General features: G+C 51.0%; 221 protein-coding genes, 8 tRNA genes and 3 pseudogenes (2 of these 232 cut by a window edge). 122 read left to right on the top strand and 110 right to left on the bottom strand.

Annotation, left to right across the window (positions count from 1 at the left end; translation table 11 throughout):
- The 37 genes from rpsG to ABFZ84_RS10725 all read left to right on the top strand — a co-directional run.
- A protein-coding gene (gene rpsG, locus ABFZ84_RS10545) for a 30S ribosomal protein S7 (RefSeq protein WP_369313981.1) crosses the window boundary here: on the top strand, positions 1 to 50 show its 3' end. 421 nt of this gene lie to the left of the window's left edge; the window shows 50 of its 471 coding nt (coding positions 422-471); its start codon lies beyond the left edge, outside the window; the stop codon is at positions 48 to 50.
- A gap of 29 nt (positions 51 to 79) precedes the next feature.
- Positions 80 to 2158: an elongation factor G gene (fusA, locus tag ABFZ84_RS10550; RefSeq protein WP_369313982.1), complete on the top strand. Its 2079-nt coding sequence runs from the start codon at positions 80 to 82 to the stop codon at positions 2156 to 2158.
- A gap of 85 nt (positions 2159 to 2243) precedes the next feature.
- Complete coding sequence (gene tuf / locus ABFZ84_RS10555) at positions 2244 to 3419, top strand: elongation factor Tu (RefSeq protein ID WP_369313983.1); 1176 nt, start codon at positions 2244 to 2246, stop codon at positions 3417 to 3419.
- A gap of 98 nt (positions 3420 to 3517) precedes the next feature.
- Positions 3518 to 3829 (top strand): 30S ribosomal protein S10, encoded by a 312-nt coding sequence (rpsJ, locus tag ABFZ84_RS10560; protein ID WP_369313984.1) that lies wholly within the window; start codon positions 3518 to 3520, stop codon positions 3827 to 3829.
- 12 nt (positions 3830 to 3841) lie between these two features.
- Complete coding sequence (rplC, locus tag ABFZ84_RS10565) at positions 3842 to 4633, top strand: 50S ribosomal protein L3 (protein WP_369313985.1); 792 nt, start codon at positions 3842 to 3844, stop codon at positions 4631 to 4633.
- The gene (gene rplD, locus ABFZ84_RS10570) at positions 4633 to 5250 is read left to right on the top strand and encodes a 50S ribosomal protein L4 (protein ID WP_369313986.1); all 618 of its coding nucleotides are present in this window, start codon (positions 4633 to 4635) and stop codon (positions 5248 to 5250) included. Before rplC ends, rplD begins: the two co-directional genes overlap by 1 nt.
- Complete coding sequence (locus tag ABFZ84_RS10575) at positions 5247 to 5561, top strand: 50S ribosomal protein L23 (protein WP_369313987.1); 315 nt, start codon at positions 5247 to 5249, stop codon at positions 5559 to 5561. The genes rplD and ABFZ84_RS10575 overlap by 4 nt, the downstream gene beginning before the upstream one ends.
- A gap of 14 nt (positions 5562 to 5575) precedes the next feature.
- On the top strand, positions 5576 to 6412 hold the full coding sequence (rplB, locus tag ABFZ84_RS10580; protein WP_369313988.1) for a 50S ribosomal protein L2: 837 nt from the start codon (positions 5576 to 5578) through the stop codon (positions 6410 to 6412).
- Between the two features lie 18 nt (positions 6413 to 6430).
- The gene (gene rpsS, locus ABFZ84_RS10585) at positions 6431 to 6709 is read left to right on the top strand and encodes a 30S ribosomal protein S19 (RefSeq protein WP_369313989.1); all 279 of its coding nucleotides are present in this window, start codon (positions 6431 to 6433) and stop codon (positions 6707 to 6709) included.
- A gap of 2 nt (positions 6710 to 6711) precedes the next feature.
- Complete coding sequence (gene rplV / locus ABFZ84_RS10590) at positions 6712 to 7092, top strand: 50S ribosomal protein L22 (protein ID WP_369313990.1); 381 nt, start codon at positions 6712 to 6714, stop codon at positions 7090 to 7092.
- A complete protein-coding gene (gene rpsC / locus ABFZ84_RS10595) occupies positions 7092 to 7793 on the top strand; it encodes a 30S ribosomal protein S3 (protein WP_369313991.1) in 702 nt (233 codons plus the stop codon). The genes rplV and rpsC overlap by 1 nt, the downstream gene beginning before the upstream one ends.
- A gap of 35 nt (positions 7794 to 7828) precedes the next feature.
- Positions 7829 to 8242, top strand: a complete 414-nt coding sequence (rplP, locus tag ABFZ84_RS10600; RefSeq protein WP_369313992.1) for a 50S ribosomal protein L16 — start codon at positions 7829 to 7831, stop codon at positions 8240 to 8242.
- Positions 8243 to 8254: 12 nt separating this feature from the next.
- Positions 8255 to 8455 (top strand): 50S ribosomal protein L29, encoded by a 201-nt coding sequence (gene rpmC, locus ABFZ84_RS10605; RefSeq protein ID WP_369313993.1) that lies wholly within the window; start codon positions 8255 to 8257, stop codon positions 8453 to 8455.
- Between the two features lie 12 nt (positions 8456 to 8467).
- Complete coding sequence (gene rpsQ, locus ABFZ84_RS10610; protein WP_369313994.1) at positions 8468 to 8710, top strand: 30S ribosomal protein S17; 243 nt, start codon at positions 8468 to 8470, stop codon at positions 8708 to 8710.
- 75 nt (positions 8711 to 8785) lie between these two features.
- Entirely contained in the window at positions 8786 to 9154 is a 369-nt protein-coding gene (gene rplN / locus ABFZ84_RS10615) for a 50S ribosomal protein L14 (RefSeq protein ID WP_369313995.1), read from the top strand.
- Positions 9154 to 9468, top strand: coding sequence for a 50S ribosomal protein L24 (gene rplX / locus ABFZ84_RS10620; RefSeq protein WP_369313996.1), 315 nt, complete (start codon positions 9154 to 9156; stop codon positions 9466 to 9468). Before rplN ends, rplX begins: the two co-directional genes overlap by 1 nt.
- Entirely contained in the window at positions 9461 to 10021 is a 561-nt protein-coding gene (gene rplE / locus ABFZ84_RS10625; protein WP_369313997.1) for a 50S ribosomal protein L5, read from the top strand. The genes rplX and rplE overlap by 8 nt, the downstream gene beginning before the upstream one ends.
- A gap of 56 nt (positions 10022 to 10077) precedes the next feature.
- Positions 10078 to 10383, top strand: a complete 306-nt coding sequence (rpsN, locus tag ABFZ84_RS10630; protein ID WP_369313998.1) for a 30S ribosomal protein S14 — start codon at positions 10078 to 10080, stop codon at positions 10381 to 10383.
- A 15-nt stretch (positions 10384 to 10398) separates the two neighbouring features.
- The gene (gene rpsH, locus ABFZ84_RS10635) at positions 10399 to 10797 is read left to right on the top strand and encodes a 30S ribosomal protein S8 (RefSeq protein ID WP_369313999.1); all 399 of its coding nucleotides are present in this window, start codon (positions 10399 to 10401) and stop codon (positions 10795 to 10797) included.
- Between the two features lie 19 nt (positions 10798 to 10816).
- Complete coding sequence (gene rplF, locus ABFZ84_RS10640; protein ID WP_369314000.1) at positions 10817 to 11350, top strand: 50S ribosomal protein L6; 534 nt, start codon at positions 10817 to 10819, stop codon at positions 11348 to 11350.
- A 26-nt stretch (positions 11351 to 11376) separates the two neighbouring features.
- Positions 11377 to 11742 (top strand): 50S ribosomal protein L18, encoded by a 366-nt coding sequence (gene rplR, locus ABFZ84_RS10645; protein ID WP_369314001.1) that lies wholly within the window; start codon positions 11377 to 11379, stop codon positions 11740 to 11742.
- A gap of 13 nt (positions 11743 to 11755) precedes the next feature.
- Positions 11756 to 12334: a 30S ribosomal protein S5 gene (gene rpsE, locus ABFZ84_RS10650; protein ID WP_369314002.1), complete on the top strand. Its 579-nt coding sequence runs from the start codon at positions 11756 to 11758 to the stop codon at positions 12332 to 12334.
- 11 nt (positions 12335 to 12345) lie between these two features.
- Positions 12346 to 12534: a 50S ribosomal protein L30 gene (rpmD, locus tag ABFZ84_RS10655; protein WP_369314003.1), complete on the top strand. Its 189-nt coding sequence runs from the start codon at positions 12346 to 12348 to the stop codon at positions 12532 to 12534.
- Between the two features lie 96 nt (positions 12535 to 12630).
- The gene (rplO, locus tag ABFZ84_RS10660) at positions 12631 to 13110 is read left to right on the top strand and encodes a 50S ribosomal protein L15 (RefSeq protein ID WP_369314004.1); all 480 of its coding nucleotides are present in this window, start codon (positions 12631 to 12633) and stop codon (positions 13108 to 13110) included.
- A 140-nt stretch (positions 13111 to 13250) separates the two neighbouring features.
- Complete coding sequence (gene secY / locus ABFZ84_RS10665; protein WP_369314005.1) at positions 13251 to 14591, top strand: preprotein translocase subunit SecY; 1341 nt, start codon at positions 13251 to 13253, stop codon at positions 14589 to 14591.
- Positions 14588 to 15184, top strand: coding sequence for an adenylate kinase (locus ABFZ84_RS10670; RefSeq protein ID WP_369314006.1), 597 nt, complete (start codon positions 14588 to 14590; stop codon positions 15182 to 15184). The genes secY and ABFZ84_RS10670 overlap by 4 nt, the downstream gene beginning before the upstream one ends.
- Before the next feature lie 226 nt (positions 15185 to 15410).
- Positions 15411 to 15779: a 30S ribosomal protein S13 gene (rpsM, locus tag ABFZ84_RS10675; RefSeq protein ID WP_369314007.1), complete on the top strand. Its 369-nt coding sequence runs from the start codon at positions 15411 to 15413 to the stop codon at positions 15777 to 15779.
- Positions 15780 to 15791: 12 nt separating this feature from the next.
- A complete protein-coding gene (gene rpsK / locus ABFZ84_RS10680) occupies positions 15792 to 16187 on the top strand; it encodes a 30S ribosomal protein S11 (RefSeq protein ID WP_369314008.1) in 396 nt (131 codons plus the stop codon).
- 45 nt (positions 16188 to 16232) lie between these two features.
- Complete coding sequence (locus tag ABFZ84_RS10685; protein ID WP_369314574.1) at positions 16233 to 17243, top strand: DNA-directed RNA polymerase subunit alpha; 1011 nt, start codon at positions 16233 to 16235, stop codon at positions 17241 to 17243.
- A 34-nt stretch (positions 17244 to 17277) separates the two neighbouring features.
- Positions 17278 to 17715, top strand: a complete 438-nt coding sequence (rplQ, locus tag ABFZ84_RS10690; protein WP_369314009.1) for a 50S ribosomal protein L17 — start codon at positions 17278 to 17280, stop codon at positions 17713 to 17715.
- A gap of 112 nt (positions 17716 to 17827) precedes the next feature.
- Positions 17828 to 19288, top strand: coding sequence for a DegQ family serine endoprotease (locus ABFZ84_RS10695; RefSeq protein ID WP_369314010.1), 1461 nt, complete (start codon positions 17828 to 17830; stop codon positions 19286 to 19288).
- Between the two features lie 78 nt (positions 19289 to 19366).
- Positions 19367 to 21100 (top strand): SulP family inorganic anion transporter, encoded by a 1734-nt coding sequence (locus ABFZ84_RS10700; protein ID WP_369314011.1) that lies wholly within the window; start codon positions 19367 to 19369, stop codon positions 21098 to 21100.
- Between the two features lie 29 nt (positions 21101 to 21129).
- Complete coding sequence (locus ABFZ84_RS10705; RefSeq protein WP_369314012.1) at positions 21130 to 22434, top strand: replication-associated recombination protein A; 1305 nt, start codon at positions 21130 to 21132, stop codon at positions 22432 to 22434.
- Positions 22435 to 22446: 12 nt separating this feature from the next.
- Positions 22447 to 23244 carry a sterol desaturase family protein gene (locus ABFZ84_RS10710; RefSeq protein ID WP_369314013.1) on the top strand — a complete coding sequence of 266 codons (798 nt, stop codon included), beginning with the start codon at positions 22447 to 22449 and terminating at the stop codon, positions 23242 to 23244.
- The gene (gene crcB / locus ABFZ84_RS10715) at positions 23241 to 23624 is read left to right on the top strand and encodes a fluoride efflux transporter CrcB (protein ID WP_369314014.1); all 384 of its coding nucleotides are present in this window, start codon (positions 23241 to 23243) and stop codon (positions 23622 to 23624) included. Before ABFZ84_RS10710 ends, crcB begins: the two co-directional genes overlap by 4 nt.
- The gene (locus ABFZ84_RS10720; RefSeq protein ID WP_369314015.1) at positions 23621 to 24604 is read left to right on the top strand and encodes an RluA family pseudouridine synthase; all 984 of its coding nucleotides are present in this window, start codon (positions 23621 to 23623) and stop codon (positions 24602 to 24604) included. The genes crcB and ABFZ84_RS10720 overlap by 4 nt, the downstream gene beginning before the upstream one ends.
- The gene (locus ABFZ84_RS10725; protein ID WP_369314016.1) at positions 24601 to 25311 is read left to right on the top strand and encodes an ATP12 family chaperone protein; all 711 of its coding nucleotides are present in this window, start codon (positions 24601 to 24603) and stop codon (positions 25309 to 25311) included. Before ABFZ84_RS10720 ends, ABFZ84_RS10725 begins: the two co-directional genes overlap by 4 nt.
- On the opposite strand, the gene ABFZ84_RS10730 is transcribed toward ABFZ84_RS10725, so the two are convergent.
- The 3 genes from ABFZ84_RS10730 to lipB form a co-directional block, all read right to left on the bottom strand.
- Positions 25312 to 26058, bottom strand: coding sequence for a hypothetical protein (locus ABFZ84_RS10730; protein WP_369314017.1), 747 nt, complete (start codon positions 26056 to 26058; stop codon positions 25312 to 25314).
- Between the two features lie 125 nt (positions 26059 to 26183).
- Complete coding sequence (locus ABFZ84_RS10735; RefSeq protein ID WP_369314018.1) at positions 26184 to 26825, bottom strand: glutathione S-transferase family protein; 642 nt, start codon at positions 26823 to 26825, stop codon at positions 26184 to 26186.
- Positions 26826 to 26927: 102 nt separating this feature from the next.
- The gene (gene lipB / locus ABFZ84_RS10740; RefSeq protein ID WP_369314019.1) at positions 26928 to 27659 is read right to left on the bottom strand and encodes a lipoyl(octanoyl) transferase LipB; all 732 of its coding nucleotides are present in this window, start codon (positions 27657 to 27659) and stop codon (positions 26928 to 26930) included.
- Between the two features lie 203 nt (positions 27660 to 27862).
- Between lipB and ABFZ84_RS10745 the strand changes: the two genes are divergently transcribed.
- Positions 27863 to 27947, top strand: a tRNA-Leu gene (locus tag ABFZ84_RS10745).
- A gap of 123 nt (positions 27948 to 28070) precedes the next feature.
- Complete coding sequence (locus ABFZ84_RS10750; protein ID WP_369314020.1) at positions 28071 to 29465, top strand: DUF6538 domain-containing protein; 1395 nt, start codon at positions 28071 to 28073, stop codon at positions 29463 to 29465.
- On the opposite strand, the gene drmC is transcribed toward ABFZ84_RS10750, so the two are convergent.
- From drmC to ABFZ84_RS10790, 8 genes and pseudogenes are all read right to left on the bottom strand, one after another.
- Positions 29462 to 30229, bottom strand: a complete 768-nt coding sequence (gene drmC / locus ABFZ84_RS10755; RefSeq protein ID WP_369314021.1) for a DISARM system phospholipase D-like protein DrmC — start codon at positions 30227 to 30229, stop codon at positions 29462 to 29464. The genes ABFZ84_RS10750 and drmC overlap by 4 nt on opposite strands.
- Positions 30222 to 32084 (bottom strand): DrmB family protein, encoded by a 1863-nt coding sequence (gene drmB, locus ABFZ84_RS10760; protein ID WP_369314022.1) that lies wholly within the window; start codon positions 32082 to 32084, stop codon positions 30222 to 30224. Before drmB ends, drmC begins: the two co-directional genes overlap by 8 nt.
- Positions 32081 to 36097: a DISARM system helicase DrmA gene (gene drmA / locus ABFZ84_RS10765; RefSeq protein WP_407067109.1), complete on the bottom strand. Its 4017-nt coding sequence runs from the start codon at positions 36095 to 36097 to the stop codon at positions 32081 to 32083. The genes drmB and drmA overlap by 4 nt, the downstream gene beginning before the upstream one ends.
- A gap of 84 nt (positions 36098 to 36181) precedes the next feature.
- Positions 36182 to 37303 (bottom strand): annotated as a pseudogene (locus ABFZ84_RS10770) (STAS-like domain-containing protein); the annotation flags it as partial.
- A gap of 4 nt (positions 37304 to 37307) precedes the next feature.
- The gene (locus ABFZ84_RS10775; RefSeq protein ID WP_369314023.1) at positions 37308 to 41273 is read right to left on the bottom strand and encodes an Eco57I restriction-modification methylase domain-containing protein; all 3966 of its coding nucleotides are present in this window, start codon (positions 41271 to 41273) and stop codon (positions 37308 to 37310) included.
- Positions 41270 to 44440, bottom strand: coding sequence for a DISARM system SNF2-like helicase DrmD (drmD, locus tag ABFZ84_RS10780; protein ID WP_369314024.1), 3171 nt, complete (start codon positions 44438 to 44440; stop codon positions 41270 to 41272). Before drmD ends, ABFZ84_RS10775 begins: the two co-directional genes overlap by 4 nt.
- Complete coding sequence (locus ABFZ84_RS10785) at positions 44437 to 45564, bottom strand: DNA cytosine methyltransferase (protein WP_369314025.1); 1128 nt, start codon at positions 45562 to 45564, stop codon at positions 44437 to 44439. Before ABFZ84_RS10785 ends, drmD begins: the two co-directional genes overlap by 4 nt.
- Complete coding sequence (locus tag ABFZ84_RS10790) at positions 45545 to 45730, bottom strand: type II toxin-antitoxin system Phd/YefM family antitoxin (RefSeq protein WP_369314026.1); 186 nt, start codon at positions 45728 to 45730, stop codon at positions 45545 to 45547. The genes ABFZ84_RS10785 and ABFZ84_RS10790 overlap by 20 nt, the downstream gene beginning before the upstream one ends.
- Before the next feature lie 514 nt (positions 45731 to 46244).
- On the opposite strand from ABFZ84_RS10790, the gene ABFZ84_RS10795 reads away from it, so the two are divergent.
- The 5 genes and pseudogenes from ABFZ84_RS10795 (at position 46245) to ABFZ84_RS10815 (ending at position 51712) form a co-directional block, all read left to right on the top strand.
- Entirely contained in the window at positions 46245 to 47774 is a 1530-nt protein-coding gene (locus ABFZ84_RS10795; RefSeq protein WP_369314027.1) for a DUF3363 domain-containing protein, read from the top strand.
- A gap of 90 nt (positions 47775 to 47864) precedes the next feature.
- On the top strand, positions 47865 to 48911 hold the full coding sequence (locus ABFZ84_RS10800; protein ID WP_369314028.1) for a hypothetical protein: 1047 nt from the start codon (positions 47865 to 47867) through the stop codon (positions 48909 to 48911).
- An 81-nt stretch (positions 48912 to 48992) separates the two neighbouring features.
- Complete coding sequence (locus tag ABFZ84_RS10805) at positions 48993 to 49862, top strand: hypothetical protein (RefSeq protein ID WP_369314029.1); 870 nt, start codon at positions 48993 to 48995, stop codon at positions 49860 to 49862.
- 222 nt (positions 49863 to 50084) lie between these two features.
- Positions 50085 to 50867: pseudogene (locus ABFZ84_RS10810) on the top strand (type IV secretory system conjugative DNA transfer family protein); the annotation flags it as partial.
- Between the two features lie 77 nt (positions 50868 to 50944).
- Positions 50945 to 51712, top strand: a complete 768-nt coding sequence (locus ABFZ84_RS10815; RefSeq protein ID WP_369314030.1) for a DUF3800 domain-containing protein — start codon at positions 50945 to 50947, stop codon at positions 51710 to 51712.
- A 1-nt stretch (position 51713) separates the two neighbouring features.
- On the opposite strand, the gene ABFZ84_RS10820 is transcribed toward ABFZ84_RS10815, so the two are convergent.
- On the bottom strand, positions 51714 to 51908 hold the full coding sequence (locus ABFZ84_RS10820) for a hypothetical protein (protein ID WP_369314031.1): 195 nt from the start codon (positions 51906 to 51908) through the stop codon (positions 51714 to 51716).
- Positions 51881 to 52870 carry an IS1595 family transposase gene (locus ABFZ84_RS10825; RefSeq protein WP_369314032.1) on the bottom strand — a complete coding sequence of 330 codons (990 nt, stop codon included), beginning with the start codon at positions 52868 to 52870 and terminating at the stop codon, positions 51881 to 51883. The genes ABFZ84_RS10820 and ABFZ84_RS10825 overlap by 28 nt, the downstream gene beginning before the upstream one ends.
- A 277-nt stretch (positions 52871 to 53147) precedes the next feature.
- Between ABFZ84_RS10825 and dnaE the strand changes: the two genes are divergently transcribed.
- Positions 53148 to 56597 (top strand): DNA polymerase III subunit alpha, encoded by a 3450-nt coding sequence (dnaE, locus tag ABFZ84_RS10830; protein WP_369314033.1) that lies wholly within the window; start codon positions 53148 to 53150, stop codon positions 56595 to 56597.
- Here the strand turns inward: dnaE and galU are convergent.
- A complete protein-coding gene (galU, locus tag ABFZ84_RS10835) occupies positions 56594 to 57475 on the bottom strand; it encodes a UTP--glucose-1-phosphate uridylyltransferase GalU (RefSeq protein WP_369314034.1) in 882 nt (293 codons plus the stop codon). The genes dnaE and galU overlap by 4 nt on opposite strands.
- Before the next feature lie 268 nt (positions 57476 to 57743).
- On the opposite strand from galU, the gene ABFZ84_RS10840 reads away from it, so the two are divergent.
- On the top strand, positions 57744 to 58562 hold the full coding sequence (locus ABFZ84_RS10840; protein ID WP_369314035.1) for a DUF502 domain-containing protein: 819 nt from the start codon (positions 57744 to 57746) through the stop codon (positions 58560 to 58562).
- On the opposite strand, the gene recG is transcribed toward ABFZ84_RS10840, so the two are convergent.
- Entirely contained in the window at positions 58559 to 60643 is a 2085-nt protein-coding gene (recG, locus tag ABFZ84_RS10845; RefSeq protein ID WP_369314036.1) for an ATP-dependent DNA helicase RecG, read from the bottom strand. The genes ABFZ84_RS10840 and recG overlap by 4 nt on opposite strands.
- A 76-nt stretch (positions 60644 to 60719) precedes the next feature.
- Here recG and ABFZ84_RS10850 point away from each other — a divergent pair, with 76 nt between their 5' ends.
- Positions 60720 to 61109, top strand: coding sequence for a hypothetical protein (locus tag ABFZ84_RS10850; RefSeq protein WP_369314037.1), 390 nt, complete (start codon positions 60720 to 60722; stop codon positions 61107 to 61109).
- Positions 61102 to 61884 carry an NUDIX hydrolase gene (locus ABFZ84_RS10855; RefSeq protein ID WP_369314038.1) on the top strand — a complete coding sequence of 261 codons (783 nt, stop codon included), beginning with the start codon at positions 61102 to 61104 and terminating at the stop codon, positions 61882 to 61884. Before ABFZ84_RS10850 ends, ABFZ84_RS10855 begins: the two co-directional genes overlap by 8 nt.
- On the opposite strand, the gene ABFZ84_RS10860 is transcribed toward ABFZ84_RS10855, so the two are convergent.
- Both ABFZ84_RS10860 and ABFZ84_RS10865 read right to left on the bottom strand, forming a co-directional pair.
- Positions 61881 to 62471 carry a CPBP family intramembrane glutamic endopeptidase gene (locus tag ABFZ84_RS10860; RefSeq protein ID WP_369314039.1) on the bottom strand — a complete coding sequence of 197 codons (591 nt, stop codon included), beginning with the start codon at positions 62469 to 62471 and terminating at the stop codon, positions 61881 to 61883. The genes ABFZ84_RS10855 and ABFZ84_RS10860 overlap by 4 nt on opposite strands.
- A 6-nt stretch (positions 62472 to 62477) precedes the next feature.
- Positions 62478 to 63944: a helicase HerA-like domain-containing protein gene (locus ABFZ84_RS10865; RefSeq protein ID WP_369314040.1), complete on the bottom strand. Its 1467-nt coding sequence runs from the start codon at positions 63942 to 63944 to the stop codon at positions 62478 to 62480.
- A 273-nt stretch (positions 63945 to 64217) separates the two neighbouring features.
- Here ABFZ84_RS10865 and ABFZ84_RS10870 point away from each other — a divergent pair, with 273 nt between their 5' ends.
- The gene (locus ABFZ84_RS10870; protein ID WP_369314041.1) at positions 64218 to 64733 is read left to right on the top strand and encodes a hypothetical protein; all 516 of its coding nucleotides are present in this window, start codon (positions 64218 to 64220) and stop codon (positions 64731 to 64733) included.
- Between the two features lie 182 nt (positions 64734 to 64915).
- Positions 64916 to 65266, top strand: coding sequence for an Hpt domain-containing protein (locus ABFZ84_RS10875; protein WP_369314042.1), 351 nt, complete (start codon positions 64916 to 64918; stop codon positions 65264 to 65266).
- Here the strand turns inward: ABFZ84_RS10875 and ABFZ84_RS10880 are convergent.
- Positions 65256 to 66431 carry a vWA domain-containing protein gene (locus ABFZ84_RS10880; protein ID WP_369314043.1) on the bottom strand — a complete coding sequence of 392 codons (1176 nt, stop codon included), beginning with the start codon at positions 66429 to 66431 and terminating at the stop codon, positions 65256 to 65258. The genes ABFZ84_RS10875 and ABFZ84_RS10880 overlap by 11 nt on opposite strands.
- Positions 66432 to 66567: 136 nt before the next feature.
- Here ABFZ84_RS10880 and gabT point away from each other — a divergent pair, with 136 nt between their 5' ends.
- Positions 66568 to 67878, top strand: coding sequence for a 4-aminobutyrate--2-oxoglutarate transaminase (gabT, locus tag ABFZ84_RS10885; protein WP_369314044.1), 1311 nt, complete (start codon positions 66568 to 66570; stop codon positions 67876 to 67878).
- A gap of 96 nt (positions 67879 to 67974) precedes the next feature.
- Here the strand turns inward: gabT and ABFZ84_RS10890 are convergent, their stop codons facing one another.
- Both ABFZ84_RS10890 and ABFZ84_RS10895 read right to left on the bottom strand, forming a co-directional pair.
- Entirely contained in the window at positions 67975 to 68976 is a 1002-nt protein-coding gene (locus ABFZ84_RS10890; protein ID WP_369314045.1) for a 2-oxoacid:ferredoxin oxidoreductase subunit beta, read from the bottom strand.
- Positions 68977 to 68986: 10 nt separating this feature from the next.
- Positions 68987 to 70873, bottom strand: a complete 1887-nt coding sequence (locus ABFZ84_RS10895; RefSeq protein WP_369314046.1) for a 2-oxoacid:acceptor oxidoreductase subunit alpha — start codon at positions 70871 to 70873, stop codon at positions 68987 to 68989.
- 340 nt (positions 70874 to 71213) lie between these two features.
- Here ABFZ84_RS10895 and fsa point away from each other — a divergent pair, with 340 nt between their 5' ends.
- The 7 genes from fsa to ABFZ84_RS10930 are packed head-to-tail and all read left to right on the top strand — an operon-like array spanning position 71214 to position 77138.
- Complete coding sequence (gene fsa / locus ABFZ84_RS10900; protein ID WP_369314047.1) at positions 71214 to 71867, top strand: fructose-6-phosphate aldolase; 654 nt, start codon at positions 71214 to 71216, stop codon at positions 71865 to 71867.
- A gap of 24 nt (positions 71868 to 71891) precedes the next feature.
- Entirely contained in the window at positions 71892 to 72899 is a 1008-nt protein-coding gene (locus ABFZ84_RS10905) for a zinc transporter ZntB (RefSeq protein ID WP_369314048.1), read from the top strand.
- Entirely contained in the window at positions 72890 to 75283 is a 2394-nt protein-coding gene (locus ABFZ84_RS10910; protein WP_369314049.1) for a DUF3772 domain-containing protein, read from the top strand. Before ABFZ84_RS10905 ends, ABFZ84_RS10910 begins: the two co-directional genes overlap by 10 nt.
- Positions 75276 to 75524 (top strand): DUF1272 domain-containing protein, encoded by a 249-nt coding sequence (locus tag ABFZ84_RS10915; RefSeq protein ID WP_369314050.1) that lies wholly within the window; start codon positions 75276 to 75278, stop codon positions 75522 to 75524. Before ABFZ84_RS10910 ends, ABFZ84_RS10915 begins: the two co-directional genes overlap by 8 nt.
- Positions 75509 to 75934: an LIC_13387 family protein gene (locus ABFZ84_RS10920; RefSeq protein WP_369314051.1), complete on the top strand. Its 426-nt coding sequence runs from the start codon at positions 75509 to 75511 to the stop codon at positions 75932 to 75934. Before ABFZ84_RS10915 ends, ABFZ84_RS10920 begins: the two co-directional genes overlap by 16 nt.
- A 21-nt stretch (positions 75935 to 75955) precedes the next feature.
- Positions 75956 to 76645 (top strand): fumarylacetoacetate hydrolase family protein, encoded by a 690-nt coding sequence (locus tag ABFZ84_RS10925; protein WP_369314052.1) that lies wholly within the window; start codon positions 75956 to 75958, stop codon positions 76643 to 76645.
- 25 nt (positions 76646 to 76670) lie between these two features.
- Positions 76671 to 77138, top strand: coding sequence for a GAF domain-containing protein (locus ABFZ84_RS10930; protein WP_369314053.1), 468 nt, complete (start codon positions 76671 to 76673; stop codon positions 77136 to 77138).
- Between the two features lie 4 nt (positions 77139 to 77142).
- Here the strand turns inward: ABFZ84_RS10930 and ABFZ84_RS10935 are convergent, their stop codons facing one another.
- Positions 77143 to 77688: a PH domain-containing protein gene (locus tag ABFZ84_RS10935; RefSeq protein ID WP_369314054.1), complete on the bottom strand. Its 546-nt coding sequence runs from the start codon at positions 77686 to 77688 to the stop codon at positions 77143 to 77145.
- Positions 77689 to 77864: 176 nt separating this feature from the next.
- Here ABFZ84_RS10935 and ettA point away from each other — a divergent pair, with 176 nt between their 5' ends.
- Positions 77865 to 79532 carry an energy-dependent translational throttle protein EttA gene (ettA, locus tag ABFZ84_RS10940; protein ID WP_369314055.1) on the top strand — a complete coding sequence of 556 codons (1668 nt, stop codon included), beginning with the start codon at positions 77865 to 77867 and terminating at the stop codon, positions 79530 to 79532.
- Between the two features lies 1 nt (position 79533).
- Here the strand turns inward: ettA and ABFZ84_RS10945 are convergent, their stop codons facing one another.
- The 3 genes from ABFZ84_RS10945 to ABFZ84_RS10955 are packed head-to-tail and all read right to left on the bottom strand — an operon-like array spanning position 79534 to position 82859.
- Complete coding sequence (locus ABFZ84_RS10945) at positions 79534 to 80124, bottom strand: TadE/TadG family type IV pilus assembly protein (RefSeq protein WP_369314056.1); 591 nt, start codon at positions 80122 to 80124, stop codon at positions 79534 to 79536.
- A gap of 12 nt (positions 80125 to 80136) precedes the next feature.
- Complete coding sequence (locus tag ABFZ84_RS10950) at positions 80137 to 80718, bottom strand: TadE/TadG family type IV pilus assembly protein (protein ID WP_369314057.1); 582 nt, start codon at positions 80716 to 80718, stop codon at positions 80137 to 80139.
- 8 nt (positions 80719 to 80726) lie between these two features.
- Positions 80727 to 82859: a pilus assembly protein TadG-related protein gene (locus ABFZ84_RS10955; RefSeq protein WP_369314058.1), complete on the bottom strand. Its 2133-nt coding sequence runs from the start codon at positions 82857 to 82859 to the stop codon at positions 80727 to 80729.
- Positions 82860 to 83145: 286 nt separating this feature from the next.
- Between ABFZ84_RS10955 and ABFZ84_RS10960 the strand changes: the two genes are divergently transcribed.
- The 5 genes from ABFZ84_RS10960 to ABFZ84_RS10980 all read left to right on the top strand — a co-directional run bounded on the left by ABFZ84_RS10960 (position 83146) and on the right by ABFZ84_RS10980 (position 91690).
- Positions 83146 to 84429, top strand: coding sequence for a Xaa-Pro dipeptidase (locus tag ABFZ84_RS10960; protein ID WP_369314059.1), 1284 nt, complete (start codon positions 83146 to 83148; stop codon positions 84427 to 84429).
- A gap of 170 nt (positions 84430 to 84599) precedes the next feature.
- Positions 84600 to 85565, top strand: a complete 966-nt coding sequence (locus tag ABFZ84_RS10965; protein WP_369314060.1) for a LysM peptidoglycan-binding domain-containing protein — start codon at positions 84600 to 84602, stop codon at positions 85563 to 85565.
- A 219-nt stretch (positions 85566 to 85784) separates the two neighbouring features.
- The gene (locus ABFZ84_RS10970) at positions 85785 to 86711 is read left to right on the top strand and encodes an oxygenase MpaB family protein (protein ID WP_369314061.1); all 927 of its coding nucleotides are present in this window, start codon (positions 85785 to 85787) and stop codon (positions 86709 to 86711) included.
- An 80-nt stretch (positions 86712 to 86791) separates the two neighbouring features.
- Positions 86792 to 89536 carry a phosphoribosylformylglycinamidine synthase subunit PurL gene (gene purL, locus ABFZ84_RS10975; RefSeq protein ID WP_369314062.1) on the top strand — a complete coding sequence of 915 codons (2745 nt, stop codon included), beginning with the start codon at positions 86792 to 86794 and terminating at the stop codon, positions 89534 to 89536.
- A 180-nt stretch (positions 89537 to 89716) separates the two neighbouring features.
- Positions 89717 to 91690: a M1 family metallopeptidase gene (locus tag ABFZ84_RS10980; RefSeq protein WP_369314063.1), complete on the top strand. Its 1974-nt coding sequence runs from the start codon at positions 89717 to 89719 to the stop codon at positions 91688 to 91690.
- 9 nt (positions 91691 to 91699) lie between these two features.
- On the opposite strand, the gene ABFZ84_RS10985 is transcribed toward ABFZ84_RS10980, so the two are convergent.
- Positions 91700 to 92800, bottom strand: a complete 1101-nt coding sequence (locus tag ABFZ84_RS10985; RefSeq protein ID WP_369314064.1) for a strictosidine synthase family protein — start codon at positions 92798 to 92800, stop codon at positions 91700 to 91702.
- Positions 92801 to 92951: 151 nt separating this feature from the next.
- Here ABFZ84_RS10985 and ABFZ84_RS10990 point away from each other — a divergent pair, with 151 nt between their 5' ends.
- The 3 genes from ABFZ84_RS10990 to grxD are packed head-to-tail and all read left to right on the top strand — an operon-like array spanning position 92952 to position 94837.
- On the top strand, positions 92952 to 93914 hold the full coding sequence (locus ABFZ84_RS10990; RefSeq protein ID WP_369314065.1) for a 2-hydroxyacid dehydrogenase: 963 nt from the start codon (positions 92952 to 92954) through the stop codon (positions 93912 to 93914).
- Positions 93914 to 94456 (top strand): 2'-5' RNA ligase family protein, encoded by a 543-nt coding sequence (locus ABFZ84_RS10995; RefSeq protein ID WP_369314066.1) that lies wholly within the window; start codon positions 93914 to 93916, stop codon positions 94454 to 94456. The genes ABFZ84_RS10990 and ABFZ84_RS10995 overlap by 1 nt, the downstream gene beginning before the upstream one ends.
- 51 nt (positions 94457 to 94507) lie before the next feature.
- Entirely contained in the window at positions 94508 to 94837 is a 330-nt protein-coding gene (grxD, locus tag ABFZ84_RS11000; protein ID WP_369314067.1) for a Grx4 family monothiol glutaredoxin, read from the top strand.
- A 3-nt stretch (positions 94838 to 94840) separates the two neighbouring features.
- Here grxD and ABFZ84_RS11005 read toward each other — a convergent pair whose 3' ends face one another.
- A complete protein-coding gene (locus tag ABFZ84_RS11005; protein WP_369314068.1) occupies positions 94841 to 95038 on the bottom strand; it encodes a hypothetical protein in 198 nt (65 codons plus the stop codon).
- 100 nt (positions 95039 to 95138) lie between these two features.
- Positions 95139 to 97163, bottom strand: a complete 2025-nt coding sequence (gene phaC / locus ABFZ84_RS11010; RefSeq protein WP_369314069.1) for a class I poly(R)-hydroxyalkanoic acid synthase — start codon at positions 97161 to 97163, stop codon at positions 95139 to 95141.
- Positions 97164 to 97223: 60 nt separating this feature from the next.
- On the opposite strand from phaC, the gene ABFZ84_RS11015 reads away from it, so the two are divergent.
- The 4 genes from ABFZ84_RS11015 to ABFZ84_RS11035 all read left to right on the top strand — a co-directional run bounded on the left by ABFZ84_RS11015 (position 97224) and on the right by ABFZ84_RS11035 (position 99998).
- Complete coding sequence (locus tag ABFZ84_RS11015) at positions 97224 to 97718, top strand: hypothetical protein (RefSeq protein ID WP_369314070.1); 495 nt, start codon at positions 97224 to 97226, stop codon at positions 97716 to 97718.
- A 73-nt stretch (positions 97719 to 97791) separates the two neighbouring features.
- Complete coding sequence (glpX, locus tag ABFZ84_RS11020; RefSeq protein ID WP_369314071.1) at positions 97792 to 98751, top strand: class II fructose-bisphosphatase; 960 nt, start codon at positions 97792 to 97794, stop codon at positions 98749 to 98751.
- A 26-nt stretch (positions 98752 to 98777) separates the two neighbouring features.
- Positions 98778 to 99014 carry a DUF3297 family protein gene (locus ABFZ84_RS11025; protein ID WP_369314072.1) on the top strand — a complete coding sequence of 79 codons (237 nt, stop codon included), beginning with the start codon at positions 98778 to 98780 and terminating at the stop codon, positions 99012 to 99014.
- A 66-nt stretch (positions 99015 to 99080) separates the two neighbouring features.
- Positions 99081 to 99998: a 2OG-Fe(II) oxygenase gene (locus tag ABFZ84_RS11035; RefSeq protein WP_407067086.1), complete on the top strand. Its 918-nt coding sequence runs from the start codon at positions 99081 to 99083 to the stop codon at positions 99996 to 99998.
- 67 nt (positions 99999 to 100065) lie between these two features.
- Here ABFZ84_RS11035 and ABFZ84_RS11040 read toward each other — a convergent pair whose 3' ends face one another.
- Entirely contained in the window at positions 100066 to 100662 is a 597-nt protein-coding gene (locus ABFZ84_RS11040) for a VPLPA-CTERM sorting domain-containing protein (protein WP_369314073.1), read from the bottom strand.
- Positions 100663 to 101025: 363 nt separating this feature from the next.
- Between ABFZ84_RS11040 and recJ the strand changes: the two genes are divergently transcribed.
- From recJ to ABFZ84_RS11090, 11 genes and pseudogenes are all read left to right on the top strand, one after another.
- Positions 101026 to 102834 carry a single-stranded-DNA-specific exonuclease RecJ gene (gene recJ, locus ABFZ84_RS11045; protein WP_369314074.1) on the top strand — a complete coding sequence of 603 codons (1809 nt, stop codon included), beginning with the start codon at positions 101026 to 101028 and terminating at the stop codon, positions 102832 to 102834.
- A gap of 115 nt (positions 102835 to 102949) precedes the next feature.
- Positions 102950 to 103024 (top strand) — tRNA-Glu (locus ABFZ84_RS11050).
- A gap of 251 nt (positions 103025 to 103275) precedes the next feature.
- A pseudogene (locus tag ABFZ84_RS14780) lies at positions 103276 to 103422 on the top strand (IS30 family transposase); the annotation flags it as partial.
- 53 nt (positions 103423 to 103475) lie between these two features.
- A complete protein-coding gene (locus tag ABFZ84_RS11055; protein WP_369314075.1) occupies positions 103476 to 104075 on the top strand; it encodes a LysE family translocator in 600 nt (199 codons plus the stop codon).
- A 530-nt stretch (positions 104076 to 104605) separates the two neighbouring features.
- On the top strand, positions 104606 to 105058 hold the full coding sequence (locus ABFZ84_RS11060) for a YbjN domain-containing protein (protein WP_369314076.1): 453 nt from the start codon (positions 104606 to 104608) through the stop codon (positions 105056 to 105058).
- 201 nt (positions 105059 to 105259) lie between these two features.
- The gene (locus ABFZ84_RS11065) at positions 105260 to 105802 is read left to right on the top strand and encodes a cold-shock protein (protein WP_369314077.1); all 543 of its coding nucleotides are present in this window, start codon (positions 105260 to 105262) and stop codon (positions 105800 to 105802) included.
- Positions 105803 to 105841: 39 nt separating this feature from the next.
- A complete protein-coding gene (locus ABFZ84_RS11070) occupies positions 105842 to 106318 on the top strand; it encodes a DUF192 domain-containing protein (RefSeq protein ID WP_369314078.1) in 477 nt (158 codons plus the stop codon).
- 59 nt (positions 106319 to 106377) lie between these two features.
- A tRNA-Pro gene (locus ABFZ84_RS11075) sits at positions 106378 to 106454 on the top strand.
- A gap of 246 nt (positions 106455 to 106700) precedes the next feature.
- Positions 106701 to 107009: an ETC complex I subunit gene (locus tag ABFZ84_RS11080; RefSeq protein ID WP_369314079.1), complete on the top strand. Its 309-nt coding sequence runs from the start codon at positions 106701 to 106703 to the stop codon at positions 107007 to 107009.
- A gap of 14 nt (positions 107010 to 107023) precedes the next feature.
- A tRNA-Arg gene (locus ABFZ84_RS11085) sits at positions 107024 to 107100 on the top strand.
- Positions 107101 to 107133: 33 nt separating this feature from the next.
- Positions 107134 to 107210 (top strand) — tRNA-Arg (locus ABFZ84_RS11090).
- A 74-nt stretch (positions 107211 to 107284) separates the two neighbouring features.
- On the opposite strand, the gene ABFZ84_RS11095 is transcribed toward ABFZ84_RS11090, so the two are convergent.
- The 7 genes from ABFZ84_RS11095 to mazG form a co-directional block, all read right to left on the bottom strand.
- Positions 107285 to 108112, bottom strand: a complete 828-nt coding sequence (locus tag ABFZ84_RS11095; protein ID WP_369314080.1) for a hypothetical protein — start codon at positions 108110 to 108112, stop codon at positions 107285 to 107287.
- Positions 108084 to 108407, bottom strand: a complete 324-nt coding sequence (locus ABFZ84_RS11100) for a PEGA domain-containing protein (RefSeq protein ID WP_369314081.1) — start codon at positions 108405 to 108407, stop codon at positions 108084 to 108086. Before ABFZ84_RS11100 ends, ABFZ84_RS11095 begins: the two co-directional genes overlap by 29 nt.
- 9 nt (positions 108408 to 108416) lie before the next feature.
- Positions 108417 to 109580 (bottom strand): cystathionine beta-lyase, encoded by a 1164-nt coding sequence (metC, locus tag ABFZ84_RS11105; protein WP_369314082.1) that lies wholly within the window; start codon positions 109578 to 109580, stop codon positions 108417 to 108419.
- A 34-nt stretch (positions 109581 to 109614) separates the two neighbouring features.
- A complete protein-coding gene (locus ABFZ84_RS11110; RefSeq protein ID WP_369314083.1) occupies positions 109615 to 110196 on the bottom strand; it encodes a GNAT family N-acetyltransferase in 582 nt (193 codons plus the stop codon).
- On the bottom strand, positions 110165 to 111010 hold the full coding sequence (locus ABFZ84_RS11115; protein WP_369314084.1) for a sulfurtransferase: 846 nt from the start codon (positions 111008 to 111010) through the stop codon (positions 110165 to 110167). Before ABFZ84_RS11115 ends, ABFZ84_RS11110 begins: the two co-directional genes overlap by 32 nt.
- A 15-nt stretch (positions 111011 to 111025) precedes the next feature.
- Positions 111026 to 112027 (bottom strand): cysteine synthase A, encoded by a 1002-nt coding sequence (locus ABFZ84_RS11120; protein ID WP_369314085.1) that lies wholly within the window; start codon positions 112025 to 112027, stop codon positions 111026 to 111028.
- A gap of 166 nt (positions 112028 to 112193) precedes the next feature.
- A complete protein-coding gene (mazG, locus tag ABFZ84_RS11125) occupies positions 112194 to 113003 on the bottom strand; it encodes a nucleoside triphosphate pyrophosphohydrolase (RefSeq protein WP_369314086.1) in 810 nt (269 codons plus the stop codon).
- A gap of 194 nt (positions 113004 to 113197) precedes the next feature.
- On the opposite strand from mazG, the gene ABFZ84_RS11130 reads away from it, so the two are divergent.
- Positions 113198 to 114121: a branched-chain amino acid transaminase gene (locus tag ABFZ84_RS11130; RefSeq protein ID WP_369314087.1), complete on the top strand. Its 924-nt coding sequence runs from the start codon at positions 113198 to 113200 to the stop codon at positions 114119 to 114121.
- 65 nt (positions 114122 to 114186) lie between these two features.
- Here the strand turns inward: ABFZ84_RS11130 and ABFZ84_RS11135 are convergent, their stop codons facing one another.
- A complete protein-coding gene (locus ABFZ84_RS11135; protein WP_369314088.1) occupies positions 114187 to 115737 on the bottom strand; it encodes an alkaline phosphatase in 1551 nt (516 codons plus the stop codon).
- A 125-nt stretch (positions 115738 to 115862) separates the two neighbouring features.
- Between ABFZ84_RS11135 and ABFZ84_RS11140 the strand changes: the two genes are divergently transcribed.
- On the top strand, positions 115863 to 118016 hold the full coding sequence (locus tag ABFZ84_RS11140) for a penicillin acylase family protein (RefSeq protein ID WP_369314089.1): 2154 nt from the start codon (positions 115863 to 115865) through the stop codon (positions 118014 to 118016).
- On the opposite strand, the gene ABFZ84_RS11145 is transcribed toward ABFZ84_RS11140, so the two are convergent.
- Entirely contained in the window at positions 118013 to 118942 is a 930-nt protein-coding gene (locus ABFZ84_RS11145) for a haloalkane dehalogenase (RefSeq protein WP_369314090.1), read from the bottom strand. The genes ABFZ84_RS11140 and ABFZ84_RS11145 overlap by 4 nt on opposite strands.
- Positions 118943 to 119056: 114 nt before the next feature.
- On the opposite strand from ABFZ84_RS11145, the gene lpdA reads away from it, so the two are divergent.
- A complete protein-coding gene (gene lpdA, locus ABFZ84_RS11150; RefSeq protein ID WP_369314091.1) occupies positions 119057 to 120472 on the top strand; it encodes a dihydrolipoyl dehydrogenase in 1416 nt (471 codons plus the stop codon).
- A 72-nt stretch (positions 120473 to 120544) separates the two neighbouring features.
- Here lpdA and ABFZ84_RS11155 read toward each other — a convergent pair whose 3' ends face one another.
- Positions 120545 to 122251 (bottom strand): P-loop NTPase fold protein, encoded by a 1707-nt coding sequence (locus tag ABFZ84_RS11155; RefSeq protein WP_369314092.1) that lies wholly within the window; start codon positions 122249 to 122251, stop codon positions 120545 to 120547.
- A gap of 356 nt (positions 122252 to 122607) precedes the next feature.
- Here ABFZ84_RS11155 and ABFZ84_RS11160 point away from each other — a divergent pair, with 356 nt between their 5' ends.
- Positions 122608 to 122832, top strand: a complete 225-nt coding sequence (locus ABFZ84_RS11160) for a hypothetical protein (protein ID WP_369314093.1) — start codon at positions 122608 to 122610, stop codon at positions 122830 to 122832.
- On the opposite strand, the gene ABFZ84_RS11165 is transcribed toward ABFZ84_RS11160, so the two are convergent.
- Positions 122829 to 124109 (bottom strand): DNA polymerase IV, encoded by a 1281-nt coding sequence (locus ABFZ84_RS11165; protein WP_369314094.1) that lies wholly within the window; start codon positions 124107 to 124109, stop codon positions 122829 to 122831. The two genes, ABFZ84_RS11160 and ABFZ84_RS11165, sit on opposite strands and share 4 nt — an antisense overlap.
- Positions 124110 to 124258: 149 nt before the next feature.
- Here ABFZ84_RS11165 and ABFZ84_RS11170 point away from each other — a divergent pair, with 149 nt between their 5' ends.
- Entirely contained in the window at positions 124259 to 124657 is a 399-nt protein-coding gene (locus tag ABFZ84_RS11170; protein WP_369314095.1) for a response regulator, read from the top strand.
- Between the two features lie 40 nt (positions 124658 to 124697).
- Positions 124698 to 126074 (top strand): PleD family two-component system response regulator, encoded by a 1377-nt coding sequence (locus ABFZ84_RS11175; protein ID WP_369314096.1) that lies wholly within the window; start codon positions 124698 to 124700, stop codon positions 126072 to 126074.
- A gap of 94 nt (positions 126075 to 126168) precedes the next feature.
- On the opposite strand, the gene rpmG is transcribed toward ABFZ84_RS11175, so the two are convergent.
- The 6 genes from rpmG to gltX all read right to left on the bottom strand — a co-directional run bounded on the left by rpmG (position 126169) and on the right by gltX (position 131381).
- Positions 126169 to 126336 (bottom strand): 50S ribosomal protein L33, encoded by a 168-nt coding sequence (rpmG, locus tag ABFZ84_RS11180; RefSeq protein ID WP_369314097.1) that lies wholly within the window; start codon positions 126334 to 126336, stop codon positions 126169 to 126171.
- 121 nt (positions 126337 to 126457) lie between these two features.
- Entirely contained in the window at positions 126458 to 126883 is a 426-nt protein-coding gene (locus ABFZ84_RS11185; RefSeq protein WP_369314098.1) for a DUF983 domain-containing protein, read from the bottom strand.
- A 149-nt stretch (positions 126884 to 127032) separates the two neighbouring features.
- Positions 127033 to 128337, bottom strand: a complete 1305-nt coding sequence (gene purB, locus ABFZ84_RS11190) for an adenylosuccinate lyase (RefSeq protein ID WP_369314099.1) — start codon at positions 128335 to 128337, stop codon at positions 127033 to 127035.
- A complete protein-coding gene (locus ABFZ84_RS11195) occupies positions 128338 to 128541 on the bottom strand; it encodes a hypothetical protein (protein ID WP_369314100.1) in 204 nt (67 codons plus the stop codon).
- Between the two features lie 34 nt (positions 128542 to 128575).
- Positions 128576 to 129880 carry a citrate synthase gene (gltA, locus tag ABFZ84_RS11200; protein ID WP_369314101.1) on the bottom strand — a complete coding sequence of 435 codons (1305 nt, stop codon included), beginning with the start codon at positions 129878 to 129880 and terminating at the stop codon, positions 128576 to 128578.
- An 82-nt stretch (positions 129881 to 129962) separates the two neighbouring features.
- Positions 129963 to 131381 (bottom strand): glutamate--tRNA ligase, encoded by a 1419-nt coding sequence (gltX, locus tag ABFZ84_RS11205; protein WP_369314102.1) that lies wholly within the window; start codon positions 131379 to 131381, stop codon positions 129963 to 129965.
- Between the two features lie 122 nt (positions 131382 to 131503).
- On the opposite strand from gltX, the gene ABFZ84_RS11210 reads away from it, so the two are divergent.
- Entirely contained in the window at positions 131504 to 133669 is a 2166-nt protein-coding gene (locus ABFZ84_RS11210; protein ID WP_369314103.1) for a ComEC/Rec2 family competence protein, read from the top strand.
- A 10-nt stretch (positions 133670 to 133679) separates the two neighbouring features.
- Here ABFZ84_RS11210 and lexA read toward each other — a convergent pair whose 3' ends face one another.
- From lexA to ABFZ84_RS11230, 4 genes are all read right to left on the bottom strand, one after another.
- Complete coding sequence (gene lexA / locus ABFZ84_RS11215; RefSeq protein WP_369314104.1) at positions 133680 to 134414, bottom strand: transcriptional repressor LexA; 735 nt, start codon at positions 134412 to 134414, stop codon at positions 133680 to 133682.
- 187 nt (positions 134415 to 134601) lie between these two features.
- On the bottom strand, positions 134602 to 135399 hold the full coding sequence (trpC, locus tag ABFZ84_RS11220) for an indole-3-glycerol phosphate synthase TrpC (protein ID WP_369314105.1): 798 nt from the start codon (positions 135397 to 135399) through the stop codon (positions 134602 to 134604).
- On the bottom strand, positions 135396 to 136415 hold the full coding sequence (trpD, locus tag ABFZ84_RS11225; protein ID WP_369314106.1) for an anthranilate phosphoribosyltransferase: 1020 nt from the start codon (positions 136413 to 136415) through the stop codon (positions 135396 to 135398). Before trpD ends, trpC begins: the two co-directional genes overlap by 4 nt.
- The gene (locus tag ABFZ84_RS11230; protein WP_369314107.1) at positions 136412 to 136993 is read right to left on the bottom strand and encodes an anthranilate synthase component II; all 582 of its coding nucleotides are present in this window, start codon (positions 136991 to 136993) and stop codon (positions 136412 to 136414) included. The genes trpD and ABFZ84_RS11230 overlap by 4 nt, the downstream gene beginning before the upstream one ends.
- Positions 136994 to 137117: 124 nt before the next feature.
- On the opposite strand from ABFZ84_RS11230, the gene ABFZ84_RS11235 reads away from it, so the two are divergent.
- On the top strand, positions 137118 to 138137 hold the full coding sequence (locus ABFZ84_RS11235; protein ID WP_369314108.1) for a divergent polysaccharide deacetylase family protein: 1020 nt from the start codon (positions 137118 to 137120) through the stop codon (positions 138135 to 138137).
- 29 nt (positions 138138 to 138166) lie between these two features.
- On the opposite strand, the gene trpE is transcribed toward ABFZ84_RS11235, so the two are convergent.
- Both trpE and ABFZ84_RS11245 read right to left on the bottom strand, forming a co-directional pair.
- Positions 138167 to 139669, bottom strand: coding sequence for an anthranilate synthase component I (gene trpE, locus ABFZ84_RS11240; protein WP_369314109.1), 1503 nt, complete (start codon positions 139667 to 139669; stop codon positions 138167 to 138169).
- Positions 139670 to 139675: 6 nt separating this feature from the next.
- On the bottom strand, positions 139676 to 141565 hold the full coding sequence (locus ABFZ84_RS11245) for a peptidylprolyl isomerase (RefSeq protein ID WP_369314110.1): 1890 nt from the start codon (positions 141563 to 141565) through the stop codon (positions 139676 to 139678).
- Between the two features lie 238 nt (positions 141566 to 141803).
- Between ABFZ84_RS11245 and tpiA the strand changes: the two genes are divergently transcribed.
- The 4 genes from tpiA (at position 141804) to mfd (ending at position 147414) form a co-directional block, all read left to right on the top strand.
- The gene (gene tpiA, locus ABFZ84_RS11250) at positions 141804 to 142532 is read left to right on the top strand and encodes a triose-phosphate isomerase (protein WP_369314111.1); all 729 of its coding nucleotides are present in this window, start codon (positions 141804 to 141806) and stop codon (positions 142530 to 142532) included.
- 22 nt (positions 142533 to 142554) lie between these two features.
- Positions 142555 to 143490: an alpha/beta fold hydrolase gene (locus ABFZ84_RS11255; RefSeq protein WP_369314112.1), complete on the top strand. Its 936-nt coding sequence runs from the start codon at positions 142555 to 142557 to the stop codon at positions 143488 to 143490.
- Between the two features lie 8 nt (positions 143491 to 143498).
- Entirely contained in the window at positions 143499 to 143768 is a 270-nt protein-coding gene (locus tag ABFZ84_RS11260) for an FAD assembly factor SdhE (RefSeq protein WP_369314114.1), read from the top strand.
- A 145-nt stretch (positions 143769 to 143913) separates the two neighbouring features.
- Positions 143914 to 147414, top strand: a complete 3501-nt coding sequence (gene mfd, locus ABFZ84_RS11265) for a transcription-repair coupling factor (RefSeq protein WP_369314577.1) — start codon at positions 143914 to 143916, stop codon at positions 147412 to 147414.
- Here the strand turns inward: mfd and ABFZ84_RS11270 are convergent, their stop codons facing one another.
- Both ABFZ84_RS11270 and ABFZ84_RS11275 read right to left on the bottom strand, forming a co-directional pair.
- Positions 147415 to 148755 (bottom strand): GGDEF domain-containing protein, encoded by a 1341-nt coding sequence (locus ABFZ84_RS11270; RefSeq protein WP_369314115.1) that lies wholly within the window; start codon positions 148753 to 148755, stop codon positions 147415 to 147417.
- Between the two features lie 43 nt (positions 148756 to 148798).
- A complete protein-coding gene (locus ABFZ84_RS11275; protein WP_369314578.1) occupies positions 148799 to 150571 on the bottom strand; it encodes a D-alanyl-D-alanine carboxypeptidase family protein in 1773 nt (590 codons plus the stop codon).
- Positions 150572 to 150791: 220 nt separating this feature from the next.
- Here ABFZ84_RS11275 and ABFZ84_RS11280 point away from each other — a divergent pair, with 220 nt between their 5' ends.
- On the top strand, positions 150792 to 151502 hold the full coding sequence (locus tag ABFZ84_RS11280; protein ID WP_369314116.1) for a histidine phosphatase family protein: 711 nt from the start codon (positions 150792 to 150794) through the stop codon (positions 151500 to 151502).
- A 95-nt stretch (positions 151503 to 151597) separates the two neighbouring features.
- Complete coding sequence (locus ABFZ84_RS11285) at positions 151598 to 152449, top strand: hypothetical protein (RefSeq protein WP_369314117.1); 852 nt, start codon at positions 151598 to 151600, stop codon at positions 152447 to 152449.
- A 40-nt stretch (positions 152450 to 152489) separates the two neighbouring features.
- Here the strand turns inward: ABFZ84_RS11285 and ABFZ84_RS11290 are convergent, their stop codons facing one another.
- Positions 152490 to 153149: a Fe2+-dependent dioxygenase gene (locus ABFZ84_RS11290; RefSeq protein WP_369314118.1), complete on the bottom strand. Its 660-nt coding sequence runs from the start codon at positions 153147 to 153149 to the stop codon at positions 152490 to 152492.
- A gap of 79 nt (positions 153150 to 153228) precedes the next feature.
- On the opposite strand from ABFZ84_RS11290, the gene ABFZ84_RS11295 reads away from it, so the two are divergent.
- Complete coding sequence (locus ABFZ84_RS11295) at positions 153229 to 154068, top strand: hypothetical protein (protein ID WP_369314119.1); 840 nt, start codon at positions 153229 to 153231, stop codon at positions 154066 to 154068.
- A gap of 28 nt (positions 154069 to 154096) precedes the next feature.
- Here ABFZ84_RS11295 and ABFZ84_RS11300 read toward each other — a convergent pair whose 3' ends face one another.
- The 4 genes from ABFZ84_RS11300 to ABFZ84_RS11315 all read right to left on the bottom strand — a co-directional run bounded on the left by ABFZ84_RS11300 (position 154097) and on the right by ABFZ84_RS11315 (position 157778).
- Positions 154097 to 155008 carry a hypothetical protein gene (locus ABFZ84_RS11300; protein ID WP_369314120.1) on the bottom strand — a complete coding sequence of 304 codons (912 nt, stop codon included), beginning with the start codon at positions 155006 to 155008 and terminating at the stop codon, positions 154097 to 154099.
- A 31-nt stretch (positions 155009 to 155039) separates the two neighbouring features.
- Entirely contained in the window at positions 155040 to 155999 is a 960-nt protein-coding gene (locus ABFZ84_RS11305; RefSeq protein WP_369314121.1) for an SDH family Clp fold serine proteinase, read from the bottom strand.
- A 73-nt stretch (positions 156000 to 156072) separates the two neighbouring features.
- Positions 156073 to 156930, bottom strand: coding sequence for an alpha/beta fold hydrolase (locus ABFZ84_RS11310; RefSeq protein WP_369314122.1), 858 nt, complete (start codon positions 156928 to 156930; stop codon positions 156073 to 156075).
- Between the two features lie 2 nt (positions 156931 to 156932).
- A complete protein-coding gene (locus ABFZ84_RS11315; protein ID WP_369314123.1) occupies positions 156933 to 157778 on the bottom strand; it encodes an AAA family ATPase in 846 nt (281 codons plus the stop codon).
- 157 nt (positions 157779 to 157935) lie between these two features.
- Between ABFZ84_RS11315 and ABFZ84_RS11320 the strand changes: the two genes are divergently transcribed.
- Positions 157936 to 160536, top strand: a complete 2601-nt coding sequence (locus ABFZ84_RS11320; RefSeq protein WP_369314124.1) for a zinc-dependent metalloprotease — start codon at positions 157936 to 157938, stop codon at positions 160534 to 160536.
- Positions 160537 to 160539: 3 nt separating this feature from the next.
- On the opposite strand, the gene ABFZ84_RS11325 is transcribed toward ABFZ84_RS11320, so the two are convergent.
- Positions 160540 to 161478, bottom strand: a complete 939-nt coding sequence (locus ABFZ84_RS11325; protein ID WP_369314125.1) for an isopenicillin N synthase family dioxygenase — start codon at positions 161476 to 161478, stop codon at positions 160540 to 160542.
- A gap of 217 nt (positions 161479 to 161695) precedes the next feature.
- Here ABFZ84_RS11325 and ABFZ84_RS11330 point away from each other — a divergent pair, with 217 nt between their 5' ends.
- Entirely contained in the window at positions 161696 to 162445 is a 750-nt protein-coding gene (locus ABFZ84_RS11330) for a VIT1/CCC1 transporter family protein (RefSeq protein ID WP_369314126.1), read from the top strand.
- A 406-nt stretch (positions 162446 to 162851) separates the two neighbouring features.
- Here the strand turns inward: ABFZ84_RS11330 and ABFZ84_RS11335 are convergent.
- Positions 162852 to 162942 (bottom strand) — tRNA-Ser (locus ABFZ84_RS11335).
- A gap of 212 nt (positions 162943 to 163154) precedes the next feature.
- Here ABFZ84_RS11335 and ABFZ84_RS11340 point away from each other — a divergent pair.
- The 9 genes from ABFZ84_RS11340 to ABFZ84_RS11380 all read left to right on the top strand — a co-directional run bounded on the left by ABFZ84_RS11340 (position 163155) and on the right by ABFZ84_RS11380 (position 171820).
- Positions 163155 to 164135 carry a septal ring lytic transglycosylase RlpA family protein gene (locus ABFZ84_RS11340; RefSeq protein ID WP_369314127.1) on the top strand — a complete coding sequence of 327 codons (981 nt, stop codon included), beginning with the start codon at positions 163155 to 163157 and terminating at the stop codon, positions 164133 to 164135.
- A 69-nt stretch (positions 164136 to 164204) separates the two neighbouring features.
- Positions 164205 to 165386 carry a D-alanyl-D-alanine carboxypeptidase family protein gene (locus ABFZ84_RS11345; protein WP_369314128.1) on the top strand — a complete coding sequence of 394 codons (1182 nt, stop codon included), beginning with the start codon at positions 164205 to 164207 and terminating at the stop codon, positions 165384 to 165386.
- Entirely contained in the window at positions 165387 to 166040 is a 654-nt protein-coding gene (gene tmk / locus ABFZ84_RS11350) for a dTMP kinase (protein WP_369314129.1), read from the top strand.
- Positions 166041 to 166082: 42 nt separating this feature from the next.
- Positions 166083 to 167108, top strand: coding sequence for a DNA polymerase III subunit delta' (locus tag ABFZ84_RS11355; RefSeq protein ID WP_369314130.1), 1026 nt, complete (start codon positions 166083 to 166085; stop codon positions 167106 to 167108).
- Entirely contained in the window at positions 167108 to 167899 is a 792-nt protein-coding gene (locus ABFZ84_RS11360; RefSeq protein ID WP_369314131.1) for a TatD family hydrolase, read from the top strand. The genes ABFZ84_RS11355 and ABFZ84_RS11360 overlap by 1 nt, the downstream gene beginning before the upstream one ends.
- Positions 167896 to 168738: an MBL fold metallo-hydrolase gene (locus ABFZ84_RS11365; protein WP_369314132.1), complete on the top strand. Its 843-nt coding sequence runs from the start codon at positions 167896 to 167898 to the stop codon at positions 168736 to 168738. The genes ABFZ84_RS11360 and ABFZ84_RS11365 overlap by 4 nt, the downstream gene beginning before the upstream one ends.
- A 164-nt stretch (positions 168739 to 168902) precedes the next feature.
- On the top strand, positions 168903 to 169742 hold the full coding sequence (locus ABFZ84_RS11370; protein ID WP_369314133.1) for a helix-turn-helix domain-containing protein: 840 nt from the start codon (positions 168903 to 168905) through the stop codon (positions 169740 to 169742).
- Positions 169743 to 170164: 422 nt separating this feature from the next.
- Positions 170165 to 171097, top strand: a complete 933-nt coding sequence (locus ABFZ84_RS11375; RefSeq protein WP_369314134.1) for an aminotransferase class IV — start codon at positions 170165 to 170167, stop codon at positions 171095 to 171097.
- A 3-nt stretch (positions 171098 to 171100) separates the two neighbouring features.
- Positions 171101 to 171820 carry a sulfotransferase-like domain-containing protein gene (locus tag ABFZ84_RS11380; RefSeq protein WP_369314135.1) on the top strand — a complete coding sequence of 240 codons (720 nt, stop codon included), beginning with the start codon at positions 171101 to 171103 and terminating at the stop codon, positions 171818 to 171820.
- Here the strand turns inward: ABFZ84_RS11380 and ABFZ84_RS11385 are convergent.
- The gene (locus ABFZ84_RS11385; RefSeq protein WP_369314136.1) at positions 171817 to 172407 is read right to left on the bottom strand and encodes an HD domain-containing protein; all 591 of its coding nucleotides are present in this window, start codon (positions 172405 to 172407) and stop codon (positions 171817 to 171819) included. The two genes, ABFZ84_RS11380 and ABFZ84_RS11385, sit on opposite strands and share 4 nt — an antisense overlap.
- Before the next feature lie 185 nt (positions 172408 to 172592).
- Here ABFZ84_RS11385 and ABFZ84_RS11390 point away from each other — a divergent pair, with 185 nt between their 5' ends.
- Positions 172593 to 173468, top strand: a complete 876-nt coding sequence (locus ABFZ84_RS11390; RefSeq protein WP_369314137.1) for a glycosyltransferase family A protein — start codon at positions 172593 to 172595, stop codon at positions 173466 to 173468.
- Here ABFZ84_RS11390 and nusG read toward each other — a convergent pair.
- The 3 genes from nusG to ABFZ84_RS11405 all read right to left on the bottom strand — a co-directional run bounded on the left by nusG (position 173465) and on the right by ABFZ84_RS11405 (position 176260).
- Positions 173465 to 173998: a transcription termination/antitermination protein NusG gene (gene nusG / locus ABFZ84_RS11395; protein ID WP_369314138.1), complete on the bottom strand. Its 534-nt coding sequence runs from the start codon at positions 173996 to 173998 to the stop codon at positions 173465 to 173467. The genes ABFZ84_RS11390 and nusG overlap by 4 nt on opposite strands.
- A gap of 22 nt (positions 173999 to 174020) precedes the next feature.
- Entirely contained in the window at positions 174021 to 174302 is a 282-nt protein-coding gene (secE, locus tag ABFZ84_RS11400) for a preprotein translocase subunit SecE (RefSeq protein WP_369314139.1), read from the bottom strand.
- 146 nt (positions 174303 to 174448) lie between these two features.
- The gene (locus tag ABFZ84_RS11405; RefSeq protein WP_369314140.1) at positions 174449 to 176260 is read right to left on the bottom strand and encodes a hypothetical protein; all 1812 of its coding nucleotides are present in this window, start codon (positions 176258 to 176260) and stop codon (positions 174449 to 174451) included.
- 281 nt (positions 176261 to 176541) lie between these two features.
- Here ABFZ84_RS11405 and ABFZ84_RS11410 point away from each other — a divergent pair, with 281 nt between their 5' ends.
- Positions 176542 to 177096 carry a carboxymuconolactone decarboxylase family protein gene (locus ABFZ84_RS11410; RefSeq protein WP_369314141.1) on the top strand — a complete coding sequence of 185 codons (555 nt, stop codon included), beginning with the start codon at positions 176542 to 176544 and terminating at the stop codon, positions 177094 to 177096.
- A gap of 125 nt (positions 177097 to 177221) precedes the next feature.
- Here the strand turns inward: ABFZ84_RS11410 and ABFZ84_RS11415 are convergent.
- From ABFZ84_RS11415 to rpsB, 16 genes are all read right to left on the bottom strand, one after another.
- Positions 177222 to 177297 (bottom strand) — tRNA-Trp (locus ABFZ84_RS11415).
- A 54-nt stretch (positions 177298 to 177351) separates the two neighbouring features.
- On the bottom strand, positions 177352 to 178518 hold the full coding sequence (gene lpxB, locus ABFZ84_RS11420; RefSeq protein WP_369314142.1) for a lipid-A-disaccharide synthase: 1167 nt from the start codon (positions 178516 to 178518) through the stop codon (positions 177352 to 177354).
- Positions 178515 to 179357 carry an LpxI family protein gene (locus tag ABFZ84_RS11425; RefSeq protein ID WP_369314143.1) on the bottom strand — a complete coding sequence of 281 codons (843 nt, stop codon included), beginning with the start codon at positions 179355 to 179357 and terminating at the stop codon, positions 178515 to 178517. Before ABFZ84_RS11425 ends, lpxB begins: the two co-directional genes overlap by 4 nt.
- Positions 179357 to 180142: an acyl-ACP--UDP-N-acetylglucosamine O-acyltransferase gene (gene lpxA / locus ABFZ84_RS11430; RefSeq protein WP_369314144.1), complete on the bottom strand. Its 786-nt coding sequence runs from the start codon at positions 180140 to 180142 to the stop codon at positions 179357 to 179359. Before lpxA ends, ABFZ84_RS11425 begins: the two co-directional genes overlap by 1 nt.
- A gap of 10 nt (positions 180143 to 180152) precedes the next feature.
- Positions 180153 to 180617: a 3-hydroxyacyl-ACP dehydratase FabZ gene (gene fabZ, locus ABFZ84_RS11435; RefSeq protein WP_369314145.1), complete on the bottom strand. Its 465-nt coding sequence runs from the start codon at positions 180615 to 180617 to the stop codon at positions 180153 to 180155.
- Between the two features lie 4 nt (positions 180618 to 180621).
- A complete protein-coding gene (gene lpxD / locus ABFZ84_RS11440; protein WP_369314146.1) occupies positions 180622 to 181611 on the bottom strand; it encodes a UDP-3-O-(3-hydroxymyristoyl)glucosamine N-acyltransferase in 990 nt (329 codons plus the stop codon).
- Between the two features lie 97 nt (positions 181612 to 181708).
- Complete coding sequence (locus tag ABFZ84_RS11445; RefSeq protein ID WP_369314147.1) at positions 181709 to 182347, bottom strand: OmpH family outer membrane protein; 639 nt, start codon at positions 182345 to 182347, stop codon at positions 181709 to 181711.
- Between the two features lie 34 nt (positions 182348 to 182381).
- On the bottom strand, positions 182382 to 184994 hold the full coding sequence (gene bamA, locus ABFZ84_RS11450) for an outer membrane protein assembly factor BamA (protein ID WP_369314148.1): 2613 nt from the start codon (positions 184992 to 184994) through the stop codon (positions 182382 to 182384).
- A gap of 9 nt (positions 184995 to 185003) precedes the next feature.
- Entirely contained in the window at positions 185004 to 186263 is a 1260-nt protein-coding gene (locus ABFZ84_RS11455) for a M50 family metallopeptidase (RefSeq protein ID WP_369314149.1), read from the bottom strand.
- 18 nt (positions 186264 to 186281) lie between these two features.
- Positions 186282 to 187499 (bottom strand): 1-deoxy-D-xylulose-5-phosphate reductoisomerase, encoded by a 1218-nt coding sequence (locus ABFZ84_RS11460; RefSeq protein ID WP_369314150.1) that lies wholly within the window; start codon positions 187497 to 187499, stop codon positions 186282 to 186284.
- Between the two features lie 2 nt (positions 187500 to 187501).
- Positions 187502 to 188350, bottom strand: a complete 849-nt coding sequence (locus tag ABFZ84_RS11465) for a phosphatidate cytidylyltransferase (RefSeq protein ID WP_369314151.1) — start codon at positions 188348 to 188350, stop codon at positions 187502 to 187504.
- A 9-nt stretch (positions 188351 to 188359) separates the two neighbouring features.
- Complete coding sequence (locus ABFZ84_RS11470) at positions 188360 to 189118, bottom strand: isoprenyl transferase (RefSeq protein WP_369314152.1); 759 nt, start codon at positions 189116 to 189118, stop codon at positions 188360 to 188362.
- 71 nt (positions 189119 to 189189) lie between these two features.
- Positions 189190 to 189735, bottom strand: a complete 546-nt coding sequence (gene frr, locus ABFZ84_RS11475; RefSeq protein WP_369314153.1) for a ribosome recycling factor — start codon at positions 189733 to 189735, stop codon at positions 189190 to 189192.
- A gap of 68 nt (positions 189736 to 189803) precedes the next feature.
- Entirely contained in the window at positions 189804 to 190556 is a 753-nt protein-coding gene (gene pyrH, locus ABFZ84_RS11480) for a UMP kinase (RefSeq protein ID WP_369314154.1), read from the bottom strand.
- A 161-nt stretch (positions 190557 to 190717) separates the two neighbouring features.
- Positions 190718 to 191626, bottom strand: a complete 909-nt coding sequence (gene tsf, locus ABFZ84_RS11485) for a translation elongation factor Ts (protein ID WP_369314155.1) — start codon at positions 191624 to 191626, stop codon at positions 190718 to 190720.
- Between the two features lie 136 nt (positions 191627 to 191762).
- A complete protein-coding gene (gene rpsB, locus ABFZ84_RS11490; protein WP_369314156.1) occupies positions 191763 to 192560 on the bottom strand; it encodes a 30S ribosomal protein S2 in 798 nt (265 codons plus the stop codon).
- 368 nt (positions 192561 to 192928) lie between these two features.
- Here rpsB and ABFZ84_RS11495 point away from each other — a divergent pair, with 368 nt between their 5' ends.
- Positions 192929 to 193438 carry a hypothetical protein gene (locus tag ABFZ84_RS11495; RefSeq protein ID WP_369314157.1) on the top strand — a complete coding sequence of 170 codons (510 nt, stop codon included), beginning with the start codon at positions 192929 to 192931 and terminating at the stop codon, positions 193436 to 193438.
- Here ABFZ84_RS11495 and ABFZ84_RS11500 read toward each other — a convergent pair whose 3' ends face one another.
- Positions 193439 to 193894, bottom strand: a complete 456-nt coding sequence (locus tag ABFZ84_RS11500; protein WP_369314158.1) for a hypothetical protein — start codon at positions 193892 to 193894, stop codon at positions 193439 to 193441.
- Between the two features lie 64 nt (positions 193895 to 193958).
- Positions 193959 to 194828, bottom strand: a complete 870-nt coding sequence (gene kdsA, locus ABFZ84_RS11505; protein WP_369314159.1) for a 3-deoxy-8-phosphooctulonate synthase — start codon at positions 194826 to 194828, stop codon at positions 193959 to 193961.
- Between the two features lie 102 nt (positions 194829 to 194930).
- Between kdsA and ABFZ84_RS11510 the strand changes: the two genes are divergently transcribed.
- The gene (locus ABFZ84_RS11510; RefSeq protein WP_369314160.1) at positions 194931 to 195884 is read left to right on the top strand and encodes a KpsF/GutQ family sugar-phosphate isomerase; all 954 of its coding nucleotides are present in this window, start codon (positions 194931 to 194933) and stop codon (positions 195882 to 195884) included.
- Here ABFZ84_RS11510 and ABFZ84_RS11515 read toward each other — a convergent pair.
- Entirely contained in the window at positions 195881 to 196375 is a 495-nt protein-coding gene (locus ABFZ84_RS11515; protein ID WP_369314161.1) for a hypothetical protein, read from the bottom strand. The genes ABFZ84_RS11510 and ABFZ84_RS11515 overlap by 4 nt on opposite strands.
- A gap of 123 nt (positions 196376 to 196498) precedes the next feature.
- On the opposite strand from ABFZ84_RS11515, the gene ABFZ84_RS11520 reads away from it, so the two are divergent.
- A complete protein-coding gene (locus ABFZ84_RS11520; RefSeq protein WP_369314162.1) occupies positions 196499 to 197938 on the top strand; it encodes a cryptochrome/photolyase family protein in 1440 nt (479 codons plus the stop codon).
- 51 nt (positions 197939 to 197989) lie between these two features.
- Positions 197990 to 199195, top strand: coding sequence for a class I SAM-dependent methyltransferase (locus tag ABFZ84_RS11525; protein WP_369314163.1), 1206 nt, complete (start codon positions 197990 to 197992; stop codon positions 199193 to 199195).
- On the opposite strand, the gene ABFZ84_RS11530 is transcribed toward ABFZ84_RS11525, so the two are convergent.
- The 9 genes from ABFZ84_RS11530 to ABFZ84_RS11570 form a co-directional block, all read right to left on the bottom strand.
- Positions 199192 to 199887 (bottom strand): ABC transporter ATP-binding protein, encoded by a 696-nt coding sequence (locus ABFZ84_RS11530; protein ID WP_369314164.1) that lies wholly within the window; start codon positions 199885 to 199887, stop codon positions 199192 to 199194. The two genes, ABFZ84_RS11525 and ABFZ84_RS11530, sit on opposite strands and share 4 nt — an antisense overlap.
- Positions 199880 to 201172, bottom strand: a complete 1293-nt coding sequence (locus ABFZ84_RS11535) for a lipoprotein-releasing ABC transporter permease subunit (protein ID WP_369314165.1) — start codon at positions 201170 to 201172, stop codon at positions 199880 to 199882. Before ABFZ84_RS11535 ends, ABFZ84_RS11530 begins: the two co-directional genes overlap by 8 nt.
- A 16-nt stretch (positions 201173 to 201188) precedes the next feature.
- Complete coding sequence (gene proS, locus ABFZ84_RS11540) at positions 201189 to 202532, bottom strand: proline--tRNA ligase (protein WP_369314166.1); 1344 nt, start codon at positions 202530 to 202532, stop codon at positions 201189 to 201191.
- Positions 202533 to 202631: 99 nt separating this feature from the next.
- Positions 202632 to 202826, bottom strand: a complete 195-nt coding sequence (locus ABFZ84_RS11545; protein WP_369314167.1) for a hypothetical protein — start codon at positions 202824 to 202826, stop codon at positions 202632 to 202634.
- On the bottom strand, positions 202823 to 203149 hold the full coding sequence (locus tag ABFZ84_RS11550; RefSeq protein ID WP_369314168.1) for a hypothetical protein: 327 nt from the start codon (positions 203147 to 203149) through the stop codon (positions 202823 to 202825). The genes ABFZ84_RS11545 and ABFZ84_RS11550 overlap by 4 nt, the downstream gene beginning before the upstream one ends.
- Before the next feature lie 54 nt (positions 203150 to 203203).
- Positions 203204 to 203848, bottom strand: a complete 645-nt coding sequence (locus ABFZ84_RS11555; protein ID WP_369314169.1) for a CatB-related O-acetyltransferase — start codon at positions 203846 to 203848, stop codon at positions 203204 to 203206.
- Positions 203849 to 204029: 181 nt separating this feature from the next.
- The gene (locus tag ABFZ84_RS11560; RefSeq protein WP_369314170.1) at positions 204030 to 204560 is read right to left on the bottom strand and encodes a hypothetical protein; all 531 of its coding nucleotides are present in this window, start codon (positions 204558 to 204560) and stop codon (positions 204030 to 204032) included.
- 24 nt (positions 204561 to 204584) lie between these two features.
- Positions 204585 to 205796 carry a threonine synthase gene (locus ABFZ84_RS11565; RefSeq protein WP_407067087.1) on the bottom strand — a complete coding sequence of 404 codons (1212 nt, stop codon included), beginning with the start codon at positions 205794 to 205796 and terminating at the stop codon, positions 204585 to 204587.
- Complete coding sequence (locus ABFZ84_RS11570; protein ID WP_369314171.1) at positions 205793 to 206338, bottom strand: tetratricopeptide repeat protein; 546 nt, start codon at positions 206336 to 206338, stop codon at positions 205793 to 205795. Before ABFZ84_RS11570 ends, ABFZ84_RS11565 begins: the two co-directional genes overlap by 4 nt.
- A 143-nt stretch (positions 206339 to 206481) precedes the next feature.
- Here ABFZ84_RS11570 and ABFZ84_RS11575 point away from each other — a divergent pair, with 143 nt between their 5' ends.
- From ABFZ84_RS11575 to ABFZ84_RS11585, 3 genes are all read left to right on the top strand, one after another.
- The gene (locus ABFZ84_RS11575; RefSeq protein ID WP_369314172.1) at positions 206482 to 207264 is read left to right on the top strand and encodes a 3-hydroxybutyrate dehydrogenase; all 783 of its coding nucleotides are present in this window, start codon (positions 206482 to 206484) and stop codon (positions 207262 to 207264) included.
- Complete coding sequence (locus ABFZ84_RS11580) at positions 207264 to 208322, top strand: patatin-like phospholipase family protein (protein WP_369314173.1); 1059 nt, start codon at positions 207264 to 207266, stop codon at positions 208320 to 208322. The genes ABFZ84_RS11575 and ABFZ84_RS11580 overlap by 1 nt, the downstream gene beginning before the upstream one ends.
- A gap of 154 nt (positions 208323 to 208476) precedes the next feature.
- The gene (locus ABFZ84_RS11585) at positions 208477 to 208983 is read left to right on the top strand and encodes a hypothetical protein (protein WP_369314174.1); all 507 of its coding nucleotides are present in this window, start codon (positions 208477 to 208479) and stop codon (positions 208981 to 208983) included.
- Positions 208984 to 209051: 68 nt separating this feature from the next.
- On the opposite strand, the gene ABFZ84_RS11590 is transcribed toward ABFZ84_RS11585, so the two are convergent.
- The 8 genes from ABFZ84_RS11590 to ABFZ84_RS11625 form a co-directional block, all read right to left on the bottom strand.
- Positions 209052 to 211235: a TonB-dependent receptor gene (locus ABFZ84_RS11590; RefSeq protein ID WP_369314175.1), complete on the bottom strand. Its 2184-nt coding sequence runs from the start codon at positions 211233 to 211235 to the stop codon at positions 209052 to 209054.
- Positions 211236 to 211305: 70 nt separating this feature from the next.
- Complete coding sequence (locus tag ABFZ84_RS11595) at positions 211306 to 211620, bottom strand: hypothetical protein (protein WP_369314176.1); 315 nt, start codon at positions 211618 to 211620, stop codon at positions 211306 to 211308.
- A 92-nt stretch (positions 211621 to 211712) separates the two neighbouring features.
- Positions 211713 to 211952, bottom strand: a complete 240-nt coding sequence (locus tag ABFZ84_RS11600; protein ID WP_369314177.1) for a DNA gyrase inhibitor YacG — start codon at positions 211950 to 211952, stop codon at positions 211713 to 211715.
- Positions 211879 to 213051, bottom strand: a complete 1173-nt coding sequence (locus tag ABFZ84_RS11605) for a ribonuclease E/G (RefSeq protein WP_369314178.1) — start codon at positions 213049 to 213051, stop codon at positions 211879 to 211881. Before ABFZ84_RS11605 ends, ABFZ84_RS11600 begins: the two co-directional genes overlap by 74 nt.
- The gene (locus ABFZ84_RS11610; RefSeq protein ID WP_369314179.1) at positions 213048 to 213626 is read right to left on the bottom strand and encodes a Maf family protein; all 579 of its coding nucleotides are present in this window, start codon (positions 213624 to 213626) and stop codon (positions 213048 to 213050) included. The genes ABFZ84_RS11605 and ABFZ84_RS11610 overlap by 4 nt, the downstream gene beginning before the upstream one ends.
- 12 nt (positions 213627 to 213638) lie before the next feature.
- Positions 213639 to 213857 (bottom strand): translation initiation factor IF-1, encoded by a 219-nt coding sequence (infA, locus tag ABFZ84_RS11615; RefSeq protein ID WP_369314180.1) that lies wholly within the window; start codon positions 213855 to 213857, stop codon positions 213639 to 213641.
- Positions 213858 to 213942: 85 nt separating this feature from the next.
- The gene (locus tag ABFZ84_RS11620) at positions 213943 to 214368 is read right to left on the bottom strand and encodes an arsenate-mycothiol transferase ArsC (protein ID WP_369314181.1); all 426 of its coding nucleotides are present in this window, start codon (positions 214366 to 214368) and stop codon (positions 213943 to 213945) included.
- 7 nt (positions 214369 to 214375) lie between these two features.
- Positions 214376 to 214864, bottom strand: a complete 489-nt coding sequence (locus ABFZ84_RS11625; protein WP_369314182.1) for a UPF0262 family protein — start codon at positions 214862 to 214864, stop codon at positions 214376 to 214378.
- Between the two features lie 144 nt (positions 214865 to 215008).
- Between ABFZ84_RS11625 and ABFZ84_RS11630 the strand changes: the two genes are divergently transcribed.
- The 3 genes from ABFZ84_RS11630 to ABFZ84_RS11640 are packed head-to-tail and all read left to right on the top strand — an operon-like array spanning position 215009 to position 217548.
- Positions 215009 to 215956 carry a DUF481 domain-containing protein gene (locus ABFZ84_RS11630; RefSeq protein ID WP_369314183.1) on the top strand — a complete coding sequence of 316 codons (948 nt, stop codon included), beginning with the start codon at positions 215009 to 215011 and terminating at the stop codon, positions 215954 to 215956.
- 36 nt (positions 215957 to 215992) lie between these two features.
- On the top strand, positions 215993 to 216922 hold the full coding sequence (gene trhO, locus ABFZ84_RS11635; protein WP_369314184.1) for an oxygen-dependent tRNA uridine(34) hydroxylase TrhO: 930 nt from the start codon (positions 215993 to 215995) through the stop codon (positions 216920 to 216922).
- Positions 216922 to 217548: a glutathione S-transferase gene (locus ABFZ84_RS11640; protein WP_369314185.1), complete on the top strand. Its 627-nt coding sequence runs from the start codon at positions 216922 to 216924 to the stop codon at positions 217546 to 217548. The genes trhO and ABFZ84_RS11640 overlap by 1 nt, the downstream gene beginning before the upstream one ends.
- A 2-nt stretch (positions 217549 to 217550) precedes the next feature.
- On the opposite strand, the gene hisD is transcribed toward ABFZ84_RS11640, so the two are convergent.
- From hisD to ABFZ84_RS11660, 4 genes are read right to left on the bottom strand one after another with little or no spacing between them, the layout of a single operon-like run.
- Positions 217551 to 218840 carry a histidinol dehydrogenase gene (hisD, locus tag ABFZ84_RS11645; RefSeq protein ID WP_369314186.1) on the bottom strand — a complete coding sequence of 430 codons (1290 nt, stop codon included), beginning with the start codon at positions 218838 to 218840 and terminating at the stop codon, positions 217551 to 217553.
- 5 nt (positions 218841 to 218845) lie between these two features.
- On the bottom strand, positions 218846 to 219298 hold the full coding sequence (locus tag ABFZ84_RS11650; protein WP_369314187.1) for a DUF2948 family protein: 453 nt from the start codon (positions 219296 to 219298) through the stop codon (positions 218846 to 218848).
- 9 nt (positions 219299 to 219307) lie between these two features.
- Entirely contained in the window at positions 219308 to 220567 is a 1260-nt protein-coding gene (murA, locus tag ABFZ84_RS11655) for a UDP-N-acetylglucosamine 1-carboxyvinyltransferase (RefSeq protein WP_369314188.1), read from the bottom strand.
- On the bottom strand, positions 220567 to 220740 hold the full coding sequence (locus tag ABFZ84_RS11660) for a hypothetical protein (RefSeq protein ID WP_369314189.1): 174 nt from the start codon (positions 220738 to 220740) through the stop codon (positions 220567 to 220569). Before ABFZ84_RS11660 ends, murA begins: the two co-directional genes overlap by 1 nt.
- Positions 220741 to 220959: 219 nt before the next feature.
- On the opposite strand from ABFZ84_RS11660, the gene ABFZ84_RS11665 reads away from it, so the two are divergent.
- Together ABFZ84_RS11665 and ABFZ84_RS11670 are read left to right on the top strand one after the other, a co-directional pair.
- The gene (locus ABFZ84_RS11665) at positions 220960 to 221343 is read left to right on the top strand and encodes an acyl-CoA thioesterase (RefSeq protein WP_369314190.1); all 384 of its coding nucleotides are present in this window, start codon (positions 220960 to 220962) and stop codon (positions 221341 to 221343) included.
- 86 nt (positions 221344 to 221429) lie between these two features.
- Positions 221430 to 221504, top strand: a tRNA-Thr gene (locus ABFZ84_RS11670).
- Between the two features lie 147 nt (positions 221505 to 221651).
- On the opposite strand, the gene ABFZ84_RS11675 is transcribed toward ABFZ84_RS11670, so the two are convergent.
- From ABFZ84_RS11675 to ABFZ84_RS11700, 6 genes are all read right to left on the bottom strand, one after another.
- On the bottom strand, positions 221652 to 222323 hold the full coding sequence (locus ABFZ84_RS11675; protein ID WP_369314191.1) for a VPLPA-CTERM sorting domain-containing protein: 672 nt from the start codon (positions 222321 to 222323) through the stop codon (positions 221652 to 221654).
- Between the two features lie 312 nt (positions 222324 to 222635).
- On the bottom strand, positions 222636 to 224054 hold the full coding sequence (locus ABFZ84_RS11680) for a serine hydrolase domain-containing protein (protein ID WP_369314192.1): 1419 nt from the start codon (positions 224052 to 224054) through the stop codon (positions 222636 to 222638).
- A gap of 258 nt (positions 224055 to 224312) precedes the next feature.
- Positions 224313 to 225854 carry an alkaline phosphatase PhoX gene (locus tag ABFZ84_RS11685; RefSeq protein WP_369314193.1) on the bottom strand — a complete coding sequence of 514 codons (1542 nt, stop codon included), beginning with the start codon at positions 225852 to 225854 and terminating at the stop codon, positions 224313 to 224315.
- A gap of 267 nt (positions 225855 to 226121) precedes the next feature.
- Positions 226122 to 227009: an ATP phosphoribosyltransferase gene (hisG, locus tag ABFZ84_RS11690; protein WP_369314194.1), complete on the bottom strand. Its 888-nt coding sequence runs from the start codon at positions 227007 to 227009 to the stop codon at positions 226122 to 226124.
- 1 nt (position 227010) lies between these two features.
- A complete protein-coding gene (locus ABFZ84_RS11695; RefSeq protein ID WP_369314195.1) occupies positions 227011 to 227337 on the bottom strand; it encodes a YerC/YecD family TrpR-related protein in 327 nt (108 codons plus the stop codon).
- Positions 227338 to 227466: 129 nt separating this feature from the next.
- Positions 227467 to 228773, bottom strand: the 3' portion of a protein-coding gene (locus ABFZ84_RS11700; protein WP_369314196.1) for a hybrid sensor histidine kinase/response regulator. 1270 nt of this gene lie beyond the right edge of the window; 1307 of the gene's 2577 nt are visible here — the last part of the coding sequence; the start codon falls outside the window, past its right edge; it ends in the stop codon at positions 227467 to 227469.

Raw genomic sequence — 228773 nt, forward strand, 5'->3', positions numbered from 1 at the left:
CGCACCGGATGGCCGAGGCCAACCGCGCATTCTCGCACTATCGCTGGTAATCGGAACTAACAGTAAAGGCTGCCACATCATGGCGCGCACGCATAAAATTGAGGACTACCGGAATTTCGGGATCATGGCGCATATTGACGCCGGGAAAACGACGACAACGGAACGCGTCCTTTATTACACAGGTAAGAGCCATAAAATCGGCGAAGTCCATGACGGCGCTGCGACAATGGATTGGATGGAGCAAGAGCAGGAGCGGGGTATTACGATTACTTCGGCTGCGACCACTTGTTTCTGGAACGACAAACGTCTGAACATCATTGACACACCTGGGCACGTTGACTTCACCATTGAAGTTGAGCGTTCGTTGCGTGTGCTTGATGGCGCTGTGGCGCTGCTTGATGCGAACGCTGGTGTTGAGCCTCAGACTGAAACAGTTTGGCGTCAGGGCGACAAGTATAACGTCCCGCGCATGTTCTTCATCAACAAGATGGATAAGATCGGTGCAGATTTCTATTACTCTGTAGACACGATCCATAATCGTCTTGCGTGTAAAACGGTCATTCTTCAGTTGCCTATTGGTGCTGAGAACGAATTTAAAGGCGTTGTTGACTTGATCCGGATGAAGGCTGTCGTCTGGGAAGAGGAAAGCCTTGGTGCTGCGTTTCACGACGAAGAGATTCCTGAGGATCTGGTCGAGAAGGCAAAAGAATACCGCGAGAAGATGATCGAAACGGTTGTCGAGCTCGAGGAAGAGGTTCTTGAGGCGTATCTTGAGGGTAATGAGCCTGATAACGAGACAATTAAGCGTCTCATCCGTCAGGGTACATGTCAGGTTGATTTCCATCCGGTTCTTTGTGGTTCAGCGTTTAAAAACAAAGGCGTTCAACCAATGTTGGACGCGGTTGTTGATTACCTGCCGAGCCCAATCGAAGTCCCTGCGATCAAAGGCCACCTTCCGGACTCAGATGAAGAAGTAACGCGTAAATCGTCTGATGATGAGCCGCTTGCGATGTTGGCGTTCAAGGTGATGAATGACCCGTTCGTTGGTTCTTTGACATTCTGCCGTATCTATTCAGGTAAGCTTGAGGCTGGTTCTCATCTTCTCAACACGGTTAAAGGTAAAAAGGAGCGTGCTGGTCGCATGCTCCAGATGCACTCGAATAGCCGTGAGGAAATCAAAGAGGCTTACGCTGGTGATATCATCGCGGTTGTTGGCCTTAAAGATACGACGACAGGCGACACGCTCTGCGATTCTGGCAAGCCAGTCGTTCTCGAGCGTATGGAATTCCCAGATCCCGTGATTGAGCTTGCGGTTGAGCCGAAAACAAAAGCTGACCAAGAAAAGATGGGTCTTGCCCTGCAACGCTTGGCTGCTGAAGATCCATCATTCCGGGTTTCAACTGACGAAGAGTCTGGTCAGACGATCATTAAGGGTATGGGCGAGCTTCACCTCGACATTCTCGTTGATCGCATGAAGCGTGAGTTTAAAGTCGAGGCGAATATTGGTGCGCCGCAAGTTGCGTATCGCGAAACGATTACGCGTGAATCTGATATCGACTATACGCACAAGAAGCAGTCAGGTGGTTCTGGTCAGTTTGCTCGGATTAAGTTCCGCATTGTGCCGCAGGAGCCGGGTGAGGGTTACTCATTCGAAAGTCAAATCGTTGGCGGTTCTATTCCGAAGGAATATATCCCTGGCGTTGAAAAAGGCATCAACTCAATTCGCGAAACGGGTCTGCTTGTCGGCTTCCCAATTCTTGACTTCAAAGTTGAGCTTTACGACGGCGCGTTCCACGATGTTGACTCGTCGGTTCTCGCCTTCGAGATTGCGGCACGGGCAGCGTTCCGTGAGAATAAAGCGGAACTCGGGTTGGCTCTTCTTGAGCCAGTCATGAAGGTCGAAGTTGTGACCCCGGAAGAGTATACCGGTACAGTCATCGGTGACCTGAACTCACGTCGTGGTCAGATCCAAGAGCAGGAAATGCGCGGCAACGCAAATGTTGTCCACGCAATGGTTCCACTCGCGAATATGTTTGGCTACGTCAACAATCTTCGTTCGGCTACTCAGGGTCGTGCTCAGTACACAATGTTGTTTGATCATTATGAGCGCGTACCGAAGGCGGTTGAAGAAGAAGTAAGAGCGAAGCTTGCCGGCTAGCCGGAAATTTTAAGGCGCCCGCCAGAAACTCGTTCCCGGGCGAAAAGTTTAACGACAGACGTCAAAGAAGACGGAGAGAAGTGAAATGTCGAAAGCAAAGTTTGAACGTACGAAACCACATGCCAACGTCGGTACTATTGGCCACGTTGACCATGGTAAAACTACTTTGACGGCTGCGATCACCAAATATTATGGTGACTTTAAAGCGTATGACCAAATCGACGCTGCGCCAGAGGAAAAAGCACGTGGTATCACCATCTCAACTGCACACGTTGAGTATGAAACTGATAACCGCCACTACGCCCACGTTGACTGCCCAGGTCACGCTGACTACGTCAAAAACATGATCACTGGTGCTGCTCAAATGGACGGCGCTATTCTTGTGGTGAACGCAGCAGACGGCCCAATGCCACAGACACGTGAGCACATTCTTCTTGCTCGCCAGGTTGGTGTTCCTGCCATCGTTGTTTACCTCAACAAGGTTGACCAAGTTGATGACGAAGAGCTGTTGGAACTCGTTGAAATGGAAGTTCGCGAACTTCTTTCTTCTTACGACTTCCCAGGCGATGATATTCCGATCGTAAAAGGTTCTGCACTTGCAGCTGTCGAGGGTCGTGACCCTGAAATTGGCGAAGAATCAATCAAAGCGCTTATGGCTGCTGTTGATGATTATATCCCAACGCCTGAGCGTCCAGTTGATCTTCCGTTCCTTCTACCAATCGAAGACGTGTTCTCGATTTCTGGTCGTGGTACGGTTGTTACGGGCCGGGTTGAGCGCGGCGTTGTAAATGTTGGTGACGAACTCGAAATCATCGGCATCAAAGACACCAAGAAAACAACTTGTACTGGTGTTGAAATGTTCCGCAAATTGCTTGATCGCGGAGAGGCTGGCGACAACGTTGGTGTTCTTCTTCGTGGTATCGAGCGTGAGGGTGTTGAGCGTGGTCAGGTTCTCTGCAAGCCAGGTTCAGTAACGCCGCACACTAAATTCGTAGCTGAGGCATACATTCTCACAAAAGAAGAGGGTGGTCGTCACACACCATTCTTCACAAACTACCGTCCACAATTCTATTTCCGTACGACTGACGTGACCGGTGTTGTTACGCTCAAAGAAGGCACGGAAATGGTTATGCCGGGCGACAATGTTGAAGTGAATGTTGAGCTTATCGTTCCGATCGCTATGGAAGATAAACTTCGCTTCGCGATCCGCGAAGGTGGCCGCACAGTTGGTGCAGGCATCGTCGCGAAGATCGTTGAGTAACCTGTAAGATAACCGGCGCGGGCCGTCGAAAATACGGCCCGCGTTTTCGACTCATAAAGTAATGAACCAGAATTTCACGAAAAGCGAAGCGTAGAACCATGCAACAGAATATCCGCATTAGGCTCAAGGCGTTTGATCATCGCGTGCTCGACGCTTCGACGTTGGAAATCGTCAACACGGCGAAACGCACCGGCGCGAACGTACGCGGACCAATTCCGCTGCCGACACGTATCGAACGTTATACCGTTAACCGGTCTCCACACATTGATAAGAAGAGCCGCGAGCAATTCGAGATGCGTACACACAAACGTATGCTCGATATCGTCGATCCGACGCCGCAAACGGTTGACGCGCTTATGAAACTCGACCTCTCGGCTGGTGTCGATGTCGAAATCAAGTTGGGCGCTTAAGGAACATTTGAAATGCGCACGGGATTAATTGCAAAAAAGATGGGCATGACCCGCATATTTAATGCGGAAGGTCAACATCTGCCTGTCACAGTGGTGCAGCTCGACGCCTGTCAGGTCGTCAGCCAGCGTACTGAAGAAACAAATGGTTACACTGCGGTGCAACTGGGTGCTGGTGCTAAGAAAGCCAAGCGCGTAAATAAAGCTGAGCGCGGCTACTTCGCGAAAGCGAATGTGGAACCGAAAATGAAGCTCGCTGAGTTCCGCGTGTCTCAGGAAAACCTCGTAGAGGTGGGGGCTGAGCTTTCAGCGGAACACTTCCTGATTGGTCAAAAAGTGGACGTCACTGGCACATCTATCGGTAAAGGTTTTGCCGGTGCGATGAAACGGCATAACTTCGGTGGTCTTCGCGCTACGCACGGTGTTTCAATCTCTCACCGTTCGCATGGTTCGACTGGTCAGTGTCAGGATCCGGGTAAAGTCTTCAAAGGTAAGAAGATGGCCGGTCAAATGGGTGCCACTCGCGTTACTACGCAGAACCTTGAAATCGTCCGTACAGACGCAGATCGCGGCCTCATTCTAATCCGTGGCGCGGTACCTGGTCCAAAGGGCGGTTGGGTTCTGATCAAAGATGCCGTTAAACGCCCATTACCAACAGATGTTCCGATGCCCGCTGGTTTGAAAGAGCTGAAGGTTGACGAAGAAAAAGTTGATAGCCCGACACCAGCGTCTGCTGAAGCCGAAATGGTTGCAGAGGGTGCGCCGGTAGAGAATCCAGAAGAAACGAAGAAAGAAGGGGACGAATAATGAAAACCGACGTCCTCAAAATTGATAGCAGTAAGGCTGGTTCGATCGATCTAGATGATGCGATCTTCGGTCTTGAGCCACGCAAAGATATTTTGCACCGTTGTGTTGTTTATCAACTTGCAAAGCGTCAGCAAGGTACACATCACGCGAAAGAGCGTAATGAGGTTGCCGCGACTTCAAAGAAATTTGGTCGTCAAAAAGGTGGCGGCGGTGCTCGTCACGGTAACCGCGCAGCACCACAGTTTCGTGGTGGTGGTAAGGCCCATGGCCCGCGCCCGCGTAGCCATGCAGTTGACCTGCCTAAAAAGGTTCGTCGCCTTGCGCTTAAACATGCTCTCTCCGCGAAAGTCGCAGACGGTTCTTTGATTATTATCGATGAAGCGAAATTCACCGATACAAAGACAAAGGCGATCGCGGCGGCATTTGAGAAGCTGAATATTGGTAATGCGTTGATCCTTGATTCAAGCATTGATGAAAAATTCGGCCTTGCAGCGCGTAACTTGCCCGGAGTTGATCTGCTTCCTGTTGTTGGTGCGAATGTTTACGACATTTTGCGCAAAGAGAAGCTTGTTCTGACCAAGGCAGCAGTAGAAGGCCTGGAGGCGCGTCTCAAATGAGCAAGAAACCAGAAACTGGAGCCGTTGAGGCCCACTACAATACGCTGATTGCTCCTGTGATCACTGAGAAGTCGACGATTGCTGCTGAACACAACCAGGTTGTATTTCAGACGCCAATCACGGCAACAAAACCAGAGATTAAAGAAGCGGTTGAAGCTCTGTTCAAAGTAAAGGTGAAAGCCGTCAATACTTTGCGCGTTAAGGGCAAAACCAAACAGTTCCGCGGGCGTGGTTACACGCGCTCTACAGTGAAAAAAGCGGTCGTGACTCTCGAAGAAGGTCACTCGATCGACGTGACGACCGGACTTTAAGGCGGGTAAGACCAATGGCATTGAAAAAATTCAATCCGACGACTCCGAGCCGCCGCCAGCTTGTGCTGGTGGATCGCAGCGAACTTTGGAAGGGTAAACCCGTCAAGTCGCTGACTGAAGGCCTATCGGAGAGCGCCGGGCGCAACAACACAGGACGCATCACAATGCGTCGTCGTGGTGGTGGCGCGAAAAAGACGTATCGCATCATCGACTTCAAACGTCGTAAGTTTGATATCGAGGCGAAGGTTGAACGTTTGGAATACGATCCAAACCGTACAGCTTTCATCGCGTTGATTAAATATCTTGATGGCGAACAGTCATACATTCTCGCTCCACAGCGTCTTAAGCAAGGCGATAAAATTATCGCCGGCGCTAAAGTCGACGTGAAGCCTGGCAATGCGATGCCATTGAAATCGATCCCTGTCGGGACGATTGTGCACAATGTTGAAATGAAGCCAGGCAAGGGCGGTCAGATTGCTCGTTCAGCTGGTGCATATGTTCAACTTGTGGGTCGTGACAGCGGTATGGCGCAGGTTCGCCTTCAATCGGGCGAAGTTCGCTTGATCCCAGGTGAGTGCCTTGCCACGGTTGGGGCGGTTTCAAACCCTGACCACATGAACCAGTCTATCGGTAAAGCCGGACGTAACCGTCATAAGGGCAAACGACCATCCGTTCGCGGTGTTGTTATGAACCCTGTTGATCACCCGCATGGTGGTGGTGAAGGTCGTACGTCAGGTGGCCGTCACCCGGTTACGCCTTGGGGTAAGCCGACCAAAGGTGCAAAAACCCGCAAGAACAAGACTTCTGACAAACTCATTCTGCGCTCGCGTCACGCGCGCAAGAAGAAATAATAGGCCGGAGTAAACGACATGCCACGTTCAGTCTGGAAAGGCCCGTTCATCGATCGGTATCTTCTGAAAAAAGCAGAAGAGAGCCAGGACGGAAAACACAAAGGCGGGGTCAAAACCTGGTCACGCCGTTCAACCATCCTGCCGCAATTCGTTGGGCTAACATTCAACGTATATAACGGTCAGAAATTTATTCCGGTTCATGTCACCGAAGACATGGTCGGCCACAAATTCGGCGAGTTTTCTCCGACCCGGACTTATTATGGTCACGGTGCGGACAAGAAAGCGAAGAGGAAGTAGTCATGGGGCAGAGTAAAAATCCCCGTCGCGTTAGCGAACAGCAGGCCATGGCTAAGGGCCGTCTGATCCGTACGTCGCCACAGAAGCTAAACCTGGTGGCGCAGCTTATTCGCGGCATGCCAGTGGAAAAAGCGCTTGCGGAATTGACTTTCTCGCACAAACGCGTCGCACAGCACGTCAAGAAGGTTCTTGAAAGCGCGATTGCTAACGCTGAGAACAACCATGATCTCGATATTGATTCGTTGATCGTGGATCAGGCTTTTGTCGGCAAGAATATGGTGATGAAACGTTGGCGTGCTCGCGCCCGTGGTCGTACCGGGAAAATTCTTAAGCCGTTTTCAGAAATCACGATCGTCGTGAAAGAAGTCGAGGAGGCCGCTTAATGGGCCAGAAAGTTAATCCGATTGGCCTTCGTCTCGGTATCAACCGGACATGGGACTCCCGCTGGTTCGCTGGTAAAGCTGCTTATGGCGATCTTCTTCATGAAGATTTGGCTATTCGTAAGTATCTTGAAAAGCGTCTTCAGCAGGCTGGTGTCTCACGGATCATTATTGAGCGCCCACACAAGAAGTGCCGCGTAACAATTTACACTGCGCGTCCTGGCGTTGTGATTGGTAAAAAAGGTGCTGACATCGAGAAGCTTCGTTTAGAGCTTTCTAAGTTGTCTTCATCGGAAACGGTTCTCAACATTGTTGAGATCCGCAAGCCAGAAGTTGACGCTACTCTTGTTGCGGAAAATATTGCGCAACAGTTAGAGCGCCGGGTTGCTTTCCGCCGCGCTATGAAGCGCGCGATGCAAACTGCGCAACGTATGGGTGGCCTTGGTATTCGCGTAAACGTTTCAGGCCGTCTTGGCGGCGCTGAAATCGCGCGTATGGAATGGTATCGCGAAGGTCGCGTGCCGCTTCACACGCTTCGCGCTGATATTGACTACGGCGTTGCAACGGCCCGCACGACTTATGGCTCTATCGGAGTAAAAGTCTGGATCTTTAAGGGCGAGATTATGGAACATGACCCATTGGGTCAGGAAAAACGTTTGATTGAGGCGCAAACCGGCGGTGTCAATCATTCGCGCAAAAACTAATCGCGCGACAGAAGGGATTTGGAGGCGACTGAGCAATGCTGCAGCCGAAAAAAACAAAATACCGCAAACAGTTTAAAGGGCGGATCAAGGGTGTCGCAAAAGGCGGCTCAGACCTTAACTTCGGTTCACACGGCCTTAAAGCTGTGCAGCCGGAACGCGTAACGGCGCGCCAGATCGAAGCGACACGTCGTGCGATCACCCGTGCTATGAAACGTCAAGGTCGGGTATGGATCCGGATTTTCCCCGACGTTCCGGTCACGAAGAAGCCTACCGAAGTCCGTATGGGTAAAGGTAAAGGTTCTGTCGAATTCTGGGCAGCGAAAGTTAAGCCTGGCCGGATCATGTTTGAGATCGATGGCGTTAGTGACGAAGTGGCTCGTGAAGCTCTTCTTCTTGGCGCTGCGAAATTGCCGATCAAGACGCGCATTGTAACGCGCATTGGCGAGTAAAGGACGAATTCGATGAACGCCAGCGAAGCACGCGATATGACAACGGATGAGCTGAAAGACCGTCTTCTTCAGCTCCGCAAAGAACAGTTTAACCTGCGCTTTCAAAAAGCGTCTGGTCAGCTAGAGAAAACAGCGCGTATTGGCGAAGTTCGTCATGATATCGCGCGGATTAAAACCATACTCGGCGAAAAAAGCCGGGCAAACGCTAATTAAAGAGACGCACACATGCCCAAACGCATCCTTCAAGGCGCTGTAGTCAGCGACAAAGGCCAACAGACAGTGGTCGTAAGCGTTGAACGTATGTTCACGCACCCATTGTTCAAAAAGGTTGTTCGTCGTTCGAATCGCTTCCACGCCCATGATGAGAAAAACGAATTCAAGGTGGGAGATCTCGTGCGCATTCAAGAGTGTGCACCGAAATCCAAACTGAAGCGTTGGGAAGTGATCGGGCTCGGCTCGAAAGAATAGGTTAGTTCGATCGGGCAGATGCCAGAGCGAATTTAGAGTTAAACACCGGGCCGAGGGCCCATCAGGAGGATCACCATGATCCAGATGCAATCAAATTTGGACGTAGCCGATAATTCTGGCGCAAAGCGCGTTCAGTGCATCAAAGTGCTTGGCGGCGCGAAACGCAGATATGCGGGCGTGGGCGACATTATTGTTGTCTCCGTGAAAGAAGCTATTCCGCGCGGACGTGTTAAAAAAGGCCAAGTCATGAAGGCTGTTGTTGTTCGCACGGCGAAAGACATTAAACGCAAGGACGGCACGGTTATTCGTTTTGATAACAACGCGGCTGTTCTGATCAATAATAACAAAGAACCAGTTGGCACACGTATTTTTGGCCCAGTGACGCGCGAACTACGCGCTTCCAAGCACATGAAGATCGTGTCGCTCGCGCCGGAGGTGTTGTAATGGCGGCTAAAATTAAAAAGGGCGACAAAGTCATCGTGCTTGCCGGTAAAGACCGTGGCGCAGATGGTGAAGTGATCCAGGTATTGCCTAAAGAAGACCGAGTGATCGTTCGTGGTGTTAACATGATTAAAAAACACCAGCGCCAATCACAGACAGAACAAGGTGGTATCATCTCGCGCGAAGCGTCGATGCATATCTCTAATGTAGCGCTGAAAGATCCATCAACGGGCAAAGCAACCCGCGTTGGATTTCAAGTAGAAGACGGAAAGAAAGTACGCGTCGCGAAAGCGTCGGGTGAGGTCATCGATGGCTGAAGCACAATCATATGAACCGCGTCTAAAGACGCTTTATAATGAGACAATCCGCGGCAAGTTGAACGAGAAGTTTAGCTACGCAAACGCCATGATGACACCTTCTCTTGAGAAGATCGTTATCAACATGGGTGTGGGCGACGCGGTCAACGATCGTAAAGCAGTTGATGCCGCAATTCAGGATCTAACGCTAATTGCTGGTCAAAAACCTGTTGTTACCAAAGCCAAGAAATCCATCGCTGGTTTTAAACTCCGCGAGGGCATGGCTGTCGGTGCCAAGGTGACTTTGCGCAAAGACCGCATGTTCGAATTTCTTGACCGCTTGATCACAATCGCGCTGCCGCGTGTACGTGACTTCCGTGGTTTGAATGCGAAAAGTTTTGACGGCCGTGGCAACTACGCTATGGGCTTGAAAGAGCACATCGTTTTCCCGGAAATCGATTACGACAAAGTCGATAAAATCCGGGGTATGGACATCATTGTTTGTACGACGGCTCAAAATGACGATGAGGCACGTGAACTTCTTCGGGAATTAAACTTCCCGTTCCGTAAATAGAAAAGGCATTAGGCAAGGTCCGCAAAATGCGGAAACCAGCTTGAGAAGGAGATAGAATGGCCAAAAAAGCAATGGTGGAGCGCAATTTGAAGCGCCGCCGCATGGCGAAAAAGTTTGAATCCAAACGCAATCGGTTGAAAGCGATCATTAGTGATCAAGAGCAGCCGGGCGAGGATCGTTTCGTAGCAGCGCTTAAGCTTGCTGAGCTTCCACGGAATTCGTCGAAGACCCGCATTCGCAACCGCTGCCTCGTGACTGGGCGTCCGCGTGGTTACTATCGTAAGCTCAAAATGTCGCGGATTTCACTTCGTGAACTTGGTTCGGCTGGGAAAATTCCTGGTCTTGTGAAGTCCAGCTGGTAAGGGAGCCGGAGAACAATGTCTATTAATGATCCCGTCGGCGATTTGATCACACGGATCCGCAACGCTCAGATGCGTCGTCATTCTACAATGAATGTACCAGCATCTAAATTGCGTGGTTGGGTTCTCGATGTTCTGGAGACAGAGGGCTACATTCGCGGTTATTCTCGCGTAGAGAAAGACGGCGAAAAACCAAGCTTTGACGTCGAATTGAAATATTACGAAGGTTCGCCTGTGATCCAAAAGATCAAGCGCGTTTCAAAGCCGGGCCGCCGAGTTTACTCGTCAGTTCGTGATTTGTCTTCTATTCGTAACGGTCTTGGGATTTCAATTGTCTCAACGCCAAAGGGCGTAATGTCCGACGCAGCCGCACGCGACGCCAATGTTGGCGGCGAAGTGCTCTGCGAAGTTTACTAAGGCCAGGGAGCAGAAAACCATGTCCCGCATCGGTAAAAAAGCGATCCCGGTCCCAGGTGGCGTAACCGTCACCGTTGATGGGCAGACGGTTAAGGCAAAAGGTCCGAAGGGCGAACTTTCGTTCATCGTAACGGATCTATGCACAGTCGCGCTCGAAGAAAACGAAGTTCTGGTCAAGCCAGTGAACGACTCAAAGCCAGCCCGTTCCCAGTGGGGAATGAGCCGCACACAGATCTCTAATATGATCCAAGGCGTGGCAAATGAGTTCACAAAGACACTGGAATTGGTTGGTGTTGGTTACCGCGCACAAATGAAGGGTTCGGCCCTAAGTCTTGCGCTTGGTTATAGCCATGATATCGATTATCCGGCGCCGGACGGTGTTAAGATTACGGTGCCAAAACAGACAGAGATTGTCCTGACGGGTATCGATAAACAAAAGGTTGGACAGGCCGCTGCGGAGATCCGCGCGTTCCGTCCGCCCGAGCCTTACAAAGGCAAAGGCGTGAAATACGCTGATGAATATATCTTCCGTAAAGAAGGTAAGAAGAAGTAACGCTTGGCGGACAAGGAAATCGGGCAATGGCCGATAAGAAAAGAATAAATCTAAATTCGCGGGCGAGCCGCACAAGAGGAAAGATCAAACGCGTATCTACGGATCGCCCACGTCTTTCAGTCTTCCGCTCGTCTAAAAATATCTCTGCGCAAATCATCGACGATGTTGCGGGTAAAACCCTTGCATCAGCATCGACACTTGAGCCGGATATGCGGAAAGAGTTAGGTAAAGGCTCTGACAAGGAAGCAGCAGCAAAGATCGGCAAGGTCTTGGCGGAACGTGCGACCGAAGCTGGAGTCAAGAATGTCGTGTTTGATCGCGGCGGTTATATTTTTCACGGTCGGATTAAAGCGCTTGCGGATGCCGCGCGCGAATCCGGTCTCAATTTTTAGGGAGTAGAACGGCATGGCGCGTGATGAAGGACGCGGTCGCGGTCGCGGCAGAAATGAGCGTGAAGAGCGCGACGAATTCGTCGATAGGCTCGTTGCGATCAATCGTGTTGCGAAAGTGGTCAAGGGCGGTAAAAACTTCGGCTTTGCTGCATTGGTAGTTGTTGGTGACCAAAAAGGTCGCGTTGGCTTTGGTAAGGGTAAAGCCCGCGAGGTGCCTGAGGCGATCCGCAAAGCTACGCAAGAAGCCAAACGTAACCTTGTCCGTGTTCCATTGCGTGAAGGCCGGACACTTCACCATGACGCTTCTGGTCGTTGGGGCGCAGGTAAAGTTGTCCTTCGTTCCGCTCCTCCGGGAACGGGTATTATTGCGGGCGGCCCGATGCGCGCAATTTTCGAAACCCTTGGCGTTCAGGACGTTGTTGCAAAATCACTCGGTTCGTCGAACCCCTATAACATGGTGCGTGCGACTGTTGACGCACTGAAAAACCAAACCAGCCCACGTTCAATGGCGGCGAAACGCGGTAAGAAAGTCTCAGACATTCTTGGTACCCGCGGACGCAATGCCGACGCCGGCGCTGCTGACGCTGCCTAAGGAAATAGATCATGGCGCAGAAGAAAACATTGAAGGTTCGCCAGACCGGCAGCCCAATCCGTCGTCCAGCCGATCAGCGTGCAACGCTTGTTGGTCTTGGGCTGAACAAAATCGGCCGCGAGCGTGAGCTTGAGGATACGCCCTCAGTTCGTGGTATGATCAAAAAAGTGGCCCATCTGGTTGAAATTGTTGGCGAATAGTATATCGACAACTTTTCCGGCCTGATTGCAGGCCATTCATAGGCGAGGCGGCGATTCTTTTAGTTTGAATTGGCCGTCGCAAGTCGAGGACATAACATGAAGCTAAACGAACTTTCCGACAATAAAGGCGCGCGCAAAACTCGTATCCGGGTTGGTCGCGGTATTGGCTCTGGTAAGGGCAAGACCGGTGGACGCGGCGTTAAAGGTCAAAAATCTCGCTCAGGTGTTTCTGGCATCCGTGCATATGAAGGTGGTCAGATGCCACTTTATATGCGTTTGCCAAAGCGTGGCTTTAATAAGCCCAATCGCGCGGCCTATGCGGAAGTAAATATCGGTCGCCTTCAGCAGGCGGTAGACGCGGGCAAGCTTGATGCTGCTAAATCAATTGATGCCGCAGTATTGGTCGAAGCCGGTGTTCTGCGCCGTGCGAAAGACGGTGTTCGTCTTTTGGGCGTTGGCGATCTTAAAGCGAAACTCAACCTTGTCGTTGCTCATGCTTCTGCTGGTGCGAAGGCTGCTGTTGAAAAAGCTGGCGGTACAGTCACGGTTGAGGCTAGCGAAAAAGCTGGCGAATAAGACTTCGGTCTTTTTTGGGGTTGCGGACACAGTCCGCAGCCGCCACATGGCGATTGGGCTTTAACCTTAATTCCTTTTGCCATTGCCAAGGTGCTCTGTTTGGTGCGCCACGGGAATATAAGAGCGGGTGATAGACTGAAATGACATCAGCAGCGGAACAATTCGCCTCTAATATTAATCTTGCTTCTTTTGCCAAGGCAGAAGAGCTGAAGAAGCGTTTGCTGTTTACGCTTGGTGCCCTGATCGTTTATCGCCTGGGCACGTTTGTGCCGATTCCCGGTATTGACCCGGTTGCTTTTAGTTCTGGTTTTCAAAGCCAGCAAGGTGGCCTTCTGGGGACGCTGAATATATTTGCTGGTGGCGCTGTTGAACGTATGGCGATTTTCGCCCTCAACATTATGCCTTACATCTCTGCGTCTATCATTATGCAGCTTATGTCTGCGGTTATTCCTTCGCTTGAAGCCATCAAAAAAGAAGGCGAACAGGGCCGTCGGCAGATCAATCAATATACACGGTATCTAACGGTCTTCCTGGCAACAATGCAGGGCTATTTCATCGCGGTTAGCCTCATGGGCCAGGCGGGTACTGTCACTAATCCGGGTCCTTATTTTCTCGCGACCACAACAATCACGCTGGTTGGCGGTGTAATGTTCCTATTGTGGCTTGGTGAGCAAATTACAGCACGCGGCGTTGGTAACGGTGTGTCGCTTATCATTTTCGCGGGTATCGTAGCTGAGTTGCCACGTGCTATCGCGGGTCTTCTTGATCAGGGGCGTACGGGTGCAGGCATCGGTGGTGGCGCTATTCTTGTGATTGCGGCTTTGGCACTTGGGCTTATCGCCTTTGTGGTCTTTATGGAGCGTTCACAGCGCCGAATTCTTGTTCAATACCCACGTCGGCAAGTTGGTCAGCGCATGACGCAGGGTGAGAAATCGCATCTGCCTCTTAAGCTCAACGTTTCTGGTGTTATTCCGCCAATTTTTGCCTCGTCTCTTTTGCTTCTTCCGGCGACTGCTGCTGGCGCTGTCGGCGAAGGCTCTCCTGATTGGTTACAGAACCTGACATACCTTTTTGCACCGGGTCGACCTAGTTATATTGCGCTCTATGCAGCGCTGATCATCGGCTTTACCTTTATCTACACATCCGTTGTGTTCAATGTTGAAGACGTCGCCGATAACCTAAAGAAGTATGGTGGTTTTGTTCAGGGGTACCGTCCGGGTGCGCGTACCGCTGAGTATCTTGACTTCGTGCTGACACGATTGACGGCAATTGGCGCGCTTTATCTGACTTTTGTGTGTATTCTGCCCGAAGTCCTCAAAGCCAGCTATAGCCAGTCGATCCCGGTATATATAGGCGGTACCTCTCTCTTGATTGTGGTCTCTGTGACCCTCGATACCGTCTCGCAAATCCAGGGGCATCTGGTCGCGCAGCAATATGAGAGTCTGATTAAGAAATCCAAGCTTCGCGGGGGGCGTCGGTGATCGTAATTTTTCTAGGGCCGCCCGGTGCCGGTAAAGGCACGCAGGCAAAGCATATTGTTGAGCGGTACGGTGTTCCGCAGCTTTCGACCGGCGACATGCTGCGTTCAGCAGTTAAGGCTGAGACCGAGGTTGGCCTCAAGGCGAAAGCCGTGATGGATGCTGGGAACCTTGTTTCGGATGAGATTGTAGCGGCGATCATTGAAGAACGGATTGAGGCGGATGATTGCGCTAAGGGCTTTTTGCTTGATGGCTTCCCGCGCACAATTCGCCAGGCAGAGATGCTCGACAGCATTTTGACCAAAAAAGAACGTACGGTTGATGTGGTGATCGAGTTACAGGTGGACGAGGGTGCTCTGATAGAGCGGTTGCGGACACGAATTGAAGAAACAAAAGCGCGGGGCGAAACACCACGTGCTGACGATAATGAAGAAACATTTGCGAAGCGCCTTGGCGTATATCGCGATGAGACGGCTCCACTGATCCCATTTTATGCGGATCAGGGCAAATTGCGCTCAATTGACGGCATGGCACCGGTGAAAACTGTGTCGGCTGAGATCGAAGCAATTCTCGACCCTATCAGTACCGCGAAATAAGTACTGAAAACGGTTGACGGGAAGGGGAACGCGGCTATATCTACGCGCTCTCCGCCTAAAGGAGACTGAGCTCGCTCGGCGCGGCATTTTTTGTGCGCGCCGTCGCGGGCTTCGTTGCTTGGTTATAGGTTCGGTTAACGGCCTGAAAACAAGCGGCGAACAATAAAGATTACGGCCTGCCCGGCCGAGAATGAGGGCGGAGAACGAACGAAAAGGAACTACATCCGTGGCCCGTATTGCAGGTGTCAATATCCCGACGAACAAGCGCGTATCTATCGCGCTCCGCTATATTCACGGCATTGGTCCGGCGAAGGCGAACGAAATTTGTGAAAAAGTTGGCATCGCCTCAGAGCGTCGTGTCAACGAATTATCGGACGCTGAAGTTCTTCAGATCCGTGAAACAATCGATGGCGATTATATGGTTGAGGGTGACCTCCGCCGTGAAGTTGCCGTCAACATCAAGCGTTTGATGGATCAGGGTTGCTATCGCGGTCTGCGCCATCGTCGTGGTTTGCCGGTTCGCGGCCAGCGCACGCATACGAATGCCCGTACGCGCAAAGGCCCGGCAAAGCCGATCGCCGGTAAGAAGAAGTAAGGATAGACCCAGATGGCGAAAGCAGCTGCTCAAACGCGCGTAAAACGTCGTGAACGAAAAAACATTTCGACTGGTGTCGTTCATGTGAATGCGTCGTTCAACAACACCATGATTACCATTAGTGATGAACAAGGAAATGCTATTTCTTGGTCTTCTGCTGGCGGAATGGGATTTAAGGGGTCGCGTAAATCGACACCTTATGCCGCTCAGCTCGCTGCTGAAGATGCTGCGAAAAAAGCGATGGATCATGGGCTACAAACGGTCAGCGTCGAAGTTCGTGGTCCGGGTTCTGGTCGTGAGAGTGCGTTACGCGCGCTTCAATCTGCTGGTCTAACGGTTACGATCATTCGCGATGTTACGCCGATCCCACACAATGGCTGTCGTCCGCGTAAGCGTCGCCGCGTTTAATCACCCTACTGAATAGAGAGCGATCCAAACATGGATTCTATAAACATTCTCGAAAAGAACTGGCTGGAACTCATCCGTCCAACGAAACTTGAAGTTTCGCCGGGCGTTGATGCTAATCGTAAGGCGACTATTACGGCTCAACCGCTTGAGCGTGGTTTTGGCCTTACGCTCGGTAACGGTCTGCGCCGTATCCTGATGTCTTCGCTTCAGGGTGCTGCGGTTACGTCACTACAAATTGATGGCGTGGTCCACGAATTTTCATCAATTCCGGGTGTCCGCGAAGACGTCACTGACATTGTCTTGAACGTGAAACAGCTGGCGATTCGTATGCATGCGGATGGTCCAAAACGCCTTATCCTTAAAAAGGATACACCGGGCGTTGTGACTGCTGCTGATATCGAAGAAACATCGTCTGTTGATATTTTGAACAAAAACCACGTGATTTGTCACCTCGACCAAGGTGCGAATTTGCGTATGGAACTGACGGTCAATACCGGTAAGGGCTATGCGCCGGCCGAGCAAAATCGTCCGGAAGACGCGCCGATTGGCCTCATTCCGATTGATAGTCTTTATTCACCTGTGAACCGTGTTTCTTATCGCGTTGAAAACACACGTGAAGGCCAAGTTCTCGACTATGACAAGCTCGTCATGGAAGTTGAAACGGATGGGTCGCTTTCGCCTGACGATTCTGTCGCGTACGCAGCGCGGATCCTTCAGGACCAGCTTCAGGTCTTCATCAATTTCGATGAACCCACAAAAGATACTGGTACCGATGCACGCGAAGAGCTTCCGTTTAATCCTGCACTTTTGCGCAAGGTTGATGAGCTTGAGCTTTCTGTGCGTTCCGCGAATTGCTTGAAGAACGACAATATCGTTTATATTGGCGATCTTATACAAAAAACCGAAGCCGAAATGCTTCGTACACCGAATTTTGGCCGTAAATCACTGAACGAGATTAAAGAAGTTCTCGCTGGGCTGGGTCTGCATCTTGGAATGGATGTGCCTGACTGGCCCCCAGAGAACATTGAAGAACTCGCGAAGAAATTTGATGAATAAGACTGACGGATCGTCAGCGTAAGGAGAAAAAGCCATGCGACACGGGTTGGCGCAAAGAAAACTAAACCGCACCCATGAGCACCGCAAAGCGATGTTCGCGAACATGGCTTGCGCGCTCATCAAACACGAGCAAATCACAACAACTCTGCCGAAAGCAAAAGAGCTTCGTCCGATTGTTGAAAAGCTGGTGACGATGGCGAAGCACGCGGGCAAAGATAGCGATCGTTCGCTTCATCTGCGTCGTCTGGCGATTGCACGTATCCGCGATAAGGATATGGCGAAAAAGCTGTTCGATACGCTTGGTCCGCGTTATTCCGAACGTGATGGCGGATATATTCGGATCATGAAAGCCGGTTTCCGTTATGGTGATAACGCGCCGCTTGCTGTGATCGAATTTGTTGATCGTGATGAAGACGCAAAAGGTCTGGATTCAGGTCCGGTCATTGCGGTTGATCAGGATGATGACGAATAGGAAATGAGGTGTTCGCTGATGCGAATGCTTGATTGAATTTGGAACGCGCAGGGTGATAAACTCTGCGCGTTCTTTTGTTTGTGGATGCCCATTGTTTGTGGAGGTCTGATCGATGATCCGTATATTAAGTGCTTCATTGGCTGGTTTTGCGTTGTTTCTTTCATCGGCCTGCGCACAGCCTGCGCCTGAGAATCCCGACAAAGCAGCAACAACAGAAGATCTTGACGGTGCGAGTATCACATCATCGCCACGCGCGGTTCCGCAGTCGATGGCGGAAGTAAAATTGTCGTTTGCGCCAGTGGTAGAACGTGCCGCACCGGCAGTCGTCAACATATATTCAAGCCGTGTTGTCAAACAGCGTAGTGCTTTTGCCGGCGATCCGTTTTTCGAGCGGTTCTTTGGCGGCAATATGGATGCCCCTCGGGAGCGCGTACAGAATGCGTTAGGTTCGGGTGTTATCGTTAGCCCGGATGGCGTGGTTGTAACCAACAACCACGTGATTGAGGGAATGACCGAGATTAAGGTCGTGTTGAATGACCGGCGTGAGTACAAAGCAGAAATGGTCCTTGCTGATCCGCAGACTGACCTTGCCGTTCTTCAAATCGATGTTGATGCGCCATTACCATATTTAAGTTTTGCAAACTCGGATTCTATTCAGGTTGGTGATGTCGTTCTCGCCATTGGCAATCCGTTTGGGGTAGGGCAGACTGTTACCAACGGCATTATTTCCGCGTTGGCGCGGACAGCGGTTTCCGTCTCAGATTATCAATTTTTTATTCAAACCGATGCCGCGATTAATCCCGGTAATTCCGGTGGTGCACTGATTGATATTGATGGACGCTTGGTTGGTGTGAATACAGCGATCTATTCTCGCTCCGGCGGCTCTAACGGAATTGGTTTTGCGATCCCATCGCGGCTTGTTCAGCAGGTCATCAAATCGGCAATTAGCGGAAATGCATTGGTGCGGCCATGGCTTGGCGCATCAAGTAGTACGGTGACCGCAGATCTTGCAAAGGCTCTCAAGCTTGACCGCCCGGCGGGGGCAATCGTCGATGATATATGGAAACGCGGGCCTGCGGATCTGGCTGGGATCAAGCCCGGTGATGTGATCATGGAGGTCGACGGCCAACCAGTTTATGATGCTCAAACGCTGCAATACCGGATTGGTGTTACTAATGACGGTGATAAGGCCGATGTCGTTTATGTTCGTAATGGCAAAATGCGAAATGCAACCATAAAACTTAGCCTGCCACCAGAAACGCCGGCTCGCGATACACGAACTCTTGAAGGTCAGCATCCGTTGAGTGGCGTTACTGTCGACAATCTGTCGCCGAGATATAGCGAAGAGCTGGGCCTAGACCCGTTATCGACGGGTGTTGTTGTTACCGAAGTTCAATCCCGGTCATTTGCGGCGCGTCGCGGTTTGCGTCCGGGGCATAAAATCCTTTCCGTTAACGGAACAACAGTAAACACGTCTGCTGAATTAGCACGAGAGATCGAAAAGCCGGAAACGCGCTGGGAGCTTGAAATCGATACTGGCGGGCGGATTGTACCGTGGCGTGTCGGGCGTTAAGCGCGAGAGATCGTCACAGGCAATCACATTTATTCGCAGCCTATTGCGTCGTTGGCTAGCGGTGCGCAATAAGCGAATATGACCACAATTGTGCAGGATACCGACAAACAGGTCAGGGCAAGTTTTAAAGATCTGTTTACACCCAAATTCGTTACCGTTCTTCGGGAGGGGTACGACGGCAAGGCGTTGCGCGCGGATTTGGTTGCTGGTCTAACGGTCGCGATCGTTGCCTTACCCTTATCAATGGCGATTGCCATAGCGTCAGGCGCGTCACCGGCCCAGGGGCTTTATACCGCGGTCATCGGCGGGTTTATAGTCTCGCTATTGGGTGGAAGCCGATTTCAAATCGGCGGTCCTGCTGGTGCATTCATCGTTTTGGTCGCCTCGATAGTCCATCAACATGGGATGGATGGTCTCTTTCTGGCGACAATGATGGCCGGTCTAATGTTGATGACAGTCGGCTTCTTCCGGCTAGGGACCTATATCAAGTTTATTCCGTTTCCAGTGACGGTCGGCTTTACCGTGGGGATCGCGGCGTTGATTTTGACTAGTCAAATCAAAGATCTTTTCGGCTTATCGTTAATCGGCCCCGAGCCACTAGAGTTTATGGAAAAAATACCTGTGCTTTGGGCCGTGCGCGAAAGCGCAAATTTTCCAGCAATTTTTGTTTCTGTGGCAACAATAGGTATGATCGCTGGTCTTCAACGCTTCAAGCCGTCATGGCCAGGAATGTTGATCGCAGTGGTAGGAGGGGCATGTGCTGCGGCGTTCCTTTCTCTACCTATTGAAACCATTGGGTCCAAATTTGGTGGAATTCCTTCGACGCTACCCGTGCCGTCGTTTCCAAGTCTGACTGCCTCGAAAATCATAGAGATTTTACCCAGCGCATTTACACTTGCATTATTGGGTGCAATTGAATCACTGTTGTCAGCGGTTGTGGCGGATGGAATGACCGGGCGACGGCATCGATCAAATTGTGAATTGGTGGCGCAAGGTGTCGCAAACTTTGTTGCACCGATCTTTGGCGGCATCTGTGTGACGGGCACAATCGCAAGAACAGCGACGAATGTTAGGGCCGGTGCGCGTAGCCCTATCGCCGGGATAATGCATGCGCTTTTCATATTGGTGTTCATTGTTGTTGCAGCGCCGCTCGCTTCTTTTATTCCGCTTGCCAGCCTTGCCGGTGTTCTAGTCATGGTCGCGTGGAACATGATCGAGAAGGAAGCTTTTTTGTCATTGTTGAAAGCATCACGCGGCGATGCTGTTGTATTGTTAACGACATTGGGGCTGACCATTTTCCGCGATCTGACCGAAGCCATAGTCATCGGTTTTGCTTTGGGGTCAGTGATGTTCATCCATCGTATGTCTAGCGCGACCCGAATTGCTGCCCACGTTCCGCTGGTGATCGAAGATCGTGCGGATAGTGACGACCGAGATCAAGAACCTTTTGATGCGGTTACCGCGCATGAACCAGACATAGCGGTCTATCGTATTTCCGGGGCATTTTTCTTTGGCGCTGCGGCTTCATTGGGAGCTGCCTTTGACAATATAGTAGAGAAAAAACGAGCGCTGATTATTGATTTCGCTCAGGTGCCATTGGTTGATTCAACAGGTGCAAAGACCCTTGAAAGCCTCGGGCGCAAGGCCGCGCGGAATAATGTTGCGTTCTATATCTGCGCAGCGTCGCAAGAAGTTGAACATGATCTGATCGCGAACGGAATTGAACCTCCACTTATATGCTATGAAAAGGACATCAATGCCGCGGTCGTTGCTGCGCACCAGAAAATAGACACTTCCAGCGCAGCTCTTTAGCGGCGGCCCAAAAGCGGTTATGAATCTATATGTCTGATCTTTTCGCCAGTGCAGGTCTTGAGAAAGAGGCACCGCGTCCGCTCGCGGACCGGCTGCGTCCGGCTAAGTTGAGTGACGTCGTTGGGCAGGATCATTTGCTCGGAGTGGGTGCCCCCCTCCGGCGGATGCTCGATGGTGGTCGGCTTTCCTCATTGATTTTGTGGGGCCCGCCGGGTGTTGGAAAAACCACCATTGCACGGCTATTGGCAGTTGATGCCAAGCTAGAGTTTGAACAGATTTCTGCGATTTTTTCTGGCGTCGCCGATTTACGTAAGGTTTTTGAACGTGCCAAGGCCCGCCGTGCCGCAGGTAAGGGGACCTTGCTTTTTGTGGATGAGATCCATCGTTTTAATAAGGCGCAGCAAGATGGTTTTCTCCCGCATGTTGAAGCTGGGGTGATCACTCTAGTTGGTGCGACAACTGAAAACCCATCGTTTGAATTAAACGCGGCGTTGTTATCACGCGCTCAAGTTTATACGCTCAAGCGGCTTGATGATGACGCGATAGAGAAATTACTGAAACGAGCCGAAGCCGAAGAAGGGCGAGATTTACCGCTTACGGATGAAGCGCGTGAGGTTTTGCGCAATATGGCTGATGGTGATGGCCGGTTTTCGTTGAATCTTGCCGAAGAGGTATTTGCCGAACCTGTCGGGCGCACGCCGATTGAACCCAAAGAACTGGCGTCGATTATTCAACGGCGGGCACCGATCTATGACAAAGGGCAGGAGTCCCATTACAATCTCGCAAGTGCACTTCAAAAATCTATTCGCGGGTCCGATGTGGATGCGGCGCTTTATTGGGCTGCGAGAATGCTGGTGGGCGGTGAAGATCCGCGCTTTATCCTGCGGCGTTTGGTGGTGATCGCGTCGGAGGATATAGGCAATGCTGATCCGCAAGCGCTGCCATTAGCGATTGCCGCAAAAGACTCGTTTGAATTTTTAGGCCAGCCCGAGGGCGAGATCGCAATAGGACAGTTGGTGGCGTATTTGGGCAGCGCGCCAAAATCGAACAGATCCCATATAGCATTTAAACAAGCGAAAGCCGTTGCGCGAGAAACTGGCTCTTTAGCGCCTCCGCCGCACGCCATGAATGCGCCCACAAAGCTCATGAAGTCGCTCGGCTATTCCGAGGGCTATGTTTACGATCACAACACGGAAGATGGTTTCGCAGGGCTGAATTATTTTCCGCCCGATATGTCACGAGAGAAATTCTATGAACCGACGCAATTCGGTTTCGACAAAGAAATTGCAAAGCGGCTGGAATATTGGGAGCGCAAACGTCGTGATAAAGATTGAGCGGCTACGGCAATGACTGTCGATGTTAGTGGGGTTATCACGACGATAGGCAATACAAAGGTGTTGATAATCGCTGTGATCTTTGTGTTGTTGTTTATCGCTGAGCGCGTTGCCGCTGCCGCAAGCCCCCCCATAGGAAGAGAACGGTTGGTCCGGAATTTTGGGCTGATGTTTGTTATCTTGCTGCTATCGCCATTGATCATCACACCGATTACTGCTTTCGGGGCCAATCATCTTTTGTGGACGCGGCCAGATTGGATGATGACCGGCGCATTAGCAGTCGTTGTTATTACTATTGATATTGTTCTGCTTGATCTTTGGACTTATTGGGTCCACCGGCTTTATCATCGTGTCCCGCTGTTTTGGCGGTTACATAGTGTGCATCATCTTGATGAGTTCCTCGATTCCACTAGCGCGTTTCGGTTTCATGTGGGAGAGGTCATTCTGTCGGCATTTTTACGGCTGATCATGATTGTGATTTTAGCACCGTCTTTGGCGACCGTGATTTTTTACGAAACACTATTGGTCTCAACAGCGTTGTTTCATCATTCAAATCTTAGAATGCCGCCGAAATTAGAGCGGGGGCTTGCGTTACTTATCGTCACGCCATCGATCCATTGGGTGCATCATCATGCTACCGTGCCAGATACCAACTCTAATTTCGCGGCTGTGTTTAGCCTGTGGGACCGGCTGTTTACTTCAAAAAGTGACACAATGCGGGACCGGAACATGAAAATTGGTCTTGAATCCATTGAAGACAAACCGTTTTTCAGGCTAATCCTCATGCCGTTTCAGAGGAAAGAGCGATGAACGGATATATCTGGCTGGCGGTTGCCGCGGGTGGTGCAATCGGTGCCATGCTACGTCATGGCGTGTCGCGTCTATCGCTGCACCTATTGGGGCCGAATTTCCCCTGGGGGACGCTGAGCGTTAATGTTATTGGCTCTTTTGCCATGGGCCTTGTTATTGTTTGGCTTAGCAGCCGCGAACCGCAGAGTCCTGCTGTTCGGGCGTTTTTGACAGTCGGACTTTTAGGTGCCTTTACAACATTCTCAACGTTCTCACTTGATGTCGTGACGCTCTATCGTGATCGCACATTGATGATCGCGGGGATATATTTAACCGCTTCGGTGTTGCTTTCCATATTGGGTTTGCTTGCCGGACTGGCGTTAGGAAGACAGCTTACATGAGTGGTGTACAGATAAAGACGGTCAAGGAAGACGAAGTTGGCATGCGCCTCGACCGTTGGTTCAAGACGCATTTTCCGGAACTGCGCCACGGTGATCTGGAAAAGTGCCTCCGTAAAGGGCAAATTCGCGTGGCGGGTGGCCGGGTCAAAGCAAACCGACGTTTAGAGATCGGCGAAGAAATTCGCGTACCGCCACTACAAAACGAACCGCGTCCATCAAAGCCAAGTCAGTTTAGGCCAGAAGATGCAAGCGCAGTCCGCGACATGATCATTTTTGAAGATGATGCGATGCTGGCGATCAACAAACCTTTTGGTTTGGCGGTACAAGGCGGTACCAACACGAAGCGACATCTCGACGGAATGCTTGCATCCCTTGAAAAGGATGGTGAACGGCCACGCCTTGTTCACCGTCTCGACAAAGACACCGGCGGATTGATGTTGTTGGCTAAAACCAGGCAAGCGGCCCAGCGCCTCGGTGATGCATTCAAAGCGCACGATATCGAAAAGACCTATTGGGCGCTTGCTGCGGGTGCCCCGCGTCCGCGCCAAGGCACGATTGATATGCCGATTGCAAAACGAATGATCCGCATTGGCGAAGGCGAGGAAGAACGGGTTGTTCCCGCAGATGGCGAGGGCGCAAAGAAAGCGATTACCGATTATCAAACGATTGATGAGGCGGGCTACAATGTTGCTTTTTTGGCGATGCGGCCGGTTACGGGGCGAACCCATCAACTAAGGGTACACGCAGCGGCCATCGGTTCACCGATTATCGGTGATGGAAAATATGGCGGCACGCGTGCAAGTCTTGAAGGGGTTTCGACAAACCTCCACCTTTTTTGTCGGACAATGACATTTCCGCATCCTAAAAACCGCCGAAAGATGACGTTAACCGCATCGCTTTCTGGGCATATGTTAGAAACGTGGAAGTTCTTTACGTTTGATGCCAATGCAAAATGCGAATGGCCAGAGGATATCCGGTGAAGTCAGAACCTGTTTTGCCCAAGCGATTTTATGAAGCGGTTTCGGTTGAACCGGCTGACGATCGGTTTGCTATCTTGCTCGACGGACGAAGTGCAAAAACCGCCGGCGGTAATATACTCTCAGCCCCGACAAAAGGGCTGGCAGATGAAGTCGCTGAGGAATGGAACACGCAAGAAAGCCATATTGATCGCAAGACGATGCGCCTTACGGGCATTTTGTCTGCGGCGATTGATGGCGATGAAGATGGGCGCCATGAATGGATAGATGAAATCGTTAGTTACCTTGGGTCGGACTTGGTTTGTTATCGTGCCGATGTGCCCGAGGCATTGAATACTGCTCAGAGTGAATGCTGGGACCCCTATATAGATTTTATACGGAATGAATTTGGCGCGATGCTGGTTACCACCACGGGGATCGTCGCTATCGGTCAACCCGATGCATCGATCCAATCGATACGTCGCGCATTAGAGGCTGAGACATCTGAGCGGTTATTTGCACTACAGATTGCGACCGCTATTTCTGGATCAGCAGTGCTCGCACTCGCTTTATGGAGAGGCTTTGTTGCACCCACGGAAATTTTTGATGCGTCACGTGTGGATGAGCATTTCCAAGAAACGCGTTGGGGCATTGATGATGAGGCCAAGGCGCGCGAAGAGCATCTGAAAAAAGATTTTTTGACGACCGCGAAATTTCTCTCGTTGCTCTGATTACATATCCAGAGTTTCACCGCGATTAATGGCGCGAAAGCGCATCAACTCATCATCGGTTAAAATCGTGTCGTTGTTTTCGTCCATTGAATCAAAATCGAGTAGGTATTCACGGATATAATCTTGCAGGCTTAAGGTCTCAGCCGCACCGGCCATGAATGAGAATTTTGACAACGCGTAAGCTTCGGTTTGAATTCGTGCAGCATCCGGATCAATTTCTTCTAAAAACGCATCATATTGGCGTTGGCGGGCTATTTCGTCGTTCGGTGCTCCCGATTGGCGAATTTCATTATTACGCCAACTATCCACGAGATCCGCAAATTCTTGCGCCGATAATTCGCCATTCCGATCAATATCGGCGATAGCAAAATCGAGTTTGGCCTCTTCAAAGGCTTCTGTGCGCGTTAGCGCTTCGCCGTCAAACGATGTCCGGAGACGTTCAACGGTTGAGCGGCCAGCCTCGGTTTCGTGATAGGGTTCATCGCGGCTGTAAGTAACGGTTCGTTTGTCGGTCTCAATGACCTCGCCGTTCAAGCTGCGTTTCAAGGTTATTGTCTGTTGTAACTGTTGGCTGCTGTTTAGGGAGTCCGCTATTTCATCCGGATTTTGTTCTGCAGTTGTTTTATCGCTATCGGATAGGCTGGACTGTTCTTTGGTCTCAGCCACTGGATCTTTTGCCGATGCAGATGTTGCTAGCACTAACCCCGCTACGCTCAAAAGTATGCGATTCCAAAGCTTTACTGCCATATTACTGCTTCCTCTTACCGTCTCAACGATACCATAACACGTGGTGAGAAGTCTTTAAAATCAAAGGTCATTTGAGGGGCTTAGCAACATTAAATCAGCTTAATGCGTTCTGATGTGGAGATAGTTTAGTGATCGGCCGCCGCGAAATGCGCTAATTGATTGGTGTGTACGGCGATAAAAGCGGGGCGGGCAGTCGCACGGTCAACATAGGCGCGGCACAAAGGATAATCGGCAAGACCATCAAATCGGTGTACCAATCGTAAGACATCTGCCATCAGAATGTCTGCAGCCGTAAAATCACCAACCAACCATTCGCGATTTTCTAAATAGCGATCCATGTTTTCGAGACGTGACGTTAGAAAAGCATCGAGCGCTTGCCGTCCTGGCGTTTCTTCTTGGTCATTCACGAATTTGTATATGGAGTACGGTAGAGCCGCCATCTCGACAGAATTTAGAGCTGCAAAAATCCACTGGGTGACTTTGGCGCGTCCTTGTGGATCTTTAGGCATCAATTTTTGGCTGCGTTCTGCAATGTAAAATACAATCGCACCACTTTCGAATATCGAAAAATCACCGTCCTCAAGCCATGGCACCTGGCCAAATGGATGATGCTCAAAATGCTCTTTCCCCCGATCCTGAAACGGTACACTCTCGACGCGATAAGAAAGCCCGGCTTCTTCAAGTGCCCAGCAGACGCGTAAGTCGCGAACATATCCACGAGGCGTTTCCGGCACCCAATCATAGGTTTTTACAACAAATTCATTCATACGATCTCTCCTAAATTCACATTAGGTCAGTATGGTTGTGAGGTTCAACCGTGCGCCGACCATTTCTAACTGAGAGATAAAAAGTATCCCGATACGGAGCGATTACGTATTTTGGGGTGGCGCGGCGTCGAGGAGAGGGCCGAACAATGCCTGAAACGACTGTTTCAATGCCTCGTCGGTTTCATCCATGGTCACGGGCAACCCTAAATCAACGAGGCTCGTGACGCCAAACCCGGGTGTGCTGACACCGCAAGGCGTTATGCCGCCAAAGTGTGAGAGATCCGGCTCGACATTGATTGCGATCCCGTGAAAGCTAACCCATTTGCGGATGCGAACACCGATCGCGGCAATTTTGTCTTCTTGAGGCGGGCCACCTGGCGTTGTGCGATCGACCCAAACGCCGACGCGATCGTCCCTGCGTTCACCTTTGACGTTGAAATGATCAAGAGCATCGATCAACCATTGCTCTAGGCCAAATACAAACGAACGAATGTCTTTCCCGCGTCGATCAAGGTCGAGCATAACATAGGCAACGCGCTGACCCGGACCATGATATGTGTATTGGCCCCCACGAGAGGTCTTAAAAACCGGGAACTTATCTGCATTCAAAAGGTCTTCGGGTTTGGCCCCGGTGCCACCCGTATAAAGTGGCGGATGCTCGAGCAGCCACACCAACTCATTCGCCTCACCAGCGCGGATTGCCGCCGCGCGAGCTTCCATCACCGCGACCGCATGATCATAGGATACGCGCTCAGGCGATATAGCCCATTCCACGGGTGAATCTGCCCGTAATTGCGTAAGCGTATTCCCCAGATCTGTCGGTAATCTTGCCACTGGTTTTGGGTTCCCGGTATTGCAAAGGGCTGAAATAATGTCCTTTACCGGTTTGAACAATAAGAAGTGCCCATTATTGGCTGTAAATAGGCTCTTAATCTCGGGGATTTGACGTTCTCGGGTAGATCCGTTCGAATTCCTGTCATTTTGGGCTTCACACAGCCTTAGGCTTTTGCTATCTCCGCCGCTCCTCGCTAGGGCGTGCGGTCGTGGCGGAATTGGTAGACGCGCAGCGTTGAGGTCGCTGTGGGGCAACCCGTGGAAGTTCGAGTCTTCTCGACCGCACCATTTTTCTTTGATGTCAAAGGGCTAACTCCCTGAAATTGCTTATATTTCCTGTATTCACCTGCAGGTTCCTGCAATTTCTCACGGTTTTTGGCCTACAAACTGACCTACAAAGGGGCCTACACTATGGGCGTGATGAGGGACTTAAATCAGCATCTCAAGAGGCGCGGAACGCGTTGGTATTATGTGCGGCGCGTGCCCAAAGAGTACGAGTTCTTCGATGAACGCGGCACGGTCTATAAATCTCTCAAGACAGAGAGCTTAGAACTTGCCAGAGCGCGGCGTGATGCGCTTGTCGAAGCAGATAACCAATATTGGCTCAGTGTAATGGCCAGCGGCGCTTTGCCGACGGATATAGCTATGCGGTCCTATAAGGCCGCACAGCGGCGCGCTATGGCCAAGGGCTTTGTCTATACGCCCGTTCAAGACCTCGCCGATGTGGCAACGCTTGAAGAGATAATTGAGCGGTTAAAAGCCATCCCGACCGACCCTGTTCCTGATAAGAAGGAAGCCGAGGCGGTTCTTGGCCTGGTAGAGCGTCCATCGCTCAAGATCAGCGAGGCAATGAACCTCTATTGCACCGAAATTGCGGTCAGCGAACTGCTTGGAAAATCCGATGAGCAGAAGAAGTCTTGGCGGAAGGTGAAGATGCGGGCGCTCAACAACTTCGTGAAATTAAACGGCGATATGCCCATGCACGAAATCACACGGGATCATGCCCGGAAATACTACAATTGGTGGGCTGGGCGTCTCGCCCCAAAGGACGGGTCAAAGCCACTCACAGCAAACAGTGCAAATCGCGACATCGGGAACATCCGCAAACTCTATCGGCAGTTTTGGGAATACGAAGGCGACGAAGGACGGGAAAACCCATTCCGCAATTTGAGCTTTGCGAAACAGCCGCCAAAAGACGTGCCGCACTTTACCAATGAATTTGTTCGCACGAAGTTTTTGAAGCCGGGAATCTTCAACGGACTGAACGCCGACGCGACGCTATTGGTTTACGCCATGATTGAGACAGGGTGCAGGCCAAGCGAATTGTCAAACCTATTACCTGAAAATATTGTTCTGGATGCCGATGTGCCGTTCATTCGCATAAGGCCACGTTCAGACCGGCAATTGAAAGCAAAGGCCTCTTCGAGAGATATTCCGCTGGTCGGATGTTCTTTGGAGGCGATGCGGCGAGCACCGAATGGCTTTCCGCGCTACCGCGACAAGGGGAACGTCTTGTCAAAAGCGATCATGGATGGATTGCGGGTTCGAGGATTACAGGCGACACCTGACCACCGCCTCTATTCCCTCCGACATTCGTTCGAGAAACGAATGCTGGAAGCGGGATTGGATTACGGATTGCGTTGTTTGCTCATGGGGCACAAAAACTCCCGGCCAAGCTACGGGGATGGTGGCTCAATGGCCTATCGGCGCGATGAATTGATGAAAATAGTGCATCCTATTTCTGATGAGTTTATCGAACGCCTTCCCATCGATATACTGACGTTACCTGTTCAAAAAATCGCTTAGCATTCAACCAAGCTAATTACCCGTGTCGTCACGAGTGCATTCAGGTGTTGGTGGAGTTTGGCAGGAATTGTGCCGCCAGAAATCACGACTCCTGCTTCCATATTGAGCTCCATGGCGTGTGTGGTCAGATTTGCGCTTGATATGAAGCATTGCTTTCCATCTGCGACAGCAACTTTCGCGTGTACCTTTCCGCCAATATGAGCGTCGCTCTTTCGATCCCATGAATAGACGAGCGCGTTGGGAAGGGCCGTCTTCATTTTACCAATCACGTCAAACGACACGCCACCACCAAAAGCCGCACTCGATTCCAGAAGCATTGAAACTTCCACATTTCTTGAAAGCGCGTTCGACAGAGCCTCCAAAACGGTTGGAAATGAATAAGCAACGAAACTTGTGAGGAAGAGTTTTGCCTCAGCGGCATCGATGACTTGAACGAGAGCAGGTTCGGTTCGCCTCGTTGGAACTAAGTTTGTCGATGGTCCCGTCCATATTAGATCAATTTGGCTTGTTTCCACCAAGCGAGTTTTGGCGAGGGCAGCCCCTTTAAGAATGCCGGCTACCTCGGGCAATGGCGCCTCGGCCAACTTGACGGTTCTGAGCAGTGCTTCCAGCCGCTCTCTTCCCATGGGGGTTCTGGCTGTCGCTGCTACACTTGATAGTGAACTAGGCTCAGAAGAAGCGATTTTATTTGCGACATGATCAGCATGATCACGTGTGGAATTCATAGCAAATTCCAAAATCGCGACCTCTAATTCTTCAGTCATTTTCAAACCCAAAGAAACTTGCTTCAGGAGCGTCAAAAGTCGGAACGATTAGGGCTCGATCAATATAACGATTTCCTTTCTCGCAAGATGTTTCAGCGACGAAAGAGCAAGCATGGCAAGCAGCGGCGTGCAATGAGCGGTCTTTCTCTGCTCGGTGTTCCGAACAAAGTGGATCAGAAGAGCAAATCTCTGCGCGGCCAATAGCTTGCGAGAGTAGCCGTTCCAGATTTTCCGGTTTTCCGAGATCTACTAGCCCACCCAGAGTGCCATCTGAATCAGCCGCCGCCGTGTAAATCAAGATGCCAGCTTGCGGATTATCCCCTGACGTGTCGGCATAAATCCGTTCTCGGATACTTGCAGCATTGTATCCGCACTCAAGCGCCAGCTCTCGGATTAGCAAATGTGAAAGAGTATGCAGCATCGCATATCGAATACCTGGAAAGCCTAGGTCAGGGTCTAACCCTCGTGCATTTCGCCATCCTCTGTGGCCAGCTAGCAGGTCCGCTTCGCGACCTTGTACGGCTGATTGTCCTTCCCAGTTAGCTACTCTATCTTCACTAAAACGAAGAAAGATGCCTTCGCCGTGAACTTGGTTGGCAGGAACCCATTCAGCAGCGTTTGTTGTGAGGTCTGCCATATCCGACCTCTCATCTGAGCTTACGTTTTCCTCGGGAGCTTCAACGCGGGTGAACCCCAGAAGAGCATTTACTTCTCGCAGGCGTTCTAAGAGCAGGACTGTTTGAATTGAGTTGTGGAACCCGTTTGGGGATTGAACGGTTCGGCTCATAAAGTGAGGCCAATCGCTCGGAGGGTTTGCATCAGTGAGAACGTCCCATTCAGGTCTCTTTATGTCGTTCTCGCTAACTTCTTGGGTTATCTCATTGCTCTTAATCGCTTGAATGGCCGCCCAAACTGCATGCGGCTCATGTTTGTCAATGCCGGGCAGGCTCGCATTCTTTGCAAGTGTGCGGACAATGACTTTGACCTCGGCTTCGGACTCTGCGTCTTCAAAATATGTCCAACCGTCTTGCACGAGTTGCTTGATCGGTTCTTTGAACATCGGAATAGCCAATGCCGAAATCGTCACCGGAAACCAACTGTTTGTGGCACCTAGTAGGACGGCGCGGGGTTGTTCCGTGCAGCCTTCATCAAAACGCGACAAATGTGGGTGTCGGCCACGACACCCTGGTAAGTTATCTTGACCTGCTCTTCCAAACGCATGGGCTAGGCTTCTTGATACAGAGCATTGGTCACATTTTACCCAGAGGTTTTCAGTTTGAAGCGACGCACCGCTCTCGAAAAATCTAAGTGACCCTTTGCAGGAGGAAGGGCCACTATGCACAAAGTAGTGCCATGGAAAATCATCTAAATGACCTTCTCGGCAAGCCAAAAGGAAACGAGCAGGAACTGCGTCCGCATCCTTCGCGGGTTGGTCTCCCTTAGATCCCTTGCAACCTTTATGCACGAAGCGGGAGCGTTCTGGACGATACTTATGTTCTTTCAAGTCAAATAAGCCTAGATCATACTCTGATAGCAGTCCGCATTTGACGCAGCGCAACCATCTTGGAAACGGTTCTACCGGCACACCAATATGGGCTTCAGCTGAAAATGGATCGACCATTTCAGAGGTTTGAAAAGGCGGCATTCTTAAACTTGCAACTTGGTCTCCTAATACTGTCCGAACAGCTGCGAGTAGCCTTGATTCCTCAATAGGTTGGCAACGGTCTTTTTCCCAGCGATCGGTGCCCATTGTAACTACCGATAGGTTCGGCAAATCTACCAGTGCACCTGGCCCATACGTCCATAAAAGCTGGCTCGGCCTAACCTCTCCAACAGGAGACTTTGTACTGCTCATTCTTTATCTCCGTCTTCATCTTCAGCTATCGGAGGTGCAGACCAGTCAGGCGGCGAGACTGTGTTCTTCGCGCTGTTCATCATCAATCTAACGCCTGGTTCAACTTCCCGCATCGACATTGGCACCGTGAACTCTGTCCATGACTGAGCCCCTGGACGCGCAAGCAGTCCCACAGTGGTATCTTTGTTTGGCCCCTTTTTCTCATAGGCCAGTTGTCGTCCCCCTTTGGTGGCTTCCGATGCCCAGCGGTCTATGCGCTCTTTCAGCATATCCTCAGTGAGTTTTTCCGAGGCGGCTAGTTCGGTTACGGTGAGGGCTCGGGTTTGGAGAGCTTTCGCAACGTCTGTTACGTTTGTTTGACTGGCATTTGTTAGACTGCCTGCGCCCGTATTTGGATTAAACTCTGTCTCTCGGAGCCTTAGCAAACTTATAGCCGTGCCGGTCAATCCGCGATCCAATGCTCTTGGAGAAAACGGTGTAACCGACTGAGCCTCTACGTGTTTATAGAAGGTCGCGTGATAATGCTCAAAAGTCTCATAGTGAGAAAGATCCCGTGGGCGCGCCCAAGTTAGCACAGTACAAACGAGGCCAGGAAATGACCGGCCAACGCGGCTGGTTGCTTGAATATACTCGGCTGTGCCCTTGGGTTGCCCATTTACCACCATAAGCCCGAGGCGATTCACATCAACGCCAACTGATAGCATATTCGTCGCTAAGACGATGTCCACAGATCGAAGGTCATCGTCTGACCAATCAGTTGCGAAATGCCTCTTTGAGGTATCGAATTTCGACTTGAACTTAACCTCGAGACGATCAAGATTTTTTGGGATGTCACTGCTTGAAACTCGGGACGTGAGTTCCGCAATGTTCTTTACACTGCGCTGTGCAAGTCCGGGGCGGTCAACGAGACTCATCTGAACGCGATACGAACGTGTTTGGACGTCGTCTTCTGAGAGGCGCTTCATACCACCCAATTCCCTCAGAGAATTGAAATACCCAACGGTCGTCAGATAAGGGTCGGCGGCCTGTCCAAACCGCTCAAACAGAAACTGTGCGCCGGTCAGGAAAGCCGTGTAAACACGAATTAACATAGCGGGGCGCGAGCTACCCGGTGAACATATGCCCAAATAACGACGGCCCGGATTCCCCTTGATAGGTCTCTGAACAGAGAAAAAATTATCATCTATATCCAGACCAGACGGCGGAAAAACGCAGACGTTGCGCATGAAGACATTGGCGACTTGTTCTTTGGCTTTCCGAACGGTCGCTGTGGAAGCAATAATCTTCGGCTTCACCGTTATTGATTCATGCTGCCAAGATGCCAGTTCATCAATGGCCGATTCATAGAGTCCAACCATCGTTCCGAGTGGTCCGCTTATGAGGTGAAACTCATCTTGGATAATCAGGTCCGGGGGGCGAATCTTTGTTATTGATTTTGCCGTGGATTTAGCAAGACCGTTTCTTGCGGTATGGTTGCCCGAGCAGTCAGCATCTGGCCAAATAAGCCCATGCCTTTCACATTCAGTGTCAGCATTTCCAAAGAGTGTCCGCACTTCGCCTCTCCAGGCCATCATTGCGAATTTATCCACGGTAGCGATGAGCATTGAAGGAGGGCGATGGTAAATCTCTTCATCCACCACGAGAACAGGCAAGCCAGGGTGTGTATTCTTAGACGATTTTCCTCGTGAAAATTCGCAGCTTCCTCGTTTATCCCCGCAGTAAATTGTGGTCCGTTTAGCTTGTCTATCGACTTCAATATCTCGACCGGGTTGGATTTCTGATCCGCACCATGGGCAGCTCGTAAGCTGGGCTGGTGACGCGCTACCCGCATTGTATTTGCTCTCGTCGCGAACATCTTCGATTGCGCGGTGACTATCGGCAGTATTTCCCGGTGTAACCTTATTCCCGACCCATAGGCCGATCGTGAAGGGGCTTTCGCCTAATGACATATCGCCGTTTTTAATCGCCGATGCTCTAAGCGATTCCATCGCGCACAAAAGGGCTGTTCCACGTTGAAATTGCTGAAGCGTAAGCAATCGCAGCGTATAACGCATGATCACCGTCAAGCCGCGTGTGCCATCATAACCTGCGAACTTTCCCTGGAACCGACGAATAGCCATCGAGAACGCTGCCACTCCGAGGTAGGCTTCAGTTTTACCGCCTCCTGTTGGAAACCAGAGCAAGTCCGCGAACGCTTCAACCGGAACCGTGCGATCCTTATGTAGGGGATTTGCTAAAGACGGCAGAGAAAGAAGTAGGAAGGCTAACTGGAAGGGTCTCCATGATCTGTTCTTGCGTATGTCGATGTCGCTCAGCGTCAACTTCTCACCACGCCGTTGAGACAAGGAGTAAATACTGCGAATACGTTGGTTTGCCATTGCAAGATTTGCGAACCGAAATGCCTTCAATGCGTCATCTTGCGTCGGGTCGGCTAGAACCTGAATTCCCTCCAGCAATCGAGTATGTATTTCCTGGCATGCATCCACAGCGGCTTGAGATGAAACATTATGTCCAACCGCATCTGTTGCCATGCGCGATGCCTGATAGGCTATCCAAGACTGGTAGTCGTCCACCAGTATCGACAGCGCGCTAACAAGGTCTGGTCGCTCCATTTCAGCGAGTGATTTCATGTCGAGATAGCCCTCATTGACCAGCTTGCGCATAGCTGCTCGATCTTCAGGGTTGAGGCCCGGAGTTTCAGTCACTGGAACCTCAAACTCGGGAATAATGACAGTGCGGACCTCGATCGCCCGCTCTGGGTTATCTTCAGATGTTACCGCGTGAATGGCGACACCATGACCAACCGCAAATTCGACATGATGCCGATAAATCATCTCTAGGCTATCGCGTTCGTGATCAACGGCACCGGATGCCGGAGGCGCTTTGCGCCGGAAGATGTTTCCTACTCTGTCGGAATCGGTGCTTCGCGCCATAATTGATGGTTGGAAAATCCACGCTGTATCTTTGTTCTGTGGTGGGTCTTCTTGGGCATTCACGAGGAAAACTGTTATCAGCCGATCCCCGTTGTCATTCAGTGCTCGCACTGTTCCTTGAATTCGGACTTCAGGATTGTCTGCATCGGGGGCGACATGGAAAATTGGGCCTTCCTGCAAGGGTAGCGTGAGCTTGCCTCCACAAGGAATACGTTGCCAAATTCGCGCACGCGGGCCTTGCTCTTTCTCGCCCGTTTCACGGTTTCGCCGGATCTTGAATATTTCGGTATCGTAATCGCGTTCATACCGTCCCCATCGCGCTTCAATTTCGACCTCTTTCACATCGCCATCGACGCAAAACGTCATGCCAAAGCTGGAAGGGACTAGGGATTGGTTGCTTGCTGCGTCAATTTCGTCACCATCGCTATCGTCCGGTGTAACGCGGCCAGTAGTGCCGTCAAACTCCGCACCCGGCTCATGGCGACCAGAGTGTATCTCAAGGTCGGTTGGTTCTTCTTCCGTGCTCGCCTTATCCTCGGCAAGTGGTCCTGCTAGACCTTCAATACCGCCTTGTTCAGCCACGGTAGGAGCGAACTTGCCGACGAGGTAGCGATCACGCACACCCATATCGACGATCTTCTCATGGGGGCCATTTGCTGGGCCAAGCAGATCATCACTGACCGCAAGCTGTAAAAGCTCTCGAATGTAGGGTTGGTTAGCCAATCTTGGAAAACCATCAACGGTTTTGCCGACAAGTCCCGGCGTGACGTTTACAAAGTCCGACCATTGGAGGCGAGCAATCTGTCCTCTCGTCGGTAACGCAAAACCAATGTCATGGACTTTTGTACCTTTGTCTGAGGCCAATAGCTCTTCAAAATATACGGTCGTAAGCGTTTCGGACGATCTGACGCGTAGGGTTTTTCCGATCCGCGTTATCACTCCGTTAGGCGTGGCAATCAAAAACCAATCACCTTCTCGAATTGCGGAATACAACATCGGATCGCCGCTGAGCTCTAGCGCGCAGCTGGGGAAACGGAACTCATACTTGCCGTCATTGCGGTCTGCCGCAATCCAGCACATCGCGCTGGATTCATCTCGGGTTTCCGAAGCCAGTCTTTGGTCGATTACATTATTTGCCATGTTCATGTGTAACGGTGACAAGCCGGAGACCACAATCCGTTCGTTGAAAGTCTCGTTGCCAAGCTCGGCATTCAGGCGACCAAGAAGTTCATCCAGGAAGCTGCTGCTGACAGACGTGACGCCTTTGAAATCAAGTTTTATCGCGCCTTCAACATCAGGAAGAAGGGATATGATCTTACGGCGCAGTCGAGTGGCGGGAGGACGGCTGCCCGTGTGATTGCAGGTGTCCTTGATAGAGATGCCATACTCCGCAACGCGCTCGGCTTCTGCGTCGATATATGACCAGCCTGCTGACCCTATCCATATGCTGTCCAAGGCAACCGGATTGTTCAAATCGAAGGAAAGCGAAACACATGTGCCGTCAAGCTGGGCAGTTTCTGAAAAGCCTTGATCCCGCCCGTCCGTCATCCGGTATTCAGCACCGCCAGAGCTTACACAGATTGAGCCATTGTTTTTGCTGATAATCTCCAGGCTTCCGGCCATGCCATTGCCTTGGCCGATATTGCTGTCGCGGGTAACGCCGCGTTCTAAGGCTTTTTCGATTGCTTGGATGTCGCTGCTTATATCAAAGCTGCTGCCCAATGACCCCCTGAGCCCTATGCCGCTGTCGCATATGGCGATGTTCAGGCGGTTGAGTTGCGGGAAAAGCTGGGCGCAGACAACACCAGGGCTTTTCGTTTGTGAGTGGATGAAAATGTTGTCCACAATCTCATTGATAGCCCATTCAAAAGCTGGCAAAAATTCGCGTGCATTGTCGAACTGCTGAAGCACAATGTCTGAGATCGCGTTGACGGTCTCGAACACATCGTCGCTGTCGCGAACGAGCATGATCGGGATAAAACGACCCGCATCGGGACGGCGTCCATGGTCCGGTTCAGGTAAGCCGAGGACCCGATGGAAGTTCATTCGGGCGAGATAGCCCTCAACGGATGATTCGCCTTCAATCGCGATCTTGTTTCCCAGACCTTGTTGCGAGAGCAGGTAGCTCGTCAGAAGCGCAATTGCATCGGTTTCAATGAAGCATTCTTCTGGGAATCTCAATTTCATATTGCCGTTGCGCCGCGAGTCAAATTCGCCTCGCGCTGCCATCGAAGTTCGGAGGGATTCTAAAGATACATTGCGATCGAAAATCAAGTAGCTCTCCATCACGCTAACTTACGTCCAACGTAAGCTGATCATTAGCGGATTGAGCGTAGCTCTTGTTCAGCTCAATCAACTTTTGAATTATCTCTATTTGTGCTTCCAGCGAGCAACCCCACTGAATTTTGTCACGTTCAGCTTTTGCTTCTTTTTCCGTAAATGAGTGTTCCAAATTGATGTCCTGCCATCCATATGCCTCAGCTACGCACGCATCCACTTCCATCATAGTCGAGCGCAGGTTTTCGATCGCTTGAGTTGTGATGTTCGGGTTGTTGATGGCATTGATGGCGTCCGTTAAACCGCAACTTTCCGAAACGCTCCATGATACAATATTTGTATTGAAGGCTTGTGCTGCCTCAATTCCGCGTTTGGAAACCAAGTTTCTAGGAGGGGGGAATTTTCCAAGGGCTTCTGTAATTGATATGGTCAAGCGGCCTTCCATTCGCCCCCCAGAGTATCTTGTCACCCACGATTTGAAGAATGAACTTTGGCAAATGGCCAGTTCATCTGCTCGAAGCAACTCAATGAGTACAACTTTGTCTGTGTATATCCAATCGGAGGGACAAAGCATACAAACTGGATACTTGGTCACCCTAGAGAAACCAATAAACTCACGTTTCTCACGGAGCCTTCGCATTTGGCTGGCTCTGTGATTCCAGAACTGCCACCAACGGTCTTTTAGGCCCTTGTAGCTTTTGAGAGCTTTTTCATTTCGATTTGGTTGTGCGACTTCGGTCAAAAACTCGTAAGCTAGCGGCCAGCTTGCCTGTATCTCTTCCAACTCTCGATCAAGAACGTCCAGCGCCCATCGATCAATTCCGTTGAGTGCGAAACTCGTCAGATCGTTGCCGGTTATGTAAGGCACTAGAAGGGAGTTTTTCTCCTCCTTCAACTTCAAGAACCAAGGGTGATCCGGTGTAATCACGAAACACAGCCCTTTGCTGTTGTCAGCCCCTTTTAGACTGAACATTGCGCTATCAATTTTTTTCGGTTGCCAATCATCATCGCCTGCTACGTTGAGCCGAGGTCCAATTTTTTTGCATTTTTGTCCATTGGCTATCTTTTCCCCACGATACTTGCCGTTCCAGTAATGAATAATGGAAACTTCCACCGCGGCCTTTCCAGGCCACGGTAGCCCTTTAACAGAAGCGAATACGTCGCCGCTATTCACCAATTCACCCAAGCCAACAGATATTGCGCTTCCTTCAGCTACGTTATTTGTCGCGAGCATTCCGTAGGCGGAGCAAGAAGAAAGCAGGTCTGCCATTCGTCGCAGAAATAGAATGCATAAGTCAATTTTTCCTGGCGGCGCACCAAGAATGATGCTGCCGAGGCGTTGATAGTCGCTACCTAAGCGCTCCTTCCAATAGGTGTTTCCAATAAATGGAGGGTTACCGACGATGCCGTCAAACCCTTGCTTTGCTTCTGTGAAGACTTCAGGAAACTCGAGCGGCCAGTGGAATGGACGTCGTTTGTTTTTGCCTTTGGGTAGGCCCGCATTCAGCTTTTGAGTGGCGCGCCGCGTCAGTTCCGAAATGCTGCGGTCATCGCCGCCAAGAACTTGTCCGACGAATATCGACAAAGATGTCGTGTCGGGCTTTTTCTCATTGCTGGCCAGCGTTTCGCCAACTAAAGCATCGGCAATAACCGTTGGAATTCTGAGAACAATTTTAGCCTGCTGATCCAAACTGGCCATGATTTCAACATCGCGAATGTCGTTCACCGGCGAAGAGCGGATTTGCTTGCGCAATTCTAAAGCGGATGAGACGGCCTGATCGACGTCATGGGCGAATAGTTTGGGTGATGCCTTTTCAGGCGCAATCATATCGAGCGTTGTGAGTTGCTCAATGGATGTTATGCCGATTAGGCTGTCGCCCGCTTTCAGATTGTGATCGAGAAAGCCAAAGGGGCGACCTTTGGACAAGGTGATGAGCCAGATTGACAGTTTGGCAAGTTCGACCGCGAGCGGGTTCATATCCACGCCGTAAAGGCAGCGTTCTGCGACCAGACGCTTGGCAAGAATGAGCCGTTCTTCTAAGTCGTCCGGTGCGAGTTCATTAGCCTCGTCGGGAGAAATGACGCGGCCATCAATTGTGATGGCGTTGCCGTTCCGCTCGGCTGTCAGCCACGCTTCAATCAACTTTTCCGATAGCCATCGGCAAACTTGAACGAGAAATGCGCCGGACCCCATAGCCGGGTCGCAAATGCGAAGATCAAGAAGCTCAGCAGACGATTTGAGTGTCCATTCCTCTTTTGGTTTGCCTTCAGCCGGGCCTGAATATGCCAGTGGCGTGAGCGTTGTTTCGACAATCTGTTCTGTGAGAGATTTCGGCGTGTAATGCGTTCCGCTTTCACGGCGATCTGTCCCGGCTGCCACCATGAACGAGCCCTTGGGATAGACTAGGGGGTAGTTCCACGGATCTATGCGGATGAAATGAATATATGGCGCGAGCTTGTCGCGAAGAGCCTCATTGTTTTGGCAAACGACGAGAAGCTTCGCGAGCGCGTCCTTGTCACCCTCTTTTGCCAAATCATTGGTAACGCGGCTTGCAGAACTGCCGGTTCGTTCTTTCAGAAGTTTCGCGACCGTATCGGTTTCGGCGGCGTCTTCGAGTTCGGTAAGCTTGACCCACGGGTTCTTGGCATTCTTCGTTGCATTGAGGTCGAGGGTAACATCTTTGGCTTTAACCGCCGTGCGTTCTAGCAGGCCCTCATAAACATAGCCGATTTGTTCAACGTCTAATGCGCGGTAGGACAGCGTGCGTCCTCGGAAAAGCTGAACCGCCTCAAGCAAAAGCAAGACAGTTTTATTGTCGATTGGCAGCGGCAGCGCTTCAGTTTCTGTCCAAGACGTTCCTTTTGCGCGGCCTTCCAAAAACGGAAATCGATCTGGGTCGAACAAGGAACCACCAAGCGCAGGTAGGCGCATGGTTTGGTGGTCAACGCCGCCGTAAACCGCCCGAAATAGCGCTAACAGGCGTGACCAAGCATCCCAGCGCTTTTCCAGTATTTCTTCAGACGTTTCGCGAAGTTGTCGGCGCAATGTTGTAATAGCGTAATTGGCTTCATAGCGCTCATTGCCAAGTAGCAAGAGGTCACGTTCTTCTGCCGATAAGAGAAATACGATCCGCATCATAATCGTCAGGCCGGCCTCGTAGAGCTCGGCGGGTTTGACGCCCGTGAGAAGTGTTTGGTTTCTGTCGGTGTCAGCGCGGTCGAATGCTTGTATCAGGACTTCGACGGCGCGCCGGACTTGTTCACCGAGCGCGTCTGTAACGTCATCTTGGAACTCAAGAGACCGATCCAAAAGCGCAGGGAGTTGGTCCTCGGCGGGCAAGAAAAAGCGGCCAACGTCAAATAAGGAGATGAAGGCTTGGAGCGTTTTTGGCTCTTGGGCCCATAAACCACCATACCAACTCGCAAATGTCGTGACGCCGCCAGTCGGCGCGTCAATCAGCATCCAGTGCTCACCATTGGTAATGAGACCAAGGCGCACGGTGTTCGCGCGGCACAACTCGACCATGCGTTCTACAGGTGAAGCGATCCAGCCGTCGGTATTGATCGGACCGTCAAGCGGCGTGTCTGGCGGATGGGAGATGACGAAAATACTAGGAAGTTCGTCGGCAGAGGATAAGAAGGCGAGCTCTGGGTTTAGCGTCACACTATGACCTGGAACATCGTGGGCATAAGTCTCGCCAAAATCTGCCGCTGATTTTAAGTTCTGAGCGGACCTGTCGTCATCCCACTCCAACACGTCGGACAGGATATATTGAATCCAGGCGCGGTGAAGTTTTGGGTAATCAGGATCGTCTTGCGTTTGGCTTTCTCTAAGTTCGTAATAGGCCTGCCGAACACCTTTTCTTTTTTTGCCGTCCAGCGCTGCAAGCCCTTGAGGAAATGCCGCGTCCAGAACGGGCTCCGCTAGAAACGGACCCGATACATCAATAAGCGAGAGCCATTCGGAATGTAGACTCATAACGCGCTCCGGTTGGCTAAGCGTTCTGGAAGGAAGAAAATTACGGCGACAGGGAAGGTGCGAGGTACATACCCATCATATCGCCGCTCAATGTCTTTGATCTCTCTGTCGCGTTCTTGCGGTATTTTTGCGAGCCGGATCTTGATGGCCTCAATGTCACGGCGAAACTGCGCCTTTTCTTCATTGGAAAAGCGCTGGTCTTCCTGAAATAGAACCAACTGTTCAGGTTCAGCGGATTCGGCCAATGCTGTTTGAATGGATTTTTCCAAGTCCGTCAGAACTGTCTCAATCGTATTCTGCTCCTGCTTTTTCCGAGTTTCGAGCGTGGTGCTCAAATTGCGCAGTCTATCGGTTGAACGCGCAGTGACGGCACGGTCAATTGATGACTGAGCCGTTTCAAAGCGATCGACAAGCTGTTGGAAAAGCGAGTCATTGATGTCCACAGGACGGCTTTGCGCAAACCACTCGGTCACTTTGGTGACGCCAGTTTCACGAGCAAATCCGCTTTCGCTCAAATACCCGCCAGAGGCAGTAAGCTCTTCGTGCAAGCGATGATGATTGCCGCCCGTTATCACCAACCGAGAATTGATGGCGACGGCTGGGCCATCAAGAAGCGCATCGGGCACGACACGAATGGCGACACGATGGAGTTTCTTTACATCCACGCCCGCCCAAACCTCAGCACGCATGAGACGCAGGCACATTTGAACCAAACGATGGTTCATGTGAACCAGCACCACATCGTCGCGGCCTTTAGCAACGTCATGATCAAATGTAATGGGACGTGTGACTTGAGTGTGCGGATGCCGGAGACCTTCTAGGCATTTTCCCCATGACCCACCCATTTCGGGGAGGATAAAAACCGTTCCATCAGGTGCGCCGTTGAGCGTTGCAGACTTTAGGGGCGGTTTGTCCGCGAGCGCCAAGCCAACATGCACAGCTTGGCAAATCCGCTCCGGCGTTAGATGGAAATCCTTCCGCGTCTCAAGCAATCGATCATGTAGCTTTGCAATTCTATCTGTGAGGTTTCGTTCCGCTCTGATAAATCGCTTCGCCTTTGCCGCGCGCAATTCGGCTTCTTTCGTATTCAGTTCCTTGCGGGCGCCCTCGATGAGTTCTGCCATTTGCGGCGCGATGACGGGATTGACGCTGCCCATGTCAGCTCGCATCGATTCCAACTTTACCAACGCACGAATAATATCCTCGCTGTGGCCACCAACGCCTTTCTCGGGAACGACATCTCCGCCATCAACGGGATGCCAGATCAAAACCTCTTTGGCTTTTTGTCCATGACGATCGATCCGGCCATTGCGTTGTTCCATGACATTGGGATTGTATGGAATCTCGATATGGATAAGTGAGTTACAGTGGTTTTGAAGGTCTATGCCTTCGGACGCTGCATCAGTTGCAAGAAGAATGCGGACCGATGAACTGGAGGGGTGCGTCTGGAAGGCCGCTTTGATTGTCTCACGGTCAGCATGATCAATTCCGCCATGAATGATCGCCAAGCGGTCTCCGCCATAGCCCTGGGCCGTCAGTATTTCTTTGAGCCAATCAAGCGTGGTTCGATACTCGGTAAAAAGAATGACGCGTGCATCGTTCCAGTCGTCATTTGGCCTCAGATTTTTCTCCAACCACGCTATCAGCGCTTTGGCCTTGCTGTCAGTTTTATGGCGGTTGTTATCGGCCCAATCCGACATCATGGACAGGAGCTTGCGTTCCTCCGCTGTTAAGGGCGCGAGATGTCGGGAGGCTTCTTCAACGGCCTCGTCCTGAATATCTTCGACTTGTGCGTCGTCTGCATAATCTTCTTCACTCTGCTCAATCATTCGCTTGAGAATGCGCTCAGAAAATGCCGTCTTTTGGTTTGACTGATCAGGTGTTGCCAAGTTCTGGCGATGCTTTTCTAGGGTCGCAGCAAATGCGGCCGGAGACGAAAAGAGCCGTTTCTGTAGGAGTTTATTGACGAAGTGAGCTGCCATCCCACCCGTTTCGCGGCAAGTATGTTTGCGGCTTTCGCAATACTGCCGAAGCATGGCGTGGATCTCGCGTTCCGGCTCCGAATAGGGGATAGCCAAAGGTTTGAGCACTCGCTTTGGATAAAGCGGATTGCCGTCGGCATCGACCAGATCGGTTTTTAGTCGGCGCACCATGACTTGAGACAGCTGACGTTCGCTTGGCAAAATGTTTCGAGAAAACCGTTGGTCGTCGAGCAGTTCCAATAGCGACGTAAAGGACTGCGTGTATCCATTGTGCGGGGTCGCCGTCAAAAAAAGCTTATGCTGGAAATGAGGCGCGATGGTGCGAACCAAACGCGTGCGCTGACTTTCTAGCGTGTAGTTGGCACTTCCAGAGGGCGCGATATTGTGAGCCTCATCTATGACGAGCAAGTCGAATTTGCGGGGATAGACCGACCCCACCGGGAGCACGTCCTTTAGGAGACGCAGGGGCTCACCTGCTTTGATCCAATCGACAGAAGCAATGAGGCGCGGAAAGGATGTCCACGGGTTAGCATGAATACCGCGATCACGTCGTAATTGGCGAACATAATCTGAATTGACTATCTTGAAGTCGAGTCCGAATTTTTCGAGCATTTCAAGACGCCATTTTTCCTGCAATGACGCGGGGCAGACGATGAAGACGGTTCGCGCTCGATGCCGCAATAACAGTTCCTGAATGACCAACCCAGCTTCAATGGTTTTGCCTAAGCCGACATCATCTGCAATCAGCAAATTGGCGCGGGCCATACCAATCGCGCGCACAAGCGGATCAAGCTGAAAATCTTCAATGCTGATACCACTCCTAAAGGGCGCTTGCAGGAACCCGCGATCGGCGTTCGTTGCAGCGCCCCAGCGAACAGCATCCAGAAACGCTTCTAGGTGGGCAGGATCGTCTCTGCCTGTAAGTTTGGGCAATCCGGCATGTTCAATAATGTGCGCGCCAGGCTCTATTTCCCAGATAACCTCAATCTGTTCACCGAGGCTGTCTTCGTCGATCGAAGCTAGTGTAATGTGATGTTGAGGCTGGGTCGTCTCGCGTGGCCCAATACAAGCATCCACCTCTACGACAATCCACTGGCGCCGCCGGGCTTCAACGAGCTGTCCAGATTCTGGCGTCGCGAGTATGCCGTCTTCGGATTTATTTTGGTCAAATATGTCTAGCGTCATGCAGGAATAGCCTGAGCTTCATCCAAATTATTAAGATGAGAAATGAAGCTCTTACCGATCGCCTCGCCGAGTTTAACTGGAACGGCATTTCCAATCAGTCGTCCGATGGTCTTACGACGAATAGGGACTCCCTTTGGAGCAAATTTATAGCTTTTCGGGAAACTTTGAATGATCGCGCCTTCCCGAAGCGAAATTGCGCGGTCCTGTTCGGGGTGCCCAAATCGACCATTCCCAAACCCGAAGAATTGAGTAGTCATTGTCGGGGCCGGTTCATCCCAGCCCATGCGGCCATAAACACTTGGATAGGTTTTTCCAGACGCCTTCTTATGGCATTCTGCAACCAATTCCTCGGGCCAATCTCGCCATGTGCCGCCCGGTTTGGAAACCCGGATACGCTTCAAGTTTAGGGCTGAAAGTTCGCTGGCTTGATGCAAAGGATCTTTCTCGTCGCATTCACCCGCGCTTAGCTTGGGTAGCTTTTCTATCGCTTTCCGAACTGTCTTGTGCTTTCCGGATGGCGATGTCGGAGCGATAAGATCAATTGGTCCGAGCCGTGACGCCAATAAGACCAAACGATTGCGCTGTTGAGGAACTCCGTAGTCTGCACAGTTCACCACTTGATGGCTAACGTGATATCCGATCCCTTCCAGAGATTGGACGAATTTCTCAAAGACTTTTTGATGGGCAAGCATTGGAACATTTTCCATTGTCACCAAATGAGGCCGAGACTCATTTACCATGCGGCCAAATTGAAGCAGCAAATTCCATCGTTCGTCGGACTCATCAGACTTGCCCTTACTATAGGTGGAGAATGGCTGGCAGGGCGCGCAGCCTGCCAGCAATGTAATCTTGGCGTCACCATAGGCGTCGGCAAGTTCAGACTCACTGACATCTTCAACCGACTTCTTTAGAAATTTCGCCTTATTGTTGGCCTCGAAGGGGTATTCGCAAGCAGGATCAATATCTATGCCCATAGCGACATTGATTCCTGCGTTTTCCAGCCCGAGTGTCAGGCCGCCCGCGCCACAAAAAAGATCTACCGCCCGAATTTCAAAATTTGGAGGCTTTTTTGAGATTTTGTCACTTTTCGACGCGCGCTTGGCGCTATTTGATCTTCTTGCCATCGAGCTTCTTTCCTCCCGCAGCCCGCATAAGGGCTTCATATGTTTCGATTGCAAGAACGACGACGACGGGGCGACCGTGTTTTTCGACGATGACGGGGCCCGCGCGTGCGGAATCCAGAAGTAGGCCGAAACTATTTTTGGCCTCTCGGGCAGACATTGTTTTCATTGCAGTTCTCAACCGATTGATTCGAGCCATTATAGCTACAATTGGAAATATTTTGGAACTGATTTGTGACGGGATTCTACGATTTTTGGATGTAGTGCAGGGCGCGTTCGGCGTTGCCGAACCGGGTTCGCGTGAACCAAGCCGGTGCCCGTCTTGGCCCTCCGGGCTTTGATCCCTCGCGCTTGCCGCCTTCGGCGGGGCAGGAACTGCTGCGCAGTGCAGATTTGGCAGGCGCCCGCCCTAAGCGGGCTAAACGCCCAGCTGGCTAGAGGATGTTGACGTGACATTGGCGGCAGAACCACCGGAGACCGCTCCGCGGGCCCGGGGACCATGCCGCCTCGTTGTTTGGTTGCTGGGCTGTCCGGCGCGCTCTGGGCTTCGCCTTCGGGGTTGCCGGACGCCTGGCCGCGAGGCCGCTTCCCACTGCGGAGCAGAGGGGTCGGCCTCGCCAGCTAACGCGGCAGGTTTGTAGTGTTTAGAGGTTCAACGGACGGCGCTGCGCGCCGGCATTTTTGTGAATGTCCCTCGGCAGTCGGGGTGGGCGTCAGGCCGGTCTGCCACAGGGCGGCCAGCGCCCAACCGCCTTGGCACGAAGCTCGATTGGGTCGCGGCCGATCATTACGACACCGGCCAGCCTCATACCCATTTGGTCATTCGCGGCAAGCGCGATGATGGAACTGATCTGATTATTCCCAAGGACTATGTATCGAAGGGCATTCGGAAGCGGGCACAAGAGCTTGTGACCATTGAGCTTGGGCCCGTGCGGGAGATCGAAGGACGCACGCGCATGGCGCGCATGGTTCAGCGACAGCGGTTGACACAGATCGACCGGAGATTGTTTGGCAGCGCGCGGGATGGAATTGTGGATGTATCCGCCCCTGTCCGAAAGGGACAAGTCTGGCGCAAGCAATTAGACCGCGCCCGTCTGAAGTTTTTGGAGAAAACGGGACTTGCAGAGCCGCTTGGAAAAGGCCGATGGCGGATACAGGAAAATGCCGAACCAACGCTGAAACGCATGGGTGAGCGCGGCGACATCATTCAGACGATGCACCGCGCGATGGCAGGCCGCGACCAGCGCCTGATCGATGGAACGAGTCTGTATGACCCTGGCGCTGACGGCGCAAAGCCAGTGACCGGGAAAATCCTCTCGCAAGGCGTCGGCGATGATGTAGCTGACCGCGCCTATCTCATCATCGACGATTTGGACGGCAAAAGCCGATATATAAATTTGGGGTCGAGCGACAGGCTGACAGAATTCAAACCGGATATGATTGTCACTGTCGAACCAGCAAGCCGTGAACCTCGATCTTCGGACGGCACAATCGACAAGATCGCTGCGAAAAATGGTGGGCGCTATTCCGAGCTGTTGCATATGAAAGCCGACGGCTCTGCGCGTCCTGAGTTTGTCGCCGCGCATGTTCGGCGGTTGGAAGCGCTAAAACGCGCAGGGCATGTCACGCGAAATTCGGATGGGAGTTGGACAATTCCGTCAGACTATCTAACGCAGGCCGGAGAATATGAACGCGCCTCGGCTCTATCGCAGCCTGTAGGTATTTCACCTCACTCGTCGCTGTCGCTCAAGCAGATGGAAACAGCGATTGGCGCAACGTGGTTGGATCAATCATTGGTTGATGGCAAAGCCAACACGCTTGCGAGAGGCTTTGGCGGTGAAGTCGAACGCGCGAAAGTCGTGCGCCGATCGTTTCTGTTCAAGTCAGGAATCCTGAAAAACAAAAGCACGCAATTTACCAAAGCTCATCTTATCGAATTGGAGCGTAGGGACTTGGTAAATGCCGGGCAGGACTTGGCGCGTGAGTTGGGTAAGCCCTATGCGGCGTCGCCTGCGAGCGGGCAAATTAGAGGAATCTATGCAAAAGCTGTGGATCGTCCGAGCGGCAAATATGCCGTTATTGAGCGGGCGAAGGATTTTACGCTTGTCCCTTGGCGCGACGTGCTGGAGCGTCAAAGCGGAAAGTCAGTCAGCGGGCTGCTTCGCGGAAAGACGATTTCGTGGTCGTTTGGGCGAGGACGGGGAGTGACGTAGCTTTCAGTTGAGTTCCTAGATATTTGAGCATTTTACATTGTTCTAGCCGTTTGCCTCATTTACGGTCGCGAAATTCTAGTGAGGTTTTCTATGCGCAATGTGAGCTATTTTCCACCATACAGTCAGGAAGAAAACGTCGTAACCAACGCTGTCCTTTTGCTGTTATCTCACGTCAACAGAATGGCCCCGACTATATTCTCTGATTTACTGACATCTATTACGGATGAGGCGTTTGCCGTTGGGCCAACTTTTCAAAACCAGGTGAAGATACGGGGCGGGAAAGGGATTCCTGATGCACTCATCCAACAATCTCCATTTGAAATTTATGTGGAAACCAAATTGGGCGACCATTTGTCTGTTAGTCAAATCGCATCCCACTTCGAGACAATCAAGCAAAACGAAACGGTCAAAGGATCAAGCATACTGCTTGGGCTAACTAGAACGCAGATTGGCCAAACCGAATTGGATGAACTGCAAAGCCTTGGTGGAGCAAATGGAGTGAGGTTTTTCTCAACCACGTTTACTGAGTTAGCAGATATTCTCGAAAGTTCTTCGGATGAGTTCCGATTGGAATTGAATACGCTGCTTGAAGAATATCGGGCGTTCATCCAAGAGCGGGGCCTTGTGCCAGAAACCGAAAACAAGCTTCTGATAAACCCATGCGGGACCTCATATGAGCAAAATCGGCTGCACAATATTTATCATGACCAACCGACGCGCTCGAAGGTGTTTTGCAAATACCTGGGAGTTTACAAAGACAAGTGCGTGTCGCTGATTGGTGAAGTTTTGGCAGTGGTCAATGCTCGAATAGACGGCAACGAAGTTTCGATCTTAGAAAACCATCCGTTATCGTGGAGGCAAGGATATCTGCATCAACCGACAGAGCACGAGCTCAATCGAATTTTGGGAATTGTTCGTGGATCAAGTTACTACAATTTGGGCGAAGAAGAAGCTCGCTACTACATTGTGGATGAGTTCGTTGAGAGCAGTTTTCGCAAAGTATCAAAGCACGGAATACAAGGACACCGATATTTCACGCTAGATGGAGAAGCAGGAATTATTCCGGATTGTTTTGCCGAAACAGAGCCGACAATTGAAGAGGTTGCACGTGCGCTATCCTCGAAAACATGGCAGTAGAAAATCACATGCACACTACGCAAAACGATAGGGTGTTCACATTCTGTGGAGCACTTCAGTCCGGGGAATCAAGAGCTTTGAATGCCTTCAAAAATTAAATACCGACGCAGTTACAAACTCGATGATTATATCGTGTCTGGAATAACGGCGCGCGAGCTTTTGCGTTTCTTTCGGAGAATGGACGGTTGGCACACCTTCTTTGGGGAGTTTGAAATCCCAAATTTCAGAACTGTTTTTGGCGGTGCCACTCAACTCCAGCGTCTTGGCGACCCGGCGTCCGGGGCAGGAGTCATCATTAAGGAATACACTTGCGCAACCGGTTCTGGTCCGAATTTGAAGGCAATTTGGAGGCTAAAGGTTACATTTACTTGCTCCATGCGATCCTTTGAACATGTTGAGTATGCGGATGAAAATTATCCAGAGCTCATAAACGAGCGTTTCGACTTTCGGGAAACTTGGCACGATGAAGACATAACCAGTATCGAATTGCGATCAGCGGAAAGCCAGACAGCTTTCGAGAAGGAAGTTCTTAGTTTCATTTCTGAATTTCGTGTTCGTGAGGGTAAGATCGCAGACCCATCCGATTGGGAGGAGGGTGGACTGATAGCAAAGGTGCGGTGTCGCTGTGGTCATACCGTTACAACAACAGCGCCCAAGCTGAGCCGGGGTAAGCGGTGCAGTGATATCTTCGCCTTGAAAAATATACTGCGCTGTAGCGCCTGTGGAAACATGGGTGAGGCCGAGATATTACCTTGGTTTCTTGAAAACACTGTCACCCATATCGATTCCTCTCGACGCTATTTTGATGGTGATCGTGGTGTTGACAGGCAAAGTATCCAGCAGGATGTCTCATTTGATTTGTATGGAGTTATGGATGGTGACGGCGAGAGCGACGTTTATCTAGGAGACGGAGTTTCAATAAAACCAGACGGAAGACTGTCCGAAGATTGATGTTCGAGTCCTAACAATAATTGCATCAAGCAATACATTCTTTAGGCGGATTAATGCCTTTATACACCCAGAGCAGGACAATTTTGCACCTAACAAATCTCTGGGCATCGTAGTTGATTGTGAATATGCATATTTGCCTCGAATTTCTACCCGCTTTCCTACCTAGACCAGTTAGGGCTTAATCCCGCAGCCTAGGCCTCAAGTTAGTTCTTGAGGTTTTAGATGTCTCCGCAATCCATTCTTATCGGCCAAGTAATTATCGTCTTTGTGACGATTATCTTTGGCGTTTGGTTTGCGACGCAGTGGACAGCGGCGCAGTTTGCCTATGACGCCTATCTCGGTCAGCCTTGGTTCCTTCTAGGTGATCAGCCGATTTACTATCCGTGGCGTTTGTTTGAGTGGTGGTATGCGTTTGACGCTTATGCGCCAGAGATCTTTGCCAAGGGCGGACAGATTGCGGCGGGTTCCGGTTTTCTTGGTTGTGCTTTCGCGGTTATCGGCTCGATCTGGCGCGGGCGGCAGGCCAAACGGCTCACGACTTACGGATCATCGCGCTGGTCAAACACGCGTGATCTAAAGCGAGCCGGGCTGTTTAAGCCAAGCGGTGTCTTTTTGGGCCGCACCGATGAGAATTATTTACGCCATGACGGTCCGGAGCATGTGATGGCCTTTGCACCAACGCGCTCCGGCAAAGGTGTGGGGCTTGTCGTTCCGACCTTGCTGAGCTGGACAGACTCCGCTGTCATTCACGACATCAAGGGTGAGAACTGGGAGATCACATCCGGCTGGCGCTCGACCTTCTCTCACTGCCTACTATTTGATCCGACTAATCCCGCCAGCGCCAAATACAATCCTCTGCTGGAAGTGCGCAAAGGCCGCAATGAGGTGCGCGATGTCCAAAACATCGCTGACATCCTAGTCGATCCCGAAGGGGCGCTTGAGCGCCGCAACCATTGGGAAAAGACCGGCCATGCTTTGGCGATATTTTACTTTGCGTACCCAGAGCGAATCGGAGCTAAGCTGTGAATTATTCTGAGCGTATGGCAAGGAGTGTTTTTGGCTCCCGTTGGAAGAGCGGTACTATGGTTTTTTTGCATGCTTATCTAGATGCATCAAAAGACGAGCACGCGAAAAGTGACCGTTGGACCGTTGTGGCTGGATATAGCGGAACCGCAGAGGAATTTGCGCGAGTTGAGGAGCGGTGGAATGGTTTGCTTGCGCTGGATTTCAAGCACAAAGAGGACCGGCACTTCCACTATGCCGAATTTCGAAACAGGTTTCTCGATTGGGAGGAGCGCGTTGAAAAATACGCAAAACTCTTATCAGAAACCAACCTTTATGCGATAGCTGCCATCATCAAGAATGATGCATGGTCACAACTTGATGTTTCGTCAAAGTACCGTTCTCTTTTTCCGCGTCGTGAGCACGCTTGTTTGGACTTCGCTTTATCTACCCTTGCTGATGCGCTCGATGAGAATGCGCTCTCTGGCCCCGTGTCGCTCACTATCGATAACGACTATGGAAGCAGGGTGTCTGCAACTGCGGTTTTTGAGAACTGGGAACAAAGGACTCAAAAGACTGTCCTTGCGCTAACCATCGCTCAGCCGGGAGAGGCGAGGCTCTCGGTGCCGTTACAATATGCCGATCTTCTTGCGAATGCGGTGCGCACCGATCCAACTACTGGATTGGAAATGTATGAATTAAAGGCGGAAATTATGAACGCGAAGCTCCGCTCACCCTTGCGTCATGCGATTAAGCAAGGGCTAATGAAATCATGGCATCCGAGGAATGCAGACGAGATTGTTGCTCAGGCGGCAAGTTTTAATGATCTTGCGGTTATTCCTGTCTGATTTACTTTTGCTCTGCTTTGGATAGTTTTGTTGGTGCCTTTGGTTTCAGTTTATCCAGAGCCTTCTCAAACCTCTTCTCAGCGTCGGTGAGGTTTAGTTCGCCATCGGCCTCGAGTTCGCGAGCGACCTTTTTGAACTGCTCCGACTGCGCCTTGTCCGTGTTCTTGCTCAGTTTCGGCTTTCGCTTTTCGGCCATGTATATCCTTCTTTCCATGAGAAAGCGGGGCCTTTGCTACGAGTTGTTTGATAGGTCAGGCGCTTTCCTTGTGCCCCTCGTAACACATTTTCGGCGCGTTCGGTATCATCCACGCCGAGGGCTGCGCGATTTGAATACCGGAAATCAAACTCGGCCATGTAACGGTGTAGGTGGCGTTTATCGCAGTGCTGATAAATGCCGCGCATCCCGCGCTTAAAGATCGAGAAATACCCCTCGATAGTGTTGGTGTGAACGGTCACGTCATCTTTTTTCACATACTCATCTTTTGAGTGTGAAACGACGCCATGCTCGACAAACTGCCACCCAAGGCCCTTGTAATGGCCAGCTTCATCGGTCATAAGCCGCGCCTCGCGAGAAATGTTCTCTGCAAGGATTGGTGCAATGGTTTTTACTCTGAGGTCGTCAACAACGTAGCTGCGCACTTGGCCGCTCTCGCGATCCACCAACGATAGAACCTTATTCATATGCGCGGAGCGCTTCTTGCCGGTTGGTGCGGGGTTTTGCTTGTCATTGCCGATAAAGGTTTCATCGACCTCAACCGCGCCACCCATTGAGCCGAACGGTGCCAGAGTACCGAGGCGCATGGCTTCGCGAATACGGTGCGACAAGAACCATGCGGTTTTGAGCGACACGCCAAGCGCGCGATGAAGCTGGTTTGAGCTAATGCCTTTTTTGCTGCCGACCATCAGAAAGATTGCCTGAAGCCAAACGCGCAACGGCAGGTGCGACGATTCAAAAATAGTCCCGACCTTAACGGTGAAGGGCTTGCGGCACTGGTAGCACTTGTAAACGCCGATCCGAGTGGACTTGCCTTTTAGGGCTCCAACGCGCTCAACACCGCCACAATGGGGGCAGATTGGACCATTCGGCCAAATGATGCCCTCAACATAGCGATATGCTGCTTTTTCGTCGTGGAAGTATTTTGCGCTTAAGATCGACATGGCGGTTATCCTTTTGATAACCCTAATGTAATCACTATTTTGGGTACGTAAAGTACTATATCGCCGATTGGTTGCAATTAGAACAAAGGGGGAATATAGAACATAAGAAGAACATAAAGGAGTTGGCTATGGAAAACGAAAGCTTGCGTGACGTCGTCGGACTCGGCGTATTGATTATGGTCATTGGTGCAGCGCAATTCTGGGGTGTACTTCTCGGCGCTTGATGGCGTAACCGTAAATTTTCAATCGGCCAGAAGTCTGCCGGCTAAGGTTCTGAATGACAAAGCATTTTGTCCATCTTCACCTTCATTCTGCTTATTCCCTCGCTGAGGGGGCGATTCCTGTCAGTAGAATTAAAGACCTTTGCCTCGAAGATGGCATGCCTGCTGTTGCTGTTACGGATACCAACAATCTTTTCGGCGCGCTTGATGTTTCGACCACGTTGGCCGGTGCTGGTGTTCAACCGATTATTGGCCTGCAGCAGGCCTTTGACGCAAAGGAATTCGGGTTACCGCTCGCCCGGGGAGCGCGAAATCCCCCTTTGGTTTTGCTGGCTCAATCGGAAGCGGGGTATGAGAACTTATTAAAGGTCACCAGCGAAGCCTTTTTGAACTCCTGTTCTGATGATGGTGCCTGTGCATCTTTGCAGTGGCTTGATGGTCATAGTGAAGGTTTGATTTGTTTGACTGGTGGTTATGACGGACCAATCGACAAATTGCTGCGTGAAGACCGCGTAACCGAGGCTCGAGAAGCTCTAGAACGACTGCGCGCATTATTTCCTGACCGACTTTATGTTGAATTACAGCGTCATGAGGCGCGTGATCACGAAAGTGTTGAACCGACATTGATCGACTTGGCCTATGAACTTGATCTGCCGGTGGTCGCTACCAATGAACCATTTTATCCGTTGCCGGATGATTACGAAGCTCATGACGCGTTATTGTGCGTAGCGGACGGGGCTTATGTTCACCAAGATGACCGGCGCAAAGTAACCCAAGATCATTATTTTAAGACCACCGAGCAAATGGTGGCCTTGTTTCAGGACTTGCCTGAAGCGATTGAAAACACGATTGAGATTGCACGGCGATGTGCATATCGCCCGCGTTTTCGCGATCCAATTTTACCTAGCTTTGCCAGTGAAGGGGCGGTCGCTGATGTTACTGCCGAAGCCCTAGAGCTAGAACGTCAGGCCCGCGAAGGGTTGAAAGCCCGATTGCGCGCTAATCCACCATCGGCTCCAGAGGAAGATTATTGGGACCGGTTGAAGGTTGAGTTAGATATTATCAACCGAATGGGTTTTCCCGGTTACTTCCTGATCGTTTCTGATTTTATTAAATGGGCCAAAAACGAAGAAGTACCAGTGGGGCCAGGGCGTGGCTCAGGTGCTGGTTCGCTGGTCGCTTGGTCACTGACAATTACTGATCTAGACCCGCTTCGCTTTGGGCTACTATTCGAGCGGTTTCTAAATCCTGAACGTGTCTCCATGCCGGATTTCGATATCGACTTCTGTCAGGACCGTCGGGATGAGGTTATACGTTATGTTCAGGAAAAATACGGTCGTGACCGCGTAGCCCAGATTATCACCTTCGGTAAACTTCAAGCGCGGGCGGTGTTGCGCGATGTTGGCCGCGTTCTACAGATGCCGTTTGGTCAGGTTGATCGTATCTGTAAACTGGTGCCGAATAACCCGGCCAACCCTGTCACACTTAAAGAGGCAATTGAGACTGAACCGCGCTTGCGTGAAGAACGCGATAGCGAAGAGGCCGTGGCAGCCTTGATTGAAAAGGCACTGAAGCTCGAAGGTCTATACCGTCATGCCTCGACCCACGCTGCGGGGGTTGTTATTGGCGATAGGCCACTTGATGAGTTAGTGCCGCTTTATCGCGACCCTCGGTCGGATATGCCTGCGACGCAGTTCAATATGAAATGGGTTGAACCGGCGGGGCTGGTAAAGTTCGATTTTCTTGGCCTTAAAACGTTAACCGTAATCGCGCGCGCTGTGGGCTATGCGGCGGAACGCGGTGCCGACATCGATATCAGTAAAATTCCGCTCGATGACAAGATGACCTTTGAGATGTTGGGCGAGGGTGCTGCAACCGGTGTTTTCCAGTTAGAGAGTACCGGCATGCGCTCGACTTTGCGTGCCATGAAGCCTGATACACTTGAAGACATTATCGCGTTGGTTTCACTCTATCGCCCGGGCCCGATGGAAAATATTCCAACCTATATCGAGCGTAAACAAGGTAATCAGGAACCGGACTACCTTCATCCACTCCTTGAAGGTGTGCTCAAAGAAACCTATGGCGTCATCATCTACCAAGAACAGGTGATGCAGATTGCACAGATACTGTCCGGTTACTCGCTGGGTGAAGCGGATTTATTGCGTCGTGCGATGGGTAAGAAGAAAAAAGAGGAGATGGACCTTCAACGCATCCGGTTTGTTGATGGTGCGAAGAAAAACGATGTTGATCCTAAAAACTCTTCTTCAATTTTTGATTTGGTGCAAAAATTCGCCGGTTATGGTTTTAATAAATCACACGCTGCGGCATACGCATATATTGCGTACCAAACGGCTTGGTTAAAGGCTAATTACCCTGCTGAATTCCTTGCAGCATCAATGTCTCTCGATCGTGCGAACACGGATAAACTGGCGATCTTTATAAAAGAAGCCCGCCGAATTGACGTTGAGGTTCTACCGCCCCATGTAAATCATTCTAAAGCGGATTTTTCTGTAAAAGACGGTGCGATTGTATATGCGCTTTCGGCGGTAAAAAATGTTGGTGAAGGGGCCATGGCCCATATCGCCGATGAGCGAGAGAAAAAGGGACCGTTTAAAAATATTTTTGATTTCGCTGAACGCGTTGATCTAAAGCAAGTCGGAAAACGCGCTATTGAAAATCTTGCACGCGCGGGTGCTTTTGATGGATTAAGTGAATCGCGCACGCAAAGCTTTGCTGCGGCTGAGCTAATTATACGCTATTCAGCGGCTACTTTTGAAGAGCGCAATAGCGATCAAGGCGGGTTATTTGCCATGGATAGCGCCCCGTCGCTTGCGAAACCCAAGGTGCCCAATCCCGAAGAATGGACGCAGCAAGTTCGTCTTGATGAGGAGCGTGCGGCCGTGGGGTTTTATTTCAGTGGCCATCCGCTTGATGATTATGAAACGGAACTGCGACGGCTCAATGTTATATCCTACAACGAAGCGTTAGCACGGGCGAAATCCGGCAAAGTCGGCGTACAGATGGCAGGTGTCATTCGAACGGTCCGTATGCGGCGGTCAAAATCCGGAAAGCCGTTTGCTTGGGTTGAACTTTCTGATGCGAGTGGGGAATTTGAGGTTACGGTCTTTTCCGAGACCTTAAATTCCGCACGAGACTTAATGGAAAGTGGCGCGATGGTTCTTGCGACTGTTACGGTAGAGGATCGCGATGGCGATGTGCGCTTCACCTGTGAAGGGATGCGCAGCTTGGATGACGCAGCTGCGGCGTCAGTTTCACAACTGCGCGTTAGCGTGACCTCGGTTTCGGCGCTTGATGGGTTGAAACGTCGGTTAGATGCGGTGCGCCCCGCAAGCGCGAGGGAAAGCGGCTCGGTCGTTGTGGTTATGCGCTTACCAGAGACGGGGCGTGAAGTTGATCTTGCCTTGCCGGGCTATGCGGCTTGCACGCCGGCAATGCGTGGTGCGCTCAAAAGTCTTGAGGGCGTCACGGATGTTGAACTGATTTAGATGTTGTCTTTGATGTAAGATTTTAGACTGTCTGCGAATTCAGGCCGTTGAAGACCGAGCGCAATATTTGCTTTTAACCACCCAAGTTTATCGCCACAATCGTGGCTTTCGCCTTCGTATTCGTAAGCAAAAAAGCTTTGGGATTTCATCAACGCATCCATTGCGTCGGTAAGCTGAATCTCACCGCCAGCGCCGCGTGGCGTCGTTTCTAGGAGTTCAAAAACTTCAGGTTGGAGTATATAGCGTCCGGTAATAGCCAGATTTGATGGCGCATCTATTGGTGCGGGTTTTTCGACCATACCCGACATTTCAAACATTCGACCATCGCGCTGACCCTTCGGGGCGACCACGCCATATTTATTGGTATCCTTTTGGGCAACTTCTTCGACAGCAACGATATTTCCGCCAGTCTTGTTATATTCGTCGACCATTTGTGCGAGGCAGCCCTTTGTGCCGCCCATGGCTTTGGTGATGACAACGTCAGGCAATGATACCGCAAAAGGTTCGTTCCCTATTATATCCCGTGCGCACCAGACTGCATGGCCCAGACCGAGCGGAGCTTGTTGTCGGGTATAGGAAAGCGCACCTGCTTTGGGGATCGTCGCCAGAACGCTATCGAGGATTTCTGTTTTTTTCTTTGCCGTCAGTCCGGCCTCAAGTTCGAAAGCGTGATCGAAATAATCTTCGATAGCGCTTTTTCCGCGCCCGGTGACCAAAACCACATGCTCAATGCCGGCCTCAAACGCTTCATTTACCACGTAATCAATAAGCGGCCGATCAACGAGCGGCAGCAGCTCTTTGGGTGTGGATTTCGTCGCCGGAAGAACGCGTGTTCCGTGACCCGCGACGGGAATGACGACTTTACGAACCGATTTCATACGTACTCTCGTTATCTTTGGCTTTCATATCGCTTGGATGTGCGACGATCATGCACTTATCCCCACGCCCGGCGATAATATCAACTCTATAGAACTGGCTTAAACCATGCGAAATTTGCTAAATTCTTATAAATTGTCGATTTTTTGCCCTTCTAAGGCCATTGATTGAATACGATATCACGACCTGATTGTTGGGCACCTTGTACAGCCAGCATAGTGCGCGCATATGGTATAATTCCGCTGCTGCGTAGAAAAATAAGAGCGATTGATGAGTGACGAAAACGAAGAAAATCAAAGCGACCACAATGATCGACGCGGGAATCGCGGCGGTGATACGCCTTTAATACAACCGCATAAGCAGAGTTTCTTTGCGAGCCTCTGGTCGAGTTTTATGGCGGGCGTTGTTGTCGTTGCGCCGGTCGGAATCACCGTTTGGCTGTTTTACCTTTTGCTGACGGGGCCAATGGCGAAACTCGATGCATTCGTAAAGCGAACCCTGCCTGTTGGTGACACCACGCTCGAAAAGATTTTGCAGGTTTTGCCCGGTGTTGGCGTGCTGTTGGCCTTTATCGTATTGGTCATTCTAGGTGCGCTGGCAAAGAACTTTGTCGGTAGATCGTTTATTCGCGCCGGAGAACGAATGATCGAATCTGTGCCGATTGTGCGCAATGTGTTTGGGTTTTTCAAAAATGTATTTGAAACGGCGTTGCGACAATCAGATCGCTCTTTCAAAGAGGTGGCACTGGTCGAATATCCGCGCAAAAACGCGTGGGTGATGGCTTTTGTTGTCGGTGAGGCAAAAGGTGAGGTGAGGGCAACGCTTGATGATCAAGGCGATGCGTTGACATCGGTTTTTATACCGACAGTGCCAAATCCAACATCTGGATTCTTACTATTTGTTCCGCGTAGTGACCTTCGTATTCTGAAGATGTCAGTCGAAGAAGCGGCGAAGGTTGTGTTCTCGCTTGGGCTTGTTGTGCCAGATTACGCAGATGGCGCGGAGGCGGTTGCGCGACTTGAAGAAATGGCAAACGAGGCGGAAAAAACGCCATTGAGCAAAAGACTGTTCAAAAATTGGAAGACCTAACCAGCACTCAATAATTTGACAGCGTCATCGCGGCTGAACAAATAAAGAAGCGTTCTTAACGCTTCGCCGCGCGCTGATTTTAAATCTGCATCACGTCGCATGATCAACTCTGCATCGTCGCGTGCGGCCGCAAGCAATTCCCCGTGAACCGCGATATCGGCTAGTCGAAAACGCGGGAATCCAGATTGGGCTGCACCAAGAACATCGCCAGCGCCGCGAAGGCGTAGATCCTCTTCTGCGATTAAAAAACCGTCTTCTGTATCGCGTAAAACATTTAAGCGGGCCTTCGCCGTTTCGCCCAACGGGGCTTTATAAAGTAAAATACAACTCGATTTTTTCTCACCGCGCCCAACGCGCCCGCGTAGCTGGTGGAGCTGCGCAAGGCCAAAACGCTCCGCATGTTCGATGATCATAATCGTAGCGTTAGGGGCATTTACCCCGACTTCGATTACGGTCGTGGCGATCAGAACTTGAATTTCGCCGTTATAGAACCGCTCCATGATCGCGTCTTTTTCCGGCCCCGACATTTTTCCATGGACTAACCCGACGCCATCGCCAAGTGCCGTTTTTAAAGTCTCGAATCGCTCTTCGGCGGCGGTAAGGTCGAGAAACTCTGACTCTTCGACCAACGGACAAACCCAATAGGCTTGCTCGCCATTGGTTGTTGCGCGTTTAAGCCCGTTGACTATTTCATCAATGCGGCTCATGGAAATCGTGCGCGTATCAACGGGTTTTCGCCCCGGTGGTTTTTCGGTGATCCGGCTGTGGTCCATGTCGCCATAGGCAGTAAGTGATAACGTTCTGGGAATGGGGGTGGCGGTCATGACCAAAAGATCAGGCTTCGGACCCTTTTGCGTTAACGCCACACGCTGACGGACGCCGAAACGGTGTTGCTCATCAATTACCACGAGCGCTAGGTCATGGAAGGCGACGTCATCTTGAAATAGCGCATGGGTGCCGAGTAATATATCGATATCACCATTTGCTAATTGGCGCAGAGTTTCGCGCCGCGCTGTGCCTTTGTCGCGTCCGGTTAGAATGCCCAGCTTAATACCGGCCGCGAGGGCCAATGGCTCTAGGGATTCAAGATGTTGCCGGGCTAGGATTTCGGTCGGAGCCATCAACGCCGATTGTCCGCCGCTTTCGATAGCGGTTAGCATCGCAAAAAAAGCGACAATAGTTTTTCCCGACCCGACATCGCCTTGAAGCAATCGAACCATGCGATCGGGCGCGCGCATATCAGAATATATGTCGTCGAGTGCAAGTTCCTGGGCATTGGTGAGGGAAAAGGGAAGCGCCTTTTTTGCTTTCGCCAATAAGCGCCCATGGCCAGTGATGGATCGACCGCGTGATTTGATGCGCGCTTTACGGATCAAAAGCAGGGCCAGTTGGTTTGCAAGGAGTTCATCATAGGCAAGGCGCTGCCGTGTTGGGGCCATGGCTGAAAGCCCGGCCTGACTTTCGGGTGCGTGCATCGCTTCGATGGAATTTTTCCAACTGGGCCAGTTGCGTGCTTTTAACCAACTGTCGTCTTGCCATTCCGAGAGCGCGGGAACGCGCATCATCGCTTGCGTGACAGCCTTGCGCATGACGCCAGCCGTTAGCCCTGCCGTCAGCGGATAAATTGGCTCGAAGGTCGGCATGTCGCTAGGTTTGTCGGGGTCAGCCACGTAATCGGGATGCGGCATTTGACGCGCGCCGTTAAACTCTTCGACCTTGCCGGAGATCAAACGAGTCTGACCTTCGGGCAGAAGGGTTTTCAGATAATCGGCGCGAGCATGAAAATAGACCAGCGTGATATATCCGGTTTCGTCGGAGCAGATCACTTTATACGGTAAGCGACGCCCCTTTGGCGGCGGATCATGACGGTCAACGGTAACGCTGAGGGTCAGGATTCGACCGGGCGGCGCTTCGGCTATGGTCGGTCTGAATGACCGGTCCACAAGTCCAGCCGGGGCAGTCAGAACCAAGTCTACAACAAGTGGCCCCGCAGCACGGCTAATAAGAGCTGCGATCTTAGGGCCTACGCCCGTAAGCACTGTAATGTCTGCAAATAAGGGATTTAGAATAGATGGCCGCATGATGCTGTGTTAGCGCTGTTTCTTAGGGTTTTCCAATTCTGAGATCGGGATAAAAGAGATCCCGGAGGATTTATACATGATCAGATTACTTGCCGCTGTCATTATTGCGGTCATTGTCGGCTTTGCCACAGCGAAATTCGTCGAAAGCATTGGTGTCGGCTATACGGGACTTGAGGTCTCTGTTGCCTATAAAGGCGTATTAGCGTTTAGCTGGTTTATCGGTGCATTTGTGGCAGCTTTGTTGGCGTTATTGATTGGTCACCGTTGGGCCCCGCTTGGGGGGCTGGCCGCGAGCGCGATCTTTCTCGCGGCTATGATCGCAATGTTCTCGAACCCGCTGGGGTGGCTGCTGTGGATATGTGCCGCGGCATTAACTGGTTTAGGCGGTTATGCGGCGATCAAGCTTACAAAGGCGTCGAATATCCATCCGAACTTACGGCCCGACGAAAGCCTCTTCGATGAGTGACATCTACATTCCTGCCGCGACAATTTTATTGCTACGTGAGGAAAAATCACTGGAAGTTTTGATGGTCGAACGCCATGCGGATACGCCTTTTGCCGGGGGCGCATTGGTGTTTCCGGGTGGTCGCATTGATCCTGGTGATATGCTTAGGGCGTGGGCGGATTATTCGACCGGTTTAGATGTGGTCCCGGAGGATCAAAAAGCACCCCGGATTGCGGCAATTCGAGAGGCGTTTGAAGAGACCGGCATTTTGCTTGCGCGGCGTGATGGCGTGATGGTCGGAAATGATGTGAGCACAGAGTTGGCAGCGTGGCGCGATGTAATCGAAAACGACGATTCGCAATTTCTTGAGATGGTACGTCGCGAACGACTAAGCCTCGCTGTTGATGCGCTTCACCTTTATTCGCGTTGGCGTCCACCCGAAAATGTAACCCATCGGCGGTATGACACTTGGTTTTTTGCTGCGCGGGTACCGGAGGGGCAAGTCGCAAAAGCTGATGGTGGAGAGGCGCTGGAAACAGTTTGGACCACCCCAGCTGATGCAATAACATCGCGTGATAAAGGCGAGAGAAAAATGATTTACCCGACGTCGCGTAACGTCGAGCTATTGGGCGTAAGTCATACGATTGAAGATGTGTTTAGTTTTGCGGCCAACCGGAAAATCGAACCTGTTGTTCCATTTTTGCAAGAATGCGGCGGTGAAACACTTCTCGCTATCCCAAACGACCTTGGTTACCCGGTTACCGAAGAATCTCTCGATACTGCATTTCGAAGCTAATCAAGATTCATCGCGGCGATTGCACGCCGGGTATATTCCAGCGCAGCAGCGTCATATAACGTATGAACGACGATTGGCGTAATCAAATTATCCGTAAACGCATAAATACCACCAAGATAGACACCAACCAAACCGGCAATGACCGCATACAGCCATGTACGCATATGCAAAAGGCCAAATAAAATATTCGTCAAAAGAATAGCGAACGCCACGGGGAAGAAGCCATCCAACCATGTTTGGAATACGCCGCGGAACAACAATTCTTCGCTTATGCCTGCTGCGAGTGCCATGATTGCGATGCGCGGGGGTGTGAACTCAAACCCGATCTCTGAAAAGAATTTGATTTGCGCATTCCGAAACGAAGACAGATTCTCTAGTGTGGTGTTGGAAAACCACCAAAGAAATGTCACCAAAGGTAATGTTGCGATAACGCCAATCAAAAAATCATTGGCCTCAAGCTTGAATTGTGGCGCAAGCGGGGTCTTTAGAACAAAGCTAAGCCCGAACGCCACAACGCCCATCATAATAGTGCCGAGAACAACGATAAGAAACGGTTGGGTCGTTGTCCCATTTGGTTCTTCGTTCATTGTTACTTACCGCCGTTTCAAACTTCCCAAAATGCCGCGCACCAGTTCACGCGCGAGGGTGCGCGCTGCCGTTTTAAAAGCAGCTTCGCCCACGCTTTGGCGGTTGGAGCGTCGCGATCTAGCTTTTGTCGAACGCGCTTTGCTAGAGGTTTTTTTCGCTTTTTCTGCGGCCTTTTCAGCGGCCTTAGCTTTTTTCTCTGCGCGAGTCTTTAGGTCTTCATAAGCTGACTGCCGGTCAACAGGTGTATCGTATTTATCGGCCATATCCGAATAGCGCATGATGTCTTTTCGTTCGGCAGCGGTGAGCGGCCCCATGCGCGACGAGGGCGGACGAATGAGCGTGCGCTCAACGATCCCCGGTGCACCTTTACTCATTAATGTTGAAACTAAGGCCTCGCCGATACCAAGCTGCTTGATGACGTCTAGGGTTTTAAATGCTGGATTTGGACGAAATGTTTCTGCGGCGGCTTTGACGACCCGTTGTTCGCGCGGCGTGTAAGCACGCAAAGCATGTTGCACGCGATTACCAAGCTGGCTCGAAACTGAGTCAGGTACATCAAGCGGGTTTTGAGTAACAAAGAATACGCCTACCCCTTTTGAGCGGATCAGCCGTACAACTTGTTCGACTTTTTGAAGGAGTGCCTTAGGTGCGTCATCAAAAAGCAAATGTGCTTCGTCAAAAAAGAACACGAGTTTTGGTTTTTCAGGGTCGCCTATTTCGGGGAGTTCTTCGAACAATTCAGACAAAAGCCACAACAAAAACGTCGCGTAAAGTTTAGGCGTATGCATCAGTTTATCCGCAGCCAGAATATTGACGATGCCTGCACCTTGGTCATCGGTTCGTAGAAAATCCATGAGGTCGAGGGCAGGTTCGCCAAAAAAGTTTTCTGCGCCTTGCTCTTCGAGCGCTAGGAGGCGTCGTTGGATGGCCCCCACGGATGCGCGCGATACATGGCCATATTCCGCAGACAACTCTTTTGCGCGCTCAGCAATCTCGACTAACAGCGCGCGCAAGTCTTTGAGATCGAGCAGCAACAAACCTTCATCATCGGCAAGGCGGAAAGCGAGCGTTAAAACGCCCTCTTGGGTATCGTTGAGATCGAGAAGACGCGACAGCAAGAGCGGCCCCATTTCCGATACGGTCGCGCGAATGGGGTGGCCTTTCTTGCCAAAAAGGTCCCAAAAACACACTGGGAAGTCACGCGGCGTGTAGGGATCAAGTTCGATTGTGTCCGCGCGCTTTTGCAGGAAATCTTTCATCACAATCGGCTGGCCGAGGCCGGATAAGTCGCCCTTTACGTCGGCCACAAAAACGGGAACGCCCGCGTCGGAAAAGCCTTCGGCCATGATCTGTAGTGTGACGGTTTTACCTGTGCCGGTCGCGCCCGAAATCAAGCCATGTCGATTCGCATATTTGAGGCTCAATCGCTCGGCTTTCTCGCTTTTTCCTAGAAAAATGGATTGATCCGACATTTGCCCTCCTGAGGCTGGGAATTAGCCTAAACGAACCGTAATCGCCGGTTTTAGCGGGCCATAGCCAAATCACAACCGCCAAATGCCCGTAATTACTGATATTTCTGTAATCGACAAGCCACAGTAGATGACTTGTCATGCCATTTACCCGATGACGCAAACAAGGTAAAATGACGGTGTTGCGTATGGAAATTATTGATGCAGGTTGCAGAAATTCGGGGCCGCGTAACACAGATTACATCGGGCAAAGTGTAAACAAAGGAAGGGGCAATTATGCTCAGAATTCTTCTCGTTATCGCCGTCGCATTGGCGGTTATTTTAGGACTAACGACGCTCACGCGTGAAGACGCTGGCGATTCCATGAACGACGCCGCAGAGAATGCGTCAGAGGCAACAGAAGATGCTGTTGATGCAATGGAAGAAGCCGCAGACGACATGGGCGAGGCCGCAAATGACGCTGGCGACGCTATGGAAGAAATGGCGGACGATGCAACTGATGCTGCTGACGAAGCGGCTGGAGAATCAGACAGCTTGATGGATCGCGCTGGCGAGATGGCGGATGATGCTGGCGATGCAATCGGTGACGCGGCGTCAGATGCAAAAGAAACTGCTGGTGAGATGGCCGAGGATGCTGGAGATGCCATGAATGAAGCTGCCGAAAATATCGGTGAAGCAGCAGACAACATGATGGGCGAAGCAGAGGAAGCTGCGGACGAGGCCGCTGATGCAGCTAGCGACACTGCCGACGAAGCTACGGATGAAGCTGCGGACGAAGATCCAACGCAGTAAAGCGTTCTATGCTCCTCGACGAGGGGTTCGCCAAGTCAATAAAGACACCGCCTTTCCCACGGGGAAGGCGGTGTTTTTCATTAAGCGTTTGTTTACTGTGATATTTAAAAATTTAAGGAACTTGCAGGATTTCGAACCTAAATTGTTGTCATGCTTAGGCTACAACTGCGTTAGGAAATACCGTGACGAAGCAAATGATTGATTTGGCCCACCTCGAAAAATATGTTTCGGATGATGTCACGCTCCGTGATGAGATATTGGCGATTTTTGTCGAGCAGATTCATGCTTTGCTTTCTCAGTTTGAAGCGCAACAAGATGATGAGAGCTGGAAAAATACAGCACACACCCTAAAGGGTGCGTCACGCGGTGTGGGCGCGTGGAAAATTGGCGATCTATGTGAGCAGGCCGAAAAAATAATCGGTGATGACAGCGCAAAAGAAGAAGCGCGCGAGGCATTTCTGGTATCGCTTCGGCAATTAGCGACAGCCACGATTGAAGAATGTCAGCGTCTAAAAGAACCCGTTATCGCTTAAGTTCACTCATCGCTTTTTCGATGCCGTTCAAAGTTAGCGGGAACATTCGTTCACTAACTAATTCGCGTAAAATCTGTGTGGATGGAACATAATCCCAACTGTCTTTTTGCACGGGGTTAAGCCAAACGACCCGTTCATAAATGTCAGTAAGGCGTTTCATCCAGATTGCGCCAGCTTCTTCGTTGAAATATTCAACCGACCCGCCGGGCACCGTGATTTCGTAGGGCGACATTGACGCATCTCCCACGAAGATCACTTTGTAGTCGTGCGGGTATTTATGAAGAATATCCCAGGTGGGAATTTTTTCTGTCCAGCGCCGTTTGTTGTCCTTCCAGACATAGTCGTAAAGGCAGTTATGGAAGTAGAAATATTCCATGTGTTTGAACTCAGCGCGCGCGGCGGAGAACAATTCTTCGAGAATTTTCACATAAGGGTCCATCGACCCCCCAACATCAAAAAACAACAATACCTTGATCATATTGCGGCGTTCGGGGCGCATTTTGATATCAAGATATCCCGCCCGCGCCGTCGCATCGACCGTGTTATCAAGATCGAACTCGTCGGGTGCGCCTTGGCGCGCAAATCGGCGAAGACGCCGCAATGCCATTTTGATGTTGCGCGTACCGAGCTGAATGTCGTCGTCGAGGTTTTTGTACTCGCGCTTTTCCCAGACTTTCACGGCGCGGCCCTGGCGCTTGCCTTCATTGCCGATACGCACGCCTTCGGGGTTGAAACCGCCTGATCCAAAAGGCGATGTGCCGCCGGTGCCGATCCATTTATTGCCGCCTTCGTGGCGTTTCTTTTGCTCCTCAAGACGCTCTTTGAGGGTTTCCATCAGCTTATCCCAACCGCCAAGGGCCTCGATTTCACGCATTTCTTCTTCAGAGAAATAACGCTCGGTCATCATGCGGAGCCAGTCGTCAGGTACATCGGCCGAGATTTCTTCGCCGATACTCTCAAGTCCCTTGAAAACATGAGAGAAAACCTGATCAAACTTGTCGAGATTGCGCTCGTCTTTTACAAGGGAAGCGCGCGATAAATAATAAAAATCTTCGACCTTGCGGCCGGCAAGATCAGCATCCATCGCCTCCATAAGGGTCAGGTATTCCCTTAAAGAAACGGGCAAGCCAGCGGATTTCAATTCGTGAAAAAACTTTGTGAACATGGGGGCTATTGTAGCGGCGCTCGCGTTGAGGGAAAGAGCGCTATACATCTGGCATTCAGCCGCAGGAAGGCCCCCTGTACTTATTGGCCGATCATGCTACAGCCGACTTAATGCGCATCTAACCGGAGCCGGAAAAATGGACCACGGAAATAACCAATTTGCCTCAAATGAAGCACTCAAATCCCGCCGGGATGACGCCTGCCCAGTGGGGTTGCCGTCAAAGTCGGGAATATATGCTGCGCGCGCTCAGGGCGCGGAGCTATGGGACGTTGAGGGTAAGCGCTATATCGACTTTATCGGCGGCATCGGTGTTTTGAACGTCGGGCACTCCCACCCCAAGGTGGTTGAGGCCATTTCCAAACAGGCCAGCAGCTTTGTACACACCGCTTTCGGGATCGCCCAATATGAGAGCTATGTTGAGGTTTGCGAAAAACTCAACCGGTTAACGCCGGGTGCCACGCCGAAGAAAACTGCTCTTTTTAATTCGGGTGCAGAGGCCGTCGAGAATGCGATTAAATTCGCTCGTCAGATTACCGGCCGCCCGGGCATTATCGCATTTTCAGGTGCGTTCCACGGACGGACCCTGTTGGCGACGACCCTGACGGGTAAATCGAAACCCTATAAAGTTGGCTTTGGCCCCTATGTGCCTGCGATTTTTCACGGGGAATATCCTGACGAATATCACGGCGTTTCGGTCGCGGATGCGCTCGCCAGCGTCGATCACATTTTCAAATCAATGATCAATGCCAACGAAGTAGCAGCGATGATCGTAGAGCCAGTACAAGGTGAGGGCGGGTTTAACCCGGCACCGAAAGAATTCCTCGAAGGCTTGCGCAAAAAATGTGACGAGCACGGAATTTTGTTGGTGGCGGATGAAATTCAGTCAGGTATGGGCCGCACCGGGAAATACTTCGCGTTCGAACATGTTGGCGTAGAGCCGGATTTTATATGTATCGCTAAATCAATCGCTGCTGGATTGCCGCTATCGGCGCTAACCGGCAAAGCTGAATTGATGGACAAAGTTGTGCCCGGTTCTATGGGTTCGACTTATGGTGGTAACCCGGTTGCTTGTGCGGCGGCGCTCGCGGTGTTCGAGATCATCGAAGAAGAGGGGCTTCTAAAGCGCGCCATTGAAATTGGTGAGAAAACAGAAAGCCGCTGGCGTGAGCTTCAAAATGGTGTGGCCAAGGGCGTGATTGGCGATGTTCGCCGCGTTGGCGGTATGTGCGCTGTGGAGTTCGTCAAAGATGGCGATCCATCGAAACCAAACGGTGATGTGGCGGCAGCAATTTTAACGGAAGCGCGTTCACGCGGTTTGATTATGACAACGGCTGGCGCATATGCGCAGTGCTTGCGGTCATTGGTGCCGTTGGTTGTTTCCGATGAATTGCTCGACGAAGGTCTTGATATCTTTGCCGATGCGACCGAAGCAGCGCTGAAAGCTTAGTGCGGTTTTGCTGGATCCCGGCTCAAGGCCGGGATGACGGTGGCGGGGTTTCGACCCTATCCTAGGGCGTCATTGCGGGCTTGACCCGCAACGCCACTAGTCTTTTTTCCAGACACTTCCCTTGCGCAGTGCATCGGCAACTTTTCCGGTGCGCTTGCCTTGGGTCGGATGGTGGCTCCAAAAAGCGTCATCAAATGATGTCGTTGGTGCGCGATAGATAACACCCAACGGCATCGGAAAACCCTCTTTCGGTAGCGTCAACAGCATCTGTGCAATGCCGCGATTGGTTTCGTCGTGAACCAGAATTTCTGAAACCGGTGTGTGATTGTCACCGACATCAACAATTTCAAGCGTAAGAGTTGAGGTATTGAGTTTCAGACCCTTTGTGCCGCTGGCAAAAAGCAGTGGTTGGCCATGTTGAACGTGTAGCTGCGTTTCTTTGGCCTGCTTTTTATTGACGAAGTCTTCAAAGACATCCTTGTTATAAACGATGCAATTCTGGAAAATCTCAACAAAGGCAGCGCCCTTAAACTCGCGCGCAGCCGATAAAACCGGCGACAGGTTTTTCGTATCTGTATCAACGCCACGTGCAATGAACCGCGCGCCAGCACCAAGCGCAAATGCGCCCGGTGAAACAGGCGAGTCGATTGAACCGCTGGGCGTAGAAGGTGATCGCGTACCGGGACGCGATGTCGGGGAGTATTGCCCCTTGGTGAGGCCATAAATCTCGTTGTTGAACAACAATACCTGCACATCGACATTCCGGCGCAGGACATGAAGCAAATGATTGCCGCCAATCGAAAGGCCATCGCCGTCGCCAGTTACAATCCAGACATCGAGGTCAGGGTTGGCGATTTTAAGGCCGGTCGCAAAAGTCGGCGCGCGCCCGTGGATCGTATGAAAACCATAGGCATTCATGTAATACGGAAAACGCGAAGAACAGCCGATCCCGGAAACAAACACTGTTTGATCAGGGTCTGCCTGAACATCGGCTAGCGTTTTCTGGACGCATTTCAAGATCGCATAGTCGCCGCAGCCGGGGCACCAGCGGACTTCTTGGTCGGTTGCAAAATCTTTTGCTGTAAGAGGCTTGTTCATTGTCTTGTTCCTATTCCGCGGCCTGCATCTCGCCGGGCAGGTTGGCGCGGATGGCATCAGAAATTTCAGCAATTTTGAATGGCTGTCCTGAAACTTTATTCAGTTGCACAACTTCAATACCAAGTTTATCGCGAAGAAGCGTCGCACACTGACCAAAGTTCATCTCGGGCAGCAAAATTCGGTCATATCCAGCCAAAAGCTCTCGGAGGTTTTTCGGCAGGGGGCTAAGCCAACGCAAATGAATTTGCGCGACATCAAGCCCGTCTTCGTTTGCTTGGTTGACCGCGCGCCAGATTGCACCATGGGTTGACCCCCAGCCGACGACAGCAAGTCGGCCTTTTTCGGGGCCTTGCTCAACCGCTTGATCGGGGATGTATTCTGCGATTGCGTCAATTTTTGCCGCGCGCATGTCGCCCATAACTTGGTGGTTTTGTGCGTCATAAGAAATATCGCCGGTTTCGATATCTTTTTCGAGCCCGCCGATACGGTGCGCAAGACCTTTCATGCCCGGAGCCACCCAAGGGCGGCCTAAGCTTTTTTCGTCACGCTTCCAGATTGCTCTTTTAACATCTACTGGGTCATCCGTCGTCGGTACATCAGGCGCAGCGTTTGTTTCGATCGGTGCGAAATCCGCCATTTCGGGCAAGGCCCAAGGGCCAGCCGCATTGGCAATATAACCGTCAGTCAATAAGAACACAGGCGTCATGTGGCGTACGGCAGTGCGCGTGGCTTCGATAGCCGCTTCAAAACAATCGCCCGGTGACGATGTAGCAATCACAGGAAGAGGCGCGTCGGCATTTCGGCCGTAAACGGCTTGATATAGATCAGATTGCTCAGTCTTTGTTGGCAGGCCCGTCGAGGGGCCACCGCGCTGTGAGTTTACAATCACCAGCGGCAATTCAGCGACCATGCCAAGGCCGATGGCTTCGCCCTTAAGCGCAATCCCCGGGCCAGACGAAGACGTTACACCGATTGCGCCACCGTAAGATGCGCCAATAGCGGCGCAACATGCTGCAATCTCGTCTTCGGCCTGAAACGTTGCGACGCCGAGTTCACCCATTTTGGTAAGGTGGTGAAGGATCGGCGAGGCTGGTGTAATTGGATAGGAGCAAAAGATGATGTCACGATCCGCAAGTTCACCTGCGGCTGCGAGGCCAAGCGATAGGGCCTCTGCACCGGTAATCGAGCGATAGTCGCCTGCTTGCATTGGCGCTTCGCCGATGACGAATTGCGGCAATTCGGCTGAGAGTTCAGCGGTCTCTGCAAAGGCGTGCCCCGCGTCAAGCGCCGCAAGATTGCCCGTTAGGACATCGGGCGCTTTTTTTGCGAATTTTTTGTGTGCCCAGTCGATGATGGGCTGACGGTCGCGACCAAACATCCAAAGCACCGTGCCGAGTGCCCAAAAGTTCTTGCACTGCTCGGCGTCGCTCTTGGAAAGACCGTGCGGTTTAACCGCCTCTAGGGTCTGCGTAGAAATATCAATCTCAACGACCTGATAGTCATCGAGTTCACCAGTTTTGCGTGGATCGGCGGCGATGTTGGCTTTTGAGAAGTTGCGGTCGTTAAAAGCGTCCGTATTCAGAATAATCAACGCGCCTTTTTGAAGGAGCGGTAAATTCACTTTAAGTGCGGCGGGGTTGAGTGCTACAAGAACATCGGGTTGGTCACCCGCTGTCGAAATCCGGCGCGCCCCGAGATTGATCTGGAATGCAGAGACCCCAAAGGTCGTCCCCACAGGGGCTCTGATCTCGGCTGGAAAATCTGGGAAGGTCGAAAAGTCTGAGCCAGCGAGTGCTGTTGATTCCGCAAATTGCGAGCCTAACAACTGAACACCGTCGCCAGAATCGCCCGCAAACCGGACTACGACCGATAGATTTTCTGGATTAATTTTCGTCATGGATAAGACCCATTCGCCGTTTAGCCGGCTAGCATGGCAAAACTGCCCATAAAAACAAGCGCGTGCCAAACACGAAATATAACAAGGCCCGCACACTCGAAATTGGATATCTCAACCTCCGGCGAAGAAAACAAGCCCCCAAAGGGGTGGTCTCGCAACTTGGTGATAATTCGTCGCGGATAGGCCGATTTTTGCTTTTTAGCTGATTAGAAAAACTGCGAAACTCAGGTACTTAAGCGAGGTTAGCCGTCGCGCGCGCATAGACTATCTTGAGCGCCCCGTCCGGGTTAATACGGGACTTTCCTTTGCCGCTTTAGATGATGAACAAGAAAGACTAGAGATGAAATTCTTTGTGGATACCGCAGAAATCAACGAAATCCGAGAATTGTTGCCTATGGGCATCGTGGATGGCGTTACGACTAATCCAAGCCTGATTATGAAGTCGGGCCGTGATTTCCGCGAAGTTGTGGCGGAAATCTGCGAATTGGTTGATGGGCCGGTCAGCGCCGAAGTTACTGCGCTTGAGGCCGACAAAATGATCGCCGAGGGTAAATCACTTGCGAAAATCGCGAATAATGTGACCGTCAAGCTGCCATTGACCGTTGATGGGCTCATCGCCTGTAAGGCGCTTTCTGGTGAAGGGATCGACACCAATGTGACGCTTTGCTTTTCAGCCAATCAGGCGTTGTTGGCCGCAAAGGCGGGCGCGACGTTTATTTCACCCTTTATTGGGCGTCTTGACGATATCAATATCGATGGCATGGATCTTATTCGTGAAATTCGCATGATTTACGATAACTATGATTTCCGCACGGAAATACTTGCGGCTTCCATTCGTTCTGCAAATCACGTTAAAGATTCAGCAATCGCAGGCGCGGACGTGGCTACAGCCCCGCCAAAAGTGTTGACAGCGCTCACTAAACATCCGCTTACGGATAAAGGGCTAGAGGCATTTATGGAAGACTGGGCGAAAACTGGCCAAAAGATTATCTAGTCCGCACCCTATAAGGATGCTTATATGACTGACCCGGCGACATCGTCGATGCCCACTGATTTTGATTCCGGACCGCCATTTGTTTTTGGTTTTGGATTCAGCAATGGTCGAGCAACGGAGATGCGCTGGGAAGATGCTGCTGCCCATGCAGGCGAATATGATTTCGTCTGGCTTCACCTCAATATGAATAATGAAGTGGCGAAACGGTGGATCCGTGAGCAAAGCAATATTCCCTTTGCGGCTGCTAGCGCTTTATTGGCGGGTGAGACACGTCCTCGGGTTAGTAATTTTGAAACCGGGCTTGTTGTTAATTTGCGCGGGGTAAACCTCAATGAAGGGGCCGAACCCGAAGACATGGTTTCCATCCGAATCTGGGCAACCCCAACACGCGTTATCACGACCCGTCGGCGCAGGCTTATGGCCGCACAAGATTTGCGCAAAAGTTTGATGGACGGCGTAGAGGTTCAGACGTCGGGAGCATTGCTTGCGCGCTTGGCTGCAAAGCTGACTATGCGAACCGAGCCATATGTTCAGGAAATCGAAGAAGAAGTAGACGACCTCGAAGCAGCAATGTTGGATGAGGGAAGCGAAGGTCTTCGTCCGAAGCTGGCAGACACGCGGCAAGCAGCCGTGCATTTCCGCCGGTTCGTTGCTCCGCAACGCGACGCGCTCAACCGGTTGGCTAATGACGAATCTAGTTTGTTTGATGCGCATACGCGAACAGAGCTTCGGGAAATTGCCGATCGGGTCACACGCATGACAGAGGATATCGATGCGGCGCGCGAGCGGGCTATGGTTTTACAAGATCAATTAACTGACCAACGCGCCGAAGAAATGAACCGTAACATGATGGTGCTTTCGGTTGTTGCAGCGATTTTTCTGCCTCTCGGTTTTTTAACAGGTCTGTTTGGTATAAATGTCGGTGGTATGCCCGGTGTCGAAACGCCGATTGCATTTTGGCTGGTGGTTGCTGGCTGCGGAGTTCTCGGAATTGGATTATTGATTATTTTCAGGTTGATAAAATGGTTGTAACCGCCGTGCGCCAATCGCTGTTGGCGATTTTGGTTTTGGTCTCGGTTTTTGCGGCATCATTTGCGGGTTCAGATGCAACCGCACAAGAAAGCCGCACCCAGGAGATAGAACGCTCTAGTTCGACGATTGCGTCTATCAGGTCTGAAATAGACGATGGCAATCTCGAAAAAGCGGATGAGTTCGAAGTTACGCTTCGTGAATTGCGCGATGGATCGCGGCAACGGTTATCTTCTATTGAGCGCGAATTGGAAGCGGTTCGGGTTCAGGCGGACCTGCTCGGTCCGGCCCCCGGAGAAAACGAGCCGCCAGAAAGCGAGATCGTCGCATCGGAACGCAGCGCGCTTGAGACGCAGCGCGCGGGCCTTAATGGTGAACGAACGCGCGTGTCCGCCAACATCTATGAAACCGGAGAATTGCTAACGCGGTTATCGGGTGCGCGTGTTGGTACGCTTTATCGCTCCTTACTGGAGCGTGGTGTTAGCCCGTTGGTGCCTAAGGTCTGGAGCGAAGCCTTTGCGTCGTTCGCGGATGTTTCATCTAGAATTCAACGATATTTTTTAGCGTGGGGCGATCGGAAACGTGAAAGCGGCGGGTATAATTTCTCGCTCGCAATCATTATCGGCGCGTTGGTGCTGTCGTTATTGATGTTTGGTCCGGTCAATCGTTGGGTCATGAGCACCTTTGCCGTTAGAATAGAAAAACGAAAACCAACACCACCCCGCCGCGTGATCGTCGCCGGAATGAAAATGGCGGCGCGAGCGGCACCGGGTATTATTGGTGGACTGATCATCATTGAAACGCTTCGGGCGCAGGGGCTGTTGAACGGGGATGGCGTAGCGGCGGCGCGTGCATTCTGGATCGGTATTCTTTCTATTCTTGTGGTCTCTGGTTTTACAGCGGGTTATTTCTCGCCCAGTTCTCCTGAGTGGCGCATCGCACCCATTGACGCAAAAAGGGCTCGGGTGGTTAGCCGCATCGCGATTTCCATTGCTGTTGTTCTTTCCCTTAAAACATTGCTGGGGGCCATTGGTATTGCGGCTAAGGCCGATGATGCGTTGATCCTTTTGGTTCGGGCGGCGGGTGCGATCGCCATTGCCGCGCTGATTTTTGCGCTGTGTCGAAGCGTGCTGTGGCAAGTGGAAGGTGATGCTAGCGGCGGTGGCTGGCGGTTAGTGCGTCGGTTCGGCCGCGTGTTTGCAATTGTTATAATTGCCGCGGCGCTGGTGGGTTATGTAAGCCTCGCTGATTTTGCTGCTACCCGAATTTGCTTTGTGGCGCTCTTTGTTGGGCTTGCCTGGATTTTGCGGGCAATGCTGGCGGAAACGACATGGAGCTTGCGCAAAGGATTATTGCCTGGCGAAAAGAAAAATGACGAAGCTGTCTCTGAGAATTTCCATTTTTGGTCGCGGTTGAGCATTAATGTCATCTTGGTATTTCTACTTGCCCCTGTCTTTGCCGTTCTGTTTGGCGTGCCGCGCGATGCGGTTGGCGATATCGCAGGGCAAGCGTTGTTTGGATTTAACATTGGCGGCGTGCACATTCCCTCGGTCGCGAAACTGCTTGTGGCGGGTGTCGTTTTTGTGACCGTTATGGCGGTCACGCGTCTCGTTCAGTCGGGCGTCCAACGCGGGCCTTTGGCGCATTCTCGCGCTGATATCGGCGTTCAAAATTCACTGATTACGCTGCTTGGCTATGCCGGACTGGTCATCGCGCTTTTTGCGTCGATTTCTGCGCTCGGGTTTGACCTCGGTAATCTCGCACTGATCGCTGGTGCGCTGTCCGTTGGTATCGGTTTTGGTCTTCAGTCGATCGTCAATAATTTTGTCTCTGGGCTTATCCTGTTATTTGAACGCCCGATCAAAGTTGGCGACTGGATCGTGACAACTTCGGGTGAGGGCACGGTTAAAAAAATCAGTGTACGTTCAACAGAAGTCGAAACATTTGATCGGTCGTCGATCATTATTCCGAATTCTGAGTTGATCTCGTCGACCGTCACAAACTGGACTCATAAAAACAAGATTGGCCGTGTGATCGTGCCGGTGGGCGTCACTTATGATGCTGACCCTGAAAAAGTGCGGGACATCCTGTTGGACTGTGCAAAATCGCACCCGTTAATTGTCGCTTATCCTGAGCCTTATGTGACGTGGATGGATTTTGGCGCATCGTCGCTTGATTTTGAAATCAGGGCTTACCTTAACGATATATCCAAAGGGCTAGGCGTTCGTACTGAGTTACGATTTGAAATATTCAAAAAACTCAAAGAAGCCGGGATCGAAATTCCGTTCCCACAACGCGATGTTCATATCAAGTCCGTACCCGAGGGTTTTGAACGGTCTAGCGATAAACCGGCATTAAGCGGCAATGGTGATCACAACAATGCTTGAGTTGAGGCCCAACTGCGAGCGCTGTGATAAGGACCTGCCGCCAGAGGCCGATGCGCGGATTTGTACGTTCGAATGTACATTTTGCGTGGCATGCGCAGAGACCGACCTAAAGGGCGTTTGCCCAAATTGCGGTGGAAATTTCGTCCCGCGTCCAATCCGACCTTTGTCATTGCTAGGTCGGTTTCCGCCGTCAACGAAGCGTGTGCTAAAAAAACGGAGTAGGGTATGGCCAGCTACATGATCCTCGCTGGGGCAGGCATCTTTTTTCTGCTCGGGTTCTTGCATCTGATCTATAGCTTTCTGGATGTAAAAGACCCAAAGCGCTTTGTGCCCGCTACACCGGAATTACTGGTAGCGCTTCAGAATACAACAATCCGCATGCGAAAAGATGCCAAGAACTTTTGGCTGTCTTCGTTGGGTTTTCACTTTAGCCATAGCGTCGGTGTTTTATTTTACGCATTCATTGTGGGGTATTGCGCATTAGTGCGTCCTGACTTTTTTGCTGATTACATCATCCGAATTGTTGTGGTTCTGGTGGGTGCATCTTATGTGGCGATGGCGCGGGCGTTCTGGTTTATCATCCCGTTGGTTGGTGCTGTTTTAGGTGTCGGTCTAATCGGTATTGGCTTGGCCATTCTATATCCCTATTGATCGCCTTACGAAGGAAGTAAAATGAATTTCGTGATTGACCCGCCTACGCAAGCCGTTGTGTCGGTATATGGTGGCGGAGCGTTTCCCGTACGCCGTATTTTTTGTATCGGGCGGAACTATGCGGATCATGTTCGTGAAATGGGGGGCGATCCGAAAAAATCATCGCCGGTATTTTTTACCAAACCTGCCGATGCCGTAGCGGCGAATAATTCGGTTATTCCTTATCCCCAAAGTACGGATGATCTTCACTTTGAAGGGGAGTTGGTATTGGCGCTTAAAACGGGGGGACAGAATATAGAAACGCCCGAGGCTGCGCGCGATCTGATTTTTGGTTACGCCGCGGGCTGTGATTTAACCCGCCGGGATATTCAAGCCAGGGCCAAGGACGCGCGCGGACCGTGGGACACGTCAAAAGGGTTCGATTTTTCTGCACCGATGGGCGACATCCACCGCATAACGGATGTCGGTGACCTCTCTGACGCGCGATTGGAAACGCGCATCAATGGCGAATTGCGCCAAGGCGCGCCATTGTCGCTGATGATATGGTCGCCAGAAGAGATCATCATGTCACTTTCGAAATTGTTTGCGTTGAAAGCGGGCGATTTGATTTTCACCGGAACCCCCGAAGGCGTCGGGGAGTTAAAGCGCGGGGATCAATTGAATGTGACCATTGGCGATCAGCTTCGGCTCGACTTCACGCTCGCGACGTGATTTGAGAGCGAGAGGAGCAAACTCAATGACCAAAGAAGAAAAAGCCAAACAATACGAAATGATCGCCAAGGAAATCGCTGCGGTGATCGATGGTGAAGATAATCTGACGGCGCGCATGGCGACTGTGTCAAATATCTTACATCACGGTTTTGAGTATTATTTCTGGACCGGTTTTTACGTGGTCGATCCGAATAAGCCTGAAGAATTGGTGATTGGTCCGTATCAGGGAACGCTCGGCTGTTTGCGCATTCCCTTTGGCAGGGGTGTCTGTGGTACGGCGGCATCAACAAAGACAACGCAAGTGATCGAAGATGTTCACGCTTTTCCGGGGCATATCGCGTGTGATGCGCGCTCCGAATCCGAGATCGTGGTCCCAGTTCTTGACAATAGCGGCGCACTGATCGCGGTGCTGGATGTGGATAGCGATAAACCCGCCATGTTCGACGAGGTCGATCGGGACGGGCTAGAAGCGATCATCAAAGCGAGTTTTTAACGAATTACCGATCATCATCATCTTGATTGATGCGCCGACGATCGCGTTGATCTTCGCGAAGGGCGGATTTCGCATTTTCGATCAGACGGCGCAGATTAATCGGGTTGTCGAGATTAGGCAGGGTGATGACGCCGACACCCGTACCGCGTAGTACCAACTTTCCGTAACCAAAAATCCGGCCCCAGATTGATTGCTCTAGGGTGATTTCCTCAATCTTATTGAGGCTCACTTCTTGGGTGTGGCGCGCGATCAGTCCGGTTTTGAACACAAACCGATAGGTCGTGACAACGATTTCCGTCGTGATAAGCACAATCAAGTGGCCGATCAGGATTAGAGAGCCACAAACAGCGGCGATTATCGCACACCACCAACCCACTTGTAGTTTCTCGAATGGAACGTCCGCAGCGAACTGAATGAAGAAGAAAAATGCCAGCGTGGCCATTCCGGCGGAGAACCAAAGCATAGGAAAGAAGCTATAGGTCCAGTTGAAGTTCGCGCGGTGAATGATTTCCTCACCACCTGCTAGCGTTTTACCGACATAACCCGACATTGAATATCTTCCCCGCTTTGTTTCCCCGAGCATTATCTGCCCTTATTACCATATAGGGGAAGAATGGCAGATCGAAAACGCTGCTTTGCGTTGAATTGACCCGAAAGGCGGGATAAGACGCGACGCTGTTCCCCACTTGCAACGGAAATAAAGCTTTAAGGAGCCCTGTAGGCCATATGTCGAAACACCAGTTCATCTATTTCATGTCGGGCCTGTCGAAACAATTCACCGGCGGCAAAAAGATATTGGAAGACATACACTTACAGTTCTATCCCGACGCGAAAATTGGCGTCGCTGGGGTCAATGGTGCGGGTAAGTCGACGCTATTGAGGATTATGGCGGGCGTCGATACCGATTTTGTCGGTGAGGCCTATGCAGCCGAAGGGGCGACAGTCGGCTATTTGCCGCAAGAACCTGAATTGAATGCCTCGAAAAACGTATTTGAAAACGTCTTAGAGGGCGCCGGCGAGATCAAAGACAAGATTGATGAATTTAACGCGGTTTCGGTTGAACTCGGTGAGAATTACACCGACGAACTGATGGAGAAGATGTCAAAGCTGCAAGAGGAAATTGATGCAGCGGACGCATGGGATCTCGACTCTAAAATTGAAATGGCGATGGAAGCGCTCCGTTGCCCGCCTGGTGATTGGGCCGTTGACCGTCTTTCAGGTGGTGAGAAACGCCGGGTGGCTTTGGCTCGGCTCCTGTTGTCGAAACCTGATCTATTGTTGCTTGACGAACCGACCAACCACCTTGATGCGGAATCTGTTGCTTGGCTCGAACATCATTTGCGTGAATATCCCGGTGCGGTCGTTTTGGTTACGCATGACCGTTACTTCCTCGACAACGTAACTGGTTGGATTCTCGAACTCGATCGTGGGCGCGGCATTCCCTATGAGGGCAATTACTCGTCATGGGTTGATCAGCGCCGAACGCGTCTGGAGCAAGAACAACGCGAAGAGAGCAACCGTAAGAAGACGCTGGACCGTGAGGTTGACTGGATCAAAGCAAGCCCGAAAGCGCGTCAGGCAAAATCTAAAGCGCGTATCAATGCTTATGATGAGTTGCTCAACAAGGCCTCAAAAGAAGAGATCAATCTGGCGCAGATTCAAATCCCGCCGGGGCCGCGTCTTGGCGGTGTCGTGATCGAGGCGGAAAACCTCAAAAAAGCATTCGGCGACAAGTTATTGTTTGAAGATTTGACGTTCAAATTACCACCGGGCGGTATTGTCGGTGTGGTCGGTCCCAACGGTGCCGGTAAAACAACTTTGTTCCGTATGCTTACTGGTGAGGAAACCCCAGACGAGGGGACGCTGCGTATCGGTGAAACCGTACAGATGGGATATGTAGACCAGAGTCGCGAAGATCTGGACGGTAAGAAAAATGTCTGGGAAGAAATTTCCGGTGGCCTTGATATCATTCCGCTCGGAAAACGCGAAATTTCTTCGAGGGCCTATGTAGGTTGGTTTAATTTCAAGGGCGGCGATCAACAAAAAAAGGTTGAAAACCTTTCTGGTGGTGAGCGCAATCGAGTTCAATTGGCAAAGATGCTGACTGAGGGGGCAAATTTGCTGCTCCTTGACGAACCGACCAATGACCTTGATGTGGATACGTTGCGGGAACTTGAACGGGCGCTGGAGGATTTTGCCGGTTGTGCGGTGATCATCAGCCACGATCGATGGTTCCTAGATCGCATCGCGACACACATTCTTGCCTTTGAGGGTGATAGCCATGTGGAGTGGTTTGAAGGCAATTTCGAAGATTATATGGAAGACAAAAAGCGTCGCCTCGGTGCCGCTGCTGAAGTTCCGACACGGATTAAGTATAAGCCACTAACCCGGTAGTTTATTCCGTACAGTTATTGCCGGCGTCACAAAGCTGGACACGGGTTGTTAGTCGTGGCCAGCGCACTGTCTGACGATTGAAGACGATTGGCGTGTCGAGAATGTGTTTTGTGATTGACGGCCTGTAAGTATAGGTCATTTCAACGATCACAAGGGACGCTGCGCTTGTGATGATTGTATCGTCGGACAGCTTTGTGTAATCCTGATCTTCAGAATAGGGCTCTGTGCCGTTATTGTCCCGGCTCCAATGGACCACAGGATCACCATCTTCATCGAGCACGACACTCACAAGGCGTAGAACCATACCGGTCGGGTCGTGCGGGCGCACGATTTCCATGACACCTTCGAACAAGTCATCTACTTCTGATTCTTGAATTTCTTCTGACTGCGCGACGAGGTCGCCGAGTGTATTTGCTGCGATTGCGACTTTGCGGTTCACCGTCATCGCCGTTGATGATTCTACGAGGCCGAAAAACAAAAGAACCAAAACGGGAAGTAGCATCGCGAATTCAGTTGCCGCGATACCTGAGTCAGAGCGTTTTAGTGCGCCGATCAGATCGCAGAGCTTTAAATTTCGTTTTGTGTACCGCATATCTGCTGTCCGTTAATCGCGTTTATTAGCGTTGGTTTCGTAAGGCTCGTTTCGAAACATCAAACTTGAGATAAGGCGTCGTTTATTGGTGCCGCTTTCAGCCAAATTCACGCCAATAGCAGGGTTGAGAGTATTATAAATATAGCAAATACGTACGCGTACGATTTCTAACTCACCACCGGGGACGAACGGAATAGCATCAAGTTGGTCGGGCGGCGCATCCGCACATGTTGGAGGGGTGTTGTCCGCAGCTAATGCGGTAAAACTGGCAAAGGTATTTACTTCTACGGTCAGGCGATTTTCGCAGCCACCAAAAGCGTCGAGAATTCGGCAGACTTCTGCGTAGATGCTTTGGAATTTGTCGTCATCTGTGCCGCCAGACTTTTGAAGCTGACCTGTTTTAATTTGGCGGCTCGCATCACCAACAGCGGCGTCAACAACAGAATTGGCGTAAAAGAACCAACCAACCTCGAAAATTGAAAACATCATCATCAAGAAAATAGGAGCGACAATCGCGAATTCGACGGCTGTCGAACCGCGTTTGTCACGCACAAAGCGTAGATGTTTCCGTTTTCTTTTATTTGTTACGGTCATTGCAGTTTCTATTTACTAATATGTAGATCGACGAGATCAGCAGCGATCTGGCCGAAGGCTTCTTCGAGATCATCGCCATCAACGGCATCATAGAAATATGGCTCGCTCGGTTTGGTCGCGCAGGCGCGGAAGACCTTTTCGGTAGTGGAACTGTTTAGGCCAAACATGATGGTGTAAACGAGGTAGCCTTCTTGTCTCATTCTATAACAGACACGCAACAACTTGTTGTCGAACTCGTCTTCCATGTCGTTGGCGTCGTCCATATTGGCACCCATGCGGCTTTCGCGTTCGAAACCGTATGCGGTCAAATCCGATCCCCAATGGGTATCCAGGTTAGAGGTCGTATTGTTTCCGTCCGTCATGATCACGACGGCTTTTTGCCATTTTCCGTAGTCGACATCGTCAGGGCCAATACCTTCGGTAAATGGTGCCTCTGGAGATAGAATACGCCACCCCCATAAAGCACCGTTTGCGGAGTTTGTGTTACCATTCGTACCAAGAGAGTTTACATGGTCCTCAATAGTCTGACGCACATTGGTAAGCGGCAAAACTGGTCGGGCGCAATCGAGATTCGGGCCACGGCTACTGGTGATGCTAGGTGACTGGTCATATTTGTATTTGTATTTGTTTGTCGCGGAATCCCACCAACCGACATAAGCATTCCGAAGAATGAACTCGTCTGAGTCAGCATAGGATGAATCGCCAGACGAGGTGATGTCGATATCATAGAAATCGTTGACGCCTAGATCTTCCATATAATCGTGGAAGTCCTTCTGGTCCGACGAAAGTAGAGAATAAGGTGTGATTCCTAACATTCGAAATTCTTGGACGATTTTGGCATAACGCCCAGCGATGGCACCCTTATATCGGCCAATATATGTCTCATCGTCGATGAAGTGCCGATTCCAATAGTCACCTTCGTTGTAACTTGCATATGAAGGGTCTACGAACCAATTCCGCCAGCGTGTTTGAACATGCGGCAGGCTGCCGATAGTGAATGTATCAGCGGCAGTCCAATAGGAATACCCATTTGAAAGCGGGCAACGGCCACGCCAGTTTGCGTTACAATCCGGTTCATCCGGATGGAACATCGGTACCCATTTCAAATTCGCCGAATTTGTTAATTGAGAGGTACTCAGTTTGAATGAGGGCGCGTCATCAAACGCGTCGTACATCCGTGTTTCATACTGATTTGTGCTGGCCGAATACTCGGGTGGGTTCGTCATTGCGCTGCTTAAATCAGTGCTTGTGATTGAACCCGCTGGTGGAACATCTAATTCATCAAGGGGATAAGGGCGCGCTTCCACACAACCGCCCCAGGATGCACCGGTGGTCGAATTAAACAAAGTGAAGTGGTTCACTTTGGTATCTAAATCGACGTCGCCATTTTCTGTGACATGGATAAAGCGCGCACCATGATAGGTTGCGTTGGCATTTTGATCTGCCCAGTCATTAGTCCAGCTTGATGCTTCACCGACGTTTACATATGCATTGAACGGAACAACACCGATTTTGATATTGTCGCTTTCGGCCTTTGTCCCATACATAACATCAAGCAATTTTTCGACAGCGTCTTTCAAGCTGTCAATTTTCTTCTTGCCGTCGATCGAGTTGTTCATTGAACCGGTAACATCAAGCACCAGCGCCAATTCCACGCGACCAGAGCCGCGCTTTGTGATTTCAACGCATTTGTCGATATCAAGTTTTTTGATGCCGGCTACACCCAGTAAATAGGTACGAAGCTTGCCCGTAACGCAGGTTAAAACGACGGCATCATCATCAAGCGTAAATTCGATATCCCACCCAGCAAGGAGGTTGTTTTCATAATTGAAGTTGGCCTCAAAGAACTTTCGCCCATAGGCTTTAAGTTCATCCGTTGTGAGGTCCGGGTCAGTTGCGGAGAGCTGGGCAAGGGCAAGACTAGATGCGTCCATGGATTCGATCATGTCGGCACGAACGGCATTCCATCGGGTGTAATCGACCGCGCCACCGGCAAAAAGAAATAGCACCGACAACATGAAGGCGAATAGAAAGATGATGTTCCCGCCGGAATCTTTTGCGAACCGGCCGAATAGGGTTTTACGCCCCTTATTTCGGCGCAAAGACTTTGCGAAACTCATTTTATAAGTATTCACCCGCATAGGGATCTCCCAGCAATTCCATTATTGCCCGTAGAACATGCGCGATTTGTCGTTAAAGGTGCGTAAGGAAAACTGGTTAATCACAGGAAAACGTATAAAATTGTCGCAAACTGTCAGTTTACCACCATTATTGATGATCAGCAGGCATCCTAAAAAATCCGGTGTGATTTTCGCTATTAATAAAGCATTTAGAATTTGGCATAGCGGGATCTTTTTTCATCAGCGCAATCTAGTTGACGAGAGCCATAGATGAGGTGACGATGGATAAAACTGATTTGGGGGCGTTATGAATAAACGAGTGTTGCCGATAATAGCTGGGGTGTCAGCGTTTACGTTCACTTCGGTGTTTGCCGAAACTCAGTATATTACCGCGGACAGTCTGATAAATCCGGAAAGTGGATCTAGTACTCAAAATGTGGCTCTCGTGGTCGAAGACGGCAAGATCGTCTCTGTGGGCGTGGCCTCAAGGTTAGATCCGCCGGAAGGCGCAACCCATATTGACCTGAGCGGAAAGACTCTGCTGCCGGGGCTAATCGACATGCATACCCATTTGATGGGAGACCCTACAAAAGCGTGGGGATATGCTTCGTTAGGGATTCCCGCTGAGCGCGGCGTGATCTGGGCTGTTGTGAATGCCGAAAAAACATTGAATGCCGGTTTTACGACCATTCGGAATGTTGGTTCTGAGGGGTATGAAATGTTGTCACTGCGTGACGCTATTGCCGCTGGCGAAGTGCCGGGGCCGCGAATGTTGGTCTCTGGGCCACCTGTTGGCATAATCGGTGGCCATTGTTCCGATAACAGCCTTCTTCCGCCAGCCTTTAATGCGACGGGAGAGGGCGTTGCGACCGGCCCGTGGGAAATGCGAGCCAAGGTTCGCCAGAATATCAAATACGGTGTGGATCTGATCAAAACCTGTTCTACAGGCGGTGTGTTTTCAAAGGGAACATTGCTGGGTGCACCACAGGGTACGCTCGAAGAGCTGACCGCAATCGTTGATGAGGCCCACATGCGGGGACTAAAAGTAGCGTCCCATGCCCATGGAACAACAGGAATTAAGAATGCCATCCGCGCCGGTGTCGATACGGTTGAACATGTCAGCTATCTGGATGACGAAGCAATCCGTATGGCAAAGAAGAACGGCACGTTTTTCTCCATGGATATCTACAACACTGAATATACGCTCAGTGAAGGTGAGAAAAATGGGGTTCTTGCAGAGTCGCTAGATAAAGAGCGCCAAGTCGGTGGCGTTCAGCGGGAAAGCTTCACCAAAGCCGTAAAGGCGGGCGTAAAGGTTGTATTAGGAACGGACGCGGGTGTTTACCCGCATGGTGATAACGCAAAACAATTTACGCGCATGGTCAGATTTGGAATGACCCCGATGCAGGCAATCCAAGCGGCGACTACGACAGCGGCGGATGCCCTTGGTCGTAGTGGCGAGCTGGGCTGCGTAGCCGTTGGATGTCGTGCTGATATCATCGCGGTATCAGGAGATCCGCTAGATGATGTCGCCGTTCTGGAGCGGGTGGATTTTGTCATGAAAGACGGCGCAGTTTATAAAAACAATTAAGGCAATAGAATATTTGTCTGTAATTACAATCAGTTAATTGATTAACTGGCCGGTCTAGTTTAGCCCCGCATGGGCTTAATTCTTTAGTATATTTCACCAATTTGCGTCGCACATTTTCTCGCAAAACGTGTTATTAACCATATTCGAAACGGTTTTATCGGAGGGGGAGTATGGCTGAACTACACATTATGCGGCGTGGCGCTGCGATTGCGGTGTTGATTGCTGGCGTAGCGGTGACATCACCGGCGGTGGCTGGTCGCTGCGGTCATTCCTATCCTGTGGATGCGCCGACGACGCTCTCAAAGGTCGCACGAGCGTGTAATGTTTCGCTGGCGGCGCTTAAAGAAGCTAATCGGGGCGTAGATCCAAATTATGTTCGCCCTGGCGAGCATTTGGCGGTTCCTGATGAAACTGATTATCCTGGTGACGTACCAACGGTCGTGACCGAGGTGGCTGAACCTGATCCAGTTTATAACTACACGCCGAGCCCTTGGCCCACCGCTGATGCGCGCCCAAACAAAGTGGTGCGTACGGAAATTAATTCATCTGAAACGAGCGGCACCGGAGCGTTTTATCTCGAAGCCAGCACCGGTCGGTTGCCTGTGCGTGAGGCAAGTCATTTAAGTTATCAGCAACAGTCGGCCGCACGTATTCGCAATGCGGGTCTAACCATGCGGCCAGTCCGTAGTTATAATAAGCCAGAAACGGTTACTGTTTCATCGGTGAGCAAAGTTCCGCTTTCTGCGTTGATGGAGTGTTCTGTTCTTCGTCGTCAACCAAACGGAAAAATCGGACAGGTCCGTGAGTTTAAGCCATTGCCTGAGGGGCGTGATGCGCCTAGCCACTGCATGCAACTAACTAGTGCTGATGCGACTGCGATCGGCAGCGTTACACATTCCGCACCATTAGCTTTTGCGACAGAAACCGCCTTGCGCGGGTTTGTTAGTTTTGCGGATGAAGAGTGCATTACCCTGCGCGCAGAGGATGGAATGGAATGGCGGGTCGCATCGGATGCGCGCTCGCGTTCATTGGTTGGTAAAGAGGCAACAATTTGGGCTGACTTCACCGACGCGAAATCATGCGGCGGGTTGGTAATGGACCGCGCTATTTATGTTGAGCGATTGGCCGTCCGTTAGGCGCATTTATTCCGTAGACCTATAAAGCCGTGCATGAATTTGCACGGCTTTTGCGTGAGCAATTCACTTCACGCTTAGGTTGCAATTTCCGTTACGGATTGTGTCGCGATTAAACTCTTTTCGCCTTGCTGTTGCGCGATTGTCGTCGTGAAAGCACCTGATTTGTGATCTACTTGATGTTCGGCCCGGATTGTGCCGGGTGTTTTGCGTGAGTGTTTCATGCCGATCGATGCACTAAAACTGCGGGTAAAAAGCGGGATCGAGAAACGTCTCGATAAAGCTGCTCAAAGTTATTTGGGTGACCCTTCGCTTGCGAAAGTGAATTTTGCGGAACCCTTTGGCGAGCCCGCATTAGTCGATCCGAATTCAGTTTCATGGCGGATTTTCAAAAACCCCGTTGCGCTTTTCATCGGCGGGGTCACTGCCGTCATTCTGGAATTTGCTGAACCGCGGGTCCGGAGTGGTGTGTGGGATAACACGAGTTTTCGTACCGACCCAGTGAGGCGGTTAAAACGGACGGGGCTTGCGGCGATGGTCACGGTTTACGGTGCCCAGAGCGTGAGCGAGCGGATGATTCAAATGGTCAACCGGATGCATAATAATGTGGCCGGGGTGACGCCCGACGGAACACCCTATGCTGCGAGCGACCCTGCGTTGCTGCGTTGGGTTCATGCGACGGCGTCGTTTGGATTTTTAGAAGCTTATTCGGCCTATGCCGCACCGCTGTCGGACACCGAGCGTGATCGCTATTATTATGAAGGGCGCAAGGCTGCGGCGCTTTATGGCGCTAAAGACACGCCGCAATCGCTAGAGGGACAGCGACTGCTTTTCCAAGAGATGCTGCCGCAACTCGAGCCGTCGGAGATCATTTTCGAATTTCTTGGGATCATGAAGCGGGCAGAGGCCTTTCCACAACCCGCACAGATAGCCCAACATTCCTTGGTTCGAGCGGCAATCGATATTGTGCCATCTGAAGTTCGGGAGATTTTAGGGCTGGATAAGCGCTTTGGCCTGCGGCCGGTTGAAGGGCGGCTGGTACGGCGTATGGCCCGCCGGGCCGACCGGTTGTTATTGCGATCTGGCCCGGCAATCCAATCTTGCCGCCGGATGGGTCTGGCCGATGATTATCTTTATCGGGGCCGATAGGGGCATTTTCATCGCATGAGCGTTTGCACCAAAGGCGCAACCGGCCTATTGAAGCGGCGAAGTTTGACCCACGGATTCACATGACCGCCATTACCCCTGAAATTGTCGCCGAGCACGGCCTCAATCCCGAAGAATATGAGCGCGTTAAAGCGCATATGGGCCGAGAGCCTAACCTTGTTGAGCTTGGCGTATTCTCGGTCATGTGGTCCGAGCATTGCTCTTATAAGTCCTCGCGGCGGCACTTAAAGAAATTGCCAACGTCGGCCCCTTGGGTTGTTGAGGGGCCTGGGGAAAATGCTGGCGTGATCGATATTGGAAACAATGATGATGGCGTGCCGCTGGTGGCGATCTTTAAGATGGAAAGCCACAATCACCCGAGCTTCATTGAACCCTTTCAAGGTGCCGCAACGGGTGTCGGCGGGATCATGCGCGATGTGTTCACCATGGGTGCGCGCCCTGTAGCTAATATGAATGCACTACGATTTGGCGAGTGGGCCCACCCCAAGACGCGTCACCTCGTGGGTGGTGTGGTCTCTGGCATTGGCGGCTATGGTAATTGCATGGGCGTGCCCACAATCGGGGGCGAGACCAATTTCGACAGAGGCTATAACGGCAATATCCTTGTGAATGCCATGACTGTGGGTGTCGCCGAAAAGCACAAAGTGTTCCTTTCGGCTGCGCGCGGCGCAGGCAACCCGGTTGTCTATGTGGGGGCTAAAACGGGTCGCGATGGAATTCATGGCGCGACCATGGCGTCCGCCGAGTTCGATGACGCGTCAGAGGAAAAACGCCCAACTGTTCAGGTTGGTGATCCGTTCACGGAAAAGTTGCTTCTTGAAGCATGTCTTGAACTGATGTCATCGGATGCGATCATCGCAATTCAGGATATGGGTGCCGCAGGCCTGACATCTTCATCGGTCGAAATGGCGGCCAAAGGGGGCGGCGGGTTTGAGCTGGATCTCGATCATGTGCCGCAACGCGAAGAAAACATGACTGCCTATGAAATGCTGCTCTCGGAAAGCCAAGAGCGCATGTTGATGGTGTTAAAGCCGGGCCGGGAAGATGCGGCACGCGCCATTTTTGAAAAATGGGGCGTCGATTTTGCGGTAATTGGTGTGACGACCGATAGCGGGCGATTAGTCATCAAACACAAAGGCGAGGTCGCGGCTGATATGCCGGTACCGCCGTTGGCCGATGATGCACCGAATTATGACCGGCCTTATTCCACACTCGAAAAACCCACGCCCCTCAATGACCCGAGCGTGACCTACCGCGAGGCGGAGGCGGTTTTGCGTGCGCCCGGTAAAACCGAAGCCGAGATGCGCGTAATCGCAGATGCGTTGATCGCCGACCGCCTTTCTGATGGTGAGTTGGTTGAGGTGGTGGGCCTAAGCGTTCGTCATGGCGAAGCCAAAGTCTATGCGCGGTCGAAACCAGAGGGCGTCAGCTTTTCGGGTTTTGAAGAGGCGGCGAAAAACCTTGCGACGAGCGGTGTCGTTGAAACTGCCGAAGTCGAGCAACGTGAAGAGACACTTTCACTCGCAGAAGCACCGGGCGGTGACACCATTCTAACGGCGCTTGCTCGAATGGTGGCGATGCCAGATTTATGTTCGCGCCGTTGGATTTGGGAACAGTACGACCACACAGTTATGGGGGAAACGGTTGTTGCACCGGGCGGTGATGCCGCAATGGTTCGTGTGCATGGGACTAATCGCGGGCTCGCGATTTCAACGGATGTAACCCCGCGCTACGTCAAGGCTGATCCGTTTGAAGGCGGCAAGCAAGCCGTTGCGGAAACCTATCGCAATATTTGCGCGGTGGGGGCGTCACCCTTGGCGATTACGAATTGCCTCAATTTCGGTAACCCTGAACGGCCCGAAATTATGGCGCAGTTCGTGGGTGCAATCGAAGGAATCGCAGAGGCCTGTGAGGCGCTTAGCTATCCGGTTATTTCGGGCAATGTCTCGCTTTATAACGAAACCAATAGTGCTGCTATTCCGCCAACCCCGGCGATTGGCGGTGTCGGCGTGCTCGAAGATGTGACCAAAGCCGTTCGCATTGGCGGCGCTGAGGCCGGCGAGGAGCTGATCGCTATTGGCATCACCCGTGGCCATCTTGGTCAGTCGCTTTATATGCGAGATTTGTTTGATATTGATGAGGGCGCCCCGCCGCCGGTTGATTTGGCGATTGAGCGTAAAACAGGCGAGCTGGTCCGTAAGCTGATCGATGAAGGTATTATTACCGCCTGTCATGACGTATCCGATGGGGGATTGATTGTGGCGGCCGCTGAAATGGCGCTTGCCTCCGGTCGCGGACTGAATCTGACAACGCCGGTGAAAGCGCGTAAAGCCGCTTTTTGGTTTGGCGAGGATCAAAGCCGATATCTTGTGGCTGCATCACCATCTGCTGCGGATACATTGCTTTTGAAAGCGGCGATGGCCGGCGTTCAGGCGTCAAAGCTTGGCCGTTTTGGCGGGCCGGATATTTTGCTCGACGGCAAAGATGCACTCTCATTGCTTGATTTGTCTGACCTATATGACCACGCGCTACCGGATTACATGAACGCACTAATGCCCAAGGAGATTTCACCTATGCCTATGGCCGCTGACGACATTAAAAAATTCATTCTCGCGGCATTGCCAGATGCGGAAATTGAGATCGAAGACCTAGCGGGCGATGGCGACCATTACCGCGCGCGTATCGTCTCAACCGCATTCAATGGCCTCAATCGTGTGCAACAACATCAATTAGTATACAAATCACTGAAAGGCCGTATGGGCGGCGAGCTTCATGCGCTGGCGCTTGAGACCGAAGCGAAAGAATAACCATAATCCATTCTGGCGATTATGTCGGGCGTGCCGGATTTTCCGGTGCGCCCGATTGTTTTTCGGGGCCCGCTTAGGGCAATTAAAGGAAATAGAACACAATAAGCCAACAACTGGCTTGCTGCATTTTGGCTCTCACGTTACGGTCTGTACATCTTAGTCTTTCAAGGATTCCATTAAATGTCATCTGTTCGCGCGCTGCTGTTAGCTACGTCTATATTTGCGATTGCTGCTTGTTCACCAAAAGAGGAACCCTCAAAAATAGAGGAAGCCGATGTGCCCCTCGAAGAAGAGGAATATGTCGAACAGGACGAAATGGAGTTTATGGTCCCCGGTGAGGAGCGTGAGGTCATCTGGGATGCGCTAACACCGGAAGAAGCGCGGGATAAGTTCACCTATTCGAACTATAATGACGTGCGGGTTACGCATCTAAACCTCGATCTTGCCGTTGATTTTGAGACTAAAACGCTTTCGGGCACCGCGGAAATAAATTTCCGTCGCCGCGCACGCGGAACGTCATCTTTGGTGCTCGATGCGAATATGCTCGACGTATCAAAAGTTGAGGCTTTCACGGAAGGCCGCTGGGTAGAGACAAACTTTACCATGGGTGCCCATGACCCGGTAATGGGTTCAAAGTTTGAAATCGCGCTGCCGGATCGCGCTCGAAAAGTGCGTGTGACCTATAGCACCAGTCCGGAGGCAGGTGGTATTCAATGGTTGTCACCAGAACAAACGGCGGGCAAGGAACATCCGTTCTTATTCACCCAGTTCCAGCCGTTGAATGCGCGCACCATGGTGCCCGTTCAAGATACACCTGCCGTTCGTATTACGTATGATGCGCGGATTAAGACGCCGACAGACCTCTTGGCAATCATGAGCGCGCGTCAGGATATTAGCGGCGAGTTGGATGGCGATTATTCGTTCAAAATGACACGGCCTATTCCGTCATATCTGATCGCGCTTGCGGTCGGCGATATTAAATTCAAAAAAATCAATAATCATATTGGTGTCTATGCAGAGGATTATATTCTTGATGCCTCGGCGGCAGAATTTGAAGACACGCCCAAAATGGAAACGGCGATTGCCAAATTCTATGGCCCTTATCGCTGGGGGCGGTATGATTTAATCGTTCTGCCGCCGAGCTTTCCATTTGGCGGTATGGAAAACCCGCGGTTGTCTTTTATGACGCCAACGCTCATTGCTGGCGACAAGAGCCTTACCAATGTTGTTGCACATGAATTGGCGCACTCGTGGTCGGGTAATCTTGTGACCAATGCCACATGGCGCGATGCATGGTTGAACGAAGGGTTCACAAGTTACGTTGAGAACCGCACCATGGAAGCGCTCTATGGCGAAGATCGCGCGGTAATGGAACGATTGCTCGATAAACAAGCGTTGATGCGCGACGTCGAAGCAGCCGCGCGACCCGAGTTAACGGCGCTTAAAATGCCTGCGGATCTTGGTCATCCTGATGATGCATTTAGTCAAGTTTCTTATGTGGGCGGGATGTTCTTTCTAAAATTTCTGGAAGAGCGTTTTGGCCGTGAGGGGTTTGACGCATTTCTGCGGGCTTATTTCGACGAGTTCGCTTTCAAAAGCATTACTACAGAAGACTTTCTGACTTATTTTGAAGATAGTCTTTGGGCGGATCAACCGGATGCAGTCACCGAAAGCGAAATCAACGCTTGGATCTATCAGCCAGGATTTCCGGATTCGATTGAAAAACCGCGGTCAGGTGCCTTTAACAAGGTTGATGGACAGATCAATGCCTGGATGGGTGGCGGCGAGATTGACGGCCTCGAAACCAGTGCGTGGACGACCCATGAGTGGCTCTATTTTATTGCGCAATTACCAGAAGGTATAACCACAGATCAAATGGCAGCGCTTGATGAGCGGTTCTCTTTATCGACATCGCAAAATGCTGAGATCGCCAATGCGTGGTATATGCGAGCGATCAATGTTGGTTACGAACCGGCCTTTGAGCCGCTTGACGGGTTTTTGATGCGAGTTGGCCGCGGGAAGTTCATCTACCGGCTTTATGCAGCGTTGATCGAGAACGACCGCCGGGATTGGGCCGAAGCTGTTTATGAGCGCGCGCGCCCGGGTTATCATCCAATTGCACAGCGGCGCATTGATGATATTTTTGCCGAGTAAGAAATTCGGTTATTGCGGCTCGTTTGAGTGTGACGGGCCGCGCAATAAAATCTCTAACATGGGGCAGACCATGACGTGGCCGTCAAATACGGCCCCAACGATCAATGTGTTGTCCCATACGGCACCAACAGAAGACCCATTGATTTCGCCGTTGACCGACATCAACACATCAGAAGTAAGGCCGCTGCGCGGGTTTAGCCGGATCACATGCGATGGTGCGATCGCATTGGCGTCTTTGGCGTGTTCGACAAAGTCAAAAATCTTTGAATGACCGGCCACCCATAAGGCACCGTCGCGCGAAACTTCGATATTGTCTGGTGCGGTTTTGACGGGAAGGTTTTTGACTTTCGAAAGGTTTCCGGTTTCGGCATCGCGGTCAAAAACAACGATCCGGCGTTTTAAAAGCTCCGCAACATAGATTGATGTTCCGTCTGCGGATTTATTAATGCCATTAGCGTATGTCATACCGCTTTTTACGATGCGCCCATCTTTGCCGTCGAAATAAGCAACGCTGGAAAGGGGTAGCGCAAAATAGGATTCGAGCTGAGCGAACAATCCGTGGTCAAAGCGTGTATCGTTAGTGACATAAAATTGTCGGGGGCCAACCGCGACTACGTCATTAGGCGATGACATTGCGTCAAAAGAAATACTTTCGAGATGGGTTAGGTCGCCATTGGGGCCAATGTCGAAAAGTTCGACAATTTCCTCGCCAGTGGTCGGGTGGTTGACCACAAAAAGACGTTTGGTGCCGTCCGGCCCGCGATAAAGACTGATACCGTGGGGGAGGAAATCGTCCATTGGCGGCGAAACACGGCGCACTGTGTCGCTGCCGTCTAGGGCCATCGCATAGATACCGTTTTGTGGGTTGGTTGCGCTTGTTTCGTCTTGATTAAACCAGGCGCGGCGATCGGCGGCGGAGATAAAAGCGAGCTTTAGGTCGGGGTCAATCGTGACATCTTCGGTGCCGGGCGCGATGTCTACGTGGCGGCATTGATCGACTAATTTTGTTTTCAAATCAGCGTTTGCGCCGGACGCAGGAATGATATGCAGCAACGACCATCCGACCGCTATACCGATTATGGCCAGGGTGCCAATCACAAAATACCGCATATGCGCCCGCCAACTCCCACCAAACACGGCAGCTCTCACCGTGTGTCTCTGGTTGGAAGCTTACCCCAATGGCAGAGTATAGGCTAGTCGCACAGCATTTGTGGGTTACAACTGTAAAAACACCAAAATACCGCCGAAGAAAAGGGACGCTATGACGAAACGAATTATTGCAACGCCGCGACAGATGCCAGCCGCCCTCGCAGGTATGCTGCGTATGAAATATGACGTGCAGGAGCCGGCGGAGATTGTGGCCGAACGCGCAGAGTTCGTAGCGTTAGCCGATGGTGCTGAGGCGATTTTTTCAACGGCGTTTGACGATCTCGATGCACAATATATTGCGGCTATGCCGGAGAGCGTGAAGCTGATTGCGTCCATCGGGGTTGGTGTTGATCACATAGACCTTGAAGCGGCCAAGGCGCGCGGGATTGCCGTTTCCAATACGCCAGAGGTCACAACCGCCTGCCTGGCAGACGCGACCATGGGCCTTATCATTGCTGCCTGTCGCCGATTTCGTGAGGGGCTGGATATTGCGAAAACCGGCGAGGGGCGCGGGATGTTGACGCCGGAGAGTTGGGGGCAGCGGGTTACGGGGCGCACGCTTGGTATTGTTGGGATGGGTAATGTTGGTCGTGAAGTTGCCAAGCGGGCACAAGGTTTTGACCTGAATATTATTTATCACACGCCGCGACCGTCAGCGGAACTTGACCGCACTTACAATGCCAAATCTGTAACGCTAGAGGCGCTATTCAAACAGGCTGATATTATTTCACTGCACTGTCCGCATACTGAAAAAACACATCACATGATTGATGCTGAGGCCATTGAAATGATGAAGCCTTCTGCGGTGATCGTGAATATTTCACGCGGCCCGGTGATGGATGAACTTGCGCTAATTGATGCGCTAAAATCGGGGCGAATTTTTGGCGCGGGGCTTGATGTCTTTGAAACTGAACCCGCGCCGATCAGAGAGGCGCTTTATTCGTTGCCGAATGTTTTTTGCCTACCGCATATTGCGTCCGCAACGATGGAAAGTCGGGTTGCGATGGCGACGCGCGTTCTTGCGAATATCGACGTCTTCTTTGAAACGGGTGAGCCTATTGATAGGGTTGTTTGATGGATGCCCCCATCATCATAAGCTTGCAGTTTGACGAAGAGACGAGTGCATTTTTTGAGGCGCAGCGTGAAAAACATTATCCGACTGCGATCAATAATGTGCCCGCGCATTTGACATTGTTTCACAATTTGCCGGGCGCACATTTTGATGAAGTTTTACAAATTATCGGGCGAACATCCGCGATTCAATATGGCTTTCCGATCTCAGTGACCGAGGTGATGCGGCTCGGTCGTGGGGTGGCTTATCGGGTGTCCGGGCCGCCGCTATTGCCGCTTCGGGCAAAACTCGTGAAATCGTTCGGGTCGTGGCTGACAGGTCAAGACAGACAAGGCTTTCGCCCACACGTTACTATTCAGAATAAGGTCAGCATCCAAGAAGCGATGGCACTTCACGCGCATTTGTCCAAAGAGTTTTCGCCGCGCTCAGGTTGGGCCACTGGACTACAGATCTGGCGCTATCAGGGGCCGCGAGGCCGTTCGGGCCATTGGCAACCGGCCGGCGCGTTTGGGTTTCGCAAGATCGCAGAACGGGCTAAGTCTTGACGCAAGGCGGGTGGCCACCTAGCTAAGCGTTAGCCCACAGGAGTTTTAAGAATGAGCGACATCGCTTCCGACATCAAAGCAAAAATCGACACGAACACCGTCATGTTGTTCATGAAGGGAACCCCGCAATTCCCACAATGCGGCTTCTCGTCAGTTGTTGTTCAAATTCTTGATCATCTCGGCGTGGACTACAACACGGCCAATGTGCTCGAAAATGACGAGCTTCGGGACGGCATTAAGACGTTTTCGGATTGGCCGACGATCCCGCAGCTTTATGTTAAGGGCGAGTTTGTTGGCGGATGCGACATCATCCGCGAAATGTTCGAGCAAGGCGAGCTGCGCTCGTTCCTCGAAGGTAAAGGCATTGGCCTCGCGGCTTAACCCTTATTTCTGTTCAGATGGATTTGGTGTTTGCTCGTTAAGAGAAATCTTGGCGGGCGCGCGCATGAGCTGTTCGTTGACTTGTGCCTCTTCCTGATCGCGCAGCCGACGGAACAATGCATCTGCACGCGAGCTGCGCGAGATTGAAGTCGTACCTAATCGCAGGAACAAGTCCTGCGTTGTTGTATCCATCCGGCTCATATCGCCCCCCGGCATTTCTGTTTTCCAAATGGTGATTCGATATGGTTAACGAAAGGTTAACAACGGTCTTTCAGGTGTGGGTTATCGGCCACTACCTTCATCAAGATGGAATTTTGACATAACGGCCAGGGGCGTCTTCGATTGGTGTTAGTGCACCATCACCGGGTTGGCGAGCTGGCACCTTGCCGTTACTCACTTCGTTGAGCCACGTAATCCAATATGGCCACCAAGAGCCGCCATGACGCGCGGCATCTCTTTTCCATTGATCCAGCGTATCGGGCAGGGCCGTATTGATTGAGTGGTGATATTTATGTTTGTCCGGGTGGTTGACCACGCCCGCAATATGGCCCGATCCCGCCAGCATATATTGAACCTTATTGTTTCCACTGGAGGCATAGAGTTTCGCTGTTTTGTACACGGAGTTATGCGGCGCAATGTGATCAGTCTCACCCGCTTGCATGAAGATAGGAATGTTGACCGCGCCTAGATCAAGGGTCTCGCCGTCGATGACCATTTCGCCTTTTGCGAGGCGGTTTTTTTGATAGAACTCCCGTAGATAAAACAGGTGAACATTTTTCGGCATCCGCGTTGCGTCAGAGTTCCAGAACAGCAAATCGAATTTCGCAGGATCTTTGCCTTTAAGGTAGTTGTCGATCACGAACGACCAGATCAAGTCATTTGATCGCAACATGTTAAATGTCGTCGCCATAGCGCGGCCCTCAAGAACGCCGCCCGCCGCATCCATCTGTTTTTCGATAGCGTCGAGTTGTCCGTCATCCACAAATAGCAACAGATCACCGGCTTCGGTAAAATCGGCCTGTGCAGTGAAAAACGTTGCGGTGTTGACGCGATCATCGCCCTTTTTGGCCATCAAAGATAATGCCGTCGAAAGCATGGTGCCGCCGATGCAATAACCGATCGTGTCAACCTTGCGTTCGCCGGTAGCTTTTTCAACAGCGTCAAGCGCTTCGAACAATCCACCCTTGATGTAATCCACAAAGGTCTTGTCCCGAAGATCAGGCCCAGGATTGACCCATGACATCACAAAAACGGTGCGACCCTGTGAAACCAGCCAGTTGATGAACGAGTTTTGTGGCTGGAGGTCAAGAATATAGAATTTGTTGATCCAGGATGGGATGATCAACATCGGTGTTTTAGCGACATCCTCTGTTGTCGGATTATATTGGATGAGTTGAAAAATCTCGTTCTCAAAAACAACCTTGCCCGGTGTCGTCGCAACATTCTCGCCAAGTTTGAAATATTTTAAATCCGCTTGCCGGATTGATAATTCGCCATGGCCACGGTCGAGATCTTCAAGATAGTTCTTCATCCCTTTGAGCAGGTTTTCGCCCTTGCTGTTTATGGTCTCTTCGACCACCTCTGGGTTAAGCATGGCGAAATTCGATGGCGCAAAGGCGTCAATGAATTGCTTTGTAAAAAATTCGGCTTTCTTCTTTTCGTGCTCGTCCATGCCTTCGACTTGCGACATGGTTAATTCGAGCCAGCGCGCCATGATCAAATAGGACTGTTTGACAAAATCGAGCATGGGGTTTTCTTCCCATGCGGGGTGGGCGAAGCGTCGATCGCCCTCGGATGCGGTGATTGCGGGTTTTGTCTGCTCACCGGCAATGCGCCGCTGCATACTGGCCATCAGCTTGGCGTAATCGCCCCATAGGTTGAACTGTCGCTGCATTACTGTGCCGGGATCGGCCGATAGGCCCTTCATGACCTCTTGAAAGGCTTCACCGATATTCATGGGGTCGTTGGGCAATTCGCCGGTATATCGGCGCATGTCCTGCTGACGAGAGAAGTAATCGCGTAAGACTTCTTGGCTCGTGCCTGTAACCTCGGTCAGATACTCAGACAGTGTGTCAAAGTCCTGAAACATGGACTTTGCGGCATCTGCCTCAGGCTTCGCGTTTTTGGGCCCAGCGCTATTGTTTGGGTTCGCGCCATTGGGTCTGGCATTGCCTCCATTTGCCGCCGGTTTTTCTTGGCCGTTGCCGGATTTTGACGGTTTTTGTGTAGATTGGGCCGAAGATTTCGACTTTTTGCCAGTTTCAGCTTTTTTCGTCGCCTTTTTGCGTTTCGGAGGCGCCGATTTCTTTTCTGATTTGTCTTTCACTTGCGTCACACCGCCGGATAGTTGTTAAAGGGGCCTAGGATCTCCTTATAGGATGGCATTGTGTCCGCTGTAAAACAGTCAACTGTTCTAAGACTTGGTAAATGCGCGCTTTTTGCGGCAATCAGCATTGCTGCACTGCAAGGCTGTGCAGATTCGCAGCTTGCGCGCTTTGCGCCGCCGGGAATAGTCAAATACGAAGATATCGCCAGTGAGAAACCGCAAAGCCCAGAAATTGCTGCCCGAATTGAAGAGCGCCGCAGCCAACCCAACACGGGGAAATTCCCGGTCTTTTCCAAAACGCCGGGAAAAGAGCAGCGCCCAGCGAAACGTGACCCAGCGACGGTAGCGGCCCAGATCGAGGAACTTGATCAAAAGGCTGAGGCAATAAAAGCGGAAGTCGAGCAGGAACGCGCCATAGCCGCTGAGGAAACCGCTTCTAATCTTTCTGGCGAGGCCGACAGCCTTCGCGAGCGCGTTGAGCGTGACAATAAGGCCGCTGCGCGTGAGCGCCGCGAAGAGTTGAAAGCACCGGCACCGAACGACGAGCAAAATTAACTATTCAAGATTAACCACTCATTGGGGGGCCTTGTGCCCATCACTTGTTGATTAGCATACGGAAAGAACGACAATGTCCGCAGATGAAAATTTACTAGACCGCGTCCTGACCATCGAATTGGGTCGCTGTACCGAAGCTGCCGCTGTTGCTGCATCGACCAAAATTGGTCACGGCGACAAAGAAGGTGCCGATCAGGCTGCTGTTACTGCGCTGCGCTCAGCGCTAAACAAGCTCCACATTGATGGCACCGTTGTTATCGGCGAGGGCGAACGCGACGAAGCACCAATGTTGTATATTGGCGAGAAAGTCGGCATGGGCACTGGACCAAAGGTCGATATCGCACTTGACCCGCTAGAGGGTACAACCCTGACCGCCAAAGCCATGTCTAACGCGCTTGCGGTTGTGGCAATGGCACAGGGCGGTACGTTGTTGAATGCACCTGACGTTTACATGGACAAGATCGCATGTGGCCCGGGCTACCCGGAAGGCGTTATCGATCTTGATGCGTCGGTCGAGGACAATATTACGGCGATGGCAAAGGCCAAGGGCGTACCAACAGAAGAAATTACGCTTTGTATTCTTGACCGTGAACGGCACCAACCGCTGATCGATGGCGCACGCCGTTTGGGCTCGCGCGTTTTCCTTATTCCAGATGGCGATGTTGCCGGTGTTTTCCATACGACGGAAGAGGCAACGGGGATTGACCTTTATATTGGTCAAGGCGGCGCACCAGAGGGCGTGCTTGCGGCCGCTGCACTTCGTTGTGTGGGTGGGCAAATGCAGGGGCGTCTGCATTTCCGCAATGACGACGAGCGCGGACGCGCGGAGCGGATAGGTATTACGGATCTCAATCGCAAATATGGCCTTCGTGACCTTGCGTCTGGTGATGTGATGTTTGCAGCATCAGGCGTGACGAATGGCACAATGCTCGATGGCGTTAAATGGGAACGTGGTTATGTGAACACGCATACAGTTGTCATGCGTTCTAAAACCGGCACTGTTCGGTATATCCGCGCCCGTTCGCCACGTTAATCCGTGCCCATCATAAGAGTATAACGATGACAGATACGTTGCCAGATCGTTTGAGTGTAAATCCAAACAGCAAATTCTACGACGAAAGCATTTTTGAGCGCGAAGTTGGCATTAAATTCAACGGCGCAGAGAAAACCAACGTAGAAGAATATTGCGTTTCTGAAGGCTGGATTAAAGTCGCGGCAGGAAAAAGCCTCGACCGTCATGGCCAGCCTTTGACGATCAAACTTAAAGGTACGGTCGAGCCGTACTTTAAGGACTAAACCGCAAGAAACGGGCGGTCATCTGGGTGGCGCATACCTATACTGAAGCCTCAAAGGAGGCTCGGTATGTCCACCACGCTCGATGAAATCTATTGGAATGCTATTTTGGCGCGGGATACGCGCGCTAATGGTAAATTCTGGTCATGCGTAAAAACCACTGGGGTTTATTGTTTGCCGTCCTGTGCAGGCAGGCCCAAGCGAGAAAATGTGATTTTTGCGCAAAGCCGTGCTGAGGCAGAACGCGCTGGTTTCCGTCCATGTAAGCGATGTCGACCAGATCGCTATGTGAGTGGTGATTTACCGAGCCGGATTGCGGATATTGATTGGGCGCGTGTTGGTGGCAACCTTAGGGACAATGGCTGGGCATCGCTGGGGCGCGTTCTTTCGGACGATGAATGCACAGCTTTGATAAAAGGCTATGACGCGCCCGACCGTTATCGCTCGACGGTCGCGATGCGTCGTCACGGTTTTGGCGAAGGCGAATATCGTTACTACGCTTATCCTTTACCGCCATTAATCGCAGACCTAAGAACCCAACTTTATGCGCGGGTGGTTCCTATCGCTCGTACGTGGACGGCGCGCGATTACCCGGCTGACCATGCGGGTTATCAAAAGCAATGTGCGGCCCGCGGCCAGACGCGATCAACACCGCTGATCCTGAAATATGGGAAAGGTGATCATAACCGTCTGCATCAGGACCTTTACGGCGATGAGGTTTTTCCGATTCAGATTGCGATCTTGCTATCGCAACCGGGCAAGGATTTTGACGGTGGCGAATTCGTCATGACCGAACAATCACCGCGCAAGCAATCGCGCGCGATGGTTGCGCCCCTAGAAAAGGGGTTTGCGATTGCATTTGCGGTCAATGAACGCCCGGTAGAGGGCGCGCGCGGAATCTATAAGGTCAAGATGCGCCATGGCGTTTCGGAAATCAGAAGCGGTTCTCGATATTGTCTCGGTATTATCTTTCACGACGCCATCTAATACCGAGACGTGCTATTTTCGAATTGTGTTTTCATGCTCGATTTCAGGATGGAAACCGAGCACCTCGCTAACGATTAATTCGGGGTGCTATTTTGTGCCGCTTGCGACCAACTAAACCAACGCCTGCTAGTCCTGCCAAAAATAGCGGCAGCGCTGCTGGGAGAGGGACCTCCGATACGATGAATTGACCAGTAAAGGAGCGTAGCTCGGGGCCGTCAACGTCATATTCATCGAAACGAATGACGATACTATTCTCTGTTGTAATGATTACCGGAGGGCTCGGAAAACCGTTTGACAACACATCAAACCCGACGATTTGGAGGCCGGGACCAAAGTCGAGGTCGTCAAAGCTATACTCAATATCGGCGATTCCGATGATGAAATCATCCAGAATTTCGACGCTGATAGTGAGAAAGTCATTGGTAAAATCTACAAGTACTTCAATCGGTTCTTGAGCGCCACCACTAAAAGAAAACTCAGTGCCCGCGTCGACGGTCGCGCTAACCGGATCAAGGGACGTAAACGTTGGATCGAATATATTGAAGGTTGCGCCCGGTGAAGTAGCCTTGCCCCAAATTTCGTCTCCGTCGAGTGTTGCCGCCATCACATTAGAAAATGAACCGATAGCAATTGCCAACGCAATGAATAGACTTTTTATGTTCATGGTGTCCCCAGATACAAACTAGTCTCACAACGTTACGGTGGGGTGATTGAGTTATCAATTCTGTGTGTTGATTATAATTCCAAAAAACGCAAGAAAACGGTAACCACGCGAAAAAATTTCATCCTAAGGGAGGTGTTTGGTACACGCGTTCTTCATATACGGGTACTGCTTAACGTTAATGACAAGCTATTGTTAAGCAACCTGCAATGCAGGATACAAAAAAGAAACATCAGCCGCCAAAGGCTGATGGATTATTGAATTTCACCGAACTTTCGGTGAGGGCTACTGAATTTTCGGGGCTGTGGAAAGAAGCGGGCGCGTGGGGTAGAACGCAAGTTCACCGAATCAGGGCCATCTGCTTGTATGAGCTCCACACAAGACCACCAGTCGATTGATGAATTAATGCCCATTATGGCGCTGCCGACTATGGGCATGCCTGCGTCTGGCCGTAAATGGCAACTGCGCGAGGCGGATATGCGCGCAGCGGTGACCATTGCCCAGCAATGCGGCCTTGATCCTGTGCTCTCCCGTATTCTTGTGGCGCGCGGCGTCAATGCGGACCAGGTAGAGCGATATCTTGCACCGAGCCTGCGCAATGAATTGCCAGACCCATTTGTTCTAAAGGACATGGACCGCGCGACCGAGCGATTGATGACGGCGGTCACGAAAGGTGAGACGGTTGGTATATTCGGCGATTACGATGTAGACGGAACAACAGCATCATCAATTTTGCGGCTTTATTTCGATGAAATCGGTGCGTCTTCTTTGGTTTATCTTCCTGACCGTATTAGCGAGGGTTATGGCCCGTCGGTTGAGGCATTCAAGCAATTAAAAACGGATGGCGCCGATTTGATTGTCACCGTTGATTGCGGTGCGACTGCACATGAACCAATCGAACAAGCCGCCCATGACGGTGTCGATATTGTTGTATTCGATCATCATTTGATGAATGGCCCGCCGCCCGATGGTGCCAGCGCGGTTGTTAATCCCAACCGCCCAGACGACATTTCGGGTCTAGGTAATCTTTCGGCTGCTGGTGTAGCGTTCATGGCTGTGGTGGCACTTAACCGGGCATTGCGTGAGGGCGGCTATTTCAAAGACCGGCAAGAACCGAAGCTGTTGCGATTTCTCGATCTCACGGCGTTGGGGCTTGTTTGTGATGTAATGGAAATCACCGGGCTTACGCGGGTGTTGGTCGCGCAGGGGCTAAAGGTTTTGGGCGGTGACGGTAATCCGGGGCTTTTAGCATTGGGAAAACAGGCAGGCATGAAAGGCCCGCCGAGCACCTATCATATGGGGTTCTTGATCGGACCACGGATCAATGCTGCAGGGCGTATTGGCCATGCGCGATTGGCCTATGAGTTAATGACCACGGCGGATCCGGTGCGCCGTGGTCAGCTCGCAGAGCGCCTTCATCTTATGAATGCGGAACGTCAGGAAATTGAAGCTGACGTACAGGCGCAGGCGCAGAGGGATATCGAAATCAATCAGCGCCATGCGGACGATGTTATCGTTACAGCGGGTGAGGGATGGCACCCCGGCGTTATAGGTATCGTTGCGGGGCGACTGAAGGAAATTTACGACCGGCCTGTCATCGTCATCGGAATTGATGGTGATGTGGGTAAGGGCTCTGGCCGGTCCATCACCGGTGTCGATCTTGGTGCGGCGATTGGTGCCGCCCGTGAGGGGGCGCTGTTGGTGGCTGGTGGCGGCCATTCTATGGCCGCAGGGCTGACCATTGATCGCGAAAAAATTGGCGCGTTCCGGCGGTATCTTACTGAAAAGCTTTCAGCGTCGGTTGAGCTTGCGCGGGCCAATCGCACCTTGTCACTTGATGCGGTTATTGGGCCGAGTGCCGTTACGAAAACATTCGCCGATATGACAGCGACCGCTGGTCCTTATGGTCCCGGTAATCCCGAGCCAACATTTGCGCTGACAAATATGCGTGCGAAATTCACCAAGGTTGTCGGTAAGGGGCATCTTTCCGTGACGCTCGAAAGCGAGACAGGCGACCAAGTGCGTGGTATCGCTTTTCGCGCTGAGGGTGAGCCATTAGGGGCAATTCTGACCTCTGGTCAGCGGTTTCACGTGGCCGGTAAGATTCGCGCCGACGACTGGCGCGGGGGCGATTCGGGCCAAATTCAGATCAGTGACGCCGCGCCAGCGGTGTAGTCTTGCGTTTAAAGCGAAGATTTCCGAAAAAATCGCGCTTAAGGGCTAAATGGGCTTGCATGGACCAAAGCTGCCTCCTATACAGCGCTTCCGTCGCCACAGCGGCAGCTTGTGTGGGCCCTTCGTCTATCGGTTAGGACGTCAGGTTTTCAACCTGAAAAGAGGGGTTCGATTCCCCTAGGGCCTACCACTAGCCATATAAAACAATGCCTTAGCAGCCTGTTTGTCACTTTCCGGTTTTGTTCCGCCCTTTTTAAAGACAAGTTCGGTCAAGTCGACGAGATGTTCTTAGTCGCGTGTCTTAATGTATTTTTTCATTATGAATAAAGCTTCTGGGCTGCTGTCTCGTCATGCCTATCATTTTATTAATTGCGAACGGAGCTTATGCCGTTCGCGGGGTTTCGCTGTTGTTTTTAAATTCGATCCAAGCGATGCAGCTGATCAAATAAGAATACGAACTGTTTACGACGAGGGAGTTTTCTTGAGGTAACGGAATTATCAGTTCATTCCCAAGCAAAACTCAATATTATCACTCGAGAGCTAAACGAACGCCTTAGAAAAACATTAGGCTTCGCAACACTGATATAGAACTGTTTCCCTTATTTCAGAGCGTATTTGGTCAAGATTGTATTGGGTAAAATATGGAGAGTTTGGTTGCTTTAACGATGATCTCTGTTGCGTTGCTCGGGTCTCCAGGGCCTGTACCGATCGCCTTGGCTGGGGCAGGAGCTAGTTTTGGTGTACGCAAGGGAATTCCATTCCTGGTCGGCATACTTTTTGGGCTGTCCTTTGTCGTCATAGCTTCAGTTGCTGGGATCACCGCGTTGATTTCAAAAAGCGAAATCATAGCAAATATCCTTCTCATCTTTTCTATTTCATACCTTGGCTACGTTGCTTGGAAAATCGCGAACTCACCGATTGATTCGACCACTGAAAAAACTCGCATTCCGACTGTCCGAGATGGGTTTATCCTGAATCTGACGAATCCCAAGGCCTACGCAGCAATTACTGCGATCCTGAGTTCGTTTTCATTGTCTATCGAGCCGCTCAGTCTCGCACTCGTGACAACAGGCGGTGTTATTTTGGCTGTCGCACTGTTTGTTGATGCATTCTGGTTGATTGCCGGAAGCGCTCTATCGCCGTTCTTTTCGAGTGCGAGATTTGGACGTCCACTAAGGATTTTATTTGCTGTTACAATGATTACTGTGGTGGCGTTTAGTGTCTGGAGTACAATGAATTAACTTGAGTTGCGTCGCCCTTTTAGCCCGCCATAGAAAGCGCTCATTGGCCGATAGAATACATATCGGTCAGCACGCATTTAAACCAAATGATGCGCTTCGATTTCGGTGAGGAGGGATTTGAATTCAAGTACAATAAAAAATGTACGTCGGTGGATGAGAAAATTAGAATCGTAAGAGTTTACGGTGTCTTTCTTTCGATGCGGCCGCCGGAAGAAACGCTGCAATATTGCGTTTAGGTGGCGTGGTGCTGTGTGACGTTTTTTGCCGCTATAGCTCGGACAGCTAGGGAATATGCGGGTGCTTTCGGTAGTGTTTCTCAAATAAGCCATTGAATCCGTTATCAATGGCGGAACCCCGAGAGCCTACCAAATCTCCCAAATTTCCGATCAAAAACACAGCCGCTAGCCGGAAATCCTAATATTTTGCCTAATATTTTGATTGTGTGCTTTTCCCACTCCATCGTTGATTTTGGTGCAATTTTGACGTCTATTAATCATAGTTAATAGCGTTAGACCGGAGGGGTAAGGTCCATGAGGGGATTTCTCGCAGTTGCAGTTGTCATCGTAATGGCATTTGCGCCGCTATCATCGGCATTTGCCGCCAAGGTTTCAAAAGACGAAATCGAGCAAAAACTCTCAACGCAGGGTTATGCAGTGCAGGATATGGGGCCGAACACATTGTTTGTTCGTGTCGCAAATTATGATGTGCGCATTGATATCCAGGGACCGGACGGTGACATCTCTTACCGCGCTTGGTTGTTCGAAGTAGATGGCAAAAACGTCAGCTATAAAGTGTTGAACCAATTCAATAATGATGTGAAATTTGGCCGCGTTTATATCGACCAAGATGGCGATGTCACATTGCAGATGGATCGAAACGGTGCGGGCGGTGCATCAATAGAAAACATCGAATCAGATTTCGATGTGTTTTTGATGCTCATCAATTCTTTCATGGATCATCTTGAGTCGCAGGTAATTGCGTAGGCAATTCGTCTGAGTGCGCTCTATTTTGACCATCTTTGCAGTAATGTTATCTAATCACCACAACTGCACCGGGAAAAAGCTGTAATCACATACTAAAATAGTGCATTTTTTGCGTGAAGGGCTTAGCCTTTTTCTGAGACTGCACTATAGTTAACCATAATAACAAAGTGGCTTAGGGCGCGACGGGGGTACCAAGAGCACATGGACGAGCGGTTCGACGTATCGCGTGATGACGAAAACACGCCTGACACAGAAGAGCACTTTACCATTAAGGGCGTGGTGAAGTGGTTTGATCCGACTAAAGGATATGGGTTCATCATTACCGATGTAACCGATAGCGATATTCTTATTCATTCCTCGTGCTTAAAAGAAGCAGGCATGACAACCGCGCGCGAAGGTTCCACCGTGGAATGTGAAGTTGTGCGGCGCGCAAAGGGTTTGCAGGCGTCGAAAGTCATCACCATTGATGAATCAACGGCCGCTGCGGTGCCAGTGATGGCAGCAATGCCAACGCAAACTCCAGCCGGTGATTTTGTACGTGCCACGGTAAAATGGTTTAATCGTGCAAAAGGATATGGGTTTTTGACCTGTGGCGATGACGCCGAAGATATATTTGTTCACATGGAAACATTGCGGCGTTATGGAATGGGTGAGCTTGTTCAAGGGGCGCGCGTTCAGGTTTCTTACGCGGCCGGCTCCAAGGGGCTGCTTGCAATAGAAGTAAAGCCGGACCCCGAAAACTGAACGGGAATTTGTCGGCTTTTGTCTTGAGGGTTGGCAAACATGCGTATCATCCGTAATCTGATTATTCTCAATGTTGTTTTGGCGTTGTTCATCACAACGGGCTGTGCACGTAGTGATCGGGTTGGTGCGACCGGCGGTGGCCGCGATCAGCTTGTGATCGAAACCGCAGCGGGTGAACACCAATTTTATGTGGAACTGGCCGATGACAATGAAGAGCGCCGAACCGGCTTGATGTACCGAACCGACATGCCGGCGGATGCGGGAATGCTGTTTGATTTTGAAGAGGTCCAACCGATTTCAATGTGGATGAAGAACACGCTCATTCCGCTCGATATGGCTTTTATCGACGAGAAGGGTGTGATTCGCCGAATCGCCCCCATGACAACGCCGCGCTCGCTAGAAAGCGTCTCTTCGGGGGTGCCGGTGCTGTCGGTTCTTGAGGTAAATGGCGGGACCTTTGAAAAGCTCGGAATTAAGGCTGGCGACGCGGTGCGACATCCTCTTTTCAACAATTAGCTATTTAGGTCTTTACAAGAGCGCCAAGATGAACCATGTCACTCGCTCGCAATCGCATGCGGGGCGTAGCGCAGCCTGGTAGCGCATCTGGTTTGGGACCAGAGGGTCGCAAGTTCGAATCTTGCCGCCCCGACCATGCGAAAAGCGGTTTCCATGAAATTTCAGGCATAATCACGCGCCCAATTAGCGTGCGTGTCATCGCTGTGAAACGCTTTTTCGTCTCAGTTTTCTGGCGTGGTTTGCGCTTGATATGCGCCATGGGCCCGTGTAAGTGCTTGGTTTCGCGCCATGCTAAGGGATTAAAGGCAGAGCGTGAGGGATAGTTGGAACTTCTCGTCCGGGGGCTTGGCTTTCGGACCCCAGATAAAGCGGGATAGGCGTCATGTTCGCACGCATCTTTAAGCCGGCGAAAACCGCCATGCAGTCTGGCAGGGCGAAAACCACACAATGGGTTCTGGAATTCGAAGCCGCGACCGCGCGCCGAATTGATCCTTTGATGGGGTGGACCAGCGCCGACGAAACGGCATCGGGTCAGGTTCGTTTGAAATTCGACAGCCAAGAAGAGGCTGTTGCCTATGCTGAGCGAAACAAACTGCCGTTCCGGATTGATGCGCCGCGCGTACAAATCCCTAATCCAAAAGCGTATTCAGACAATTTTGCCTTCCAACGCCGCAAACCTTGGACCCATTAAGGACGGCAAGAATTGGCCCCGTAGCTCAGCTGGATAGAGCACCGGCCTTCTAAGCCGATGGTCGCAGGTTCGAATCCTGCCGGGGTCGCCATTTATCGAATAAGGCGCTATCAGATTAAATAATGGCTCCGTAGCTCAACTGGATAGAGCATCGGCCTTCGAAGCCGAGGGTTGTAGGTTCGAATCCTACCGGGGTCGCCATTTCTATAGATCGTTTAAGCGCCTTTTGGGCAGAAGAAGCTATTTTCACGTTTGACAAGTACTGCTTTAGAAATTTATTTCTGTAAATTATTAAGCAATACTGGATCAGCGTATACGAATTTATGGGAAAGGTCCCAATAGATGATTGCGTGGATGATAACTGATCGCCAAAGAAAAATAACTATCTCTTCTGCATGAACACCTGATTCTTTTATTGCACGATGTTTTATTTTAATGCCTGGACCGAGATCATGAAGTTGGCCATTACTACAATAAGAAAAACCTTCATCAACTAATTGACTCAAACCCAACCACCTATGTTTTATGACGGCACTTTTATCCGGTGGTTTTTTGTTGATCCAATAGGAAATACATTTTACGATTTTAGTCATTACACGTTCTAGCTTATCGCTATCGATAGTAAGTAAGCTTTGAGCTAGTGTCGTATTGGTTAATCCGCGTAGGCTATTTTTTAGCATTTGCTCGGATGCTTTCGAGGCAGGTCTCACATCCTTCATAAATTTTTCAAAAGCTCGCGCTCTACTTCGTTGGTCTCTTAAGTTACGTCCTTTTTCGGGTTGCATTCCCCGTAAAGCTCTATCCCAAATGCCTGTTGCTGCTTCATCATTGGGATCGCAAATACAAGCGAGTTTTCGAAAGACATACTCTTCATCTCCAGAAAATGAACCATTGCAATCTTCGTGGCTTGGAACGGTCCAGCGCTGAACCGTTTCAGGCGTTGAATCTGGATACCATGCAAAAGGGATCACATGTTCCTTGCTTTTAGGAGCTTTCGCATGGAGCTGTGTATTTTCAATTTTTTTTAAGCAGAGTGCACAAAACATCGAAAAATTATGATGCGCTGGCGCACATCTAATCCAATTCCGGCAACGCAACTTCATCGACGCCTTCGCTGGCGGCGGCGAGTTCGAGCGGGATGGTGACCGCTTTACGGCTGGGTTGAAGGGTTAGCTCCAGGGTTTTGAACCCAGCTTTTGCGATGCGCGCTTTGCGTTGTTCGTTGATCTTGATGGTGCAGGGGGTTTCGCATTCGCCGTAATCATAAAGCGTCAACAGCGCCCCTTGGGGGGCGGAGTTGATGGTCAGCGTTTCACCGGGGCCGGTCAGATTGCCAAGGTCAATGGTCTGACAGCCGCTAAGCGTTAGAACCGCAATGGTACTTACCAAAACACGCATATCTCACCCCTATTTATTTGCACCGGTCATCGCGATAAAGGCCCGTTCCAGATCGTCCTTCAGATCGTCCACATCTTCAAGCCCCGCATGAAAACGGAACAGTGGGCCTTCTTCGTCCCATGTGGTCGCCGTGCGATTGGGCCGTGGGTCAGAGTGAATCGCAAGGCTTTCAAAGCCGCCCCATGAAAAACCAATGCCAATCAGCTTGAGCGCGTTAAAGAATGCTTTGATCGCGGGGAGTGGCGTTGGCTTAAGCACCACCGCAAACAGGCCGGAAGCGCCAGTGAAATCGCGTTTCCAGACTGCATGACCTGGGCATGATTTCTGGGTCGGATAGACGATGCGTTCGACCTCCGGGCGCTTTTTCAGATATTTGATCAACTCGGCTGCGTTTTCCTGGTGGCGCTCCATCCGCGCGGATAGCGTGCGCAATCCGCGAAGCGCGAGATAGGCATCATCGGCAGAGACGTTGGAACCAATCTGAAGCAGCGCAAAATAAATTTTTCGTGCAGTTTGTTCGTCTGCGGAACATAACGTGCCCACCAGACAATCAGCATGGCCCACCAGATATTTCGTGGCCGCTTGAACCGATACATCAGCACCGAGCGCAATAGGCTTATAAAAATAGCCCGCGCCCCATGTGTTATCGACAACCAACTTTGCTCCGCCCGCATGGGCCACAGCCGCAAGCATGGGTAGGTCTTGAACCTCGAATGTCAAAGAGCCGGGCGATTCAGCGAAAACGACTTTGGTGTTTGGGCGCATCAACGACTTCATGGTCGCTTCATCTGCAATCGGATCGTAATAGGTGGTTTCGACCCCAAAGCGCTTAAGGAAGTTATCACAGAATTTGCGCGTCGGGTCGTAGGCAGAGTCAGTCATCAACACATGATCGCCTGCGCTAACAAAAGCGAGGATCGACGCGATACAGGCCTGAAGGCCCGATGGTGCGAGGCGCGTCTCAAATCCGCCTTCCAGCGTATTGACGGCCTCCTCAAAGGCGCGGTGTGAGGACGTGCCAAGCCGGCCATAGGTGATGTTTTTTGCGCCCTCAAGATAATCATCATAGGTTGGAAAGAGATATGTCGAAGCGCGCTCCACCGGCATATTGACGGGGTGTGCGGGCCGATGGTGCGGGCGGCCCGCGATGGTCAGTTTTGTCTTGTCTTTCATAAGAATAATTCTGCGCTTTTGTTTGTGAAGGGACTTAGTTTGTTTTGGGCGCGAGGCGTTCGACGAAGCCTTTGCGGCGGTCGATAACGTGAAAGCCGAACTTTTGATAAAGCGGTAGCGCCGCCGGGTGATCGAGCGTGCAGGTTTCAAGCTTTAGGCGCTCTGGCCCGCGTGACCACGCTAGATCGAGAATATTGGTGATGAAATATCGCCCAAGCCCCATACCGGTGAAATCAGGCGCGAGGCCAAAGAATTTCAACTCGTGTGATTTTTGATCGCGCGCATCAATCTCTGCGAGACCGGCCGGTGCGCCACCCACATAAAGGACGTAAAAATAGACATCATCATCGTGAAGGATCGTCGTGAGGTCTTCGTCGCTCATGGTGACACGGCTGACCCAGTTAAATGGCGCACCTACGAGGTCATAAAGATAGCGATAGAAATGAACTGGGGTCTTTTCAACGCGCATCAACGCAGTCTTGCGGCGCGGGCCAAAGCTCGGTGCCGGGGGCATATTTAGCGAAGGGCGTTCGGTCTGTTCCAGATAGGTGATCGTCACCGCAATCTGATTGCTGCTCAGCGGGTTAATCGACAACTGGGAATAATTGCTCGTCATTCTTTTCGTCTCCCCATTCGGCCCATGATCCGTCATAGACCGCATGGTTATTCGCACCGATAATTTCTAATGCAAGAGACAATATAGCAGCCGCGACGCCTGATCCACAGCTTGTAATGACGCGGGCGCTGGGGTCTACGCCCAGATCTAAAAAGAGGTCGCGCAATTCGGCTGGCGATTTCATCTGGCCGGAGGCCCCATCGACCACACTCGACGATGGCAAATTCACTGCGCCGGGCATGTGGCCTGAACGAAGGCCGGGGCGCGGTTCTGGCGCGCGTGCCGCGAAACGATCGGCGGGGCGGGCATCAACCACGGACATCTTGGCCGCCAGCGCGTCGCGGACATCATGGGCAAAGGCATAGCGCGACGGGGTGGCCGACGGTTTGTATTCCGCTGGCGAAACAATGGTTACATCATCCGTTACCGGATTATTCTCGCGCTTCCACTTTGGCAGGCCGCCATCAAGCACCGCAACGTTTTTATGGCCCATGGCCCGAAGGCTCCACCACACGCGTGCGGCTGAAAACATACCTGCCTCGTCATAGACGACAATGTGGTCGGTTTCGCTTAGGCCAAGTGCGCCAACTTGCTCGGCGAATTGGCCGGGCGGCGGCAGCATATGGGTTAGCGAAGTTTCTTGGTAGGCGATTTTGTCAATATCAAAAAACACTGCACCCGGAATATGTTCCTGGTGGTAGTGTTCAATGGCATCACCATTACCGGGCATGCGCCAAGACCCGTCGATGATTTTGAACCGATCCCGGTTGGCCGCTAAGTCGTCAGTTGAGATCAGCGGTCCAAAATCGGTCATGTGTATCCTCGAAGGTTAGCTAAGCCATGGTGGCGCGGGAAGGTCTTTTTCTCGCAGGAATTCGGGGTTGTAAAGCTTTGACGCATATCGGTGGCCATAATCGCATAGAATAGTCACAATGGTATGGCCGGGCCCGAGTTCGCGGGCCAGTTGTTTTGCGCCAGCAATGTTGATGCCCGAAGAGCCGCCAAGGCAGAGACCTTCTTCGGTCACAAGGCGGAACAACGTTTCTAGCATTTCGGAATCGTGGATGCGGAATGCATCGTCGATTGGCGCGCCTTCGAGATTGGCGGTGACGCGGCCCTGCCCAATGCCCTCGGTGATCGATCCGCCCTCGCTCGTTAAGGCACCCGATTTGTACCAATCATGGATTTTTGAACCACCGGGATCACTCACGGCAATTTTGATGTCTTTGTTGCGATCTTTGAGCGCCGTGGCCACGCCGGCCAAGGTTCCGCCAGTGCCAACCGCGCAGGTAAAGCCATCGACCTTGCCGCCGGTTTGCTCCCAAATCTCTGGGCCGGTGGTTGCAATATGGAAATCGCGATTGGCGACATTATCGAACTGGTTCGCCCAGATTGCACCATGCGGTTCTGCGGCGGCGAGTTTCTCAGCCAAACGGCGGGAATAATGGACATAGTTATTGGGGTTGTCGTAGGGGACAGCATCAACTTCAACCAGCTCGGCACCATGAAGCCGCAGGGCGATTTTCTTTTCTTCGCTCTGGGTGCGGGGGATCACGATTTGGGTGCGATAGCCGAGGGCCGCCCCCACCATGGCAAGGCCTATGCCGGTATTGCCCGCAGTGCCTTCGACAATGACGCCGCCGGGTTTCAATGCACCGGATTTTTCGGCGTCGCGTATAATGCCCAAGGCCGCGCGGTCTTTGACCGATTGGCCGGGATTTAGAAATTCGGCTTTGCCGTAAATCTCACAGCCGGTTTCTTCTGATGCGCGTTTTAGACGGATCAGCGGCGTTCCGCCGATTAGGTCAATGAGGGACTGGCTGGTGGTCATGTTACGCGTCTCCGGACAGGATTGCGGCCAATTTGGCCATCATAGCAAAAAAACGGCACCATGCCCGCATCTGGTCAGGGATTGAATTCAAAAATTCTAACAACGCATAGAGATATCATGCGGTTGCGGGTTTATTTTGGGGCACGCTCCTCCGTGCAGAGAGGAATTATCCCTTGGATTTGTCTATTTCTTTGGCTTCGTTCCAAAGCGTTTCCATGGCGTCGAGACTGGCATCATTGAGGTTTTTGCCGTCTTCATTCATGCGCGCTTCGATATGGCTGAAACGTCTGATGAATTTTTGATTGGCACCGCGCAACGCTGCTTCGGGGTCGATATCAAGATGTCGTGAAAGGTTCGCGAGCACGAAAAGTAGGTCACCAAATTCTTCTTCGATGTGGGATTTATCGTCCGATTGCATCGCCTCGTTTAATTCTTCGGTTTCTTCGGCAATTTTGTCGAGAACGTCGCGGGCATTGTCCCAATCAAACCCCACACGCGCTGCGCGCTTTTGTAGTTTAACCGCGCGGGTGAGGCCCGGAAGACCGGCAGGAACATCAGCGAGAAGACCATCTTTGCCTTTGACGGCACGTTCCTTGGCCTTTTGTTTTTCCCATGCGTCGGTCTGTTCTTCTGCCGTGCGCATGGTCTCGTCGCCGAAGACATGTGGGTGTCGGCGGATCATTTTTTGGGTGATTGCGTCGGCGACATCGCCAAAGGTGAAAAGACCTTTTTCACGCGCCATCTGGGCGTGGAACACCGATTGGAACAACAAGTCACCCAGCTCTTCTTTGAGGCCGGCCATATCATCGCGCGCAATGGCGTCCGCGACCTCATAGGCTTCTTCGATGGTATAGGGTGCGATCGTTTCAAAATCCTGTTCGATATCCCATGGACAGCCATTTTTGGGGTCGCGCAGGGCGGTCATCACATTTAGCAAGCCCTCTATTTTTTTTGCGTCGGCATCGGATTTGGACATGAAGATCCTCAATTTGCGGGAGATATGCGATGGCGTGGTCAAATCTGCTGTTTGAGGCTGGCATAATAGGTATTCCCCCCAGAGGCTACTATTTGGGGCGTTGTTTTGGCTTGCCGCTTGATTTTGCTGTCGCTCTCCGCCATTCAACCGACCATAAGCCTTATAAATTGGCGCATCGAGAAGGAACGAGAGAAATGCCTATTCAGGAAGCTAAGCTGATCTGGCGAAACGGCAAGATGATCCCTTGGGCGGAAGCGACCACCCATGTATTGACCCACGGTCTGCATTACGGAACATCAGTGTTCGAGGGCATGCGTGCCTATAACACCAAAGATAAAGGTGTGTGCGTGTTCCGTAACCGGGAACACATCGAGCGTTTTCATTTCTCTGCGCGTGTATATCAGATCGGCATGAAATATTCCGTCGAAGAGCTGATGCAGGTTTGCCGCGACGTTGTGCGCGAGAACGGCCTCGACAGCGCTTATATTCGTCCGGTGGCATATCTCGGCTATGGCGAGATGGGTCCAGCATCAAAGGCAGCACCATCTGATATAGCGGTGGCTGCATTCCCTTGGGGTGCTTATCTCGGCGAAGAAGGCCTAAAGGAGGGTATCGACGTTGCGGTATCGAGCTGGCGTCGTTTTGCGCCGGGTACGGTGCCGGCGGGTGTTAAAGCGGGCGGCAATTACTTGTCGAGCCGTTTGGTTTCTATGGAAGCCAAAGACCGTGGTTTTGCCGAAGGCATAGGTCTTGCCCATGATGGTACTGTCAGCGAAGGCGCAGGCGAGAACTTGTTCCTTGTCATGAAGAACAAAATCATCACGCCGCCAGCTTCGGCCTCCATCCTTTCGGGCATCACGCGGGAAACTGTTATGACGCTTGCGAAAAAAGCTGGCTATGAAGTTATCGAACAGACAATCGCACGCGAGAGTATGTATGCGGCAGACGAGATGTTTCTTACGGGGACAGCCGCAGAGATCACGCCAGTGCGTTCGGTAGATAAATTGACCGTCGGCAGCGGTGATCGTCCGGTTACGTCAAAACTTCAGGAAATGTTCTTTGGTTTGTTTACAGGCGAGACCAAAGACGAATGGGGCTGGCTCGACCCGGTCGCATAAAATATAATCATATCAATAAAAAAGCGGGTCCGATTGACCCGCTTTTTTTGTGTTTCTCGCGAGGCTTATTCGCCAGCGCGCTTGCGCAGTTTTAGCGTATCATCAATCACATGAAAGATATAATTCTGTTCGACGACGCCGCTAAATAGATAGGCGCCAGGACCAGACGCGTAGATTGTTACATCCTGTCCACCATGGGACTCGCTATAGCTCGGCACTAAAGCGGGCTGTAGAAAATCATGGTCGGCGACTTCTTCGGCGCTTAGCTCTGGACGACCATCGGTGAGGTCGGGATTTTTGCTGAACACAGATCCGGGGCCGTTGGCATAGGCGAGGGTTGTGTATGGCTTACCGTCTAACCCTTTCAGCGGTTCGAGATCGCCATCATCGTTCCGTTGTGCCGCGAGGCCAAGAATGTCGTTCCCCTTAGCAGGGTAGCCAGCGAAGCTAAGTGTGTGACCGTGGTCTGCGGTTGCGATGATCAACGTATCGTCTTTGTTGGTCATGGCGCGCGCCGCAGCAATCGCTTGTGAAAACTCTTGCGCATCGCGAAGGGCGCGCGCGGCATTGCCGCCATGATGGGCATGGTCCACACGGCCAGCCTCAATCACGAGCACATAACCATTTTCTTTGCGCGATAGAATATCGATAGCTTTGCGCGTCATTTTTTCGAGTGATGGCTCGCCATTGTCATCTTCGGGGCGGTCTAATTCATATTCCATGTGAGAGCGTTCAAACAGGCCCAGGATTTTAGGATCAGTAGACGGATCAATATTGTCGAATTGTTTTTCGTTCCATATGAAAACATGGGAGTTTGACTTGGTCATCCACTCGGCCGCTAAGTTACGGCCATCTTTGCGCATGCCGAATTTGCCTTCGTCCTCGGGGTCTTTGAAATCGGTCGGCAGAAAGTTTGACCGTCCGCCACCAAGTGCGATGTCTACGCCGTCACCATATTCGAAATCGATGAGTTGGCTCGCAATATCACGGCATCCCATTTCAAATGCGCCTTCAGGCAAATTGGCGTCACTTTCCCAATTACGATCTGGTGAATGTGCATAGGTCGCTGCCGGTGTCGCGTGGGTCAGGCGCGCCGTCGATACGACGCCAGTTGCCATGCCGGCGCGTTCTGCAAGCTCAACTAATGTTGGCGCGTGCGCGTTCAGGCTGGATGCGCAATCACTGCGTTCGGCGGTATTATCGAGAGAGATGATGCCGCCCTTGGTTTTGTACCCGGTGGCCATCGCTGACATGGTTCCCGCTGAATCCGGCGTTTGGAGATCAGTGTTGTAGGTTTTCGACATGGCTAGATTGGGAAACCGTTCAAATGATAGCAGGTTTTCTTCGCCTTCTTCGCCGCGCGATTGCCCGTCATATATGCGTGCGGCGGCAACGGTAGTTGGGTCCATGCCGTCGGCTATAAACAGGATGACGTTCTTTGCCCGTGATTTATTGGGCTTTACCGTTTTGCGTTGCGCAAGTGTATCCTGAGCGCCATCATACCAATAATCGCCGGTCTTGGGCGCTGGATTATTGGTGTTTGAGCTAAGAATGGTTGATTGCGTGCAAGCCCCTAGGCTGGCCGTGCACAAAAGTAGGGCGGCATATCTAAGCATTAGCGCATTTCCTTACGGCTTCTATTTAGCTGCTTTATAAATTGGTTTCGGATTACAAAACCATGACAATATCATGATAATCGGCGCGGGCTACGCTCGGGCGTTATGAATAGGGAAATACATCAATGGGGATTTGGATACGTTGGATCGGAGCATTGATTTTCGCGGGATTAGTTGCCGCATTCTCCTATCTGAAAACGCCCAAATTCCAAGCGTTTGACACAGATGCTGCGCTCCAGGCCGCGAGTGCCTATGACGCACGGGTTATTCGCGACCGGTTTGGGGTGCCACATATTTACGGCGCACGAGACGCTGATGTGGCCTTTGGTCTTGCTTACGCCCACGCAGAGGACGACTGGGCAACGATTGAGGAAGTGATTTTCTTTTCGCGGGGCCAGCTAGCGCTACGCAATGGCAAGGCAGCTGCGATCCCTGATTATCTTATCGCAGCATTAGGCATCAAAGAATCCATCGAAACGAAGTATGAAACGGATCTTTCGGCCAAATCGCGCACAATCGCCGAAGCTTATGCCGCCGGGATCAATCTTTATTGCGCCGAGGAAAAGCGCCGATGCGCGCATGGCGCTGCCCCGGTGACCGGCAAAGATATTGTTGCGGGCTTCACATCGCGTACGCCGTTTTTCTATGGGCTTGATCAACAACTCACGAAAATATTCGAGGGCGACGTCGAGCTGGCCGAGGCTGCGAAACAAACCCGCGAAGCCTTTTTGCAGGTGCCGCGCGGATTTGAAACCGGATCGAACGCAATGGCCGTCGCGCCGTCTCGCTCGGCGGATGGCCATACGCGCCTGATGGTCAATTCACATCAACCTTTTGAGGGGCCGGTGGCTTGGTATGAAGCGCGGGTCAAATCGGACGAGGGCTGGGACATGATTGGCGGATTGTTTCCGGGCGCGCCACTAATCCTGCATGGGGCGGGGCCGGATTTAGGGTGGGCCTTTACCGTCAATAAACCCGACCTTGTCGATGTTTATGCGCTCGAGGTCGATAACGCCAAAAACCCTAAACGATATATGTTTGATGGCGAATGGCGCGATCTTGATATTCGCAAAGTAAAATTTCGCGTAAAACTGTTCGGTCCATTAAGCCTCCCAGTAACTCGGAAGGCCATAAAATCTGTTCACGGACCAGTGTTCGTAACGGACAATGGCGTGTTTGCGGTTTCTTATGCGGGCGCGAACGACATCCGAACCCTAGAGCAATGGTATCGAATGAACCGGGCAAGCGATTACACCGAATGGCGTGACGCATTGTCGATGCTCGCGATCCCTAGTTTTAATGTGGTTTACGCCGACGGTGACGGTATCATCGCCTATTACTACAACGCCGCTTTGCCCATTCGCGAGGCGGGCGTTAATTGGTCAAAGGTCCAGCCCGGCGACGACCCTGCATTGTTGTGGCGCGGTACACGCAAGCTGAACGAGGTGCCGCAAGTGGTCATGCCGCACTCCGGCTATGTGGTGAATGCCAATCATCCGCCATTCGCCGCTTCTGGCCCAGAGGATAACCCCCAATCAGAAAATTTCCCGCCCCATTACGGTGTTGATCAGCGAACCACCAATCGCGGAATTCGCATTCAGGCACTTTACGGCACCGACCCGTCTATTACCCCGGAGGAATTTGTCGCGTATAAATTCGATAATCGTTACGCAGAGGGTTCGCGTTTGATGGAGGTCGTCAATTCGGTCCTCACAAATGCCGATAGCGATAGCAAAGCTGAGGAAATATCCGTACTGCGCGGCTGGGACGGTGCTGTCACGACCGATAGTCGCGGCGCGCCATTGGCGGTTCTTACGGCGCAACGGGCGCGGGGGAGCCTACTCAACGACGAAAATGTTGAGACGCCAGACTATCTAACAGCATTCCGCGAAACCGCCGCAGATTTGCGGGCAGGTTTTGGGCGTGTTGACCCGACATGGGGTGAAGTTGTGCGGCTCAAACGCGGCGCGCAATCATTGCCGGTGAATGGTGGGCCAGACACCTTGCGCGCGATCTATCCCGATGGTGACCTGACCCAAGGACCGCTAAAGGCTGTTGGCGGCGATAGCTATATTCTTTATGCGGATTGGTCTGGACCACGCGATGTATCGATCAAAACCATTCATCAATATGGTGCAGCGACACTTGATGAAACATCGCCGCATTATGCGGATCAGGCCCCATTATTTGCAGATGAAAACTGGAAATCACCGCCAATGGAGCTTGAAGAATTGTTGTCCGAGGCAACAGCGGACTATCGCCCCGGACAGACACCTTAGGCGATACCGAATTTTTCGAGCGCAGCCTTGGCGATAGGCTCGCCCCATTCCTGCACGAAATGCCCAGCCTCGGCGACTTCCATTGGTTCCGGGCAGTTCTTGATGATCGAGCGCAAGAACGCCATTGCTGGTGGGCCAAGCACAGGGTCTTGCATTCCTACGGCCATGAAACTGTCGCCCGACCATTGCTCGGACCAAAATTCCCGCGCCTTGCGAGAGGTTTCAACACCTTCGCTGGCGATTTTGGTTAGGTCATCGTCAGGACCTTCTTTTAACATCACAAGCTCAGGAAAACGCCGTACGCCCCCTTTATAAGATTGATCGGGGAAGGGCGCGTTATAGGCATCGACCTCAGCGTCAGTAAGGATCGGCGTCGCGCGCTTCATCAGGCCGCCCACATTAAGATCAGGGTTCGCGCGGTTAAACGCGCGCCACGCCGCAAAACCTTCGCCCGCATTTTCGCCGGTCGGCAGGCCGGTATTCATTACCAAAAGCCGCGAATACCGATCCGGCGCTTCCATAGGCAGGGTCAGACCCAAAACGCCGCCCCAATCCTGCACCACCAGACACACATTCTTAAGGTCCAACCGTTCGACAAATTCAAGCAGCGAGTCGCGATGGAAATGATAGCGATAGACGTCGTCATCCACCGGCTTATCGGAACGGCCAAAGCCAAACATATCGACCGCAATGGCGCGATGGCCCGCGCCAGTAAATACCGGGATCATCTTGCGGAACAGATAGGCCCATGATGGCTCGCCATGGATACAAAGGAACGTCACATCGGCGTCTTTGGGCCCTTCGTCCACATAATGCATGCGCAAGCCGTCATACCCCTTGAGGTCTTCAACGTATTTTGGCGCATAGGGCCAAGCGTCAAGAGTATTAAATCGCTCATCGGGGGTTCTTAATGCCTTGATTGCCATATATTTTCCTTCCGGTTGAAATCTTGACGTCTCTGGTCTTTATAGTCCCGCAAATAGGCGCAAGACCCAAGGCTCAACAGCAGCTAGACCAATAACAAAAAGGCGATGTGATAAATGGCAGAAGTAAATTGTGATCTCGTAGTGATCGGTTCAGGTCCTGGCGGCTATGTGGCGGCGATCCGCGCCAGCCAGCTCGGGATGAAAACGGTAATTATTGAGCGCGATGCACTGGGCGGTGTCTGCTTGAACTGGGGTTGTATTCCCACCAAGGCGCTTTTGCGTACTGCCGAAGTCTATACCAACATGAAACACGCTGAGAGCTTTGGCCTAAAAGCTGAGGGTATCGGCTTTGACCTTGATGCGGTCGTCAAACGCTCGCGCGGTGTCTCTGCTCAGATGGAAAAGGGCATTGGCTACCTCATGAAGAAAAACAAGGTCGAGGTCATCAACGGCACCGCTCGTCTGGAAAAGGGCACCAATGCCCCAACGGTTAAGGTCAAAACCAAAGACGGCGAGACCACGGTCAAAGCAAAACATGTGATTGTCGCTACGGGCGCGCGCGCACGGACGATTCCACAGGCCGGGCTAGAGCCGGACGGTAAATTCATCTGGACCGCAAAAGAAGCCATGGTCCCCGATGTGATGCCAAAGAAACTGCTGGTCATTGGCTCCGGCGCAATCGGTATCGAGTTCGCGAGCTTTTATAACGCGCTGGGCGCAGAGACGACCGTGGTCGAAATGGTTGACCGAATTCTGCCCGCCGAAGACGCAGAGATTTCCAAATTCGCTGAAAAGCAATTCAAAAAACAAGGGATGAAAATCCTCACCAGCGCGTCCGTCGAAAAGCTGGACAAAGGCAAAGACAGCGTCAAAGCCACGATTAAACTAAAAGACGGCAAGACCGAAACCGTAGAAGCCGACCGGGTTGTCCTCGCGATTGGGATTACGGGCAATACGGAGAATTTAGGGCTAGAGGCTGTGGGCGCGAAAATTGATCGCGGCCATGTGGTTGTCAATGAATGGCTAGAGACCGGCGTTAAGGGTCTTTACGCGATTGGTGACATTGTCGGCGCGCCGTGGCTCGCGCACAAAGCCTCCCACGAGGGGACAATCTGTGTTGAGAAGATCGCCGGTCAAAAAGGCGTTCACCCGCTAAAGGTCAGCCTCATTCCCGGTTGTACCTATTCCAACCCACAAATCGCGTCGGTGGGCCTGACCGAAGCCAAGGCGAAAGAGCAGGGCCACAAGGTCAAGGTTGGCCGCTTTCCGTTCAACGGCAACGGCAAAGCGGTTGCGCTGGGTGAGCCAGAAGGCATGGTCAAAACCGTGTTTGACGAAAAAACCGGCGAGCTATTGGGCGCACATATGATTGGCGCGGAAGTCACCGAGCTTATTCAGGGCTTCGGCCTCGCGCGGTCAATGGAGGCGGTCGAAGAAGACCTGATGCACGCGATCTTCCCGCATCCAACCCTTTCGGAGATGATGCACGAATCCGTGCTCGACGCCTATGGCAAGGTCATCCATATTTAATCACTGACCTTTGCGCGCGAATATTGATCGGGCGGCGTAATAACCGCCCGAGAAATAGGTGAGTGCGTTGAGTTAAGTTTTTATATCTACGTCAATTCCGTGATGATATTTTATTCTAACCTTATTGATAAGGTTTTCTTGACCAATTTCTTTCAGCGCTTGAATGGTGGTTTCTGTTAGCTTTTTCTCGTGAGGTTTGGGGTTACTAATTGTGCTTGCAAATAACAACCGTTGTTTTGCGGTCCGAAGCTTATCGCCTTCGAGTTGAATTAGCAGGGACTTAAGTTTGTCTACTGATAATTCGTTTAGTGCTTTAGCAGATATCTCGGATATATATTCTTCGTTTTGTCCAAGCAGGATGTCTAATGGGGTGGGTTTGTTATCAGATTCATTAGCATTTGTGATCATAAGTGCCTTCAGATCACTATCTTTAACATTATATCCCTCGTTGTTTGCATTGTACCAATAATCATATGAGCCGACTCTATTTGCTTTGAAACGTGTTATAATCTGTTTGACTTCATCTTCAGCTTTAAGGGATTTCAATAATATTATCGATGAATCGAGGTCGCGGAATGATATGTTGTCAAGTATATTTAATGTCGTTTCAGTGAGGCGGGAAACGATTTCATCTAAGTTGTTTTTATAGCTATCATGGAATAGTCGCCACGCATTCGCAAACTCGTCTTTCAATTTCTTAGATTTCAGAATGCTGTGATCCCGTTCTACTATTTTACAAATTTTTTCGTGATTAAAATAACCATTTTTGACGCCGGCTAAAATTTCCTCGTCTAACTCGTCAATGTAAGTGAGGCCATAATCTCGCAAAATTTCATCATACAATTTATTTGAGTCTGGTTTTTCACTTGGTTCCTCGGAAGATAGAGTTTCCATTATTTCTATATGGTCAGGGTGCCGATTTTTGAATACCAATTCGATTGGCGGGGCAATACTCGGCTGAAGTTCGATCCAAGAGAAGAGGCAAAGTGAATGCAAAGCAGCGTATCTAATTTCTTCATGAGTTGCACAAACTGAATTATCGAGCATTGATCCGAAGTGCTTTATTTTTTTGAGAACTCGGATGTTTTTAATGCCTAACTTTTTTGATAGTTCACTGAGGGTTTTTTCTAAGTAACCATCGTTATCAAAAACAATTTTGTGGCAGTCGTCTAATGATGGATCGAAGCTAATTTTTTTGTCTACAACTTTTTCTAAGTGTTTTTCGAAATTCTTTTTATCGTCCGGTGAAAGCCGCTCGTCGTTTAAAATTAAAACGACCTTACAGTTTCTTTGTTCTTTTAAAAATGACGCTAGTCCCAAGACATCGATAATCCGAAGGTTTTCTCCACGTCTTTCGAAGTCATCGATGCAAACTATCCTATTGCGTACCGACGCAAAGAATAGGCCTGAACCTGCCTTTATCCATGCACCGATAATTGGAGCCTCCGCAGCTGCGTTGCGAGACTTTTGAATAGATGATAAAAAGGACTTACTTCCATCTGAAATTACATTCACAACTGGGTTTGCGTCGGATCCATTCAAAAATTCGGAATTTTCAAAAATGGCTAGTTTCAATTTCTCTAAGGAATTGCAGCCAAAAAGTGAAACGTATGCATGATCATTGTACCCACTGTTTCCGTCCTTCAATTGTTCAGTGAGTATTTTGTTCCAGAGATATGTTTTTCCAACTCCCCAGTTTCCTGAAATACAAAGAACCTCGGGCGTTTTTGTTCGTAAAAACTCCACTATTACTTTTGAAACTAAATTGGTCGCAGTCATGGAAATTCCCGTTTTAGAATTTTAATATTGAGATTATTACTTCATATTTCGACAATGTATACTTCCCCTCCCATCATACCACCGCTTTGAAACCCGTGGATAGATATCCACGGGTTTTGTTTTGGGCCTAGGGTCTCGGTCGTGTCTCTTGTGGCTGAGCCATTGGCGCGGGCGTTGATACGCCGCGCAGAACCCTTTTTGGCCCATGAGACGCCGTGACCGGTTGCCGGTACGGCTCTTTGACAATTTGGAATTTACGCGCGCCGGTGAACAAGAGTTCATGCGGGTTTGCTGGCGCGCGCGGGAACAAGGTTGGCCGTCGGGATGTTTGTATTTCACAAACAGGGAGGCCCGAGATGCCAACAACGGAAAGAACTACGCCGACACATGAAAACCCGAAGCCGAATATTGATCAGAATGAACACGAAGAGGCCGATCAGAAGAACAATTACGGCGGACGCTCAGAAAAGCCCGATGGCGATGTGAACCCCGCCGAAGATATGCATATTGATGATGACGAGAAAGAAAAGCCAGCGTGTACGGATTATCACGATGCAAAAAACCGAAAAGACAATGATTAGGGCTTTCGCCGCAAGACACGCCCGGCTTTAACCGCGTCTTTGCCGAATTTCTCGCGGATGGCGTCGATGGCTTTTTCCTGTTTGGCGATGCGCGCATTGTCTTCGCCGAACAGGTCGGTTTCAAAATGCTCGCCCGCGTCAGACAACCCCGAAAAGCCAACCCCGATCAGGCGATAGGCGCGCCCTTGGGCGGCGTCATGCAATAGGGGTTTTGCTGCCGCAAATGCCGTGCGTGCTAAGTTCGATGGGGAGCCAAGGGTTTTAGCGCGGGTGATGGTTTTGAAATCCGCAGATTTCAGTTTGAGGGTCACTGTGCGGCCCTCGAACCCGCTGGCCTTCATCCGTGCAGAGACCTTATCGCATAGCTCCCACAAAACATCTTCGAGCCATGCCACATCGCGAATGTCGCTATTGAACGTGGTTTCTGATGATACGCTTTTTGTCTCGCGCTCTGGTTTGATTTTGCGGGTGTCATCACCGCGCGATAGTCGCGCAAGGCGCAAGCCCATCTCGCCATAGCGTTTGCCCAGCGAGCCAGCGTCCATGGTCTGGAGTTGGCCGATCATTTTGATGCCGTCTTGCTCTAGCTTGCGGGCCATGGCGGCACCAACACCCCAGATCATCGTGACGGGCTGTTTCGCGAGGAAGCTTTTTGCCTCCGCCGCGCCGATCACCGAAAACCCGCGCGGCTTGTCGAGGTCGGACGCCATCTTGGCGAGGAATTTATTGTGTGAAAGCCCGATAGACGCGGTGACGCCCATTTCCCGTTGCACACGCGCCTGAAGTTTTGCGAGGGTCACGGCTGGCGGTGTGCCATGAAGCCGGGTCGTGCCCGAAAGGTCCATAAAAGCTTCGTCAATCGAAAGCGGTTCGACCATCGGCGTCAGGTCGCGCATCATTTGGCGGATCTCGCGGCCAACCTTGGCGTATTTTTCCATGTTGGGTTTGATGATCACGGCGTTGGGGCAGGCGGCCTTTGCCTTGAACATCGGCATCGCCGATTTTACGCCATAGGTACGCGCCACGTAACACGCCGTCGCCACCACGCCGCGCACACCGCCACCGATGATCACGGGCTTATCCTCTAGGCTTGGGTCGTCGCGTTTTTCGATTGAGGCATAAAAAGCATCGCAATCGAGATGGGCGATTGAAAGGGCAAACAGCTCGTTATGGTGAATGATTCGCCCAGATTTACAGGAATCGCACAGCCGTGACCCATTTTGGGCCGGAGCGTAACAATCGCGGCAGAATCCAGTAAATCCGGTAAAATCAGACATTTAACTCAAAATCTAATTGGCTATGGGGGCAAAAAAAGTGCTGCCTTAGGCGCAAGATAAACATTCAATTAAGACCTTTTGCGCAAAACTTTCTATTGGCCGCATTGATTCGTGATGTAGCCTCTGAAGTTAAGACATAAAGGCGTACTATGTCGGCCATGGAAAAGCTCGATTACTCGGCGCTCCCCAAGACGGTACTCATTGTTGAAGACAATGAACTGAACATGAAGCTGTTCAGAGACCTGTTGGAAGCCCACGGTTACAATACTCTTGAGGCCCGTACCGGCCCAGAGGCATTAGAACGCCTTGGGGAACATCGTCCCGATCTTATTTTAATGGATATTCAACTGCCTGAGTTTTCGGGCCTCGAAGTTACCAAAAAAATTAAAAGTAATAATGATTTGGCTGATATTCCGGTCATTGCGGTCACTGCTTTCGCCATGAAAGGCGATGAAGAGCGCATTCGTCAGGGGGGATGCGAAGATTATATCGCAAAACCTATCTCAGTCGTCTCGTTTCTTGAGAAAGTGAAAAGGTATTTGGATTAGACTTCCTTCTATCCGAAACCCTTAAGTTAACGGGGGCTGCATGACGGCGCGCGTATTAGTCGTCGACGATCTTGAACCGAACGTGAAACTGCTCGAAGCAAAACTGCGAGCTGAGTATTTTGACGTCATCGGCGCTTATTCCGGTCAAGAGGCAATCGACCTTGCGATGCGGGAGAAGCCCGACATCATTTTGCTGGACGTCATGATGCCTGGCATGGATGGGTTTGAGGCTTGTCGAATTCTAAAGAACGATCCTGAAACCATGCACATTCCTGTGGTGATGGTGACGGCACTCGACCAACAGGCCGATCGCGTTGCGGGGCTTGAGGCTGGTGCGGATGATTTTTTGACCAAGCCCGTTGAGGATCTTGCGCTATTTGCAAGGGTGCGGAGCCTGACACGCCTCAAAATGATGACCGACGAATTGCGTGCGCGCCATGCGACGGGCAAAGACCTCGGCGTTGTTGGCAGTATTGATCCGGATTCTGACGCAAGCGAAGCGCGGATTTTCCTGATTGATGACAACGAAGATCAGGCATCTCGTTTGATGACGTCGATTGGTGACGGCAATCATCAGGTTATTCATGAAATTGACCCCGAAGTTGCATTAGGTCGTGCGCGGCTTGGTGATTTTGACCTGATCATTATCAATCTATCGATTGAAGCGATGGATCCATTGCGCCTTTGTTCTTCGATCCGTTCATTCGAAGAGACACGCCTCACACCGATTCTTGGGGTCGTGCGGGTTGGTGATACGCGCAAACTTGTTCGCGCACTTGATATTGGCGTCAATGATTATGTGACGCGTCCGGTTGACCGCAACGAGCTATCTGCGCGCATCGCGACGCAGTTACGCCGTAAGCGCTATGTGGACCAGCTTCGGTCGTCATTCCAGGTATCACTTGAAATGGCGGTTACCGATCAGCTAACGGGGCTTTATAACCGTCGTTATTTGGCGAGCCATCTTTCGGCGATGTTTGATCGCGCATTTTGGACTGGTCGTCCATTGGCGGTGATGGTTATCGACATTGATCACTTCAAATCGGTCAATGACGTACACGGACATGACACCGGTGATCGAGTGTTACAGGAATTTGCTGATCGGATTACGAATTCGATTCGTGGGATTGATCTGGCCTGTCGTTATGGCGGCGAAGAATTCCTGATTGCGATGCCTGACACGGACCTTGCTTTCGCGTCAGTCGTGGCGGAGCGCCTGCGCCAAGAAGTGGCCAGCTCGAAGTTCAAGCTCAATAGCGGGCGCGATGAGCTGGGCGTAACGGTGAGTATCGGTCTTGCATCCACTGAAGATAGCTCAGAGGAAGACACAGCCCAGAAGCTGATTAAACGAGCCGACGAGGCGCTTTATGAAGCCAAAAACGGTGGTCGAAACCGGGTGATCAAAAGTGCTGCCTGAAAGGCAGAATTGACGGAAATCGAATAAATTCTGCCAACAAAAAAAGCCGCCTCAAGAGGCGGCTTTCGTATATCCGAAAAAGAGAAGGGCGATCTTACTTGATCTTGCCTTCCTTGAATTCAACATGCTTACGCGCAACCGGATCGTACTTTTTCAAGACGAGCTTCTCGGTCATTGTGCGAGTGTTCTTTTTCGTAACATAGAAAAAGCCTGTGCCGGCAGAAGAGTTGAGCCGAATTTTAACTGTGGTTGGCTTAGCCATGAATCGCTCCTCAGCGCCGAAATTCTCTTAAAACGAGCGCGGAACATACAGCGAGACCTTTTGGTGTCAAGTCAGCTGTGGCGCTTTTGCTTATCTATAGGGCGAAAATCGCCCGAAATGATTATGCGTCTGAATTCGGGTCCGCGTTTGGACCGCCGAACCCATGCATCCGGTTGGCCCATTGCAGTCCGATCATGGCACCTTTGGCGATGGGCAGGGTGAACCAGGACGAGATCAACAGAATCGGAAGCCAGACCAAGAACTGGACCCACATTGCCGGGTCGAATTCTGCTTCTACCCAAAGTGCGATCGGAATGATGATGTGGCCCACCAGCATGATCGTGAGGTAGGGCGGGGCATCGTCGGCCCGGTGGCCTGAGAAATCCTGACCGCAAACCGCACATTCATCATTGTTCTTAACATAGCTCTTGAACAGCTTGCCTTCGCCGCACTGTGGGCATTTGCCCATCATGCCGCGCTTCATGGCGTCCCAGACGGGGCGCTGTTCGCGGTCAATGCCGCCAAAGGTATTTACTGCATTTGTCATAGCTAACCTTATTTATGCGTTGCGTGGTTATGGGCATGTGTGTTCTGCGCCTCAATATGCCCAAAGCGCACAAGGGCAAGATGCCACAGCATAAACTGCCCTCAAAGGGGCAGTTTATCACTTGTAAGTTAACCGGTTCGTGAAGGGGGTTAGTCTTTGAAGACGCGATCAAAGATCACGTCGATATTCTTGGTGTGATAACCAAGATCAAATAGCACTTCGATTTCTTTAGCAGAGAGCTTTGCGGTGACGTCGCTATCGCCCTTTAGATTATCAAGAAATGCCCCTTCGCCGCGCCATGCCGGCATGGCGTTACGCTGAACCAAACGATAAGCCTCTTCGCGCGAAGCTCCGGCTTGGGTTAGTGCCAGCAAGACCCGCTGAGAGAAAATAAGGCCGCCAAGACGGTCCATATTTTCCTGCATCCGTTCGGGATAGACAACGAGGTTTTCAACCACATTCGCAAGCCGGTGTAGGGCAAAGTCGAGATGCACAGTCGAATCAGGGCCAATACCGCGCTCCACCGATGAGTGCGAGATATCGCGCTCATGCCAAAGGGCGACATTTTCCATCGCTGGAACAACCGCCATACGAACGAGGCGCGCAAGGCCGGTCAGGTTTTCGGTTAGAATTGGGTTGCGCTTATGTGGCATCGCTGACGAGCCTTTTTGGCCCTTGGAGAAGAACTCTTCAGCTTCGAGAACTTCACTACGCTGAAGATGACGAACCTCTGTTGCGAGTCGTTCAATAGACGAGGCTATGACGCCAAGTGCTGCGAAATAAGCCGCGTGGCGGTCGCGCGGAATAACCTGAGTTGATACTGGCTCAACCTGTAGGCCCATTTTTTCTGCGACGTGTGTTTCAACCGACGGGTCAATATTGGCAAAGGTGCCAACCGCACCGGAGATCGCGCAAACCGCAATTTCTTCGCGGGCCATCTCAAGCCGGCGTTTGCCACGGGCGAATTCCGCATAGAAGGTTGCGAGCTTGACGCCAAAGGTTGTTGGTTCGGCGTGGATACCGTGTGACCGGCCCACGCAAACCGTATCTTTATGTTCGAGTGCGCGTTTCTTTAGCGCCGCGAGAACCCGGTCCATGCCAGTGATCAAAAGATCTGCCGCGCGGGTCATCTGAACCGACAGGCAAGTATCGAGAACATCCGACGATGTCATTCCTTGGTGAACGAAGCGGGCTTCATCACCGACGATTTCTGCGAGATGCGTCAGAAACGCGATGACGTCATGCTTCACTTCGCGTTCAATTTCGTCGATGCGCGCAACATCAAATTCGGCTTTTTCGGCTTTTTCCCAGATGACCTTTGCGGCCTCTTTTGGGATAACACCTAGCTCAGCCATTCGATCAGCCGCATGGGCCTCGATTTCAAACCAGATCCGGTATTTGGATGCGTCGGACCAGATCGCGGCCATTTCAGGACGCGTATAACGAGGTATCATTTAGCGGCTCCGTTCGTGCACAGATGGTGTCTCTGCGCTTATGTCATAATCAATATTGAGAGTGCCCATAGGGGCGTCACGTTTTTGAGGCGGGGCGGGCGGACGCGCATTTGTACGCGTCCCCCAAATCCACCAGCCAATGCCAAGTCCAATGGCAAAGGCGGTGAATAATAGAAACCACATATGAACTGCCAGCCAAAGCATCAAAGTCCCTTCCGTGGTTTAAAGCAGCGCTATTTTAGCGCCCTTTGATATCCGTATAATCACGCTGTGCTGCGCCAGTGTAAATTTGGCGCGGACGGCCGATTTTCTGATTTGGATCTTCGACCATTTCTGACCACTGAGCAATCCACCCAACAGTACGCGCAAGCGCGAACAGAACGGTGAACATTTCAGTCGGGAAGCCAAGCGCCCGAAGCGTAATGCCGGAATAGAAATCGATATTCGGATAGAGTTTTTTCTCTACGAAATAAGGGTCTTCGAGGGCAATCCGTTCAAGTTCCATCGCAACTTCCAAAAGCGGATCTTCGCGAACGCCAAGTGCATCAAGAACTTCGTGACATGCTTTACGCATCACTTTGGCACGTGGGTCGTAATTTTTGTAAACCCGGTGACCAAAGCCCATCAGACGGAATGGATCTGATTTATCTTTTGCACGCGCGATATATTCAGGAATGTTATCAACATGGCCGATTTCTTCGAGCATGTTGAGCGCAGCTTCGTTAGCACCGCCATGGGCAGGACCCCAAAGCGAAGCAATACCCGCCGCAATACACGCAAATGGATTTGCGCCAGATGATCCAGCAAGACGCACCGTCGATGTCGATGCGTTTTGTTCGTGATCCATGTGAAGAATGAAGATCTTGTCGAGCGCGCTAGAGAGCACTGGGTTGACTTCATATTCTTCAGCTTGGACCGCAAAACACATCCGCATGAAGTTTGATGTGTAATCGAGGTCATTGCTTGGGAACACAAATGCCTGACCGATAGAATATTTATAAGCCATAGCCGCAATCGTCGGCATCTTCGCAATCATGCGATGGCTGGCGATCAAGCGCTGTTTTGGATCGTTGATATCCGTTGAGTCGTGATAAAATGCGGAGAGTGCACCAACAACACCAACCATGATCGCCATTGGATGCGCGTCACGACGGAAGCCGTTGTAGAAATTTTTGAGTTGTTCATGGACCATGGTGTGCATGGTGATGGAACGATCAAAATCGACGAGTTCCTGATCGCTAGGCAGTTCGCCTTTTAGAAGAAGATAGGCGACTTCGATGAAGTTTGAATTTTCGGCTAGCTGGTCGATTGGGTAACCGCGATAGAGAAGAACGCCTTCGTCGCCATCAATATAGGTGATTTTCGATTCGCATGATGCCGTAGACGTGAAACCAGGATCGAAAGTAAAAGCGCCCGTATGTTTATAAAGCGCTCTGATATCCACCACGTTTGGGCCGTGGGTTGCCGTGAAGACGGGAAGTTCTGTTGTTTTTCCGGATAGAGTAAAGCTTGCTGTATCTGCTTGATTTAAATCACTTTTCATTAATTAGACCTCTTCGTTTGCGGCGCGTCATCGCTTGTTGCGGCGCACACTAGCCAGTTTATGACATTGTTTCTAGTACGGATTACTGGGCCTGATCCGAAAGCCGGGCGAGCGATTCCTCGCGCCCAAGTCCGTATAGCACCTCACCTAATCCGGGCGAAGGGTGTCCGGCGGTTAATGCAGCACGCGCAGGCTGGCCAACTGCGCCAAATCCGACATTGCGGTCTGCGACAAATGTTTGCAGCCTTTCATCGAGTGCTTCTGCAGAGGTCCAAATGGCTGGATCATCTAAAAGAGCGCAGATATCTGCCAGCATTTGCCGCGCGCCTTCTTTTTTTAGAGGTTTCGCCGATTTTCCCTCGATCTGTAATGGCCGCTTGAGGAGCAAAAACCCGGCGGCTTTAGTGATATCCGCAAGGGTCGCGCAGCGTGATTTCAAAAACGAAGCAGACCGGTTCAAACGGCTTTCTTCATCTGCACCAAGAGTAATACCGTCTTTTGTTAGAAACGGCGTTGCGCGCGCGATGAATTCTTCGTCGCTTAACGCTGCTACATAATGGCTATTCACATGGCTTAGTTTGTCGAGGTCAAGGCGTGACGGTGATTTTCCGACCCCGGATAAATCAAACAGCTTTTTTGCGCGTTCGTAAGAGATAATCTCTTCATCACCATGGCTCCAGCCAAGACGTAACAGGTAATTGGCCAAACCTTCGGGCAAATAGCCCAAATCGCGATAAGCCTCGACGCCAAGCGCGCCGTGACGCTTTGAAAGTTTAGCGCCATCTTGCCCGTGAATAAGCGGCACATGAGCAAAAACAGGAATTTTCCAGCCCAATGCGCTATAGATTTGTGACTGGCGCGCAGCGTTATTCAGGTGGTCGTCCCCGCGTACAACATGGGTAATGCCCATATCATGATCATCAACCACCACCGCAAGATTATAGGTCGGAACGCCATCACTCCGTAGTATGATCAAATCGTCTAGCGCGGCATTCGGAAACGTAACGCGCCCTTGAACCGCGTCATCCACCACCGTTTCGCCATCGCGTGGGGCCTTGAACCGAATGGCAAAAGCCGCGCCGTCAGGCGCGGTCGCCGGGTCGGCTTCTCGCCACGGGCTTTCAAAGCGGATGTTCTCGCTTTTTGCTTTCTCGCGGGCTGCTTCCAGCTCGGCTTGCGTTAAATAACACCGATAGGCTTTACCCTCGTTCAATAGTTGATTGGCGATTTCCGCGTGGCGTTCTGTGCGCGAGAATTGCGAGACTGGTTCTTCGTCCCAATCAAGGCCAAGCCATTTCAAACCATCAAGGATCGCATCGACCGCCGCTTCGGTGTGGCGCGCGCGATCAGTGTCTTCGATTCGCAGCAGGAATTTACCGCCATGACCTCGGGCATAAAGCCAATTAAAAAGCGCAGTTCTTGCGCCGCCAATATGTAGGTAGCCAGTCGGCGAGGGGGCGAAGCGCGTAATGACGGGTTGGGGTTCGTTAGCTTGCGGCATGACTTACGGGCCGACTCCTATATCGATGGTAATTGCGTAAGGGGGATAGCACAGGAATTTTACCAGTGCCTATGCCATGTTTGTTAGCTTGGGGCCAGAACCGCCCAAAATGATGACGGTGAATGACGGTAAAAACCGCCAATCCGCGCGTATTGCGGCCAGAAACACAAAAAGCCGCTAAAATATCGGCGGCGCGCTGGCGTTTTCTCATGGGCGAGCGTCTTTTGGCGTGGGCACAGGCCGATCTTGCACGGGCGTCGATTTGGTCTCCGGTTGCACTTGGTATCGGTGCGGGGGGCTATTTTGGTCTTAAGCAAGAACCGGCTTCGCATCATGGAATGTTGGCCCTCGGGGTTTGCTGTTTAGCGGTTTGGGTAACCACCAAATTCTCGGCAACGCGATTCGGTGCGCTTAAAATACCCGCTTTTGCCTTGATGTTTGTGGCGCTTGGTTTTGTCGCTGCCGATTGGCGCGCCGCCAGCGTAGAAGCGCCTCAACTCTCGCGTGATCTTGGTATTGTCGAAATCTCAGGCCGGTTAGAAACCCTAGAGGTTGGTGATAAAGGGCGGCGATATGTAATCGCGCTTGATCATATCGAAGGACTCTCACCTGAAAACCGCCCGGCGAAAGCGCGGATCACTTGGCGCGGGAAGGAATTTGACGCCCACCCTGGTGATCACATCTCATTGCGCGCAGGGCTTAGCCCGCCACCGCCGCCGGTAACGCCCGGCGGTTTTGATTTTGCACGCCAGCTTTATTTCTATCAGATCGGTGCCGTTGGTTTTGCGGTATCACCGCCCGTCGTTGATCAATCTGCCGAACGGAATTTGCGTCAGCGTTTTGCCGCCTCGGTCGAGACGATGCGTGTCAATTTATTCTCGCGCATTGTCGCGAAAGCACCGGGCGAGGGCGGGGCGATTATTGCCGCTATTGTGACCGGTAAGCGTGATGCGATTACCGAGCGGGCAGAGGCCGCGTTGCGTGATGCGGGTCTTGCGCATTTGCTCGCGATTTCCGGGCTTCATATGGGGCTTGCGACGGGGCTTGTATTTTTTGTCGTGCGGAGTTTGCTTGCGGCAATCGAGCCGGTGTCGCTTCGCTTTCCGATCAAAAAATGGGCAGCGGCGACGGCGCTTTGTTCGGGTGCATTCTATCTTATTCTATCCGGGGGCGGATGGTCTGCGCGACGGGCGTTTATCATGGCCGCTATCATGTTTGTTGCTATACTTGTGGATCGTCGGGCGCTGTCGTTGCGTAACGTTTCGATCGCCGCTGTGATTATTCTTTTGCTGACACCCGAGGCGTTGTTTCATCCCGGTTTCCAAATGTCGTTTGCGGCTGTTGCCGGTTTGATTGCGACGTATGAATGGCTCGGCACGCGTGCAAAAACAGACCGCCTGTTCTCTTGGCAAGAGCGGTTCCGGCGCTATGCAATCGCGCTTGCCGCAACAGATGTGATCGCCGCAATAGCGACTGCGCCCTATGCGCTTTTTCATTTTAATCGGGTCGCGCTATATTCTTTGCCCGCGAACATGGCGGCCATGCCGCTTATGGGCTTTTGGATTGTGCCGACCGCATTGATTGCGTTGTTACTCGCGCCGCTGGGGATTGATGGTTGGGCGTGGCGAATGTCGGCATTTGGCATGGAGGTAGTTCTTGCGATTGCCAGTGAGGTTTCGTCGTGGCGCGGGGCGGTTTCTCTGACGCCGCAATGGCCCCTTGGGGCAATGCTTTCACTAACGTTTGGCGGGCTTTGGTTGTGCTTTTCGCGGGTGCCGTGGCGGTTGGCAGGGCTTGCGGCAATTCCATTGGCGGCGTTGATGGCGGGCGGGGGCGAGAAACCAATTTTATATGTTGCGCCGTCCGGCTTGAACGCCGGTATCGTCGTTGAGGGTGAGTTTGCTGTTTACAATCTGCGCAAAGACCGGTTCGCGATTGGACGCTGGAAGGAAGCGGCGGGCATCGACCCATTATTGGCCGCGACAAAGCCCTTAAAGGCGTTCTACCCATGTGATGAATGGGGATGTGTTGCGCCGCTTTCCGCCAACACTAAAGTCGCTTTTGTCACCGACAAGACGTCACTGGCCGAAGATTGCGGACGTGCGCAAATTGTCATCGCTTTTTATCCTGTGCACAGAAACGACAGTGCCGGATGTAATGCGCAGCTTATAGACCGGCGCGCCGTTTGGCACGGGGGCGCACATGCGGTTTATGTTACCGAGGGTGGCATAAGGGTGCAGACCGCAAATGAAATTCGCGGCGACCGACCGTGGACGGGCGCACCCTAGTCATGACGCCTCAGTGATAGCGGCGCATGATGCCGACGAGTTTGCCCTGAACGGCAACCCGATCGGGGCCATAAATCCGCGTTTCAAAGGCGGGGTTCGCGGCTTCCAACGCGATTGATGCGCCTTTGCGGCGCAGCCGTTTCAAGGTCGCTTCTTGGTCATCGACAAGGGCCACTACAATCGCGCCATTTTCTGCATCGCTGCAACGTTTGATGATCGCGAAATCACCGTCATTGATCCCGGCATTAATCATCGACTCGCCGTCGACTTCGAGAATGTAATGCTCGCCGCCGCCAAGAAATGCTTCGGGCGCAGAAAACCGGTCAACCTCATGTTGAATTGCATCAATAGGCGTACCGGCTGCGATTCGCCCCAGAACCGGAAGATCGACACTGCCCGCCGCTGGTTGCGATTGCCGAGCTGGCCGCGTCGTGGGTTGCGGTATTTGCCGCATCGGTTTGAAATTTGAATTGACGATTGCAGGTTTGAACCCGCGTTGTGCAGGCGCGGGCGGTGCGGCCGCTGTCATGTCATCCGGCAATTTCAAGACTTCGAGTGCCCGGGCCCGGTGCGGCAGTCGCCGAATAAAGCCGCGTTCTTCGAGCGCTGTTATCAGACGGTGAATTCCCGATTTTGACCGAAGCTCAAGCGCTTCTTTCATTTCATCAAAGGAGGGCGAAACCCCGCTTTCTGAAATCCGTTTATTAATGAACAGCAACAGCTCGTGTTGTTTTTTTGTGAGCATGAACGGCCTCGCAATCTTTCCTAGCCCTCGCGCCATGAACGCGGAAAACCTCCACGGTTCAGGCAGCAATGGCGAATAAGTGTCTGATCTTTCAACGCAAGGCTGTTTGCGTAGCCGAAACGACAAAAGAACAAAACAACAACGATGTTCTATGGTTGTTCTTTTGGCCCGTCAACCGATTAAGTGATTATGCGGGTTTTATCGGGTTCAAGAGGGCGCGCGTTGCCGCTTCGACGTCGTCATGGCGCATCAGGCTTTCACCAACGAGGAAGGCTTTTGCGCCGTGACCGGCAAGCGTCACAAGATCAGCATGACCGGAAATACCGCTTTCGCTGACAAGCAGCGCAGTCGGCGGCGCAAGACGCGCGAGTTCTGCGGTTGTGTCGAGCGAAGTCACAAAAGTCGCGAGATTTCGGTTGTTTATGCCAATAAGCTCGGCGTTGAGGTTACTTGCCCGTGCCATCTCGTCGGCGTCATGGGTTTCAACCAAAACGTCCAAATCCCATTCGTGGGCGGCCGCCATGAGTTCGCTAGCTTGGCCATCCGGCAAACATGCCATGATCAACAAAATGCAATCGGCACCCCAGGCTTTGGCCTCAGCCACCTGATAGGGGTCGATCATAAAATCTTTGCGCAAGATCGGGAGCGATACGGCGTCGCGCGCGTCACGCAGAAAATCAGGTGCCCCTTGAAAGCTCGGCGTGTCGGTCAAGACGGAAAGGCACGCAGCGCCACCCGCAGAATATGCGTTGGCAATCTCTGTTGGGTTGAAATCAGGCCGGATGAGACCCTTTGATGGGCTTGCCTTTTTGATCTCTGCGATCAATGCGAAACCTAGAGACGCTTTTCGCTCAAGGGCATTTTTGAAACCGCGCGCAGGGCCCATGTCGCGCGCTAGCGCCTCGATCGCCGCGCTCGGCACATTGGCTTTTGCGGCGGCAACTTCATCTTTTTTGTACGCAACGATGTCGTCGAGAATGGTCATGATTTTTCGTTTGATAACCTAATTAAATTGTCTAGCGCGGTCTTTGCTGCGCCGCTGTCGATAGATTTCTCGGCTAAACGCGCAGCGTCGTTGAGGTTGTCTGCCTTCCCGGAAACGATCAGCGCAGCAGCAGCATTGAGAACGGAGATATCACGATAAGCCGATTTTTCGCCTTCAAGAAGCGCCCGCAAAGCCGCTGCGTTTTCGGTTGGGTCGCCGCCAGTTAAATCGGCTGGTGTTGCGCGAGAAAGACCGGCGTTTTCGGGTGTGACTTCAAACTCACTTACGACGCCATCTTTGACCGCGGCCACATAGGTCATGCCTGTTGTCGTCAATTCGTCGAGGCCGTCTTCGCCATGGACGACCCATGCGTCGGTTACACCTAATAAGGGCATGACCTCTGCTATTGGTCTTACAAGATCCCGCGCAAACACACCCATGACTTGGCGTTTTGCACTAGCCGGGTTCGATAAGGGGCCCAGAACGTTGAACATTGTTCTTACACCTAATGTCTTGCGCGCGGTCACCACATGGCCGACGGCTTTGTGGTGGAGCGCCGCGAACATAAAGCCGACATTGGCGTCGGTAATGCAGCGCGTAATTTGCGCAGGCGGAATATCGAGCTTTACGCCCATTGCTTCTAAAACTTCGGACGACCCAGATTTAGAAGAAGCGGACTTATTGCCATGTTTGGCAACGCGCACGCCCGCGCCAGCGACAATGAGTGCGGCGGCAGTTGAGATGTTATAAGTGCCTGCGCCATCACCGCCGGTGCCGCAGGTATCAACGACGTCATCAGGCGCATCGACCTTTAGGGCGTGTTCGCGCATGGTCAGGGCCGCTGTTGCGATCTCTTCGATTGTCTCGCCCCGGGCGCGCAGCGCACAAAGAAATCCGGCGATTTCAATGTCATTTGCTTCACCGGAGAATAAGGCATTCATCGCATCGCGCATTTCGCTTTGCGTGAGCGGGGTCCCTGAGGTTGCTCGCGCAAGGTGCGGGGTAAAGCTGCTCATTTTGCTCTTACTTCCGTCAGAAAATTAGAAAACATCCGCGCGCCATGTTCGGTCGCAATACTCTCAGGATGAAACTGAACACCGGCGATCGGCAATGATCTATGAGCAACCGCCATGATCTCGTCGTCGTCGCCTGCGCGCGCGGTGATCGTTAGCTCGTTTGAAAGGCTGGTTCGTTCGGCGACCAGTGAATGATACCGCACAGCCGTAAAAGGCGAGGGTAAGCCAGCGAACACCCCGTCACCTTGGTGGGCAATATCGCATGTTTTACCATGCATCAGCTTGCCAGCGCGTTTGATGACTCCGCCGAAGCTTTGGGCGATGGATTGCATCCCTAAGCAAACCCCAAAAATCGGTGTGCCGGTTTCTTTTGCGGCGTCTACCAAATCAAGGCATATTCCGGCCTCATTGGGCGTGCAGGGGCCCGGCGACAGCACAATCGCCTCCGCACCAAGCGCAAGGGCTTCGTGTGCGGTTAGGGCGTCATTGCGAACGACCTTTGTATCTTCGCCCAATTCGCCTATGAGGTGAACTAGGTTAAAGGTGAAGCTGTCATAGTTGTCGATCAATAGGATCATTAGAGCCAAGAATCAGTGATAGTGACCAAAGAATAATGGTTTAACGCCACCATTCGCATGTGCAAGCGCGGAATGGAAATGGTGTCAGTCAAAAAATGAAGATGATGGCGGCGCATAGATAAGAATGACGCGAAAGCGCAAATATAAAAAACGGGGAAAATCACCGGATTATGCTGGCAATGCCGGCTTTATAGCCACGATCGCTATTGCGTTTGCGGGGATTTTTGTGGGTTCGTTCTCGGCCTATCTCGGACAAAAGGGCGCGACGGCGACGGCGACGATGGCCGCTAATCCCGTGCGTACTGCAAAAAAAGTTGATGACCGTGCGCAGATTGATCGCGAAAAACTGATCGCGCGAATTTTAGCGGGCGAGGCTCCGCCAGAACGGTTAACGCCGCCGAAACTCGAAAAGCGGCGTGCGTCAGCCCAACCCATGCCCAAGATCATCATCATCATTGATGATATGGGTATTGACCGCCGCGCAACCGAACGCGCGATTGAACTTCCCGGTCCGATTACATTCTCATTCCTTCCGTATGGAAAACATATTGCTGACCTTACGGATGCTGCGCATCGCCGCGGGGCGGAAATCATGCTTCATTTGCCGATGGAGCCAAAGGGCGCTGCCGATCCTGGACCGCATGCATTGTTGACCGGTATGACGGGGGCAGAATTTTTGAAGAATCTTGAATGGAATTTATCGCGTTTTGACGGATATGTGGGTGTCAACAACCACATGGGGTCAAAGCTGACCGCAGATATTGCGGCTATGAAAACGCTTTTGTCTTACCTTAATCATAAAGACGTCTTCTTCGTTGACTCGGTGACTGATAGCGACACGGCGGTCCGAAAAGCGGCGCGCGAGATTGGCGTAGACGTATTTTCGCGAGATGTATTTCTCGACGATACAGTCGGTGATCGAACAGAAGTCAAAAAGCAGTTGGTATTGGCTGAACGGATCGCGCGGGAAACCGGTTATGTGGTTGCGATTGGGCATCCACGAAAAGAAACCCTTGATGTGTTGGGGCCTTGGTTGACCACGGCTGAGGCACGCGGGTTTGAGCTTGCTTATGTGAGTGCGCTCGAAACAATCAATGAGCCAATATCAATGAAAATCGCGGGTGGCCCAACAATTCGATTTTAACCGATTTTGATGTATCGGCGGTGTGTGCGTTAATTGCCTTGGCGAGCGAGGGCGGCTTCTGCAGCGGCCAAAAGCGCTTTGGCTTTGTTCTCGCATTCGCGCTGTTCTGAGGCTGGGTCAGAATCGGCGACAATGCCGGCACCAGCTTGAACATGCATCACGCCATCTTTTACGACCGCCGTTCGAAGCGCAATACAGGTATCGACATTGCCATCAGCCGAGAAATACCCAATCGCGCCCGCATATATGCCGCGTGCTGATTTTTCCAGCTCGTCAATAATTTGCATAGCGCGAATTTTTGGCGCGCCGGATACGGTACCGGCGGGAAAGCCACTTGCCATCGCATCAACCGGATGTTCGCCTTCGCGCAGCTGACCAACTACGTTTGAAACGATGTGCATCACATGGCTATAGCGTTCGATAGTGAATTGGTCAGTGACACGAACGCTGCCGATAGCCGCAGATCGACCGACATCATTGCGACCAAGATCGAGCAACATCAAATGTTCGGCACGCTCTTTGGGGTCGGCCATCAAATCGAGTGCGTGCTGTTTATCTTCTTGAGGCGTCGCGCCGCGCGGGCGCGTTCCGGCGATGGGACGAATGGTAATTTCACCATCGCGTACACGCACCAAAATTTCGGGACTTGACCCAACAATCGAAAACCCATCGAGATTAAAGTAAAACAAAAATGGCGACGGGTTCGATCGGCGAAGCGCGCGATATAGCTCAAATGGCGGCGCAGAAAATGGCCGCGAAAAACGCTGACTAAGAACAACCTGAAAAATATCGCCAGCGCTGATATAGTCTTTGGCGCGGCGGACCATTTCTTGATATTCTGTCTGCGTCGTATTCGATGTTGCCTCAGCTAGATTGTCCGCGTCATGGTTTGCGCTAGGTGTTAGCGCAAGTGGCGCTTCGAGATCACTCACTGCGTCAGCCAACCGTTCGCAAGCGCGCGAATATGCGGCGCGCGGCGAAAGGCCTTGCTCGGGGCGCACCGGCGAAAACACCTGAATTTCTTGTCGGATATTGTCAAAAACAGCCACGATGGTGGGACGAATAAAAATGGCATCTGGCGTCTCTACGCCGCCTTGGGGGCGGGTGCCGAGCTTTTCCATCTGGCGAACCATGTCATAGCCAAAATAGCCAAACACGCCAGCGGCCATAGGCGGTGCATCAAGAGGCGGTGTCAGCTCAGATTCAGCAAGCAGACGTTTTAGGTTTTCAAGCGGTGCGCCACCTTGAGGTTGGAACGCATGAAGATCAGCCGCAGCGTTTTCGTTGATTTCTGAACGCTCGCCAAAACACCGCCAGATCAAATCTGGCTTCATACCGATTATTGAAAAGCGGCCAAGATTTTCGCCGCCCTCAACGGACTCGAGCAAGAAGGCGTTTTTCTTATTTCCGGCGAGTTTCAAATAGGCTGAGACAGGCGTTTCGAGATCATTGACTAGTCGGCGACCGACGAGTTGTGTCTCTCCTGTTTTATATATCTCTTCAAAACTTGAGTAATCGGGACTGACGCTCATTGGGAATTAATAGCCATCCCGGAATAGCGCATCGATTTGCTCGCTGTTGATTTTGACGCCCATATCATCGCGAATACTTAAAACGAAAGCTTCAAGCAATTCCTGATCGAGTTGGAAGCCGATCATTTCCCGGATTTGTTCGACTTCCTGGGGTGATATTTGGTTGCGGCCATAACCAATCTCGCGGATTTGCGCCACGACCTGTGTACCGTTCGTACCCGCAGGCGCAGAGACGAGATCATCAAGTTCAGCAAAGAAAATCTGCTCGTTAAAGCTCGGAGAAATCATTTCGTTTTGGAAGCGACGATCAATGGTCGTAACGATTGGCGCGCGAGAGAATTGATCTGCGACTTCTTCGAATGTTTTGCCGCTTTCAACCTCAGAGCGAATTAGCGAAACCGTTTGGGAAATCCGTTGACGGCGTTCGCGATCACGCCAGCGCAATTCCGCGTCGTCACGAACATAATCGAGTGGTTTAAGGGCAGGCGGTGTAATCTCACGCAATGCCACAAAGAAATAACCTTCGTTTTCTGGAAGGCGCAGGGCTTCGCTCTGTTCGCCTTCATCAAGAACAAAAGCTTCGGCCAAAACATCGCCCGGAATGTCCTTAATGATGGCACCGCCGGGCGCGAAGCTAAGGCGATCTATGGGACCAACTTTGACGACGGTCATTCCGACTGCGTCAGCGGCCTCTTCTAATTCGGCCCCAGTGTCGCGAACCTCTTCGATCTCGTCGATAGCGTCTTGCATTCGGCGGCGGACATCTTGTTCCAGATAATCGGCGGCAAGTTGATCGCGCACTTCTTCAAAGCTTGTGGTTTCCGCCGGAATAATCTCGGCAATCTGAATGACGGTCCAGCCGAAAAGACTGCGCACGGGATCAGGTACGTCGCCTTCGCCCAGATCTTCGGCCGTGGCGGCTTTTGAAACAGACGGGTCAACAATTGCACTGGCATCGTTGAGTGTAACGGCATCAAGCGTCATGCCGCGTTCTTGCGCCAAATTTTCAAATGGTTTGCCCTGACGGAGGGATGCCACAGCGGCGTTTGCTTCGGCTTCGTCTTGGTAGGTTAGTTGGTAGAGCGAGCGCTTTTCGGGTTTATCATAAAGGCGCTCCTTACCCAGATCATAAAGCCGGCGCATTTCTTCTTCGGGAACGTCCAAGCCCTCTTGGAAATCTTCATTGCGAAGAACCAACATGTCGAATGTTCGGTATTCCGGCGCAGTAAACAGGGCTTGGTTCTCGTTATAAAACTGCTCAACGTCTGTGGGCGTTGGCTCAGCGGCGACACCCGACATTTCATCGGTGACTGTAAGATAGGCGATATTGCGGCGTTCGGTTTCACGCAGGAGCATCGCCTCGGTAAAGCGTTCTGGCGCGGGGCCGGAGGTCGCGACGGATTCAACCAACTGGCTGCGGGTCAAATCTTCTTTGATGATCTGTTCAAAACCGGCAACAGTCAGCGCATTATTTTGCAGGATCGTATCAAGCATCAGGCGGTCGAACTGGCCGGTCGCCGGGTTCTGAAACGACTCGTTATTCTGAAGGTAATTCCGTACGGCCTCACGCGGGATCGCAAGGTTCATCTTTTCTGCATATTGCGCAATGGCCGACTGCGTGGTGACCATGTCGATGACTTGGTTCGGCAGACCGCTGGCGATTGCTGCCTCGCGGGTCAATTCACCACCAGATTCGCGGGCTCGCCGCTGATACATCTTGTCGAACTCGTTGACGATATATTGCTGAGAGAACGACTGGCTTCCGACCTTTACGGTCGAACCGCCGGTAAAATTGGCGATTTCAGGTACGCCAAAGGCGGCAAAAGCCACGATAAGAAGCCCGACAATAGTATAGGCGACCACACCTTTTAGCGCGTCGCGAACCTTACTAAGCATTTATATCGCCTCGATTTATCGGCCTATCAGCGGGCCGTCATTGCTGAATTGGCGCGTAACCTAGACATGGTGCTCCGGTTCGACAAGACCGCGAATGGCCGGATATTGCTTTGTGGGCGGGATACAACCTGAAAGGTCAGGTGTTGGGCGTAAATACTAGACATAACAGGCACCATCGCTTACCTCGCGCTTATCCCGCCTAGCGTTAGCTCTGGCATAACAAACAAGGTTTTGGCCCATGAAGTCCCTGATCGCTGGTAACTGGAAGATGAACGGCATTGCCCGAGCGCGATCAGAGGTCGAATCACTGATTGAGCGATTTGGCGGTTCCATGCCCGGTGATCGGGATATTTTGATTTGCCCGCCGGTGACTTTGCTTGCGGCTTTTGCCGGTTCCTATAGCGATGAGGGGATCCTGTTCGGTGGCCAAGATTGTCACGCTAAAACCAGCGGTGCCCATACGGGTGACATAAGCGCTGAGATGATTGCCGACACAGGCGCTTCTCATGTGATTGTCGGCCATTCGGAACGTCGGGCAGATCATGCGGAAAATGACCAGACCGTCAAAGAAAAGGCCGAAGCCGCACTTCGGGCTGGTCTGACACCGATTATTTGTGTGGGCGAAACCCGTGAACAGCGCGAAACAGGGATTGCGCAATCGGTGGTCGGTACGCAACTCGAAGGGTCGCTTCCTGATGCGATGGGTGTTTTTGTGGTCGCTTATGAACCGGTTTGGGCAATCGGCACCGGGCTGACACCAACCCTTGAAGATATTTCAGAAATGCATGACTTTATCCGTTCTAAAACCCCCGAGGGGACGCGGCTTCTTTATGGCGGGTCGGTCAAGCCCGGCAACGCCAAGGAGATCCTTGGAATTTCGAACGTGAATGGCGCTTTGGTCGGCGGCGCGAGTTTGAAGGCCGAAGATTTCTTCCCGATCATCTCAGCTGCACCTGGCGAGATGTGATGACCTTGAAAGAGGAGAATTCATGCGCGTGAGCCTCCTCGTTGTATTTACATTGTTGTTGGTTTTGTTGGGCGCGTCGGGCTGCGCCACTTGGAACGCTGAGAAAAAATTCCCGCCCATTGGTGAGTTTGTTGAAACCGGCCCTGCACGAATGCATGTTGTCGATATGGGCCCGCGCGATAGCGGGTTGCCGCCATTGGTGTTGATCCACGGCGCTAGCGTTAATTTGCGTGACATGAAAATAGCGCTGGGCGACGAATTAGCCAAAACCCGGCGCGTCGTTATGATCGACCGTCCGGGCAGGGGGTATTCATCGCGGCCAGATGATGGTTATGCGCTGGCGACCCAAGCGGCATCAATCAAAGCTGTTGTGGATGATTTAGCGCTGAAGAAACCTGTCGTCGTAGGGCAGAGTTTTGGCGGCGCGGTCGCGCTTTCTTACGCCCTTCAGTATCAAGATGAAATGCAGGGACTAGTTCTGTTAGCCGCAGTTAGCCATGAATGGCCAGGCGGTATTGCATGGTACAATAGCGTGTCGCAGTGGCCAATTTTGGGGCTAGCGTTGCGGCGATTGGTGATCCCTGCATATGGTCAGCTATCGGCGAAGGAAGGAATTGAAGCGTCCTTTGCGCCCAATAAAGCCCCGCCAGATTATTTCGAACGATCCGCGTTACCGCTATTGTTTCGTGCATCTGATTTCAAGGCTAATGCCGCAGACATTGCCAACCTTAAACAACAAATCATCGCCCAACAGGCCCGTTATAGTGAAATTGACCTGCCGGTTGCCATCGTCACTGGCGATGCTGATACGACCGTCAGCCCAGAGCTACATTCGAAGCAATTAGCAAATGATATTCCGGGGGCGCAATTGACCGTGTTGCCAAATACCGGTCATGCGCTACACCATGCGGAAACAGCCAAGATAATCACTATTATAAATGCAATTTCCGAACGTTGAATTAGACCATGACAGAACAAATAGATATTCGCCGCAAACGACTTTTATACATCGCGACCTATCGCGGTTTTAAAGAAGCTGATTTGCTGATCGGCGGTTTCGCAAAAGCAAAAATCCCGACGATGAGCGTAGATGAACTTGATCAATTCGAAGCGCTTTTAGAACAAAATGACCGCGCGCTTTATGCGTGGGCGACTGATGACGTTGCTGCTCCGCCAGAGCTTCAGGGATCTGTGCTCGATCAGCTTCGGCAATTTGATATCTCTCCGTTTAAATAAACACCGTTAGGGCGCGCTCCATTTAGTTGCGCTGTCGCACGGTAATCCCTAAATGTTGCCGCTCGACGCGACCGTCAATTCTGGCGGCCGCGCATTTTGTGTTGTGATCTAGGTGCGTCTAACTATGGCTGAGCCAGCAAAAACAATGACTTCCGGTGTGGCGCTCGTGAATACGGAGGCCGCTTGGCGGACAGAAGGTCGTCTAGACGTATTCGGCGCGCCCGAAGGTGCGGATGCTCTCGTGATCGCAGAGGCCGCGCGGGGCAGTAAAAACCTGGTTCTACATATTGCGCGCGACGGTTCTCGCGCGGCGGCGATGGTGCAAAGTCTCAAATTTTTTGCGCCGGACATTCCCGTCATCGAATATCCTGCATGGGACTGTTTGCCATATGATCGTGTGTCTCCATCTCCGACGGTGGCATCACGTCGTATGGCGAGCCTTGCTGCGATCTCGACCAGAGGTGAAGGCGCATTTATCGTCGTTGCCTCAGTGAATGCGGCCGTTCAGAGAACGCCGCCAAAAGAAATAATCGAAAACGCTGCGTTATCGCTGGCACCGGGTGCGGTGATGCCGCTCGACAATTTGACCTTATATCTTAGCAGCAATGGCTATGCGCGGTCGTCAACCGTGCGCGAGCCGGGCGAATACGCGGTACGCGGAGGGTTGGTGGATATTTTCCCGCCCGGTGCCGAGGAGCCAGTACGTCTTGATTTCTTTGGTGACAGCCTTGAGAGCGTTCGCGCTTTTGACGCTGAAACACAACGAACGACCCGTCAGCTTTCGGGGTTCTCGCTTGCGGCGGCAAGTGAGATTCTTTTGTCAGACGAGACGATTTCTCGCTTTCGCAAAGGCTATGTGGCGACTTTTGGTCCAGCGGGGGATGATCCGCTTTATGAGGCCATCAGCGCCGGACGAAACCATGCAGGGGCCGAACATTGGTTGCCGCTTTTTTATGAGCGTATGGATACGCTTTTCGATTTCATCGGCGATGCGCTGGTGTTCATTGATCATCTCGCTGAGGAAGCGATCGATGAACGCCTTGCGTCAGTGAACGACCATTTTGAAGCCCGCGCCGAAGACGCCAACACGGCGAAACCGCGCAATAGTGATTTCGCTGCACCTGCCTATCGTCCACTAAAGCCAGCTGCCCTTTATCTTTCCGATGCTGATTGGAAAGGGTGGATGTTTAACGTCAATTTGCGACCATTATCGCCATTTGCACCACCTGAGAATACACGCGGTTATAATTTCGGCGCAAAAGTAGGGCGCAGTTTCGCCGCCGAGCGCGCCGCCGAAACCATCAATGTTTTTGATGCGGTCAGTAATCACGCGAAATCACTGACCGATGACAGAAAGAAAGTGATTATTTCTTGCTGGTCTGAAGGTTCAGCCGATCGAATGCGCACGGTGCTGAGCGACCATGGTGCGGTGAAAAGCGCGACCGATATGCCCCATGCGGATAATTGGAATGACGTGAACGCGGCGAAAACGTCTTTCATGACGGCAGTTTTAGGACTTGAAACCGGTTTTGAAACGCCTGATGCGGCGTTTATCTCAGAGCAGGATATTCTAGGTGATCGGCTGGTGCGCCGCGGCCGTAAAAAACGTGCGGAAAATTTCCTCTCCGAAGCGTCGAGCCTCAATCTTGGCGATCTGGTTGTCCATGTTGAGCATGGTATCGGTCGGTATCAAGGGCTTAAAACCTTAGAGGTGCAGGGCGCGCCCCATGATTGCCTTCATCTTGAATATGCCAGCGGTAAATTATTCCTGCCGGTTGAGAATATCGATCTCTTGTCGCGGTTTGGGTCTGATGATGCGGGCGTACAGCTCGACAAGCTTGGCGGGGTTGCTTGGCAGGGCCGCAAAGCGAAGATGCGTGAACGCATCAAAATGCTGGCAGAGCAATTGATTGCGATTGCAGCGAAACGAACCATGCGCCATGCGGAAGTGGTCACGCCAATTACTGGCAGTTATGACGAATTTTGCGCGCGGTTCCCATATTCGGAAACCGAAGACCAGGAAAATGCGATCGCTGATGTGATCGAAGATTTCGCCAAAGGTCAGCCAATGGACCGGTTGGTCTGCGGGGATGTTGGCTTTGGGAAAACCGAAGTTGCATTACGCGCGGCGTTTGTGATGGCCATGACAGGTCGCCAGGTCGCAGTGATCGCGCCGACAACGCTTTTGGCGCGGCAGCATTACCGCAATTTTGCTGAACGGTTCAAAGGTTTTCCGGTCAATGTCGCCCAGCTTTCGCGCATGGTTTCTTCTGCGGATGCCAAAGCGGCGAAAGAAGGGATTACCGATGGGCGTGTCGATATCATCATTGGCACGCATGCGCTGTTACAAAAAACGATCAAGTTCCGCGATGTCGGGTTGGTGATTGTCGATGAAGAACAGCACTTTGGCGTAAAACATAAAGAACGCCTGAAAGAATTCCGCGCGGATACACATGTTTTGACACTGTCTGCGACACCTATTCCGCGAACATTGCAACTCGCCATGAGCGGTATTCGCGACCTTTCCCTGATCGCAACGCCGCCAGTGGATCGCTTGGCAGTGCGAACAACCGTTGGTCCGTTTGATCAGGTCGTTGCGCGTGAGACATTGTTACGCGAACATTACCGTGGTGGACAGAGTTTCTATGTGGCACCTCGGATCAAAGATCTTGATGATGTCACAGAGTTTTTGAACAGCCAGCTACCGGAGCTTAAATATAAAGTCGCACACGGACAAATGGGCGCGGGCGAATTAGAAGATATCATGACCGCCTTTTACGAAGGAAAATTCGATGTTCTGGTGTCAACTACGATCATTGAATCCGGTCTTGATATTCCGACGGCGAATACGATCTTAATTCATCGCGCTGATATGTTTGGCCTTGGTCAGCTGTATCAGCTTCGTGGTCGGGTCGGGCGGTCTAAACAACGGGCTTATGCCTATATAACGACACCTGCGCGCGGAAAACTAACGCCGGCTGCTGAGCGCCGCCTAAAAGTTATGCAATCGCTTGATACGCTTGGTGCAGGCTTTACCCTCGCGAGTCACGATCTTGATATTCGCGGCGCAGGAAACCTTTTGGGCGAAGAGCAATCGGGCCATGTCAAAGAGGTAGGCGTAGAGCTATATCAACATATGCTCGAAGAAGCCGTGGCAGAACTACGCGAGGGCGGTTCGGTTGGCGAAGAGGCGTGGTCACCACAGATTAATCTTGGTACTTCTGTCTTGATTCCCGAGACCTATGTAACAGACCTAGATGTTCGGATGGCGCTATATCGGCGTCTTGGCGATATGACAGAGCAAGGCGAGATTGACAGTTTCGCGGCGGAGTTGGTTGATCGCTTTGGGTCATTACCGCGCGAGGTCGAGCAGTTGCTGGAAATCGTAGCAATCAAAGGTATTTGTCGCCGGGCCGGAATCGCGAAAATCGACGCGGGTCCAAAAGGCGCGCTTATCAGTTTCCGCAACGATCAATTTGCGAATGTCGGTGGCTTGATCGAGTTCGTCTCGACATCACCGTTAGATGTGAAATTGCGGCCAGATCAGAAATTTGTATTCCGTCAACAGTGGGCTGACGACAAGTCCCGCCTGCGCGGGGCACGCAAAATTGCGGGTATGATCGCCGAGATTGCCGAAAAAGCCTGACTATTTCGCTGCTATGGTTCCATCGGAATAGTCGCGCAAAACAGTCAGTGCAAAAGCAACGGTTTCTTCGATGCACAATCCCACGGGTCGGGTACACGCCGCGATGTCAACTTCGATACCGTAAAGTAATTCATCGTCGCTGCTGCGGAATACAGTGTTTTCTATAACGCCTTGAATGCGCAATGCTGCTTTTGTCGCGTCAGCTTCGGTTGTTGCAGGGGCCATCACTAGAAATGTGTCCGTCGAAATGCGGGCGACCAAATCTTCCGCGCGAGTTACGCGATTGATCAACCGCGCCGCTTGGTGAAGGGCGCGTCTTCCGGGTTCGGGTTCGCCATTGTCCCGAGCGGTGCTTTCCAATTTCAAGACAATCATCGACAAATGGTGATCAGTCTGATCGGCCCGCGCGCAAATTCGTGCGCCATGTTCTGCAAGGAAGTTTGCGGTAAATGCGCCAGAGCCAGCATCGCGAACACCATCGCCAACACAAGCGCCCAAAAACCGGCGCATCGTTTTTAATAGTCGCGTACGCCGTGCCGATAGCTGAACTTTCGCCGCGAGGTCGGTGGCCACATGATCGGTAAGAATGAAGTCGGATGCGCCGCGTGGTGCGAAGTTCGCCATATCATCGGGATCGGCGAGCGGAAATATAATGGGCATACTGGCATGTTTAGGGTGACGCCGTAGTGCCCGAGCAAGGCTCATGAGCGGGTCATTATCGCGAGTAGGCAGAAAAATTGCGCAATCGAATTTTGTATTTTCAACAGCGCGCAATGCTTGACCCGCAGAAAAGACGCATACGCATTGTTCGGAAATTGGGTTCAGCGCGTTAATGGCGGCAAGGGCTGTTGGTCCTGCCTCGCCGGCGATTAAAATTTTTAATGGTGTGGCTGGTGCAGCAATGGGCGGAAATTCGTTTAGACGACTGATCGTTGCGAGTGATTTTAACCGTTCGCCGGTTTCCTCGGCGACATTTCTAAGGCGTAAAACCTGTCTGCATCGTTCGATCAGGCCCTCAGGCTTTGTCAACATGGCGACTAATTCACCATGTCGGCGCAACGCTTTGCGCGCGGTCGCGTCGATATAGGGATCGATCAATATGAGGATTGACGAATCTGGCGAGGATTTTCGCAACTGTCCCGCAACGGCTTGCGCCTTTTTGCTGGAAAGTTGTTTCCCGCGAAGGTCGATTAATCCAATGTCGGCTTTCAAAGCGTCTTCATGTGAAACAAGCGAATAGCCTGCGTCCGCGAAAGCTGTGGTTAACGCTCCGAATGCTTCGTCGTTGCCCCCAACATACGCAATGCGCGCTATTGAAAATGCGCTGATTTCGTCTTGCATGTACCCATCCGGCTTGTGGCGCTGATGGCCACACTTACAAACTTCAGCGCGGCGATTGCGCTGCCGGGAGTTTATTCAAGATACGGGCCGACTTGTCATCCTCTACGGACAATTCAGCGCCCGGTTGTGCAGCGTCATTTTCGGTCGCCAACGCCGTTATTGTTGGCTTTTTCGAAAGACAAATATCTTCTTCCCCGACATTGGGGAAAACACCATTGGCGGCACGTTCTTGGTAGCAAGGAAGGGCAGCGAGAAATTCTTGTGGTTTATGATGGGGGCCAGCCTCGCGGTAGAGCTGTGCGGTGCTTACGCCAACATAGCGCCAATGCCATGGTTCATAACTGTCTTCGCCGGGAAGATAGTCATTGGCGGGCGGGTAGGAGAGGATAAACCCAAAGCGATAGGCATTTTCCTCAAAACACTGATAGCTGCGATCGCTTTGGCGCATAAAACGACCGCTTACATTTATATCAGCGGCGAGTCCGGTTTGATGTTCGGACATACCCGGTGGGGTTACTGTCCCCAACGAACCAATGCGCTGATAAAGACCATGTTGGGTGTTATAGGAACGATAACCGGAACGCAGAGATAAACGCTCACCAGATTCCGAACGGCATAGCGAGATAAGCTGTGCCAGACGCACTGGCAAATTAGCCTCGCGTGGGTCTGCATCAGGGTCCGCGGCCAGTCGTAATTTCATCTCGTCAATATTTGGAGACTTAGCTGTTGGTACAGAATACTCCGATGCCGAAATCAAATCGGTCGGGGCATACTCCGCATCAAGAAGAAAGTTTTGAGAAACGGGCCGGTTCATGTCTTCGCGGCGATCACGTTCGCGATTAATGGCATACCGCTGGGCACCGAAAGCGTCGCGAAATAGGTTGCGCATATGTTCTTGAAGGGCTTGGGCCTCAGTCAGGCGGCCTTGTTGTTCGTATATGCCACTAAGCAAACGTATATAGAGACTAAGATCAGGGCTGTTCGCACCCTTGATTTGCTCCTGCGCATGAAAAGCTTTGAGGTATAATTTCTCCGCATCATCAAGCCGGCCCATTTTCGCATAAACCGGACCCAGCATGAGCGTGAGTTGTACCGTATCCTGATGTTCTATGCCTTGGAGTTTTGAGCGAATAAAAAAAGCCGACGAAAGAAGCCCGGCCGATGCGTATTCTCCGTCGTCGCGCATTGCGAAAAACGCACCTAACGATGCCATGTTATTTGCGGCGGCGAGTTGTGTTTCGCGATTGCCGGAGGTCGGTTGGTATGGATGGGCGTGATTGAGCGCCGCCGTAAATAGATCCGCAGCGGAACCAACGGTTTCGGCATAAAGAGCGCTGATTGCCTTTGCATTATCATCGCCGCCGCCACGCGCAGCATCATCGCCCGCAAGCTCAAGAAACGAAGCGTAAATCGCTACAGATGTCTCAATGTCATCTGACCATAATGCGGCGCGCGCGAGTTTGTCTTCATACCCCAAACGTTCGCGTGCTGTTAGCGCCTTAGCACTTTTGGTGCCTAAGGCTTCACGGTAGAGAGACGCCGCATGTTCGTATCGGCGACGCGCGGTTTGCGCATCCGCAACGTCGAGCATAAAGGGCGCAAGTTCTTCGAGCGTGTTACCTTCTTTACGCAACAGGGTCAGTGCGCGAATGCCATGTTTCGCTGCACGAGCCTCCGCCCCATTGCTCATCAAGGATTCAAAACGAAATTTAGCCGCGCTGGCGTCCACCCGGACAGCAACGTTGAAGTAGATGGAAAAGCCAATCGCCAGCAGTAAAAATGCACCAGCTAGATAAACAGGCGAACGAAACCCCATCGCCACTATCGTCCCCTTAAGTTCCCCAAACCTCACAGATAAGTAACTTTATCACTCGTTCGGCCAACTGGCGAGCCTTTGGCGTGAATTTCCCCAAACTCTCTTGCAACCGCACCTCAGGCTGGCCCTTGCGGAGAGTTTTCGCTATGCCGCAAGGAACAGCAATCATTTATCGCAAGGATGTTCAATGAAGGGTGCCGGCAGAAGACGCATTTATTTGATGCGACACGGTCACGTAGATTATTTCGACCCGGATTTGACTGATCCGCGCATGGTGGATCTGACAGATGAAGGCCGCCGCCAAGCCACGGCAGCACGCGATGCCCTTAAACATGCGCATTTTGATATCGCGGTTTATTCTGGATTACCGCGCACAAAACAAACGGCTGAGATTGTTTTGTCGGGGTTTGAGGCCGCGCCTGACTTGATTGCTCATGAAGGGCTAGAGGAAGTCAAAAGCGGTTGGATTCGTGCGAAATCTCGCGATGAACTGGCGGCACGATTGGCCTATGGTTTCGACAATGCAGAGGCAAAGGACGCTTCGTTCTTGCCGGACGGTGAAACATTCGCTGACGCGGAAAAGCGGATCACCGCTGCATTTGAAGACCTGGTTTTGAAGCGGGATTGGAAAACGGCGCTTATTGTGGCCCATGAGGGTGTTAACCGGATTGCGCTAGGGTGGGCCTGTGGCGGCGGTCTAGCGACGATCAGTGCTTTTGAGCAGGATCTCGCTTGTATAAATTTGCTCGATGTCGATGTCACGCCAACCGAAAATGGTGACGGCCTTCAAATCGAACGGATGTCTATCAAGGCGCTGAACGTTACGGCCTATGACTTTGTAAAGAATGAGCTTTCTCGAACGAGCATCGAACATCTTTTCGGTGTTGATTTCGGCGGATTGCGACCAGCCCGACCAACCTCGGAAATTTGATCGAAACTTCACCAACGCTCTTTCACAAATTGCCTTAAACCTTTCGTAATTTTGTGGTTAACTCTCGGAAGGGGATATCGTGAGGGAGAACTTTGATGCCGTATGGAGTAAAGCAGGGCGTAAAATCGCCGGGGGATTATAAGTTTGCTGATATTATGGGGCTGGCATTGTCCGGCTCTGCGGGGATTATCGCTGCGCTTGTCACAGACTTTCAACAATCCGGTGAAGCATCAGCGCTCTACACAATCAATCAATGGATTGTGCAATTAGGCAGCGCGTTTGGTTTCGGCTCCATTCCGTTGTGGATGGTCGTTGTTGGTCTAACGGCTGTGGGTGCAGGTTCAGTATTTTATTTTCAGCCGATCACAAGACAGGGCGCATTTGCCCAAGGATTTGGCTTATTAGCCGTTTTGATGACGGCTATTCCGTCCAATCTCGCAGGCGGATTGCAGGGCATCAATGACGATCTGCCGGGGCTTGAGCCGGCATCCGTCAGCCGCGAAGCGTCAAACGGCGGTCGTATCTATAAGGCGAGCTATTCGCAAGCGACCATCACGCAGATTCAGGATCGTCGCGGGGCAGCGAAATATGATGTCCACCTTACTGTGAACTTTCCAAACGGTTTACCAGCAGATATCGATACGATGATCCGCCAGGGAACTTTGCGCGGCCGTCTGCATAATGAAGACACTAAAGAAACATGGAATTTGTTTCGCACATCCGGGGCAACAGTCCGTAAGCGTGGGAATAGTATCGTAATTCATTGCGGTGTTCCGGCACGGTCGGAATCCGGCCGACTTTGGGTTCGGGTCGAAGCCGCAGGTTATTCGATTGAACTTGAATCCTATGAAGCGACAACACGGAACGTAGCGGATTGGACGATTGATATGCAGCCATCTTCGACACCGCTCTTTGTTCAGCGACTTCGAAAAAGCTATTGGTTCTAAGATCAAGAATGAAAGCGTTGGCTTTCGGGCTGGCGCTTTCCTAATCGCCGAAATGTCGGAACAGGTTATTCCGTAAGTTCAGCAATCTATTATAAACCGGCGCGGGCGTTTTTACTGCACGTAAATCCGCCAGTGCCATTTCCAATTCAAACAGCATATTTCTTTGCTCCACCGACCGGATGCGACTTTTGACCCAGCCGATGCAGGCGAGGCGGGTACCGTTTTTTACTTCTTCGACCCGATGTACTGCGGTTGACGGATAAAGGACGACGCTGCCGGCAGGTCCTTTGATGACATCTTCATGACCGGCATTGTCGATCACCAAATCCCCCCCTTCGTACGCGTCTGGATCGCTAAGAAAAAGCGTGAAGGAAAGGTCGGTGCGCGAACCGTGAATATATGCTGCATCAACATGATCGCCGTAAGACATACCGGGGCCATATTGATTGAGCGAAAGCCGAGCGATTTTTTCGGGCACTGCGGCCGCTTCAAAAACGGCATTGTTTTTCAGGGCGATTTCGATTTTTGCGATGATGCCCCGGACGGTCGCGGTCGACGAATCACCCTGTAAGTTATGCTTTACCGCGCGGGCATGCCCTTTGGCGGTTTCACGTCCATCTCGCCACGTATCGGAATTAGAGAGGGCTTCGCGCATCGCGCGGCAGTCATCTGCGCTTAAAACGCTGTCGATATGCAACATTAGTCCAATTCCTATTAATAATCATTTGCATCTAGGTAGCGTTTCTATACCATGCACGCGAAGAATTTGGAGTGGCAAGATGACAAGACGTCTAAAATTAATGACAGGGCTTTCAACGTTGGCGGCAGTTAGCGCGCTAACCCTTGCGGGTTGTGGCGGCGAGGGCGAAGGTGAAGTTGATGGCGAGCAGGGTCATGATATGCCTGCGGCGGCCGGCGAAGGCGAAACAGAAGGCGGGGACATCGCTGTTAGTGACGTTGGTGAAAGCGCCGGCGGAGAAAGTGAAGGTGGTTCAGTTTCCGCTGATCCAGCGACAGATGATGTGGCCTATCTCCATCTGCTTGGTTTGACCCGCGGTCATTTGATTGCGTTTCACGAGCTTTATAATTCAGGAGCCATCGAAATGGCGCTGATGCACGTAAAACACCCCAAGAGCGAGCTTTATACTTCTTTGGCACCAGCATTTAGCGCGCGTAAAAAACCTGGGTTAGCTGATGAGCTTTCGAATCTTGTGGACGCCTCCAATGCGGGCGCTGATGTTGAAGAGCCGTATGCTGCGGTCGTGCGCGGGCTAAATGCACATACGCCGGATACAAGTGTTAGCAATATTCTTTTGGCTGTTTCTGAAATTGTAAGAACTGCGGCTGACGAATTTGATATAGGCGTTGAAGACGACGGCATGATTTCGAATGCTCATGAATATCAAGATGCATACGGATTTTTGATTGCTTCGCGCGAGATTCTTTCTGGTGTTCGGACGACGGATATCAACGCAACCGAAGCTGTTAATCTGGCCCAAGAGCAAATTGACTTGGCGTTATCCTCGTTTGAAAGCCTCACAGTCGAAAAAACCGAAGGTTCAGCATCAACGCTTTATGGCGCAGCCGCGCGGATCGAGATTGCTGGTCGCGGGCTATAATAAAAAAACGCTGTGTCAGGTGGGGATTTTAAACATCCACGCCTGGCACCGTTGGATATTTCAGGTTTTTCGCTCGAACATCTAAATGCGATGTCGCAAAATATAGCGCTGCAATCAATTCTGAAACTTGATCCTCAAGCTCATAGGTCGCACGCACCTTAACGTGCCAATCAAATATTTTTACGACCCATAGAGCGGTTTTAACTTGCTCGGCATTTTGATTGTTAATCTTGAACCCGATTGCATGCGGAATTTCTAGATCATCAAGGATTTCGTTTGAACCCGTGGCATCATCTTCACGTTTAACGGTTGCGACTTGAACGGTCATTTCTTCAATGACTTCGTATGCCTCAAAAATTGCCGAAACCGCACCATAGGCATGTTCTTCTTGAGTTATATCCGGCCAATGGCTGGCATAGATCGAGAAGCTCGTGCCAGTGACATTCGCGGTGTAAAGGCAGGCGACATTGCGCTTGGTGTCGTCAAAATGGAAGATTTTCGAAAGATCATATTTCAAGTCTTGAGAAACTATATTGATGTCATTCGGACAACGTAGGCCGCTTTCTAAGTGCAGCATGGCGTTTGGTTCCACGCGCCATCCGGGCGGTGACATGCTATTTTGAATTTCAAATACTTCACCGATAGACTGATCGTTATTATTGTCGATCTGTTTACCTGTTCGTTTTTCCGGCACGGCTGATTGTTCAAATTGACTTTCGTGCGCTGACGGTGTCCAGCCAATCTTGATCGCGGTACCGTCAAGTTCAGATTTATATGATGCGATGTTGAAACGTTCTGTGATTTCAATTCTCGAAAGGTTGGAAATCGCGTCTGTATAGGCCGGGTCGCTTGTTAATTGCTCGGTATTACTCACAGGCGCGCTCGCACATGCCGCGCATGCAAGCAGGCCGATAACAGCGGCGACTTTAATCCGTTTCATGGATAATCCTTTGAGGTTTCGAATGAAATTTCTAGTCGCGACGCCAAAAAGGAGAACGCTTCTCTTCGGGTTTTGATTTAAGCTCTTTTGGATTCCACGGGCCATAACTGAAACTGCGCGCGCCCGGCTGTGGCTGTAAGCCCGTAAGCGTGACACGGTTTGGCCCTTCGATTGCGGCGTTTGGTTCGTCTTCGATATATTTAACGCTTTTGTTTCGCTTCAGGCTGTCAGGGAAGAGGGCCATCATCTCCATGATTTCTTTTGGCATGTCGCGCGAAACGTTAAGTCCGATCTCTTTTGCTTCGCCATAAGCAATGGGGTAATCGTGGGTCCAGCGCCCTGATGAAAGCTGTTGTGAAATGCTGACCGCAGCATTTTCGGAAACTGTACCTGTTAGCAGTTCACGCGCAATTTTTTCTAATTGGTTTATTGCCATGGCTCCGACATCGGCCAGTACCAATGTGTAATCATCCGTATTCTGAATTGGTTTCTCTGCGGCGACCCGAACTACAGATGCCGCCGGCAAACCGCCGATTTGTGGATCAATGGGGCCGAGCACAGCATGCTCACTCAACACAATTTCATCGGCCGCGAGTGCGATAAGCGTTCCGCCCGACATCGCATAATGCGGAACAAACACAGTCTTCTTGCCCGGATGGGCCTTAATTGCGCGGGCAATCTGCACCGCAGGTAAGACTAAACCGCCCGGCGTATGTAAAATGAATTCCAATGGTTTGTTGGGTGGCGTTTTTCGAATTGCATCCAAGACATCTTCGGCGTCGTTCAAATCGATGTAACGCAACATGGGAATGCCGAGCATCCCCATCGGTTCTTGGCGATGGACAATCGCAATGACGCGACTTTTTCGCTTTTTTTGGATTTTTGTGAACTTCGCTACAAGCTCGGTATGGCGTTGCTGATTGCTCCAATTACGGGACAAAATAAACAACAAAATCAACAATATAGGCAGCGCGCCAAAAAAAGCTTCCATGCCCCGGGACCCCTCCACGCAAACAGCCTTAAAACTTTAGGGCCTTTTTGAAGGTGTGGGAAGGGGGCTTTACCTAAGCGTGTAATCGCCAGTGCTGCATCATTATTTGCGCGAGCGCCTCTGGGGCATCGTAGGAAATCCAATGACTGGCGTTTTCAATTTTTTCGTAGCGCCATGGCGCATCAACATATTTTGCGGATGCGATCATTTGTTGTTCAGTGAGATATTTCTCACCAGCGCTCCAAATTCCAAGGGTTGGGATTGATACGATTTCTTCACCTAAACTACCAACGGGAGGCGTGAATATCATTCGTTTGAGCGATGCATTAGCGCGATACCAATTTAGTCCAGCCGTTAATCGGCCAGGCCGCCCTAACAAGTCTATAGCCTCGTTGATATCTCCGTGTGCCGACCAATGCTTGCGCAGTAATGCCCAGTTATTGAAACGATACGCAGCTTCGCACAAACCGAGGAGTTGATGAAAGACCATATATAGGCTCCGCCACTTTTGTTCGGCACCCGCATCAAGAAAAGCGCGCATATGGCCAACAGAAATAGCGGTGAGTGTTTTGTATCGGGTGGGGTGTTGAGCAGCCAATGTCCATGCGACCGGTGCGCCAAAGTCATGACCGACAATATGGGCGTTTGAAATTTCGAGGGCGTCCATTAAAGCCAATATGTCGGGGACGGAACCCGTCGCGATGTCATAGTCGGAGACTTTATGTGCCATGTCGGTATGGCCAAATCCGCGAAGGTCTGGAGCGATCACCCGGAATCCGGCAGCAACTAAAAGCGGCGTTACTTTACCCCAGACGGCCGACGAGTCCGGGAACCCATGAAGAAGTATGGCGACAGGCGCATCATCATCGCCGCTATCGCGGACAAAGTGGGAGAGGCCATTCGCATCGATTTTATGCGTGACCTCTCTCAAAACTATGCGCCTTCGCGCCGCGCAAGAAACGCAAGACGTTCAAACAGATGAACGTCCTGTTCGTTTTTCAAAAGCGCACCATGAAGTGGCGGGATGGCTTTTCTTGTGTCACGGTCGCGCAAAATATCTTCGGGCAGGTCTTCGGCCATCAACAGTTTTAGCCAATCGAGCAATTCTGACGTGGACGGTTTTTTCTTTAGGCCCGGGACTTCGCGCATTTCATAGAACACTTTCATCGCGTCGGCGACGAGGCGCTTTTTGATACCGGGGAAGTGGACATCAACAATTTCTGCCATCGTGTCAGCATCGGGAAACTTGATGTAATGGAAAAAGCAACGGCGTAAAAATGCGTCGGGAAGTTCTTTTTCATTGTTCGAGGTAATGATGACAATCGGACGTTGTTTTGCAGTGATTGTTTCATTGGTCTCGTAAACATAGAATTCCATGCGGTCGAGTTCTTGTAAAAGGTCATTTGGAAATTCGATGTCCGCTTTGTCGATTTCATCGATAAGCAAAACCGGGCGCTCATCAGCGGTAAAGGCTTCCCACAATTTTCCGCGCTTGATGTAGTTCTTTACGTCCCGTGCACGCTCTTCGCCCAGCTGACCGTCTCGAAGCCGCGCGACTGCATCATATTCGTAGAGACCCTGATGCGCCTTGGTCGTTGATTTGATGTGCCATTCCAAAAGCGGCACGCCCAATGCTTTCGCGACTTCCACAGCAAGAACAGTTTTTCCCGTTCCCGGCTCACCCTTAATCAACAAGGGGCGCTCTAGGGTTACGGCAGCGTTCACTGCGACTTTGAGGTCTTCGGTGGCGATATAATTCTTGGTACCGGTAAACTTCACTTTTAAAACTCTCTCATCTATCTGACGTATCGACCAAATATAGGCCCAGACCGTGTGACGCAATTGTTGATGGCAGTCGCACCGCCAAGAAGTATTTTGATTTTTGCGAAGAAATCCGGCAGCTTGGGCAAAATTCTTAGCTGGGAGATATAAGATAATGTGTCGGTTTTTGATCCTTCTATCTGTCGCGACGCTTCTCGTGGCATGTGGGCCGAAAGAGAGCGATGAAGTATCCCAAGCGGCGACAATAGAGCCAGCTGAGAAATCATCACCGGAAAAAACCGCTGACCAATGGACTCCCGATGCGGTTAAAAAATTGGAACGCAAAGACGGGTTCCTGACGCTTTTTGTTGATGAAAAAGAAGGACAGGTGTTCGCGCAATTCCCGGCCAGCGATGACGATGGTGTCTCTCTTCGGGCGATTTATGCGTCCGGCCTAACGTCGGGGTTAGGCTCAAACCCCGTTGGGCTTGATCGTGGTCTATTTGAAAATGGGGCCGTGATCGCTTTTAGACGAGCCGGATCAAAATTGATCGCCGAGCAGGAAAATTGGAAATACCGCGCGAGTTCAGAAAATCCACTGGAGCGAAAAGCCGTGAGGGAATCATTTGCCCGGTCATTCATCTGGGCAGGTGAGGTAACCGAAACAGGGCCAGCGGGTGAGCTGCTCGTTGATATATCAAGCTTCTTGACGCGCGATGGTTTAGGGGTGCAGGCGGCACTAAAGTCGCATCCCCAAGGCGGATCGTTCTCCATCGCAAAAGATCGAACTTTTCCTGATACAAAAAATATTTTGGCTTTTCCGGACAATGTCGAATTTGACAGCTTCATGACGTTGGTTAGTGATAAACCAGGGCGCGAAGTTCGAGCTACGGCTGCTGATGGCCGCGCGGTGACGTTGGTCGTACACCATTCATTGGTCCGATTGCCTGATGCCGGATATGAGCCTCGCGAATTTGACCCGCGATCCGGCGCAATTGATGTTCCGCATTATGATTTTTCTGCACCGTTAGATGAGCAAATTATCAAGACCTATGCGCGGCGCTATCGCCTCGAAAAAGAAGATCCGAATGCTGAAAAAAGTCCCGCGAAAAACCCAATTGTGTTCTATGTAGATTCTGGCGCGCCACCTGAAATTCGTGATGCCCTGATCGAGGGTGCGTCTTGGTGGGCAGATGCATTTGAAGCGGCGGGCTTTGAAGATGCATTCCGGGTTGAACCGTTGCCACAGGGCGCACATCCGCGCGATGCGCGCTATAACGTCATTTCTTGGACACATCGACAGACGCGTGGCTGGTCATATGGTGGCGGGATTGCAGATCCGCGCACCGGAGAAATGATCAAGGGAAGTGTCATCTTGGGCAGTCAACGTGTTCGTCAAGACCGTATGATTTTCGAAGGTCTTGCGGGTGCTGCGAATTCAGGGGCGGGCGGCGAAAATGATCCGGTCAACATTGCCCTAAAACGGATCCGACAATTATCAGCGCATGAGGTCGGACACTCACTCGGGTTTGCGCATAATTTTGCGGCGTCCACAAACGATCGGGCATCGGTGATGGACTATCCGGCACCATTTGTAACAGTGGATGGGGCGGGCAGTTTAGACCTTTCTAATGCCTATGATGTGGGCATCGGAGATTGGGACAAGGCTGCGGCGAAGTGGCTTTATACACAGTTCCCGGAAGGTACAGACCAGCAACGTGAGGTGAATAAAATCATTGATGAGACTTATGCGAGCGGATTACGTTTCGTTGGAGACAGCGAAGGGCGTAGCGTCGCAACGGCCAACCCCTATGGTAGCGTCTGGGATAATGGCGGCGACGCAGTAAAAGCCTTGCGGGATACGATGGCCGTCCGGCGGGTTGCTTTAGATAACTTTGGTGAAGGCGCAATCAAAAAAGGCCGTCCGATGGCAGCGTTGCAGGCTGTGATCGTTCCGATCTATCTATATCATCGTTATCAAATTGCAGCGGCCGCGAAACTCGTTGGCGGGTATGATTTCACCTATAAAGAAAATGGCGATGAATTGAATCCGGCAAACCCCGTGCCTGATGATGTTCAGCGTGCTGCACTGGCAGCCATTGCCGAAACTGTGGACCCTGCGGCTCTCTCGCTTTCGGATGAAACCGTCAATCTGATTTCACCTTCACTCGGTGGCTTTGGATCAAACAACATTACCGAGGCGTTTGAAGGTAATACAGGGCCAGTGTTTGATTTGTTGGCAGCAGCGGACAGCGCGGCAACGTTAAGCCTAGCTGCGGTTCTTCATCCCGATCGTGCCGCGCGTTTAGTTGATTTCAAAAGCCGTGATCAATCACGCCTTGGTCTATTAGAGGTATTGCAATCCTTGGAGCGCACGATTTTTGCGGAACAACAATCATCAAGGAACCGAGCGATCGCTCACCGCGTTCAGACGCGATTTGTATCGACACTGATTAACATGAGTGGCGGAAATGCTGCGGTTGGTGAAGCGCAAGCGGCCGCAGTGGGGCTGTCGTCAGGGGGTGGGCAGGTCGCAACACCTGACGTTCAGGCAATCATTGATCTGTATCTTAAAGGTTTGCGCACTCGAATTTCGCCAGGATTACTCGAAGGGCAGACAACCGAGCGTGCCCATCGCGAATGGTTGATGGCGAATATTGATCGCCATTTTGAACGTCCCGCACCAGCGCGTATGCCGGTCGTCACATCACCAGATACGCCGCCCGGCAGCCCTATCGGTGGCGGGTTTATGGAGACATGTTGGCATTGCGATTGAGGGCTAGGCTAAGCCAATTTCACGAAGGCGTTGTTTGAGAAAGGCATCTGCAGTGATGTCTTCATACTTAGCGCCGTCACCCTTACAGCTTTCGATGCACGACAACATTGCTTTGGAATGTGGGTGCATAAAAAATGGCATTGAATAACGCGACTCATTCTTGCCGTCCTGTGGGTTCACAACACGGTGTGTCGTTGCGGGAATTTTGTCATTACAAACCCGCGCCAGCATATCGCCTGCGTCAACGATCAAATTATCAGGGTCCGTCTCAACTGGCAGCCAGTTCCCTTCGCGATCAAGCAGTTCAAGTCCACCACCGTTAGCGGCGACCAAAATTGTGATTAGGTTGATGTCTTCATGTGCTGCCGCTCTGATAGCATTTGGGTTTATGCCTTCGGGTACTGGCGGATAATGCAAAAGCCGCAAAATTGAATTACCATCGGTAGCCATGTTCCGGAAAAAATCGCGCGGCACATCAAGTGATGGCGCTAGCGCTTCGAGCATGACCATGCCCGCTTCCTCAAGGGCGTCATAAAGCTCAAGGAAGGTATCGCGAAAACTTTCTGGTTTGTCGGGCCAGACATTTGATGGATAAATTTCGCCCAATGGTGACCCTTCGGGAAACTCTCGGCCAACATGCCAGAACTCTTTGAGGTCGGGGTATTTTGAATCTTTGGCGTGTTCGCGCCCAAATGGGGTGTATCCGCGTTGGCCGTCAGCCCGGAAAAACGGCATTTTATCATCTTCAGGTAAAGCAAAATATTCGGCGCTTTTGTTATACGCGCGACGTAAAAGGTCGTGGCCAACCTTGTGGTCTTTTAAGATGATAAATCCGAAATATTTAAACCCATCATAAAGCGCCGCTTCAAATGCCCGCCGGTCGGTAGCGTCGCCATCGGTATAGGCTTTAAGGCTAAGTTCGGGAACGCGGGTATATTTCATAATCGGCTCTTTAGCGTGACTTCCTGCGGGGAGGAGGGGTTTAATCCTCCGATGCTACAGAGGCAATGGTCTATCGTAAACTCGGCCCACGATAGGCCCAATGTAACATGGGGATCCCCACAACCAAGAGCGCCACAAGGCCGATTTCTTTGCGATTGAATATTGTTAGCGCATGCAATGATTGACGTGCTTTTTCGGCCGCCCCCATACTCGCTCGATGCATGAGGAAATTGAACATAGCCACGCCCCCGATGATATCGCCAAGCGCCTTGAAGATGGGCCGCAGGCGAACTATCTGCGCGATTGGGTTTTTGGCGGAATTGATGGTGCGGTTACGACCTTTGCGATTGTGGCAGGGGTTGCTGGCGCATCACTATCGACGAATGTCATTCTTATTCTCGGTGCGGCGAACCTGTTGGCAGACGGCTTTTCTATGGCCGCCGGGAACTATTCTGGCGTGAAAGCCGAACAAGATGATTACAAACGTCTACGTGAAATGGAACACCGCCATATAGCCTTGGCCCCAGAGGGTGAACGAGAAGAGGTTCGTCAGATTTTTGCAGCAAAGGGTTTTGAAGGCGAAGATCTTGAACGTGCTGTTGATATTATTACCGCAAGCCATGAACGCTGGGTCAAGGTTATGCTCGAAGAGGAACACGGCGCACCAAAGGTCGAACGCTCACCCAAAACCGCTGGGGTAGTAACATTTATCGCATTCTTTGTTTGTGGCGCTGTTCCGCTATTGCCGTTCCTATTCACCGACATGGTCGCCATTTCGGTAAACCAAGGTATGATTATCGCTACGATTATGACCGGTGCAGTATTTTTCGGTATCGGGACGTTTAAATCCCAATGGTCTACCGCGCGCTGGTGGGTGTCGGGCCTTGAAACTTTCTTTATTGGGATGATCGCGGCAGGCGTAGCCTATGGCGTTGGGGCGTTGCTGAAGTCGTGGGTTGGCGCATAGTCGAAAAAAAGCGCTGCTTCTTAATCCTTGATCCGGCCGAATTTCCATTAGCTTGAGATATATACAACTGATCAGTTCCTAAGCTTGCTCCTCCCGAAGACATGTCCGCACACGGTGCATGTTGGGGGTGATTTACTCAGAGGATAACAGTTCTAAGAATTGGGTTCTGGTCTTTTTTCCATTTTGCACATATGGGGCGACATTTGCCAATGACAATCATTCGCAAAATCGTACGTTTAGCATTTGGTTTTGCCTCTCGGCATCGGCTGAATGATTTCTGATGTCTCAGGGCCATCTGAGAAAGGAAATCGAAAGCCTAACGAAAGATGTCTGGGTGTTTTTCCGGCACGCAATCACGCGGATAGAATATTACGGTGAAAACATAATGCTGCATTGACGGCACAAATGGCGGAGGGGGTGGGATTCGAACCCACGGAACGCTCACACGCTCAACGGTTTTCAAGACCGCCGCATTCGACCAACTCTGCCACCCCTCCGGGCGCGCGCTAGGACCTAGATTTCCCTGGCGCGCTAAATGCGCGGAGGGAGAGATAACGTGCTCGGCGAAAATGACAAGCACTAGAATGATAGTTTTTTCCCGAACATAGTTAACCTAATCATGGTGAGTGCCATATTGCGGGGATGAGCCGAGTCGCTTAAGCGATGAGTGAGGCCAACCGGCCATCAAATGTGAGGCGTTTTTGCGCGTATGACCAAATCTCGAAATTGGCTCATTCTCTGTGTTTTTGTGCTCTTGGGTGCGTGTACCACCGCGCCACAAAGGGGCTCTAGCGTAGGTGGGTCACCCCATTACAAGGTTGGTAACCCCTACAAGGTCGCTGGGCGTTGGTATCATCCGAAAGAAGATCCAAATTATAATCGTGTGGGCACGGCGTCTTGGTATGGACAGCAGTTTCAGGGTCGACTCACCGCAAATGGCGAGATTTTCGATATGAATTTGCTTTCGGCGGCGCACACAACACTACCACTGCCGTCGATTGTTGAGGTGACCAATCTTGAAAATGGCCGCTCTGTGACTGTGCGTCTAAACGATCGTGGGCCTTTTGTGGGTGACCGCATAATCGATATGTCGCGCGAGGCCGCTCGTATGCTCGGTTTTGAGGAGCAGGGGACTGCAAAGGTTAGGGTCCGCTATGTGGGCAGGGCACCATTAACGGCCGCTGCACCGCGCCGGAATAACCGTGTAGCCAGCGCAATTTCTTTGAAAGAACCAAAAGCCGTAGAAACGCCAGCGGTAAAGGGCGAGGAGATTTCTTCTTTGCTCACCAGCATAGAAAATGCTCCTGCGCTGACACCAGGCGCTGAGGACGTCGCGCTGGGCGAAGTTAGACATGATCGTTCAGTTGAAATTCCGGCGGCGGATTTAAGCACTGCGGACCCAGATGACGCTAAATTCGTGCATCCTAATGTTAGCGCCGAATCGGCGACCGAAGCTTTGTATATTATTCGTGTGGCGGCGTTATCGCGCCTCGATAATATTGATGGATTACGGGCTCAGCTTGGTGATGTTGGGCCGTTGCGGCTCTCGCGCATTGAGACCGAAACCGGTTCGGTGTTCTATCGCGTCAATCTTGGGCCTTATGCGTCAATCGATACAGCGGCAGAAAAGTTGGCGCGCGTTCGCGCTGCGGGTTATAGTGATGCAGCATTGGTCACGTTAACGCCTTAGATGTGCCTGAAAAACAACGGTTTGAATCGCTTTTTAGTGGCGATGAGTGAATTTCCAAGGAGTCGAGCTTTGCAATTTTCTAAATTCCGTATTGGCGTTGCGATAGTTTTAGCGGCAATCACAGGAGCGTCACAGACAGCGCTCGCGCAAGATGCGATAACCACGCCCGCTGAATATGCGTTCATCATGGATTATCGAACCGGCGAGGTCCTGTTCGAAAAGAATGCACGGACACCGACCGCCCCGGCGTCGATGTCAAAATTGATGACTGTCGCGATTGTTTTTGATCGCCTTAAAGACGGCTCATTACAGTTGACGGACGAATTTGAGGTGTCCGAAAAAGCGTGGCGTGAGCGCGAAGGCTCCTCGATGTGGGTTCGGGTAAATACGAGCATTCCTGTACTCGATCTTTTGCGCGGAATTATCGTTCAGTCCGGCAATGATGCATGCATTGTTGTCGCCGAAAATATTTCTGGATCTGAAGAAGCTTTCGCCGAGTTGATGAACCGTAAAGCACATGAATGGGGTTTAACGGATTCTACTTTTGCTAATCCGCATGGAATGCCTGATCCGAAACAGAAAATGAGTATGCGTGATTTAGGCGTTTTGACGCGTAAAATCATTTCTGAGTATGGCGAATATTATGCGCTGTTTTCTGAGCGTGAATTTACATGGGAGAAGATTCGTCAGGCCAATCGCAACCCACTACTAGGCATTGTTGATGGCGCAGATGGTCTTAAAACGGGGCATACTGAGGAATCGGGATATGGTCTCGTTGGATCTGCTGTTCAAAATGACGAGCGCCGGATCGTTGTTGTGAATGGCCTAACGTCTGAACGCCAGCGCGCGACAGAGTCTGCACGTTTGATCCGTATAGCCTTCAATGATTTTTCAACCAAAATGATTTTTGATTCCGGTGCAATCGTCGGGGATGCCGAAGTTTTTAAAGGTAAAGCGAAAAGCGTTCCGTTGATCACCCATGAACCCGTCAAACTCATGTTGCACCGCTCTATGCTCGACAGCGTGAAAGCAACGATAATATATGACGGACCTGTTTCTGCGCCGATTTCGGAAAAACAGCAGATCGGAACGCTACGAGTCGAGGCTGCGAATGGTCCTGCGCGTGAATATGCACTTTACGCTGGGCAATCCGTTAAGGAGGCCAGCGTCTGGGGCAAGATCGGGTTGGCTGCTAAAAAGATTTTGGCGAAACCGACGTCAAGTGAACCTTCTCTCGAAGCCGGCCAATAAATGTCGGTCGGCAAACCTCTACGCGGTATCTTTATTAGCTTTGAAGGCGGAGATGGGTCGGGTAAAACAACGCAAATTCAACGCCTCGCGGATGCCGTTCGAACCGCAGGGCGCGAAGTCGTATTAACCCGCGAACCGGGCGGGTCTGAAGGTGCTGAGGCGATTCGGGGGTTGCTTCTCGAAGGAGACGCAGATCGTTGGTCTCCAATCACTGAAGCACTGATGATGTATGCTGCTCGCGCCGATCATTTGGAGCGCACAATAACCCCAGCGCTTGAGCGCGGCGCAGTCGTGATTTCAGATCGTTTCGCAGATTCAACGATGGCATATCAGGGGCTTGCGGGCGCGCTTGGTGAAGCACGTGTGAATAGCCTTCATGACTTGGTTGTTAAGGGGAATGAACCTGACCTAACAATCATCCTCGATTTGCCTATTGAGGTTGGCTTAAACCGCGCGGGTGCGAGGTCAGGCAAAGAGCAACGCTTTGAATCAAAAGGAACGGATTTTCAGAAACGGGTCCGGGGGGCTTTTTTAGAAATTGCCAAACGCAATCCTAAACGCTGCGTTGTTGTCGATGCGAGTGGTGACATGGATAGCGTGACCCAGCGTATCCTGGCAGAAACGAAAAATCGGCTACCTGTTATTGATATTTAGAGCGTCCTTCCATTCCTGCGGTAAAGTGAATAGATAAGTAGCATGGATGACGAGTTACTTCCTCCCAATATGCGCGCAACTCTGTTTGGTCGTGATGCGCTAGAGCGTTCATTGCGTGCGACAATGCGCGAGGGCGTATTGAGCCACGGGTGGATTGTTTCTGGACCACAAGGAGCAGGAAAAGCGACGCTTGCTTACCGTATTGCCCGTGCGGTCCTCGATCCAAGTGCTTTGTCTGATGCTGACAGTTTAGGCATGTCGGAAAACAATCGGACATTTCGTCAGATCAGCGCAAATGCACATCCAGATTTGTTCGTGGCAGCACGCCTTTGGGATGAGAAAAAATCGAAGTTCCAAGCGGAAATTACTGTTGAAACCGTTAGAAAGCTAACGTCGTTCCTCAATCGAACCGCATCAGGATCTGGCGCGCGCGTCGCGATCGTCGACACCGCCGATAACCTGAACCGCAATGCGGCCAATGCACTTTTAAAGGCGCTTGAAGAACCGCCACGTGGTGCCCTTTTGTTATTGTTGTCGTCTGCACCCGGTCGATTATTGCCGACAATCAGGTCTCGGTGTCGGCGGATAGATCTACCGCCATTAGGCGATGCGGAAATTGAACAGTTTTTGATAAGCGAAGGCATAGATGCTGGGACATCAAAAAAGGTAGCAGCATTTTCTCATGGTCGTCCGGGGTATGCCTTAACCCTTACTGAGGGTGATGGCATAGACGCGATTGGGCTCGTTGATACTTTTTTTAAAGCTAGTCAATCCAACGGCGATATATCTAAAGTCATTGCGGGTGTGACCGGAAAAGCCGGCGATGGCCGTTGGCCAGTTTTTCGTGACACGGTGCTGTCGACTTTGAGTGATGGTGCCCGTGCGGCTGCAATAGGGGTGCCACATAGCACATTTCCAACGGATGCGGGAGCAGGGGCCTTGTTAGTCGGCTGGGAAACGCTTTCGCGGCTGGTCGGTCGAGGCGAGGCCGTCAATTTAGATCGTGGCCAACTCATAATTGCAATGGCGCATGACCTTCGTTTGGCGATGCGTGGGAGTAGGGTTTAGTGTTTGTCGACAGTCATGTTAATCTTCATTCGGATAAATTCGAAGACGACCTAGAGGATGTTTTAATCCGAGCGCGTGAAGCAGGCGTTTCTGCCATGCTGACGATTTCCGATCAGTTATCGTCTACAGAAGCCATCAAGAAAATCGCTATGGCTGATCCGCTGATTTGGCGAAGTGTTGGTGTTCACCCGCATTATGCAAAGGACGATCCAGAGCTCTCGGCGCAGACTTTAGTAGACTTGGCGCGGGATGAGAAAGTTGTCGGCATTGGTGAGTGTGGGCTCGATTTTTATTACGAATATTCTGACCGATCCGTGCAGGAGAGGGTCTTCCAAGCTCATATTGATGCTTCGCGTGAAACACAGCTACCGCTTATTATTCATACGCGCGATGCAGATTCTGAAACGCAAAAATTGCTAGAAATTGAGCAATCAAAAGGAGCATTCACCCCACTTCTCCATTGTTATACTGGCGGGCCGGAGTTAGCCGGCGCGGTTCTGAGGATGAACGGGTTTATTTCATTTTCCGGTATCGTAACATTTAAAAATGCTGCTGATATTCGGGCGATCGCTGAATCAACGCCACTTGATCGGATCATCATTGAGACTGATTGCCCTTATTTAGCGCCGGTTCCAATGCGTGGACGGCGAAATGAACCGGCATATGTCGTTCATGTTGCGGAAAGGCTGGCAGAGATCAAAGGCATATCTTTGGCGGAAGTTGAACGAGCCACTACCGATAATTTTTTCCGATGTTTTAGCCAAGCACATAATCCTATGGCGGAACAATGAGCGGAAATTTCAGAGTCATTATCCTTGGGTCAGGTTCGTCTGGAGGGGTTCCAAGGTTCGGCGGCAAAGACGGTAGTGGTGACTGGGGTGCCTGCGATCCATCAGAGCCCAAAAATAGACGCACACGGTGTTCAATTTTAATTCAACGCGAACACCCAAAATTTGGCTATCAACACGACAAAGTCACGTCTGTGTTAGTCGATACGTCGCCGGATATGCGTGCGCAGCTATTGGCCGCGCAATGCTCGCGGCTTGACGCTGTGTTGTTCACCCATGATCACGCTGATCAGTCGCACGGTATTGATGATCTCCGTGTCTTTGCGCTTCAAATGCAAAAAAGAATACCAGTCTACATAGACGGAGAAACGTCGGGGCATTTGCTTGATCGTTTCCGTTATTGTTTTGAACAAGCGCCGGGAAGTCCGTATCGACCGATTTTAGATAAACGCGAAATGCCTGTCTGTGGAGAAGCCTTTGCGGTCAATGGACCGAGCGGGGAAATTCCGATCGTCCCATTCTTACAATTTCATGGCAGCGTAAATTCACTTGGGTTTCGTATCGGGAATGTCGCTTATTCAAGTGATGTCGTTGGTTTGCCAGATGAGAGTTTTAAGACCCTTGATGGGGTTAATTGCTGGATTGTGGACGCTCTGCAACGCAAACCACATTCTACCCATGCTCATTTAGAGATGTCATTAGAATGGCTTCGACGGATTGCGCCAGATTTGGGTGTTCTGACTAATCTGCACGTGACAATGGACTACGCGTCACTATGCGATGAACTTCCGGATGAGGTCGTACCCGCATATGATGGAATGATACTAAGTGGAAATCTTTAATTACACACTTAGTGCATTGTTTTGGTGGTGAAAACCATGATTTAACTCTTTCCAGCGTGGCCGGAAGTAATTGTCATAGTTTCTCTTTTTCATTACAGCTATATTTATAAATTCGCGGGATTTTTGGGATATTGTTGAGCAGCATTGGGTTGATTGTTTAGGTCGTGGTTGAACTCCGTTATCATATACCTCGTACGGATCTTCGCGACTATGTGCGTGCATATTATTACTATTCAACGGATATTCCTTCATCGGAGCCATTGTGTGCAGAGCTCGGAAATATTCGCGTTCTATTGCGTGGTGGCGGAATGCTACAATTGCCCGGTGGAGAGATAGAACGAGGAATGTCAGCATTTTTGTTAGGGCCGACATTAGGTTCTTACAATATGCTCGTAGAGCCAAATACACAGGTTTTCGGCATTGGTATACGTCCAAAAGGATGGAACGCATTATTTGGTGTGGGTGCGGATGAATTATCGGATAGAGCAGTGGACCTTACAGCTTTTGGTGGAGGAATTCTTCGCTCGACGATTGATCAAATTCGAAATGCTCGCAATTTGGCAGAAATGAGCGCTGCGGCAGATTGTTTCTTTATCGACTTACTTACCAAGCGAATTAAACGGATCAGCCAACGATACCCAGCCGCACTTGCTGACTGGCTGCTAAATCCAAATGATTTGGCACTGGATGATTTAATAAGTGCCATGGATGTTTCACGGCGACAAACGGACCGGCTTGCAAAATTATATTTTGGCGCTTCACCAAAGTATCTACAGCGCAAATACCGGGCACTGCGATCAGCAGATCGTATTCGTTCTGGTGAAACTCAATGGATGAACGCCGCTGGTGCCGATTATTATGACCAGTCGCATTTTATCAAAGAGTTCAAAACCTTCATCGGTGTTACGCCGAAGCAATTTATCAGTAATCAAGCACCGTTGATCTCTCAAATACAACAGACCCGGCAGCGCAGTATGTTCCAAATTCCGCTCGCTAGTTTTTAACAAAAATTGGCCAAAATTTCCTATAGCTTGATCTTTTCGCATTCTAGATTTGGAGCCGGGAGAATACCGGCCCAAGAGGTTTTGCTGGAGGAGAGACCAGCGGGGGAAAACCTTTGGGAGACCTGCGGGAACGCGTTGGGAATCTATCGCAAGACGATTTCACACGCGTTCCCGTTTGTATTAAGTATAATAATATTTTCGACAATATAAATTGTGCGAATAACATTCCATCCGGTCTAAAGCTACACAACCACCCTTATATCCCAGAAGTTATGGCGGCATTTCGATAGCCTGGCATAAAGTTCAGTCGAGCGTGGATGTTATCTACGAACAAAGCGCTGGCTTTCTGATGCTGGGAAATTTAGCTTTCTTTGGAGCCATTTCGTTGATGCGCACCTCCTTTAGAGAATGAGAAACTAAACATGACCCATTCCACTCACGCATTTGAACAAGATCAGAGAAACGATTCAATTCTGATTGATATAAATGGCGTTTTAACGCCTCGCGCTGAGGCAAAAATTTCTGTATTTGATTCTGGGTTTATACTCGGAGATGGCGTTTGGGAGGGTTTACGCGTTCATCCGCGAGCAGACGGAAAAGGCGTGATTGCGTTTCTCGATAAGCATTTAAAACGTTTGTTTGACGGCGCGAAAACGCTCGATTTTCAAATGGATATTACAAAACCTGAACTTAAAAAACGCTTGTATAATTGTTTGGACGCAAACAACGCTCATGACGGCGCGCATATTAGGCTTATGGTTACGCGTGGGATCAAGGCTACTCCCTACCAAGATCCGCGAGCAACGATTACACCGCCAACGATCGTTATTATCCCAGAATTTAAAAGACCCGTTGCCGCAACAGCAACTGATGGTGCTCGATTGTTTACAGTCCATGTCCGTCGTGGTTATCCGGATGGGCAAGATCAAAAACTAAATTCCCATTCAAAGTTAAACTGCATTACTGCCTGTATTCAGGCGGCCAAAGCTAATGCAGACGAAGCGTTGATGCTTGATCCACATGGCTTTGTAGCGACATGTAATTCGACCCATTTTTTCATCGTACGTGATGGGGAGCTTTGGACATCGACTGGCGATTATTGTCTCGGTGGTATCACGCGAAGCGCCATTTTAGAAATAGCACGTCAGAACGGCATAGGTGCACGGGAGAAAAATTTCTCATTGCATGATGTTTATGGTGCTGAAGAAGCATTTATTACGGGTACTTTCGCGGGTGTTTCACCGGTTAAAGAGGTCGACGGTAGACATATATCTGATGGACGCGGACCAATGGTTGCTCGACTGCAGGAGCTCTATAAAAAATATGTAGCTGAAGATGCAGCGTCAGGTCGGTAGGTTATGACTTCAACCCCTACCCGGATTATTATGCTTTCTGGCCCGCGTAACATTTCAACGACAATGATGCGTAGCTTTGAGAGTCGCCCCGACACCACAGTTATCGACGAACCCTTTTATGCATCATACTTAAAAAGTAGTGGTGCAAATCATCCTATGCGTGAAGAAATTATTTCTTCACAGCCATCCGATTGGGAAACCGCAATTGAGAATTTACGAGCGCCAGCTCTTTCGGGACATTCATATGTTTTTGAAAAGCACATTGCATTTCATTTGACGTTCGCGCCCGATTTTAGATGGCTGAACAAACAAAAAATGTTTCACCTGATCCGACATCCTGCTGCAATGGTCGCGTCGTATAAGAATAAACTCGATGATGTTGCCCCCATTAGTCATAGCTATGAAATTCAGCGCGAAATCTACCAACGCGCCCCCGCTCCCATTGTCGATGCGGCTGATATACTGAGAAACCCTGCTGAAATGCTTGAGAAATTATGTGATGTGTTAGGTTTGGAGTTTTCAAAACACATGCTTTCTTGGCCCACGGGGGTAAGAAATACAGATGGGATATGGGCCGCGCATTGGTATGATGCGGTCGTCAATTCAACGGGTTTTTTACCGTATACGGAAAAGGGAATTGCTCTTTCCGGTGAATTAGACGCGATAGCCAAAGCATCTATGGATGATTATTGCTATTTCTATGAACGTCGGTTGCAGGTTTAATCAATAGAATAGACTGAATTTTTTGGTGCTTGAAATAGTTTCATGACCATTGGCTCGAATGCTTCTAGCGGCATTGATTCATAGTCTGGATCAAAAGCAGTCTGATCATATTTTTCACAGAACTCATACGTATGGTGAAAATATTTATGGTCACGAAATTGATCACGCATGTCGCGATCCATTCCTAGGTGATGGAAAAAATAGTAGCCTTGAAAAATCCCGTGTTTCTCGACCATCCAGCGATTTTCCTCTGAGACGAATGGTTTTAAAATGGCAGCGGCGATATCGGGATGATTGAAAGCGCCTAATGTGTCGCCAATATCATGCAATAACGCACAAACTACATATTCTTCATCGCGGCCATCTTTGTGAGCGCGCGTGGCCGTCTGTAGACTATGCTCCAGCCGATCGACTGGAAAACCACCATAATCCCCCTTGAGAATCCTGAGGTGATCGAGAATGCGCTTACCGCCATTCACAGCGAATGGCATGAAGTGCTCGGCGATAATGCCCCAATCTTCCTGTGTCCCCTCGGTCATCGCGCGAAATTTCGCTCTCTTGCCTGGTTTTTCGTGGTGCTCTGTCATTTGAAACTTTCTCGCGGGTTACCTTCTAAAAGGATACGAATGCAAAGCCTTTGAGCTCAAGAAGTTTATGCAGATGTCACTTTGGCTGTAATTTTGCATTAGAACTGGCTTCGAATGGACAAGAGTGCTTTTCTGTCCTTTCACCTTGCTAGAACGGTATTCGAGAATAGATAGTAACGCTTCAAATGAGCATCTCAGTCTGCATTTTCGCGAGAAATGAAGAGCGGCTTTTGCCGTACTGTATAGGTGCATTAGCGCCGGCCGGATTGCGCCCGGATGATGAAATTCACATCTTGGTAAATGGGTGCTCCGATAACACGGCTACCGTCGCACGGGCTCTCGCGGCGGCAAACAGCCAAATTGCGGTTCATGAACTTCCGGTAGGCGATAAAGCAAATGCTTGGAACGAATATACCCATCGAATTGCAAGTGCTGGGTCGAATGTTCATGTGTTTCTAGACGGCGACATCATGCCTAGTGTGGGCTCTATTACTGCTCTGGCTAATGAGTTGACAAAAAACCCCGAACTTTTTGCTGCCGCTGCCCTACCCGCTAGTGGCCGAAGTCGGAAAAGTTGGGCTCGAACATTGCTCGTCCACAATTACCTAAGCGGTAATCTTTATGCGATGTCTAAGACCGCAATTGAACGTTTCCGGTCAATGAATTTACGTCTACCCTTTGGCGCTAAGGGTGAAGATGGATTGTTGTCGTATTTGTTGCTTACTGACCTAGAGGCCGGTGAAGACGATTCACACGCATATCGAATTACGACAGCCAAAGGCGCGACTTTCGAGTTTGAGTCTCTAAATCTGAATGTCCGAGATCTTTCGATTTATCGCCGACGCCGTCGGCGATATTCTGAGCGCCATTTCCAAAAGCAGATATTGTATCGGATTCTCAAAAAACGAGGGCTTAGTGCTATGCCCGAAAATATCAGTGAAATCTACACGGCCAGCGCAATCGCGAATTTGCGCCCGCGCCTTGAGCCAGTAAATTTTTGGTTTGACCTACTAACTTTGCGACGTCTGCAAAGTGGATCACAATCGAGCGTCGAAACCTAAGTGGTTTTTTCGACTTGAGTAAACTCAAGTTCTACCGGTGTCGCACGCCCGAAGATTGAGACAGCGACTTTTACGCGTTCTGCATCTTCATCAACTTCTTCGACGATGCCAGAGAATGATGCAAACGGCCCATCCGTAACACGGACATTTTCGCCAACATCGAATGTAATTGTTGAACGAGGCCGAGCTTCGCCCTCTTCGATTACGCCGCGAATACGATCAACTTCTTTTTGCGGTACCGGCATCGGTTTATTGCCGGAGCCCAAAAACCCAGTAACTTTTGGAGTGTCTTTGATCAGGTGATAAGTGTCGTCATTCATCACCATTTTCACGAGCACATAACCCGGGAAGAACCGACGTTCAGTATTGATCTTACGCCCACGGCGAACTTCAGTTACGTCTTCAGTTGGAACAAACAACTCTTCGATGAAATGCGCGAGCCCCTTGTCCTTCGCAGATAGAAGAATGGATTCTGCAACTTTTTTCTCAAAATTCGAGTATGCGTGAACGATGTACCAATTGCTCGCCATGACTTTTGTCCGTTTCTTTGGGTTAGTTACCTGCAGCGACACAGTCGATGGGTAGGATCGTACAAACCGCGTAACGCAAGCCTTGATCTACGCCAAAGAAAAACAACGACATAATCGCGACCATAATCAACACCATGATCGTCGAGACCAAAGTCTCATTACGTGTTGTCCAGGTAACTTTAGCCGCTTCATTCCGAACCTGTTGAATGAATTCAAACGGGCTGGTCCGCTTTTTCTTTTTGACTTCCGCGGCCTTGCCTTCAAGTACCGGGGCGTCACCGCCAGATTTCTTCTTTTTTGCCATTCAAAGCAGCCCTCGTGTTAGAAGACACAGTTTCGCTGGCGCCGTCCGACGCTCGCTAATCTCCAGAGGATTTCGGAAGATGCGAACTAGGTAAACCTTTTCTGGGGATCGTCAAGCCAGTTTCTATGCTTTTGCGGTGTTCTGGGTCATTCGGCTTCATTCCGGCGACGTAAATATGGCTCCCAGCTCTTAGCATATGCATTTTCAGCGCCAATTGGACCCTCGAAATAGGCGTCGCTCTCAGCGCCTGCGAGCACGTAATTCGAAAGAATCACTCCCGGGAACTCGGTCGCCAAGGCGTCGTTTACGGCTGTGTTTACGCGTCCGGCATAGCCGTCCTCACCCCACATGAACTCGGTATAGCGCTCTTTGGACATTTCTTTAGGGCGATTGAAGTGTGAACCACCCTCATAGGCACCAATGAAGCGCACGCCAAATTTTTCTGCTTGTTCAGCGTGTTCCCTGAAATACTTCAGGACTGCTTTTAATGTTGCGAGATGAGAAGCCGGCCCATTAATCAACCATTCTTCGATAGATTGAAGATCATTTGCATCGATTTTGAACTTCGTAAAATCATGAGACCCCCAATAGGAGGCAACAGATACCCCAAAAGCGTCAGAGTGGTCTTCCCAGTTTTCTCCAACGCTTTGCATATATGCTTTAGCGGCGATCAGAGCATCCAAGGTAGTCGCCCGGTTCACTGCTTGACCTTCCAAGACATAAACAACGCTCTGTTTGCGTCCGGCTTTCTCAAGGGCTTTATCCAAGGTTAGTTTCCATTTTGCGGATGCAACACCGTAACCAGTACGATTATATCCACCGGAAATTCCAAGTTTGGGGCCCATTCCTTCGCCAAGTCCCCAAGCATATTGGGTTGTTAAAAAGTACTGTCCCGCAAAATTCCATACCTCATTGGAGATGGTAACGTAGAGCGTCCTCCCTTCCGGATAACCACTCGCTATTAGGGCTTGAACAAAATGATCCGCATAGCGATCCCATTCTGGGCTTGAAAGTACCTGCTCCGGGTCTTCTCGAACCATTCTTCGATATGCTCCTGCCCATTGAGCGAAATCCGGAACTATAATTTCAGGATCATACAAATCGCGCGGAGCACCCAACGTGATCGGAACATGTGTCCAGAGCATATTATCCGCTTCAACTGCAATCTTGAACATTGGCTCAAGCGGCGCAGAACGATAAGGCTGTCGTACTGTTGGGTTATTCGTGTAAGCAATATTACCCCAGAATGGTGCTCCTTCCCCAGGAAGGTCATCTATCGACCTCACTGCGGCCCGATTTGTCTCTTGAAGGTCCATCGTCCGCACAACGTCATACTTAGAAATTTCATTGATAAATGCTTGAGAATATACATTCCCTGCACGGAGCGCTTTTTCGTTTTCTTTGCGGTACATACGTAAGATTGTAATTGGTTCTTTCATTCTTTTTATTTGGATTGCCGCATGATACGGAGTTCGTCCTCCCGCCCGATCCCGGGTGAACTCTATCCTGTTAGACGCCACACGCCACTGTAGCTCTTTAGGTAAATAAAGAAGGGAAAGGTCTGCATTCCCTTCCCATTCCAATACCCACTCTCCGTCCCAATGCTCTTTTTGCATGTCGGATGGACCTGTAAAATAAACGCCCGTCGTCAAGGTTTTCCCATTTGGCAACTCGCTGGGCAAACCAGTTTTTGGATTAATAATTCCAGCGTCTAATAGCTCCTGAGTGTTTTTATCGTCACCGGACCACTCCATCGGGCTGGCATGTATGATATTTATATAGGGTTCTTCGATATTGAATGTTGCTGGGTACCAAGGGCCGATTTGTGACAAAGGCGGCTTACTTGCTTTTGGCGAGACAGCTTCTACTGGTGTGCCCGCAAGATACAAAAATGCAGATGCGCCAGCAATTAGTGCTGCTGCTAGACCTCCCCCGATTACTTTGACCATTCCTGCCATACCCTCTTTTGTGTTCTACCTAAACGCTATTGTTGCCCCCTTGAATATTCAAGTCCACTCACCGCGGTTTCAGATTCAATCTCGGAACTACTATTTAGCGAGGCAACCAAGTAACATTTAGTCGTTAACTCAACGTGCTGGTCGAAGATGACTTGTATTGTGATCCTCACCAATACTCACGTTTGAGTGATCGCTCAATTTATGGCTTGAGCGAACGCTCATTACTCCTATTTGTCTCAACGCGGATTGAACCGCGCCACAGAAAAGAATGGAGAGAACCCATGACCGAATTTACGCTCTATGACGAAAACAATGCCCCCGAAGAAAGCAAACCCCTTTTACAAAACTCAATTGCAGCATTTGGGATGATCCCCGGTCTGCACGCAGTTATGGCTGAGGCACCAAGACTTTTGGAAGCCTACCAGGTCGTGCACGATCTGTTTTCAAAATCAAGTTTCGACAACGATGAACAAACCGTTGTTTGGCAGACCATCAACGTTGAAAACGAGTGTCACTATTGTGTGCCGGCACACACAGCGATTGCGAACAGCATGGGTGTTGATAGCGTAATTTCTGAAGCCCTGCGCAACGAGACGCCTTTGCCAAATGCGCGCCTCGAAGCTCTTCGTGATTTCACACTGAGTGTCGTGCGCGACCGCGGTAATGTTGATGATACGAAGGTGCAGGCTTTTCTAAATGCTGGTTTTACTAAACGCCATATTCTTGAGGTTATTCTCGGTTATTCTCAAAAGATAATGTCAAATTACACAAACCACCTTGCAAATACGCCAATTGACAAACCATTCCAAAAATTTGAATGGCAAAAAGCGAGTTAAAAATCGCCCTTAGCCTGATTTGCCTAACTCCGAATTATTGGAAGTTCGCGCTTTGGAATAAAGTGCGAGCTTCCAAGTCGACGCGATAGGCGCTTTTGAAAATCAACAAAAATTTCCGTTAAAAATGGCAGGGGCGGAGGGACTCGAACCCACGGCCCTCGGTTTTGGAGACCGATGCTCTACCAACTGAGCTACACCCCTAGGCCAGCTCCATGCATTAAGCTGCCCGGGCAAAGCTTTCAATAGCGATTTACGTTATTTTGGCCAAATCTCGTCTAAAACCGCATTTGCGGCAATGCTTTGGGTATTGTCCCCAGAACCAGTCAAAGCGGTCACCAGCGCTGGAAATGCACCAATCTGAGCCGCCCGAGCATTGCCGTCCGACAGCAAATTGATCACGGCAGCGGCTATTTTCTGTGGTTCACAATTTTCTTGGATAAATTCGGGTACAACCTCGCGTTGAGCGGCAATGTTGATTAACGAGGCATATTTAGTCGTTATCACACGCCGCGCCCATGTGGCTGTTAGGCGGCCGACACGGTATGCGACTACAGTTGGGGTGCTTTGGATAGCGAGTTCGGTAACCACCGTTCCTGATGCGGCAAGCGCGGCATTAGCCGCTGCGAACGCATCATGCCGCTCAGCCTTCTCAACTATGATGGGGGTGCCTGGCCATGTCTCACCCATGGGTTCCAGCATTTGTGCTACATTGGGTGCCGCGACAATGACAGTGCGCATATTTGGAAATCTCTGGGAAATCAGCTGAAGTGATTGCCGGAATGGTTCTTGGAGACGTTGCACTTCGCTCTTACGGCTTCCTGGTAACACAGCAAGGAGCGGTGTTTGGTTCGATATCCCATACTTACTTCTGAACGCTACCCCTTCACCGGGGCGGTTTCGCATGTCCTGAAAACCCGAATGCCCGACCCAAGTTGAGGACAATCCATATTTTTCAAAATACTCCGGTTCGAATTCAAAGAGGCAAAGCATTGCGTCGAAGAGTTCAGAAGCTGTTTTTGCGCGATTTGGCCGTGATGCCCAAACTTGGGGTGCAACATATTTTATTAGCTTTGTTGTCGGTGACTGTTTGCGAATTGTTTTAGCGGCTAAATGAGCAAAGGCCCAGCTATCGATCAGAATACAGGCATCAGCATGACTCTTTGCTGCATTATTGGCCAATATGCGTGAAGCGCTTACCGCTGCCGGCAAGGCACGTAATGCATCAATCGGTCCGATGACGGAAAATGGTTCTATAGGAAAAAGGCTTTTCAAGCCCTCACCTATCATCGATGGCCCGCCAGACCCGACAAAGTCAATTTCATTGTGTTTGGCTTTGAGGGCTTTCATTAATGAGGCACCAAGATCATCTGCTGAAGGCTCAACAGCGCAAACCATTATGGTGAGGTGCCGGTTTTTACTCACGCTTCTTGGAGATCCCGTGGATCAAACCCGTAAACAAAAATTCCAGATTGATCCGCTAAGGTTACAACTTCGTTCCTATCTATAATCAAAGCGACTGATGCCTCTATTGCGATCCCGGAAAGCCCGGCGGCGGCGGCGCGCTTGATGGTTTCAATACCAATCACTGGAAGATCAACGCGCAGCTCTTGGCCCGGTTTTGGTCGCTTCACCAAAACACCACCTGATTGAATACCGTTGGGTAACTGTATGCAGCGATCAAGCATAGCATCAGTACCCTCAGCGGCTTCAATCGCGAGAACAAGTCCATTTGCGACAACAGCCCCCTGTCCCACATCATATGGTCCGAGCGCGTTAATGATAGATGCTGCTTTTTTAACATCACTCAGGTTTTCTGATGTCGGAACATTTTTTCCGATTGCGCCATGTGGTGCTGTTAGTCCCTGTACGGCTTCATCTACGCCAATAACAATAAACCCTTCAGCCTCGAAAGTCTTGACCAGGAGATCCAGCAACGCCCCATCACCTTTTGCAGCTGCCGAAGCCAGCCTTGGTAGAATAGCGGCACCGCGCCAATCGACTTTTAGACTTTTGAACTCTGGGCGCTGGACCATGCCGGCTAGAATTACGGCATCGCATTTCGCTTCTTTTAATGACCGGATTATTTTTCCGGCTTCGCCTAACGCGCAATCGACACCCGGGAAATCATTTAAGGATGGGTCAGCCATTCCCTTTAAGCGGATAAAGAAAATATCTTCGCCACGTGCTTTCGCAGCAGCAGCTATGGTAAACGGCAGCGCGCTGCCGCCAGCGATAATACCAAGTTTTTGCCACCGAGACATTAGTGACGATCAGGTGTCATCAACGGGCGGGACTCACCTTGTAGGATGAATTCGAGAACCCGTAAAACTTCTGGGCAGGAACCATATTTTTCTTGAACAGCGGCGGTTCTCTCTTTGAACGTTAAGTCGCTATCAAAAAGCATTCGGTAAGCCGCACGCAGATTAAATATTGTTTGGCGGGAAAATCCACGGCGTTTTAGTCCGATAATATTCAAGCCAACAAGATGGGCATGATTACCAACAGCCGAGCCAAAAGGAATAATATCGCCGGCAACGGCAGCGCACCCGCCCACAAACGCATAATCGCCTATTCGGCAAAACTGATGGATCGCGCAAAGCCCACCCAGAAATGCAAAGTCTCCAATTTTTACATGCCCGCCAAGTGTCGCATTATTCGCAAAAATTACTTTATCACCGATCGTACAATCATGTGCCACATGTGCGCCTGCCATAAAGAAACCGCCGTCACCAATTTTGGTGACGCCGCCGCCGGGGGCAGTTCCTCGGTTCATTGTGACATGTTCGCGAATAATATTGTCTTCGCCAATTTTCAAAGCGGTATTGTCACCGGTGCACGCTAAATGTTGCGGCGGCCCACCCAAAACTGCGTAAGGGTGCACAATTGTCCGCGCACCAACTTCGGTGGCACCTTTAATGACGACGTTGTTTTGCAAGACAACGCCATCATGCAAAACAGCATCCGCACCAATATAACAAAAGGGGCCAACAGACACGTTTCCGATCTGCGCGCCCTCTTCGATAATTGCAGTGGCGTGAATACTCATACTTTTAGGGTCAAAATGGCTGAGCTAGCATTGCAGAAAATTGTGCTTCCGCTGCACGCTTTCCATCGACGGTCGCGATACCCTCAAAACGCCAAACTGGTGCGCGGCGCTGAACGGTACGAACGGCTATACGTAATTGGTCACCCGGAATAACAGGTTTTCTAAAGCGGGCCTTATCAACCCCCATGAAAAGTACGACCTTTCCTTCGACTTCGAGGTTTTCAGTATAAGACGTATACGCGGCGGCTGACTGCGCCATGGCTTCGATGATTAGAACGCCAGGCATTACGGGCTTTTGCGGAAAATGGCCTTGAAAAAACTGCTCTCCATAGGAAACATTTTTAATACCAACTGCCCCCTCGCCGGGTTTAATATCGACCAGCCGATCAACAAGAAGCATTGGATATCTGTGCGGAAGAAGTTGCATCAGTTCCTCGACTTCGAGGACGCTTTTTCCGGGCTCAATTTTTGACATGGTTTCAACCATTCCTTCTTTTTGTCAGTCGTGTCAGAGCCGCGACTTCTCGCAACCATTCTTTTACCGGCTTGGCCGGTCTACCGCCCCATTTTTCACCGCTTGGGACGTCATGCATCAATCCGGACCCAGCCGCAATCTGCGCGCCATCACCGATGCGAAGGTGATTAGTCATTCCGACCTGTCCGCCAATCAAAACCCCGTTACCGATAATGCAACTACCTGAAATTCCTGATTGGCCGGCGATAATACTGTGCTGTCCAATTTGTACGTTGTGGCCGATTTGGACTAAATTGTCGATCTTAGATCCGCGCCCAATGTGGGTGTCTTCTAAAGCGCCGCGATCAATGGTGACATTCGCGCCAATTTCCACGTCATCTTCGATTAAGACGCGCCCGAGTTGCGGGACTTTAACCAATCCTTCATCGCCAGGAACGAAGCCGAAGCCAGGCTGGCCGATGCTCGCACCGGGAAGGATGTGTACATTTTCACCAATAATTGTGTGTGTGATGACAACGCCAGCTTCAATAATTGAACCCGATCCGATTTCAACGCCGGGGCCAATGGTGACATTCGGCCCGAGCGTGACATCGTTTCCTATAACGGTGTCGGCAGATACATAAGTCGTTTCATCGATACTGATCGCCTTGTCGAACTGGGTCCGGCGTTCTGTAAAAGTTTTGGAACGGTGAAGTTTCGATGCGAGGATTGCAAAAGCTAGTTTTGGTGATTGTGCTAAAGCGACGGCTCCACCGGTAGGTATTTCGCCATCATATGCGTCAGGTAAAATTAGTAAGCCAAACTTTCGGGGGAAGTTTTGCGCTGCTGGTTTTTCACAAAACAGCAATGTGTCTTGATCCTCGGGGCCATTAAGTCGTTCAGCACGTGAGCATTCATTACTTTGGTCGCCAAAAACCCGCGTTGCACGGATTAATGTGACGGCATCTTTTATGGAAATCGGTGATAAGGTTTCAAAAAATCTTTGATCTAGCATCAAATCCCACTTTTCAATCGTTCGAAACCTATTTTTTAAAATAAAAACGGCCGGCGTGATGCGCCGGCCGTCAATAGAATTGAAGAAGCTGGCTCGCTTAGTTCTTTTTCGCGTTTTGCGCTTTTGATTGTGCTTCTTTGATTTGCTTTTCGATTTCCGCAAGTGAAACTTTCTCAACGTCAACTTTTGGAAACTTCTTATCGAGCGCAGACATAACCTCTTGGGTGATATCCGTTTCTGGTGCTGCGTACATTACAGCGGAACGGTCCAGAAGGATTGTAGCACCACGTTTGTCGACGATATCTTTAAGAATAGGCTGGCTTTCAACAAGAATTTTGGTTTGCGCTTGTTGAACTGCCGCAGAAAATGCCTGCTCCATGATTTGTACACGTTGCGGCATACCATATTGTGAGCGAACAGCCAGATCTTGTTCCGTTTTCTGACGAACTTCATCAGACATCAAAGACGCATTCTTTTGAAACGACTCGATTTCCTTTTTCAATTTACCAGCTTCGGATTCGAGTTCCTTCTCAACATTTACCTTTAGTGACTCAGCCTGTGATGGAATTGTTTTTCCTGCTTTCGACTGACTAATCAGCATTGCACGGTCAACAATCAGAATAACCGGTGCCTTTTGAGCACTTTGGGCTTCCGCGTTGTTAACGAATGCGCCACCGGCAAACGCAGTTAGAACGAGCGCCGCAGCGCCGGTCATCGCAATCAATTGTTTCTTCATTTCTCTATACCTCTACCTTTTATGCCCTTTTACCCTAGAAGCTCGTCCCCGCGCTGAATCGGAAGCCCTCAGTCCGGTCGTACTCTTCCTTGATCAGGATTTCAGCAAAATCAAATCTAACCGGTCCGAAGGGAGAATCCCAGCTTACCGTTACCCCTGCCGTTACACGTAATGAAAGATCATCTTGAATAGGCGCAAGTTCCGCTATGCCGTCACCATCGACGTCAAGATAAAAATCTGGGTTTGCATTCAATGCCTTAGTCGCTGGATCCACGCCACCCACCGTACCAAAGTCACTAAATAGTGCTGCGCGAATGCCATATTCGCTCGGTAGTGGCAAAGGAAGTAAAATCTCTGCCGAACCAATAGCATACATTTTGGCACCAATCGACTGACCCACCGGCTGAGCATTTTGGATGGTTGTCAAGAAACGCGGCCCAACACCAGCAACTTCAAATCCGCGGAAGGTCGATGCGCCTTCGAAGAAGCGGTCTGACAAGCGAACACCGTCACCACCATAACCGTCGATGTAACCTGCACGGCCTTTTAGAGCGCCGATGAAGTTACCGATGATTGGGTGATAGAAAGCGCCAGTGAGTTCAGTTTGATAGTAATTTACGTCGCCGCCGAGGCCCGCAATGCCGACAGAACCACCGGCACGCCACCCTTTTCTTGGCGTGATCGGATCATCACGATGGTCGAATGATAAGCTAGCCCCGACCAATGACGTTAAGAAGTTACCACGCGATTCACATGTTGGCGTAAGTGACTGTACGATGAAATTACAAAGGTTCGTTTGCACGGTTTGTAACTGATTGCCGGCACTATCCACCAAGGGAACAATTTGGCCGGAGGAATCAAACGTCGTCGCGGGTGTCACGGTGTATTCTGATGGAGCAACCCCAGTGGACAGAATGGTTGCTGGGTCAGCGTTAAAGGCGATGTTTTGCGACAACACACTATCAATAATTACGCTATCGCGGGTGAGCATGTAATTAACGCCGCCACGCCCATATTCAGAAACCTGGAAACCAGCGTTAAGACCAAAACCAATCCGGTCACGAACAAAGCCAGATTCCTTATAGTCAGTACGCTGATTGAAGATCGAACCGCCCGCAGCCAAGTTTCGGTCGAGGAAATATGGTTGTGTAAAGCGAAGATCGACCTGCCGTGTTCGCGAACTCGCCTGTACCCGGAAGCGCAAGAACTGGCCACGGCCCATCAAGTTTCGTTCTTCGACGGATAAATCGACAATGAAGTTCTCTGTCGATGAAATACCGACGCCGACACTGAATGAACCGGTTGATTGTTCATCTACAGTAACGTCCAATTCGGTACGGTCTGGTGCGGAGCCTGGCTTTTCTTCGATGTTGACGTCTTTAAAATAGCCAAGAGACCGGATGCGCGCTTTTGAGCGGTCAACCAAGACACGGTTAAAGGCGTCGCCTTCTGCGAGGCGTACTTCGCGACGAATAATTTTATCGAGCGTTCGGGTGTTACCCTTAATGTTGATGCGGTCCACATAGACACGCGGGCCTTCATTGACCTCGAATGTAATATCAATCGTATTCGTATCAGCATGGCGATTCAGGCGCGGATTCACATCCACGAATGCATAACCGGCAGACCCAGTTGCGAATGTCAGGGATTCAACGGCTTTTTCGACACGTTCGGAGTCATAAACCTGACCCTCGCGGATCGGCACGAAATTGGCGAGAACATCGCCATCAAGTTTGGCAAGTGTGGTTTTAACCCGCACTTCACCAATCTCGTATTGTGGCCCCTCGTCGATCGTAAAGGTCACGAAGAAGTCTTTGCGGTCAGGCGTTAGCTCGGCAACGGCCGAGACAACGGAGAAATCAGCATAGCCATTTTTACCGTAAAATTCGCGAAGTAACTGACGTTCGTATTCGAGACGGTCAGGATCGTAATTATCGAAGTTCGTAAAGAAGCGCCACCAACGACTTTCCTTGGTAAGAATTTCGCCGCGCAGTTCGTTGTCGGTGAAGACTTCGTTGCCAAGGAAGTTTACCTTGGCGATCCCGGTTTTAGGCCCCTCATCGACTTCGTAAATCACATCGATACGGTTCTGCTCTAGCGGCGTAACTTTTGGCGTCACTGTGGTCGCAAAACGGCCTTTAGCGCGGTATAGCTCGATAATTCTTTGAACGTCCGACTGCACCTTGGCGCGGGTATAAACCGTTCGCGGTGCAAGCTGGATTTCGTCAGTTATTTTGTCGTCTTTGAGCCGCCGATTACCTTCAAAGATAACTCGGTTAACAATCGGATTTTCTGCGACTTCGATTAACAGAACATGGTTTGGCTGCATCTCTAGTTTTACGTCAGAGAACAGGCCAGTGCGGAATAGCGTCTTTAGTGAGAGATCGAGAAGCTCTTCATCAGCAGGCATGCCAGGCTGAACCGGAAGGTAGGACCCAACGGTCTCTGCTTCGATGCGTTGATTACCGCGAACCGCAATGCCTTGGATGATCGGCGCTGGCTCATCAGAGAACAAGTTATCACTCAGGGATGGTCCTGGAGTTGCGTCAGGCTGTTGCGCCCAGCCCGATGTGACAGTCACAGCTATCGCCGCGACAAATCCAATAATAGTGCGCATTACCCCGCCCCCCGACTTATACAAACTCATGCCGCCGCCTTAGCTAATTGTTGAAAGCAGGTTGTTGATGTCGTTCCACGTTACAAAAATCATGAGCGACGCCAACATGACGATGCCCATCTTAAAACCGATCGCTTGTGCCCGAACCCCGAGCGGACGACCAGCGACAGCCTCGTATGCGTAATACAATAGATGCCCGCCGTCGAGAACCGGAACCGGAAGAAGATTAAGGAATCCGATAGAAACTGAAACAACGGCTGCTAAAAAGATGAAATCAACGAGACTAGCCCGCAATTTCACGAGAAAAGACGGGGGTTCGCGATACGACGAATCATCAAACCCGGACATGACAGATTGTCCGGCATATTGTGCCATTTTAACCGGACCACCGAGCTGACTTACGTCTTCTTTGCCGAGAATCACCTTGCCCAGGAACTGAATCGTCAATTGTAGAATGCGCCCCAGCTCTTCGAACCCGACACCAACGGCCTTGATCGGCCCGTATTTTTGATAGGTGTAAAACTCCTCGCCCGGCGGCGCGATTCCCAACTGCCAGCGGCTAATCTTGTTACCGTAGCGGTCCACATCTTCAATTCGGCGTGGTGCGACAACGATCGAACTCATCTCACCCGCCCGGTCAACCTCAAAACGAATGTCGTTTCCGCCGCTTACAAGCACAGTGTCATATAGATCACCGAACTTTGTAATCTTGCGACCATTAGCGGAGACGATTCGGTCACCCGCAACAAAACCCGCAAGGGCCGCAGGGCTATCTTCAGAAACGCCGCCTACGACGGGTTCTAACGAGCCGCGCCCCAATGTCATGAATAAGAGTGCAAAAATTGCAATCGCTAGAACGAAGTTGGCTAATGGTCCCGCAGCAACGATCGCAGCGCGTCGCCAGACGGGTTTGAAATGAAAACAAACTTTGCGTTCTTCGGCCGTCATCCCACCAGCGATTTCTTTTGCTTCATCGGGGCCGGGAAATTGTGTTGTGACGGGTTTTTGCGCCGCATCGGCCGGTGCTTGCGACGCTGCATTTAAATCGCCGAAAAATTTTACATACCCGCCGAGGGGCAAGACTGAAATGCGCCACTCCGTGCCTTTCTTATCCATCCACTTCAGGATGGGTTTTCCAAAGCCGATAGAGAACACATCAACGCGGACGCCCAACAAGCGGGCAACTGAAAAATGACCATATTCGTGAAAAAACACGATGATCATTAGCAAGAGCATGAATGCAATAAGAGAAATGGGCAATACGAGAACGGCCTCGAGTGGGATCCCTGCGAGCGACATCAAAACATTCCGTCCTAGTTAGGCCGCAGCTTTAGCTGCAACGCATTCTTCCGCCATACGGCGCGCTTGTGAATCTGCGTCCATGGCTTCTTCCAACGTACTCAGAGTCGCCGGACCATTAAGCTTTACAGACCTATCCAAAACTTGCTCGGAAATGGCAGCAATTTCAAGGAATTTGATCCCTCCAGCGAGGAAAGATGCTACGGCCACTTCGTTCGCCGCGTTGAGTGCGGCCGGCATAATGCCACCTGCCATGATCGCCTCACGTGCGAGGCGAAGCGCAGGAAATCTAATTAAATCAGGAGCTTCAAAGGTTAATTTGGCAACCTGCGCAAAGTCTATTTTGGCACTTGGGCTCGGCGTTCGGGTTGGCCACGCTAATGTGGTCGCGATAGGCGTGCGCATATCGGGAGTCCCTAATTGCGCAAGCACAGACCCGTCTACGTATTCCACCATTGAATGGATTACTGATTGTGGATGGACCAAAATCTCAATCCGCTCATGGGGAACCGGGAAAATGTGTGCGGCTTCAATGAGTTCGAGCCCCTTGTTCATCATCGTGGCCGAATCAACGGAAATCTTGGCACCCATAGACCAATTTGGATGAGCAACGGCCTGCGCCGGTGTCGCCGACACCATTTCATCCCTGCTCCAATCGCGGAATGGCCCGCCTGAAGCCGTTAGAATAAGGCGCGAAATTCGTTCTGACTGGTCGAAATCAAAAACCTGGAAGATCGCATTATGTTCGCTGTCTACGGGCAATAATGCACCGCCAGTCTTGGCAATGGCCGCCGTTAACACGTCACCGGCACACACCAAACATTCTTTGTTCGCAAGCGCGATATCAGCGCCGCGCAACGCTGCTTTCAGCGTTGGCCGCAATCCAGCCGCACCAACGATTGCGGCCATAACCCAATCAGTGTCTAGCTCAGCAGCGTCTTCAACCGCTGATGCGCCGGCACCACATTTAATGCCGCTACCCGCGAGCGCGGCGCGAAGGTCGTCGCCTTTGCTCTCATCCGCGACGGCGACAAATTCCGGCTTATATTTGAGGGCCTGCTCAGCAAGTTTCTCAACATTGGTGTTCGCTGTCAGTGCCGCGATTTCAAAATTCGCCTCACCCAAATCGCCGGCATGATCCAGAACGCTAAGCGTCGATTCACCAATAGAGCCGGTTGACCCCAGAATCGCGATACGGCGCTTTTGTTTCGTCGCTGATGTGAGTTTCGTCCCCATAACTACCCCTGGAGTTTTTCTATCAGCATATAGAGGAGAATCGTTCCCGTCATTGCTGCAGTCGCGAAGATCATCCCGTCAAGCCGGTCAAGAGCACCGCCATGCCCCGGAATAAACCCGGAAATGTCCTTGAGCGAAAAGTTCCGCTTAAAGCCGGACTCCACCAAATCACCGATTACGGATGCAGCCCCTAACCCACCACCAACAAGGAAATATGACAACGCTGCGCTTTTATCGAACATAACGATCCCCGCAATGGTCCCAATGACGCTGCCAAATATGATCCCGCCGCAAATACCAGCCCATGTTTTTGTCGGTGATAATGCGTGGCTGATCTTTGGTCCGCCAATAAATTTGCCAAAAACAAACGCACCGGTATCTGCTGCCCATACGACAGTGAAAAGCACGACCGTAAGCGCCAGCCCCTGCGGCAAATCCAATCTGAGCCAGATTAAAGCAATACACGGCATCATAATGTAAATCGCGGCAAAGGCGGACCACACGCCGCTACCGGAGTTTTGCCGCGCAAGGAACGCGGCGATCAAACTGCTGCTACCTGCGGCCACAAATGACATCGAATAAATTCCACTAGCGGCGAAAAACATCGACACTGCGCCGCCGAACGCCAGCGCATAAAACGCATGGGAAAACGCTTTGCGCTCGACCATACGCGACCATTCAAACAACATTACGATGCAAGCAAAGGCGATCATGGCCGCAAACGCGGAACCGCCTAGGAAAATGGCACTGATCACTAATGGAATCATGACGAGCGCGGACAGAATACGACGACCAAGCGCGCCTATTGTTGCCGGTTTTCCGGTTTCTTTATTATTGATTATGGGTGACAATTTTTGTCCCTAACTGGAGCCGACGCCACCATAGCGGCGCTCGCGGCTGTAATATTCCTCAATGGCTTCGGCAAATTCCTTTTTCGAAAAGTCCGGCCACAGAACATCAAGGAAAACATATTCGGCATATGCGGCCTGCCATAACAGGTAGTTTGAAACCCGTTTCTCGCCACTTGTACGAATAACAATATCAGGATCCGGGAGGCCCGCTGTATCCAAATAACCAGCGATCGTTGCCTCGTTGATATCCTCAGATTTAAGTGTGCCGGATTTGATATCTTTAGCCATAGCCCGTGAAGCGCGAGTGATCTCGTCACGGCCGCCATAGTTAAAGGCAATCTGTAGCACAAATGCTGTGTTATCGCGTGTTTCTTGCTCTGCGCGGTTTACCAGTGCCCTCAAATCCAACGACAGGTTTTCTCGGTCGCCAATAATCCGAACACGGCAGTTTTCTTCTTTTAAACGCGGCAGGTCGCCAACGATAAACTCGCGTAATAAACCCATCAGGTCACGAATTTCGCCTGCGGGGCGACGCCAATTTTCAGTCGAGAATGAATAGAGCGTTAGATGGGTTAGCCCTAGCTCCCTCGCGGCTTCAACACTACGTCTTGCCGCTTCTACGCCTTCTTTATGGCCTTCGGTCCGTGTCAGTCCGCGTGCTTTCGCCCAGCGTCCATTGCCGTCCATAATGATGGCAACATGCTTGGGTGCCCGCAGGTCACTTTTTTCAGGGCGGTTAGATGGAGAATGTGCGGGTGCTGCGGTCATACGCGATCCAGTGCCTTTCGGCACCCTATCAACTGACTATCGCATTCCTGAGGCAAAATTCTGATCCTATCTTATACTTGCATGATTTCGGCTTCTTTGGTGGCAAGCGTCTCGTCAACTTTTTTGACCATTTCATCCGTAAGCTTCTGAACGTCGTCCGAAAGCTTTTTCTGCTCATCTTCGCCGCCATCTGTCGTTTTGACGGCTTCCATGCCTTCGCGCCGAACATTACGGATCGCGACTTTTGTTTGCTCGGCATATTTTGCGGCAACCTTGGTCAGTTCGACCCGGCGTTCTTCGGTCAATGCCGGGATCGGCACGCGGACGCTTTGACCATCCACAACGGGGTTCACCCCAAGACCAGATTCGCGGATCGCCTTTTCCACTGCGCCCACAAGGCCCTTGTCCCACACACTGATCGAGATCATGCGCGGCTCAGGCACGCTGACGGTCCCGACCTGCACCATCGGCATCTTTGAGCCATATGCATCCACGTCAATTGGCTCGACTAGGCTGGCGCTGGCACGGCCAGTCCGCAAACCCAAAAACTCGTTTTTCAAGGTGGTGATGGCACCGTCCATGCGTTTGCGAAGTTCTTTGATATCAAAACCGCTCATGCCGTTCATTCTCCTACGTTTCTTATCGCCTGATTTTAAGGTGAAAATCGGCGTCTGTCTTGTTCAGATTATGGCTTTTGGTCGCTAATCACGGTGGACGCACCCTCGCCGGTCAACGCCCCGACAACACCACCACTGACGCCAATCGGAAATACGACGATTGGAATATCGCTCTCTCGGGTGAGCGAGATTGCCGCCTGGTCCATAACTTTAAGATCGCGCATTAGGACCTCGTGATAGGAAAGGTGCTCAAAACGCTCAGCTTTGGGGTCAGTTTTGGGATCGGCTGAATAAACACCATCAACCTGCGTGCCTTTTAACAACGCATCACAACCCATCTCGGCCGCTCGCAATGCCGCCGCCGTGTCTGTCGTGAAGAACGGATTACCGGTACCCGCCGCAAAAATTACAATCCGGCCTTTTTCCATATGGCGCAGGGCGCGACGACGAATATAGGGCTCGCAGATCGCTGTCATCTCTATCGCCGAAAGAACCCGCGTATAAAGGCCGATACGCTCTAGCGCGTTTTGAACTGCAAGTGCGTTCATAACAGTCGCGAGCATGCCCATATAATCTGCGCTGGCCCGTTCCATTCCCTCGGCTGCCGGAGAAACGCCGCGGAAAATATTACCGCCGCCAATCACAAGGCAGATTTCTGCACCAAGCGCTTGGGCGTCTTTTACTTCGTTAGCGATCCGGCTAACGGTGTCGTTATCAATGCCATATTGTCCCGGCCCCATCAGCGCTTCACCACTGATTTTCAGCAATATTCGACGGTATTTAAGGGGTGAAGAGCTATTTTCTTGGGACGATTGGGTCATGGTGTCAGCCTTCTGAGTCGCGCCGGTTACACTACTGCCTTGACGATGGAATTGGCAGCCCTAGCGCTTACTATACATATGTAAAAGCGCCGCGAAGGACTGCCCCACGCGGCGCTTTTGAAGCGTTTGGCCGCTGACGTCAAACGCCAGCAGCGGCATTTTTAATCGTCGTCGTCGCTTTTCTCGACGCCATCACCCAGTTCTAGACGGGCGAAGCCAACAAGTTCGATCGGGGCACCGACATCTTTTGCGGCTTTTTCGAGTACGGCAGATACTTTAGATTCGCCGTCGATGACGAAAATTTGCTCGAGAAGCACTGATTCTTCGTAGAATTTACGAAGACGTCCTTCGACCATTTTCTCAATGATGTTTTCCGGTTTTCCAGATGCACGAGCCTGATCAGCAAGAACGCTTTTCTCGCGCTCAACAACTGTTTGGTCGAGTTCCGCAACATTTGCGGCCAACGGGCGAGCCGCAGCAACGTGCATTGCGATCTGTTTGCCGACGGCTTCGAGCTTGGCTTTGTCGCCAGAAGATTTAAGACCAACCAGAACACCAATTTTGCCCAAGCCGTCTGCGGCTTGGCCGTGGATGTAGTTGGCGACAACGCCCTCTTCGACGACGATGCCCTGCGCGCGGCGCAGGTTCAGGTTCTCGCCAATTTGGCCAACCATTCCGGCAATATGCTCGTCAACGGTTTTATCGCCGCCAGCAAACTTTTCATTGCGAAGTTTTTCGAGGTCGCCATCCACAGACAATGCTATCTGCGCGACATCGCGAACCATAGCCTGGAAAATTTCGTTACGTGCAACGAAATCTGTTTCTGAGTTCAGCTCAACGACAACGCCTGTTGCGCCAGATGCGTTCGCTTCGACAGCAACAGCAACAAGACCCTCTGATGCGGTGCGGCCAGCTTTTTTAGCGGCTTTTGAAAGGCCTTTTTTACGCAGCCAATCAACTGCGGCGTCTACGTCGCCATTGGATTCCTGCAAAGCGGTTTTGCAGTCCATCATGCCGGCGCCAGTCATTTCGCGCAATTGCTTCACTGTTGCTGCGGTAATGCCAGACATTGGTTTGCTCCTTTATTTGATTATATCGACGCCTTTATATCGGCGCGTTTTATCACAGTTTTAATCGCATTTTGCGAAAGGCGGGGCACGGTCAAAACCACGTCCCGCCCTTATTTAGTTACGCAGAGCGCATATTTTAAGCGGAAGCTGATTCCGCTTTAGGCGCTTCGTCAGCTGCTTCTTCAGTAAGAGCTGTTTCAACGGGCGCATCTTCGAAATCGCCAATATCAACACCGAGAGCTGCGTGGCTTTCACCAATGCCGTCGATAACCGCATCTGCAATCAGGTTGCAGTAAAGCGAAATCGCGCGTGATGCGTCGTCGTTACCCGGAATGACGTAATCAATATTGTCTGGGTCACAATTTGTGTCGACGATCGCAATGACAGGAATGCCAAGTTTGCGCGCTTCTTGAATAGCGATTGCTTCTTTTTTCACGTCGATGACGAACATAAGATCAGGCAGACCGCCCATCTCACGAATACCGCCTAGTGACGCCTCAAGACGTTCCCGCTCACGGTTGAGCTGAAGTGTCTCTTTCTTGTTGAGACCAGAACCACCACCTGCGAGGCGTTCTTCCATCTCTTTTAGGCGACGGATTGAGTTTGAAATTGTTTCCCAGTTGGTCAGTGTACCACCGAGCCAACGCACATTCATATAGTATTGTGCGCAGCGGCGAGCGGCTTCTGCGACTGGGCCTTGGGCCTGGCGCTTCGTGCCAACGAACAACACGCGACCGCCACCAGCAACAACATCACGCACTTTTACGAGTGATTGATGAAGCAATGGGACGCTCTGTGATAGATCGAGGATGTGAATGCCGTTACGTTCGCCAAAGATGTAGTTTTTCATCTTTGGGTTCCACCGGTGTGTTTGGTGGCCGAAATGTACACCAGCTTCTAATAGCTGACGCATGGAATATTCTGGCAATGCCATTTTCCTATGACTCCTTCAGTTTTGACCGCCGCGGCGCGTGGAATTACCGACAAAGCCCAAAAGCCCGCCGGATCACTGAGGATCACGCCGCGTGTGAGATGGCGCGCGCTATACGCTTTCTTTGGTTTTGACGCAAGTCAAAAGCCCAATTTTGGCGGCGTTTACGGTCAAATCTGCCCTTCATTCATCAAACTCAACACCAAACATCATACGACACTATAAAAGCATGAGGATAGATTCGTATAACCATCTGGAATCTTTATGGTTTCTCATGTTTCGCCGTTTTCTACGGACTATGCCCCGGCGGCGAATATGCTAATAACGATTGGTCGCATTAACGCGGAGCAAAACCAAGGATGAGGTGTAACATGCGAAAGCAGAATTATCTTATTGGAGTTATGTCACTATTTGTATTGCAGGCCTGCGGGAACCAGAGCGAAACTGGCACAACTGACGAATCCGTCGCGGCGGAAACGGTAGAAACCGATGTGGCGGACACATCCGAGGTTACTGAGGGGGCCAGAGAAATGAGCCAGCCAAATGACTGTCCGGTAATTGCGAGTCGCGACTGGCAAGCTTGGATCAACGCAATGCCCGGCCCTGATGCCGTCCGATCATTGAATGTCACGGGCGAAATTGACCTACCGACACCCGGGTATGAAATCGAGGTAATCGCGGGAGCTGCGGACCGAAGCGCGATCCCGACTCAACGGATTATCTTAAAGGCCACCCCGCCATCGGGCATGGTCACTCAGGTCGTTACTCCAGAAACAGTCACTTATTCTGGCCCCGTCATTGCGCAGCAATATCGCTCTATCATGGTGCTCTGTGGTGATCAGATGATCGCTGAGATTACGGATATTCCCGTAGCCCAGTAACTACTCTTCACTAAGTCGTTCAAACAATCGTTGGCCGGATGAGAAAGCGGCTCTTAGCTCATGCTCATCCGGCTCGGTTGGTTTGCCGTTGAGTGTCTTTCGCGCGTGTACAATCTCTTTACCGTGAAATTCAAAATCATAACTCTGTTCGTACCAGCCATCGGATCGAGCGTCGTTCTTGGCGAATATCCGCGACCATGCGTGATAACGATGTAGATCAGTGCCGTTAAATTCGTATACGGTCCACCCTTGGCCCCTATCGCCAAAATCATGATGTTCGATTACGCGCCACGGTCGGCCATCGCGGGTATAGACAATGTAATCGGTTTCAACATCGTTGTCGCGAAAACTGCCCACGGAAAATGGCTGAACATCCGCCACGTCAACAGGTGCGCCTGCGCTGCTGGCACATGCGCTCAAAGCCACCCCGATTAGAAAACAGATTACCTTCTTCATCGCACTGCTATTCATTGAAACCATGTGGATGGATTGGCTTCTATTTTTGGCGTTATTATGGCGCTTAGACATACCCATGAAGAGACGTGCGATTTTTCGCGAGTTTGTCAATTTCCAGCAAATCTTTCAAAAATGCCTCGAACTGTGACAATGGGATCATGTTTGGCCCATCGGATGGTGCTTTGTCTGGGTCCGGATGGGTTTCCGCGAATATGGCGGCAACGCCAACCGCAACGGCAGCACGGCCCATGGTCGGAGCAAACTCACGCTGACCACCCGATGTCGTCCCTGCTCCGCCCGGCGTTTGTACCGAATGGGTTATGTCAAAAACGACTGGGCATTCGGTTTCATTCGCCATGATAGGCAGGCCCCGATAATCACTGACCAAAGTATTATAGCCAAAACTCGTGCCGCGGTCTGTAACTACGATACGGTCGTTATCGGCTTCGCGAACCTTTGCTACAACATTTTTCATGTCCCACGGCGCAAGGAACTGTCCTTTTTTGATCTTGATGACCTTGCCGGTTTTAGCGGCTGCCACCAGAAGATCTGTCTGGCGACATAAAAACGCCGGGATCTGAAGCACATCAACGACCTTGCCCATTTCGGCGCATTGGCCCGGTTCGTGAACATCCGTCACGACCGGAAGGCCAGTGGTCTCTTTGATCTCGGCAAAGATGTCGAGTGCGTTCGCTAGTCCAATGCCCCGCGCGGAGCCAGCACTAGTCCGATTGGCTTTGTCAAAAGATGATTTGTAAACAAGTCCGACCCCGAGACGCGCAGCAATTTCTTTAAGCGCGGTTGCACATTCAAGTGCATGATCACGACTCTCCATTGCGCAGGGGCCAGCAAAGACCGTCAACGGTAGGTGGTTGCCGATCGAGACATTGCCTGCAGCCGCTGATATTTCGACAATCTTGCCATTTTCGGGCATGGTGAAGCTCCGTTAACTTGTATTCCCCGGGCGATTCCGGTGATGAGTGTTCATGGTCCGCCCAACACAGATGGGCAAGTTTTCGAACGGTAAAATAGTCAGATGAACGATCCTTTGAATATCGCCCGTGAGGTGATTGTACAAGAAATCGCCGGACTTGAAGCCCTAAAGGTATCTCTCGGCGCTGACTTTGAGGCAGCCATAGACCTGTTGAGCGCTGTAAATGGCCGAATTATTGTGACGGGCATGGGCAAGTCAGGGCATGTAGCGCGCAAAATTGCGGCAACTTTTTCATCGACCGGTGCGCCCGCTATTTTTGTCCATCCGGCAGAGGCAAGCCATGGCGATTTAGGCATGATCTCAAAAGATGATGTGATTTTAGCATTGTCCAAATCGGGCGAGACTGCGGAACTCGGTGATATCCTTGCTTATGCTGCGCGGTTCTCAATTCCGATAACAGCGATTACGGCCGATGCAGGGTCTGCACTGGCGAAAAGTGCCAACGTTGCGCTTATCCTTCCTGATGCTGACGAAGCGTGCGGTCAGACTTTTGCACCGACAACATCGACAACTATGATGTTGGCCCTTGGTGATGCGTTGGCCGTTGCGCAATTAAGGCAGCGCGGTTTTACCGCTGGTGACTTTCAAGGGTTCCACCCCGGCGGAAAACTGGGCGCAGCATTACGTCGGGCGAGTGATTTGATGCACGGCGAGGACCGCCTTCCCCTTTGCGGTCCTAATGCTTCGGTGACGGATGTTATTGATGCGATATCAAAAGGTGGGTTTGGTTGCGTTGGTATTGTCGACGATACTGGTTTGTTGCAAGGCATCATTACCGACGGCGATATTCGGCGTCATGTTTCAAATGCTATTGAAAATAAAACTGCCGCAGAAATTATGACCAAAAACCCGCGCACAGCAGAGGCAAATACACTCGCTGGCGATATTCTTGGTTTTATGAGCGAGACCAAAATCACGGCGCTATTCGTGATCAAGGACAATAAACCAATTGGCATTGTTCATGTTCACGACTGCTTATCGGTTGGTGTTATTTAACCTCGGCGAAGTAAACCGCGCAAAAGCGACCGCGGTTCAGTTGCCGCACTTCGTGCCGCTGAGAGGTCTTTATCTTCGCTGCTATCAGCTTCGACAACTGATGGCGCTGCGTCGAGGTTTGATTGCTCTTCTTCGCTAAAACTAGAGGCTTGATCCAATTCCCCCTGTGGCGCGCTTTTGATCTGTTCAAAAGATTTGAGTTGCGCAGACAATTCCGACTGTCCGTCAGCAACATCTTGCCACGCACGTTCGACTTGGGCTGTAAGGTCACGCATTTCGGCGACTTGTGAATTTAGTTCTGCAACCAAGCCTTGTGCCTCAGACTGGGCAACACGCGCGTTTGATGATGCACGCAGCGCGATAAAACCGATCAATAATGACCCCAGAAAAAATAGTAATGTTCCGAAGAACATTCCGCCTTGCAAAGTTGTTACATCAATAGAAAGGAACTCAGCCACGCCAGAAACGGACATAATTGTCGAAACACCCATCCAAAACCCCCACTCACACGTTTACAGGCGGCACCCCCAAAGTGCGCCAAGATCAAGAGCGTTAACCTTTACCGAATCTGACCGGTTCGGTCTACCCGCTACTGCACTATGGATTTTTAAAAGATGAAACAAAGACCTGTCGTCGTCTGGTTCCGGAACGACCTACGTTTGGCAGATAATCCCGCCCTTACAGCAGCGGTAAAAACTGGCGCGCCTGTAATCGCCGTTTATATTTACGACGAAAATGCTGCTTATGCGCCAGGGGCGGCCTCGTGTTGGTGGTTACACGAGAGTCTAAAGGCTTTGCAGTCGGCAATGGCCAAACTGGGCATGACCTTGATATTACGCCGAGGTGGCGAAGCAAAAATCGTCAGGGCAATTGTCCAAGAGACCGAAGCGGCAGCAGTATTTTGGAACCGACGATATTCAGCGCCGCAGGTGGAAATCGACAAAAACTTGAAGAACGAATTATCAAATGGCGATGTATCGGTAAAAACCTTCAACGCTTCGTTATTGCGCGAGCCATGGGAAATCGAAACTGGTTCGGGAACGCCCTATCGGGTTTTCACACCATTTTGGAAAAAACTAAAAGAGTTTGGTCCCAATCGTGTGTCCCCTTTACCCGCGCCAAAAAAATTGCAATCCGAAAAATTGATTGAGAGCGAAGATTTAACCAGCTGGAATTTGCAACCTGACAATCCGAACTGGGCCAAAAAGATTTCTGCTCATTGGAGTCCAGGTGAATTTACCGCCATCAACACGCTCGACAATTTTTTGGAAAATGCCATTGATGCGTATGGTGATGGACGTGACCGACCAGACAAAGAGCTGACATCCCGATTATCACCTCACCTCCACTTTGGTGAAATCAGCCCAAACCAAATATGGCAATCAGTACAACATGGCATGAACGCGGGAAATTTTTCCGAAGCGGCCGGATATAAGTTCTTGTCCGAAATCGCGTGGCGCGAATTTTCATATTCCCTATTGTACTACAATCCATCCATTTCCGAAAAACCGTTGCGTCCGGAATTCGCGGGCTATCCATGGCGCGATGACCCAAATGGCCTTGGTTTATGGCAACGTGGACAAACGGGCTATCCTATCGTTGATGCAGGTATGCGCCAATTATGGCGGACCGGATGGATGCACAACCGGGTACGGATGATTGTTGCGAGTTTTTTGATCAAAGACCTGTTGATACCTTGGCAACATGGCGCCGCTTGGTTTTGGGATACATTGGTCGATGCGGATGTCGCTAACAACTCAGCAAGTTGGCAATGGGTGGCTGGTTCCGGTGCTGATGCGTCTCCGTATTTTCGTATTTTTAACCCGATTACCCAAGGCGAGAAATTTGATCCTAAGGGAGATTATGTCAGAAAATTCGTGCCCGAACTCAAAAATTTGCCTGATAAATTCATCCATGCGCCGTGGAAGGCCCCAGAAGCCGTTTTAGCCAAGGCTGGCGTAACTCTCGGAAATAATTATAATAACCCTATCGTCGACCACGCCCATGCTCGAAATCGCGCACTTGCCGGTTATAGTGAGATTAAAGGCCGGTAAAAGTGTTCGATCTTGCTAGGGCTGCGATTAAGTTTTGTGCAGGAGCGAGACATGACGACAAAAGAACAACCTAATAACAAATTCCCGTTTGCGTTTCGGCAGGTTTTGCGTTTTGCCAAACGGATACACTTCGGACAATTGATTTTTGTCCTTCCTGATGGCGAAAAACTGCACTTTTCCGGCGAAGAAGAAACCGACTCTGTCGGAATTATTCAGGTTAATGATTATCGATTTGCACGACGGGTATTGGTGGGCGGCGATATTGGGTTTTATGAAAGCTACGCCGATGGAGACTGGTCGACACCAAACCTAGCCGACTGTCTCTATATATTTGCGCGCAATGCAGACCATATCCAAGGGGCGTTTAATGGCTCGCCTTTGTTAGACTTGGTAAATAATCTAAGACACGCATGGAATAAAAATACGAAATCCGGGTCGCGCCGAAATATAATGGCTCATTATGATCTCGGAAATAGTTTCTATCAAGAATGGTTAGATCCAACCATGACGTATTCGTCAGCGCTGTTTCCATCGCCTGATGCGGATTTAAACGCGGCGCAACTCAACAAATATGAAAACCTGGCGCGCTCTATCGACCTCAACGATTCCGATCATGTCCTTGAAATCGGTTCGGGTTGGGGTGGGTTTGCTGAATATGCTGCAAAAAACTACGGCGCGCGCATTACAGGGCTGACGGTATCCCCAGCACAATATGACTTCGCAAAGAGGCGAATTTTTGAGGCTGGACTCACAGAAAAGGTCGATTTCAAATTACAAGACTATCGGGATAGCCGTGATACCTTTGACAAAATTGCATCGATTGAAATGTTCGAAGCCGTCGGTAAAGAATATTGGGAAACCTATTTTGAAAAGGTCCGCAATGCCCTTAAACCCGGCGGCATTGCCGGACTTCAGATCATTACCATTGCGGATCGGTTCTTCGACCAATACTCAAAATCAACCGATTTTATCCAGCGCTATGTTTTCCCTGGTGGAGCCCTTCCGAGCGAGTCCATCCTTCAAAAATTGATTTCGCAATCAGATTTGACACTACGAAAAGCCAATCCATTTGGTTTAGATTATGCCCGAACACTGAATGAATGGCATAAGCAGTTTCTAAAGAAATGGGATAACATTCAATCGTTGGGGTTTGACGATCGTTTTAAATCCCTGTGGCAGTTTTATCTGGCCTATTGCGAGGCGGGCTTTAAAGCCGGAACAACAAATGTCAGCCAATTCACGCTTGCGCGAAACTAAATTTCTGTTTTTTCGGCGGGTACAAGGCGCTGATCACGAATAACCAAAATTCGATCCATTCGGTTCGCAAGACGCTGGTCATGCGTGGCAATTAACGCAGATAATCCTTCGTTCCGTACCAACTTAAGAAGCGCATCAAACACCACATCCGATGTTTTTGGATCAAGGTTGCCCGTTGGTTCATCTGCCAGAAGAATGTTTGGATTATTCGCCAACGCTCGTGCAATGGCGGTCCTTTGTTGCTCACCGCCTGATAGTTGACCCGGTTGGTGTTCAACCCGCTCACCTAAACCCATGAGCGTCAACAACCGCCGGGCTTCGGCTTCGGCAGTCTTGCGTTTTTCCCCGGCAATTAATTGCGGCAGGGCGACATTACCGAGGGCCGTAAATTCAGGCAGTAGATGATGGAATTGATAGACAAAACCGAGCGTATTGCGGCGGATATGCGTGCGTTCGGCATCATTTAGTTTAGACGTTGGGCGACCAAGAATATGCACCTCGCCCACTGACGCCGTCTCTAGCAAACCAGCGATGTGAAGCAGTGATGACTTACCCGATCCAGACGGCCCTAAAAGCGCAACTGTTTCCCCTGCCTTGAGCGTGAAATCTATCTCTTCAACGATAACCAATTCGCCATAATGCCGCGCAACATTCTCAAGCCGCAGGACTGGTACAACGTTATTCTTATTCATAACGAAGGGCCTCCACCGGATCGAGCCTCGCCGCACGCCACGCGGGGTATAAGGTCGAGAGGAAAGACATAAACAACGAAAACCCGGTGATTAAAATAACCTCTGAGATTTCAAGTTTTGCCGGTACGCCATCGAGATAATAAACCTCTGCCGGGAACAAATCAGTTTGGAAAAGCGCGGACAAACCATTTTCTATTGGATCAATATTCAAGACAAACATTGATCCGAGGAAAATTCCTGCGAGCGTTCCCAATGTTCCGATCATGGTGCCGGAGATCAAAAAGATACGAAGGACAGACCCTTGCGTTGCGCCCATTGTTCGCAATACGGCGATGTCACCGGTCTTGTCTTTCACCAGCATAATCAGCCCAGTGACAATGTTGAGCGTTGCCACAATGATAATAAGAAAGAGGACGAGCCGCATGGCAAAACGTTCGATCTGAAGCGCGTTGAAATAACTCTGAAACCGCTGTTGCCAATCCGTAACCCGCAAGCCCGGACCTACAGCCATCAATGCGTCCCGATAGGATTTTATCTTTTCCGGTTCATCCACCATCACTTCGATTTGTTGAACCGTATCAGCAAACCCGAAAAACAGTTGCGCCTGTTCAAGCGGCATAAACCCATAAATCGCATCATATTCAGCGTTCCCGACGTGGAATATTGCGCCCACAATATATGTCTTTCGGCGTAGCGTTCGGCCGAATGCTGTCTCTGGTCCCTGCCCTGATATTAGGGTCACGGGGTCACCAGCGCGCACACCAAGCTGACTAGCGATGCGACTCCCCAGCGCAATTTCCTTGCCGCCCTTGTCCCCAACGCCAAAATTTTCAAATGATCCGTCAACCACATGTTCTTTGCCGGTGACATAATTGTTCTTTAAAAGGTCTTCACGGCGGACACCGCGAACAACCATGCCGGTCTCGCCCGTGGCGCTAACGAACACGGGAAGTTCGATCAACGGCGTTGCTTCTCTCACGCCGGGCGTAATTCCCAATGCTTTGGCCATAGAATCATAGTCGGAAATGGGTTGTTCTGCTTGAACGTGGGCGTGGCCATTCACCCCCAGTAGTTGATCCAAAAGCGTCAGTCGAAATCCTTGCATGATCGACATTACGCTGATCAGTGCGGCAACGGCCAACATGATACCGCCGAACGCAATTCGAGTAATCAGCGAAACGCCCTTACCGGTTCGGGTCGCACCAAGATAACGCCGAGCGACCATCCATTCGAAAAATGAAAATGGCTTAGTTTTACCCGGCGAAGTTTGTTGCTGGTTGGCCATCTCTCGCTCGCTTTATTTAGGCATAATCGAGCGCATCAGCGACCCGGCCCGAAATGATCTCAGTTACCTTGTCGATCGCAATGGTCTCGCGTTCGTCTGTGGTGCGGTTCTTGACCTCGGCTTCGCCACTTTTAATGCCGCGCGGCCCGATTACGAGTTGGTATGGCAGCCCGATAAGGTCCATCCGCGCAAATTTCTCGCCAGGGCGTCCGCCAGTATCATCATAAAGAACTTCAACGCCCTTAGACGTGAGTTCTTTGTAAATTTTGTCACACGCCGCATCGCAGTCTTCGTCGCCACTACGTAAATTGACTAACCCAACATGATAAGGCGCAACCGGCATTGGCCATTTGCACCCGTTTTCATCGTGATAGGCCTCAATAATGGCCCCCATAAGGCGCGAAACACCGACGCCATATGATCCCATTTGAACGGGAATTTCACTGCCGTCAGAACCAGCCACAACGGCCTTCATTGGTTTTGAATATTTCTCACCAAAAAAGAATATATGGCCGACCTCAATGCCGCGTGCAGAGACTTGATGCTTTTGATCTACGCTATCAAACTCTGATTTGTCGTGCATTTCGTCAGTTGCCGCATAAAGCGATGTGAACTGATCAAAAATTGGTTTCAGGTCGCCATCGAAATCCACATCTTTTTTAGGTGTGTCCATTTCGACAAGGCGTTTGTCACAAAAAACAGCGCTCTCGCCCGTCTCGGCAAGTACGATAAATTCATGGCTTAGATCACCACCAATGGGCCCCGTATCTGCGCGCATCGGAATCGCTTTAACGCCAAGCCGTGCGAATGTCCGCAGATAGGCCACAAACATTTTGTAATAGCTTTTGCGCGCTGACTCTTCGTCAATATCAAAAGAATAAGAATCCTTCATCAGGAATTCACGACCGCGCATAACACCGAACCGGGGGCGAATTTCGTCGCGGAATTTCCATTGGATATGGTAAAGTATTTTCGGTAGGTCTTTATACGAACGAACACCCGCGCGAAAAATTTCTGTGATCATTTCTTCGTTTGTTGGTCCAAACAGCATCTCGCGATCAGCGCGATCAGTGATCCGCAACATTTCCTTGCCATAGGCATCATAACGGCCACTTTCGCGCCAAAGATCAGCCTGCTGGATGGTGGGCATCAACATTTCAGCAGCACCGGCGCGGTCTTGTTCCTCGCGGACGATCTGTTCAATTTTCTTGAGAACCCGAAATCCGAGCGGCAACCACGCATAAATACCCGCGCCTTCCTGGCGGATCATGCCGGCGCGCAGCATCAAACGATGCGATGCAATCTGCGCCTCTGAAGGCGTTTCTTTGAGTACGGGTAAGTAATATCGGCTTAGACGCATAAAGGTTACCAAAACTGCTGCTGCTTCGGTGTGCCTTCTAGAGCGTTTTCATCGGAAGTGGAAACCCTTTGCGTGTCTTAGCGCAATTCGGCGCGGTATCTATTCGGCGCAGCCTAGGCCGCTGGGCGTGACAACGCCTGCTTGTGCCATTTGAAGTTCGCTCTTTGGTGCTGCTTCGGCCCACATTGGCTGGCTTACCTCGCATGGCTCAGCCGCGGCCAACATAGATTGGGCAATGCTCGAAACGCCCCAATAGAGGACAGTCAAGGCCACGATAAAAACGCCCATTTTCATTGCGTCCCCCTACAAAATACACCTGAATTTCTGATGGTTGGCCCATTATCCTCGAGCCGGAGGTCAAACCGTTTTAAGAGCCGTTGACTGGCCCAACCGTCGAGGCTCCGCTGGCGAAAAACGATGACTTCATTCTCGCCCTGTTGCGGGTCAGTTATATTGATATTGATGATCGCGCCGCTATTTCGGGCCAGTAAATAGCTATCCTGCGCGGCGCAGGCACCGGGACGCACGATCACGGGTTGGCCCATCGCGCCCAAACCCGCAATCGAGAAACAAACACCAGCGATGATGACCCGCCCTTTTTCCATAAGGGCAGTCATGCATTGATCGTGCCTTGTTAACCCTCCGCTGGGACAGAGGGGTTAATAGAAAGACTACTCAGCCACTTCGAGCGCGCTGAGGTCTTGGGCGCGGATGGCGGATAGATTGCGCGTGATCTTATCGGCGGGCCAATTCCACCATGCGATTTCCAAAAGCCGCGCGACGGTCGTCTCATCAAAACGCCGTTTGATGGTGCGTGCTGGATTGCCAACGGCGACGCCATAGGCAGGAACATCACTCGCCACCACTGAGTAGGAACCGATGATTGCGCCATCACCGATTGTCACGCCGGGCATGATGACAGCCTCAGTGCCGATCCAAACATCATTACCGATGGTCGTATCTCCGCGCGAGCCACGGGCCCAATCCGCATCCGGGTCCTCCCATCCCTCACCAAAGATCGCGAAGGGATAGGTCGAGAAACCATCAAGCGCGTGGTTCGCACCGTTCATGATAAATTCTGCACGGGCCGCAATGGCGCAGAACCGCCCAATCTTTAGCCGGTCTCTCATATGCTCAAAATGGTAACGCACACAATTAGCGAGAAATTTTTCAGGGCCTGCCGGGTCATCGTAATAGGTGTATTCGCCAATTTCGACCATTGGGTGATCGACAATCGGTTTCAGAAACGCGACTTGATTAACGCCTTGCATTGGATGGGCTTGTTCGGGGTTAGGCCCCCGTTTGGTATCAGACATATTTGAACCTCAAATTCAGAAATTTCAGGAAATCTATAAAATCCGCCACCGGAAGATAAGCCGGCAGAGTGCGCATCGCTGCACCTGAAAAACGGATCTGACTTTAATTGTTCACTGGTCTGAGTACCTTCTTTGTAGGCTTCTAATGTTTCGATTTTCGCTCAGCGGTCAAGCAAAAATTTTATTCTTCTTTCTGATGCGACCCGACATTGCGAAGATACATAAACATGTCGGCTAATCGAAACGGCTGGAGCATGATCCAAAGACCGACACCAACAACGGCTAGATTCGGCCAAAATTGGAATGAAAGAACCGCATGATTAAGCTCTCCATTTGATTGACGTGAGGGCTCGTTGAAAAATCTTATTAAGTCATAACCAATGATGGGAAGCTTAACGATAATCAGCCAGAAACCGATCAAGAAACTCCCAACAGAGACTAACATTCGTGCATCGACATTCAAATTTAGACCAACGTCAGATTTGATCGTTCGCCTTGCCAAAACGGGAGCGGCAAACCAAATAAATATGGCAAGGGCTAACTGTAATCCCATATTCGCAACAAGGGAAAAATAACCATCGTGCGAAATCTCTTCCCACGACGAAGTTAAAAGTGGTGGCAAATAAAATAATGTCGATGGGAGGTTTCCAGCAAACGCCGCCGCCGCCCATAGGCGCATGATTACAATCAATATCGCTTGAATGCCCGTCATGCGCCTCTCCCCTAAGGTAATTGCTTAAAACTGATCGTAATCTATGGTCTTTGTACGGTCGATTGTTTTGCTATCGCTCGCCATGGGATATTTAAGGCCGGTTGCGCAGTTAAACAAAACAACTTTGTCCGTTTTTTCAATCTGCCCGGTTTTTACCGCCTGTCGATAGGCCGCATAGGTTGCCGCGCCTTCGGGGCATAGTAAGAACCCTTCATCACGCGCGACTTCGCGCCAGCTATCGAATATATCTTTTTCATCGACTGCAATCGCGAACCCATTTGTTTCTCGTACGGCGCGCAATATTAGAAAATCACCAACCGCTGCGGGAACGCGTATTCCGGCAGCAGCAGTCGTTGCGTTCTCCCATAGCGGAGCGTGCTCGACGCCCTCTTCCCACGCCTTGACGATAGGCGCGCAACCCGATGCCTGCACAACGATTAGCTTTGGCCGCTTTGATCCGATCCAGCCGATGGCTTCTAGCTCGTCGAAGGCCTTGGCCATGCCGATAAGGCCCGTGCCGCCGCCGGTCGGATAGAAAATCGCGTCGGGCAGCTCCCAACCAAATTGTTCGGCTAGCTCTAGGCCCATGGTTTTTTTGCCTTCGATCCGGTAAGGCTCTTTGAGGGTTGAAACATCGAACCAACCGACCTTTTCTTTGCCTTCGCCGACGATTTTTCCGCAGTCGGTAATTAATCCGTTTACAGTGTAAACATCTGCGCCTTGAAAGGCGATCTCTTCGATATTCACGCGCGGCGTGTCATCAGGGCAAAAAACCGTTGTGCGCATATCGGCGGCCGATGCATAGGCCGCCAATGCCGCACCCGCATTGCCATTGGTCGGCATCGCAAGGTGTTTAAGACCGAATTCTTTAGCCATCGAAACCGCTAAACATAATCCCCGCGCTTTGAATGATCCCGTTGGCAGGCGGCCTTCATCCTTGACGATCAATTCGCCCGTATGGCCCTCTTTGCGAGCCATCTTTTTGAGCGGGATCATGGGCGTTACGACCTCGCCCAACGACACTCGGTTTACCGATTTCGCCACGGGCAAGAATTCGCGGTAGCGCCAAAAACCCTCGTCGCGTTTTGCCAACTCGCCTTTGGTGATGGATCCCTTAATTGCATCTAGGTCATAGCGCGCTAAAAGCGGTTTTCCCGCTTCTGATAAATTATGCGGCTTTCCAGCTTCGTATTCTTTGCCGGTATAGGAACACTCAAGATGCGTAAGGTAACTCAACGTAATTTCTCCAATTTTTGTTGTGCCTGCGTAAATTCGGGATTGGCGTTCAAGGCATTTTGAAAGGCTTTTCGAGCCATATCCGGTTTTTTGATGGCTTCATAGACCAGCCCAATATTATACCACGCTGCCCACGGTTTAGTGATCGCAAGTGCCAGTGCGCGGTCGTAATCAGCGAGCGCTGCGTCGAATTGTTGAGCGAGGTAAAAGCTATTCCCGCGATTGAGATAAGCCTCCGCCAAATTGTCATCAATCGCTATAGCGGCATCAAAATCCGCACGTGCATCCTCAAAAGCGCCGGCCCGATTTAGAATCACGCCGCGATTGACCAACGTCTTTTTCTGATCACCGCGCATCAGGTCGCCGCCACGGAGCGCTGTATCGCAATTTCCTGTGTCGTGGGTCAGGCTGCTGCTGGCATCTTGATAGCAGGCTGAAGCTTCGGTAGCGCCAATAGTTGTAACCGATAATTGCGCCATAGAAGTATTGGGAAACAACATGAGTAACGCCACGGAACAGAAAACCTGTCGGAGATTGGGCATAGCGCCCTCCTATGTTGGCTGTGGGGCGTATCTTATGGCAATTTCATAATACCTTGAAACCAATCTCGAGATTATGAGTTGAAATTATTGCGCCGCAACAAATATGCTAGGTGTAAGCTCAATCAACTCAGAAGGACGATAAAATGACAACTTCTCTGAATGCCGTCATCACTGGCTCCACATCGGGTATTGGCCTCGGGATTGCGAACGCCTTTGCCGCTGAGGGCTGGAACGTCATGCTCAATGGATTTGGTGATGCTGATGAAATCGAAAAGACACGCACGGGCCTTGCCGAAAAGTACAATGTAGATGTTCGGTATAACGGCGCGGATATGACCAAGCCGGACCAAATTGATGACCTAATCAAAGAGGCCGAGGTGGCTTTTGGTCAAATTGATGTTCTTGTGAACAATGCGGGCATTCAGTTCGTGTCGCCAATCGAAGAATTCCCCGCCGAAAAATGGGACGCCATTATTGCGATCAACCTTTCCTCAGCTTTCCATACCACCAAAGCTGTGTTTGCCGGTATGAAAAAGCGTGGGTTTGGTCGAATTATCAATGTGGCATCCGCACACGGATTAGTCGCCTCCCCCTTTAAGAGCGCATATGTTGCCGCAAAACACGGAATTGTTGGATTAACAAAGACTGTTGCGCTCGAGGGTGCCGAATTTGGTGTGACCTGCAATGCAATATGCCCCGGCTATGTGAAAACGCCATTGGTAGAAAAGCAGATCCCCGACACTGCAAAAGCTCGTAATATGACTGAAGAAGAGGTAGTTCAAAAAGTTATATTGGAAGCCCAACCCACGAAACAATTTGTCACTACAGAACAAGTCGGCGCACTCGCTGTATTTCTCTGTTCCGATAATGCCGCGCAAATCACGGGCGCTGCGCACCAAATCGACGGCGGTTGGGTTGCGCATTGATGCCGAAACCCAAAAAAATAAACCTAGCGTTTCAAGGTGGCGGTTCTCACGGTGCCGTCACTTGGGGCGTTGCGGATCGGTTGCTCGAAGATGACAGGATTGAGATAGACTCGATTTCTGGCTCTAGTGCCGGCGCGGTGAATGCTACAGCGCTCGCCTATGGTCTCCATCAGGGCGGTTGCGAAGGCGCACGCGAGACATTGGACAACCTTTGGAAACGAATAAGCGACGCTGGGGAATGCTATAGCCCCGTCAAGGCCAATCCGTTTCCGCTCGCAATGGGCGCGACAGATCTCGTCAATGCATTTTCATATCAAATGTTTGAGACCGTGACCCGCGCACTATCGCCGTATCAATTCAATCCGTTTGATATTAATCCGCTTAGGGACATTCTATCGTCCTGTATCGATTTCGAAAGCTTGCGTAATTGCGTCAGAACAAAGCTTTTTGTCGCCGCCACCAACGTGCGCAGTGGCCGAGTTCATGTATTTGAAACCGGTGATATGTCGATTGATGTCGTTAGCGCATCGACGTGTCTGCCTTTCCTATTTAAGGCTGTTGAAATCGAAGGCGAGCATTATTGGGATGGCGGTTATATGGGAAACCCAGTTCTTTTCCCATTCTTTTATGAAGCCGGAACTTCGGACATCGTCATCGTTCATGTCAATCCGATCGAGAGAGAGGACGTTCCCACGACGCCCACAGAAATCACCAACCGGGTCAATGAGATCAGCTTTAACTCATCATTACTCCGCGAGCTTCGCGCCATTAATTTTGTTCAAAAGCTTCTGGACGATGGTTGGATCAAAGATGAATATCGCGATCGCCTACGTAACATTCGCGTTCATTCAATTCGTTCTGATCAAGCGCTAATGGAATATGATATTTCCACAAAATTTCGAACAGACTGGACATTTCTTTCTGGCCTGAAAGAAAAAGGTCGTGCCATTGCGGATGCTTGGCTCTCCGAGAACTTTGATCAGATCGGGAAATCTTCATCGGTTAATTTGCGCGAGATGTTTGCTCGTGAAGGTCAGTATCGCCGAACAGACCTTTGAGTGTAAAAAGTTCCACTTTGGAAAAGTAAATTTTGTGTCATGACTCATAAGTCATGACACAGGCTTAACTACCATTTCGACGAACAGCACCTAACTTAATCATTGCACGGCGCATTAGCGCTTTGTGATGAAGTAAGAAACAAGGAGCACACCCATGTTACGTTCAACACTGATCGGCGCTTCCGCGATTGCCGTACTTTCTGCGAGCGCTTGCGCCCAAGAAACACCCACAACCGAGGCGCAAACCACGACCGAAGCAAGCATTGTTGACGCTTCACAAGTCCAGACACGTGATGAGGCAAAGCTTTTCGCAGAGTCAGAATTTATTCAAGCTGACCTTAATGCTGACGGCAAAATTGATAAATCCGAATTCCTTGCTTATGCGTCGGTTCACACACCGATAAACGACCCAGCCCTGACACCAACTGACGAGATGGCTGAGGCTGGAGAAGTTGCCAAAGCACCGAAAGCTGAGGTTACGGCCGATCAGGCATTCGCTGAAATCAGTAAAGGTGATGAGGTGATTTCGGAAACCGAAATGGTTGAAACCCGTATCGCACAATTTGACGAAGCTGACGCTGACAAGGACGAAAAACTTAACGAGAGTGAACGTCAGCAATTCGCCAGCCTGACCAAACCACCAGCAACGGACGCACTTTAATATATTGCACCGACGAAAAGTGCCCGCCACAAAATGGCGGGCACTTTTTATCTGAATGCTAGCCGTTACTAGAATGCACCGCGCAGCGAAATTTTAAAGTTCCGGCCCGGTAGCGTTGCAACGTCTTTAAGAAACGACGTGTGTAGACGCGCCTCTTCGTTGGTTACGTTATCGGCGCGAAGCTGAACCGATAGTCCGTGTCCTTCCCCACCTGGTCGCCATGTCATCGCAAAATTCACAAGCGAGTACCCGTCGGTCGGCAGTTCTGCCGCAGAAATACGATTTTGCTTTGCCGCGAGTTCGACTTCGCCCCGAAGGTCTACATAATCAGAATTTGCTTCCAGACCTAAAATTGAACGCAATGGCGGGATACGCGGAACGTCGCCGCCATCATTTTTGAACTTAGCACGTACATAATCTACCTGCGCTGATGATGAGACATCAAAACCGCCGATTGTGAAAAGATCCGCTTCGATCTGAGATTCGAACCCTTTGAAGACTGCATCACGTGCTGTGAATTCAAAGACAGGTAATTCATCTTCTTCGGCTCCAGTTGCGATGAGAGCAACGAAATCATCATAACTCGTGTAGAACCCGTTTATCGTGACGGAAACTCTGCCCAATTCACCGTGTACTGTAGACTCCACGCCCGTGGCAGTTTCAATACCTAGATCAGAATTACCAACCTCATAGGCGTTTGTCGCAAGGTGTGCACCATCTGAGAAAAGCTCCTCTGGTGCTGGTGCCCGTTCCGTACGAAGCCCATTTATACCAAAGAACAAATTGTCATTTGGTTCAAACCCGATCCCAGCAGAAACACTCAATGCATCGAACGTACGGTCAAGACCGACGGTCTCGGCTTTTGTGGAAGTGTGTTCATACCGTCCAGCGACCTGCAGATGAAGCGGGCCAGTTTCGTATTCACGTACAGTAAAGATCCCAAATTGATTGGTAATGTTTGGTGGCGTAAACGCTTCAGCACCAACGGCGTCAAAATTACGGTGCTTGTACTGAAAGCCAGTTGCGCCCCGGAAATTGCCAAACTCTTTTTCCAAAAACTCAACACGGGCTTGATACCCCGTATTGTTGAACTCTGTTCCGATTTCGTCGCCCTCGAGTTCACGGTGAACATAGTCGGCATATCCGAAACGGACTTTTGTTGTATCGACGATAAAGAACGGTTTGTTTAGCTCACCCCGAACATCAAAGCGTTGTTGCTCGAGTGCGATACGCACATCTTCTTCGCCATGCGCGTGTTCATGTTCGTGCTCTTCATCGCCATGATCATCATCATGGTCGTCGTCTTCATGCTCTTCCTCATGATGATGGCCACCACCTGGAATACCATAATTGGACTTTGTGGTTTTGCCCGAAATTCCGAAAAAGCCATCGTCGAAAATCAAAGATGCACCAACGGACCCACCTTTTGTTACAATGGACGAATTATCGACGACGCCGAATGCCTCTTCTTCTTCATGTTCATCGTGATCGTGATGCGCCTCGTCTTCATGATCATGTTCATCGTCATGATCGTCGTGTTCTGCTTCTTCCAATGCGCGAAATGCCTCGGATTCTGCAAAGCCCGGAATGCTATAATCTTCAGTTTTTCGATAAAAACCGTCACCATGGAACACCAGCGCGGTATCGCCAAACTTTCCGAGTAAGACGTCAAAGCCGCCAGCAGCTTCGATAGAGTCATCTACGGTTCCATAGCTGGTGCGAAGAGCGCCATCGATCCCGTCTTCAGGTACTTCACTCGGTATACGGCCATCGAAAACATTGACCACGCCACCAGCGGCGGAGCTTCCAAAGAATAAAGCAGCGGCACCGCGAACAATTTCAATTCTTTCTGCGGTTGCAGGCTCAACAGCAACGGCGTGATCATCACTCACCGATGATGCATCTATTGATCCAATACCAGCGTCAAGAACGCTGACACGGTCCCCCCCGAGGCCGCGGATAATTGGTCGACTAGCTGCGGGTCCAAAGAAACTCGATGATACACCCGGCTCGCGGCGAATGAGTTCGCCGATAGACGCTTCCCCTCGTGAGGCCAGATCTGCCTCGGTCAGAACGGATGCAGCGATAATTGACTCATGTTCTGGGTGCGCAATCGGCGTTCCGGTGACAATGATTTCATCGTCATCGCGGCTATTCTCGCCCCCATTAGTTTGTGCAAATGCGTTAGTGTTGAACAAAAAAGTAGTACATGCCGTTAAGCATGCTGTCGTCGCAAGTAGATTACGTTTCACAGAGATAGCTCCCAAAAAGCCAAACACGCTTCATAGCGTTGGCGTAACAATCAAAAAGAGAATTGGATTGTTATTGGGCAGGTGGGCCGCGTGGTCTGGCCGCACGAATGGCGACTAATGCACGTTCGGTTTGGGTAATTTGATCGGCTGCGCGCCAAATCGTAAGTGCAATTACGAAAACAAAAGCGGATGTCGGTATAACTTTATCAGCGCTGTGCGTAGCTAACGAAAGTACACAAACTTGGCCGTCGTGTTTGTGAGGATCATCGCCATATTTTGATGCGTGTACCGCTGTCAGGATCTGTGAAAATACGAATGCGGTGACAACTGCAATTAGCAGCGCCGTCCATCGTGTTTTCCAGAATGTCGATCCATTATCCGACATATCGCTTCCTGCAAGCGGGTTATTTGGTGCAAACCTAGGGTATATCCACAAATGTTACAATTTCACAAGTGCCTAAAATTGTCTACAGGACGTCAAAAAGCCTCGTCATCTCCTACGCCCTCAGTGTCATCTTCTTGGGCGGGAATCGCATAACTGCCGGTTAACCAGCGATGCAAATCGACATCCGCGCACCGTTTTGAGCAAAATGGTGCGTATTCCGGCACTCTGGCGGCCTGACAAATTGGGCATTTAACTGAATTATCGTTGCTCGCTGCACTCAAAACTTCGCTCCTCGCATTTCCCGCTCGTGGTGATTTCAAAGCGCGGACCATAACGGTCGCGTAATCGGGAAGCCCATTCGGGGTAACCTGTGAGATAGTCAAAAATCAACCGCCCAACATCCAGCGTAATAGTCTGACTTGGGTTAGACCGAAGCGTGTTCTCTAAAGTGCGGATTGCAATTTTTGTCGCATATTCAATGGCAAAAGGTCGCCCCGCAATCGGGGATGCCGGGGATGCTTCGGTGAATTGCTCCAGCAACGAAAGGCCGCGCCTCGGTAGAGTAAAACTATAAAGTCCCGATTTTGAAAAGCTCGCCTGTTTCAGGCCGGGTAACCAATCCGTTTGGGATTTGAGGTGCTTCAGAAACTTCGACCGAACGACATCGCTACTTAATGACGGAAAGTCGATCACCACATGCCCACTAATATTCCTAATACTGATCTGTTGGAAAATTACATCTGCCGCAGCAAATGCAGTGCGCTCTTTCAGCCGAGATGAAGATGACGCCACTAATGAACCTGTATCTACGTCAATGGCGGTCAGCGCTTGTGTTTCATCAATTATAACTACCCCGCCCTGCGGCAGTGAAACAAAACGGTCAAAAATACCGTCCAGTCCAGCGGAAACATGCTCGGTATCGAACAGGTTTTCTGTCCCGCTATGATGTTGAACATTTTTATAACCCGCAGAATCGAGTGCCTGCGCTGCACGGCCATCATTTACAACGATGTTATCAACATCGCCTATCGCTGTGACCACTTCTAAAAGTGGATCATCAAATGGTGCAATTCGGCCAAGCTGTGATTTATCTGTATCGGTCTGAACAAAACGTAGTTCAGCGCCTTTTCCCTGGCGTGACGGAGCCTTTACATCAACTATGATGCTTGCGCCTTCATTACACTCTTTTTGATAGCGTGGCTTTAGGGGCAAGAACCCCGAAACATTATTACCGAGGTTTACAAATACTGCATTCAACCCGACATCAATGCGCGTAACCTTACCAACAAAGCGGTGGCTTTCTCGTGGCTCAGTATAGCGGTGTTCGTCCCCGCGTGCCGGGCCGAACCAAAGCTTGAACAGTTGACCATTAATGATTAGCGCCGCGCGCGTTTCGGCAACGCCACACTCAATGATCAATCGTCTATTCACTTTCCTGCCCCTACGCCGTCGAGCAGGTTGGCCGTTTCAAATAAAGGTAACCCGACTACGTTCGAATGTGATCCGGTGATCATAACAATATGCTTTGAGAATAATCCCTGAATAGCATAGCCGCCGGCTTTGCCATCCCACTCTTTGCTCTGAATATACTCATCGATCGCGTGAGAATCTAACACCCGAACCTTCACCCGCGTTTCAACAATCCGGCTTTGTACTGTTCCGTCGGGTTTCACTAAAGCGACACCGGAATAAACGCGGTGTGAACGGCCGGAAATAAGATTTAAACAATCTCGCGCAGTTTGTTCGTCCTCGGACTTAGGTAAAATTCGGCGACCACATGCAACAGCCGTATCAGATCCAAGTACAAACACCCCGCTGTTTGCCTCGGCTACTTTCAATGCCTTTTCTTTTGCGAGGCGTTCAACATAATGATGCGCAAGCTCACCGTGTTGTTCCGTTTCGTCAATATCGGCAGGAATAATCCGATCAGGAATAATTCCGATCTGCGCTAAAAGTGCCTTGCGCCTCGGACTGGAACTGGCGAGGATAAGTGGCGTATGCGGCATTATATTTTCTGTCTATTTAAAACGGTAAGAAATACGGCCTTTGTTTAGGTCGTACGGCGTCATTTCGACTAGAACTTTATCACCCACGAGAACACGTATTCGGTTCTTGCGCATTTTCCCGGCAGTATGCGCGATGATTGTATGGTCATTTTCGAGCTTCACACGAAAAGTCGCATTAGGAAGGAGTTCCTCTACCACCCCTTCGAACTCTAGCAATTCTTCCTTTGCCATGGATGTATCGACCTTGATAGTCCCCTAACCCGCAGCCCTGCTGCGTTAAATTTGGGCCGAACTTTGGTTCCTGAAAAAGCGAAAATCAAGACTTTTCGGTGTCGGAAGAAAACCGGCGAGCGATTTTTGCCTTAAGGGTGTCCCGCACCCTTTTATAAGATGCGACGATTGCGTCGCGGCCACCACGTTCTTCGGAAGGGTTTTCAATGTCCCAGAACTCGATTGATGCACGCGGTAGTTTTTTGCGGGCCTCAACGGCTGCTTCTGGCGTCAATGCGATCACAACATCAAAACTTGTTAAATCAACGTCATCAAGTGTTTTAGGTTCGTGGCCATGCATTGCTACGCCAAGTTCGTTCATTACGATTTCGACAAACGGATCAAGCCCGCCCTCATAAATCCCGGCAGAATCAACTTTGACACCGTCTTTGGTGTTAAGTCGTAATAATGCGGCGGCCATCGGCGAGCGCACAGAATTCATATTGCATGCAAAGAGCACATTTTTTGTCATTTTTGTCTCACCGCATATGGAAACTGCATATTAGCGTAAATAATCGCCGTGCAGTATTTTCATCTAATTCAATTTTATCTTTGAGGCGTTCTTGGAGAATGTCCGACCCCTCATTATGCATTCCGCGACGCGCCATATCGATGGTTTCGATCTGTGATGGCGCTGCCGTGCGGATCGCATCGTAATAACTTTCGCACAACATAAAATAGTCTTTAATGATACGACGGAACGGAGTCATGGACAGATGAACCTGCCCTAACGCGTCCCCCCCAGCCAGACGTACATCAAAAACCAGACGACGCTCTACATTCGATAAATAAAGCTCGAACGGGCCATCTTCCGCGCCGATTGGATGAAAATAGTTTTCTTCAAGCAAATCATACACAGCCACCTTACGCTCATGCTCGATATCAGCGGTTGCTGGCGCGAGTGAGCGCTCGTCAAGTTCAATCTTGACGATGTGAAAACGTGCAGAATTATTCTCGTCGACAGTCATCCCCGCTCCGACTCGGTTATTTATCTTTCTTAGCGGGCTGCGGCGGTACAGTCACGTGGACAATCATCAACTTGCGTTAAATAAAGAAGCATGCGATTCGCGCCATCTTTATTGCCGTAATCCCCAAGTAACGAGACCGTTCTGATGCCAAAGCTTTTGCCTGCATTTCTAGCTGCCCCACTTTTGATGACCGCTACGCCTGTTTTATCACAAGAAGTCCAGACGATACCGGACATCGCACAGGCCCTGCTGGATGAAGCCTATAAGACCCAGTCTTCCGACGAAATTTTGGCCGTTACCAAGGCAGTAAAAGCAGTTTTTCCCGACTATGCGAACCAGATAGAGGCACAATCGGGCGAAAAGGTCGCTGCTCTAGCACCGCCACCTCCGCCAAAAGACACCAAAAATGCATCTCCAAAGACAGTGCCTGCACGTGGATTATTCGCCGTTTCGCCGTGGGATGGTAAAATTCAGGCATCGGGCCTGCTCTCCACCGGGAATTCCGAAAATGCCGCTGTCGGTATCGCAATAGAGGCGGAACGCGGCACCAAAAAACTGACACACAATCTCAAAGGATATTTCGATCTCGGTGAATCCAATGGTGTGACCAACCAAAAGCGTTGGGGCGCTGCCTATCAGCTAGATTACAACTTTAGTGACCGGAGTTATGCCTTTGGTCGCGTTTCATTCGATGAAGATGAGTTCTCCGGGTTTGACTACCGTCTTTTTACCGGCCTTGGTATTGGACATTATTTTGCCAAATCTGAAGCATTTAGCTGGAAAGCCGAAGGCGGCCCCGGTTATCGGTATTCGCCAATCGACGAAACCAGCGAAGTTGACGAATCCTTTGCCGTTTATGCCTCAAACGAAATTGAATGGCTGATCCGAGAAGGTGTTAAATTCGAACAAGATGTTACCGTCACGTGGACATCGCCCACCACCACCCTCCAATCAGTGTCGTCACTGACAACCCAGCTATGGGGCGACATTTCGACAGGTTTATCATTTGAATATCGCTATGAGACAGACCCGCCATTGGGCCGCAAAAACACGGACACCATCGCAAAAGCATCACTGATTTACGGGTTCTAGTTGAGCCTAATCGATTGCTCGCGTATGACGCCACCCATGTCGAATATAGTTGTTGCCGCTTTTTACAAATTTGCCGCCCTGCCTGACTTCAAGGCACATCAAGCCCCGTTGCATGACGTGGCCGTTGATGCCGATGTCCGTGGGACGATCTTGCTCGCATCTGAGGGCGTAAACGGAACAATCGCTGGTTCTCGCGCTGGAATTGACCGTGTGCTTGCCCACATCAAAACCCTGCCGGGCTGTGCAGGACTTGATTGGAAAGAGTCTTATACAGACGAAAACCCATTTCTGCGGATGAAGGTTCGGCTCAAAAAAGAAATCGTAACCCTAGGGGTTGGTGATATCGCACCTGAAAAAAGTCACGAACTTTATGTCGAACCGCATGATTGGAATAATGTCATTTCTGATCCTGACACCATTGTTATTGACACGCGCAATGACTACGAGGTCAGTATCGGTACCTTTGACGGTGCGATAAATCCGGAGACAAAATCGTTCCGTGATTTTCCAGAATGGTTTCGAAAATTTCGCAAAGAAAACGAATTCAAAAAAGTTGCTATGTTTTGTACTGGCGGCATACGTTGCGAAAAATCAACGGCGTTTCTCCGATCCGAAGGCGTTGAAGATGTGGTCCACCTAAAGGGCGGCATACTGAAATATCTGGAAACGATACCCGAAGAGAAAAGCCGCTGGAATGGTGAGTGTTTTGTTTTCGATAATCGCGTATCTGTTGGCCATGACTTGGCACCCGGCACGTATGATATGTGTCATGCCTGCCGTCAGCCAATCACCGAGGACGACAAAAAATCAGTGCATTATCGGGCCGGAATCTCCTGCCCTAATTGCCACGACAGGCTGACCGAAGAGCAAAAACGTAACTTTGCTGAGCGCCAAAAGCAGGTTGAACTGGCAAAAGCCCGTGGTGAAACCCATATAGGAATGCCTAAAGCAAAATCGGAGGGATAATGTCTTCACCGATCTTATATTCGTTCCGCCGTTGTCCTTATGCGATGCGCGCCCGCATGGCCATAGCCATAAGCGGCGAGCACGTTCAGCTTCGCGAGATTGTCTTGCGCGACAAACCAGATGAAATGATCGAAGCCTCCCCAAAGGCCACAGTACCGGTTTTGGTTAATGGTGACGAGATCGTGGATGAGAGCCTAGCCGTTATGCGTTGGGCCTTGGGGCGCAACGATCCCGAGGCGTGGCTACAAAATGCGGACCTTTCCCTGATCGAGGAAAATGACGGCCCATTCAAACATCACTTAGACCGTTATAAATATTCTACGCGCTACGAGGATGCTGATGCGGAAGAACATCGTTCCAAGGGCATGGAATTTTTGCACAAGCTTGAGAAACGTTTAGCCGCCAGTCCATACTTAGCAGGACAATCACGTGGGCTTGCCGACATGGCGATCTTTCCGTTTGTGCGTCAGTTCCGTATTGCCGATATGGAATGGTTCGATCAAAGCGATATTCCAAAAGTGCAAGTTTGGCTAAAAAGACTTATGGAATCGGATATTTTTCTATCGGTGATGAAAAAATACCCAACGTGGAAAGAAAGCGGAGAAGAATTTGCCTTCCCCGCTTGAGGTTATTTAAGTCGTATGCGTACCGATTTAGCGTGGCTTGGAAGCCCCTCAGCGTCGGCTAAAGTGGCCGCCGCTGGACCGATATTCGCAAGAGCCGTCGCGTCACATCCGATAAGTGATGTCCGTTTCATGAAATCTAGAACCGACAACCCTGATGCATATCTTGCTGAATGAACCGTAGGCAGAACATGGTCAGGGCCGGCCACATAGTCGCCTACCGCTTCGGGCGTGTAGCGGCCTAAAAATATAGCGCCAGCGTGACGGATCTTCGTGAGCATTGATTCAGGATCTTCAACGGCAAGCTCCAGGTGCTCTGGCGCAATGCGATCAATAATGGCGGGCGCATCAGATAGTGATTGCACGATAATGATCGCTGAATTGTCATTCCATGCGGACGCAGTAATTTCTTTACGGCTGCTTTCGTTTATCTGAGTGTTTACCGCCCGCTCGACTTCTTCGGCGAATGACGCGTCATCTGTAATCAGTATACTCTGTGATGACGGGTCGTGTTCTGCTTGGGAAAGCAAATCGGCGGCGATCCAGTCAGGGTCGTTTTTAGCGTCAGCAACGACCAGAATTTCTGATGGCCCCGCAATGCTATCAATACCCACTTTCCCGAAAACCTGACGTTTTGCCTCGGCAACATAGGCATTGCCCGGCCCAACGATGACATCAACCGGCAAAATCGGACCTGCGCCATAAGCAAGCGCAGCAACAGCCTGTGCTCCGCCAACACGATAGACTTCGGTTACTCCCGCACGTTTTGCAGCGGCCAATACGAGCGGATTCATCTCACCATTCGGTGCTGGTGTGACGAGCGCTAAACGCTTTACGCCGGCGACCTGCGCAGGGATGGCATTCATCAATACACTCGATGGATACGCCGCTCGTCCGCCGGGGGCATAAAGCCCAGCTGCATCGACGGCGTTCCATCGCCAACCAAGAGTTACGCCCTGATCATCAGTGTACCGCTCGTCTTTAGGCAGCTGTCTGACATGATAGTTGCGGATACGGTTGGCGGAAAAGTCCAATGCCTCAAGATCTCTCTTTGCGCATTGTTTTTCAGCTTCGTCGATTTCATCATTTGTAACACAAAGGTTTTGTTCAGTGAGCATGAACCCATCGAATTTTTGCGTGAATGATGCCAAAGCACTCATGCCATTTTCGCGTATTTCTCGAATGACCCCCTCAACGACAGCGCTAATGTCTGCGCCGCCATCGCGGTCTTTCATAATGAACTGATCGAAAGCCATATAAAAATCGGCTGAATGACTATCGAGACGCAAAACCATTTTAACTACTCTTTATGCGTTGGTTTGGCGCGGGTTCGCCAAGGGTCAGAAATATCGGACATAAAGCAATTGATGCTTTCGACCTCTAACCGCAATGCCCCACCACCAGAAAAATCGAAAGTCACGGTTCCCGTGCCGTCTTCTTTTTCCTCGAACCGGATAGACAAAAGCTCAACAACAGCATCTTTGGCATCGGTACGAAGACGCGAGAATTGCGCTGAAATGACGTCTTCAAAATGGATCCCAGCCCGCACCCGTGCGAACGGACCGATCTTGCTTTTTCCGAAGCATTCCCAAAGAAAACGGTTGGCCACAAAGGCAAACCGACGATGTTCTGGCTGGTAGCTAAAGTCACCAAGCTTTGCCACGGCATCTTGCAAACAGGCGGAGACCACTTCCAAATCTTTGGAATCAGCAGCCATAAGCCGTAACGGTTTATAGTCTTTCAGCGAGGCCAATGCCCTCTCCTATTCTTTTACGCGCTCGATGAGCGCACCGCAGGCCTGAAGTTTTTCTTCTAATCGTTCAAAGCCGCGATCGAGATGGTAAACACGATTGACCATCGTTTGTCCTTCAGCCGCAAGCCCGGCAATGACAAGCGACATCGAAGCACGAAGGTCGGTCGCCATTACTGGTGCACCTTTTAACCGAGCCACGCCGCGAACAGTCGCTGTTTGTCCGTCTACCGCTATTTTTGCGCCCATGCGCCCCAATTCCGGCGCGTGCATGAAGCGGTTTTCAAAAATAGTTTCTTTTATCGTTGAAACACCGTCAGCCATTGTCATCAACGCCATAAACTGGGCTTGCAGGTCAGTAGGAAAACCCGGGAATGGCTGCGTCACAATATCAGTGGCCGTGCAACGGTCACCGAGCCGTTTCACCCGCAATCCGCCATCGATTTCTTCGAGGTTAATTCCAACCTCTTCCAATACGGCCCAAGCTGCACCTAATAGATCAGCCCGTGCACCTTTAAGTTCTAGCTCACCACCCGTTGCAGCGACTGCCATAATGTAAGCGCCGGTTTCAATCCGATCCGGCAAGACTTGATGTTCCGCAGCATGAAGATGCGCAACGCCCTCAACTGTTATCGTAGATGTCCCTGAGCCCATGACCTTGCCGCCCATCGCATTGAGGCATTCAGCAAGGTCCGTAATCTCCGGCTCTCGCGCGGCGTTTTCGATCGTGGTCGTGCCAGTCGCCCGTACAGCCGCCAGCATCGCATGTTCGGTTGCGCCAACGGAGACAAACGGAAAGGCAATATCTGCGCCCTTTAACCCCTCAGGGGCTTCGGCGAAGACATAACCTTCATCAAGTTCGATTTTTGCTCCCATTGCCGTGAGCGCTTTTAGATGAAGGTCAACTGGGCGCGCGCCGATTGCGCATCCGCCCGGCAAGGAGACTTTTGCTTTACGCTCGCGGGCCAGCAGTGGACCGAGCACATTAAAGCTTGCGCGCATTTTGCGGACGAGGTCGTAAGGCGCTTCGGTAGAGGTAATATCTTTGGCATGCAGCCGGAGTGTTGAGCCTTCAAAACTGCTCGCCGTTCCGTGCTGTTCTAGTAGCCGCAGCAACATATCAACATCCGCAAGGCGCGGAACATTGTAAAGTGTTAGCGGTTCGTCGCTCAAAAGCGCTGCCGCCATAACTTTGAGCGCAGAATTTTTAGCGCCACTGATGGGAATATCCCCATAGAGCGGTCGGCCACCGATGATCGCCAGCTTATCCATTAATCTTCCTTTTTGTCGGTGTCGCCAGGACCCGCTTTGCGTCGGCGCAGATTTGCTCGCAGCGCAGCGGCCAGACGGGCCTCGCGCTTTTCATGCTTGTCTTTGTTGACCGAAGCCGGCTTTTTCTTGACGGACTCCTGACTATCTTGGAGATTTTCCTGCTTCTTATCCAATTGAAACAACTCTTTGTTGCATGTTCTGACCTGTTCGGGTTTGGCGGCGGACTAAAAGCCCTGCCGCGCCTGCCGTCAAGCACTGACGGGATATTCAATCTGCGATGATATCACTGCTTTCCCGTACCAGCGCGATGCCGTAAACCCAATAGAATGACGAAAGACCACATTCTGAGCGGAAATTTAACCGGCGCACAGTCCTTTGAAACGGCGCCTCTCATGACCCGTGTCGCCAAAGACAGCGACATTGATGAGCTAGGCCATGTAAATAACGCTGTTTATCTCGTTTGGGCGCAAGACATCGCAGTCGCCCATTGGAGCACTGTGACCGAAGTCGCCCTACGTGACCAAATGGTTTGGGTCGCGCTTCGCCACGAAATTGACTATCGCGAGCAAGTATTGGCCGGTGAGGCCGTCGAAATCAGGACCTGGCTTGGGCGCGCTGCGGGACCGCGATTTCAACGGCACGTGGATATACGCAAACCGGGCAATTCACGGTTTTCCGCAAAAGTCCTCACCGATTGGTGCCTTATCGATGCAAAAACCCGCAAACCTCGGCGCGTCGGCCCCAAAATTCTATCGCTTTTTGGGGTGCCGGGATAACGCCCGGTTTTTTCCGTGAGGTGCTTCCCAAGCCGAACGCCACGCGCTATACCGCCGCCTCTTTCTGGATGTCACCGTTCAGAATCGCTGCCGTAGCTCAGGGGTAGAGCACTCCCTTGGTAAGGGAGAGGCCGAGAGTTCGAATCTCTCCGGCAGCACCAGTTTTCAGGACATCTTATTTTCGGAATTTAATGAGAACTGTTTTTCAAGATAACAAGCCCATCTAATCTGCGCGAACTGGAATTACAGATGATAAAGCATCTAAACACTGCACAGTCTTCGCCAGTTAAATTGAGTCACCGCTTCTCCTAAAAAGCGACTTTTTTCTTTCGCCTCATAGCCCCAACGCCCATTAATCCAATCAAAAATAACGGCGCGGCAGCAGGCAATGGCACTGTGGTGTTGGTCAGGTCGATGTTAATAACATTGTTTCCAAATATAAAACTGTAATAGCCTTCCTCAAATCCCATGGCTGCAAGCGTGGTGCTCAAAAATATCATTTCAGCAAAAATAGCATCCAGCGAAACATATCCAACTGGGACGCTAATCCCCGGCTCGCTGTAAGGATTGCCGTTGTCCGTTCCTTCGGTACGACCAATACCGAACGCGTCGCCGGAAAAAATATCTGCAAAACTAAAGACACTCAGGGGCCCAAGGCTCGGAAGCGTCGCAGTCGTGTCGTAATATGTATCAACACTGGAAAAACCGGGAGAAGATTCGGTTACGGCAAAATATAATGCCCCATACTCAATGGTTGTATCAAAATGACCGATTTGATTGGGATCGACCGCACCTGTTACGCCGGTAAGGCGCACTCCGGGTCCAGCCGTAGGAGACAGACCTGTAGTGTCAAAATTACCGCTGACGGTAAACACCACATCGTTTCCAACATCTCGACCCGTCACAGTAAGCACCGCAGCCTGCGACGAAGCGAAACACGATACTAAGAATAAACAAATAGCATAAATGCCTGTCTTCACGATAATCCCCCCAAGTATTCCTTTGAACGAATTATATCCCAATCAAAGAGAAAAACAATGAAATGCAAGCTATACTGCATAATTACACTGTAGGGTTGTACAACAACTACAAGCCTCATTGGGGGAGCGAACTGATTAGCTGTTGTCCTCCGAATGTCCACTGGCAGCGATAAAGCGGCACTCAGACCTATATCACAAGCATTTATGGGGTCGGGTCCCTTTGCGTCACACTGACCAGTTCTGATTTTCCGCCGGCCGGCAGCACAAGTTAAAAACTCCCTCAATGTTGTCATGCCGAGGTTTGATCCAAATTTAGCCAGCGGACGGTCTACCGCCATAGAACAAGCCAAGGCGTAATAGCGCCCACGCGACACCAGTCATCGCGGTGGCAACCATAGCCATTGCCATATCCGGTAGGAAAACGATCAACCCTCCGATAGAAACACCAAAGAGTTGCGGAATAAGGTAAAGGCAGGTCCAAGCAAGCCCGATGGTCATGAGCAGCGGAAACCACAAGCTAAACGCTCCGAACGGGCCGGATTTTGCATATAATCCAGTTCGATTAAGCCCTAAATTGATCATAGCAATCACGAAAAAAATGGGTAGCGCAACGAAACTTAGAAACAATATCTTTCGGCCCCACTGCCCGCTATTGCCTATGTAATCGAGACCTAAAGCCTTAGCACTGGTCCCAAACCGGAGATTGGTGGTTTCTCCAAAGCCCATCCCACTGCCCGCATTAACAAGGACAACTGCACCCTTTTGTTCAGCGGGTACTAAAATTGCGAGCGTTTCAACGCCGGGACTGATACCTGTGTGAAACACCGCGTCATCTTCAGTATCAATAGACCAGCCAAAGCCATAATATGGCGATGCGTCACTAGCCGGACGCATCATCATTGATTTACTTTCTGCACTGATAATATCATCTTGATCATTCAACATAATGGCTAAGTAAAGGCCCATATCGCTCGCGCTAGCGATGATGCCTCCAGCGCTTGCTATGCCGCCATCCCGTTCTGTTTCAATCGTTTTATACGGGCGCTTTGTGCCAAACCATGGCCGATGACCTACCGCGATCATGTCATGGCTCTTTTGATCGCCGACGAAGCTATGCTCCATGCCAATCGGTTCTAAAATATTAGCTTTAATGTAATTTGCGTAGTCCTGACCACTAAGCGCTTCGATGAGAAATCCAAGAATAACATAGTTTGCATTAGAATATTCCCACTTAGAACCGGGCGTATAGGCCGGGGTCCATTTTGCAATCTGTTGAATTTGGCTTAAGTGCTCATCTTTACTCTTGCTTTTATCCTTATGGGGAATGTTTCCTTGGAAGGTCGAATATCCGCTCGTATGACTTAGGAGTTGCCGGATCGTAATGCCGCGAACGGCGGGAGTAGAAAACACTTCAAGATATTGGGATATCTCCGCATCTAACTCGACTTTACCAGCCTCCACCAACTGCATAACAGCCATCGCTGTGAAGCTCTTGGAAATAGACCCTAAGAGAAAGGGTGTTTCGGTGGTGACTTTTCGACCACTTCCGACAAGAATCTCGCCCCGAGCCTCTGAGTAGATTTCTCCGTTTTCAAAAATGGTATAAGCCAGCCCCGGCGCTCCGGAAGCTGCCATTTCTACGTCCACGAACTCATTGACCAATAGCTTAGGCGTGCTGGCCAGCAGTCCAGTTGCAATTCCCCAAAAAACAAAAATTAAGACCAGCCTCATCCCCTCGTACCCCCTATTTATGTTTTTCGCATAGTAACATTAGTTATTGAGCGAAACCAAATAGCGGCGATGAGGTGAAAGATGAAGTCACGCAAAGACGCGAGGATAGATATTTAGAGCTTACGCCTAATTTTCCTCCGCCCACCTTCTACATTCATTGATGTGATTTTTAATGACCGAAAATGAGTAGTGCCCGCCGCTAGTGACATATAAACGGCGGGCACCGAGACGAGGCCCGAAGGCAATTACTCAACAAGCCTAGATCGGACCTACGCCCCATGGGCCATAGATGGCAAAGGTTACGCCCGGGGTTTGGACGTTTACGAAAAGCGTATCGCCGGAAGAGTTGAAGCAGGCACCGCACCATTCTTTGTTCCGGTAATCACCCTCCGAAATAAATGAGGTGGGCAGTCCGGATTTGGCGATATCCGAACTTTCCAACTGAATATTGTTCTTGGCAAAGATGAATGGTGCGCCGGCTGGTGTTAGGCCTAATAGACGTTCACCAAAGCCAAAGTCATCTTCGACACCGCCGCCATCTTCGCACAAGACGATGCCGCCCCTTGGGCTGACCGTAATATTATCGGCGTTATTACCCGCCGATGGATTGGAAGAAATATAAATACAAGTGATTACATCGCGATTGGGATCAAGCGCCCATACAGCACCGTCGCCACGTCCAGAACGACCTTGGCTATCATAACCGGCGCCCGTATCAACGAAATAAATCAATCCATCCTTGGCGGAATACCAACACCCCTCGCCGCGGCTCATCCGTAAAGCGCCTTTCCCGCGTGCTTGAAGAAACGGGCCGCTTGCTTCGCCTGAAACGATTTGATCCGAATATTCACCTGGATCGGCATCAGGTTCTTCGATCCTGACCCATTCTAGGTGATAGCTATCTCCGATAACGGGCGCATTAATGTCGATATTCTCTTCGCCCACAACTTTCGCAGCATAGAGTGATCCGCCTTTGACCAAGGCACCGAAACGGAACTGTGGGAAGTCAGGAACATATTTATAGAAGCCAGCCATATTCCGGCGATCTTCTGTTAAATAAACTGTACCTGACATTGGATTGATTGCGACGGCCTCGTGGGCAAAACGGCCCATTTCAACAATGGGTTCTGCTGACCGTTTATTACCATTCCATGTGACTTCAAAAACATAGCCGTGTTTTTTGCCGCCTAGCTGTGTGAGATCTGTTGTCGTTTCCTCACAACTCAACCACGTCCCCCATGGCGTGACACCACCAGCGCAGTTCGTCAGGGTGCCGCCCAGAGATGGAATTGTTTTATAATATTCACCGTTACGCAAAACCAATGTGGTCGTCCCTCCGGACACACCTTTTGGCGCTCCTAAATCGGCACTTACCGCTTCGTCATAAACAGCCCGCGCATCAATTAGGCCAAGCGGATTTCCATTAAGGTCATTTACAACGCCGTTTTCATGGTTTCGAATAAGCATCGTAAGCGGGCCACGCTCTTCGACAACGGCCATCCCGTCATGTCGTGGCGGCGTTGGCTGGCCGTTGTTCATCAATTCACCTGACCACCCCATTGACCGATAAGAAAACCCCTCAGGTAATTGCAAAAGATTTAACCCAGTGGCCAAATCCGCTTTAGGTGTGATCGGGCCATAGGGACTAGCGACTGGCGAAGCGTAAGATGGTACCGCAGCTTGAAATGCAGCAAGTCCGCGTAGCGGCGTCGTAATTAACGCGGTACTGGCAAGGGCGGCACCGGTCTTCATAACGTCGCGACGGCTTAAATTACGAAGGGATGGTTGATCGTATGGCATTGAAAATCCTTTCCTCCCGGATAAGGGGCACGATCTGGCGTATATGCCGCCAGGATCATGGCTTGAATATTGATCAGGGTACGGTTGGTTACGCAACAATCGTTCAATAGCGTTGTTGCTTATCAAATCTATGACATTCTAGAGTCAATTAGACGACATTCGTTCCCCGCCACACGCGAAAACGCAACGCCATACGCAAAAAGTGCACACGGATGAATTTCCGCATGCACTTTTTGCGCATCAATGTTGATGAAATGCGTCGGCTTTTCAGGGCATCATTTTTTCGATTGGAAGGACCAAAATCGCACTCGCACCCAGTTTTTTAAGCTCTTCTAGCGTATCCCAAAATACGCTTTCCCCGCACACTGCATGAATAGCTACCTTTTCGGGGTTCCCAGCCAGTTCTAAGACGGTTGGTGCATCAGCACCGGGAAGAAACTCTGTGATGGCTGCAACGGCACTGCGCGGTGCGTTCATCATGATGTATTTTGCATCGCGCGAACGCAACACACCATTAATCCGCTTTAGCAACGCATCAAAGATGGCCTGTTTCTCGGGTGAGAATTTTAGTGCATTGCGAATTAAAATGGCTTGGGACTCAAACACGGTCGCCACGGGCTTTAATCCGTTTGCATCAAGGGTCGCACCCGTTGAAACAATATCGCAAACCGCATCAGCAATCTTAAGCCTTGGTGCGACTTCGACCGAGCCTTTCATCATAACCACTTTTGAATCTACAGATTCAGCCTCTAGCCACGCCTTTGTAAGCGCCGGATATGAGGTGGCAATCCGCTTGCCAGCAAGCATCGTTGCGCCATCGAATGACCATTCCTTGGGGGCTGCCAACATCAACCGGCAACGTGCGAAGCCCAATTCCATGACTTCATTGGCCGGCGTGTCATGAATTCCGCTCAATAATTCTTCTTCGAAAACGTTCTGTCCAACAATGCCAATATCGCAAGCATTATCAGCCACAAAGGCAGGAATGTCATCATCGCGAAGCAACATAACGTCGATGGGCATTTCCTGAACGCGCCCATAAAGCTTATCGCGCCCTCTGGAAATAGTCAGACCACAGCTTTTTAATAACTCAAAAGACCCGTCGGACAGACGACCCGATTTTTGTATAGCAAGGCGTAATCGTTCGTCGCTCATTTTACTCTCCACTTGTGTTTTTATTTCGATCAAGAACTAATCGATAACCTTGGTGGGCCTCATCGCGGAGGAATCGCGCAACGCGCCCGACTGTTGTCGTTGATGCGCCAGTCGCCGCAGAAATTTCTCGGTATGAATAACGCCCTTCGTCAAGCATCCGCGCGATGCGCCAACGCTCGGCAAATGCCTCTAGTTCAGCGGGTGTCGCAAGATCACGAAGAAAACGGGCAGTTTCCTTTCCGCTCTCAAGCTTTGAAAGCGCATCAAATAGCGCTTTTTGGTCCCGCGCACGGGTATTTGTGTCTGATTTTTTGACCGGCCCGCGCATTGAACTTCTCTGATCACTCTCCCCTTGAAACGACGAAAGGAGTGTTGCTCTGTGTTAATACGGTGATACAGCCGAAAAACACGTTGTCAATGTCACATGCCGAAATAATATGGGTTTTTGTGTATTGATTTACGCAGTGTCTCTGGTCAAATCGTTTGTAAGCCAACGCTCAAGAACATCATCCACTGCGTTCTTTTTCATGGGTTTGCTAAGAAAGTCATCCATACCTGCAGCCCGACACCGGTTTCTATCGTCATCTAGGACGTGTGCGGTTGCGGCAATAATCGGTACGGCTTCCATACCGTTTTGCGTTTCATACTCGCGGATTTTTGTTGAAGCAGCGATACCATCCATCACTGGCATGGAAAGATCCATAAACACAATAGATGGTGAGTGTTCTTTGTATTGGCTTATCGCCTCTTCACCGTTTTCCGCAATAATAATATTGTACTCCGCTTCGTCGATGAAACGTTTAATCACTAGTTGATTGACCGCGTTATCTTCTGCCACCAAAACAGTTTTGCGTTGAGACGGAACTATTCCCTTTTCTCTAGCAATCCCCTCTTGCCGAATTTGTGCAGAACGGCGGAGCAATCTCGGCGCACTATCAGAAAGGATAGCGGCGATTGCGTCCATCAAACGCGATGGGCGTATTGGTTTCGACAACAAGCTATCAATTCTAACGCCGTGATCTGTTGTGCTGGTCACAGCCTCATCAATCGAAGTCAGAATAATAGTCGGAATACTCGCAAATTTTGGATCGGATTGAATCCGTTTTGCGAGCGAAACCCCATTCTCGCCAGGCATTTGAAAATCAAGAACCAGCGCATGATACTGATCATTTTCGATATTGGATTTTTCTAGTTCAGCCATAGCCCGCATCGGGTCGCCAACAATTGTTGACCGAAATCCCCAGCCATCAAGAAATTCCTTCAAAATCCGTCGGTTTACAGAATTATCGTCAACGCCCAAGATTCGCACGCCATCAAAAGTGTCTTGCTTAACAACAGGCAACGAGCGAATGCTCTCATCAACTGGGAATTTCAATTTAAGCCAGAACCGAGAGCCAACACCAATTTCACTTTCTGCGCCAATCTCGCCGCCCATCAATTCAACGATATCACGACAGATCGCTAGACCAAGTCCAGTGCCGCCAAATTTACGCGTATGGGATCCATCCGCTTGTTCGAATTTTTCAAACATGCGCGGTATTTGATCTTCGGCGATGCCAACGCCGGTGTCTTTAACATTGAATGTAAGGTCGATATGTGGGCCGTTTTGTTCGCCGGCAACTTCAACCAAAACATAACCGTGTTCTGTAAATTTTACCGCATTGCCAATAAGGTTCCCAAGTACTTGGCGTAGCCGCGAGTCATCAGCGATAACGCCCTCTGGAATACCTGGCGCATACCGAACAATAAGCTCGATATCCTGTT

This window comes from Hyphococcus lacteus, assembly GCF_041058985.1.
Lineage (GTDB): Bacteria > Pseudomonadota > Alphaproteobacteria > Caulobacterales > Parvularculaceae > Hyphococcus > Hyphococcus lacteus.

What these genes read in the sequence shown, in the direction of transcription:
- ABFZ84_RS11115 (WP_369314084.1), bottom strand. Translation starts at nt 111,010, where the DNA reads ATGACCGATTTTGGACCGCTGATCTCAACTGACGACTTAGCGGCCAAC.
- ABFZ84_RS11145 (WP_369314090.1), bottom strand. Translation starts at nt 118,942, where the DNA reads ATGGCAATCAAGGCATTAAGAACCCCCGATGAGCGATTTAATACTCTT.
- ABFZ84_RS11530 (WP_369314164.1), bottom strand. Translation starts at nt 199,887, where the DNA reads ATGAATAAGAATAACGTTGTACCAGTCCTGCGGCTTGAGAATGTTGCG.
- ABFZ84_RS10815 (WP_369314030.1), top strand. Translation starts at nt 50,945, where the DNA reads ATGGTTTTTTTGCATGCTTATCTAGATGCATCAAAAGACGAGCACGCG.
- mfd (WP_369314577.1), top strand. Translation starts at nt 143,914, where the DNA reads ATGACTTCCGGTGTGGCGCTCGTGAATACGGAGGCCGCTTGGCGGACA.
- ABFZ84_RS10985 (WP_369314064.1), bottom strand. Translation starts at nt 92,800, where the DNA reads ATGCGGTATTTTGTGATTGGCACCCTGGCCATAATCGGTATAGCGGTC.
- ABFZ84_RS10575 (WP_369313987.1), top strand. Translation starts at nt 5,247, where the DNA reads ATGAGCAAGAAACCAGAAACTGGAGCCGTTGAGGCCCACTACAATACG.
- ABFZ84_RS10935 (WP_369314054.1), bottom strand. Translation starts at nt 77,688, where the DNA reads ATGTCGGGTTATGTCGGTAAAACGCTAGCAGGTGGTGAGGAAATCATT.
- ABFZ84_RS11585 (WP_369314174.1), top strand. Translation starts at nt 208,477, where the DNA reads ATGTTACGTTCAACACTGATCGGCGCTTCCGCGATTGCCGTACTTTCT.
- rpsB (WP_369314156.1), bottom strand. Translation starts at nt 192,560, where the DNA reads ATGGCATTGCCAGAATATTCCATGCGTCAGCTATTAGAAGCTGGTGTA.
- ABFZ84_RS10735 (WP_369314018.1), bottom strand. Translation starts at nt 26,825, where the DNA reads ATGAATGAATTTGTTGTAAAAACCTATGATTGGGTGCCGGAAACGCCT.
- recG (WP_369314036.1), bottom strand. Translation starts at nt 60,643, where the DNA reads ATGCGGCCATCTATTCTAAATCCCTTATTTGCAGACATTACAGTGCTT.
- ABFZ84_RS11630 (WP_369314183.1), top strand. Translation starts at nt 215,009, where the DNA reads ATGCCAAAGCTTTTGCCTGCATTTCTAGCTGCCCCACTTTTGATGACC.
- ABFZ84_RS11665 (WP_369314190.1), top strand. Translation starts at nt 220,960, where the DNA reads ATGACCCGTGTCGCCAAAGACAGCGACATTGATGAGCTAGGCCATGTA.
- ABFZ84_RS11680 (WP_369314192.1), bottom strand. Translation starts at nt 224,054, where the DNA reads ATGAGGCTGGTCTTAATTTTTGTTTTTTGGGGAATTGCAACTGGACTG.
- ABFZ84_RS10910 (WP_369314049.1), top strand. Translation starts at nt 72,890, where the DNA reads ATGGTTGTAACCGCCGTGCGCCAATCGCTGTTGGCGATTTTGGTTTTG.
- ABFZ84_RS10790 (WP_369314026.1), bottom strand. Translation starts at nt 45,730, where the DNA reads ATGAAAACAATGTCTGCCCGAGAGGCCAAAAATAGTTTCGGCCTACTT.
- ABFZ84_RS10965 (WP_369314060.1), top strand. Translation starts at nt 84,600, where the DNA reads ATGGCTGAACTACACATTATGCGGCGTGGCGCTGCGATTGCGGTGTTG.
- ABFZ84_RS11535 (WP_369314165.1), bottom strand. Translation starts at nt 201,172, where the DNA reads ATGGCCAACCAGCAACAAACTTCGCCGGGTAAAACTAAGCCATTTTCA.
- ABFZ84_RS11500 (WP_369314158.1), bottom strand. Translation starts at nt 193,894, where the DNA reads ATGAAGAAGGTAATCTGTTTTCTAATCGGGGTGGCTTTGAGCGCATGT.
- secY (WP_369314005.1), top strand. Translation starts at nt 13,251, where the DNA reads ATGACATCAGCAGCGGAACAATTCGCCTCTAATATTAATCTTGCTTCT.
- ABFZ84_RS10800 (WP_369314028.1), top strand. Translation starts at nt 47,865, where the DNA reads ATGCGCAATGTGAGCTATTTTCCACCATACAGTCAGGAAGAAAACGTC.
- ABFZ84_RS10925 (WP_369314052.1), top strand. Translation starts at nt 75,956, where the DNA reads ATGAATTTCGTGATTGACCCGCCTACGCAAGCCGTTGTGTCGGTATAT.
- metC (WP_369314082.1), bottom strand. Translation starts at nt 109,580, where the DNA reads ATGAAAGACAAGACAAAACTGACCATCGCGGGCCGCCCGCACCATCGG.
- ABFZ84_RS11495 (WP_369314157.1), top strand. Translation starts at nt 192,929, where the DNA reads ATGCGAAAGCAGAATTATCTTATTGGAGTTATGTCACTATTTGTATTG.
- rpmD (WP_369314003.1), top strand. Translation starts at nt 12,346, where the DNA reads ATGGCGCAGAAGAAAACATTGAAGGTTCGCCAGACCGGCAGCCCAATC.
- proS (WP_369314166.1), bottom strand. Translation starts at nt 202,532, where the DNA reads ATGCGTCTAAGCCGATATTACTTACCCGTACTCAAAGAAACGCCTTCA.
- ABFZ84_RS11095 (WP_369314080.1), bottom strand. Translation starts at nt 108,112, where the DNA reads ATGAAGTTGCGTTGCCGGAATTGGATTAGATGTGCGCCAGCGCATCAT.
- fsa (WP_369314047.1), top strand. Translation starts at nt 71,214, where the DNA reads ATGAAATTCTTTGTGGATACCGCAGAAATCAACGAAATCCGAGAATTG.
- infA (WP_369314180.1), bottom strand. Translation starts at nt 213,857, where the DNA reads ATGGCAAAGGAAGAATTGCTAGAGTTCGAAGGGGTGGTAGAGGAACTC.
- ABFZ84_RS11685 (WP_369314193.1), bottom strand. Translation starts at nt 225,854, where the DNA reads ATGCCATACGATCAACCATCCCTTCGTAATTTAAGCCGTCGCGACGTT.
- ABFZ84_RS11555 (WP_369314169.1), bottom strand. Translation starts at nt 203,848, where the DNA reads ATGTCTGATACCAAACGGGGGCCTAACCCCGAACAAGCCCATCCAATG.
- trpD (WP_369314106.1), bottom strand. Translation starts at nt 136,415, where the DNA reads ATGAGCAGCTTTACCCCGCACCTTGCGCGAGCAACCTCAGGGACCCCG.
- ABFZ84_RS11695 (WP_369314195.1), bottom strand. Translation starts at nt 227,337, where the DNA reads ATGCGCGGGCCGGTCAAAAAATCAGACACAAATACCCGTGCGCGGGAC.
- ABFZ84_RS11170 (WP_369314095.1), top strand. Translation starts at nt 124,259, where the DNA reads ATGTCGGCCATGGAAAAGCTCGATTACTCGGCGCTCCCCAAGACGGTA.
- ABFZ84_RS10895 (WP_369314046.1), bottom strand. Translation starts at nt 70,873, where the DNA reads ATGACGAAAATTAATCCAGAAAATCTATCGGTCGTAGTCCGGTTTGCG.
- tsf (WP_369314155.1), bottom strand. Translation starts at nt 191,626, where the DNA reads ATGTCTGGCATTACCGCAGCAACAGTGAAGCAATTGCGCGAAATGACT.
- rplC (WP_369313985.1), top strand. Translation starts at nt 3,842, where the DNA reads ATGCGCACGGGATTAATTGCAAAAAAGATGGGCATGACCCGCATATTT.
- ABFZ84_RS11055 (WP_369314075.1), top strand. Translation starts at nt 103,476, where the DNA reads ATGGAGAGTTTGGTTGCTTTAACGATGATCTCTGTTGCGTTGCTCGGG.
- ABFZ84_RS11600 (WP_369314177.1), bottom strand. Translation starts at nt 211,952, where the DNA reads ATGGTCCGCGCTTTGAAATCACCACGAGCGGGAAATGCGAGGAGCGAA.
- drmB (WP_369314022.1), bottom strand. Translation starts at nt 32,084, where the DNA reads ATGAGCAGTACAAAGTCTCCTGTTGGAGAGGTTAGGCCGAGCCAGCTT.
- ABFZ84_RS11300 (WP_369314120.1), bottom strand. Translation starts at nt 155,008, where the DNA reads ATGAAACGGATTAAAGTCGCCGCTGTTATCGGCCTGCTTGCATGCGCG.
- ABFZ84_RS11405 (WP_369314140.1), bottom strand. Translation starts at nt 176,260, where the DNA reads ATGGCAGGAATGGTCAAAGTAATCGGGGGAGGTCTAGCAGCAGCACTA.
- ABFZ84_RS11110 (WP_369314083.1), bottom strand. Translation starts at nt 110,196, where the DNA reads ATGACGAGCAATTATTCCCAGTTGTCGATTAACCCGCTGAGCAGCAAT.
- ABFZ84_RS11515 (WP_369314161.1), bottom strand. Translation starts at nt 196,375, where the DNA reads ATGGGTGTTTCGACAATTATGTCCGTTTCTGGCGTGGCTGAGTTCCTT.
- ABFZ84_RS11035 (WP_407067086.1), top strand. Translation starts at nt 99,081, where the DNA reads ATGTCCACCACGCTCGATGAAATCTATTGGAATGCTATTTTGGCGCGG.
- ABFZ84_RS10750 (WP_369314020.1), top strand. Translation starts at nt 28,071, where the DNA reads ATGGGCGTGATGAGGGACTTAAATCAGCATCTCAAGAGGCGCGGAACG.
- ABFZ84_RS11385 (WP_369314136.1), bottom strand. Translation starts at nt 172,407, where the DNA reads ATGACAGAGCACCACGAAAAACCAGGCAAGAGAGCGAAATTTCGCGCG.
- rplE (WP_369313997.1), top strand. Translation starts at nt 9,461, where the DNA reads ATGGCTGAAGCACAATCATATGAACCGCGTCTAAAGACGCTTTATAAT.
- recJ (WP_369314074.1), top strand. Translation starts at nt 101,026, where the DNA reads ATGAGCTCCACACAAGACCACCAGTCGATTGATGAATTAATGCCCATT.
- pyrH (WP_369314154.1), bottom strand. Translation starts at nt 190,556, where the DNA reads ATGACCCAATCGTCCCAAGAAAATAGCTCTTCACCCCTTAAATACCGT.
- ABFZ84_RS10915 (WP_369314050.1), top strand. Translation starts at nt 75,276, where the DNA reads ATGCTTGAGTTGAGGCCCAACTGCGAGCGCTGTGATAAGGACCTGCCG.
- gabT (WP_369314044.1), top strand. Translation starts at nt 66,568, where the DNA reads ATGGACCACGGAAATAACCAATTTGCCTCAAATGAAGCACTCAAATCC.
- gltA (WP_369314101.1), bottom strand. Translation starts at nt 129,880, where the DNA reads ATGAAAAGTGATTTAAATCAAGCAGATACAGCAAGCTTTACTCTATCC.
- mazG (WP_369314086.1), bottom strand. Translation starts at nt 113,003, where the DNA reads ATGTCCAAATCCGATGCCGACGCAAAAAAAATAGAGGGCTTGCTAAAT.
- ABFZ84_RS11330 (WP_369314126.1), top strand. Translation starts at nt 161,696, where the DNA reads ATGCATGAGGAAATTGAACATAGCCACGCCCCCGATGATATCGCCAAG.
- purB (WP_369314099.1), bottom strand. Translation starts at nt 128,337, where the DNA reads ATGATACCTCGTTATACGCGTCCTGAAATGGCCGCGATCTGGTCCGAC.
- lpxD (WP_369314146.1), bottom strand. Translation starts at nt 181,611, where the DNA reads ATGCTAGATCAAAGATTTTTTGAAACCTTATCACCGATTTCCATAAAA.
- ABFZ84_RS11040 (WP_369314073.1), bottom strand. Translation starts at nt 100,662, where the DNA reads ATGAACATAAAAAGTCTATTCATTGCGTTGGCAATTGCTATCGGTTCA.
- ABFZ84_RS11575 (WP_369314172.1), top strand. Translation starts at nt 206,482, where the DNA reads ATGACAACTTCTCTGAATGCCGTCATCACTGGCTCCACATCGGGTATT.
- ABFZ84_RS11100 (WP_369314081.1), bottom strand. Translation starts at nt 108,407, where the DNA reads ATGCGTGTTTTGGTAAGTACCATTGCGGTTCTAACGCTTAGCGGCTGT.
- galU (WP_369314034.1), bottom strand. Translation starts at nt 57,475, where the DNA reads ATGAAATCGGTTCGTAAAGTCGTCATTCCCGTCGCGGGTCACGGAACA.
- ABFZ84_RS10945 (WP_369314056.1), bottom strand. Translation starts at nt 80,124, where the DNA reads ATGCGGTACACAAAACGAAATTTAAAGCTCTGCGATCTGATCGGCGCA.
- ABFZ84_RS10950 (WP_369314057.1), bottom strand. Translation starts at nt 80,718, where the DNA reads ATGACCGTAACAAATAAAAGAAAACGGAAACATCTACGCTTTGTGCGT.
- ABFZ84_RS11390 (WP_369314137.1), top strand. Translation starts at nt 172,593, where the DNA reads ATGAGCATCTCAGTCTGCATTTTCGCGAGAAATGAAGAGCGGCTTTTG.
- ABFZ84_RS10930 (WP_369314053.1), top strand. Translation starts at nt 76,671, where the DNA reads ATGACCAAAGAAGAAAAAGCCAAACAATACGAAATGATCGCCAAGGAA.
- rpsK (WP_369314008.1), top strand. Translation starts at nt 15,792, where the DNA reads ATGGCGAAAGCAGCTGCTCAAACGCGCGTAAAACGTCGTGAACGAAAA.
- ABFZ84_RS11275 (WP_369314578.1), bottom strand. Translation starts at nt 150,571, where the DNA reads ATGGGGTTTCGTTCGCCTGTTTATCTAGCTGGTGCATTTTTACTGCTG.
- ABFZ84_RS11340 (WP_369314127.1), top strand. Translation starts at nt 163,155, where the DNA reads ATGACCAAATCTCGAAATTGGCTCATTCTCTGTGTTTTTGTGCTCTTG.
- rplD (WP_369313986.1), top strand. Translation starts at nt 4,633, where the DNA reads ATGAAAACCGACGTCCTCAAAATTGATAGCAGTAAGGCTGGTTCGATC.
- ABFZ84_RS11165 (WP_369314094.1), bottom strand. Translation starts at nt 124,109, where the DNA reads ATGTCTGATTTTACCGGATTTACTGGATTCTGCCGCGATTGTTACGCT.
- trpE (WP_369314109.1), bottom strand. Translation starts at nt 139,669, where the DNA reads ATGAGCGTCAGTCCCGATTACTCAAGTTTTGAAGAGATATATAAAACA.
- bamA (WP_369314148.1), bottom strand. Translation starts at nt 184,994, where the DNA reads ATGAGTTTGTATAAGTCGGGGGGCGGGGTAATGCGCACTATTATTGGA.
- drmD (WP_369314024.1), bottom strand. Translation starts at nt 44,440, where the DNA reads ATGACGCTAGACATATTTGACCAAAATAAATCCGAAGACGGCATACTC.
- ABFZ84_RS11560 (WP_369314170.1), bottom strand. Translation starts at nt 204,560, where the DNA reads ATGACGGGCATTCAAGCGATATTGATTGTAATCATGCGCCTATGGGCG.
- ABFZ84_RS11155 (WP_369314092.1), bottom strand. Translation starts at nt 122,251, where the DNA reads ATGACTGCGACCAATTTAGTTTCAAAAGTAATAGTGGAGTTTTTACGA.
- ABFZ84_RS11520 (WP_369314162.1), top strand. Translation starts at nt 196,499, where the DNA reads ATGAAACAAAGACCTGTCGTCGTCTGGTTCCGGAACGACCTACGTTTG.
- rplN (WP_369313995.1), top strand. Translation starts at nt 8,786, where the DNA reads ATGATCCAGATGCAATCAAATTTGGACGTAGCCGATAATTCTGGCGCA.
- ABFZ84_RS11525 (WP_369314163.1), top strand. Translation starts at nt 197,990, where the DNA reads ATGACGACAAAAGAACAACCTAATAACAAATTCCCGTTTGCGTTTCGG.
- rplX (WP_369313996.1), top strand. Translation starts at nt 9,154, where the DNA reads ATGGCGGCTAAAATTAAAAAGGGCGACAAAGTCATCGTGCTTGCCGGT.
- nusG (WP_369314138.1), bottom strand. Translation starts at nt 173,998, where the DNA reads ATGGCGAGCAATTGGTACATCGTTCACGCATACTCGAATTTTGAGAAA.
- trpC (WP_369314105.1), bottom strand. Translation starts at nt 135,399, where the DNA reads ATGACCATTCTCGACGACATCGTTGCGTACAAAAAAGATGAAGTTGCC.
- ABFZ84_RS11120 (WP_369314085.1), bottom strand. Translation starts at nt 112,027, where the DNA reads ATGACCACCAGCCAGTCCCTCATTGACCTAATCGGCGGAACGCCGCTG.
- ABFZ84_RS10970 (WP_369314061.1), top strand. Translation starts at nt 85,785, where the DNA reads ATGCCGATCGATGCACTAAAACTGCGGGTAAAAAGCGGGATCGAGAAA.
- ABFZ84_RS11230 (WP_369314107.1), bottom strand. Translation starts at nt 136,993, where the DNA reads ATGATCCTATTGATCGACAACTATGACAGCTTCACCTTTAACCTAGTT.
- ABFZ84_RS11570 (WP_369314171.1), bottom strand. Translation starts at nt 206,338, where the DNA reads ATGCCCAATCTCCGACAGGTTTTCTGTTCCGTGGCGTTACTCATGTTG.
- ABFZ84_RS10700 (WP_369314011.1), top strand. Translation starts at nt 19,367, where the DNA reads ATGACCACAATTGTGCAGGATACCGACAAACAGGTCAGGGCAAGTTTT.
- ABFZ84_RS11295 (WP_369314119.1), top strand. Translation starts at nt 153,229, where the DNA reads ATGACAAGACGTCTAAAATTAATGACAGGGCTTTCAACGTTGGCGGCA.
- rpsC (WP_369313991.1), top strand. Translation starts at nt 7,092, where the DNA reads ATGGGCCAGAAAGTTAATCCGATTGGCCTTCGTCTCGGTATCAACCGG.
- rplR (WP_369314001.1), top strand. Translation starts at nt 11,377, where the DNA reads ATGGCCGATAAGAAAAGAATAAATCTAAATTCGCGGGCGAGCCGCACA.
- ABFZ84_RS10710 (WP_369314013.1), top strand. Translation starts at nt 22,447, where the DNA reads ATGACTGTCGATGTTAGTGGGGTTATCACGACGATAGGCAATACAAAG.
- ABFZ84_RS11595 (WP_369314176.1), bottom strand. Translation starts at nt 211,620, where the DNA reads ATGTCGGATAATGGATCGACATTCTGGAAAACACGATGGACGGCGCTG.
- ABFZ84_RS11260 (WP_369314114.1), top strand. Translation starts at nt 143,499, where the DNA reads ATGACAGAACAAATAGATATTCGCCGCAAACGACTTTTATACATCGCG.
- ABFZ84_RS10820 (WP_369314031.1), bottom strand. Translation starts at nt 51,908, where the DNA reads ATGGCCGAAAAGCGAAAGCCGAAACTGAGCAAGAACACGGACAAGGCG.
- dnaE (WP_369314033.1), top strand. Translation starts at nt 53,148, where the DNA reads ATGACAAAGCATTTTGTCCATCTTCACCTTCATTCTGCTTATTCCCTC.
- ABFZ84_RS10880 (WP_369314043.1), bottom strand. Translation starts at nt 66,431, where the DNA reads ATGTTCACAAAGTTTTTTCACGAATTGAAATCCGCTGGCTTGCCCGTT.
- ABFZ84_RS11210 (WP_369314103.1), top strand. Translation starts at nt 131,504, where the DNA reads ATGACGGTAAAAACCGCCAATCCGCGCGTATTGCGGCCAGAAACACAA.
- lexA (WP_369314104.1), bottom strand. Translation starts at nt 134,414, where the DNA reads ATGCTCACAAAAAAACAACACGAGCTGTTGCTGTTCATTAATAAACGG.
- ABFZ84_RS10825 (WP_369314032.1), bottom strand. Translation starts at nt 52,870, where the DNA reads ATGTCGATCTTAAGCGCAAAATACTTCCACGACGAAAAAGCAGCATAT.
- ABFZ84_RS11380 (WP_369314135.1), top strand. Translation starts at nt 171,101, where the DNA reads ATGACTTCAACCCCTACCCGGATTATTATGCTTTCTGGCCCGCGTAAC.
- ABFZ84_RS11510 (WP_369314160.1), top strand. Translation starts at nt 194,931, where the DNA reads ATGAACGATCCTTTGAATATCGCCCGTGAGGTGATTGTACAAGAAATC.
- rpsJ (WP_369313984.1), top strand. Translation starts at nt 3,518, where the DNA reads ATGCAACAGAATATCCGCATTAGGCTCAAGGCGTTTGATCATCGCGTG.
- rplO (WP_369314004.1), top strand. Translation starts at nt 12,631, where the DNA reads ATGAAGCTAAACGAACTTTCCGACAATAAAGGCGCGCGCAAAACTCGT.
- ABFZ84_RS11320 (WP_369314124.1), top strand. Translation starts at nt 157,936, where the DNA reads ATGTGTCGGTTTTTGATCCTTCTATCTGTCGCGACGCTTCTCGTGGCA.
- ABFZ84_RS10865 (WP_369314040.1), bottom strand. Translation starts at nt 63,944, where the DNA reads ATGTCGGATCAATCCATTTTTCTAGGAAAAAGCGAGAAAGCCGAGCGA.
- crcB (WP_369314014.1), top strand. Translation starts at nt 23,241, where the DNA reads ATGAACGGATATATCTGGCTGGCGGTTGCCGCGGGTGGTGCAATCGGT.
- ABFZ84_RS11425 (WP_369314143.1), bottom strand. Translation starts at nt 179,357, where the DNA reads ATGTCTCGGTGGCAAAAACTTGGTATTATCGCTGGCGGCAGCGCGCTG.
- rpmG (WP_369314097.1), bottom strand. Translation starts at nt 126,336, where the DNA reads ATGGCTAAGCCAACCACAGTTAAAATTCGGCTCAACTCTTCTGCCGGC.
- rpsE (WP_369314002.1), top strand. Translation starts at nt 11,756, where the DNA reads ATGGCGCGTGATGAAGGACGCGGTCGCGGTCGCGGCAGAAATGAGCGT.
- ABFZ84_RS11135 (WP_369314088.1), bottom strand. Translation starts at nt 115,737, where the DNA reads ATGCTTAGATATGCCGCCCTACTTTTGTGCACGGCCAGCCTAGGGGCT.
- grxD (WP_369314067.1), top strand. Translation starts at nt 94,508, where the DNA reads ATGAGCGACATCGCTTCCGACATCAAAGCAAAAATCGACACGAACACC.
- tpiA (WP_369314111.1), top strand. Translation starts at nt 141,804, where the DNA reads ATGAAGTCCCTGATCGCTGGTAACTGGAAGATGAACGGCATTGCCCGA.
- ABFZ84_RS11580 (WP_369314173.1), top strand. Translation starts at nt 207,264, where the DNA reads ATGCCGAAACCCAAAAAAATAAACCTAGCGTTTCAAGGTGGCGGTTCT.
- ABFZ84_RS10840 (WP_369314035.1), top strand. Translation starts at nt 57,744, where the DNA reads ATGAGTGACGAAAACGAAGAAAATCAAAGCGACCACAATGATCGACGC.
- ABFZ84_RS11025 (WP_369314072.1), top strand. Translation starts at nt 98,778, where the DNA reads ATGACAGATACGTTGCCAGATCGTTTGAGTGTAAATCCAAACAGCAAA.
- purL (WP_369314062.1), top strand. Translation starts at nt 86,792, where the DNA reads ATGACCGCCATTACCCCTGAAATTGTCGCCGAGCACGGCCTCAATCCC.
- rplP (WP_369313992.1), top strand. Translation starts at nt 7,829, where the DNA reads ATGCTGCAGCCGAAAAAAACAAAATACCGCAAACAGTTTAAAGGGCGG.
- ABFZ84_RS11290 (WP_369314118.1), bottom strand. Translation starts at nt 153,149, where the DNA reads ATGTTGCATATCGACAGCGTTTTAAGCGCAGATGACTGCCGCGCGATG.
- ABFZ84_RS10855 (WP_369314038.1), top strand. Translation starts at nt 61,102, where the DNA reads ATGAGTGACATCTACATTCCTGCCGCGACAATTTTATTGCTACGTGAG.
- ABFZ84_RS11235 (WP_369314108.1), top strand. Translation starts at nt 137,118, where the DNA reads ATGACGCGAAAGCGCAAATATAAAAAACGGGGAAAATCACCGGATTAT.
- ABFZ84_RS11060 (WP_369314076.1), top strand. Translation starts at nt 104,606, where the DNA reads ATGAGGGGATTTCTCGCAGTTGCAGTTGTCATCGTAATGGCATTTGCG.
- ABFZ84_RS10695 (WP_369314010.1), top strand. Translation starts at nt 17,828, where the DNA reads ATGATCCGTATATTAAGTGCTTCATTGGCTGGTTTTGCGTTGTTTCTT.
- ABFZ84_RS11355 (WP_369314130.1), top strand. Translation starts at nt 166,083, where the DNA reads ATGGATGACGAGTTACTTCCTCCCAATATGCGCGCAACTCTGTTTGGT.
- ABFZ84_RS11245 (WP_369314110.1), bottom strand. Translation starts at nt 141,565, where the DNA reads ATGCTTAGTAAGGTTCGCGACGCGCTAAAAGGTGTGGTCGCCTATACT.
- ABFZ84_RS10720 (WP_369314015.1), top strand. Translation starts at nt 23,621, where the DNA reads ATGAGTGGTGTACAGATAAAGACGGTCAAGGAAGACGAAGTTGGCATG.
- ABFZ84_RS11640 (WP_369314185.1), top strand. Translation starts at nt 216,922, where the DNA reads ATGTCTTCACCGATCTTATATTCGTTCCGCCGTTGTCCTTATGCGATG.
- ABFZ84_RS11175 (WP_369314096.1), top strand. Translation starts at nt 124,698, where the DNA reads ATGACGGCGCGCGTATTAGTCGTCGACGATCTTGAACCGAACGTGAAA.
- ABFZ84_RS11305 (WP_369314121.1), bottom strand. Translation starts at nt 155,999, where the DNA reads ATGGAAGCTTTTTTTGGCGCGCTGCCTATATTGTTGATTTTGTTGTTT.
- drmC (WP_369314021.1), bottom strand. Translation starts at nt 30,229, where the DNA reads ATGACTGAAGAATTAGAGGTCGCGATTTTGGAATTTGCTATGAATTCC.
- ABFZ84_RS11140 (WP_369314089.1), top strand. Translation starts at nt 115,863, where the DNA reads ATGGGGATTTGGATACGTTGGATCGGAGCATTGATTTTCGCGGGATTA.
- ABFZ84_RS10730 (WP_369314017.1), bottom strand. Translation starts at nt 26,058, where the DNA reads ATGGCAGTAAAGCTTTGGAATCGCATACTTTTGAGCGTAGCGGGGTTA.
- ABFZ84_RS10805 (WP_369314029.1), top strand. Translation starts at nt 48,993, where the DNA reads ATGCCTTCAAAAATTAAATACCGACGCAGTTACAAACTCGATGATTAT.
- rpsQ (WP_369313994.1), top strand. Translation starts at nt 8,468, where the DNA reads ATGCCCAAACGCATCCTTCAAGGCGCTGTAGTCAGCGACAAAGGCCAA.
- ABFZ84_RS11410 (WP_369314141.1), top strand. Translation starts at nt 176,542, where the DNA reads ATGACCGAATTTACGCTCTATGACGAAAACAATGCCCCCGAAGAAAGC.
- ABFZ84_RS10960 (WP_369314059.1), top strand. Translation starts at nt 83,146, where the DNA reads ATGAATAAACGAGTGTTGCCGATAATAGCTGGGGTGTCAGCGTTTACG.
- ABFZ84_RS11270 (WP_369314115.1), bottom strand. Translation starts at nt 148,755, where the DNA reads ATGCAAGACGAAATCAGCGCATTTTCAATAGCGCGCATTGCGTATGTT.
- ABFZ84_RS11470 (WP_369314152.1), bottom strand. Translation starts at nt 189,118, where the DNA reads ATGACCGCAGCACCCGCACATTCTCCATCTAACCGCCCTGAAAAAAGT.
- tuf (WP_369313983.1), top strand. Translation starts at nt 2,244, where the DNA reads ATGTCGAAAGCAAAGTTTGAACGTACGAAACCACATGCCAACGTCGGT.
- ABFZ84_RS11455 (WP_369314149.1), bottom strand. Translation starts at nt 186,263, where the DNA reads ATGTCGCTCGCAGGGATCCCACTCGAGGCCGTTCTCGTATTGCCCATT.
- ABFZ84_RS11620 (WP_369314181.1), bottom strand. Translation starts at nt 214,368, where the DNA reads ATGACAAAAAATGTGCTCTTTGCATGCAATATGAATTCTGTGCGCTCG.
- ABFZ84_RS11195 (WP_369314100.1), bottom strand. Translation starts at nt 128,541, where the DNA reads ATGCTTTGGCTGGCAGTTCATATGTGGTTTCTATTATTCACCGCCTTT.
- ABFZ84_RS10905 (WP_369314048.1), top strand. Translation starts at nt 71,892, where the DNA reads ATGACTGACCCGGCGACATCGTCGATGCCCACTGATTTTGATTCCGGA.
- ABFZ84_RS11185 (WP_369314098.1), bottom strand. Translation starts at nt 126,883, where the DNA reads ATGACAAATGCAGTAAATACCTTTGGCGGCATTGACCGCGAACAGCGC.
- ABFZ84_RS10850 (WP_369314037.1), top strand. Translation starts at nt 60,720, where the DNA reads ATGATCAGATTACTTGCCGCTGTCATTATTGCGGTCATTGTCGGCTTT.
- ABFZ84_RS11375 (WP_369314134.1), top strand. Translation starts at nt 170,165, where the DNA reads ATGACCCATTCCACTCACGCATTTGAACAAGATCAGAGAAACGATTCA.
- ABFZ84_RS11610 (WP_369314179.1), bottom strand. Translation starts at nt 213,626, where the DNA reads ATGCCGCATACGCCACTTATCCTCGCCAGTTCCAGTCCGAGGCGCAAG.
- rpsS (WP_369313989.1), top strand. Translation starts at nt 6,431, where the DNA reads ATGCCACGTTCAGTCTGGAAAGGCCCGTTCATCGATCGGTATCTTCTG.
- ABFZ84_RS11460 (WP_369314150.1), bottom strand. Translation starts at nt 187,499, where the DNA reads ATGGGGACGAAACTCACATCAGCGACGAAACAAAAGCGCCGTATCGCG.
- ABFZ84_RS10870 (WP_369314041.1), top strand. Translation starts at nt 64,218, where the DNA reads ATGCTCAGAATTCTTCTCGTTATCGCCGTCGCATTGGCGGTTATTTTA.
- ABFZ84_RS11325 (WP_369314125.1), bottom strand. Translation starts at nt 161,478, where the DNA reads ATGAAATATACCCGCGTTCCCGAACTTAGCCTTAAAGCCTATACCGAT.
- hisD (WP_369314186.1), bottom strand. Translation starts at nt 218,840, where the DNA reads ATGGTTTTGCGTCTCGATAGTCATTCAGCCGATTTTTATATGGCTTTC.
- fabZ (WP_369314145.1), bottom strand. Translation starts at nt 180,617, where the DNA reads ATGTCAAAAATTGAGCCCGGAAAAAGCGTCCTCGAAGTCGAGGAACTG.
- rplF (WP_369314000.1), top strand. Translation starts at nt 10,817, where the DNA reads ATGTCCCGCATCGGTAAAAAAGCGATCCCGGTCCCAGGTGGCGTAACC.
- ABFZ84_RS10775 (WP_369314023.1), bottom strand. Translation starts at nt 41,273, where the DNA reads ATGAGTCTACATTCCGAATGGCTCTCGCTTATTGATGTATCGGGTCCG.
- ABFZ84_RS10785 (WP_369314025.1), bottom strand. Translation starts at nt 45,564, where the DNA reads ATGGCAAGAAGATCAAATAGCGCCAAGCGCGCGTCGAAAAGTGACAAA.
- glpX (WP_369314071.1), top strand. Translation starts at nt 97,792, where the DNA reads ATGTCCGCAGATGAAAATTTACTAGACCGCGTCCTGACCATCGAATTG.
- gltX (WP_369314102.1), bottom strand. Translation starts at nt 131,381, where the DNA reads ATGCCGCAAGCTAACGAACCCCAACCCGTCATTACGCGCTTCGCCCCC.
- rplQ (WP_369314009.1), top strand. Translation starts at nt 17,278, where the DNA reads ATGCGACACGGGTTGGCGCAAAGAAAACTAAACCGCACCCATGAGCAC.
- ABFZ84_RS11365 (WP_369314132.1), top strand. Translation starts at nt 167,896, where the DNA reads ATGAGCGGAAATTTCAGAGTCATTATCCTTGGGTCAGGTTCGTCTGGA.
- ABFZ84_RS11285 (WP_369314117.1), top strand. Translation starts at nt 151,598, where the DNA reads ATGCCGTATGGAGTAAAGCAGGGCGTAAAATCGCCGGGGGATTATAAG.
- hisG (WP_369314194.1), bottom strand. Translation starts at nt 227,009, where the DNA reads ATGAGCGACGAACGATTACGCCTTGCTATACAAAAATCGGGTCGTCTG.
- fusA (WP_369313982.1), top strand. Translation starts at nt 80, where the DNA reads ATGGCGCGCACGCATAAAATTGAGGACTACCGGAATTTCGGGATCATG.
- trhO (WP_369314184.1), top strand. Translation starts at nt 215,993, where the DNA reads ATGTCGAATATAGTTGTTGCCGCTTTTTACAAATTTGCCGCCCTGCCT.
- ettA (WP_369314055.1), top strand. Translation starts at nt 77,865, where the DNA reads ATGTCGAAACACCAGTTCATCTATTTCATGTCGGGCCTGTCGAAACAA.
- lpdA (WP_369314091.1), top strand. Translation starts at nt 119,057, where the DNA reads ATGGCAGAAGTAAATTGTGATCTCGTAGTGATCGGTTCAGGTCCTGGC.
- kdsA (WP_369314159.1), bottom strand. Translation starts at nt 194,828, where the DNA reads ATGCCCGAAAATGGCAAGATTGTCGAAATATCAGCGGCTGCAGGCAAT.
- drmA (WP_407067109.1), bottom strand. Translation starts at nt 36,097, where the DNA reads ATGTGCTGGATTGCGGCAGACCGCAATGACGGCAAGTATGAGTTCCGT.
- ABFZ84_RS10705 (WP_369314012.1), top strand. Translation starts at nt 21,130, where the DNA reads ATGTCTGATCTTTTCGCCAGTGCAGGTCTTGAGAAAGAGGCACCGCGT.
- secE (WP_369314139.1), bottom strand. Translation starts at nt 174,302, where the DNA reads ATGGCAAAAAAGAAGAAATCTGGCGGTGACGCCCCGGTACTTGAAGGC.
- rpmC (WP_369313993.1), top strand. Translation starts at nt 8,255, where the DNA reads ATGAACGCCAGCGAAGCACGCGATATGACAACGGATGAGCTGAAAGAC.
- ABFZ84_RS10990 (WP_369314065.1), top strand. Translation starts at nt 92,952, where the DNA reads ATGACGAAACGAATTATTGCAACGCCGCGACAGATGCCAGCCGCCCTC.
- rpsH (WP_369313999.1), top strand. Translation starts at nt 10,399, where the DNA reads ATGTCTATTAATGATCCCGTCGGCGATTTGATCACACGGATCCGCAAC.
- ABFZ84_RS11445 (WP_369314147.1), bottom strand. Translation starts at nt 182,347, where the DNA reads ATGAAGAAACAATTGATTGCGATGACCGGCGCTGCGGCGCTCGTTCTA.
- ABFZ84_RS10995 (WP_369314066.1), top strand. Translation starts at nt 93,914, where the DNA reads ATGGATGCCCCCATCATCATAAGCTTGCAGTTTGACGAAGAGACGAGT.
- ABFZ84_RS11255 (WP_369314112.1), top strand. Translation starts at nt 142,555, where the DNA reads ATGCGCGTGAGCCTCCTCGTTGTATTTACATTGTTGTTGGTTTTGTTG.
- ABFZ84_RS11070 (WP_369314078.1), top strand. Translation starts at nt 105,842, where the DNA reads ATGCGTATCATCCGTAATCTGATTATTCTCAATGTTGTTTTGGCGTTG.
- ABFZ84_RS11005 (WP_369314068.1), bottom strand. Translation starts at nt 95,038, where the DNA reads ATGAGCCGGATGGATACAACAACGCAGGACTTGTTCCTGCGATTAGGT.
- rpsN (WP_369313998.1), top strand. Translation starts at nt 10,078, where the DNA reads ATGGCCAAAAAAGCAATGGTGGAGCGCAATTTGAAGCGCCGCCGCATG.
- rplB (WP_369313988.1), top strand. Translation starts at nt 5,576, where the DNA reads ATGGCATTGAAAAAATTCAATCCGACGACTCCGAGCCGCCGCCAGCTT.
- lpxA (WP_369314144.1), bottom strand. Translation starts at nt 180,142, where the DNA reads ATGAGTATTCACGCCACTGCAATTATCGAAGAGGGCGCGCAGATCGGA.
- ABFZ84_RS10890 (WP_369314045.1), bottom strand. Translation starts at nt 68,976, where the DNA reads ATGAACAAGCCTCTTACAGCAAAAGATTTTGCAACCGACCAAGAAGTC.
- ABFZ84_RS11160 (WP_369314093.1), top strand. Translation starts at nt 122,608, where the DNA reads ATGCCAACAACGGAAAGAACTACGCCGACACATGAAAACCCGAAGCCG.
- rplV (WP_369313990.1), top strand. Translation starts at nt 6,712, where the DNA reads ATGGGGCAGAGTAAAAATCCCCGTCGCGTTAGCGAACAGCAGGCCATG.
- ABFZ84_RS11625 (WP_369314182.1), bottom strand. Translation starts at nt 214,864, where the DNA reads ATGACTGTCGACGAGAATAATTCTGCACGTTTTCACATCGTCAAGATT.
- ABFZ84_RS10955 (WP_369314058.1), bottom strand. Translation starts at nt 82,859, where the DNA reads ATGCGGGTGAATACTTATAAAATGAGTTTCGCAAAGTCTTTGCGCCGA.
- ABFZ84_RS10980 (WP_369314063.1), top strand. Translation starts at nt 89,717, where the DNA reads ATGTCATCTGTTCGCGCGCTGCTGTTAGCTACGTCTATATTTGCGATT.
- ABFZ84_RS11080 (WP_369314079.1), top strand. Translation starts at nt 106,701, where the DNA reads ATGTTCGCACGCATCTTTAAGCCGGCGAAAACCGCCATGCAGTCTGGC.
- ABFZ84_RS11550 (WP_369314168.1), bottom strand. Translation starts at nt 203,149, where the DNA reads ATGACTGCCCTTATGGAAAAAGGGCGGGTCATCATCGCTGGTGTTTGT.
- tmk (WP_369314129.1), top strand. Translation starts at nt 165,387, where the DNA reads ATGTCGGTCGGCAAACCTCTACGCGGTATCTTTATTAGCTTTGAAGGC.
- frr (WP_369314153.1), bottom strand. Translation starts at nt 189,735, where the DNA reads ATGAGCGGTTTTGATATCAAAGAACTTCGCAAACGCATGGACGGTGCC.
- ABFZ84_RS11545 (WP_369314167.1), bottom strand. Translation starts at nt 202,826, where the DNA reads ATGAAAATGGGCGTTTTTATCGTGGCCTTGACTGTCCTCTATTGGGGC.
- ABFZ84_RS11065 (WP_369314077.1), top strand. Translation starts at nt 105,260, where the DNA reads ATGGACGAGCGGTTCGACGTATCGCGTGATGACGAAAACACGCCTGAC.
- ABFZ84_RS11130 (WP_369314087.1), top strand. Translation starts at nt 113,198, where the DNA reads ATGCCTATTCAGGAAGCTAAGCTGATCTGGCGAAACGGCAAGATGATC.
- ABFZ84_RS10860 (WP_369314039.1), bottom strand. Translation starts at nt 62,471, where the DNA reads ATGAACGAAGAACCAAATGGGACAACGACCCAACCGTTTCTTATCGTT.
- ABFZ84_RS11280 (WP_369314116.1), top strand. Translation starts at nt 150,792, where the DNA reads ATGCGACACGGTCACGTAGATTATTTCGACCCGGATTTGACTGATCCG.
- murA (WP_369314188.1), bottom strand. Translation starts at nt 220,567, where the DNA reads ATGGATAAGCTGGCGATCATCGGTGGCCGACCGCTCTATGGGGATATT.
- ABFZ84_RS10920 (WP_369314051.1), top strand. Translation starts at nt 75,509, where the DNA reads ATGGCCAGCTACATGATCCTCGCTGGGGCAGGCATCTTTTTTCTGCTC.